Origin of the sequence: Erythrobacter fulvus, from assembly GCF_028595285.1 — a bacterium.
In the GTDB taxonomy this organism is placed as follows: Bacteria; Pseudomonadota; Alphaproteobacteria; order Sphingomonadales; family Sphingomonadaceae; genus Erythrobacter; species Erythrobacter fulvus.
The window spans coordinates 115,344-309,506 of sequence record NZ_JAQQXQ010000003.1; the positions used below are offsets into that span (position 1 = coordinate 115,344).

Annotated in this window: 159 protein-coding genes, 2 tRNA genes, 1 pseudogene, 1 riboswitch and 1 other annotated feature (1 of these 164 cut by a window edge); of the genes and pseudogenes, 85 read left to right on the forward strand and 77 right to left on the reverse strand. The window is 64.9% G+C overall.

Features of this window, described 5'->3' with window-relative positions; all coding sequences use genetic code 11:
* The 3 genes in view from OIK40_RS05100 to OIK40_RS05110 are tightly spaced (at most 10 nt apart) and all read left to right on the forward strand, a layout consistent with a single transcriptional unit that may run on beyond the window.
* A protein-coding gene (locus OIK40_RS05100; protein ID WP_273676759.1) for a heme-binding protein crosses the window boundary here: on the forward strand, window positions 1–450 show its final stretch. Its footprint begins 1,503 nt before the window's first position; the window shows 450 of its 1,953 coding nt (coding positions 1,504–1,953); its start codon lies off the left edge, out of view; its stop codon occupies window positions 448–450.
* A 10-nt stretch (window positions 451–460) separates the two neighbouring features.
* Window positions 461–2,308 (forward strand): hypothetical protein, encoded by a 1,848-nt coding sequence (locus tag OIK40_RS05105; RefSeq protein ID WP_374211788.1) that lies wholly within the window; start codon window positions 461–463, stop codon window positions 2,306–2,308.
* Entirely contained in the window at window positions 2,308–6,429 is a 4,122-nt protein-coding gene (locus OIK40_RS05110) for an LVIVD repeat-containing protein (protein ID WP_374211783.1), read from the forward strand. Before OIK40_RS05105 ends, OIK40_RS05110 begins: the two co-directional genes overlap by 1 nt.
* A 13-nt stretch (window positions 6,430–6,442) precedes the next feature.
* Here OIK40_RS05110 and OIK40_RS05115 read toward each other — a convergent pair whose 3' ends face one another.
* From OIK40_RS05115 to OIK40_RS05130, 4 genes are read right to left on the reverse strand one after another with little or no spacing between them, the layout of a single operon-like run.
* Window positions 6,443–7,330: a metallophosphoesterase gene (locus OIK40_RS05115; protein ID WP_273676762.1), complete on the reverse strand. Its 888-nt coding sequence runs from the start codon at window positions 7,328–7,330 to the stop codon at window positions 6,443–6,445.
* A gap of 2 nt (window positions 7,331–7,332) precedes the next feature.
* Window positions 7,333–9,132: a cytochrome c3 family protein gene (locus OIK40_RS05120; RefSeq protein ID WP_273676763.1), complete on the reverse strand. Its 1,800-nt coding sequence runs from the start codon at window positions 9,130–9,132 to the stop codon at window positions 7,333–7,335.
* 10 nt (window positions 9,133–9,142) lie between these two features.
* The gene (locus tag OIK40_RS05125) at window positions 9,143–10,009 is read right to left on the reverse strand and encodes a hypothetical protein (protein ID WP_273676765.1); all 867 of its coding nucleotides are present in this window, start codon (window positions 10,007–10,009) and stop codon (window positions 9,143–9,145) included.
* Window positions 10,009–12,462, reverse strand: a complete 2,454-nt coding sequence (locus OIK40_RS05130) for a cyclic nucleotide-binding domain-containing protein (RefSeq protein ID WP_273676767.1) — start codon at window positions 12,460–12,462, stop codon at window positions 10,009–10,011. Before OIK40_RS05130 ends, OIK40_RS05125 begins: the two co-directional genes overlap by 1 nt.
* Before the next feature lie 108 nt (window positions 12,463–12,570).
* On the opposite strand from OIK40_RS05130, the gene OIK40_RS05135 reads away from it, so the two are divergent.
* Both OIK40_RS05135 and OIK40_RS05140 read left to right on the forward strand, forming a co-directional pair.
* Window positions 12,571–13,506: a tetratricopeptide repeat protein gene (locus tag OIK40_RS05135; RefSeq protein WP_273676768.1), complete on the forward strand. Its 936-nt coding sequence runs from the start codon at window positions 12,571–12,573 to the stop codon at window positions 13,504–13,506.
* Between the two features lie 81 nt (window positions 13,507–13,587).
* Window positions 13,588–13,642 (forward strand) — a sequence feature (sul1 is cis-regulatory element that is thought to sense ions involved in sulfur or methionine metabolism; They are found in Alphaproteobacteria).
* A gap of 39 nt (window positions 13,643–13,681) precedes the next feature.
* The gene (locus tag OIK40_RS05140; RefSeq protein ID WP_273676769.1) at window positions 13,682–15,166 is read left to right on the forward strand and encodes a SulP family inorganic anion transporter; all 1,485 of its coding nucleotides are present in this window, start codon (window positions 13,682–13,684) and stop codon (window positions 15,164–15,166) included.
* Window positions 15,167–15,178: 12 nt separating this feature from the next.
* Here the strand turns inward: OIK40_RS05140 and gdhA are convergent, their stop codons facing one another.
* The 12 genes from gdhA to OIK40_RS05200 all read right to left on the reverse strand — a co-directional run bounded on the left by gdhA (window position 15,179) and on the right by OIK40_RS05200 (window position 26,950).
* Window positions 15,179–16,534, reverse strand: a complete 1,356-nt coding sequence (gdhA, locus tag OIK40_RS05145; protein WP_273676771.1) for an NADP-specific glutamate dehydrogenase — start codon at window positions 16,532–16,534, stop codon at window positions 15,179–15,181.
* Window positions 16,535–16,658: 124 nt separating this feature from the next.
* Entirely contained in the window at window positions 16,659–17,969 is a 1,311-nt protein-coding gene (hemN, locus tag OIK40_RS05150) for an oxygen-independent coproporphyrinogen III oxidase (RefSeq protein WP_273676773.1), read from the reverse strand.
* 44 nt (window positions 17,970–18,013) lie between these two features.
* Window positions 18,014–18,244 carry a hypothetical protein gene (locus OIK40_RS05155; protein ID WP_273676775.1) on the reverse strand — a complete coding sequence of 77 codons (231 nt, stop codon included), beginning with the start codon at window positions 18,242–18,244 and terminating at the stop codon, window positions 18,014–18,016.
* Complete coding sequence (gene ccoS / locus OIK40_RS05160) at window positions 18,241–18,402, reverse strand: cbb3-type cytochrome oxidase assembly protein CcoS (protein ID WP_273676776.1); 162 nt, start codon at window positions 18,400–18,402, stop codon at window positions 18,241–18,243. Before ccoS ends, OIK40_RS05155 begins: the two co-directional genes overlap by 4 nt.
* Window positions 18,399–20,525 carry a heavy metal translocating P-type ATPase gene (locus OIK40_RS05165; RefSeq protein WP_273676777.1) on the reverse strand — a complete coding sequence of 709 codons (2,127 nt, stop codon included), beginning with the start codon at window positions 20,523–20,525 and terminating at the stop codon, window positions 18,399–18,401. Before OIK40_RS05165 ends, ccoS begins: the two co-directional genes overlap by 4 nt.
* A complete protein-coding gene (locus OIK40_RS05170; RefSeq protein WP_273676778.1) occupies window positions 20,522–20,998 on the reverse strand; it encodes a FixH family protein in 477 nt (158 codons plus the stop codon). Before OIK40_RS05170 ends, OIK40_RS05165 begins: the two co-directional genes overlap by 4 nt.
* Entirely contained in the window at window positions 20,998–22,542 is a 1,545-nt protein-coding gene (ccoG, locus tag OIK40_RS05175) for a cytochrome c oxidase accessory protein CcoG (protein ID WP_374211784.1), read from the reverse strand. The genes OIK40_RS05170 and ccoG overlap by 1 nt, the downstream gene beginning before the upstream one ends.
* Complete coding sequence (gene ccoP / locus OIK40_RS05180) at window positions 22,535–23,464, reverse strand: cytochrome-c oxidase, cbb3-type subunit III (RefSeq protein ID WP_273676779.1); 930 nt, start codon at window positions 23,462–23,464, stop codon at window positions 22,535–22,537. Before ccoP ends, ccoG begins: the two co-directional genes overlap by 8 nt.
* Window positions 23,454–23,618 carry a cbb3-type cytochrome oxidase subunit 3 gene (locus tag OIK40_RS05185; RefSeq protein ID WP_273676780.1) on the reverse strand — a complete coding sequence of 55 codons (165 nt, stop codon included), beginning with the start codon at window positions 23,616–23,618 and terminating at the stop codon, window positions 23,454–23,456. Before OIK40_RS05185 ends, ccoP begins: the two co-directional genes overlap by 11 nt.
* The gene (gene ccoO, locus OIK40_RS05190) at window positions 23,615–24,379 is read right to left on the reverse strand and encodes a cytochrome-c oxidase, cbb3-type subunit II (RefSeq protein ID WP_273676782.1); all 765 of its coding nucleotides are present in this window, start codon (window positions 24,377–24,379) and stop codon (window positions 23,615–23,617) included. The genes OIK40_RS05185 and ccoO overlap by 4 nt, the downstream gene beginning before the upstream one ends.
* Before the next feature lie 24 nt (window positions 24,380–24,403).
* Window positions 24,404–26,071: a cytochrome-c oxidase, cbb3-type subunit I gene (gene ccoN, locus OIK40_RS05195; RefSeq protein ID WP_273676784.1), complete on the reverse strand. Its 1,668-nt coding sequence runs from the start codon at window positions 26,069–26,071 to the stop codon at window positions 24,404–24,406.
* Window positions 26,072–26,146: 75 nt separating this feature from the next.
* Window positions 26,147–26,950, reverse strand: coding sequence for a Crp/Fnr family transcriptional regulator (locus tag OIK40_RS05200; protein WP_273676786.1), 804 nt, complete (start codon window positions 26,948–26,950; stop codon window positions 26,147–26,149).
* Between the two features lie 97 nt (window positions 26,951–27,047).
* On the opposite strand from OIK40_RS05200, the gene OIK40_RS05205 reads away from it, so the two are divergent.
* Entirely contained in the window at window positions 27,048–27,743 is a 696-nt protein-coding gene (locus OIK40_RS05205) for an OmpW/AlkL family protein (RefSeq protein ID WP_273676788.1), read from the forward strand.
* A gap of 171 nt (window positions 27,744–27,914) precedes the next feature.
* Here the strand turns inward: OIK40_RS05205 and OIK40_RS05210 are convergent, their stop codons facing one another.
* Window positions 27,915–29,321 (reverse strand): DcaP family trimeric outer membrane transporter, encoded by a 1,407-nt coding sequence (locus OIK40_RS05210; RefSeq protein WP_273676790.1) that lies wholly within the window; start codon window positions 29,319–29,321, stop codon window positions 27,915–27,917.
* A 146-nt stretch (window positions 29,322–29,467) separates the two neighbouring features.
* On the opposite strand from OIK40_RS05210, the gene acs reads away from it, so the two are divergent.
* Together acs and OIK40_RS05220 are read left to right on the forward strand one after the other, a co-directional pair.
* Window positions 29,468–31,399 (forward strand): acetate--CoA ligase, encoded by a 1,932-nt coding sequence (acs, locus tag OIK40_RS05215; protein WP_273676791.1) that lies wholly within the window; start codon window positions 29,468–29,470, stop codon window positions 31,397–31,399.
* 6 nt (window positions 31,400–31,405) lie between these two features.
* Window positions 31,406–32,044, forward strand: coding sequence for a response regulator transcription factor (locus OIK40_RS05220; RefSeq protein ID WP_273676794.1), 639 nt, complete (start codon window positions 31,406–31,408; stop codon window positions 32,042–32,044).
* Here the strand turns inward: OIK40_RS05220 and OIK40_RS05225 are convergent.
* From OIK40_RS05225 to OIK40_RS05250, 6 genes are all read right to left on the reverse strand, one after another.
* Window positions 32,014–35,406 (reverse strand): PAS-domain containing protein, encoded by a 3,393-nt coding sequence (locus tag OIK40_RS05225; protein WP_273676796.1) that lies wholly within the window; start codon window positions 35,404–35,406, stop codon window positions 32,014–32,016. The genes OIK40_RS05220 and OIK40_RS05225 overlap by 31 nt on opposite strands.
* A 150-nt stretch (window positions 35,407–35,556) precedes the next feature.
* Window positions 35,557–37,332 carry a sodium:solute symporter family protein gene (locus OIK40_RS05230; protein ID WP_273676799.1) on the reverse strand — a complete coding sequence of 592 codons (1,776 nt, stop codon included), beginning with the start codon at window positions 37,330–37,332 and terminating at the stop codon, window positions 35,557–35,559.
* Between the two features lie 15 nt (window positions 37,333–37,347).
* Complete coding sequence (locus OIK40_RS05235; protein WP_273676801.1) at window positions 37,348–37,701, reverse strand: DUF4212 domain-containing protein; 354 nt, start codon at window positions 37,699–37,701, stop codon at window positions 37,348–37,350.
* A gap of 182 nt (window positions 37,702–37,883) precedes the next feature.
* Window positions 37,884–38,186, reverse strand: coding sequence for a hypothetical protein (locus OIK40_RS05240; RefSeq protein ID WP_273676802.1), 303 nt, complete (start codon window positions 38,184–38,186; stop codon window positions 37,884–37,886).
* A 154-nt stretch (window positions 38,187–38,340) separates the two neighbouring features.
* Window positions 38,341–41,199 (reverse strand): M16 family metallopeptidase, encoded by a 2,859-nt coding sequence (locus tag OIK40_RS05245; RefSeq protein ID WP_273676804.1) that lies wholly within the window; start codon window positions 41,197–41,199, stop codon window positions 38,341–38,343.
* Window positions 41,200–41,250: 51 nt separating this feature from the next.
* Entirely contained in the window at window positions 41,251–43,470 is a 2,220-nt protein-coding gene (locus tag OIK40_RS05250) for an acylase (RefSeq protein ID WP_273676806.1), read from the reverse strand.
* A gap of 208 nt (window positions 43,471–43,678) precedes the next feature.
* Here OIK40_RS05250 and clpB point away from each other — a divergent pair, with 208 nt between their 5' ends.
* The 3 genes from clpB (at window position 43,679) to OIK40_RS05265 (ending at window position 52,211) form a co-directional block, all read left to right on the forward strand.
* The gene (clpB, locus tag OIK40_RS05255) at window positions 43,679–46,255 is read left to right on the forward strand and encodes an ATP-dependent chaperone ClpB (protein WP_273676808.1); all 2,577 of its coding nucleotides are present in this window, start codon (window positions 43,679–43,681) and stop codon (window positions 46,253–46,255) included.
* Window positions 46,256–46,614: 359 nt separating this feature from the next.
* Window positions 46,615–50,061 carry a TonB-dependent receptor domain-containing protein gene (locus OIK40_RS05260; RefSeq protein ID WP_273676810.1) on the forward strand — a complete coding sequence of 1,149 codons (3,447 nt, stop codon included), beginning with the start codon at window positions 46,615–46,617 and terminating at the stop codon, window positions 50,059–50,061.
* Window positions 50,062–50,216: 155 nt separating this feature from the next.
* Window positions 50,217–52,211, forward strand: coding sequence for an alpha/beta hydrolase family protein (locus tag OIK40_RS05265; protein ID WP_273676811.1), 1,995 nt, complete (start codon window positions 50,217–50,219; stop codon window positions 52,209–52,211).
* Window positions 52,212–52,291: 80 nt separating this feature from the next.
* On the opposite strand, the gene OIK40_RS05270 is transcribed toward OIK40_RS05265, so the two are convergent.
* Entirely contained in the window at window positions 52,292–52,837 is a 546-nt protein-coding gene (locus tag OIK40_RS05270; protein WP_273676813.1) for a hypothetical protein, read from the reverse strand.
* Between the two features lie 273 nt (window positions 52,838–53,110).
* Between OIK40_RS05270 and OIK40_RS05275 the strand changes: the two genes are divergently transcribed.
* Window positions 53,111–56,053 (forward strand): TonB-dependent receptor domain-containing protein, encoded by a 2,943-nt coding sequence (locus OIK40_RS05275; RefSeq protein ID WP_273676814.1) that lies wholly within the window; start codon window positions 53,111–53,113, stop codon window positions 56,051–56,053.
* Window positions 56,054–56,192: 139 nt separating this feature from the next.
* Here the strand turns inward: OIK40_RS05275 and OIK40_RS05280 are convergent, their stop codons facing one another.
* Genes OIK40_RS05280 through OIK40_RS05290 form a run of 3 tightly spaced genes read right to left on the reverse strand, consistent with a single transcriptional unit; the run spans window position 56,193 to window position 59,547 of the window.
* Window positions 56,193–57,086, reverse strand: coding sequence for a class I SAM-dependent methyltransferase (locus OIK40_RS05280; RefSeq protein WP_273676816.1), 894 nt, complete (start codon window positions 57,084–57,086; stop codon window positions 56,193–56,195).
* The gene (locus tag OIK40_RS05285) at window positions 57,083–58,834 is read right to left on the reverse strand and encodes a putative 2OG-Fe(II) oxygenase (protein WP_273676818.1); all 1,752 of its coding nucleotides are present in this window, start codon (window positions 58,832–58,834) and stop codon (window positions 57,083–57,085) included. Before OIK40_RS05285 ends, OIK40_RS05280 begins: the two co-directional genes overlap by 4 nt.
* Window positions 58,816–59,547: a 2OG-Fe(II) oxygenase gene (locus tag OIK40_RS05290; protein ID WP_273676983.1), complete on the reverse strand. Its 732-nt coding sequence runs from the start codon at window positions 59,545–59,547 to the stop codon at window positions 58,816–58,818. Before OIK40_RS05290 ends, OIK40_RS05285 begins: the two co-directional genes overlap by 19 nt.
* Before the next feature lie 190 nt (window positions 59,548–59,737).
* Here OIK40_RS05290 and OIK40_RS05295 point away from each other — a divergent pair, with 190 nt between their 5' ends.
* The 5 genes from OIK40_RS05295 to OIK40_RS05315 all read left to right on the forward strand — a co-directional run bounded on the left by OIK40_RS05295 (window position 59,738) and on the right by OIK40_RS05315 (window position 64,282).
* The gene (locus OIK40_RS05295; protein ID WP_273676820.1) at window positions 59,738–60,907 is read left to right on the forward strand and encodes an acetyl-CoA C-acetyltransferase; all 1,170 of its coding nucleotides are present in this window, start codon (window positions 59,738–59,740) and stop codon (window positions 60,905–60,907) included.
* A 91-nt stretch (window positions 60,908–60,998) separates the two neighbouring features.
* Complete coding sequence (locus tag OIK40_RS05300) at window positions 60,999–61,784, forward strand: SDR family NAD(P)-dependent oxidoreductase (protein ID WP_273676821.1); 786 nt, start codon at window positions 60,999–61,001, stop codon at window positions 61,782–61,784.
* Between the two features lie 54 nt (window positions 61,785–61,838).
* A complete protein-coding gene (locus OIK40_RS05305; RefSeq protein ID WP_273676822.1) occupies window positions 61,839–62,789 on the forward strand; it encodes a c-type cytochrome in 951 nt (316 codons plus the stop codon).
* 127 nt (window positions 62,790–62,916) lie between these two features.
* The gene (locus OIK40_RS05310; protein WP_273676824.1) at window positions 62,917–63,789 is read left to right on the forward strand and encodes a crotonase/enoyl-CoA hydratase family protein; all 873 of its coding nucleotides are present in this window, start codon (window positions 62,917–62,919) and stop codon (window positions 63,787–63,789) included.
* Window positions 63,782–64,282 carry a MarR family winged helix-turn-helix transcriptional regulator gene (locus OIK40_RS05315; RefSeq protein WP_273676825.1) on the forward strand — a complete coding sequence of 167 codons (501 nt, stop codon included), beginning with the start codon at window positions 63,782–63,784 and terminating at the stop codon, window positions 64,280–64,282. The genes OIK40_RS05310 and OIK40_RS05315 overlap by 8 nt, the downstream gene beginning before the upstream one ends.
* Before the next feature lie 26 nt (window positions 64,283–64,308).
* On the opposite strand, the gene OIK40_RS05320 is transcribed toward OIK40_RS05315, so the two are convergent.
* The 7 genes from OIK40_RS05320 to OIK40_RS05350 all read right to left on the reverse strand — a co-directional run bounded on the left by OIK40_RS05320 (window position 64,309) and on the right by OIK40_RS05350 (window position 71,772).
* Window positions 64,309–65,325, reverse strand: coding sequence for a type II secretion system F family protein (locus OIK40_RS05320; protein WP_273676827.1), 1,017 nt, complete (start codon window positions 65,323–65,325; stop codon window positions 64,309–64,311).
* Window positions 65,326–65,341: 16 nt separating this feature from the next.
* The gene (locus OIK40_RS05325) at window positions 65,342–66,313 is read right to left on the reverse strand and encodes a type II secretion system F family protein (RefSeq protein WP_273676829.1); all 972 of its coding nucleotides are present in this window, start codon (window positions 66,311–66,313) and stop codon (window positions 65,342–65,344) included.
* 107 nt (window positions 66,314–66,420) lie between these two features.
* Entirely contained in the window at window positions 66,421–67,704 is a 1,284-nt protein-coding gene (locus tag OIK40_RS05330) for a P-loop NTPase family protein (protein ID WP_273676831.1), read from the reverse strand.
* Between the two features lie 3 nt (window positions 67,705–67,707).
* Complete coding sequence (locus OIK40_RS05335) at window positions 67,708–68,394, reverse strand: CpaD family pilus assembly protein (RefSeq protein ID WP_273676833.1); 687 nt, start codon at window positions 68,392–68,394, stop codon at window positions 67,708–67,710.
* Between the two features lie 19 nt (window positions 68,395–68,413).
* Entirely contained in the window at window positions 68,414–70,000 is a 1,587-nt protein-coding gene (locus tag OIK40_RS05340) for a type II and III secretion system protein family protein (RefSeq protein ID WP_273676834.1), read from the reverse strand.
* An 84-nt stretch (window positions 70,001–70,084) separates the two neighbouring features.
* Window positions 70,085–71,191 (reverse strand): Flp pilus assembly protein CpaB, encoded by a 1,107-nt coding sequence (gene cpaB, locus OIK40_RS05345; protein ID WP_273676836.1) that lies wholly within the window; start codon window positions 71,189–71,191, stop codon window positions 70,085–70,087.
* An 89-nt stretch (window positions 71,192–71,280) separates the two neighbouring features.
* The gene (locus OIK40_RS05350) at window positions 71,281–71,772 is read right to left on the reverse strand and encodes an A24 family peptidase (RefSeq protein WP_273676837.1); all 492 of its coding nucleotides are present in this window, start codon (window positions 71,770–71,772) and stop codon (window positions 71,281–71,283) included.
* Window positions 71,773–71,874: 102 nt separating this feature from the next.
* On the opposite strand from OIK40_RS05350, the gene OIK40_RS05355 reads away from it, so the two are divergent.
* The 3 genes from OIK40_RS05355 (at window position 71,875) to OIK40_RS05365 (ending at window position 74,214) form a co-directional block, all read left to right on the forward strand.
* Window positions 71,875–72,849, forward strand: a complete 975-nt coding sequence (locus OIK40_RS05355) for an alpha/beta fold hydrolase (RefSeq protein ID WP_273676985.1) — start codon at window positions 71,875–71,877, stop codon at window positions 72,847–72,849.
* Window positions 72,846–73,964 carry an NAD(P)/FAD-dependent oxidoreductase gene (locus OIK40_RS05360; protein WP_273676839.1) on the forward strand — a complete coding sequence of 373 codons (1,119 nt, stop codon included), beginning with the start codon at window positions 72,846–72,848 and terminating at the stop codon, window positions 73,962–73,964. Before OIK40_RS05355 ends, OIK40_RS05360 begins: the two co-directional genes overlap by 4 nt.
* A gap of 73 nt (window positions 73,965–74,037) precedes the next feature.
* Window positions 74,038–74,214: a YegP family protein gene (locus OIK40_RS05365; RefSeq protein WP_086607903.1), complete on the forward strand. Its 177-nt coding sequence runs from the start codon at window positions 74,038–74,040 to the stop codon at window positions 74,212–74,214.
* Between the two features lie 70 nt (window positions 74,215–74,284).
* On the opposite strand, the gene rnhA is transcribed toward OIK40_RS05365, so the two are convergent.
* Genes rnhA through ispH form a run of 3 tightly spaced genes read right to left on the reverse strand, consistent with a single transcriptional unit; the run spans window position 74,285 to window position 76,739 of the window.
* Window positions 74,285–74,728: a ribonuclease HI gene (gene rnhA / locus OIK40_RS05370; protein ID WP_273676841.1), complete on the reverse strand. Its 444-nt coding sequence runs from the start codon at window positions 74,726–74,728 to the stop codon at window positions 74,285–74,287.
* Window positions 74,729–74,755: 27 nt separating this feature from the next.
* Window positions 74,756–75,727, reverse strand: coding sequence for a homoserine kinase (thrB, locus tag OIK40_RS05375; RefSeq protein ID WP_273676842.1), 972 nt, complete (start codon window positions 75,725–75,727; stop codon window positions 74,756–74,758).
* A 19-nt stretch (window positions 75,728–75,746) separates the two neighbouring features.
* Window positions 75,747–76,739, reverse strand: a complete 993-nt coding sequence (gene ispH, locus OIK40_RS05380) for a 4-hydroxy-3-methylbut-2-enyl diphosphate reductase (protein WP_273676844.1) — start codon at window positions 76,737–76,739, stop codon at window positions 75,747–75,749.
* Window positions 76,740–76,834: 95 nt separating this feature from the next.
* Here ispH and OIK40_RS05385 point away from each other — a divergent pair, with 95 nt between their 5' ends.
* The 9 genes from OIK40_RS05385 to tatC all read left to right on the forward strand — a co-directional run bounded on the left by OIK40_RS05385 (window position 76,835) and on the right by tatC (window position 84,159).
* Window positions 76,835–77,485, forward strand: a complete 651-nt coding sequence (locus tag OIK40_RS05385) for a hypothetical protein (RefSeq protein ID WP_273676845.1) — start codon at window positions 76,835–76,837, stop codon at window positions 77,483–77,485.
* 201 nt (window positions 77,486–77,686) lie between these two features.
* Window positions 77,687–79,435: an arginine--tRNA ligase gene (gene argS / locus OIK40_RS05390; protein WP_273676846.1), complete on the forward strand. Its 1,749-nt coding sequence runs from the start codon at window positions 77,687–77,689 to the stop codon at window positions 79,433–79,435.
* 30 nt (window positions 79,436–79,465) lie between these two features.
* On the forward strand, window positions 79,466–80,140 hold the full coding sequence (locus OIK40_RS05395) for an SPOR domain-containing protein (RefSeq protein WP_273676847.1): 675 nt from the start codon (window positions 79,466–79,468) through the stop codon (window positions 80,138–80,140).
* Between the two features lie 79 nt (window positions 80,141–80,219).
* Window positions 80,220–81,242: a beta-N-acetylhexosaminidase gene (nagZ, locus tag OIK40_RS05400; protein WP_273676849.1), complete on the forward strand. Its 1,023-nt coding sequence runs from the start codon at window positions 80,220–80,222 to the stop codon at window positions 81,240–81,242.
* Entirely contained in the window at window positions 81,239–82,030 is a 792-nt protein-coding gene (locus OIK40_RS05405; protein WP_374211785.1) for a segregation and condensation protein A, read from the forward strand. The genes nagZ and OIK40_RS05405 overlap by 4 nt, the downstream gene beginning before the upstream one ends.
* Window positions 82,027–82,644, forward strand: coding sequence for an SMC-Scp complex subunit ScpB (gene scpB, locus OIK40_RS05410; RefSeq protein ID WP_273676851.1), 618 nt, complete (start codon window positions 82,027–82,029; stop codon window positions 82,642–82,644). Before OIK40_RS05405 ends, scpB begins: the two co-directional genes overlap by 4 nt.
* A gap of 88 nt (window positions 82,645–82,732) precedes the next feature.
* Window positions 82,733–82,969: a Sec-independent protein translocase subunit TatA gene (locus OIK40_RS05415; RefSeq protein WP_273676852.1), complete on the forward strand. Its 237-nt coding sequence runs from the start codon at window positions 82,733–82,735 to the stop codon at window positions 82,967–82,969.
* A gap of 37 nt (window positions 82,970–83,006) precedes the next feature.
* A complete protein-coding gene (gene tatB, locus OIK40_RS05420) occupies window positions 83,007–83,372 on the forward strand; it encodes a Sec-independent protein translocase protein TatB (protein WP_273676853.1) in 366 nt (121 codons plus the stop codon).
* Entirely contained in the window at window positions 83,365–84,159 is a 795-nt protein-coding gene (tatC, locus tag OIK40_RS05425; protein WP_273676854.1) for a twin-arginine translocase subunit TatC, read from the forward strand. The genes tatB and tatC overlap by 8 nt, the downstream gene beginning before the upstream one ends.
* Here tatC and OIK40_RS05430 read toward each other — a convergent pair whose 3' ends face one another.
* Window positions 84,160–85,809: an amidohydrolase gene (locus OIK40_RS05430; protein WP_273676855.1), complete on the reverse strand. Its 1,650-nt coding sequence runs from the start codon at window positions 85,807–85,809 to the stop codon at window positions 84,160–84,162.
* Window positions 85,810–85,811: 2 nt separating this feature from the next.
* Complete coding sequence (locus OIK40_RS05435; RefSeq protein WP_273676856.1) at window positions 85,812–86,720, reverse strand: NAD(P)-dependent oxidoreductase; 909 nt, start codon at window positions 86,718–86,720, stop codon at window positions 85,812–85,814.
* Window positions 86,721–86,830: 110 nt separating this feature from the next.
* On the opposite strand from OIK40_RS05435, the gene OIK40_RS05440 reads away from it, so the two are divergent.
* The 4 genes from OIK40_RS05440 (at window position 86,831) to OIK40_RS05455 (ending at window position 95,699) form a co-directional block, all read left to right on the forward strand.
* Window positions 86,831–88,093 (forward strand): threonine ammonia-lyase, encoded by a 1,263-nt coding sequence (locus tag OIK40_RS05440; protein WP_273676858.1) that lies wholly within the window; start codon window positions 86,831–86,833, stop codon window positions 88,091–88,093.
* 199 nt (window positions 88,094–88,292) lie between these two features.
* Window positions 88,293–89,138, forward strand: coding sequence for an arginyltransferase (locus tag OIK40_RS05445; RefSeq protein ID WP_273676859.1), 846 nt, complete (start codon window positions 88,293–88,295; stop codon window positions 89,136–89,138).
* 43 nt (window positions 89,139–89,181) lie between these two features.
* Entirely contained in the window at window positions 89,182–91,449 is a 2,268-nt protein-coding gene (locus tag OIK40_RS05450; protein ID WP_273676861.1) for a BamA/TamA family outer membrane protein, read from the forward strand.
* A complete protein-coding gene (locus OIK40_RS05455) occupies window positions 91,449–95,699 on the forward strand; it encodes a translocation/assembly module TamB domain-containing protein (RefSeq protein WP_273676863.1) in 4,251 nt (1,416 codons plus the stop codon). Before OIK40_RS05450 ends, OIK40_RS05455 begins: the two co-directional genes overlap by 1 nt.
* On the opposite strand, the gene OIK40_RS05460 is transcribed toward OIK40_RS05455, so the two are convergent.
* Window positions 95,693–96,301, reverse strand: a complete 609-nt coding sequence (locus OIK40_RS05460) for a lysozyme (protein WP_273676864.1) — start codon at window positions 96,299–96,301, stop codon at window positions 95,693–95,695. The two genes, OIK40_RS05455 and OIK40_RS05460, sit on opposite strands and share 7 nt — an antisense overlap.
* A 238-nt stretch (window positions 96,302–96,539) precedes the next feature.
* Here OIK40_RS05460 and OIK40_RS05465 point away from each other — a divergent pair, with 238 nt between their 5' ends.
* Both OIK40_RS05465 and OIK40_RS05470 read left to right on the forward strand, forming a co-directional pair.
* On the forward strand, window positions 96,540–96,746 hold the full coding sequence (locus OIK40_RS05465) for a helix-turn-helix transcriptional regulator (RefSeq protein ID WP_273676989.1): 207 nt from the start codon (window positions 96,540–96,542) through the stop codon (window positions 96,744–96,746).
* Entirely contained in the window at window positions 96,743–97,399 is a 657-nt protein-coding gene (locus OIK40_RS05470; protein ID WP_273676866.1) for a hypothetical protein, read from the forward strand. Before OIK40_RS05465 ends, OIK40_RS05470 begins: the two co-directional genes overlap by 4 nt.
* Window positions 97,400–97,474: 75 nt before the next feature.
* Here OIK40_RS05470 and OIK40_RS05475 read toward each other — a convergent pair whose 3' ends face one another.
* The 7 genes from OIK40_RS05475 to OIK40_RS05505 form a co-directional block, all read right to left on the reverse strand.
* On the reverse strand, window positions 97,475–100,873 hold the full coding sequence (locus tag OIK40_RS05475; RefSeq protein WP_273676867.1) for an autotransporter domain-containing protein: 3,399 nt from the start codon (window positions 100,871–100,873) through the stop codon (window positions 97,475–97,477).
* A gap of 130 nt (window positions 100,874–101,003) precedes the next feature.
* The gene (locus OIK40_RS05480) at window positions 101,004–101,963 is read right to left on the reverse strand and encodes a calcium/sodium antiporter (RefSeq protein ID WP_273676869.1); all 960 of its coding nucleotides are present in this window, start codon (window positions 101,961–101,963) and stop codon (window positions 101,004–101,006) included.
* Window positions 101,964–102,103: 140 nt separating this feature from the next.
* The gene (gene glnA / locus OIK40_RS05485; RefSeq protein ID WP_273676870.1) at window positions 102,104–103,513 is read right to left on the reverse strand and encodes a type I glutamate--ammonia ligase; all 1,410 of its coding nucleotides are present in this window, start codon (window positions 103,511–103,513) and stop codon (window positions 102,104–102,106) included.
* A 66-nt stretch (window positions 103,514–103,579) separates the two neighbouring features.
* Window positions 103,580–103,918 carry a P-II family nitrogen regulator gene (locus tag OIK40_RS05490; RefSeq protein WP_273676871.1) on the reverse strand — a complete coding sequence of 113 codons (339 nt, stop codon included), beginning with the start codon at window positions 103,916–103,918 and terminating at the stop codon, window positions 103,580–103,582.
* A 217-nt stretch (window positions 103,919–104,135) separates the two neighbouring features.
* The gene (gene argC, locus OIK40_RS05495) at window positions 104,136–105,062 is read right to left on the reverse strand and encodes an N-acetyl-gamma-glutamyl-phosphate reductase (protein ID WP_273676872.1); all 927 of its coding nucleotides are present in this window, start codon (window positions 105,060–105,062) and stop codon (window positions 104,136–104,138) included.
* Between the two features lie 3 nt (window positions 105,063–105,065).
* Window positions 105,066–105,428, reverse strand: coding sequence for a hypothetical protein (locus OIK40_RS05500; protein WP_273676873.1), 363 nt, complete (start codon window positions 105,426–105,428; stop codon window positions 105,066–105,068).
* A gap of 102 nt (window positions 105,429–105,530) precedes the next feature.
* Window positions 105,531–106,916 (reverse strand): leucyl aminopeptidase family protein, encoded by a 1,386-nt coding sequence (locus OIK40_RS05505; RefSeq protein WP_273676875.1) that lies wholly within the window; start codon window positions 106,914–106,916, stop codon window positions 105,531–105,533.
* A 68-nt stretch (window positions 106,917–106,984) separates the two neighbouring features.
* Here OIK40_RS05505 and OIK40_RS05510 point away from each other — a divergent pair, with 68 nt between their 5' ends.
* Window positions 106,985–107,836 (forward strand): PdaC/SigV domain-containing protein, encoded by an 852-nt coding sequence (locus tag OIK40_RS05510; protein WP_273676877.1) that lies wholly within the window; start codon window positions 106,985–106,987, stop codon window positions 107,834–107,836.
* A gap of 32 nt (window positions 107,837–107,868) precedes the next feature.
* Window positions 107,869–108,696, forward strand: coding sequence for a type I methionyl aminopeptidase (gene map / locus OIK40_RS05515; protein WP_273676878.1), 828 nt, complete (start codon window positions 107,869–107,871; stop codon window positions 108,694–108,696).
* Between the two features lie 19 nt (window positions 108,697–108,715).
* Here map and OIK40_RS05520 read toward each other — a convergent pair whose 3' ends face one another.
* Genes OIK40_RS05520 through ccmA form a run of 3 tightly spaced genes read right to left on the reverse strand, consistent with a single transcriptional unit; the run spans window position 108,716 to window position 110,630 of the window.
* Window positions 108,716–109,378, reverse strand: a complete 663-nt coding sequence (locus tag OIK40_RS05520; RefSeq protein ID WP_273676880.1) for a hypothetical protein — start codon at window positions 109,376–109,378, stop codon at window positions 108,716–108,718.
* A complete protein-coding gene (locus OIK40_RS05525; protein WP_273676882.1) occupies window positions 109,378–110,028 on the reverse strand; it encodes a heme exporter protein CcmB in 651 nt (216 codons plus the stop codon). Before OIK40_RS05525 ends, OIK40_RS05520 begins: the two co-directional genes overlap by 1 nt.
* A complete protein-coding gene (gene ccmA / locus OIK40_RS05530) occupies window positions 110,025–110,630 on the reverse strand; it encodes a heme ABC exporter ATP-binding protein CcmA (RefSeq protein WP_273676883.1) in 606 nt (201 codons plus the stop codon). Before ccmA ends, OIK40_RS05525 begins: the two co-directional genes overlap by 4 nt.
* Before the next feature lie 62 nt (window positions 110,631–110,692).
* Between ccmA and OIK40_RS05535 the strand changes: the two genes are divergently transcribed.
* Entirely contained in the window at window positions 110,693–110,992 is a 300-nt protein-coding gene (locus OIK40_RS05535; protein WP_273676884.1) for a 4a-hydroxytetrahydrobiopterin dehydratase, read from the forward strand.
* A gap of 142 nt (window positions 110,993–111,134) precedes the next feature.
* Here the strand turns inward: OIK40_RS05535 and OIK40_RS05540 are convergent, their stop codons facing one another.
* Window positions 111,135–111,944: an SDR family oxidoreductase gene (locus OIK40_RS05540; protein WP_273676885.1), complete on the reverse strand. Its 810-nt coding sequence runs from the start codon at window positions 111,942–111,944 to the stop codon at window positions 111,135–111,137.
* Window positions 111,945–112,013: 69 nt separating this feature from the next.
* A complete protein-coding gene (locus tag OIK40_RS05545) occupies window positions 112,014–114,095 on the reverse strand; it encodes a S9 family peptidase (protein ID WP_309557506.1) in 2,082 nt (693 codons plus the stop codon).
* 185 nt (window positions 114,096–114,280) lie between these two features.
* On the opposite strand from OIK40_RS05545, the gene OIK40_RS05550 reads away from it, so the two are divergent.
* Window positions 114,281–115,090, forward strand: a complete 810-nt coding sequence (locus tag OIK40_RS05550) for a hypothetical protein (RefSeq protein ID WP_273676886.1) — start codon at window positions 114,281–114,283, stop codon at window positions 115,088–115,090.
* A 69-nt stretch (window positions 115,091–115,159) separates the two neighbouring features.
* On the opposite strand, the gene OIK40_RS05555 is transcribed toward OIK40_RS05550, so the two are convergent.
* On the reverse strand, window positions 115,160–115,777 hold the full coding sequence (locus tag OIK40_RS05555; RefSeq protein WP_273676887.1) for a DNA-3-methyladenine glycosylase family protein: 618 nt from the start codon (window positions 115,775–115,777) through the stop codon (window positions 115,160–115,162).
* Window positions 115,778–115,882: 105 nt separating this feature from the next.
* On the opposite strand from OIK40_RS05555, the gene OIK40_RS05560 reads away from it, so the two are divergent.
* The 30 genes from OIK40_RS05560 (at window position 115,883) to OIK40_RS05705 (ending at window position 149,120) form a co-directional block, all read left to right on the forward strand.
* Window positions 115,883–116,200, forward strand: a complete 318-nt coding sequence (locus OIK40_RS05560) for a 2Fe-2S iron-sulfur cluster-binding protein (RefSeq protein WP_273676888.1) — start codon at window positions 115,883–115,885, stop codon at window positions 116,198–116,200.
* A gap of 87 nt (window positions 116,201–116,287) precedes the next feature.
* Entirely contained in the window at window positions 116,288–117,316 is a 1,029-nt protein-coding gene (locus OIK40_RS05565) for a cysteine synthase A (protein WP_273676890.1), read from the forward strand.
* Complete coding sequence (locus OIK40_RS05570; RefSeq protein WP_273676891.1) at window positions 117,313–117,738, forward strand: hypothetical protein; 426 nt, start codon at window positions 117,313–117,315, stop codon at window positions 117,736–117,738. Before OIK40_RS05565 ends, OIK40_RS05570 begins: the two co-directional genes overlap by 4 nt.
* On the forward strand, window positions 117,719–118,489 hold the full coding sequence (locus tag OIK40_RS05575) for a motility-associated ABC transporter substrate-binding family protein (protein WP_273676892.1): 771 nt from the start codon (window positions 117,719–117,721) through the stop codon (window positions 118,487–118,489). The genes OIK40_RS05570 and OIK40_RS05575 overlap by 20 nt, the downstream gene beginning before the upstream one ends.
* A gap of 397 nt (window positions 118,490–118,886) precedes the next feature.
* Window positions 118,887–119,381 (forward strand): division/cell wall cluster transcriptional repressor MraZ, encoded by a 495-nt coding sequence (locus tag OIK40_RS05580; RefSeq protein ID WP_273676893.1) that lies wholly within the window; start codon window positions 118,887–118,889, stop codon window positions 119,379–119,381.
* Window positions 119,381–120,322 (forward strand): 16S rRNA (cytosine(1402)-N(4))-methyltransferase RsmH, encoded by a 942-nt coding sequence (gene rsmH / locus OIK40_RS05585; RefSeq protein ID WP_273676894.1) that lies wholly within the window; start codon window positions 119,381–119,383, stop codon window positions 120,320–120,322. The genes OIK40_RS05580 and rsmH overlap by 1 nt, the downstream gene beginning before the upstream one ends.
* Window positions 120,319–120,861, forward strand: coding sequence for a hypothetical protein (locus OIK40_RS05590; RefSeq protein ID WP_273676896.1), 543 nt, complete (start codon window positions 120,319–120,321; stop codon window positions 120,859–120,861). The genes rsmH and OIK40_RS05590 overlap by 4 nt, the downstream gene beginning before the upstream one ends.
* A gap of 5 nt (window positions 120,862–120,866) precedes the next feature.
* The gene (locus tag OIK40_RS05595; RefSeq protein WP_273676993.1) at window positions 120,867–122,585 is read left to right on the forward strand and encodes a peptidoglycan D,D-transpeptidase FtsI family protein; all 1,719 of its coding nucleotides are present in this window, start codon (window positions 120,867–120,869) and stop codon (window positions 122,583–122,585) included.
* Entirely contained in the window at window positions 122,582–124,060 is a 1,479-nt protein-coding gene (locus OIK40_RS05600; protein ID WP_273676898.1) for a UDP-N-acetylmuramoyl-L-alanyl-D-glutamate--2,6-diaminopimelate ligase, read from the forward strand. Before OIK40_RS05595 ends, OIK40_RS05600 begins: the two co-directional genes overlap by 4 nt.
* Window positions 124,057–125,550 (forward strand): UDP-N-acetylmuramoyl-tripeptide--D-alanyl-D-alanine ligase, encoded by a 1,494-nt coding sequence (locus tag OIK40_RS05605; RefSeq protein ID WP_273676899.1) that lies wholly within the window; start codon window positions 124,057–124,059, stop codon window positions 125,548–125,550. The genes OIK40_RS05600 and OIK40_RS05605 overlap by 4 nt, the downstream gene beginning before the upstream one ends.
* 33 nt (window positions 125,551–125,583) lie before the next feature.
* A complete protein-coding gene (gene mraY / locus OIK40_RS05610) occupies window positions 125,584–126,654 on the forward strand; it encodes a phospho-N-acetylmuramoyl-pentapeptide-transferase (protein WP_273676900.1) in 1,071 nt (356 codons plus the stop codon).
* An 11-nt stretch (window positions 126,655–126,665) separates the two neighbouring features.
* The gene (murD, locus tag OIK40_RS05615) at window positions 126,666–128,033 is read left to right on the forward strand and encodes a UDP-N-acetylmuramoyl-L-alanine--D-glutamate ligase (protein ID WP_273676901.1); all 1,368 of its coding nucleotides are present in this window, start codon (window positions 126,666–126,668) and stop codon (window positions 128,031–128,033) included.
* Window positions 128,030–129,256 (forward strand): FtsW/RodA/SpoVE family cell cycle protein, encoded by a 1,227-nt coding sequence (locus tag OIK40_RS05620; protein ID WP_273676902.1) that lies wholly within the window; start codon window positions 128,030–128,032, stop codon window positions 129,254–129,256. The genes murD and OIK40_RS05620 overlap by 4 nt, the downstream gene beginning before the upstream one ends.
* On the forward strand, window positions 129,253–130,491 hold the full coding sequence (gene murG, locus OIK40_RS05625) for an undecaprenyldiphospho-muramoylpentapeptide beta-N-acetylglucosaminyltransferase (protein ID WP_273676903.1): 1,239 nt from the start codon (window positions 129,253–129,255) through the stop codon (window positions 130,489–130,491). Before OIK40_RS05620 ends, murG begins: the two co-directional genes overlap by 4 nt.
* Window positions 130,488–131,924: a UDP-N-acetylmuramate--L-alanine ligase gene (murC, locus tag OIK40_RS05630; RefSeq protein ID WP_273676904.1), complete on the forward strand. Its 1,437-nt coding sequence runs from the start codon at window positions 130,488–130,490 to the stop codon at window positions 131,922–131,924. The genes murG and murC overlap by 4 nt, the downstream gene beginning before the upstream one ends.
* A gap of 65 nt (window positions 131,925–131,989) precedes the next feature.
* Window positions 131,990–132,886 carry a UDP-N-acetylmuramate dehydrogenase gene (gene murB / locus OIK40_RS05635; protein WP_273676994.1) on the forward strand — a complete coding sequence of 299 codons (897 nt, stop codon included), beginning with the start codon at window positions 131,990–131,992 and terminating at the stop codon, window positions 132,884–132,886.
* A complete protein-coding gene (locus OIK40_RS05640; protein ID WP_273676905.1) occupies window positions 132,856–133,878 on the forward strand; it encodes a D-alanine--D-alanine ligase in 1,023 nt (340 codons plus the stop codon). Before murB ends, OIK40_RS05640 begins: the two co-directional genes overlap by 31 nt.
* Complete coding sequence (locus OIK40_RS05645; RefSeq protein ID WP_273676906.1) at window positions 133,856–134,779, forward strand: cell division protein FtsQ/DivIB; 924 nt, start codon at window positions 133,856–133,858, stop codon at window positions 134,777–134,779. Before OIK40_RS05640 ends, OIK40_RS05645 begins: the two co-directional genes overlap by 23 nt.
* The gene (ftsA, locus tag OIK40_RS05650) at window positions 134,779–136,101 is read left to right on the forward strand and encodes a cell division protein FtsA (RefSeq protein ID WP_273676908.1); all 1,323 of its coding nucleotides are present in this window, start codon (window positions 134,779–134,781) and stop codon (window positions 136,099–136,101) included. The genes OIK40_RS05645 and ftsA overlap by 1 nt, the downstream gene beginning before the upstream one ends.
* A gap of 124 nt (window positions 136,102–136,225) precedes the next feature.
* Window positions 136,226–137,959 carry a cell division protein FtsZ gene (ftsZ, locus tag OIK40_RS05655; RefSeq protein WP_273676910.1) on the forward strand — a complete coding sequence of 578 codons (1,734 nt, stop codon included), beginning with the start codon at window positions 136,226–136,228 and terminating at the stop codon, window positions 137,957–137,959.
* Between the two features lie 170 nt (window positions 137,960–138,129).
* The gene (locus tag OIK40_RS05660) at window positions 138,130–139,548 is read left to right on the forward strand and encodes a tetratricopeptide repeat protein (RefSeq protein WP_273676912.1); all 1,419 of its coding nucleotides are present in this window, start codon (window positions 138,130–138,132) and stop codon (window positions 139,546–139,548) included.
* A 195-nt stretch (window positions 139,549–139,743) separates the two neighbouring features.
* Entirely contained in the window at window positions 139,744–140,235 is a 492-nt protein-coding gene (locus tag OIK40_RS05665) for a type III secretion system chaperone family protein (protein WP_273676914.1), read from the forward strand.
* Between the two features lie 140 nt (window positions 140,236–140,375).
* The gene (locus OIK40_RS05670; protein ID WP_309557507.1) at window positions 140,376–141,179 is read left to right on the forward strand and encodes a pyrroline-5-carboxylate reductase family protein; all 804 of its coding nucleotides are present in this window, start codon (window positions 140,376–140,378) and stop codon (window positions 141,177–141,179) included.
* Between the two features lie 138 nt (window positions 141,180–141,317).
* On the forward strand, window positions 141,318–142,055 hold the full coding sequence (locus OIK40_RS05675; protein WP_273676916.1) for a Bax inhibitor-1/YccA family protein: 738 nt from the start codon (window positions 141,318–141,320) through the stop codon (window positions 142,053–142,055).
* A gap of 197 nt (window positions 142,056–142,252) precedes the next feature.
* Window positions 142,253–143,200, forward strand: a complete 948-nt coding sequence (locus OIK40_RS05680) for a hypothetical protein (RefSeq protein ID WP_273676918.1) — start codon at window positions 142,253–142,255, stop codon at window positions 143,198–143,200.
* 102 nt (window positions 143,201–143,302) lie between these two features.
* Window positions 143,303–143,378: transfer RNA gene (locus OIK40_RS05685), tRNA-Ala, on the forward strand.
* 150 nt (window positions 143,379–143,528) lie between these two features.
* Window positions 143,529–143,719: riboswitch (cobalamin riboswitch) on the forward strand.
* Window positions 143,720–143,842: 123 nt separating this feature from the next.
* Window positions 143,843–145,780 (forward strand): TonB-dependent receptor plug domain-containing protein, encoded by a 1,938-nt coding sequence (locus tag OIK40_RS05690; RefSeq protein WP_273676919.1) that lies wholly within the window; start codon window positions 143,843–143,845, stop codon window positions 145,778–145,780.
* A gap of 164 nt (window positions 145,781–145,944) precedes the next feature.
* Entirely contained in the window at window positions 145,945–147,021 is a 1,077-nt protein-coding gene (cgtA, locus tag OIK40_RS05695) for an Obg family GTPase CgtA (RefSeq protein WP_273676920.1), read from the forward strand.
* 54 nt (window positions 147,022–147,075) lie between these two features.
* Entirely contained in the window at window positions 147,076–148,209 is a 1,134-nt protein-coding gene (gene proB / locus OIK40_RS05700; RefSeq protein WP_273676922.1) for a glutamate 5-kinase, read from the forward strand.
* On the forward strand, window positions 148,206–149,120 hold the full coding sequence (locus OIK40_RS05705) for an NAD-dependent epimerase/dehydratase family protein (RefSeq protein WP_273676923.1): 915 nt from the start codon (window positions 148,206–148,208) through the stop codon (window positions 149,118–149,120). Before proB ends, OIK40_RS05705 begins: the two co-directional genes overlap by 4 nt.
* Here OIK40_RS05705 and OIK40_RS05710 read toward each other — a convergent pair.
* The 10 genes from OIK40_RS05710 to OIK40_RS05755 form a co-directional block, all read right to left on the reverse strand.
* On the reverse strand, window positions 149,117–149,689 hold the full coding sequence (locus tag OIK40_RS05710) for a hypothetical protein (RefSeq protein WP_273676925.1): 573 nt from the start codon (window positions 149,687–149,689) through the stop codon (window positions 149,117–149,119). The two genes, OIK40_RS05705 and OIK40_RS05710, sit on opposite strands and share 4 nt — an antisense overlap.
* 41 nt (window positions 149,690–149,730) lie before the next feature.
* Window positions 149,731–150,507, reverse strand: coding sequence for a phosphoadenylyl-sulfate reductase (locus OIK40_RS05715; RefSeq protein ID WP_273676926.1), 777 nt, complete (start codon window positions 150,505–150,507; stop codon window positions 149,731–149,733).
* Window positions 150,497–150,958, reverse strand: a complete 462-nt coding sequence (locus OIK40_RS05720) for a DUF934 domain-containing protein (protein WP_273676927.1) — start codon at window positions 150,956–150,958, stop codon at window positions 150,497–150,499. Before OIK40_RS05720 ends, OIK40_RS05715 begins: the two co-directional genes overlap by 11 nt.
* The gene (locus OIK40_RS05725; protein ID WP_273676928.1) at window positions 150,951–152,582 is read right to left on the reverse strand and encodes a nitrite/sulfite reductase; all 1,632 of its coding nucleotides are present in this window, start codon (window positions 152,580–152,582) and stop codon (window positions 150,951–150,953) included. Before OIK40_RS05725 ends, OIK40_RS05720 begins: the two co-directional genes overlap by 8 nt.
* 1 nt (window position 152,583) lies before the next feature.
* A complete protein-coding gene (locus OIK40_RS05730) occupies window positions 152,584–152,883 on the reverse strand; it encodes a DUF2849 domain-containing protein (protein WP_273676929.1) in 300 nt (99 codons plus the stop codon).
* Complete coding sequence (gene cobA / locus OIK40_RS05735) at window positions 152,880–153,638, reverse strand: uroporphyrinogen-III C-methyltransferase (RefSeq protein WP_273676931.1); 759 nt, start codon at window positions 153,636–153,638, stop codon at window positions 152,880–152,882. The genes OIK40_RS05730 and cobA overlap by 4 nt, the downstream gene beginning before the upstream one ends.
* Window positions 153,639–153,705: 67 nt before the next feature.
* Complete coding sequence (locus tag OIK40_RS05740; protein WP_273676932.1) at window positions 153,706–154,806, reverse strand: mechanosensitive ion channel family protein; 1,101 nt, start codon at window positions 154,804–154,806, stop codon at window positions 153,706–153,708.
* Window positions 154,803–156,002: a cystathionine beta-lyase gene (gene metC, locus OIK40_RS05745; RefSeq protein WP_273676933.1), complete on the reverse strand. Its 1,200-nt coding sequence runs from the start codon at window positions 156,000–156,002 to the stop codon at window positions 154,803–154,805. Before metC ends, OIK40_RS05740 begins: the two co-directional genes overlap by 4 nt.
* Entirely contained in the window at window positions 155,999–156,856 is an 858-nt protein-coding gene (locus OIK40_RS05750; protein WP_273676935.1) for a sulfurtransferase, read from the reverse strand. The genes metC and OIK40_RS05750 overlap by 4 nt, the downstream gene beginning before the upstream one ends.
* Before the next feature lie 49 nt (window positions 156,857–156,905).
* Entirely contained in the window at window positions 156,906–158,054 is a 1,149-nt protein-coding gene (locus OIK40_RS05755) for a hypothetical protein (RefSeq protein ID WP_273676937.1), read from the reverse strand.
* 118 nt (window positions 158,055–158,172) lie between these two features.
* Between OIK40_RS05755 and queF the strand changes: the two genes are divergently transcribed.
* Window positions 158,173–158,646, forward strand: a complete 474-nt coding sequence (queF, locus tag OIK40_RS05760; RefSeq protein WP_273676939.1) for a preQ(1) synthase — start codon at window positions 158,173–158,175, stop codon at window positions 158,644–158,646.
* A gap of 111 nt (window positions 158,647–158,757) precedes the next feature.
* On the opposite strand, the gene OIK40_RS05765 is transcribed toward queF, so the two are convergent.
* Window positions 158,758–160,971: an EAL domain-containing protein gene (locus OIK40_RS05765; protein ID WP_273676940.1), complete on the reverse strand. Its 2,214-nt coding sequence runs from the start codon at window positions 160,969–160,971 to the stop codon at window positions 158,758–158,760.
* A gap of 330 nt (window positions 160,972–161,301) precedes the next feature.
* Between OIK40_RS05765 and OIK40_RS05770 the strand changes: the two genes are divergently transcribed.
* From OIK40_RS05770 to OIK40_RS05780, 3 genes are all read left to right on the forward strand, one after another.
* Entirely contained in the window at window positions 161,302–166,797 is a 5,496-nt protein-coding gene (locus tag OIK40_RS05770; protein ID WP_273676941.1) for an AMP-binding protein, read from the forward strand.
* 105 nt (window positions 166,798–166,902) lie between these two features.
* Window positions 166,903–170,595 (forward strand): SDR family NAD(P)-dependent oxidoreductase, encoded by a 3,693-nt coding sequence (locus OIK40_RS05775; protein WP_273676942.1) that lies wholly within the window; start codon window positions 166,903–166,905, stop codon window positions 170,593–170,595.
* Window positions 170,596–170,608: 13 nt separating this feature from the next.
* Window positions 170,609–171,535 (forward strand): acetyl-CoA carboxylase carboxyltransferase subunit alpha, encoded by a 927-nt coding sequence (locus tag OIK40_RS05780; protein ID WP_273676943.1) that lies wholly within the window; start codon window positions 170,609–170,611, stop codon window positions 171,533–171,535.
* A gap of 18 nt (window positions 171,536–171,553) precedes the next feature.
* On the opposite strand, the gene OIK40_RS05785 is transcribed toward OIK40_RS05780, so the two are convergent.
* From OIK40_RS05785 to OIK40_RS05800, 4 genes are all read right to left on the reverse strand, one after another.
* Window positions 171,554–172,219: a hypothetical protein gene (locus tag OIK40_RS05785; RefSeq protein ID WP_273676945.1), complete on the reverse strand. Its 666-nt coding sequence runs from the start codon at window positions 172,217–172,219 to the stop codon at window positions 171,554–171,556.
* Between the two features lie 87 nt (window positions 172,220–172,306).
* A tRNA-Thr gene (locus OIK40_RS05790) sits at window positions 172,307–172,382 on the reverse strand.
* 94 nt (window positions 172,383–172,476) lie between these two features.
* Entirely contained in the window at window positions 172,477–173,361 is an 885-nt protein-coding gene (locus tag OIK40_RS05795; protein WP_273676946.1) for a hypothetical protein, read from the reverse strand.
* Window positions 173,358–174,680 (reverse strand): replication-associated recombination protein A, encoded by a 1,323-nt coding sequence (locus tag OIK40_RS05800; protein WP_273676948.1) that lies wholly within the window; start codon window positions 174,678–174,680, stop codon window positions 173,358–173,360. The genes OIK40_RS05795 and OIK40_RS05800 overlap by 4 nt, the downstream gene beginning before the upstream one ends.
* A gap of 116 nt (window positions 174,681–174,796) precedes the next feature.
* Between OIK40_RS05800 and OIK40_RS05805 the strand changes: the two genes are divergently transcribed.
* A complete protein-coding gene (locus tag OIK40_RS05805; protein WP_273676949.1) occupies window positions 174,797–175,435 on the forward strand; it encodes a PadR family transcriptional regulator in 639 nt (212 codons plus the stop codon).
* Between the two features lie 83 nt (window positions 175,436–175,518).
* On the forward strand, window positions 175,519–175,983 hold the full coding sequence (locus OIK40_RS05810) for a hypothetical protein (protein WP_273676950.1): 465 nt from the start codon (window positions 175,519–175,521) through the stop codon (window positions 175,981–175,983).
* A gap of 6 nt (window positions 175,984–175,989) precedes the next feature.
* On the opposite strand, the gene OIK40_RS05815 is transcribed toward OIK40_RS05810, so the two are convergent.
* The gene (locus tag OIK40_RS05815; protein ID WP_273676952.1) at window positions 175,990–177,183 is read right to left on the reverse strand and encodes a glycosyltransferase family 4 protein; all 1,194 of its coding nucleotides are present in this window, start codon (window positions 177,181–177,183) and stop codon (window positions 175,990–175,992) included.
* Window positions 177,184–177,369: 186 nt separating this feature from the next.
* On the opposite strand from OIK40_RS05815, the gene OIK40_RS05820 reads away from it, so the two are divergent.
* The 4 genes from OIK40_RS05820 to OIK40_RS05835 all read left to right on the forward strand — a co-directional run bounded on the left by OIK40_RS05820 (window position 177,370) and on the right by OIK40_RS05835 (window position 181,899).
* On the forward strand, window positions 177,370–178,548 hold the full coding sequence (locus tag OIK40_RS05820) for a phosphoserine transaminase (RefSeq protein WP_273676953.1): 1,179 nt from the start codon (window positions 177,370–177,372) through the stop codon (window positions 178,546–178,548).
* 117 nt (window positions 178,549–178,665) lie between these two features.
* Entirely contained in the window at window positions 178,666–180,252 is a 1,587-nt protein-coding gene (gene serA, locus OIK40_RS05825) for a phosphoglycerate dehydrogenase (RefSeq protein WP_273676954.1), read from the forward strand.
* Window positions 180,253–180,394: 142 nt separating this feature from the next.
* On the forward strand, window positions 180,395–181,513 hold the full coding sequence (locus OIK40_RS05830) for an ATP phosphoribosyltransferase regulatory subunit (protein WP_273676956.1): 1,119 nt from the start codon (window positions 180,395–180,397) through the stop codon (window positions 181,511–181,513).
* Window positions 181,510–181,899, forward strand: a complete 390-nt coding sequence (locus OIK40_RS05835) for a RidA family protein (RefSeq protein WP_273676958.1) — start codon at window positions 181,510–181,512, stop codon at window positions 181,897–181,899. The genes OIK40_RS05830 and OIK40_RS05835 overlap by 4 nt, the downstream gene beginning before the upstream one ends.
* 9 nt (window positions 181,900–181,908) lie before the next feature.
* Here the strand turns inward: OIK40_RS05835 and OIK40_RS05840 are convergent, their stop codons facing one another.
* Window positions 181,909–182,967, reverse strand: coding sequence for an alpha/beta hydrolase (locus OIK40_RS05840; protein WP_273676960.1), 1,059 nt, complete (start codon window positions 182,965–182,967; stop codon window positions 181,909–181,911).
* Window positions 182,968–183,097: 130 nt separating this feature from the next.
* On the opposite strand from OIK40_RS05840, the gene OIK40_RS05845 reads away from it, so the two are divergent.
* The 3 genes from OIK40_RS05845 (at window position 183,098) to OIK40_RS05855 (ending at window position 186,068) form a co-directional block, all read left to right on the forward strand.
* On the forward strand, window positions 183,098–184,387 hold the full coding sequence (locus OIK40_RS05845; protein WP_273676961.1) for an adenylosuccinate synthase: 1,290 nt from the start codon (window positions 183,098–183,100) through the stop codon (window positions 184,385–184,387).
* 34 nt (window positions 184,388–184,421) lie between these two features.
* On the forward strand, window positions 184,422–184,979 hold the full coding sequence (locus tag OIK40_RS05850) for a L,D-transpeptidase family protein (RefSeq protein WP_273676962.1): 558 nt from the start codon (window positions 184,422–184,424) through the stop codon (window positions 184,977–184,979).
* Window positions 184,980–185,069: 90 nt separating this feature from the next.
* Window positions 185,070–186,068, forward strand: a complete 999-nt coding sequence (locus tag OIK40_RS05855) for a MarR family transcriptional regulator (protein ID WP_273676964.1) — start codon at window positions 185,070–185,072, stop codon at window positions 186,066–186,068.
* Here the strand turns inward: OIK40_RS05855 and OIK40_RS05860 are convergent.
* The 4 genes from OIK40_RS05860 to argH are packed head-to-tail and all read right to left on the reverse strand — an operon-like array spanning window position 186,065 to window position 189,762.
* Entirely contained in the window at window positions 186,065–186,871 is an 807-nt protein-coding gene (locus OIK40_RS05860) for a precorrin-2 dehydrogenase/sirohydrochlorin ferrochelatase family protein (RefSeq protein WP_273676967.1), read from the reverse strand. The two genes, OIK40_RS05855 and OIK40_RS05860, sit on opposite strands and share 4 nt — an antisense overlap.
* Before the next feature lie 7 nt (window positions 186,872–186,878).
* A complete protein-coding gene (gene lysA / locus OIK40_RS05865; protein WP_273676969.1) occupies window positions 186,879–188,138 on the reverse strand; it encodes a diaminopimelate decarboxylase in 1,260 nt (419 codons plus the stop codon).
* Window positions 188,139–188,149: 11 nt separating this feature from the next.
* The gene (locus tag OIK40_RS05870; protein ID WP_374211786.1) at window positions 188,150–188,389 is read right to left on the reverse strand and encodes a hypothetical protein; all 240 of its coding nucleotides are present in this window, start codon (window positions 188,387–188,389) and stop codon (window positions 188,150–188,152) included.
* Entirely contained in the window at window positions 188,386–189,762 is a 1,377-nt protein-coding gene (gene argH, locus OIK40_RS05875; RefSeq protein ID WP_273676998.1) for an argininosuccinate lyase, read from the reverse strand. Before argH ends, OIK40_RS05870 begins: the two co-directional genes overlap by 4 nt.
* A gap of 145 nt (window positions 189,763–189,907) precedes the next feature.
* On the opposite strand from argH, the gene OIK40_RS05880 reads away from it, so the two are divergent.
* Window positions 189,908–190,348: a TlpA family protein disulfide reductase gene (locus tag OIK40_RS05880; RefSeq protein ID WP_273676972.1), complete on the forward strand. Its 441-nt coding sequence runs from the start codon at window positions 189,908–189,910 to the stop codon at window positions 190,346–190,348.
* Here OIK40_RS05880 and OIK40_RS05885 read toward each other — a convergent pair whose 3' ends face one another.
* Entirely contained in the window at window positions 190,349–191,101 is a 753-nt protein-coding gene (locus OIK40_RS05885) for an SDR family oxidoreductase (protein ID WP_273676974.1), read from the reverse strand. It abuts the gene before it with no gap.
* Window positions 191,102–191,389: 288 nt separating this feature from the next.
* On the opposite strand from OIK40_RS05885, the gene OIK40_RS05890 reads away from it, so the two are divergent.
* Together OIK40_RS05890 and OIK40_RS05895 are read left to right on the forward strand one after the other, a co-directional pair.
* Entirely contained in the window at window positions 191,390–192,304 is a 915-nt protein-coding gene (locus OIK40_RS05890; RefSeq protein WP_273676975.1) for an aminotransferase class IV, read from the forward strand.
* Complete coding sequence (locus tag OIK40_RS05895; protein WP_273676976.1) at window positions 192,301–193,047, forward strand: sulfotransferase-like domain-containing protein; 747 nt, start codon at window positions 192,301–192,303, stop codon at window positions 193,045–193,047. The genes OIK40_RS05890 and OIK40_RS05895 overlap by 4 nt, the downstream gene beginning before the upstream one ends.
* A gap of 251 nt (window positions 193,048–193,298) precedes the next feature.
* On the opposite strand, the gene OIK40_RS05900 is transcribed toward OIK40_RS05895, so the two are convergent.
* On the reverse strand, window positions 193,299–193,526 hold the full coding sequence (locus OIK40_RS05900; RefSeq protein ID WP_273676977.1) for a helix-turn-helix domain-containing protein: 228 nt from the start codon (window positions 193,524–193,526) through the stop codon (window positions 193,299–193,301).
* 265 nt (window positions 193,527–193,791) lie between these two features.
* Window positions 193,792–193,998, reverse strand: a pseudogene (locus OIK40_RS15095) (integrase core domain-containing protein); the annotation flags it as partial.
* Window positions 193,999–194,163 lie beyond the last annotated feature (165 nt).

The following is a 194,163-nucleotide window of genomic DNA, read 5'->3' on the forward strand; positions in this document are numbered from 1 at the left end:
CCGATCCAGCAGTTCAACCCGTTCTCCACCGGTCTGCAAAGCGCGCTGGTGCTCGGCAATCTGGCCCAGCATCTCGGTTTTGTGACGGGCGCGAGCGCGACCGACACCCCGCGCGGCTGCACCGGCCTGCCGCAGATTGCCGGCGGCAATTCGCGTCTGGCCAACGGCATCCAGATCTTCCCCGGCTCTGTGCCCATCTACCGCAACGGCGTGCTGGTCGGCGGGATCGGGGTATCGGGCGACGGGATCGATCAGGACGACATGATCAGCTTCCTCGGCCTCAATAATGCCGGCGTGCGGGTCGGCGGGATCGGCAATGCGCCCCGGGATATTCGCGCCGACCGCATTGTGGTGCAGGTCGGCGGCCGGCAGGTGCGGCTGCGCTACGTCAATTGCCCCTTCGCGCCGTTCCTCGACGATCCGACGCAAAACGTGTGCGAGGGATTGTAGCATGGCGTGGATGCTCCCTGCGCTGCTGCTGATGCAGGTCACCCCGCCGCCGCCGGAGGAGACGGCACCGCCCGTCGCCCCGCCGGGCGAGCAACCGGCGCGCGACTGGGAACAGGACATCCCGCCGGTCGATCCGGACATCATCGAAGGGCGCGAACGGCCCGGATACAATGCTCCGCTGCCCGACAAGATCGAGCAGGAGAACGAAGGCGCGATCCGTGCGCCGCCGCCGCAAGCCTTCCCCACCGATCAGCTGCCAATCCCCGATCGCTGGCGGTTGATCGAGAGCCTCGGCCTGGTGCGCGAGAACCTGCTCGATCCCTATAACCAGAACACCTACAAGGGCGACCGACCGATCAACCGCGCCAAGGTGCCGTGGCTGCCGATCAAGGGCGATGACTGGTTCTTCGTCGCCAACCTGATTTCCGATTCCGTCTACGAACCGCGCACCTTCCCCATCCCTGTGGGTGTGCAGACCACCGAGGATCCCGACCGGATCGATGTGTTCGGTGATGATTTCAGTCAGGTGTTCAGCCAGACCTTCATCGCCGGCTTCGCGCTGCTGAAGGGTTCGACCACCTTCAAGCCGCCGACGATCGAATACCGCGTCACGCTGGCCTACAACGTCAATTACGTCGATGTGCCCGAACGCCGTGTGCTGTTCGTCGAACCTTCGCGCCCCAGCCACCGGCTCGACCAGTTTCTCGGGGTGCAGGAAGCCTTCGTCGATTACCACTTCAGCCAGTTCGACAATGACAGGTTCGATTTCATCTCGATCCGCGCGGGCATCCAGCCGTTCCAGTCGGATTTCCGCGGCTTCCTATTCAACGATCAGCAATTGGGCGTGCGTCTGTTCGGATCGCGCGACAACAACCGCTTCCAGTTCAACCTCGGCGCATTCTGGCGGCTGGAGAAGGATACCAACAGCGGTCTGAATGCGATCCTGCGGTCCCCGCGCGACGATTTCGTGTTCGTCGCCAACGCCTATCGCCAGGACTTCCTGATCCCGGCGCTGACCAGCCAGTTCACCGTGGTCTACAACATGAACCGCGAGGCGGACGATATCCAGATCGACACCAACGGCTTCCCGGTACGCCCGGCGCTGCTGGGGACGCTGCGGGGCCGCGAATACGACGTCGTCTATCTGGGCTACAATGTCGACGGCCGGGTGGGCCGCGTGAACCTGACGGGCAGCTTATACTGGGCACTGGGAGAGGACCGGAACAGCTTCTTCACCGACCGTCCGGCTGACATCAATGCTCAGTTCGCCGCGCTGGAGGCCAGTTACGACAAGGACTGGATGCGCTTCCGCATGTCGGGTGCCTATGCCAGCGGCGACAGCGATCCCTATGACGACACCGAAGGCGGGTTCGATGCGATCTTCGAAAACCCCGTCTTCGCCGGCGCCGACACGTCCTACTGGATCCGGCAGACCATTCCCTTTGCCGGCGGCGGGCGTGCGATTGCCGTCAACGGGCGCAACGGCATCCTCAATTCGCTGCGTTCCTCGAAAGAGCAGGGGCAGAGCAATTTCAACAACCCCGGCCTGATGCTGTTGGGGCTTGGCGCCGATTTCGACCTGACGCCCGAATTCCGCCTGTCGGCCAATGCCAATCACCTGTGGTTCGAGAACACATCGAACCTCGAAGTGCTGCGCAACGAAGGCTCGATCCCCAAAGAGATCGGCTTCGACCTGTCGGCGGCGGCGATCTGGCGGCCCAAGGCGACGCAGAACATCGTCATGCGTTTGTCGGCGGCGACGCTGGTGGCGGGTGACGGTTTCCGCGACCTGTTCGACAATCTCTGGGGACAGAAGGAGTTCTACTCCATCCTCGCCAACGTGGTGCTGACCTACTGATGTTGACGCTTGCCCGACCCTTTGCCCGTCATATCGCGCTGCTTATTGCAGCGGCGTTCCTTGCGCTCGCGCTGTTCGCGGGCGACACCATGGCGGCGGACAAGGAAAAGCCGGTCAAGCGCGATTACTCCCGCGTCATCGCACCGCCCGCGCCGCAGCGGCAATCGGTGGCGGAGATGAACGCCAAGTCCGAAGGCTGCAACACCTGCCATGTGAAGTCCGACGCGCCGACCATGCACCTGACGCCTGCGGTGCGGCTGGGCTGCACCGATTGCCACGGCGGCGACGCGACGGTGCGCGGGGATTCCGAGCTGCCGCATGATCACCCCGATTATGTCGCTGCGCGCGACCGGGCGCATGTGCTGCCCAAATATCCCGACAGCTGGCATTTCCCGTCATCGGCCAACCCGAAGCGGTCCTATGCGCTGCTCAACAAGGAGGCGCCGGAGTTCATCAAGTTCGTGAACCCATCGGACTACCGCGTTGCGCGCGAGGCCTGCGGTTCGTGCCACATCCAGGCGATCGAGGCGGCGGAACGTTCGATCATGGCGACCGGCGCGATGCTGTGGGGCGGGGCGAGCTACAATAACGGGATCCTGCCGTTCAAGAACTACCTGCTGGGCGAGGCTTACACCCGCAAGGGCGAAGCGGCGAAGATCACCTCACCGGGCGCCGCGCCGGACGGCAAGCTTTCGACCGAACAGGTCGCACGCGGGGTGCTGGCCGAGCTTTATCCGCTGCCGACCTGGCACGTGATCCCGCCGGGCGACATCTTCCGCGTGTTCGAGCGCGGCGGGCGCACCATCAATTCGCAATTCCCTGAAATCGGTCTGCCGAACCCGACAGGCCAGATTCAGCGGCTGGAAGAGCCGGGGCGGCCCGATCTCAAGCAGTCGAACCGCGGCCCCGGCACCGGCCTGCGTGTGGCGATCCCGGCGCTCAACATCCACAAGACCCGCCTCAACGATCCTTTCACCTGGTTCATGGGCACCAATGATCAGCCGGGCGATTACCGCCATTCGGGCTGCGCGAGCTGCCACGTCGTCTATGCCAATGACCGCGAGCCGCGCCATTCGCTGATTTATGCGCAATACGGGCGCGACGGGCAGTCGATCACGGTCGATCCCACCATCGCCAGCAAGATCGAGCACGCGGCCGGTTATGGCGAGAAAAAAGCCGGGCATGGCGCGGTGAAGGAGCCCGGACACGGCGCGGATGACGGCCATGGCCACGGCACACAGGACGACGATGCGTTGCTGACGCCGGACGGGCAGGTGAAGGAAAAGGGGCACCCGCTCCAGCACGTCTTCACCCGCGCGATCCCCACCAGCCAGTGCATGAATTGCCACATGCACCAGCCCAATATCTTCCTGAATTCCTACCTCGGCTACACCATGTGGGATTACGAATCCGACGCGCCCGCGATGTGGCCGAAGGAGCAGAAATATCCCACCGCCGAGGAAGTCCGCGCCGTCACTGATCGCAACCCCGAAGGGGCCGCGCCAAGGGGCAAGTGGGCCGATCTCGATTTCCTTCGCAACGTCTACGATCTGAACCCGACGCTGAAGGACACCCAGTTTGCCGATTATCACGGCCACGGCTGGAATTTCCGAGCGATCTTCAAGCGCGACCGCGAAGGCAACCTGCTCGATGCGGAAGGCAATATCGTCGATCCCGACGATCCGGAAAAATGGCGCAAGCAGGGTGAGGGCAAATTCGTCCAGCCTGGCACCAATCCGGGCAAGGCAGTGCACCTGATGAGCATCCACGCCGAAGTCGGGATGCAATGCGCCGATTGCCATTACGAACAGGACAGCCACGGTAACGGGCTGATCTATGGCGAAGTCGCCAACGCGATCGAGATCGGGTGCAAGGACTGCCACGGCACGCCCGACGCCTATCCCACGCTGCGCACCAGCGGCCCCGCCGCGCCGCCCGAAGGCCACGACATGGCCCTGCTGCGCAATCCCGACGGCCAGCGCCGGTTCGAATGGATCGAAGGCGAGGACGGACAGCGCAAGCTGATCCAGCGTTCGATCGTCGATCCCAAGCTTTCGTGGGAGGTCAGCCTCGTCAAGGATTCGGTCGACCCGTCGACCCCGGTGTTCAACGCCAAGGCGGCGCGGGCCAAGCTAGTCAGCCGGTACGGCGCGGAAACGGGCAATTTCGAATTCGGCACCGGCATTGCGGAAGGCGACCGCGCCCACCGCGATCCGGAAATGGCTTGCTTCACGTGCCACCTGTCATGGACGACCTCTTGCGGCGGGTGCCACCTGCCGATCGAGGCCAACTGGAAGACCAAGAGCCACCGCTACGAAGGCGGAGAGACACGCAATTTCGCGACCTACAACCCGCAGGTCGCGCGCGACCAGATGTTCCAGCTGGGCAAGCACATGACCACCAAGGGTAGCCAGATCGCGCCCGTGCGTTCGTCCTCGGCGCTGGTGCTGTCATCGACCAACATCAACCGCGAACGCATCTATGTGCAGCAGCCGCCCATATCCGCCATCGGCTTTTCCTCGCAGGCCTTCGCGCCGCATTTCCCGCACACCGTGCGCAAGACCGAGACCAAGACCTGCTCGGACTGCCACCTGTCGGACAAGGACGATAACAATGCGATCATGGCGCAGCTGCTGCTGCTCGGCACCAATTACGTCAATTTCGTCGGGCTGAATGCGTGGACCGGCCTGGAAGGCGGTTTCCAGGCGACGCGCGTTACCGAATATGACGAACCGCAGGCGGTGATCGGATCGTACCTCCACCGCTACGCCTATCCCGATTACTGGCGCATGCATGTCGAGGATAATGGCCGCGAGCTGAAGAACTGGGTGCGGGGCAAGGCCTTCGACAAGAACCTGTCGGGCGAAACCCATCCTTTTGAGGAATTCGTCAACGTGCATGAAGGCACGCCCGGCCCGGTCGGCTGTCTGCAATTGCGCGGCGAATACATGTTCGTGGCCGAAGGCAAGGGCGGGTTCACCGCCTATGACGTGGCAAGCATCGCCAACAAGGGCACGTCGGAGCGCATCCTCAAAGGGCCGTTCTCTCCGCTCGGCCATGACACCAACGTCAAGACGACGAACGCCACCTGCATGGCGCTCGCCACCAATCAGGCGATCGCGCCGACGCGCAACACCCCCGAAATGCGCGAGATGAACCAGGAACAGCCGTTCCTGCCGATCTACAACTACGCGGTGGTGACCGACAGTGTGGAGGGCCTGATCCTCGTCAACGTCAACACGCTGGCGGACGGCGAATTCCGCAACAACAAGCTGCGCCGCAAGACATTCGCCGACGGGTCGGATGCGTGGAATCCGGGCGGGGTGCTGGACGGGGCGCGGCATATCCATCTCGCAGGCGAGATCGCCTATGTCACTGCGGCCAAGGGCCTTGTGGTGGTTGATCTTGCCGATCCCGACAGCCCGAAACTGGCGGCGGTGCGGCCGCTGCGCGACGCGCGGGCGAGCGCGATCCAGTTCCGTTACCTGTGGGTGTCGGACGCCGATGGGGTGAAGCTGTTCGACGTCACCGATCTGCGCAACCCGGTGGCGGTGCCCCAGGCCACCGTTCCGCTCGCCGATGCGCGCCGCATTTATGTCGCGCGCACTTATGCCTATGTCGCGGCCAAGAGCGAGGGTCTGGTGATCCTTGACGTCAAGAACCCGCTGTCTCCGCGGATCCACCAGAAGGTGACGCTGGGCGGCGCGCTGAACGATGCCGAGGACGTGATCGTGGGCACCACCAATGCCTCGCTGATTGCCTATGTCGCAGACGGGCGGAACGGCATGAAGGTGCTGCAACTGACCAGCCCCGACAGCCAGCGCAATTTCTACGGTTTTTCCCCTGCGCCGGTGCCCGAACTGATCGCCTGGGCCAAAACGCCGACGCCGGCGATTGCGCTGTCCAAGGGCCTCGACCGCGATCGTGCGGTGGACGAGACCGGCGGGCAGATGGCGGTGTTCGGCCGGCTCGGCTCGCGACCCTTCACCCGGCCCGAGATGGAGCGGCTGTTCATGACCCGCAGCGGCGTGCCGTGGAAGGTTTCCGACGCGGTCGATATGACGCGCTGGGTCGGGATTGCGCCGCAGGGTGTGCTGCGGGCAGAGGCGCGGACGAAATAGGCGGGGTCGGGCGCTATTCGCGCTCGGCGAACATGCCTTCAATCATCGGTTGCAGCCCCGCGTGGAAGCGGGCGAGCACTTGCCAGTCACCGACACGCTCGTAATGCGAAACGAGGGTCGCCCCGTCCCAGCGGTGCAGCGCGTAGGTCGGCGGTTCGGTGGTGATGAGCTCGCGATCGTCGGGCACGTCCTTGTCGATCGGGGTCAGGTCCATTGCCACCAGCGGCGCGACCGAGGGTGTCACGCCGAGAGGGATGCCCGCGAATTGCGTGGTGATCTGGCGGTGCAGATGTCCGCAATGGATCGCCTGCACCTGCGATTGGCCGGTGAGCACCTCGCGCAGACGCTCCATCCACGGCTCGTCAGGGGCAGGGTCCATCCAGTCGATCCCCGCGACCACCGGCGGGTGGTGCATGAAGATCAGCGTCGGCTGTTCTGACGCTTCGGTCAGACGATCGCCCAGCCACCGGGCGCGGCTTTCGCAGAAGGCGCCGCCGTGGCGGCCATCCTCGAGCGTGTCGAGGCAGATGATGCGCAGGCCCAGTGGCGCCTCGATCACGTAATGCAGGAAGCCGCCGTCTGCCGGCACGACCTGCGGGAAGGCACTCAGTAAGCCTTCGCGGCTGTCGTGATTGCCCACCATCGGGACGATCGGGAAGGGGCAGTCCTTCAGCAGCGCGGCAGTCTTGGCGAAGCTTTCCGCATCGCCGTGATCGGTGATGTCGCCCGACAGCACCAGCATGTCCGGCACATTCGGGCCGGTGAGCAGCCGTTCGAGCGTGGCGCGGAAGCGGGTGAGGTTGAGCTCCTCGGGAAGCTCGTCGGGGGCGAAGCCGACATGAATATCGGTCATCTGCGCAATCAGCACAGCGCGTTGCGATGAGGCTGCGAGCCGGGCCATGTTCAGGGTGTAGCCTTCCCGAATATCGCCGCAACCTTCGTTTTGTCAGGGGCGGGAGCGGGCCGGTAATGCGGGTCGTTCCCTTCCGCTTCGGGCGACCACTGGCCCGATGGCAGGTGATAGGAATGGCACATGGCGCAGGAGGACGGGACGATCTTCTTCGTCTTCACGGCGGTCGCGCCGAGGTGGCAGTCGCGGCAGCTCTTCAGATCGGGGATCAGCAGGTCGCTCGCCGCCTTCGACGTGTCAGCGGCGTGGCAATCGGTGCATTCTTCCTTCTTGTGCGCTTCGTGCGTGAAATAGCCGGTGGTAAGGAAGCGGTCGGGCAGGTTGACCGGCATAAGGTCGCGCTGTCCGTTCCTGGTGGTGGGCAGGTGGCATTCGGTGCAGATGCCGCCCGGCGCCAGCGCGTTGGACAGACCGATATAGGCCCGCACGGGACGCCCGAAATCAGCCGTATAAACCCCGCCGCGCGCGAATTGTCCCGGACGGGTGCGACCCGATGCGGGCGTGGCGCGCGGACCGGAGCCGATCCGGGCGAGGTCTTCGGCCAGATCCTTCACATCACCATGGCGCAGCTTGCTGAAACCTCCTGCAGCCGTGCGTCCGGACACAAGGCTGTGGCAGCTCTCGCACGCGTCCTCCATCTCCACGGGCTTGAACGACATTTTGTCGGGCGTGAGCGTGTGGCAGTCCTTGCATTCGAGCGGCTGGCCATATTGCGGCAAGGACACCGCCATGCGTGCCGCGCCGCCGCGCGCGTTCATGTGGACATCGTGCGGGAATTTCAGGCCGCTCTTCTCGACCGGCTTGGAGCCCGGCGCGGCACGCACCGGCTGCGCTTCGCCGAAGCTGGCGTAGTAGGCGGGGCGAAACTGCGGGTGGTCTTTCCCGAAATCATGCGCATCGGCGAGCTTGGTGTCGGTCAGCCGGTTGTCGAGATTGCTGTGACAATCCGAACAGAACGCTTCCGAAGCAGGCTTCTGGCGCACTTCGCCTTCATGCTCGGTGTGGCACGAAACGCAGCCCAGCGGACCTTCCTTGCCCAGGCTTTCCGCGATCTTCCATTGCAGCGCATCGCCCGCCGACAGCGGCGGCATCCCGGCAGCTAGACGGTTCGATCTGGCGTGATCGCCGGTATCCTCGTGGCACGACAGGCAGGTTTCGTCCTGCACGCTTTCGAAGGCGCCAACGTGGCAGCTTTCGCAATTATTCTCGAGGCTGTGGTGACGTAGCGACAGGTCGCCGGTGGACCATGCCGCGTCCATCACCACCTGACCGGGGGTTTCGCCCGTGGGATCGTTCTTGACCGGCGTGCGCAGCAGGTAGCTGGCGACCGGCACAATCAGCAGCGCTAGCAGGATTGCTCCGGCGAAGGCCCAGCTCATCACGCGCTTGCTCGGCAGCACGCTGGCGAGCGCGAAGCCGCGCAGCGCGTCGCCCTTGCCCTCTTCGGCGGCGACCTGACGGATGGTAATGGCGATATTGCCGTCACCCTCGCGCGCCACCGCTAGCCGTGCCGCGCCGAGCGCGATCTCGCCGCCGGTGCGCGGGTCTATGGACGCCTCGGAAACGGTGCGTCCGTCAAGCCCGAAGCCCAAGGTGCCGAGCGCCCGCACCGCCAGCGTGCCGTCCGCTTGCAGGTCGATCCGCACGTGACGCTGCTCGACCGCGAGATCGGGCAGGTGGATGTCGTTTTCCGCCGCGCGGCCGATGGTCAGGCTTGCCTGCTCCACTACCCTGTCGCGAATAATTTCGCGTCCGGCGGCGGTGAAATCGATGGTGCGGATCAGGAATGCCATCGCCCGCGCCTCACCAGTAGAAGAACACGCTGATCACATGCGCGGTGAGCGCGGCGATCAGGGCGATGGTGAGCGGGATGTGGATGAACAGCCAGACTTCCAGCAGCGCGCGGATGCGCAGCGCACCGCGGATCTGGGAAAGCTGTTCTGCGCGCTTTTCAAGCAGGGCGACAACCCGCTGTTCGCCTTCGGAACGGGTGCCCATGCCGCCCAGCGCCCGTGCGGTGGCGCAGCCGGGATAGCGCCCTGTCAGCCGCGCCAGTGCGCCGCCGGCGAACACGTCCTGCGACAGCGCGGCGATCACCAGATCGGCCTCGGCGCGGTCCAGCGGCTGCGCGGCGGTTTCCAGCTGGCGGCCGATCGCGGTCAGCGCTTCCAGCATCTGCGCGCGGGTCATTTCCTTGCGGTTGGCCGAAAGGCTGGCGGGCAGGGTGGCATAAACGATCACCCCGTAAATGCCGGTGACGATCACCAGCAGCATCAGCACATAGGCCAGCGTATGGACGTTCCAGCCGATCTGGAAGCCGGTGTGCAGCGTGCCGATCACGATCAGCGACAGGCCGAGATAGACGTGGGCCGATGTCCACGCCTTCAGGCTCCATGCGCCCGGGTTGATCCGGCGCTTCCTCACGCCCAGCAGCGATAGCCAGATAATCAGCGCAAAGCCGATCGTGCCGAGCGTGTAGCCGTACCACGAACCGCCATTGGGACGCGGCTGCTGGTCGATCATTACGTAGCCGAGGATGCAGGTGACGCTCAAAGCCAACGCGATCCACAGCCAGCGGAAACGCCTGTGCTTCAGGAAGCTGACGTGATCGGAATCGCGCCGCTTTTCGTCCTGGGCATAGCGCCCCGTTCCGCCGGCCCTGGTCGCCATCACTCGGCGTCCTCGGTCAGCTTGGTGAAGGTCAGGAACTTGTCGGGCGAAACGCGGATTGCCGCGCCGGTGGGGCAGGCCCGCACGCAGGCAGGGCCACCGTCGATGCCGGAGCACATGTCGCACTTGATCGCCTGCTTGGCCTTCTGGCCGCCTTCCTTCTCGGCCTCCTTCTTGCGCCAGCTATACGAGGCTTCGCCCGGGCCGGGGCCTTTGCCGAACAGCATCCAATGGAGCAGGCTCGGCTTGTTGGGCGGCTTGGCATCCATGCGGATCACGCCGTAGGGGCAGTTGCGCTGGCAATTGCCGCAGCCGATGCAGGTCTCGTCGATGAACACCTCGCCGTCCGGCCCGCGCTTGATCGCATTGGGCGGGCAGTCGGCCATGCAGTGCGGGTGTTCGCAGTGGCGGCAGGATGTCGGCACGTGGAGATGCGCATAGGTGCGCCCCGCCTCGCGATCGAGCCGCGACAGGCCGTCATGGCTATCGGCGCAGGCCTTTTCGCAATTGTCGCAGCCGATGCACAGCTTTTCATCGATCAGCAGCACGTCGGTCGCCTCGCCGATGCCGTTATCGACAAGGAAGGCTGCGGTTTCGGAATAGAGATCGACCGCGCCCGAAAAACTGTCCTTGCGGCTTTCGATGAATTCGTTGGTCGCGCGCCGCCCCGCCATGTCCTTAAGCGCGCGTGTCCGCAGGGCCGGATTCTTTTCCAGCAGGGCGAGGAAGCCTTCGCCGGGAAGGCGGATCACTTCGGATTTGATTGCGGCCTTTACCGTCGCGGTGCGCGCCGAACCGTCGATCACCGCCATTTCGCCGAAATAACTGCCCGCGGGCAGATAGGAGAGGAATACGGGCCGTTCGCCGATCTGCTTTTCGACGATCATCGAACCGCGCCGGACGATGAACACGTCCTTGTCGTCTGCGCCTTCGGTGACGATCACCTGGCCTGCGCGGGCCTGCATCACCTCTGCGCTTTCGACCAGCGGAGCCACGTCCTGCTTGGTGAGGCCGGAACCGAACATTTGCAGCAATTGCCGCTCGATCGAGATGGCATTGACCACCCGCGCCGCGCCGGGCGAGGTTGCCAGCAGTTTCAGCGCGGCGGTGCGCGACAATTCGAGCGCGATCACCGGTTCCGCAGCGCGGATCGTGGCACCGCGCCGGCGGCCGGAAATCAGGCCGACCTCGCCGAAGATCGAACCCTGTTCGATCGGAACCGTGATCGAGGGATCGGCTGGGTTCACCTCGACCGCGACCGAGCCTTCGGCGATTGCGAACATCGATGATCCCGGATCGTTGCGGCGGAAGATCACCTCGCCCGGTTCATAGGCGTGGCAGGTCGAATCCAGCATCAGCTCGCGCAATTGCAGGGTCGAAAGATCGGCAAGGATAAGGACGTTCTTGCCGAACACCTCCAGCCATTGTTCGACGCTGCGATTGCCGGGGAGCTGCGCGAATTTTTCGGCGAGGATCGGCTCGTCTGCGGGCTTGAGATCGTGGTTCCCGTTCAGGAACTCGATTACGTCATAGCCCTGGTTCATGCAGTGCTTGATCAGCGGATAGCCCGCCAGTGCGCCGATCACGTGGATGCCGGGCTTGGTGGTCTCGAACACCGGCGACAATTTGGGGAAGGCGCCGGGTTCGGGGCTGGAGAATTCGATCCCCATCGCCTCGACAAAGCCGCGCGGCGGCTGCGATCCGGTGCGCGCGATGATCCGATCGCAGCGGATCGCTTCCTGCCCGTCGCGGGTGTCGAGCAGCAATTCGCTGTCGCGCACTTCGGCAGGTGTGGTTTCGCGCCGCACGATCACGCGGCCATCGCGCTCGGCCTCTTCCAGCAGCTTGACATTGGCCCCTTTGGCACGGGCGAAATCGGCGCTGCGATTGAGGATGGTGACGACGTTGCGCTGTGCCGGATCGGCGGCAAGGCCCAGCGCGTTCTCGATCCCCGCATCGCCCGAACCGACGACGGTGATGTGTTCGTCGTAATATTCGCCGGGATCGTCGAGCTGGTACTGGATGATCGGCGAATCCGCACCCGGGCAGCGCAGCTTGTTGGGGTTGCCCTGCGTGCCGATGGCGAGCACGATGGCTTCGGCCTCCACCACCTCGCCATTGCGCAGATGGATGCTGAACGCGCCCTTTTCGCCCTCGACCTTGGCGACTTCGGCGTGGATTTTCACGTTGACCTTGTGACCGGCGATCTGTTCGTCCCATCGCCCAAGAATCGTCTCGCGCTTGCCCGCCTCGAAATCGATGTCACTGCGCAGCACCAGATTGCTGGGCGTCGCCATGACATGCTTGCCCTTCTGGTACTTGAAGATCGTGTCGGAGAGGTGATCGGTCTTTTCCAGCAGGACGTGGCTCATCCCCAGCGCCGCGGCACGCGCAGCGGCGCTGAGCCCTGCGGGGCCCGATCCGACGATGGCTACCTTGAACCTCCCGGCCAACTATCCTTCCCCCTGTCGCGGATAGATTGCATCCGTCACCATAGTCAAAAGCGCCTCTGATGCCAGAGCGAATTGCCCCACCTTGCCCGCGGTGCTAGCGCTCGGCCCATGAATGCAACGGAACATCAGGGTGCGGGCGGCACGTCGAAGGCGGGCTGGGTGCTGCTCGGGGCGGCGTTGCTGCTGGCGGCAGGCTCAATCGGATATAATGTTTACGAAGGTTCGGGGGGCAGCGATCCGGCAGCCGGGGCGGATGCAGAGGGTGCGCCCTCGATCGAGGCACTGAAGGCCGCAGCCGAAGCCTCCACCGACAATTCGGGCCCGTGGAGCGATCTGGCCTTCGCCTATTTCCAGCGCGGTGAATTCACCGAAGCCGCCGCAGCCTATCGCAAGGCGGTGGCCATCGCGCCGGACGAGGCTGTGCTGCATTCCGCGCTGGGAGAGGCGCTGGTGCTGGCCAGCAGCCGCGATCCGCTCCCCCCCGAAGCCCTCGCCGCGTTTCAGCAGGCGCTGGCGCTCGACCCAGCCGATCCGCGCGCGCGCTATTTCCTCGCCGTGAAGAAGGATATCGACAAGGATCACGAAGGCGCGATCGCCGCGTGGCTTGATCTGCTGGCCGATACACCGCCCGGCGCGCCGTGGGAGGCCGATCTGGTGCGCACGATCGAACAGGTCGGCGCGATGAACAAGATCGACGTCGCCCCGCGCATTGCCCGGGTCCAGCAGGGGCGCAGCCCCGCGATGCTTGCGCAGGCGGCGCCGGCAGCACCCGACGTGCGCGGGCCGAGCGCGGCCGAGGTCGCCGCGGCCGGTGCCATGACGCCAAGCCAGCAGCGCGAGATGGCCGAAGGCATGGTCGCCCAGCTTGAAAACCGCCTGCAGGAAAACCCGCAGAACCTTGATGGCTGGGTGATGCTGATGCGCAGCCGCATGACGCTGGGTGAACCGGCCAAGGCCAAGGCGGCACTCGACGCGGCGATCAAGGCCAACCCGGCAGAGGCGGCGGAACTGCGGCGCCAGGCACAGGCGCTGGGGGTAAACTAGAGCGCGCCGTGCGCCGCGCGCAGCTCGCCGTGCCCGGCTGCGCTTGTCTTTCCCGGGATCATGACCCATAGGGCGCGGCTCGACGGACTTGCGCAAACGCGAGTGGCTCGGCCCGGCGCCTATCCCCGGGACAATCCGGCTTTTCCGAGCCGATGAGATTTTCTGGACTCCATTGATGACATCCCTCGCCACGCTTCGCCGCGACTGGCTATCGAACCCGCGAGCCGACATTCTGGCCGGCATCGTCGTCGCACTGGCGCTGATCCCCGAAGCGATCGGATTTTCGATCATCGCCGGTGTCGATCCGCGCGTCGGGCTCTATGCCTCGGTAGCGATTGCGATCGTCATTTCCTTCACCGGCGGGCGGCCCGGCATGATCTCTGCGGCGACGGCTGCGGTGGCGGTGCTGGTGGTGCCGCTGGTGCGGACACACGGCGTGGAATACCTTTTTGCCGCGACAATCCTGATGGGGATCATCCAGATCGCGGCGGGTCTGTTGCGGCTCAACCTTGTGATGCAGTTCGTTTCCCGTTCGGTCATCACCGGCTTCGTCAACGCGCTCGCCATCCTCATTTTCATGGCGCAGCTGCCGCAGCTGACCGATGTGACGTGGCAGGCCTATGCGATGGTCGCAGGCGGCCTTGCGATCATCTACCTGCTGCCGCGCGTCACCACCGTGGTGCCTGCGCCGCTGGTGGCGATCATCATCCTTACCATTATCGCCGTGTGGAGCGGGGCGCCGGTCAACACCGTGGCCGATATGGGCCACCTGCCCGAAGGCCTGCCCGCGCTGGCATGGCCCGACGTCCCGCTGACGTGGGAGACATTGCACATCATCGCCCCCTATTCGGCGGCCATGGCTGCTGTGGGACTGCTCGAATCCCTGCTGACCGCGCAGATCGTCGACGACATGACAGAGACAGGAAGCGACAAGCGCCGCGAATGCGCCGGGCAAGGCACCGCCAACATTGCCGCCGCACTGCTGGGCGGAATGGGCGGCTGCGCCATGATCGGGCAATCGGTGATCAACGTCACCTCGGGCGGGCGGGGGCGTTTGTCGACCTTTACCGCGGGGGCCTTCCTGATGTTCCTGCTGGCGGTGCTTGGCCCCTATGTGGGCCGCGTGCCGATGCCTGCGCTGGTGGCGATCATGCTGATGGTATCGATCAGCACCTTCAGCTGGAACTCGATCCCCAACCTGCGGCGGCACCCGTGGCCGTCATCGGTGGTGATGCTGACCACAGTCGTCGTGGTGGTCAGCACGCATGACCTCTCGCTCGGCGTGCTCGCCGGCGTGCTGCTGTCGGGCATCTTCTTTGCGGGCAAGGTGCAGCGGATGTTCGGGGTGGAACGCACGCTGTCGCCCGACGGGCAGACCGCGCATTACCGCGTGAAGGGCCAGATCTTCTTCGCTTCGGTCGAACGCTTTGTGGAAGCGATGGACGTGGCCGAGACTGCGCCCAACGTCGCGATCGACATGACGGCGGCGCATTTCTGGGACATTTCGGGCGTCGCCGCGCTCGACAAGATCATCGCCCGGCTGCAGCGCGACGGGCGCAATGTCGAGGTGGTCGGCTACAACCGCGCGAGCGCCGACATCATCGACAAGTTCGCGCTGCACGACAAGACCGGGTTCGAACTGGGCGTGGCCCCGCACTGATCCGTCAGGCTATCACACCACCCCGAAGGCCAGCATCGCGTCGGCGACCTTCTTGAAGCCGGCGATGTTCGCGCCCTTGACGTAGTCGATATAGCCGTCCCCCTGATCGCCATAGGTCAGGCAGCGCTGGTGGATGCCCGACATGATGTCCTTGAGCATCTGCTGGAGTTCTTCCTCCTTCCACGAACGGCGTTCGGAATTCTGGCTCATTTCCAGACCCGACACCGCCACCCCGCCGGCGTTCGACGCCTTGCCCGGCGCGTAGAGGATCTTGGCGTCCTTGAAGACATGCACCCCGTCGAGATCGGTGGGCATATTCGCGCCTTCGGACACGGCCATACAGCCGTTCTTCACCAGCGTTTTCGCATCCTCACCCAGCAATTCGTTCTGCGTGGCGCAGGGCAGCGCGAGATCGCAGGGCACGCCCCACGGAGTCTTCCCTGCATGGAAACTGGCGTTCGGGTAGGCCTCGACATATTCCTCGATCCGGCCGCGGCGATGGGTCTTGTGGGTCTTCACCCAGTCGATCTTTTCCTGATCGATGCCGTCGGGATCATGGATGAACCCGCCCGAATCCGACAGCGTCAGCACCTTGCCGCCCAGATGCACGATCTTCTCCGCCGCGTGTGTGGCAACATTGCCCGAGCCGGAGATGACCGCGGTCTTGCCTTCGAGGTTCTGGCCCTTGGTCGCCAGCATGTTTTCAAGGAAATAGACGGCGCCGTATCCGGTCGCCTCTGTACGGATCAGCGAACCGCCCCATTCCAGCCCCTTGCCGGTCAGGACCCCGGTAAACTGGTTGGTGATGCGCTTGTACTGGCCGAACATGTAGCCGATCTCGCGCCCGCCCACGCCGATATCGCCTGCCGGCACGTCCACGTCCGCGCCGATATGGCGGTACAGCTCGGTCATGAAGGACTGGCAGAAGCGCATGATCTCGCGCACGCTCTTGCCCTTGGGGTTGAAGTTCGATCCACCTTTGCCGCCGCCCATCGGCAGGCCGGTGAGCGCGTTCTTGAAGGTCTGTTCGAAGGCAAGAAACTTCAGCACCGATTCGGTCACTGAAGGGTGGAAGCGGATACCGCCCTTGTACGGCCCGATCGCGTTGTTGTTCTGCACCCGCCAGCCGCGCTGGACGCGGATATTGCCGTTGTCGTCTTCCCAGCACACGCGGAACGACACCACCCGGTCAGGTTCGGCGATGCGACGCAGGATCTGGGCAGAGTGGTACTCTTCCTTGTCTTCGATGAAGTCGAAGATGTCTTCGGCCACCTCCTGCACCGCCTGGACGAATTCCGGCTGGTACGGGTTGCGCTTCTTCACCCCTTCCATGAACTGGTTAAGGTCGACGTGATCGGTAACGGCCATGATATTTCCCCCCCCCAAGAATTGTTTTATGCGCTTTATCGAGACTCCGCTTGTCGATTTGCGGCAGAGTATCGGCGCAAAGTGCAATTCCTGCAAGGATGTTGGCCGGCCGGTTGTCCGGTGGTCAGATTGCCGAACTGAAGCGCCGCTGGGTGACGGCGCGGTAGGAATCGAACAGGGCCGCGATCCCGCGCGCATAGGGCAGGCCGCCCTGCAGGATGCGCAAGGTATCGTTGTCGAGGCTGGCCAGATTGCGCGCGACAAAGGGTTCAAGGCGATCCTGCACTTCAGCGATCAGACAGGGCGACAAGCGCGCCTCGCTGCGGCACAGCAGCGCCTCGATCACGCCGCCGCGCAACCGATCCTGCGGCGAACTGGCGATGCCGTGGCTGGCCGATAGCCGCCCTTGAGCCGACAAAGCGCGGTAGCGCCCGTTATGCTTCTCGTTCTGGGCCAGCAGGCCGGGAAAGCCGCTGATCGCAGTCGCGCCCATGCCGATCAGCACCTCGGCGGGATCATCGGTGAAACCCTGGAAATTGCGCCGCAGCTTGCCCTCGCGGGTGACGCGGGCCATCGGATCATGGGGCAGGGCGAAGTGATCGAAGCCGATCGCTTCATAGCCGTTGCCGGTAAGGAATTCGTGCGCCTGCGCGGCCATGGCAAAGCGCGCCTCGGCCCCGGGAAGCGCGTCTTCGGGGATCATCGTCTGGCGCGGCACCATGTGCGGCACATGGGCATAACCGAACACCGCCACGCGGTCTGCTCCCAGCATCCGGGTGTGTTCGAGACTGTCGGCCAGATCGATCATCGTCTGGTGCGGCAGGCCGTACATCAGATCGAAATTCAGTGACGTCACCCCGCCGGAGCGCAGCCAGTCGATGCTGCGGCAGATCATCGCCGTGCTCTGTTCGCGGCCGATCGCCTTCTGGCAATGGGCAGCGAATGTCTGCACCCCCATGCTAGCGCGGGTGATGCCGACTTCGCGCACCAGATGGCCCCATTCCGCCGACAGACTGCGCGGATCGAGTTCGATCGACCATTCGGGGGCAAAAAGCGGGAAGTGGGCGTGCAGGCTATCCACCAGCGCCATGAATTCGGCAGGGCGGATCGCATTAGGGCTGCCCCCGCCGAACGCGATGCGCCGCACGCGGGCATTCTGCGGCAGCAGGCTGGCGACGGTGGCGAGTTCCTGATGCAGCGCTTCGAGATAGGTCTCTACCCGCGCCCGCTTACCCGACGCGCCGGTGTTGCAACCGCAATAATAGCAGATTTTCTCGCAGAACGGGATGTGCAGATAGAGCGAGACATCGCCCCCGGCCCCTGCGATCGCGCGCTCGATCACGCCGTCCTCCAGCGGACCGAAATCGGCGGCGGTGGGGTAGCTGGTGTAACGCGGCACCGGCGTGGCGAGGAGTTCGGGATAATAGTTCCACATGACGCGCTTAAAGCGCGCGCCGTGCTACCCGTCTTTGCGCGAGATCAAATCTTGCGCTTTTCGCGTTCGACGCGGTCTTTCTCGCGGCAGGTGCCGGCGTGGCAGCCCTTGGGGTGGCACTGGCCGTCATCACCAGGGGTGCCGCCCTTGCCAACGGGAATGGTGATGGTGCCGCCGTTGCACAGCTGCGCGGTGATCGTCGCAGCAGGGGCGGGCAGCGGGCCGACCAGCACCGGCACCAGCGTCATCATGGCGAGGGGGAGCGCGCCGCTCATGTCCCGATTTCCCCGTCATCCTCGTCGTCGATCAGGATGCGGTTGGCCGCGCCGTCCATGTCGTCATACTGCCCGTCCTTCATCGACCACAGGAAGGCGACCAGGCCGAGCAAGCCCATGCCCAGCGCGATGGGGATTAGGAAGGCGAGCCCGGTCATCCGGCGGCCCTCGCAAGGCGCAGCGAATTGGCGACCACCACCAGCGAACTGACCGACATGGCGATCGCCGCAATCAGCGGGGTCACCAGCCCGAACAGCGCCAGCGGCACCGCGAGCACATTGTAGAGGATCGAGAAGCCGAAGTTCTGGCGCACGATCTGCATGGTGCGTCGTGCGACGCGGACAGCCATGGCGACCGGCATCAGCTTTTCGCCGATGAACACCGCGTCGGCGGCCTGCTGGCTGGCATCGGACGCAGTGCCCGGCGCGATCGAGGCGTGGGCCGCAGCCAGCGCCGGACCGTCGTTGAGGCCGTCTCCCACCATCAGCGGGCGGCTGCCTTGTGCCTTCAATGTTTCGAGCGCAGCGAGCTTGGCCTGCGGGCTGACTTCGGCCTGCGCGTCCAGCCCCAGCTCTCGGGCCACGGCTTCGACCGGTGCGGCACGATCGCCCGACAGGATGCTGGCGGCAATGCCCTGCTGGCGCAGCGCGGCGATGGTTGCGGCGGCGTCGGCGCGCAGCGGATCGGTGAAGGTGATGGTCTGGCGGTTCTCTCCGATGCGCAGGCGCGTGGCGATGCCTTGTGCTGCATCCTCGGGCCGTTCGAGCGCCACGGTCATGCCGTTCCAGCGACCGGTCAGCCCCGCGCCGCTCACCTCGCGCACATCCTCCACCCTTGCCGGTTCGACCCCTTCGCGCAGCAGTGCGGCCGCGAGACCGCGGCTCAGCGGATGGCGGCTCGCCTGTGCCAGACCCAGCGCGACGGCGTGGGCCTCGGCACTCAGAGCGCCGATTTCCGCCCGCGGTTCGCCCAGTGTGAGCGTTCCCGTCTTGTCGAACAGCGCGATATCGCACTCCGCCAGCCGTTCCAGCGCGCTGCCGTCCTTCACCAACAGGCCCCGGCGCAGCAGCGCACCGCTGGCCACCACCTGCGCGGCGGGCACAGCCAGCCCCATCGCACACGGGCAGGTGATGATCAGCACAGCAATCGCGATCACCAGCGACTGGTGCCAGCCCGCTCCGGCCAGCATCCATCCGGCAAAAGCCAGCGCGGCGAGCGAATGCACCGCCGGCGCGTAAAGCCGCGAGGCACGATCGGCGATGCGGACATAGGAACTGCGCGATTGCCCCGCCTCGTCCATCAGCCGCGCGATTTCGGCGAGCGCGGTGTCCTCTGCCACATGGGTCAGACGGATGCGCAGGGGCGCGGAAAGGTTGATCGCACCCGCATGGACCACGCTGCCCGGCCCGACCGGTTCGGGTGCGCTTTCGCCGGTCAGCATGGCATTGTCGATCGCGCTGGTTCCGTCCTCCACCTCGCCATCGGCAGCCAGCGCCTCTCCCGCGGCGACCAGCACCAGCATGCCCGGTTCGAGCGCCTTGGCGTCCACCCGGCGGGTGCTGCCGTCAGGGCCGATCACGCTCGCGCTCTTGCCCATACGGCCCAGCAAGGCGCCGATGCCGGCGCGCGTCCGATCGCGCATCACCGCGTCGAGCGCGCGTCCTGCCAGCAGGAAGAACAGCAGCATCACCGCGCTTTCGAAATAGGCGTGGCCGCCGCCTTCGATCGTTTCATACAGGCTCAGGGCCGTGGCCAGGATCACCCCGATGCTGATCGGCACGTCCATGTTGGTGCGACGGTGCGACAGCGCCATCCAGGCGCTCGAAAAGAACGGGCGGCCCGAATAGGCGATCACCGGCAGTGCGATCAGCGCCGAAAGCCAATGGAACAGATCGCGCGTCGCCCCGTCCGCGCCCGCCCACACGCTGACGGACAGCAGCATGATGTTCATCATGCCGAAGCCCGCGACGCCCAGTGCGCGGGTCAGCCGCTTGCGTTCCCCGGCCTCGATCCCCATCGGATTGTCGGCGACCGGCTGCGCTTCGTAACCGAGTTCGCGCAGCGCTTCGGTCAGGCGGTCTTCGCCCAGCGCCGGATCATGCCGGATCGCCACCCGCTTGGCCGAAAAATTGGCGCGCGCGGCGGCGATGCCGTCAAGCTTGGGCAATTCACGCTCGATCTTGGCGATACAGCCCGCGCAGCGCATGCCTGGGACGGTAAAGCGGGTGGTGACCAGCGCGTCGTCGGCATCGTGAGCGTGCAAGGGGGAAGGGGCGTTCACGGCAGTTCGCTTTCTCCGGCCCATTCCTGTCCGGCAGCGGCAATCGCGATGCGCATGGTCCAGCGTCCTTCGGCCACCGCCTCGTTCGAAAGCCAGCGGCCTTCGCTATCCGGCGCGAAGGTGAGGCTGGTGAATTCATGCGCGCCCAGCGGACGGCGAAGTTCGGCAGTGATCGTCGCCCCTGCGGGTAGCCCTGCCGTGTCCAGCACCACTCGTCCGTCGGCGCGGCGGCGTTCCGGGCGCACATCCCAGCCCAGCGCGCGCGATTTTTCAGCCCTTTCGAGCCAGGTGTTGAAGTTCTGGCTGGCGACGTAGGAATTTTCCACCACCACGCCGTGAAAACCGCCCACGGCGCGGTAGGCCATGAACAGATTGACGGCGATGACGATGCCGAAGCCCGCCACAAACACCGCCAGCATGTGCCTGCCGGTGAATTCGCCGCGCCCGCTCCTGCCTGTGTTCCTGCTAGCCATCATTTACTCCCCGGCATGGCAAAGGTGGTTTCGGCCACGTCCTGTTCGCCCTGTTCGTCAAGGCTGGTGAGCCGGAAGGCGAAGCTGTCCCCCCGTTCGCCCGGTGGCAGCATCACATAGGCCCGCACCACCTTTGTTTCGTTGGCAGGCACCTTGATCACCTGTGTCGGTGCGGCGTTTTCGAGGCTGACCGCCTCGGTCCACATCACCGCGCCTGCGGGCAGACCGGTCAGCGCGACTTCCATGTCGCGCGGGCGGGCCTCCATGTTGCGCAGCCGCAGGGTATAGGCGTTGCGCACCGAACCATCCTTCAGCAGCATGAAGGGCGGATTGCGGTCCGGCGATACGGTAAGGTCCGTATGCGTGCGGGTGCCGAGCGCGAACAGCAGCGCCGCCCCGATCGCGCCCCAGACGCCGAAATAGACGAACACGCGCGGGCGCAGCAGCGCCTTCCACGCGGGCGTTGCCGGTGCGCCTGCCGCCTCTGCCTCGCATTGTTCGAGCGTGGCATAATCGATTAGTCCGCGCGGGCGGCCTACCTCTTTCATCACTTTGTCGCAGGCGTCGATGCACAGCCCGCAGGTGATGCAGCCGATCTGCTGGCCTTCGCGGATGTCGACCCCGGTCGGGCACACCGCGACGCATTGCAGGCAATCGATGCAGTCACCATAGGCTTCGGGGTCTTTCGCCGCTTTCTTCAGGCTGCCGCGCTGTTCGCCGCGCCAGTCCTTGTAGGTGACGATCAGCGATTTCTCGTCCAGCATTGCGGTCTGGATGCGCGGCCAGGGGCACATGTAGATGCACACCTGTTCGCGCATGAACCCGCCCAGCCAGAAAGTGGTGCCGGTAAGGATCGCAACGGTGGCGTAGGCCACAGGCGCCGCCTGTCCGGCCCAGAAATTGACGGTGAGGGTGGGCGCGTCGGCGAAATACATGATCCATGCACCGCCGGTCCAGAATGCGATGGTGAGATAGATCGCCCATTTCGCGGTGCGCCGCGCGATCTTCGACGCGGTCCACGGCGCCTTGTCGAGCCGCATGCGGGCATTGCGATCACCGTCGATCAGGCGGTCGACATGCTGGAAAAGATCGGTCCACACCGTCTGTGGGCAAGCATAGCCGCACCATGCACGGCCCACGGCGCTGGTGACGAGGAAAAGGCCGATCCCCGCCATGATCAGCATGCCGGCCACGAAATAGAATTCGTGCGGCCAGATCTCGATATCGAACATGTAGAAGCGGCGGTGGGCGAGATCGACCAGCACCGCCTGATCGGGGGCGTAGGGCCCGCGATCCCAGCGGATCCACGGAGTGATGTAATAGATCGCCAGCGTGACGACCATCACCAGCCATTTGAACCGGCGGAAGGGGCCGTCGATCCGCTTGTTATGGACGGTCTTGCCCTTTTCATAAAGGCTGCTGCCCATAAAGCCGTGTCCCGCCCCGGCGGCGGACGGCGTGGCACCGGACCCGAGCGCCCCGGCCCAGTCGCGGGGCTTGCCCGCTTCGGTTCCGGTGCGCTCGATATCCTTCTGGTCAGCCATCGTTCTCGGCCTTCGCTGCCTGTGCAACATCGGTTGGGGCAGGGGTTTCGGTGGCGGCAGGGGCCGCTTCCTGGCCGCCGCCGCGCGAATGGACATAGGCCGCCAGCATCTTGATCGTCACCGGATCGAGCCGTTCGTTCCACGCGGGCATGACGCCGTGGCGGGGGTTGAGGATCTGCTTCTTCACTTCGGCCTCGGTGCCGCCGAACAGCCAGATCGCGTCATTGAGCGCGGGCGCGCCCATTTCCGGCATCCCGCCGCCTGCCGGGCCGTGGCACGCGGCGCAGTTTTCCGCGAACAGGTTCGCGCCGGCGGCGTTCGGCTTGGCCTTGCCCGACAGCGAGAGGACGTGGCCGGCCAGCGCGTTGACCTGACCTGCGTCGAACATGCCCTGGAAAGCGGGCATGTAGTTCGCGCGGGTCGCGTCGTCGCCTTCCCAGCGGATGCCGTGGGTGATGGTGTATTCGATCTCCGACAGCGTGCCGCCCCAGATCCAGTCGTCGTCATTGAGGTTGGGGTAACCCGGCGAACCGGCCGCACCCGCGCCGTGGCACTGCACGCAATTGACCTTGAACGCCGCGGCGCCCCCGGCAATCGCCTGCCCCATCAGTTCGGGCGAGGCGGCAAGCTGTTCGATATCGGTCGCAGCGATCTGCCGGACCACGCCTTCGCGCGCAGCGTCGGCGGCGCTCATTTCCTTGGCGAGCTGCCCGCGGCTCGACCAGCCGAGCGTGCCGTCGGTCGCCTTGTCGATCAGCGGCCATGCCGGATAGAGCACGACATAGACCAGCGCCCAGGCGATGGTGGCGTAGAAGGTCCACAGCCACCAGCGCGGCAGCGGGGTGTTGAGTTCCTCGATGCCGTCCCATTCGTGGCCGACGGTTTCGGTGCCGGTGGGTTGGTCGATGCGCTTATTGGCCATCGTCGTCATCCTTGAAAATCGAAAGCTTGGCCGCCTCGACATGGGGCTTGGCAGCGGGGCGGAAGTGCCACAGGCACAGCAGCAGATAGAGCGCGAAGATCACCGTCAGAGCGTGGCTGTCGGCAAAATGGCGCAGTTCTTCGTAGAAGGTCACCGGCCTTTCTCCTCGGCCAGCGCTTCCTGCGCAGCGGCACCGTCGACATCAACCAGCGTGCCCAGCATCTGCAGATAGGCGACCAGCGCATCCATTTCGGTCACGCGGGCGGGATCGCCGTCATAATCGCGGATCTGCGCCTTGGGATAGCGTTCGGCCAGATCGCCTGCATCGGCATCGGGATTGGCCTGCGCGTAAAGATCGGCTTCGGCCTTTTCGATATCGGTGTCGGTATAGGGCACGCCCACCCGCCGCAGCGCGGTGAGATTGGCGGCCGGATCGGGCACCTTCAGTTCGGCTTCGGCAAGGAAGCTGTAATTGGGCATGATGCTTTCGGGCACCACGCTGCGCGGTGCCTTCAGGTGCTGCACGTGCCATTCGTCCGAATAGCGCCCGCCCACGCGCGCCAGATCGGGCCCGGTGCGCTTCGATCCCCACTGGAACGGGTGATCATACATGCTCTCGGCAGCAAGACTGTAATGGCCGTAGCGTTCGACCTCGTCCCGGAAAGGCCGGATCATCTGGCTGTGGCAGACATAGCAGCCTTCGCGGATGTAGATGTCCCGGCCCGCCTGTTCGAGCGGGGTATAGGGGCGCACGCCTTCCACCTTCTCGATCGTGTTGTCGATCCAGAACAGGGGAGCGATTTCCACCACCCCGCCGATCGCCACCGTGACCAGCGTTGCCGCGGCCAGCAGGGTGACGTTCTTCTCGAGCTTCTTGTGGCCCTCGAAGGGTTCCTTGCGTTGCGTATCAGTCATGTTTCGCGTTCCTTCTCGCCGGCGTCATTCGGCCGGCTGGGCGGCGGGTTCGGAAAGGATCGGGCGGTCGGCGGCCTCGTCATGCGCGGTGTCGCCCATCGGTGCCTCGTCGCGCAGCTTGCCGGCGATGGTCATCCAGATGTTGTAGACCATGATCAGCGCGCCGCTGAGGTACATCAGCCCGCCCACAGCCCGCAGGATGTACATCGGGTGGAGCGCGGCGACGGTGTCGACGAAGCTGTTTACCAGATAGCCGTCCGAGCCGTATTCGCGCCACATCAGGCCCTGGGTGATGCCCGCCACCCACATGCTGGCGGCGTAGAACACGATCCCCAGCGTCGCGAGCCAGAAGTGCCAGTTGATCATGCGCAGCGAATACAGCCGTTCCTTCTGCCACAGGCGCGGCACGAGGTAGTAGACGCAGGCGAAGGTGATCATCCCGTTCCATCCCAGCGCGCCGGAATGGACGTGGCCGATGGTCCAGTCGGTATAGTGCGACAGGCTGTTCACCGCCTTGATCGACAGCATCGGGCCTTCAAAGGTGCTCATTCCGTAGAAGGCGAGCGCCAGCACCATCATGCGGATGATCGGATCGGTGCGGACCTTGTCCCACGCGCCGTTCAGCGTCATCAGCCCGTTGATCATGCCGCCCCAGCTGGGCATCCACAGCATGATCGAAAACACCATGCCCAGCGTCTGCGCCCAATCGGGCAGCGCGGTGTAGTGCAGGTGGTGCGGGCCGGCCCAGATGTAGAGGAAGATCAGCGACCAGAAGTGGATGATCGACAGGCGGTAGGAATAGACCGGCCGCCCGGCCTGCTTGGGCACGAAGTAATACATCATCGCGAGGAAGCCGGCGGTAAGGAAGAAGCCCACCGCGTTATGGCCGTACCACCACTGGGTCAGCGCATCCTGCACACCGGCAAATGCGCTATAGCTCTTGGTGCCCAGCAGGCTCACCGGAATGGCGAGATTGTTGACCACGTGCAGCATCGCAATGGTGATGATGAAGGCGAGATAGAACCAGTTGGCGACGTAGATATGCGGTTCGTGACGGCGCAGGATCGTGCCGACATAGACCGCAAGATAGGCCAGCCAGACGATTGTCAGCCACAGATCGACATACCATTCAGGCTCGGCATATTCCTTCGACTGGGTGATGCCGAGCAGGTATCCGGTCGCCGCCAGCACGATGAACAGCTGGTACCCCCAGAATACGAAGCGGGCCATGCCGGGGAAGGCCAGCGTGGTGCGGCAGGTGCGCTGCACGACGTAGAAACTGGTCGCCAGCAGCGCGTTGCCGCCGAACGCGAAAATCACCGCGCTGGTGTGCAACGGGCGGAGGCGCCCGAAATTGAGGTAGGGTTCGAGATTGAGCCAGGGATAGGCAAGCTGGGCGGCAATGAACACGCCCGCCAGCAGGCCCGCAATGCCCCAGAACATGGTCGCAATCACGCCCCAGCGCACCACATCATCATCATAGCGCGACGGCCCGGGAGGCATCCGGAAGATGCTCTGCGCCTTGGCCAGCGGGTCATAGCTGCGCAAGCTGGCGATGATCAGGATCACCGCCACAAGTGCGACGATCCCCATATGGATGGCAAACCCGCTGTCCGGGGTCAGCGCGATGGCACAAATAGCCGCGAGCAGGACAAGCGCCCAGACTCCCAGCCGTTTTACGACTGCTTCCATGATGATTTATCCCTTCCGTCGGCTTGCCCTAGCAAGCCCCCGCAATCCCTGTTGTTGATCTAGATCAAATTTGTGTCAATTTTTGGGTGTCACGCCCGCTTGACTGCCCGATCGCCCGGCCAGTCTGGCCAGCGCGTCGACGTCCGAAAGGCAGACTTTCGATCGCCCTTCGGTTTCCAACAGCCCCGCCTCGCGCAGTTCGGTTAGCTGGCGGCTGACGGTTTCGATGGTAAGGCCAAGGCTGTCGCCGATATCCCTGCGGCTCATCGGCAGGGCAAAGGCGCAGGCACCCGAAGTGCAGTCCGCCAGCCGTTCGGCCATCGAGACAAGGAAATCGGCGATCCGCTGCTGGGCGGATTTGTGGCCCATCTGCATCATTCGCGTGCGGCTGCGGTGCAGCGCCTGCAAGCTGCGCGCGAGCACCGAACGCAGCACCGCCGGATCGCTTTGGGCAATGTCGAGGAAGCGCTCCGCCGGGAACACCACGATGTCGCAATCGCTCAGCGCGACGAGCCGGAAATCGCCCCAGGAATCTGCGGCGCTCTGACGCAGCACCGAAATCATGTCGCCGCCGAAATGGAATGCCAGCACCTGTCCCGACGGCGCATCGGCAACCGGCTGTGCGGCCAGCTTGGCCGAACCGCGCGCGATATAGACCAGACGGTCCTCGTAGGTGTCGGGGGGCAGTTCCTCGCCCTTGGAAAGATGCAGGCAATAACCGATTGCGCATAGCCGGTCGGCGGTCGGCTGGGCGCCGCTACCGACGGGCAGGGCAGCGCGAAAGGCCTCCATGCATTCCTGCCCGAAAGATGTGCTGATCGTCGCCATGATGGTGCTGCAATGGCCCGTCGCTTCGCAAAGGTCTTTGATCCGGATCAATGAAGCTGGCGCGATCCTGCGGCTATCCGGCGGCCACAGGCAGCAAGTACCTGGGTCGCGGAGGGCGACCACTGCTGCCGATGAAGGACGTATGAAAATGAAGACTCTTCTGATGCTTGCCAACACTGCTCTGGGCGGTGCAGCTTTGGCGCTGGCCGCGACCCCGGCAACTGCACAGGACGACAGCGACCGGGCCGGTAGCGTGCAGTTCAAGGTACTCGGCACCGCAGTGCTGCCCGACGGCAAGATCACCGATGTGAATGTCGATCTGGTCGGCCTGCCCGCCAACACCCAGACCGAGGCGAACAACAATTTCGTGCCAACCATCGCGGTGGAATATTTCCTCACCGACAATGTCTCGATCGAGACGATTGCCGGCACCACGCAGCACGATGTCGACGTGGTCACCGGGCCGCTGACCGGCGCCGAGCTGGTATCGGACGCGCTGCTGCTTCCGGCGACGGTGACGGCGAAGTATCACTTCGATGTCGGCGGAGTGAAACCCTATGTCGGCGCTGGTGCGGCCTATTTCATGTGGCTGAGCGACAAGCCCGGCGCGGCAACCTTGCCGCTGGGCGTGACCGACACCGATCTGTCGGACGAATTCGGTTTCGTGCTGCAGGCCGGCATGGACGTGCCGCTGGGCGACAAGGGCTTCGGTCTGACCTTCGATGCCAAGCGCTATTTCATCGACACCACTGCCCGCTGGTATGCCGGCAACACGCTGGCGATCGAGACCGAGCACAAGCTTGATCCCTGGGTGCTGAGCGCGGGTGTCGCTTACCGCTTCTGACCGGATCCGCCCGGTCAGACGAAAGCCCCGCCGGCAGGCCGCCGGTGGGGCTTTTTGGTGCGATACTCGGCCGATCTGGGCCGTTTTGGGTCCTTTTAGACCCGTTTTCGCCGTGTTTAGCCCCCTTTTCGGCGAGGTTTCACGTGAAACATCGGGCTTTGGCGCAGGTCGTCAGAAATTATATCGGGTCGAGAATTGCAGCCGCCGCAGATCGCCCGAACGGCCATCTTCCAGAGTGCGCTGCGCATACATCACCTCGATCCCGATATCGAGCGGTTCGACCGGAGACCAGATCAGGTTGGCGAGCGCATTCCAGCTTTCGTCGGTGACCTGGTTGGAGGTAAGCAGCACCGGGTTGTCGGCCTTGAAATAGGCCCCCGAAACAACCGAACGCAGCCGTTTGGCCCACCAGTGCTGGTATGCGGCAAAGCCGGAATAGGTGAAGATCGGATCCAGATTTCCGCCCGCATCCACCGCCGCATCATTGACGATATTGACCCCGATATAACGCCCGAGCCCGTCGCCAGCGGTCGCCATGAACCTGAGATCGTCGCGAGCGCCGACCTTGACCTTGCCCGAGAGGCTGAAGCCGTAGCCCAGCGCATCGTCAGCGTTGCCGAAATCGTCGTCCGACATGGTCAGCTTGCGCGCGATTGCAGCAGCCGTCAGCGTGCCCCAGTCCCGCTTGTGATCGTAACGCACCACGATGTCGGGGATCGTGTCGTCGCCGGTGATCACCCGGCCGCCCGTGGGTGTGGTGACCACGGTTTCGGACTGTTCGGCCGCGAGCTGCCAGCCGTTCTTGCTCCAGCGGATCATCGGCTGTCGGGCAAACACCGTCCCCGGGGTCGGGCCGATGAAATCGAGGCTGTCCGGCAGTGCGCCGACATTCTGGAAGGTCGACCACGCCTGCCCGAACAGCCAGTTGTCGTAGGTGATAAAGGCCTGGCGCATGCGAGGGACGTAGCTGTTGCTGACCCGTTCATCGCCGCCATCGGTGACCATGAAATCGAGCTCGATATGCGAATTGAGCTTGTGTTCGGCCCCCACGTCGGTGGCGGTCTTCAGGATGAAGCGCGTTTGCCGGGCGCTGAAATCGGTATCGTAGCCCGAAGGCGCGCCGCCGACCGGGATCAGCCCCGGGATCAGAAAATCGCGCAGCAGGCTGCCGCTGGGCAATTGCCCGCCGCTGGTCCGTTGGGCGATCGCATCGACCTTTACGTAACCGGCATAGGCGACCGTAGTTTTGCCGACGCGGAAGCCCTTGTCTTCCTGGCTCCGCGGCACCGCGATCTGTTCGGCAAGCTCGGCCTGACGGCTCTTGAGATCCTGTGTCGCAGCAAGCAGCGCAGCGCTTTGTTCGCGCATCTCTGCCTGCTGGGCGCGCATCGCGCCGTCTTCGGCGGCGTGGGTGTTGGTTTCGGCGTCCAGCCGTTCGATCAGCCCTTCGACCAGCTTTTCCAGCCGATCGAGCCGGGCCTCGACGGCGGCGTCCTGTGCCAGTGCCGGCGCGGCCGATAGCGCCGTTGCCGCCAGCAGCATCGCCCGCAGCGCGCATCTCGCGCGGTTGGTGACCATGAAAACCCTCCCGTCCTCTTTTCCCGGGCCGAACATGGCTCCGGCACAAGCGGCGCGACAGTTAGCGGATGGTCGTAAGACCTTTGTCTGAGGGCGAAGCGGGTGTAGCCTGATGTACAACCGGGTGAAATTGAGGGAGAGTCGAGATGATCCACGCCGTAGAGCGGCCCCAGGCCCATGCCCCCACGCATTGCACCCCCGAACAATATGACGCGATGTATCGCGCCTCGGTGGAAACGCCCGACGCCTTCTGGCTGGAGCAGGCGCAGCGGCTAGACTGGTTCACCGCACCGACGATCGGCGGGGACTGGGCTTATGATCCGGTCGCGATCAAGTGGTTCGAGGACGGCAAGCTCAACCTGTGTCACAACGCGGTTGACCGGCACCTGCCCGAACATGCCGATACCACCGCGCTGATTTTCGAGCCCGACGATCCGGCCAGCGAAGACCGCAGCCTGACCTATGGCGAACTCCACCGCGAGGTGGTCCGCATGGCCAATGCCCTGAAAAAGCTCGGTGTTGGCAAGGGAGACCGGGTAACGATCTACATGCCGATGATCCTCGAAGGCGCGGTCGCGATGCTCGCCTGCGCGCGGCTGGGGGCGGTGCATTCGGTGGTGTTCGGCGGTTTCTCGCCCGAGGCACTGGCGGGCCGGATCGAGGATTGCGGCAGCCGCTTCGTCATCACCGCCGATGAAGGCCTGCGCGGCGGGAAGCGCGTGCCATTGAAGGCCAATGTCGATGCGGCGCTGAACCTTGCCGCGCACGCCACGCCGGTTGAAGGCGTGCTGGTGATCCCGCACACCGGCGGCACAATCGACATGGTGGAGGGTCGCGATCACTGGCTGGCAGACCTCGCCAGCGACGAGGATTGCCCGTGCGAGGTGATGGACGCAGAAGACCCGCTGTTCATCCTCTACACCTCAGGTTCGACCGGCAAGCCCAAGGGCGTGCTCCATACCACCGGCGGCTACGGCGTGTGGACGGCGACGACCTTCCACTACATTTTCGATTACCAGCCGGGTGAGGTGTTCTGGTGCACCGCCGATATCGGCTGGGTGACGGGGCACAGCTACGTCGTTTACGGCCCGCTGTTCAACGCCGCGACCGCGTTGGTGTTCGAAGGCGTGCCCAACTACCCCGATCACGGGCGCTTCTGGGACGTGGTTGACAAGCATCAGGTCAACATCATCTACACCGCGCCGACCGCGATCCGCGCGCTGATGCGCGAGGGCGATCATCATGTGACCAGCCGCAGCCGCGCCTCGCTCCGCCTGCTGGGAAGCGTCGGCGAGCCGATCAATCCCGAAGCCTGGCGCTGGTATTTCGATGTGGTGGGCGAGGGCCGCTGCCCCGTGATCGACACCTGGTGGCAGACCGAAACCGGCGGCTGCATGATCACGACCCTGCCCGGCGCGCACGATATGAAACCGGGCAGCGCGGGTCTGCCGTTCTTCGGCGTGCGCCCGCAATTGGTCGATAACGAGGGCCACGTGCTGGAGGGTGCCAACGAAGGCAACCTGTGCATCACCCACAGCTGGCCCGGTCAGGCGCGCACCGTCTATGGCGATCACGAACGTTTCGTGCAGACCTATTTCAGCACCTATGTCGGCAAGTATTTCACCGGCGATGGCTGCAAGCGCGACGAGGACGGGTATTACTGGATCACCGGCCGGGTGGACGACGTCATCAATGTCTCGGGCCACCGCATGGGCACCGCCGAGGTGGAAAGCGCGCTGGTGCTCCATGCCAAGGTCGCCGAGGCTGCGGTCGTCGGCTACCCGCACGACATCAAGGGGCAGGGCATCTATTGCTACGTCACCCTGAACGTGGGCGAGGATGGTTCGGACGGGCTGCTGGCCGAACTGAAAGCCCATGTTCGCAAGGAAATCGGGCCGATCGCCACACCCGACATCATCCACTTCACCGACGGCCTGCCCAAAACGCGTTCGGGCAAGATCATGCGCCGTATCCTGCGCAAGATCGCCGAAAACGAATTCGGCGCGCTGGGCGATACCTCGACGCTGGCCGATCCCTCGCTGGTCGAACGGCTGATCGAAGGTCGCCAGAACCGCTGACGCGTCATGGGGGGACGCATCGTCATTGCCGATGATCACCCGCTGTTCCGCAGCGCGCTGGCCCATGCGGTGGGCAAGGTGTGGCCGGACGCAGCGATTATCGAGGCGAGCAGCGCGGCGGAAGCGCGTGCGGCGCTGGCCGATGTCGGCACAGAGGCGCTGCTGCTCGATCTGCACATGGCGGATTCAACCGGTCTCAGCGTGCTGATGGACTTGCGGCAGGATTACCCCGCGCTCCCCATCGTGATCGTTTCGGCCAGCGAGGAACCGCGCGTCGCGGCGGCGGCGGCGCAGCTCGGGGCGGCTGGGTTCATTCCCAAGTCCTCCAGCCTCGATGCGATGCGCGAAGGGCTGGCGGCGGTGCGGGACGGCGACGGCTGGTTTCCCGAAAGCGAGGCGGCGGCCGACGATGATCTTGACCGGATCGCCAGCCTGACACCCGCCCAGCGGCGCATTCTCGGCGCGATCCGGCAGGGGTTGCTCAACAAGCAGATCGCCTATGAACTGACGATCAGCGAAGCCACAGTGAAGGCGCATATCACCGCGATCCTGAGGAAGCTTGGCGTCAGCAGCCGGACACAGGCGGTGCTGCTGGCCGCCAAGCTCGACGTCGATCAGCCGGCGACCGATTCCGCCGCAGGTTGACCGCCCGCATCGCGCGCCTGCGCGAGGCAGGCGGCGATCAGCGCCCGAAGCGTGGCGGGTGGGGCCGGTTTCAACAGCCGGTTGGCACCCATCCGCGTGGCGGCGGCTTCGGTCTCCTCCGAGCTTTCGGCGGTCAGCAGGATAGCGGGCGGGCGGCGGCCCCAGCCTTCGCATAGCGCGCGATAGGCGGTATCGCCGCGCTCGCTGCCGTCGAGGCGGTAGTCCATGATTGCGATGTCGGGCGCAGCGGGCGCGGCGGCTTGCGCCTCGGCCAGGCTGGCAGCGCAAAGCGCCTCCAGTCCCCACTTGCCAAGCAGCGCGGCGGTAGCGGTGAGTGCTGCCGGATCATTATCGACCACCAGCACCCGCGCTGTCCCGAGCCGCGTCGGGGCGCGCACGGCGGCCGGTTTCGCCACCGGCGCGGCGGCGCGGTGCAGCACCGGCAGAGCCAGCGCGAAGCGGCTGCCGCGTCCGGGGGTCGATGTCGTCTCGATCTCAACTTTCAGCAGCCGCGCGGCCCGCCGGACGATCGCAAGGCCGAGGCCCAGCCCTTCGCGGTCGGTCGAGGCGCCGCGTTCGAACTCGCCGAAAATGCGTTCGATATCTGCCTCGGCAATGCCGCGTCCGGTGTCGTGGATGCAGATCAGTACGTCATCGCCGCGTCGCCGCACGCCGATCAGCACGCCGCCGCTGGCGGTGTAGCGCACCGCATTGCTCATCAGGTTGCGCAAGACCGCCGTCAGCAGCGCACGGTCGGCCATCACCCAGGCATCGGTCCGCACCCGCTTCAGCCGGAGCCCTTTCGCTTGCGCCTGCAAGGCGAATTCGCGGGCGATATCTTCGAATAGCTGATCGAGCGCGACCAGTTCGGGCTGCGGCACAACGCCGCCGCTATCGAGCTTGGAAATCTCCAGCAGCACGCGGATCAACCGGTCGGCCGAGACAATCGAGCCGTCGAGATCGCTCACCAGCTTTTCCAGCGGCGCACTCCCCAAGACTTCTTCCCCCAGTGCCGAGGCGAACAGCCGCGCGGCGTTCAGCGGCTGGATCAGGTCGTGACTGGCGGCGGCGAGGAAGCGGGTCTTGGAACGGGTCGCTTCGGCCAGCAGCGCATTGGCCTCGCTCAATTGCTGTGTGCGCTCGGCGACTTTCTCCTCCAGCGCCTGTTCGGCCCGGCGGTCGGCGGTGATGTCGGTATAGGACGTGGTGTAGCCGCCGCCCGGCGTGGGCGCACCGACGATCCTGAGCACGCGGCCGTCGTGCTGCACCCGCTCGATCCGGTGTTCGTTCCCCGCGCGCATGTAGGCAAGTCGGCGTTCGACCTGTTCGGCAATCTCGCCTTTGGACAGCCGCCCGCGTTCAAGGTTGAAGCGGATGAGGTCCGCAATCGGCGTGCCGACTTGCACCAGCCTGTCGGGCAGGTCGAAGATCTGCTGGTAACGGCTGTTCCACGCCACCAGGCGCATTTCGGCATCGACCAGCGCCACGCCCTGATCGATGCTTTCGATCGCGGTCTGGAGCAGTTCGCCCGAAAAGCTGAGGCGGCGATGGGTCTCGTCGAACATGGCGACGACTTCGGGCAGCGGGATCGGATCGCCGCCCGCCCAGGAAGCGACCAGCATCCGCGCCGAGGAGGTGCCGATCACGCCGGAAATCACCCGCTCGGCCAGTTCCAGCAGGTCTGCCTCGGCCGGATCGCCGTTGCGCAAGCCCAGCGGGGCGAGCGCGCCATCTGCCCGATCCCTCCCGACGAACTGGACGAGCAGCGCACGCACATCGCCGACCCGTTTGGCCGTCGCGTGACGCGGCAAAGTGCCCGGCATCGGCGTGCCGACAAAGGCCGCGGCCTGCGCCGCATCGAGCAGCGAGGCGCGCGCGACGGCAGAACCGAACCAGTAGAGCAAGGTGTTGATCCCCAGACTCAGCACCACGCCCGACACCAGCGGATCGGGATGGATGCTCAGCAGCGGCGCGGCGCCGCTGGCTGCGGGCCAGATCAACAGCACCAGCCAAAGTGCAAATCCGGTCGCAAGGCCGGCCAGCATTCCCGTCCGGTTGCCGCGCCGGCTGACCATGCCCAGCACCAGCCCAGGCGCAAATTGGGCCGCTGCGGCAAAGGCCAGCGTGCCAAGCCCTGCCAAATCGGTGATTCCGGCAAAGCCGCGATAAAAGGCATAGGCGCAGGCCAGCAGCAGCGCGATCACCACCCTGCGGATCAGCAGCAGGCGCGATGCGATCCGGCTGCGGTCCCCGCGTCCGGCCAGTGCGCGGCGCAGCAGCAGCGGGGCGACGAGATCATTCGTGATCATGATCGACAGCGCCACGCTCGCCACCACGATCATCCCCGCCGAGGCGGAAAAACCGCCGAGGAACACCAGCAGCGCCAGCGCCTCGTTACCGGTGGCGAGCGGCAGCGCGAGCACGATGGTATCCGGATTCGCGCCCGCGGGCAGGATGGCAAGGCCCGTCAGCACGATCGGGACGATGACCAGCGCGGTAAGCGCAAGATAGGCCGGAAACACCCACTGCATCGCCGGTGTCGTGCGATCGCCCGGAGCTTCGATAAAGGTCATGTGGAACTGGCGCGGCAGGCACAGCGCGGCGGCCGCGGCGATGACTGTCAGCACGGCGAAGCGCGCATCGAACTGATCGGGCGCGAGCAGTGCCGGGGGCGGGGCCGGGGCGGGCCCGGAACCTTGCGCGCTCCCCGTCAGCAGCAGCCACAGAGCGAGGCCCCCTACCGCCAGCAAAGCCGCCAGCTTCACCACCGCCTCCACCGCAATGGTCAGAACCAGACCGGCGTTATCGCCCGCGCGGTCTGCCCGGCGAGAACCGAACAGGATCGCGAACAGCCCCATCAGCGCCGCGACAAGCAGCACCAGCTCGTCTGCGGCAAGCTGGGTCCGCAGGCTGGGATCGAGCGTCATCAGCGCGCTGCCGACCGATTGCAGTTGCAGCGCCATGTAAGGCAGCGCGCCGGTCGTCGCGATCACTGTCACCAGCGCCGCCAGACCCGCGCTTTTGCCGTAACGGGCCGAAAGGAAGTCCGCGATCGACGTTGAATGCTGAGCTTTGGCCTGCGCGAGGATTTTGCGGATCAGGCCGAAACCGAGAGTGAAGAGAAGAATCGGCCCGAGATAGATCGGCAGATAATCCAGCCCCGCCGTGGCCGCAGTGCCGACCCCGCCAAAGAAGGTCCAGCTGGTGCAATAGACCGCAAGGCTGAGACCGTAGACCGTGCCGGTATGGCGCTGCGACACGCTGCCGCCGGCATTCTCCGCCGCGCGATCGCGCCACGCGGCGAGCCAGAACAATCCGCCCAGATAGATCATGGCGGCGAACAACGCCGCGCCCAGCATCATCGTCCTGTCCTCTCCCGTGCATCAGGCTACTGCAATCGCACGATTGTGCAAGCGTGCCGGAACCATGCGAAAGGGCGGCGACCCGTGCAGGCCGCCGCCCTTTCTCCCGCCGGCGATCCGAAGGGCGGGGGGGAAGGAGTGGAGCCGTGCCTAGTGCACGTGGGCCTCGCCCGCGCCGCGCGGGACGCGGATCGAATCCACAAGCTTGCGCACTTCCAGCGGGGGGCCTGCCGTCACCGACGACACCGCCATCGCGATGCCGAAATTGATCAGCATGCCGATCACCCCGATCCCTTCGGGCGACACGCCGAACAACCAGTTTGCCGCGACATTGGCATCGGGGGCCGCCAGCTTGAAGTAGACGATATAGCCGAAGGTGAAGGCCAGGCCCGACACCATCCCTGCGATCGCCCCTTCCTTGTTCATGCGCTTGGAGAAAATGCCCATGAAAATCGCCGGGAACAGGCTGGCTGCGGCAAGCCCGAAGGCGAAGGCCACCACCTGCGCGACCCAGCCCGGCGGATAGATGCCGAGATAGCCCGCAATCACGATCGCCGCCGTCGCTGCCAGACGTGCCGCCATCAGCTCGCCCTTTTCCGAAATGTTCGGACGGAAGGTCTGCTTCAGCAGGTCGTGGCTGACCGAAGAGGAGATCACCAGTAGCAGCCCCGCCGCCGTCGACAGCGCGGCTGCAAGGCCCCCGGCCGCAACCAGTGCGATCACCCAGCCCGGCAGCTTTCCGATCTCCGGATTGGCCAGCACCATGATGTCCTGATCGACATAGACCTCGTTCGCGTTGTCCGCGACCGGAGCGTTGGTCACCGCCCGTTCGCCTGATGGCCCGGCTGTACCGGTGAATTCGGGCTTGCCGGCAAAGGCATCGCCCTTGCGGTACTGCATCACCCCGTCGCCGTTCTTGTCGGCAAAGGCGATCAGATCGTTGCGTTCCCAGTTCTTGAACCACGCGGGCGCGGTGGCGTATGCCTGCTCGTTGACGCTGTCGATGAAGTTGAGCCGTGCGAACGCCCCCACCGCGGGCGCGGTGGTGTAGAGCAGGGCGATGAAGATCAGCGCCCAGCCCGCCGATTTGCGCGCGTCCGATGCCTTGGGCACGGTGAAGAAGCGCACGATCACATGCGGCAGCCCCGCCGTGCCGACCATCAGCGCCAGCGTGATGCAGAACACGTCGATCATGCTCTTCTGCCCGTCGGTATAGGCTCCGAAGCCGAGATCGGTGAGCACCAGATTGAGCTTTTGCAGCACATACAGCCCCGAACCGTCATTGACGGTCGAACCCAGCCCGATCTGCGGGATGGGATTGCCGGTGATCATGAAGCTGAGGAAGAAGGCCGGCACCATATAGGCGAAGATCAGCACGCAATATTGCGCCACCTGGGTGTAGGTGATGCCCTTCATCCCGCCGAGCACCGAATAGACGAAGACGATGCCCATGCCGATGATCACGCCCATGGTTATGTCTACGTCGAGGAAGCGCGAGAACACGATCCCCACACCGCGCATCTGCCCGGCGATATAGGTGAAGCTGATGAAGATCAGGCAGATCACCGCCACCACCCGCGCGGCCTTGCTGTAATAGCGCGTGCCGATGAAGTCGGGCACGGTGAACTGGCCGAACTTCCTGAGATAGGGCGCCAGCAGCAGCGCCAGCAGCACATAACCGCCGGTCCAGCCCATCAGGTAGACCGAAGCGTCATAGCCCATGAAGGCGATAATCCCGGCCATCGAGATGAAGCTAGCCGCGCTCATCCAGTCTGCGGCGGTGGCCATGCCGTTGACAATCGGGTTCACCCCGCCGCCCGCGACATAGAATTCCTTGGTCGATCCCGCGCGGCTCCATACCGCGATGCCGATGTAGAGCGCGAAGCTCAGCCCGACGAAAAGATAGATAAGGGTTTGCGTTTCCATGGTCCCGTCCCCCCCTCAGTCGTCGAGATCGTAGGTGTGCTCGATGGCTTTCATCCGCACTACGTAGAAGAAAATCAGCGCGATGAAGACGTAGACCGAGCCTTGCTGCGCGAACCAGAAGCCCAGCGGATATCCGCCGAGGCTGAACTGGTCGAGGAAGCTGCGGAAGATGATCCCTGCCCCGAAGGAACAGGCGAACCAGATCGCCATCAGCACGCCCAGCAGGCGCAGATTGGCGTGCCAGTAGGCATCCTCGCGCAGGTTGGTTTCGCCGTCAGGCGTGGTCGCGTCGATATCGGGCAGGGCCTCGGTCGGTTCGCCGGGGTCATCATACCCCGAATCCTGGCCGTGCGGCGTTTGCTGGTCCATGTCTTGTCCCCCTCTCCTGGGCATGACCGGCGCACGGGACATGCGCCTGATCGTGCCGGCAAGGCTATGTCACGAAAGGGGCGGGTGCGAGAGCGACTTTAGTCTAAGCCCCGCGCGCAAACGAAAGGGCCGCCGGAGCGCGAACTCCGGCGGCCCTGTTCATGTTGCGTTATCGCGGGTGATCAGCCTTCGCGCTGACCGGTCAGCGGCATCGCACCGAAGGCGCCGGCATTCACGGTGCCGGTCAGCTGGTCGCCATTGACGGTCGCTTCGCAATCGAGCGTCATCGGCATCGGCACGGTCATGTTCATCTTCCAGGTCAGGGTGTCACCGTTGATGGTGCCATCGACGACGTCCATCGAACCGAGGCTGCCGACGAGCGAACCGGTGAAGCTATCGCCTTCGCCCGGAACGACAGTGAAGGTGCCGTTCTGATCGCCCATCGGGCTTTTGACGACGGCCTTGTAGGTACCTGCAACAGACATATTCCACTCCTTGGCGAGTCCCGGAGCGCCATGCTGCGGGACTGGAAAAAACTTGTGGCAGGACCCTCCCGGCCACGCTGACCCCTTGTTATTTACACTTATGTCAGCGCGCTTCAACCGGATTTGGCAAGAAGCGCGCTGACAAAAAGGGGATTTATTCGCCGGTCATCTCGCGCACTTCGACCGGCAGGCCGAGCTGTTCGAGCTGCGGGGCGACCTTGGTCGCATCGCCAACCACGATCCACACGAAATCGTCGACATCGAGCGCCGAGCGTGCCGCCGCGTCGAGGGATTCGCGGGTCTGTGCTTCATAACGGTCGACCAGCGTTTCGTAATAATCGTCCGGACGGCCATAGAGCGCGTTCGACTGCATTGCCCCCAGAACCGCGGGCGAGGTTTCGAAGCTGCCCGGCAGTTCGCCGATTTCGGCGGCGACGTTGCGGGTCAGCTCTTCCTCAGTCACGCCCTTTTCGGTCAGGAACTCGCGGGTTTCCTTGATCATCTCGGCGATCGAGTCACCGGTGCGGTCGGCCTGTACGCCGCCGCTGATGGCATAGACCACTGCGTTCTCGAAGGCCTGCGGGCCACCGCGCACGCCGTAGGACCAGCCCTTGGTCTCGCGCAGGTTCATGTTGAGACGGGCAAGGAAGTTGCCGCCCAGCGCGTTGTTTGCGTTGGTGAAATCGACCCACGCCGGATCGCGCGCGTCAAGCCCGGTGCGCTGTGCGCCGAGGATGAAGCTCTGCGGCGAATTGGGCCGGTTGATCAGCACGATCCGGTTGCCTTCCGGCTGGCTGGCGGCCAGCGCGGCGAAGTCCTTGGTGCCCTTCGCCGTCGCGGGCGCGGTCCAGCTGCCGAAAGCGGCGTTAAGCGCGCTGACGATTTCGTCCAGCGGACGGTCGGAAATGACGAACACTTCGCCATTGTCCGGACGGATCCAGCTGTCCTTGAAGGCGATCAGATCGTCACGGGTGATCGACGATACGCTTTCGATGGTGGACACGCCGCCATAGGGCGCGGCCGGGCCAAACAATTCGGTGCCGATGGCACGCGAGGCGATCCCCTGCGGCGAGCGCATCTGCGCGCGGATGCCGGTGATGGTCTGCGCCTTCACGCGGTCGAGATCGGCCTGGTTGAAGGCCGGCTCGCGGATGATCTGACGGAACAGGTCAAGCGACGGGGCAAGATTTGCCGACAGCGCCGACAGCGTGAAGCTGGACCGGTCGGAACTGCCGCCCGCCGAGATCGACACGCCCAGACGTTCCCGCTCCTCGGCGATTTCCTGCGACGAAAGCGCCGCAGTGCCTTCTTCGAACAGGCCCATGGTGAGCGATTGCAGGCCCTGCATGTCGACCGGATCGGCCGCGCCGCCGGCGTTGAAGGACATGGTGACATAGGTCGCCGGCACCGCGTTGCGCTGCGCGTAGGTCACCTGCATGCCGTTGGCGAGCGTGGCGCGCTGGATGTCCGGGAAGTCGAGCTTGGCAACGCTGTCAATCGCCGGAGCGGGACGTTCGAGCGAAACAGTGATGGTTTCCGCCGCGCGGTCGCGCTCGGAAGCGTTTTCTTCCTCGCTCGCGACTGATGCGGCTTCTTCGTAGATGGCGTCGCGTTCGCCCGGTTCGAGCACCACGGTCAGCGCCGGACGGGTCATCCACTTCTTCATGGCGGCCTGCACGTCGGCCGGGGTGATCGTCGCCAGTGCTTCGAATTCGCGGGCGTAAAGGGCCGGATCGCCCGCCAGCACTTCGCCCTCGGCCAGCGTCTGCGCCTTGCCGCGGAAGCCGCCGACCTGTTCCAGACCCCGAATCGTGCGGGCAAGGTTGCTGGTCACCGCGCGCCGCACCTCGTCTTCGGTCGGACCTTCGGCGATCATCTTGGTCAGCACTTCGTCGATCTTCGCTTCGAGCGCGGCCAGTTCGACCCCGTCCTTCAGCGTCGCGCCAACGCTGAGCAGGCCGACTCGCTGGAAGGTGGAATTGCCCGACGACACGCCGACAGCGAGCTGTTCGTTGCGCACCAGCACTTCGTCCATGCGGCTGGAAGCGAGGCCCCCGAGGATCGAGGTGCCGACGTCGAGCGCGATGCGATCCTTGCCGGTGATGCCTTCGACCGGCCAGTAACGGGTCACGCTGGTCGCCGCGACCTGATCCTTAAACACCTTGCGCACCGGTTCGGCCAGCGTCGGCACGTCCGCCTGCGCCGGATCATTGACCGGGCCGCGTGCGATCGGACCGAACCACTTTTCCACCAGCGGACGGGCTTCAGCAGCGGAAATGTCCCCGGCCAGCACCAGCGTGGCATTGTTAGGGCCGTAATTTTCGCGGAACCACGTGCGCACGTCCTCCATCGATGCGGAATCGAGGTCCGCCATCGAACCGATCGCCTCATGGCGATAGGGGTGGCCTTCGGGGAACAGCGTGCGCAGCACGTCGTAGAACACAAGGCCGCCGGGCTGGTTGTCGCCCTGGCGCTTTTCATTCTGCACCACGCCGCGCTGGTTATCGAGCTTCTCCTGCGTCACCGCGCCGAGGAGGTAGCCCATCCGATCGCTTTCCAGCCACAGCGCGCGTTCGAGCGCGGGGCGGGGCACGGTCTGGAAATAGTTGGTGCGGTCGAACCAGGTGGTGCCGTTGTAATCGGTCGCACCCATTTCCGACAGGTATTGGAAATAGTCGTTCGGCGCGTTTTCCGAACCGTTGAACATCAGGTGTTCGAACAGGTGCGCGAAACCGGTCTTGCCTTCGGGCTCGTCCTTGGAGCCGACATTATACCACACTGTAACGTTGACGATCGGCGCCTTGCGATCCTCGTGCACCAGCACGGTGAGGCCGTTTTCCAGCTGGAACTTCTCGTAAGGAATGGCGACTTGCGACACCAGCGAGGACAGGTCTGTGCCCGCTTCCGTCGCGGTGGTCGTGGCGGCGTGGTTATCCGCCAGTGCCGGGGTCAGCGGCGCGGCCAGCGCAAGAGCAATCGCCGTAAGGCTCGCGGTGGCAAAACGATGGGTCATGAATTTCTCTCCGTTTGCGGAAAAACGACAGTGGTGGAAGGGATGGCCCGGTCAGCGGGCGTTGCTCACGATGGCGCGGTTGCTGGCATTCGCCAGCACATCCTCGCGCCAGAAATGGACGGGTTTCAGCTTGTGTTCGACAAACATCTTCATCTGGTCGGTGTAATGCGGACTCGTGGGACGGCTTGTGGCCGATCCGAAGGGCTGGATCGAGCGCGAGAATACCGGCTTGCCCGGCTGCCATTCGACCCACTGGATGAAGCTGTCGCCATGCTTGAGGCTGAGCCGTCCGTCATCGTCCACGTCCCACGTGGTAGAGGCGCGCAGCGTGTCTGACCCGCCGTCGAGCGGCAGGTCCTTATCCCCCTGCCGCAGCCGTAGCAGCTCGCCCATCGGCGGATCGAGCCGCCCGAAATGGGTCATCAGGTGATCGGCGGCCGCTTTGACCTTCTCGCGCACGTCGGGAAAGGGCTTGTTGCTGTAATCGGCCGACATGAAGTCCCGGATCACCAGCAGCGCCAACGCGTCAGCCCGGCCGTTGCCGTCGGCGGTGAAATCCCATGATTTCAACAATTCCACCGCATCGCCGAATTCCGCCGGATCGGTCGTGGAGACACTTATCGTATCAAGCGTATCGAACAGCCGCGCGACATAGCCTTCGCGCGCATAGCCGGTGTCGTACTTGATCCGCTCGAGCGCCGCACGGTCGAGCACGCCTGCCTCGGATAGCAGCTTGTAGGCGCGGCGCGAGCGGTTGGTTTGCTTCAATTCGATGCCCATTACCGGCGAGAACGCACTAGGTTCCAGATCGCTCCCGGCGCCTGCCGCAGTAAAGGGCGTGTTGTTCGAATTATAGACCCAGCCCGAGGCCGGATTGATGATCTTGGGCAGTTCGGCATAGTCGACCGCGCCGTTCCAGATCAGCGCCGAATTGTCGCCCGGCAGCACTGAACGCCAGTCGGCTTTCACATCCTCGGGCCGGTCGGGGATCGCGGCGTTGTAGACATAGGCGATATTGCCCACGGCATCCGCGTAGATGAAGTTCGTCGAAGGGATCGCCAGCCGGGCGATCTGGGCCTGCCATTCGTCAAGGCTGGTCGCCTTGTTGAGCCGGTAATAGGCATCGAGTTGTTCGAGCCGCCCGATCCCGCCGTAACGGATTGCAAAGGCACCCTTGTCGTTGCGGATCACCGGTCCGTGAACCGAACGCAGCACCTCGCGACGGATCGGCAGAACGACGGGGCCGATCTTCACGGGAAGCGTTACCCATTCGCTTTCTAGATCGCGCCAGTCGCCGTCCAGACGGTAGCGCGTGCCGGTTTCGTCCAGTTCCAACTGGTATACGTCGATCATGTCGGGGGTGTTGACTGTGTTGGTCCAGCCCAGATGCTCGTTATGGCCGAGGAAGGGGAAGGGCGATCCGGGGAAGTTCGCGCCTGCGAAGTGCCAGCCTTCGCCGCTTTCGACCACCAGTTCGTACCAAGCCACACCGCCGCGCAGGGGCTGGTGCGAATTGGAAATCAGGGTGGTTGTGCCGCCGCCCTTGTTCGGCGCCACCGCAAAGGCATTGGAGCCGAGCTGTTCCGCATCCTCGCCCAGCGGCAGGACAAGCCTGCGATTGGCTTGCGCAGGCGCGGCATCCGCGTCTGCCGCCGCGCCCGGTAGGGGTTCACGCGGGAAGCCGGGGATGTCGGGGCCGTGTTCGTGGCGCAGTTCCTCGCCTGCGGCCAGCGGCCCGATCACGCTGTCGAGCCCGAAGAAGAATGGCTGGCGCAGCGCGAAGCCGGCAGCGACGTCGATCCCGGCGACCGGAAACAGGTTTGCCAACTTCAGTTCGTCCGGATGCTCTTCGGCATAGTGGTTGAGGCCCGCGGCATAGGCTTCGAACAGGGCACGGGTATCCTCGGGCAGCTTGGGATAATTCGCCTCGGCCGTCCCGCGGGCATCGATCAGGTGGTAGACATAGTCGATCTTCGCCCCGTCCTCGCCCGCGATTGCGCCATAGCGTCCGCGCGCCATCGCGACGACATCCTGCAGGGTGAAGAAATCGTCTTCGGCATGGGCGACCGCGACTCCGAAAGCAGCATCGGCATCGGTTTTGCCGTAGATATGCGGCACGCCGAAACGGTCGCGGATGATCTCTGCGGAATAGGTGCGGTCGGCGGCCGGATTGGCGGCGCTGGCGAAAAACGGCTCCCACGTCGCGAGCACTGTGAAGGCCAGAACGCAAACCGCCACCAGCGCAATTGCGCCGCGCTTCAACCACTTCATCGCTGCTGCTCTCCCCGCATGATGCGTGCGGCTTCATTGCCCGCGCGGCGGAAGAGGTCAAGCAGCACCGTCCCTCTTGTCATGGGTCAAAGACGAACCCACCTAGTCGGGTAATACACCAGACGGCATCATTTTTTAGCCGCTGGTTCTTGTGTTGCATAAGTGCAACACTATTTGGGTGGGGCAACCTTTGGAGGGGTTATACCAGATGAATCTCGATAAGTTCACCGACCGCGCGAAGGGCTTCCTGCAAAGCGCGCAGACCGTTGCGATCCGCATGAACCACCAACGCATCAGTCCGCTGCACCTGTTGAAGGCGCTGCTGGAGGACAATGAAGGCATGGCATCCGGCCTGATCCAGCGCGCCGGCGGAGAGGCCGCGCTGGCGGTGTCTGCGGTGGACGATGGGCTGGCGAAGGTGCCGGCGGTTACCGGCAGCGGCGCGCAGGCGACCCCGGGCCTCGATAACGACGCGGTGCGCGTGCTCGATCAGGCAGAACAGATCGCCGACAAGGCGGGCGATTCCTATGTCACCGTAGAACGCCTGCTGGTCGCGCTGGCGCTGTCGCAGACGGCTGCGGGAGAAGCGCTCCGGGCTTCGGGTATCACGCCGCAAAGCCTCAACGCCGCGATCGAACATCTGCGCGGCGGCAAGCGCGCCGACAGCGCCAATGCCGAGGCCAATTACGACGCGATGGAAAAATATGCGCGCGACCTGACCAAGGCGGCGCGTGAGGGCAAGCTTGATCCGGTGATCGGCCGTGACGAGGAAATCCGCCGCACGATCCAGATCCTCGCCCGTCGTACCAAGAACAATCCGGCGCTGATTGGCGAACCCGGCACCGGCAAGACCGCGATCGCCGAAGGTCTCGCGCTGCGCATCGCCAATGGCGACGTGCCCGACAGCCTGAAGGGCCGCACGCTCATGTCGCTCGACATGGGGGCGCTGATCGCAGGTGCGAAATATCGCGGCGAATTCGAGGAACGGCTCAAGTCGGTACTCGACGAGGTTAAGGCCGCCGAAGGCAACATCATCCTGTTCATCGACGAGATGCACACGCTGATCGGGGCGGGCGCGTCCGAAGGCTCGATGGATGCCTCGAACCTGCTGAAGCCGGCCCTGTCGCGCGGCGAGTTGCACTGCATCGGCGCGACGACGCTCGACGAGTATCAGAAATATGTCGAGAAGGATCCCGCCCTCCAGCGGCGGTTCCAGTCCGTCTACATCGACGAACCAACCGTCGAAGACACGATTTCGATCCTGCGCGGGATCAAGGACAAGTACGAGCTGCACCACGGCGTGCGCATCACCGACGGCGCGATTGTCGCCGCGGCCAAGCTGTCCGACCGCTATATCTCGAACCGCTTCCTCCCCGACAAGGCGATCGACCTGATGGACGAAGCCGCGAGCCGCATCCGTATGGAGGTGGAGAGCAAGCCCGAGGAGATCGAGGCGCTCGACCGGCGCATCATCCAACTGAAGATCGAGGAACAGGCGCTCCAGAAGGAGACCGACCAGGCCTCCAAGGATCGGCTGGTGAACCTGCGCGAGGAACTGGCAAACCTTGAGCAGCAATCTTCCGAACTCACCACCCGCTGGCAGAACGAGCGCGACAAGATCGAGGCCGAAGGCAAGATCAAGGAGCAACTGGACGCCGCGCGCCTGGAGCTTGAACAGGCCCAGCGCACCGGCGATCTCGCCAAGGCTGGCGAGCTGTCCTACGGCACTATCCCGGCGCTCGAAAAGCAGCTCGTCGAGGCGCAGAGCCACAGCGAGAACGCGCTGTTGCGCGAGGAAGTGACCGAGGAGGACATCGCCGGCGTCGTCAGCCGATGGACCGGCGTGCCCGTCGACAAGATGATGGAAGGCGAGCGCGAAAAGCTGCTCGACATGGAAAACATCCTCGGCAAACGGGTGATCGGCCAGTCGCAGGCGATTGAGGCCGTGTCCAAGGCCGTGCGCCGGGCGCGGGCCGGATTGCAGGACCCGAACCGGCCGCTGGGCAGCTTCCTGTTCCTCGGCCCGACGGGCGTCGGCAAGACCGAGTTGACCAAAGCGCTTGCCGGCTTCCTGTTCGACGACGACAGCGCGATGGTGCGGATCGACATGAGCGAATTCATGGAGAAGCATGCCGTCGCCCGCCTGATCGGCGCACCTCCGGGCTATGTCGGCTATGAAGAGGGCGGGGTGCTGACCGAAGCCGTGCGCCGCCGCCCCTATCAGGTGGTGCTGTTCGACGAGGTCGAAAAGGCGCACAGCGACGTGTTCAATGTGCTGCTTCAGGTACTGGATGACGGGCGCCTCACCGACGGCCAGGGCCGGGTGGTGGATTTCAGCAACACGCTGATCATCCTTACCTCCAACCTCGGTAGCCAATATCTCGCCAACCTGCCCGACGGCGGCGATGTCGCCAGCGTCGAGAAGGACGTGATGGACGTCGTGCGCGGCCATTTCCGCCCGGAATTCCTGAACCGTCTGGACGAGATCATCCTGTTCCACCGTCTGGGCCAGGAACACATGGCACCGATTGTCGAGATCCAGGTGAAGCGCGTGCAGAAGCTGCTTGCCGACCGCAAGATCACGCTCGATCTTACCGATGCCGCGCTGCGCTGGCTCGGGCGGGTGGGCTATGATCCGGTCTATGGGGCGCGGCCATTGAAGCGCGCGGTGCAGCGCTATCTGCAGGATCCGCTGGCGGAGATGCTGCTGGAAGGAAAGCTGCCCGACGGGGCCACGCTGCACATCGACGAGGGCGATGGCGCGCTGACCATGTCGATTCGGTAAGTTACGGAAGGCCTTTGCGGCCTTCGCAAGATTGTGGCGTCGAAAAGTCCGAAACAGCAAGTGGGGCGGTTTGTTGCGTCCAAGCCGCCCTTTCTTTTAATAATCGCAAAGCCACATTCTAACAAAATTTCGGCAGAAACCCGATGCCCTGCCTGAATGTGGGATTAACGCAACACCTGCCGGAAAAGTGCGGGGGCGTTTCGGCGCTCTTTGACATCAAACTTTCGCTATTGCACAAAACGGTCACTGCGGGGACTGAGTAGGGCAACCAAGCATTCGTGGGCCTGTCACATGGGGCAATTATGTGACTTGGCCTTTGGGCTGTCGTGCTGTCTCCGGTTAGGGCAACTGGAGTGATCATGAACAAAATTCGGAGCAATTCGCTGAAGGCGCTTGCCTTCTCCGCGTCGGCAATCGCGTTCGTTGTGGCTGGCCCTGCTTGGGCGCAGGATGCGGATCAGCCGCAAGACGACGAGGAAGAAGAGGTCGACGTTACGACCGACGCCAAGGGCCGCTCTGGCCAGGGCGGCAACATCACCGTCACCGGCTCGCGCATCGTTCGCGACACCTACAGCTCGATTTCTCCGCTCCAGGTCCTCTCGACCGAAAACCAGCAGGCTGTCGGTGCGTTCGACCCGGCTCAGATCCTGCAGCGTTCGGAAGCGGCTGCCGGCACCCAGATCGACGCGACCTTCCAGGGCTTCGTGCTCGATAACGGCCCCGGTTCGCAGACGATCAACCTGCGCGGTGTCGGCGCTGGCCGCACGCTCGTGCTGGTCAATGGCCGCCGCCTCGCTCCCGCGGGTGTGGAAGGCGCGCCGACCCAGCCTTCGATCAACCTCATTCCGGCGACGCTGGTCGACCGTTACGACCTGCTGACCGACGGCGCTTCGTCGATCTACGGCTCGGACGCGGTTGCGGGCGTGGTCAACGTCGTGCTCCGCAAGGACTTCGACGGGCTCGAACTCCAGGCCAACGGCGACATCAACCCGATGGGCGCTGGCGAGGACTACTCGGTCTCGGCTGCATGGGGTAAGAACTTCGACCGCGGTCTGTTCGGTGTCGGCGTCGAATACCAGTTCCGCGACGAAGTGAAGCTGCGTGACCGCGACTTCCTGCGTGGTTGTACCACCAACCTCGAAGAAGATGCTGCAGGCAACATCTACCGTCTCGGCATCGCCGATAACGCGGTGGTGCGTTCGCGCAGCAACAACCAGATCCAGGTTTCCGAAAGCGAGTGCACCGTCACCGGGATTTCCGGCCGTATCTTCAACGCCTTTACGCGTTCGGGCTCGGTCTACTTCCCGGCGAATGGCAACATCGCCAACTTCCCGCTCGATCCGCGCACCGGCCGTCCGTTCCTGTTTGGTGACAACACCAACTTCTTCGGTCAGGAACAGGATCGCAACGGCGATGGCATCCGTGACGTCGACTTCCAGAACGTCAACACCAACGCCAGCCCCGAAGAACTGGACCGCACCTTCATTTCGCAGCAGGAGCTGATCAACGTCTTCGCTTACGGGGAATACACCTTCCCGGGTGAAGCCAACATCACGCCCTTCTTCGAAGCGCAGTACACCCGCGCCGACATCACCAACACGGGTGCGGGCAACCCGCAGATCTTCCCGTCGGTGCCGGACGTAAACCAGTTCAACCCCTGTAACTTCATCAGCAACCCCAGCGGGGTGGACTGCCGCGCGGTCGACAACGCCTTCCAGGAAATCAATCCGGGTCAGGCCAATTTTGGTCGTGCCGGTCGGCTTTCGACGGGCTTCCCGCTGCCGGTGACGCCGATCGCCTCGATCCGCGGCGACCGCAACAACTTCGACGTTCTGCAGGAGCAGTATCGCGGGGTGCTCGGTGTGCGCGGCGACCTGCCGTTCATCGGTTCGAGCTGGACCTTCGAAGTTGCCGGGACCTATTCGCGGTCCGAGGGTAAGTCCTCGCGTCTGGGTATCCGTGAAGACCGTCTGGCGCTGTCCATCGGTCTCGACCCGACGGCCGACTACGACGGCGACGGCGTGTTCGACAACGACGGTGACGGCATCGCCGACGACTACAACCAGAACCTCGACTTCTTCGGGTTCTTCGGTGATCCGCAGGTTATCGGCGAATGTAATGTCGCCGGTCTCGCCAACCCCGGTGCTGCTGCGCCTGACCTGACCCAGGGATGTGTCCCGGTGAACCTGTTTGCACCGAGCGTGCTGACCGGTGCGGTCGGCGACTTCGCCAGCCAGGCCGAGCGCGACTATCTGTTCGACAGCCGCGACTTCGACACCACCTATGAACAGATCATGCTGTCGGCCTATGTCACCGGCGACCTGTTCGAACTGCCCGCCGGCCCGGTCGGCGTGTCGTTCGGTGGTGAATGGCGCGAGGACTCGATCAACTCGAACCCCGACTTCACCGCCTCGAACGGCCTGTTCTTCGGCTTCTTCCAGGACGGCGGCGCTTCGGGTTCCAAGTGGATCCGCGAACTCTTCGGCGAAATCGACATTCCGCTGATGGCGGGTGAGACGATGGTCGAAGAACTGACCGTCAACATCTCGGGTCGTCTGACCGACGAGCAGTTCTACGGGACCAACGGCACCTTCTCGCTCAAGGGCGGCTGGCGTCCGGTGGCTCCGCTGCTGTTCAAGTTCAGCTACGGCACGTCGTTCCGCGCGCCGAACCTGCGCGAGAACTTCCTGCGCGGCCAGTCGGGCTTCACCACGCTGTTCGACCCTTGCGCCGTGCCGGATGATGCGTTCGTCAACGGGGCTTACGACCCGACGCTCGACCAGCGCGAAGCGTTCATCCTCTCGAACTGTACCCGTGAAGGCCGCGATCCGACCCGCGTGGGTATCGACGGTGAAAACCTGAACACCCAGCAGTTCGTCAGCGGTGAAATCACTCAGGGCGGCTCGCTCGACATCGATCCGGAAACCTCGCGCTCGATCACCGCGGGCATGGCGTTCGAGGAAGATTGGGCCAGCGGCTTCCGTTTCGCGTTCAACGTCAATTACTATGACATCAAGATCAAGGACGCGATCATCGAGCCGACCGGCGCCTTCATCATCGCCGACTGCTACCTGCGCGAAGACTCGGCCCGCAGCGAATTCTGCGATCGTATCGACATCAACTCGGACGATCGTGCGCTGATCCGCGGCGTGCGTGCCGGCTTCCTCAACCGTGACGAGGAATCGGTCCGCGGTCTCGATTTCAACACCACCTTCGGCTATCCGCTGATGATTGGTGGCGAAACCTTCGACCTCGCGCTGAACCTCGTTGCCAACAAGCTGATCGAGCGTTCGAACATCCAGCGTATCGGTGTCGACGAATTCGTCCGCACCGACTTCACCGACCGCTTCGGCTTCCCGGACTGGACCGGCCGCATCACCTTCAACGTTCGTTATGACGACTTCCTGTTCACCTGGCAGACCCGTTATATCGACGCGATCGGCAACTCGGTGGACGGCGAAACCTGGCGCGAACGTATCGACTTCGGTGATGCGTTCAACGGCGGCCCGAACCGCGAGTTCTCGCCGACCTGTCTCGGCAACGGCTCGCCCAATGGTGTTGTCCCGGGTGATGGCGTGTTCTGCCGCCCGGTCGGCACGGCGCCTGAATATTTCGAGCACACCGCGTCGCTCCGCTGGGACAACGGCAACCTCCGGGTCATCGCCGGTATCCGCAACATCTTCGATGAGGCTCCGCCGCTGGTGTCGTCGCGTGCCGGGATCCTTCAGATCTCGAACACGCCGATCGGTAACGGCTACGACCTCAACGGACGTGAATTCTTCGGCCAGCTCCTCTATCGCTTCTGATAGAAGAATGGTTTGACTGAACGGAAAGGGCGGCCTCTCGCAGCTTGTCGAGAGGCCGCTTTTTTGTTGTATTCGTATCTGTTCCGGTCTTGCGCGAAGACCCCGGGCTTGCAGCCCGTCCGTTTCTGGAAACCAATCTGGAAAGAGTTGCTCCCATGAAATTCCTCAAAGCACCCCTCATGGCCGCGATGGCGGGCGTTTCGGTTCTCGGCCTATCCCTTGCAGCGCCCGCAGATACTCAGGCGCAGGGCAGCGTGCCGGTCGACGTCTGGGCGCTGCGCGACGTCGTTAACGCCGTGCAGATCTCGCCCGACGGCAAGCATCTGCTGGTTCACAAGGTTGAAAGCCGCGATGGCGAATATCTGCTGGAAATCTACAAGACCGACGATCTGTCAAAGCCCTTCCGGCGTCTCAACGCCGATCCGATGGAAATCATCAGCGCGTCGTGGGTCAGCAATGATTTCATTTTTGGGACTGCGTGGCAGGTCCGTCGACAATCCGTGAAGCGGCCGGAAGCGGATGTGCGCGATTACCTCGCCTATTCCTACAGTCTCGAAGAAAACAAGTTCAACCGGGTCGACGGCAATTTCGGCATCGTCAACACATTGCCCAAGGATCCCGACCACGTGCTGATCAGCACTGGTACCGCGGTTGCCGATCCGAACGGGGTCGATCCTCTGGCCGCCTTCCGCCCGAGGTCCTACTTCAAGTTCAATCTCAAGACCGGCGCACGTGAGCTGGTCCTGCGGACCGGCGGCAAGATCCGCAGCGTTTCGGCTTGGGATGACGATGGCAACGAGCGCTTTGCGGTGTCGCCCGACTTCGACGCCGGCAAGTACATCTATTATTATCGCAAGCCGGGGGACAGCGACTGGACCAAGTTCCAGGAGCTCGACATCGAAGATCCCAAGAACATTTACCGGGTACTCAGCGGTTTCCACGGAATCGTCGGCTTCGATCCGGACAATGCAAATATCGGCTATATGATCGACAACCCCGCCGGCGAGGACAAGGCGGGGCTCTACGAGTTCGATTTCACCACAGGCCAGATCGGCAAGAAGCTGTTCCAGGCCGACAATGCCGATGTGATGGCCGCCCAGTTCCACTCGATCCCCGGTAACTCAAAGCTCGTCGCCGCCCGCTTCCCGGGTGAAAAGATGGAGCGTTTCTGGTTCGACGAGGAAGAAAAGGCCCTCTACGACGCGCTGGAGCAGCAAATTCCGCATGCCTGGCAGGTTTCGATCGCGAGCCGGTCGCTCGACGGCAGCTCGATGATCGTCACCAACCGCGGTCCGCACGATCCGGGTTCGTTCTGGCTGGTCAAAGACGGAAAGCTTGCCAAGCTTGGCAGCCGCAACCCCTTGGTCAATCCCGATCAACTCGCCGATGTGAAGTATATCCGTTACAAGGCGCGCGATGGGATGATCATCCCCGGTTACGTGACCATCCCGAAGGGCAAGCCGCCGTTCCCTCTGGTTGTCCAGCATAATGGCGGCCCGGCGGTGAACGGCATGGTCGGCTATGATGAGATGGGCCAGATGCTCGCAGCCAATGGCTACATGGTGTTCCACCCCGAGATCCGCATTTCCACCGGTTGGGGCCAGAACCACTTTGACGCGGGCTACATGCAGCACGGCCTTGCGATGCAAGACGATAAGGACGACGGGGTTCAATACCTGATCGAACAGGGCCTCGCCGATCCCGATCGGGTGGCCTTCTTCGGCTGGTCTTACGGCGGCTATGCAGCGCTGGTCTCGCTCAGCCGCGAACCGCAACTCTACCAGTGCGCGATTGCGGTAGCGGCGGTGGCCGATGCCGAGAAACAGTATCTCGGCCGTCGCGACACGACTCTGAAGACGCTTGACGAATGGAACCGCCACCGCGGCGGCACCACGGTGAACCCGATCAACGAGGTCGCCAAGGTCAATATACCGCTGTTGATGGTGCACGGCGATGTCGACCGCCGCGTGATGTACTACCACATGAAGGACTACCAGAAGGCCTTCGAAGCAGCCGGAAAGACGGGTGAGTTCATCACGATGAAGGGCGCCGACCACTTCGGCAACACCCTGAGCTTCAGCCACCAGCAGCAGCTTTATACCAAGATGCTCGACTATCTCGCGAATGATTGCGGGCCTGGCGGGCTCTGACCGGCGGATTCTACCGCATCAAAAAAGGGGCCCGGCCGAAAAGGCCGGGCCCCTTTTGATTGTCGAACTGCGGCGCGCGCCTATTCGATGCGCTTGCCCTTGACCCCCATCTGGCCGTTGATGCGGATGAAATAGTATCCCAGCGAAGCTGTCTTGAAGATCACGCTGTCGCCGGACTTGATCGGGGCTAGGCGTCGGGGCGCATTGGCGATTTCCCAAACCGCGCCTTCATCGGTGGTAAACCGCCACGCCTTGCCGCTAAGCTGCCGTGCGCCGGTGATGGTGGTTTCCAGGACCTCGCTCGCTTCCTTGTCCTGTTCGTCGCCTTCGAGGATGTCGAGGTCGGGCACGGTGAACCCGAATAGCTGACGCCGGGTGCGACGCACATCGTCGCGATCGACGATGCGGACATCGCCCGCCTCGCTGGCAGAGACCATCGATCCGACCTTGGCATCGTAGCAGGCAAGCCGTTCGGCCGCATCGGTGATGGCGCGGCACTCCTTGAGCGCTTCGATGTAATCGGCTTCCTGCGCGTTGGCCTCACCCGATCCGCCAAGTGCGAGCAGACCGGCCGCCCCTGCAGCAACCAACCTGCCGAAACGTGTTGCAGGCCGTTCAATCATCATGAGGTTTTCTCCCTTGCCGCGCGGCCGTGCAGGCGGAAATTTGCCAGCGGGCGGCACATACGCGCAGCAATATTGCCAAACCGGCGCGAGATAAAGCCTCGCCTGAATAGGACTGTCGCCAGAATGCAACAGTCTTTGCGCAACTCGTGGGCTCTGGCGTGCACATGATTGCGGTAGATGCGTCGATTGACATAGAGGGGCGCAATCCGGGCATCCGCCCGTGACTTTGGACTGCGTGCGTCGCTTTGGCGTGCGTGCATCAAGGGGACAGAAATGACTCGATTTAACAAGGCTTCGCTCCTCGCGGGCACGATCATGGCCGGTGCCATGATTGCCACCCCCGCCTACGCGCAGGATGCGGACACCACCGAAACCGCGGCGCAGGAAGACAACTTCATCGTTGTTACCGGTTCGCGCATTCAGCAGCGCAACGTCGACACCGCCGCTCCGGTCGCGGTTGTCGAAGCTGAAGAATTCAAGCTTTCGGGTACCGTCAACGTCGAGCAGGTGCTGAACACCCTGCCGCAGGTCATCCCGGGCACCACCGCTTTCTCGAACAACCCCGGTAACGGCGCCGCCACCCTGAACCTGCGCGGCCTCGGTTCGACCCGTACCCTGGTGCTGGTCAACGGCCGTCGCTGGGTCTCGTTCGACACCAACCAGGTGGTCGACCTCAACACCATCCCGCAGTTCCTGATCGAGTCGGTCGACGTCGTGACCGGCGGTGCCTCGGCTGTTTACGGTTCGGACGCGCTCGCGGGCGTCGTCAACTTCCGCCTCAAGAAGGTCGAAGGCCTCGAAATGGGTGGCCAGTATTCGATCACCGAGCGTGGTGACGGTGCACGCTACCAGATGTACGGCGCGATCGGCACCAGCTTCGACGATGGTCGCGGTAACGCCACCGTCTACGCCGAATACTTCAACCGTGAATCGATCTTCCAGGGCGACCGTGCGTTCTCGAACTTCGCGCTGGGTGCCGAAAGCTTCGGCGCGCCGCTGCAGCAGTTCGGTTCCTCGACCCTCCCGACCGCGCGTTTCAACGTTCCGACCTCGCGCACCGTTGCCGGCACTGCGCTGCCGCTGGCGCAGGGCCTCGTGATCGACGACGCGATCTTCGATCAGCCGGGTGTGGGCCGTCCGCGTGCGGGCGACACCTACAACTACGCTCCGGTCAACTATCTGCAGATCCCGCAGGAGCGCTACCTGCTCGGCGGCTATGCCGATTACGAGTTCAGCGACGGGCATCGCGCCTACACTGAAGTGACCTACGTCAACAACCGGGTGCAGCAGGAACTCGCTCCGACCCCGGTGACCGGCACCTACAACGTCGACATCGCCACGGTTTCGCCGTTCCTGAGCCCGGCGATCATCAACGAACTCAACATCCTCGACCAGCGTGAAGAGGCGGTGAACGCCGCGCTCGTGGCCGCCGGTTCGGCTCCGGCTCTCCCGGGCCTCGGTGTTGTTTCGGCTTCGATCCAGCGTCGCGTTGAAGAAACCGGTTCGCGTAACTCGCTCGACGAGCGTAACGCTTTCCGCGTTCTGGCCGGTGTGACCGGTTCGATCACCGACAACCTCAACTACGACGCTTACTATTCGTATGCGCGTACCCGTAACGCCAACGTGCAGTCGGGTAACATCTCGCGTTCGGCCTTCCAGGCTGGCCTTGATGGCACCGGTACGCCGATCAACATCTTCGGCTACAACACTCTGACCCCGGGCATGGTCGATGCGATCAGCATCCAGGCCCAGAACGGCGACATCTCGACTGTCGAAGTGGCATCGGGCACCGTTTCGGGCTTCCTCGGCGACTTCGGCTGGGGCGGTGGTGACATCGGCTTTGCGGTCGGCGCGGAATATCGCCGCGTTGCTGCCGAGTTCATCCCCGACACGGCACTGTCCTCGGGTGACGTGATCGGCTTCAACGCCGGTGACGCGACCGAAGGTGCGTACAACGTGAAGGAAATCTTCGCGGAACTTAACGTGCCGATCTTCGAAACCGACGGCGGCCAGCGTCTGGAACTCACCGGTGCTGCGCGTTATTCGGATTACTCGCTGGATAACGTCGGTTCGGTCTGGACCTACGCCGGTGGTGCCGAATTCACCGTCACCGACGGTGTGATGCTCCGCGGTCAGTACCAGCGTGCGGTGCGTGCACCGAACGTCGCCGAACTGTTCGGCGGTCAGGCGATCGGCTTCCCGGGTGCGGTTGACCCCTGCGGTAACGCGGCCTTCATCGGTGCCAACGCCGGTTCGGCTGCTATCTGTCAGGCACACGGCGTCCCGGCCGGCAACGTCGGCAATGCCGCCGTTGTCCAGCTGAACGCCCAGATCCCGGCGCTGTTCGGTGGTAACCCGAACCTCGGCGAAGAAACCGGCACCAGCTGGACTGCAGGTATCGTTCTGCAGCCGACTTTCGTGCCCGGCCTGACGATCACTGCCGACTACTTCAATATCGAAGTGGAAGACTTCATCACCGTGGCGGGCGGCAGCCTGCAGGGTCTGATGAACCTGTGCTACAGCGGTGGCAACGCCACCAGCGTGCTGTGCCAGCCCTTCATCGGCATCCGTAACGCTGATGGTGCGATCACTGTCGACGCGCCGCCGCTCGTCAGCGGTATCAACGCGGCGAAGCAGGAAGTTTCCGGTGTTGACCTTCAGATCAACTACAACACCTCGCTTCCGTTCTCGCTGCTGACCGACACCGGTTCGTCGCGGTTCGACCTGAACTTCAACGGTACCTGGACCGACAAGAACGACTTCACCCCGGTTGTGGGTCGTCCGGACGTCGACGTCTGCGCCGGTCAGTTCGGCGGCAACTGCGGCCAGCCGATCGCGTCGTACAAGTGGGCCTCGCGCTTCACCTGGATCGACGGTCCGCTGACCACCACCGTCCGCTGGCGTCACCTGTCGGGCGTGGATGATGCCGATGACTCGGTGGATTACGCCGCGTTCAACGGTATCGAGCGTATCAGTGCCTACGACCTGATCGACCTCACCTTCGCCTTCGAAGCGAGCGAGAACGTGACCGTCGCATTCGGTGTGAACAACCTGTTCGACACCCTGCCGGGCTCGCCGACCTTCAACGGCATTGTGGTCGACAACCGTCCGAACAGCCTCCTGCTGGGCGACAACCAGGAGCAGGCCAACACCTACCCGAGCGTGTACGACGTGCTCGGCCGCGACTTCTTCGCATCGGTGGCGTTCTCGTTCTAAGAATGCAGCCGGGCGAAAGCTCGACAAGAAAGGGGCGGCGGACTTCGGTCCGCCGCCCTTTTTCTTGTTCTGCTCTGGGGCGTGCGGAAACAGCCGCGCACATTGCGCGACGCCCGTGCCCTAGCGGCGGCTGTGAATGTCAGGAAAAGGTGAGGAAAGAGGCGAGGGCACGGCCCGAAGGCTCGCACACGTCTTCGCTCGCCTGCTCATGCAGATCGTGAGTTGCAAAACCGGCGATGATCTCCTCGCGCCGGTCGGCGGTGGCACAGGCCCGTTCAAGCGATGCGATGCGTCCGATTTCGTTCGCGGCCCGCATCTCGATTTCGGCGATCGTGGCGCGGATTGCCGCATCTCCTGCCTGCGTGCCCATCAATACGGCGCGGCGTAGGGCCTCCGGGATTTCCCAGGCCGGACTTTCATCGCCGAACTTGCGTGCGCCGACGATGCCGACCGCTGCGGCGACCTGCGCGGCGACCTGCGGCCCGCCATTGGGGGCTTCAAGTGCGGTCACCACAACCTGCGCCAGTTTCTGTTCGCCCAATACCCAGTCGATCGCTGCGCGGCGGGCAAGATTGTGTTCAAGGATCGGTCCGTCGCCGCGATGCACCATCAGCCCGACCGTGCCTCCGGGCGCTAGCACCCGCGCGATTTCCGCAGCGACTTTGCCCACATCGCCATATTCGAACCCGAACTGGCTGACGACCGCCGCAAATGTGGCGTCGGTGAAGGGCAAAGCCTCCATGGCCACGCCGCCACGTGTGATCGTGCCTTCGGGTGCAGCCGGCAGATCAGGGGCAAGATCAATGCCTTCGAGCGCAAGATCGGCCCGTTCGGCCCGCATCCAGCCCAGCACCCGTCCATCACCGGTGGCAAGATCGAGTAACTGCGCGCCCTTGGGCAGGTTAGCGATGAAACCGCGCCACGCGGTGCGTTGTGCGTCTTCGATCGCGGCCCAGCGCTTCGGCAGGCACCCGCCTTGCGTCGCGCCGGCATTGGCCGCCCAGAAATCGCTCCATGCTGCTGCGTCGCTCATGCCGTTTGCTCCTCACTGGTGACCACGTCGAAGGCCACGGTCATGCGCTCCGCCGCGCTGCCCCGCGCCGAACCGAAGGCAGTGGTGCCATGGTACAGCGTTGAGGGGAACAGCGCGAGGTGCGCTTCGCGTGGGCGGATCACCTTGAGCGGTTCGAGATCGAGCCGAAGATCTGGCGGCGGTCGCCCGACTTCCAGCCAACCGCGGCGGAGCTGTTCGTCCTCGGCCTCATCCGGCACCACGAGATAAAGTGCGGAGGAGACGATCCCCTGCGGATGGATATGTGCGGTGTGATAATCGCCCGCACCCGTTCCTCCCCCCGTGAGGCGAACCGACCATGAACCCAGCAACTGCCACGGGGCCTCGCGGTGGCGCAGCAGAGGGTGGGTATCGTCGCGGGGTGGCAGTTGCGCGCGGTAGGTTTCCAGTGTGGCGTGGATCGCTGCGTGCAGTTCCGCCAGCACCGGTTCGGTGCGATGGAACAGGATGCCGCGGGTCTGGGTGCCACCCCGCAGCGATTGGCCCAGCGGCATCGAGGATGCGGCATGCAGGCGTCGCAATTCGGCAATCGCCTCTGCCACCAGCCCTTCGCGTCCAACCAGCGGGCGCAGCTGGACGAGGCCGGCTTGATCGTGGAGCCATTCGGCGCGGGGATCATCCGCCAGCCGCCACGCCATGCCGCGCAGCGCCCAGGCGGAAATGTCCCACGGATCGCTCGCCAGCACCCGCACCAGCAGCCGCTCCGCCGCCTCGGGATCGCGCCCGCGCAGGCGGTGGCGGGCTTCGTGAAGGAAGCGCAACGGGCGTTCGTCCGCCAAGGCGGCGAAAATCGCATCGGCCCGCGCGTAATCACCTGCGGAACCGGCGTGGATCGCTTCAAGCAGCGCAAAGTGCGCCTCGTTCGGGAAGCGACGGCGGGCTTCGGCGGCGACCTCGGCTGCTTGCCCAGCATGGTCAAGCCCGGCGAGGGTTTCGATATGGGTCGCGGGAATGTTCGGATCCTGCGGGACACGTGCGGCAGCATCGCGGAAAGGCGCGGTGAAATCGGCCTCCCCCGCCGCCAATCGCAGTCCCGACAGGAACGTAAGTCCTGCTAGAAAACCTGGTGCCTGTTGTACGATCTGTTCGGCGATCACGCGCGCACCAGTGACATCGCCAGCGACTTCGAGCGCTTGTGCCTTGCCGAGCCACAAGTCGGCATCGCCGGGACTGACGGCCAGCGCCCGATCGAACCGGGCAACCGCATCCGCTTCCCCGCGTTCCAGTGCAACCCGCGCACGCCCGTGTAGCGCACGCAGCCGCGTCGGTTCGAGCGATAGCGCCACGTCATACCACTGCGCCGCCGCTGCCGGATGGCCCAGCGCGCGTTCGGACAAGGCACGCACGCTGGCGTGACGCGCGTCGCGGCGTCCTGACGCATCGTGCCGTGCGAGCACCTGCACTGCTTCGCCATGCCGGCCCAATTGTTGCAGTGCGATGGCTTGATTGACCGCATATTCGGCCACTTGCGGCGCAGCCGCGCAGGCTGCGGCAAAATGCGCTTCGGCGGCGGGCACGTCGCCCGCTTTCATCGCCAGATCGCCCGCCGCATCGGCCAGCGGTGCATCGTCGGGAAAGGCACGGCGCGCCTGTTCTGCCAGCGTCCGCGCGCCTGCCGCATTGCCCGAATGCAGCATCATGCGCATGTTCAGCAGCGCAGCGGCTGCGTTAGCCGGGGGCGTCGGGATATTCACCGGGTGCGCAACCATCCGGTCATTGCCATGCGTCCGACTGGCGCGAAGGGCGGCACATAGCTGACAAGGTGCGGTTGCGGCACGCGGAACAGGTTGAGCGCGTTGAAGCGCGGGCGGAACCCTTCAACCACATCGCCTTCTTCGTCGAGGAACAGCAGATACCCGCCCCAGTCCGGATGCCAGTCGTCGCGGGCGAGGTTGAGCACATAGGCGACTTCCCAGCCTTCGGCGACGTGACTGTCGATGTGGCGGCCGAGATAGTGGGTGGGGGCGAACAGCGTCGCCTGTCCGTCGGCCTTGAACAACGTGCCGATCCCGGTCACGTCCCGCGCCAGATCCATGAAGGCGGGGGAATTGATATGTTCGAGCATCACCTCGTGCGGTCCGCCCGGATCGTGATTTTCCTGAACCGCGGCCACCAATGGGTAATGCGCGAAGCGAAAGCCGTATTCGCCCCGCGCGGAATGTTCCTCTGCCGCGCGTGCCGCCTGCTGTAATTCCTGCTGGCCCTGCTGCGTGCGGAGTTCGCCCGCGCCAAAGCTGCGCGGCTTTTCAAGCCCCGCGCCCACTGCCATGCCCCACGGCGTTCCGCGCGCCAGCACGGCGAGCATTTCGCGCGCGCTTTCCGGCGTCAGGACATCGCGGATCTGCACCCGGCCGGTTGCCGCGAAGCGGGCTGCAAGGGCATCGCGATCCAGCGCAGGGTTGAGTTCGAACAGGGTCTTCATCGCCACTCCCGGCGGGTGCCTGCCACCCCGTCCGCAGCAAGGCAAGCGTCTGGCCCTTGCACGACCATCATTTTGCGCGCTTGATTTGCTTATCGCGGTTCAATAGGCGGAACGTCAAAGGCAAGTGGCGATACGAAACTGATCTGTCGCCCGCAGGCCTTGTCCGACAACGGATTGCATGGAGAGAGCAATGAGCACTGCCTATATCGTTGAAGCCGTTCGTACTGCCGGGGGACGGCGCGGCGGGCGTCTGGCCGGAGTCCATCCTGTGGACCTGCTGGCGAAGTCGCTGGACGCGATCGTCGAGCGTTCGGGCATTGACCCCAAGGCGATCGACGATGTGGTGACCGGCTGCGTCAGTCAGGCGGGCGAGCAGGCGATGCAGGTCGGACGGATGGGCGTGCTCGCCTCGAAGCTTCTTCCGCAGTCGACCCCCGCGGTGACGATCGACCGTCAGTGCGGTTCCAGCCAGCAGGCGATCCAGTTCGCCGCACAGGCGGTGATGAGCGGCACCCAGGACGTTGTGATTGCGAGCGGTGTTGAAAGCATGACCCGCGTTCCCATGGGCTCCAACGTCACACTGCACATGAAGGAAGGCCTCTACAGCAAGGCAGCCGGGATCGAGGAGAAGTTCCCCGGCATCAACTTCAGCCAGTTCATGGGCGCGGAAATGATCGTCAAGAAGCACGGCTTCACCAAGGACGATCTTGATCGCTTCGCGCTTTCCAGCCACGAAAAGGCGATTGCCGCAACCAAAGCTGGGGCATTCGATAACGAGATCGTCGCGATCGAGGTCGAAACGCCCGAAGGCCCCCAGATGCACACCGTCGATGAAGGCATCCGCTTCGATGCGACGCTGGAAGGCATCGCGGGCGTCAAGCTGCTGTCGCCCGACGGGGCGATCACTGCGGCTTCGGCAAGCCAGATCTGCGACGGTTCGTCGGCCGTGCTGGTGGTTTCGGAAGCGGCCCTGAAGGCCCACGGCCTGACCCCGCTGGCGCGCATCCACAACCTGACCGTGACTGCGGGCGATCCGGTGATCATGCTGGAAGAACCGCTCTTCGCCACCGACCGCGCATTGCAGCGCGCCGGTATGACGATCAACGATATCGACCTGTTCGAAGTCAACGAAGCCTTTGCGAGCGTTCCGCTGGCGTGGCTCAAGCACACCGGGGCCGACCCTGAAAAGCTCAACGTCCACGGCGGCGCGATTGCGCTTGGTCACCCGCTCGGCGCGAGCGGGACCAAGCTGATGGCAACCCTGGTTCATGCATTGCGCCGCCACGGCAAGAAGTATGGCCTCCAGACGATGTGCGAAGGCGGCGGCGTTGCCAACGTGACCATCATCGAGGCGCTTTGATGCGTTTTCGCCCGTGCTTCGTAGGCGAAAATCCTTCGCTCAAGCGCCGCGCGGGCTGATTTAAGTCATTCCAATCTGAGAGGAAAATTCAATGGAAGTTTCAGCCAATACTCCCGCCGTTGTCACTGGTGGTGCCTCGGGCCTCGGTGCCGCCACCGCCCGCGCGCTGGCCGCTAAGGGCGCGAAGGTCGCGATCTTCGACATGAACGAGGAGAAGGGCAATGCCATGGCTGCCGAGATCGGCGGCGTGTTCTGCAAGGTCAACGTAACCAGCGACGAAGACGTGGACGCCGGTTTCGCCAAGGCGCGTGAAGCCCACGGGCAGGAGCGTATCCTGGTCAATTGCGCGGGCATCGGCAACGCGATCAAGACCGCCAGCCGTTCGAAGGAAGACGGCTCGATCAAGCACTTCCCGATTTCGGCCTTCGATTTCGTGATCCAGGTGAACCTGATCGGCACCTTCCGCTGCATCGCCAAGTCGGCCGCCGGGATGCTCACGCTCGACCCGCTCGACGAGTTCGGCGAGCGCGGCGCGATCGTCAACACCGCGTCCGTCGCGGGCGAGGATGGCCAGATCGGCCAGGCGGCCTATTCGGCCTCGAAGGCGGGCGTGATCGGCATGACGCTCCCCATCGCACGCGACCTCATGAACGAGGGCATCCGCGTCAACACCATCCTGCCGGGCATCTTCGATACCCCGCTGCTTGCCGCTGCGCCCCAGAATGTGCGCGACGCGCTGGCTGCGTCGGTGCCGTTCCCCAAGCGCCTCGGCATCCCCACCGAATATGCCAAGCTGGCCATGTGCATGATCGAGACCGGCTATTTCAACGGCGAGGACGTGCGCCTCGACGGCGCCATCCGGATGGCCCCTCGCTAAAAGCGCAAGACTGGCCTATGATAGCGCAGTAGCGCCTATACGGAGGAGCGCCGCATGAACTCGCCCCGGACTTTCGCAATGCTGGCATTGCTGGTGGCGGGCGCGATCGGGTTGGCGGTGTTCCTCCTGCGCTCTCCGGCCACCGCGCCGGAGAGCACGCCTGCACCGGCTTCAACGGCTGCAGCGACACCGGCCGCTTTCCAGCCGCCCGACGAGGCGAGCATCCCCGAAGGACCCGAAGGTGACGCGATCCGGCGCGGGCGCGACCTGTTCCTGCATACCGGCGAATACGCGCGGCCCTATGTCGGCAGCGGTCTTACCTGCGGCAATTGCCACCTTGATGCCGGACGAACCGCCAATGCCTCTCCCATGTGGGCGGCTTGGGGAATGTACCCTGCCTATCGTAGCAAGAACGACTCCATCAACACGATGGAAGACCGCATCCGCGGCTGTTTCGTCTATTCGATGAACGCACAGGCCTCGCCCGCCGGCGTTCCGCCGCCCTATGGCGACGATATCTACCGCGATCTGGAAACCTATTTCGCGTGGCTCGCCACAGGTGTGCCGATCCGCACCGAAATGCCGGGGCGCGGTTTCCTCAAGCTCGACATGCCAGCGGGCGGCGTCGACCAGCAGCGCGGCCGGGCCGTTTACGAGGAGCAATGCCTCGCCTGCCACGGCGAAAACGGCGAAGGCGTGAAGAACGACGACGGCACCTATGCGTTTCCGCCGCTATGGGGCCCGACGTCGTTCAACTGGGGCGCGGGCATGTCCAAGACCGCCAACGCTGCAGGCTTCGTGAAGGCCAACATGCCCTTCGGCAATGGCGGCAGCCTGACCGACCAGCAGGCGTGGGATGTTGCCGCCTTCATCACCAGCCGCGAGCGCCCGCGTGACCCGCGTCAGACCGGCAGCATCGAGGAAGCCCGCGCGCGGTTCCACAAGGATGGCGACTATTACGGGCAGACCATCGACGGCGATCTGCTGGGCGACGGGACGCCCTGAGGCACAAGCGGGCGGCGCGTCCAGCCGCTGTTTTGACAGGCTTGTCTTCCCCTTCCGGACAGTGTCTCATGTATGGCCAACGGGCAGGCGAACGGGCCTGCATACGCACCTTCGGGAGAGGAATTGCATGAGCGGATACACCCAGATTACCGTCGCCAAGTCGGACGGCATCGCCACCATCACCCTCAATCGTCCGGACAAGCTCAACGCCTACACCCGCACCATGGGCGAGGAGATCATGGCGGCGATGGATGATATCGACGGCGACGACGCGGTGCGCGCGGTGATCTTCACCGGCAGCGGCGAGCGCGCGTTCTGCGCGGGTGCCGATCTGACACCCGAGGGTGGCGGGCAGGTATTCTCGAGCGGTGACGAGGTCGAAAGCCTTTCCGACAGCCGGGTGCGCGACGGCGGCGGGTTGCTGACCCTGCGGCTGTTCGAATCGAAAAAGCCGCTCATTTCGGCTTGCAACGGTGTCGCGGTGGGTGTCGGTGCGACGATGCAGCTTGCTATGGACATCCGCCTTGCCAGCACCACCGCGCGTTACGGCTTCGTATTCGCCCGCCGCGGGATCGTGCCCGAGGCCGCGTCGAGCTGGTTTCTGCCGCGCATCGTCGGGATCAGCCAGGCACTGGAATGGTGTTACACAGGCCGGATCTTCGATGCCGAGGAAGCGAAGGCGGGCGGGCTGGTGCGCTCGGTCCATGCGCCCGAAGATCTGCTCCATGCGGCAAGGTCGCTGGCCAGCGAAATTGCCGAGAACACCTCGGCCATTTCGGTCGCGATGACGCGGGCGATGATGTGGCGGCTGTCCAGCACCGATCACCCGATGGAGGCGCACAAGATCGATAGTCGCGCGATTTATCGTCTGTCGCGCGGGGCCGATGCCAAGGAAGGCATCGCGAGCTTCCTCGATAAGCGCAAGCCGATGTATCCGGGCAAGGTCAGCGCCGACATGCCCGACTTTTACCCGTGGTGGGACGAACGCCCTTATGAATAAGGATGCGGGCCGGCTGGCCGGCTTTCTGCCTTACCAGCTCTCGGTCGCCTCCAATGCGGTCAGCGCGCTGATTGCCGAGCGTTATCGCAAACGCTTTGCGCTGAAGATCCCAGAATGGCGGATCATGGCGATACTGGGCGACGGTGCCGGTGAAGGGGGCGCGATGACCCAGCGTGCGCTGACGGCCGCGACGTTGATGGACAAGGTCGCGGTTAACCGTGCGGTCAAGGTGCTGGAGGAACGCGGGCTGGTTGCGCGGGTGCCCAATCCGGTCGACGGTCGCTCGCACCTGCTCGAACTGACGGACGAGGGCCGCGCTATCCATGCCGAGGTGATGCCGCTGGCGCTGGCAATCGAGCGTGAATTGCTGGCCGGGTTTGATCCTGCGGAAGAGCAGGCTCTTCGGCGTCTTCTGGCAGGTCTGCACGCGCGGGCGCGCGGACTGGCCGAGGCTGCGGGCAAAGCGAAGGCGGGGCAGGGCGGGATCGACTGACCCCGCCCGCCCGTTCCGGCGGCGCGTCAGCCGCCCGTGATTGCCGAGTTGTTGATCAGCGCATCCGAGATCGAACAGGCCGCCGGGCCGAGAATGACCACGAACAGCGTCGGCAGGATGAACAGGATCAGCGGCACCGTCATGATCGCCGGCAGACGCGCGGCCTTTTCCTCGGCACGCATCATGCGCTCGTTGCGGAATTCGGCCGACAGCACGCGCAGCGCGCTCGCCAGCGGGGTCCCGTAACGCTCGGTCTGGATCATGGTGGTAACCACGCCCTTCACCGCTTCGAGATCGACGCGGTAGGCGAGATTGTTGAACGCCATCTTGCGCTCGTTGAGGAACGACAGCTCAATAGCGGTCAGCGCGAATTCATCACCCAGTTCGGGATAGGCGCGGCCCAGTTCCTTGGCGACGCGGTTGAACGCGGCGTCCACGGTAAGACCGGCCTCGGCGCAGATCACCAGCAGGTCAAGCGCGTCGGGCAGACCCTTCTGGATTTCCTTGGTCCGCTTGGCCGCCTTGTTGCTCAGGAAGATTTCCGGGCCCTTGTAGGACACGAAGATAGCTCCGGCAAAGGCGAACAGGCGGGTCATCGGGCCCCAGTCGGGCCAATACTCGATGCCGTAGATCAGCAGTGCGGCGAGGCCGCCGATAACGATCGGCAGAATGGCGCGCGCACCGATGATAAGGAACGCCAGTTCCTTGTTGCGGTAGCCGGCATGGGCCAGCTTCTGTTGGATAACCTTGATCTGGCTTTCCTGCAGGACGTTGAGCTTGCCCAGGCTTTCCTTGACCTTGTCGGTCGTGTCGTTGCGCCGTGCAAGGCGCGTGCGCTTCTTCGTCGACGAAGTGACGATGCCCGCCTTCAGCTGTTCGCGCCGCGCTTCGAGCACCTTGACGCGCTTGGCCATCGGATCGCGGATGGTGACCGCGGCGTAGATCGCCAGCACCATTGCAAAGGCGGCGAGACCGGCAAGGATGGTCCCGACCATGATAACGTCGAAACCGAGCAGGGTAGGGCCGGCAGGTTGATCAAGCATGGCTGTGTTCCCCGGATCAGATTTCGAAATTGACCATCTTGGCCATGATCGCGACCCCGATGCCCATCCAGCACAGGCCGCCCAGGCCCGCGACGATCAGACGGTCATCGCTGAAGAAGCCGCCGAGATACTCGGGGTTAACCCAGTAAATCAGGCCGAAGACGATGAAGGGCAGCGAGCCGACGATATAGGCCGAGGCTTTCGATTCCGAGCTCATCGCCTTGATCTTCAGCTTCATCTGACCGCGCTTGCGCAGCACGTCGGCCAGGTTCGACAGAGTCTCGGCAAGGTTGCCCCCGGTTTCGCGCTGGATCGCGAGCGTGATGGTGAAGAAGTTGAATTCGGGAATCCCCAGCCGGTCGGCAGTGTCCTGAAGCGCGTCTTCCATGGTCTTCCCGACCTTGATGCGATCAACAATGCCGCGGAATTCGATCCCCACCGGGCCAGGCACTTCCTGCGCCACGACGCCGAGCGTTTCGGTTACCGGCAGACCCGACCGCAGACCGCGAACGAGCAGTTCGAGCGCATCGGGAAACTTGCCTACGAAGGCGTTCGTGCGTTTGCCGATGAAGTACTTCACGACCAGATGCGGCACGCCCGCGCCCACAGCCATCCCGACCCCCAGCGACAACAGCAATGCGCCGCTCTGCAGGAAGATCAGCACGGTCACGGCCAGTGCCAGCCCGATCGAGGAGTACATGTATTGCGAGACGCTCCAGCCCTTGCCGGTACGATCAAGCCGCACCGCCAGCGCTTCCGCCCGCGAACCCGACCCGGCGACCTTGAAGCTCTTGGGCTTGCGTGCTGCGATGGCGCGCTTGAACTGGGCGTCGACCTTGGCATCGACGCTTTCCGAATGGCGGTAGCGCAGCGACTGCACCCGGCGCTTTTGCGCCTTGGTCACGCCCGATCCGGTCACCAGCAGGTAACCGAAAACAAGCGCCATGAAGATCACCGTAGTGATGAGCAGGGTTTGGATAAAGTCCATGCTGTTGCTTCCTGCCTAGTGCCGCGCAAACGCAGCCTGCGTTCTCGTTTCTGGCCCGCGGAGGGAAGGGCGGACTGTGCCGCACCTTCCTCCCGCAAGGGACCGGATCATTCGGCTGCTTCGGTTTCGTGCTTTGCCTTCTTGGCAAGCAGCGACTTGAAGTCGAAACCACTGAGCAGCGATTTCTTCTCCTCGCCTCCCGACAAGGCGAGGTTGTCGACATCGGCACCGATGATGCGCTCGGCGATCTGGCGGATCGCCGCAGTCGCCTTGCTCGAACGGTTGGCATCGACAAATACCTGGCCCAGCTTGGCCGCATTGGAGGCCGCCTTGATGTCGTAAGGCACGACGAAGTCGACCTTACGCTCAATCGAGGCCTCGAAGTCTGCCTTGCTGATTTCCGCAAGGCTCGGCTGGACCTTGTTGGCCACGATCATCGGATGCGCGTGCGCCGCGTTGGTTTTCAGCCACGACAGGATGCGGATCGTGTCGCGCGCCGAGGCCAGCGTAAGTTCGCAGGTCAGCAGAACCAGGTTCACGTCAGCCATAAGCTGCGGGAAATTGATCAGCATGTTGCGCGGCAGGTCGATCACCGTCATCTCGAAGGCCTGACGGAATTCGTCCTCGAGCTGCACGAAGGCCGCGCCGTCGGTCATCAGCGGCTGGCTTATCGGTGCCTCGGCCGACAGGATCGACAGGTTGTCATTGGCGCGAACCATGGCGCGTTCAATGAACAGCGGGTCGATGCGGCTGGGGTTCTCGATCGCGTCGGTCAGGCCGCGGCCCGGTTCGAGATCGAGCGCCAGCGCCCCGGTGCCGAAATGCACGTCGAGATCGAGCAGCGCAGTCGGCGACTTGTGCGCTTCGGAGAACAGCCACGCCAGCGAGGTTGCCAGCGTCGATGCCCCGGCCCCGCCGCGGGTGCCCACCACTGCGGTCGAGATATGGCGCCGCGCGGCGTCGGCATCGCCGCCCTTGGGGGACATGAACATCGCCAGCGCCTGGTTGAGCGCATCGTGTACTTGCTGTGCCGACAGCGGCTTGAGCAGATAGTCGTGGATGCCGCTCGCGAGCAGGTCGCGATAAAGGCGCACGTCATTGACCTGACCGATGGCGACCACCACCGTGCCGGGTTCGCACACCTCGGCCAGCGCGTTGATGTCGTTCAGCGGATCACCGCTTTCCGACAGGTCGACGACCAGAATCGCCGGGCTGGCGCTGACGGACAGGGACTGGACCGCGTTGCGCAGGCCGCCCTTGTTGCACTTCTCCGGTGCCCAGCCGAATTCGACCACCACCGGACGCAGAACGTCGAGGGCATTATCGTCGCAGATGAAGGCTGCAAACGGGTCACGGTTGCCGGGCAAGCCCGATTTCCAGGGAGCGTTCATGGCTTAGTTACCTCCTCCGCCGGCGCCGCCACCGGCGGTCGCATCCATAAGTCCACCCGCGCCCGTGGGCGGCGTTTCGCGATAGGTCGCGATCGCCTTGTTCGACGTGGCGATAACGGTTTCACCCGAGCCCTTCTTGCCTTCCAGCAAGTCCTGCGGATCGGCGATCATAGCGGCGAGGTTGCCGTTGACCGCACAGCCGTAGCCGGGGCTGACACCGTTGGTGTAATTCATGTCCGATTTGGCCGACCAGTCCGGGCATCCCGGGACAGAGGCGCTCGAACGGGTGATGACCACCCGCGCCTGACCGGGCTGCAATGCGCCGGCCGTAACCGGGGCCACGTCGCTGATCATCAGGCCATAGCGTCCGGCCAGATCGCGGATTGCGTTCTCTACCGCCGGGTTCTGTCCGGGGTTTTCGATCGCGACGCGATCACCGTAACGCAGGTCCATCGTCTCGAACCAGCCGTTGAGGCGCTGCTGTTCGGAGATCGGCAGGCCCGAAGTGCTGGTGTTCACGTCGAGCGTGAAGTTGGTGCGGTCCACCACCGGCTGCTTCGTGCTGTAGAGGCTGGTGTTGGTCGGCATACCGCCGCAACCGGCGAGGCCGAAGCCAAGCGTAAGCGCAAGGGCGAGGGCGGGCGCGCGGCCAAGCCGTCCGGCCAGTGTTTTGGGTCGTGCAACAGGCATCTTACTCACCTTTCTTGCGTTAGAGGCTGAAACCCGGGGCCGCTGCATTGGCCTCGCGTTCGTCCTTGCGGTTCTTCTTGTCGGCCCGGCGCGGCTTGGCCGGCGCATTGGGGACGATCGCGGCCGGGTCGGCATCGCTGACCTTGGGCTGCGGTGCCTCGGGCTGCGAGGAGACCGGCCCCGGGCGCTGTTCGCCCGAAACGCCGGAATTGTTCTGGTAGCCCAGGAACTGCTCCAGCTCGCTTGCCGAACGATAGCCGTCGGTCGGCAGCTTGATGTCCTTCGCGTCGACCGGCTTGACCAGATAAGGCGTGACGATGATCACCAGCTCGCTTTCGCCGCGACGGAATTCGCGGCTGCGGAACAGGTTGCCGAGGATCGGCACGTCACCAAGTCCGGGCGCCTTGTCGAGCACGTTCTGCGAATTGGCAGTCATCAGGCCGGCAATCATGAAGCTCTGACCCGAACCCAGCTCGACCGTGGTCTCGGTGCGGCGGATGGTAAGGGCAGGAACCTGGAAGCCGTTGAGCACCACTGAACCCTGCGAGGACAGTTCGGAAACCTCCGGGCGCACCCGCAGCGAGATCCGCCCGTTCGAAAGCACAGTCGGGGTGTAGGCAAGGCTGACGCCGAAATTACGGAACTCGATCGTCGCCTGGCCGAGGCCCTGCGCGACCGGGATCGGGAATTCGCCGCCCGCAAGGAAGGTCGCGGTTTCGCCCGAAAGCGCGGTCAGGTTGGGTTCGGTGATGGTGTTCACCAGACCCAGCCGCTCCGACAGATCGAGCGCGCCCAGCATGTTGAGGCCGAACAGCTTGCCGAGACCGGCCAGCGAAGTGCCGCCATCGGAGTTGACCGCCGGACCTTTGATCTCGGTGCCATCGGGGAACACGAACGAGGTCTGCGCTGCGCCGTTGCCGACGCCCAGCGGGCCACCGTAGTTAAATTCGGCGCCGCCGATCTGGCGACCCGTGCCGACACCGAAGCGGAACCCGCTGGTGCCGTCGGCGGTCTGCAGGTTCCCGCCAATTTCGCGCAGCAGCGAACGGCTGACTTCGGCGAACTTGACGTTGAGGTTGACCTGAAGCGGCGTCGCGGTCTTGAGGCGGCTGATGACATTGGCGTCGTCACCCAGGAAGGCCTGCACCAGGCGTTCGGCCTCCGCGGCATCCTCGGGGTTACCCACTGTGCCGGTCAGCAGCACGGTGTTGGTACCCATGGTCGCCACGCTGATCTTGGCGTCGGGCATGGCCAGCGCCAGCATCTGATCGACGCTGCCGATGTTAGAGCCGACCCGGATGTTGGCCGAGAAGATCACGTCGCCGCGTTCGTTGCTGGCGTAGATCGTGGTCTCGCCACCGGCGCGGCCGAAGACATAGAGCTGGCGCTGCGACTTGATCTGGACGTCGGCCACGCTTTCATTGGCGACGAACACATCGGTCATCGTGCCGGGCACGGTTACCAGTTCGCCCCGGCCGATCGACAGGACGATTTCCTGCGTCGGCTTGACGACCTGCTGCGCGGTGGCAGTGGCGGTTGGCACGGCTGCAAGCGGCGCGGCCATCACGGCGGCGAGCAGCAGCTTGGCTTTCAAGTTGAGTTTCATTCTGCGGCTCCCCTCGGGTTGGCCTGTTGCCGCCTTTGACGAAAGCGGACGGAACTGATTGTTCGTGACCATTGTCGATCCCCCTCAGAAAACCAGAGTCGAACCGGCGGCGGGCAGGGTCTGACCGGCGCGGCGCATCCCCTCAGCCTGGCTGCGGACGATGCCTCCCGCGGCGGCCTGCGGGCTGACCGGGGTTTCCTCGGTCGCCTTGCCGCGGGTGACGCGGACGCTCGGACCCTTGTAGACGGGTTCGTTGTTGACCCTTGCCGACACACCGGGCGCAGCCGGGGTATATTCGGCCTGGCGGCTCTCGCCACGCTGGGGCGGCATGGTGGTGCGCTGGAACCGCGACACATCACCGCCGGTCACAAAGGTCGCCCCCTTGTCGATCGGACGGGCCATCGCGGCCTTGAGCAGCTTTTCTTCCTGCTCGGGGGTCGCGCCCTCGGGGATGTTCACGTCGCCCGCAGCAACAGCGCGTTCGAGTTCGACATCATTATCGGCCAGCGAACGCAACGCGAGGCTGAGCGTGCCGATGGTCTGGGCCACGGCGACCTTTTCCGCGATCTTGGGCGTCACTTCGAGCGTGACGGTGCGGAAGGCGGTGACGACGGTCTTGCCGTTTTCGTCGGTGGTGGTTTCGGTGGTCTGGTCGGTGGCGAGCACCCGCAGGTTACGGATCACCGTCTCGGCTGCACGCAGCGCCTGACCTTCGCCGTCGACCGTCTGGGTCAGGACGAGGTCGACCCTGTCACCCGGGAAGACGAAGCCGGCCACGCCGGTCATCGCCGACACCGGCACAGTCACGGCACGCATGCCCGGACCAAGCGCCGCCGCGAGGAAGCCGCGGTCGCCCGGGCTCACCAGCGAACCCTGGGTCACCGGCTCGCCGGCCGTGATCGGGAAGCGCACGACGGTGCCGAGCAGCTTGTCCATATCGGCCTCGCCGTCGATGAAGTAGGCGTCCTTGACGAGTTCCTCCGGCCAGGGCTGGAAGCCCAGGGCGTCGGCGGTGATGATTGTCCCCGCAGTCAAAGCGCGTTTTGCCACCAGCACCCGTGGGCCGGTCGGCTGGACCGCGGCTTCGGCTGAAGGGGCTCCGCCTCCGGCGAAGATGCTCCGTGCGGCAAAGGCAGTTCCGATCGCAATGATCAGAGCGCCGATCAGCAGAACCAGTTTCTTCCTATCCATGGCTGAAATAGCCCCCTCGTAATCGCCCTAGGTTGGTTAGCGGGCAGGTATGGTTTCGATGCGTAAGCCCCGAGTGGTTAAAATCGGGTTCACGTGGCAGCCGCAGACGTCGCTGCGGCTGGAAGCAGATTGAAATAAAGCACCCAAAGGCCGCCAAATGCGATCGCGACCCCGTAGGGGATGGCCAGGCGGTCGCGCTGGCGGCGCATGATGTGCCACATGCCCATGACGACGGTCAGAACCCCGCCGGCGATCGCCATTACGATCAGCAGCTGGATAAAGATGTCCCACGGAATCCACAGCGCCAGAACAGTCAGCAGCTTCACGTCGCCGCCGCCCATCATCTTGAGCGCGAACAGCCCGGCCAGCAGCGCAAAGGCGGCAACCGCTACGCCCAGCTGCATCGCCACGTCCGGCCACAGCGCCAGACCGCTCGACCACCAGAATACCGGTGCACCCAGAGCGATGGCCGCGTTCAGCCAGTTGTCGATTTGGCGCCGGCGAATATCGGTGAAAGCGGCAAAAACCAGCGCGATTGCCAAGGCAATCAGCAAGCCGTAGTGAATGGTGGTCATCAGCATTGTGCCCCCGAAGTTGCCTTGCGCCACGTGCGCAGCGGCCTTCTTTGAGGGAGTGCTACAGGTGTTTGCTTACCAAAAAGTAACCAAGCTCGGAGGCTCCAGATTCACGCAAATTCCGATGATGCGGCGATCGACCGCAGGACCATTCCCACCGCGGCACGCGAAAGCATCTGGCGCGCGGCCGATGGCCATGGCTTGCGCCGGATCGACTGGCCTGGTGCCTCCGATCAGCCGCGCGGATCGATCCTCTTTTTCCCGGGCCGCGGCGACAATTACGAAAAATATCTCGAAATGCTGGAACAATGGCACCGCGCCGGCTGGCGGGTGACGGCGGCGGACTGGCGAGGCCAGGCCGGATCCGGGCGGCTCGGCAAAGATGCGGTTACCGGGCATATCGAAGATTTCGCGATATGGATCGACGATCTGGCGCACCTCTGGAAAAGCTGGGTCGCCGAAACGCCCGGGCCGCATGTGCTCGCCGCACACTCGATGGGCGGGCATCTGGTGATGCGCGCGCTGGTCGAACGGCGGGTTGATCCCGATGCGGTGGTGCTCAGCGCGCCGATGATCGGGGTTAACGGCCCACCATTGCCCCTGCCGGTGCTGCATGCGGTGGCGCGTTTGATGTGCGCTGTTGGCGATCCGACCCGTCAGGCGTGGAAATGGAGCGAAAAGCCCGGCGAAATGCCGGCATCGCGCGCTAGTCTTCTTACCCATGATCCCGATCGCTATGCCGACGAGCAATGGTGGCGCGATCACCGGCCCGAACTGGTAATGGGCCCGGCAAGCTGGCGCTGGGTAGAGCGCGCCTATGCCTCCTCGCGCAAGCTGGAGCAGGCAGGCGCACTGGAAAGCGTCGACGTGCCGGTGCTGATCCTTTCGACATCATCGGACAAACTGGTGAGCCACACCGCCAACCTGCGTGCTGCGCGGCGCCTGCCGAAAGGCGAGATGGTGGCGTTCGGCAGCGAGGCGCATCACGAGATCCTGCGCGAAGCCGATCCGGTTCGCGACCGCGCGATGGCGGCGACAACCGAGTTTCTCGACCGTGTGGCGCCCGCCGACCCGGGGGCATGATTATGTATGATTTCGCCGTTATCGGGGCCGGGATGGCCGGTGCGAGCATCGCCGCCGAGCTGGCTCCGCATGCCCGTGTGCTGCTGCTCGAGGCGGAGGATGCACCGGGCTATCACGCTACCGGGCGTTCGGCGGCATTCTGGGACGAATGTTATGGCGGCCCCGGGGTCGTTCCGCTGACGCTCGCTTCGGGGCCTTACCTGCGCGAGCACGGCTTCCTGACGACTCGCGGCGCGCTGCATCTCGGGCGGGCTGCGGACCGGGCGGCGATGGACGATTTCCTCGCGACTTTTGCGGGCACCGGGGCGACGATCGAGCGGCTGGGGCGCGACGATATTATACGCCGCGTTCCGGGACTTCGGCCTGATTGGATCGAGGCGATCCACGAACCGGCCTGCGCCGATATCGACGTTGCAGGCCTGCACCAGCACTATCTTGGCCGGGCGCGTCGCGGCGGGGTGGAGGTGGTTTGCCGTGCGCGAGTCGGGCAATTGCAGCGCGAGGCGGGTGGTTGGCGAATCGCGACCGCAGCGGGAGCCGAATATCGGGCGGCGCGCCTAATCAATGCGGCGGGCGCGTGGGCCGACGGTATCGCCGCGCTGGCGGGAGTGAGGCCGCTGAGCATCCGGCCGTATCGTCGCACCATGGCGCAATTGCGGGTCGATCCGCCTGCGCCGGCCGACCTGCCACTGGTGCTCGACATAAACGGTACGTTCTATTTCAAGCCCGACGGCGGAAGGCTGTGGCTCAGCCCGCATGACGAAATTCCCGCCGAGCCGGGCGATGCCGCGCCCGATGAGATCGATATCGCCATCGCGATCGACCGGTTCGAACAGGTGACCGGCTGGCGCATCGCCGCAGTCGAGCGGCGCTGGGCGGGCCTCAGGAGTTTCGCGCCGGACCGCTTGCCGGTCTATGGCTTCGATCAGGCTGAAAACGCCTTTTTCTGGTTCGCGGGTCAGGGCGGCTTCGGCATCCAGACCGCGCCTGCCGCCGCCCGGCTGGGCGCACAGCTGGCGCTGGGACTTGATGCCGATGCCATGACGCAGGCGCTTGATCCGGCGGCCTATTCGCCGGCGCGCTTTGCCCAGGAACGCAAGCTTCGCAGCGCCTAGCCAATCGCGGCGCAATCTGTATGGTTACGCATGTGGTCGCTTTGTGAACCACGCCAGATCAGGAGGGGCCGACATGGCGCACAAGTTCGAAATCTATAAGGACAACGCAGGCGAGTTCCGCGTCCGCTTCAAGTACAATTCGGAAGTGATGTTCTCGACGCAGGGCTATTCGAGCAAGGCCAGTGCGCAGAACGCGATCGATTCGATCAAGAAGAACGGCCCCGGCGCCGAGGTCGAAGACAACAGCTGATTTCGCCGGCCGCGCCTAAGGGCTGGCGGCCTGCACCACCGAAGGTGGCTTCAAGCGAACGCGGCGGGACCTAGCTTCCCGCCGCGATCCGTTCAGCCTCGGCGCTGGCGAGTGCATCGACCCGCTCGTTTTCCGGATGGCCGTTATGGCCGCGGACCCAGTGCCAGGTAACGTGGTGCGGACGCGCGGCCTCGATAAGGTCGTGCCACAGATCGGCATTCTTCACGGGTTTCTTGCTGGCATTGACCCAGCCGTTGCGCTGCCAGCCGTGAATCCATTTCTGCATCCCGTCGAGCACATATTTGCTGTCGGAATACAGATCGACCGCGCAGGGTTCGATCAGGGCATTGAGAGCCTTGATCACCGCCGTCATCTCCATGCGGTTATTGGTGGTTTCCACCTCGCCGCCCGACATCTCCTTTTCATGGCGTCCCATGCGCAGCAAAGCGCCCCATCCGCCGGGGCCGGGATTGCCCTTGCACGCGCCGTCGGTGAAGATTTCGACCTTTTTCATGGGCAGAAGCCTTAGGCGCGGCGAGGCTCAGGCATCAAGCACGCCCGCGCCCGCTTCGTCGTAAAACCGCCAGCGTTCCACGAATTGCATCGGGTCCTTGCGGGTGACGAGCGCGTCGTCGGGCGTTTCGAGCCAGTCTTCGGCGCGGCTGGCAACGAACCTAAGGCAAGCGCCCTTGGCGATCTGCGGGAAAAGCGCCCGCTCGGCAGGTTTGAGCGGGCGGACGCTTTCGTAACCCGCCACCAGCGCATTGCCGCAATCGGCGCGATAGCGGCCTTCCGCATCGAAGCACCACGCCGCATGGGTCACCGCGAGATCGAGCGCCATCGGCCCCGTGCAGGCGAAGTAGAAATCGATAAGGCCCGTCACCGTGTCGCCGCGCATCAGCACATTGTCGGGGAACAGGTCGGTGTGGGTCTGCGACTGCGGGAGCGCCGCCAGATCGAGTGCGGCGGCGGCGCGCGCATGATCGAGCATTGCGGGCAATTCTGGGTGGACCGTCGCAAGCCGCTGCGCCCCGCAGTTTGCGAGAATCGCCGCGCTCGCGGCAAAATCCATCGCATTGGCGCGGCTCAGCGGAAAATCGCGCGCGGCAAGGTGCATATCCGCCAGCACCGCGCCGATGCTGCGGGCCTGTGCGGGGGTGGGGCGGGTAGGGGAGACGCCGGGCAGAAACTCGATCAGCGCCGCGGCCTTGCCCTCTACCATGCGGAAGGATGCGCCGCTGCGATCATGCATTGTGCGCGGGACCGGACACCCCTTGGCAGCAAGATGATCGAGCAGGTCGAGGAAATAGGGCAGGTCGGCATAGTCGATCCGGCGCTCGTACAGCGTCAGGATGAAACGGGTGCCGCTATTGCCGCTTCCGGTGGTCTCGACCAGCCAGTTGGAATTAGAGACGCCTTCCGCGATGCCTTTGGCCGAAACCAGTTCGCCGACATCATATTCTGCGATCAGCCGGGCAAGATCCTCGGCCCCGAGATGGGTATAGACCGCCATTGCCCCTGCGGCCCGTGCCCTATTCGGTCAGCTGGCGCGGAAGTTTGAACACCATCTTCTCTTCCGCCGCGGTAATGGTCTGTTCGCGGATCGGTCGATAGCCGGCCAGCGCGGCGACCACTTCGCGAACGAGAATTTCCGGGGCCGATGCACCCGCCGTCAGCCCCAGCGTTTCCACCCCTTCGAGCCATGCGAAGTCGATCTCGCTCGCCCGCTGGATCAGCTTGGCCGGCGTGCCGAGCCGCTCGGACACTTCCACCAGCCGCAGCGAATTGGACGAATTGGGCGCGCCGATCACCAGCACCAGATCGCAATCATGCGCCAGTTCCTTGACTGCCGCCTGCCGGTTGGAGGTCGCATAGCAGATGTCTTCCGCTTTCGGCCCGCTGATATTGGGATAGCGCCATTCGAGCGCCTCGATCACCTCGCGCGTGTCGTCGACCGACAGCGTGGTCTGGGTGAGGTAGGCCAGTTCCTCGTCCGAATCGAACGGCAGCTTGTCGACATCCTCGATGGTCTCGACAAGCGTCATCTGCCCCGGTTCGACCTGCCCCATGGTGCCGATCACCTCGGGATGGCCTTCGTGGCCGATGAAGATGATGTGGCGGCCCTTTTCGATCTGGCGTTCAGCCTGACGGTGGATCTTGCTGACCAGCGGGCAGGTGGCATCGACATAGAGCAGCTGGCGGCGCTTGGCCTCGGCGGGTACCGTCTTGGGCACACCGTGGGCGCTGAACACCACCGGCGCATCGTCGGGCACCTCGTCGAGCTCCTTGACGAAGATCGCGCCCTTGGCCTTCAGCCCTTCGACGACATATTTGTTGTGGACGATCTCGTGCCGCACATAAACCGGCGAACCGTAACGCTCGAGCGCCTTCTCGACGATCTCGATGGCCCGATCGACACCGGCGCAGAATCCGCGAGGGGCGGCGATCAGCAGGTTGAGCGGGGGGCGGGCAGCAACGGCCGGATCAGCGGCGGCGGCATCGGATGCGGGAAAGGGCGCGTTCATGTCTCCCCCTCTAGCGCTTTGCGGCGTGTCTCGCTAGGGCATGCATGCGCGAGCTTGTGCGCGCTACGGATCCGGTTTTCGAGGACGGTTTTTTGATGATGTTCCGCACCCGCGCCCTTCCTGTCCTTGCTGCAATGGCGGCGCTGGCCGGCTGCGCCGGCGAAGGCGAACTGGTGCTCGATCAGGGGGTCGGCATCACTTCCGTGCTGACGACCTGCCCGGCGGTCGGGATTCCCGACTACACCGGCGATGTCACCACGTTCCGTTCCGGCGATGACCGCAGCCTTGCCAGCCTTGATGTCAGCGCGGCGATTACAAATCTGCGCTCGACCTGCAACGAAGCCGGCGCGCAGGTGTATAGCGAGGCGACATTCGAAGTGCACGCCCGCCGCGCCGACGTGCGCGGTGCCCGCACTGTGACGCTGCCCTATTTCGTCACCATCCTGCGCGGCGGAAGCGCTGTCGTCAGCAAACGGGTAGGCGAAGTCACACTGACTTTCGCTGACGGGCAGGAACGCGCGATGGCGACCGCCAAGGCCGGTTCCTTCGTCAACCGTGCGGACGCCGCACTGCCGGAGGATATCCGCGAAAAGATCACCCGACGACGACGCCCGGGCGAGGTCGATGCCGCGCTTGATCCGCTGGCCGATCCCGAAGTGAAGGCGGCGATTGCCCGTACCCGCTTCGAAATGCTGGTCGGCTTCCAACTGACCGAAGACCAGCTGGCCTATAACGTCAGGCGCTGATTTTGTCCGGGGGCGCCTCTGCGCCCCCGTCCTCGGCGGGTTTTCGCCGCTTTGCGTCGGAGCGCCTGCGGGCGGCCGGTCGGCCTTGCGGTTGCTGTGTGACCGTTCGCCTCTTTGCCCTTCCCCAGCCGCGGGCTTGACCCGGGTCTCCGCTTTCTATCTTGCACGCGCGACTGATCGCGCCTTACGCACGAGAACACCATGACCGAAACCAAGACCCTGTATTCCGCCTATGCGGAGCTGATTGAAAGCGTGCTGGCCGATCTGGTCGGTGAAGGCGTTTTGCCCGCCGGCACGTCCTTCGCCAATGTCACGCTCGAACCGCCGCGAGATGCGTCGCACGGTGACCTCGCCACCAATGCGGCGATGGTGCTGGCCAAAGGCGCAGGGATGAACCCGCGCGCGCTGGCCGAAGCGATCACCGCGAAGCTTTCTGCGAACCCTGCGATTACGAGCGCCGAAATCGCCGGGCCGGGCTTCATCAACCTGCGCCTTTCGCCCGGGGCATGGCTCGAAGAACTCGCAACGATTGCGCAGCTTGGTGCCGATTACGGCCGTTCGGACATGGGCGGCGAGCGCGTCGTGAACGTCGAATATGTCTCGGCCAACCCAACCGGCCCGATGCACATGGGGCACTGCCGCGGCGCGGTGGTGGGCGATGCGCTGGCAAGCCTGCTCGAATTTGCCGGACACCGGGTGATCCGCGAATATTACGTCAATGATGCCGGGGCGCAGGTCGATGTGCTCGCCCGCTCGGTGCATCTGCGTTACCGCGAGGCGCTGGGAGAGGACATCACCATCCCCGAAGGGCTGTATCCGGGCGATTATCTCGTGCCGGTCGGGCAGGCGCTTGCCGCCGAATTCGGTGACAAATACGCTGCCGCGCCGGAGAGCGAATGGTTGATCGCGTTTCGCACCCGCGCCGTCGCCGCGATGATGGACATGATCCGTGCCGATCTCGCCACGCTGGGGATCAAGCACGATCTTTTCTCCTCCGAGGCGGAATTGCAGGCCTCGGGCAAGGTCGATGCGGCGGAGCAATGGCTGCGTGAACATGATCTCGTCTATGACGGCGTGCTCGAAGCGCCCAAGGGCAAGGCTCCGCCGGAAGACTGGGAGCCGGTGGAACTGCCGCTGTTCCGCTCGACGAAGTTCGGCGACGATCAGGATCGCCCGATCAAGAAGTCGAACGGCGCGTGGACCTATTTCGGGGCCGACCTCGCCTACCATTTCCAAAAGGCGCAGGATGCCGATGCGTTGGTCGATATCTGGGGTGCGGACCACGCGGGAACGGTGAAGCGGATCAAGGCCGCAGTCGCGGCGCTGACCAGCGCCGAAGGCGGCGCGCCCAAGCCATTCGAGGTCAAGCTGGTCCAGATGGTGCAGCTGATGAAGGGCGGCCAGCCGTTCAAGATGTCGAAGCGCGCGGGCAATTTCGTGACGCTGGCCGACGTGGTCGACATGGTCGGCAAGGACGTGGTGCGCTTCACCATGCTCACCCGCAAGCCCGATGCGCAGATGGATTTCGACTTCGACAAGGTGGTCGAAGCCTCGAAGGACAATCCGGTGTTCTATGTGCAATATGCCCATGCGCGGATCCGCTCGACGCTGCGCAAGGCTGCCGAGGCGGGATTTGCCCCGTCCGGCGCGGCGCTGGATCGTCTGGGCGAAGAAGAGCTCGATCTGGTGCGGCGCGCCGCGCAGTTCCCGCGCGAGATCGAGGCGGCGGCCCGCGCGCGCGAGCCGCACCGTATCGCCTTCTACCTCTACGATCTGGCGGCGGACCTCCATTCCTTCTGGAACCTCGGTAATGACCGCGTGGAAAAGCGGTTCATCGTGGAACAGGATTCGAGCATGACAGCGGCAAGACTTTTCCTTGCCGACGCAATCGGGCAAGTGATCCGCAACGGGCTTGGCGTGCTTGGCGTCGAAGCTGTCGAAATGATGTAATCGCTTGGGGGAAGGGCGCGAGGCTTGGCCATGATCGATGCCGAATACGAGGAACTGGAAACCGGTGACGGCGAGCTTGATCTGGCCGATACCGACAACCTGCCGTGGCTTGAATCCGATGAGGAGGACGAGGATGCGGGCGGGCTCGATTTGGGGCAGATCCTCGGCTTCGTTGGCGTTCTAATCGTCCTGCTTGCGGCCATCGTCGGCGCGGTATGGTATGTCTCGAACCGCGCCAGCGGAATCGAGGCGGTTGCCGACGGCAGCGTGATCGAAGCGCCCGAAGGCCCGATCAAGGAACGACCTGAAGACCCGGGCGGTAAGACATTCGCCGGAACCGGCAACGTCGCGCCCGTGGTTGGCGAAGGCGGCACCCGTGAAGCCGTGGTGGCAAGCAAGGACGCGGCTCCCGCGCCCAAGCCGTCGCCTTCGGCCAGCGTCACGGCTGCGCCGGCTCCGGCTGCGGACATGTCGGGCGTAGGCGTGCAGCTCGCGGCCTATTCCTCGCGCGCACGGGCCGAGCAGGGGTGGAGCGATCTTACCCGCCGTACCGAAGTGCTTTCCGGCGTGAAGCACCGCGTGGTCGAGGGTAAAGTCGATATCGGCACCGTCTATCGCCTGCAGGCGATTGCAGCCAACCGCACCGCGGCGGAGGAACTTTGTGCCGCGCTGAAGGCCGACGGGCTCGACTGCCAGGTCAAATAGGCGCGCACGGCGGCGTTTTTCCCCGTTGCGGATGGTTACCATGCTTGCTTGACGCGGGCTTCCTTGCGAACCTGTCAGGATGATTCCGGCGATCTTCGGCCTCGGCGGCCCGCATCTTACCGCTGACGAGCGCGCCTTCTTCCGCGAGGCCGATCCGGCGGGCTACATCCTGTTCGGCCGAAATTGCGAAAACCCCGACCAGTTGCGCGCACTGACGGACGATCTGCGTTCGATCCACGGACGCGACCGGCTGCTTGTCTCGATGGACCAGGAAGGCGGCCGCGTCGCCCGCCTGCGCCCGCCGCACTGGTCGGCCTATCCCTGCGCGGATGCCTTCGCACGGCTTTACGACATTGCTCCTGCCAGCGCGATCGAAGCGGCGCGGGCCAATGCGACGGCAATGGCGCTCGAACTGTCTGCGATGGGGATCACGGTCGATTACCACCCGCCGCTCGACCTGAGGGTGCCGGGCGCGCATGACGTGATCGGCGACCGTGCCTTTGGCAGCGATCCGGTGCAGGTCGCCGCGCTGGGTCGCGCGGTGCTCGAAGGGCTGGCCGCCGGCGGCGTAACCGGCTGTATCAAGCACATGCCGGGCCACGGGCGCAGCGATGTCGATACCCACAAGGCGCTGCCCACCGTCACCGCCAGCGCGGCCGAACTGGAAGCCGACCTCGCTCCGTTCCGCAAGCTCAACCATGCCCTGATCGGGATGACCGGACATCTGGTGTTCACGGCGTGGGATGCAGAAAACCCGGTCACGCTGTCCGAAACCGTAATCCGCGACATCATTCGCGGTGCAATCGGCTTCGACGGCCTGTTGCTGACCGACGACATCGACATGGAGGCACTCGGCGGGTCGATCCCCGAACGTTCCGTGCGTGCCCATGCGGCGGGGTGCGACATCATCCTCAATTGCTGGGCGAAGATGGACGATATGGTCGGCATCTGCGAGGTGCTGCCGGCGATGTCCGACGCCACGGCCGCGCGGCTCGACCTCGCACTGGCGGGCACGCGCGTCGCCCCGGGTATGGCGCCGGAACAAGGCGAGTTGCTGGCCAAGCGCGACGCGCTGCTGGCGCTGACCGGAGCAGCGGCATGAGCGGCGAGGAACAGCCCTTCATGTTTCCGCCCGCCGATCCGTCCCGGCCCGAGACCGATTCGCTCTATCTCGCGCTCGACGGATGGGAAGGGCCGCTTGATCTGCTGCTCGACCTCGCGCGGCGGCAGAAGGTCGATTTGCGCCAGATCTCGATACTCGCGCTGGTCGATCAATACCTGATCTATATTGAACGCGCCGGTGCGTTGAAGCTTGAGCTTGCCGCCGATTACCTCGTGATGGCGGCCTGGCTCGCCTATCTGAAATCGGCGCTGCTGCTGCCCAAGGACGAGCAGGAAGATCCCTCGCCCGAAGAACTCGCGCTGCGCCTGCAATTGCGTCTGCAACGCCTCGGCGCGATGCGCGAGGCGGCGGCGCGGCTGATGGGGCGCGATCGGATCGGGCGCGACGTATTCCTGCGCGGCGCGCCTGAAGGCCTGCGGACCGACCGAAAGACCGTGTGGCGTTCCGACATGTTTGCGCTGATTCAGGCCTACGGGCAGGTCAAGGCGCGCACCGCGCCGCGCATCTACCATGTCGCCAACCGTCCGGTGATGACGCTGGATTCCGCGCTCGAACGGGTTTCGGCGATGCTCGGCGTCACGCTGGAATGGATGGAAATCCGCGATTTTCTCCCGCCCCATGCCTCGCCGGAACTCAAGCGTTCGGCGCTGGCGTCGAGCTTTGTCGCGGCTCTGGAGCTGACCAAGCGCGGGCGTGCGGAGCTTGAGCAGGAGGGTGCCTTTGCGCCTTTGCGAATTCGCCGCCTTAAAGAGGGTGCAGCGGCGTGAGCGAGCAGCCCGGCACGCTCGAACGCGCGGTGGAGGCAACGTTGTTCGCTGCCGAGGAGCCGATGACGGTCGATGCGCTCGCTACCCATCTCGGCGGGCTGGAGCCTGCGGAGGTGCGCGATGCGCTCGCCGCGCTGGAACGGCAATATGCGGCGCGCGGCGTGCATCTGGTCGAACGCGCCAAGCGCTGGCATTTCGAGACCGCGCCCGATCTTGCCCACCTGTTACGGCGCGAAAAGGAGCAGGTGCGGCGCCTCAGCCGCGCGGCGACGGAAGTGCTGGCGATCATCGCCTATCACGAGCCCGTCAGCCGCGCCGAAATCGAATCGATCCGCGGCGTGCAGACCAGCGCCGGCACGCTCGACGTGCTGATGGAGGCGGGCTGGATCCGTCCCGCCGGTCGCCGCGAGGTGCCGGGGCGTCCGGTGATCTATGCGACAACGCCCGAATTTCTCGACCATTTCGGGCTCGAATCCCGCCGCGACCTGCCCGGTATCGACGAATTGCGCGCCGCCGGCTTGCTCGATCCGGTGGACGAGGCGATGGAAACCGCGATGCGTTTCGAACCGGACGAACCCGACGCGGACGAAGGGGCCGATAGCGAGTATCCCTAGCGCTTTTGTCGCGCGCCGCTTAACGAAGGTGGCGAAGCCGCCGCAAGGCTCCTATATAGTGGTGGCACACGAACAAGAGTCTTGGCTTATGCAACCCGGTATCTGGCAAATCCTCATTATCGCCGTCGTCGTCCTGATCCTGTTCGGGCGCGGGCGCATTTCGGAAATGATGGGCGACTTCGGCAAGGGCATCTCCAGCTTCAAGAAGGGCATGAACGAAACCGATCAGGCTTCGGCCAAGCCCCGGATCGAGCCGCCCGCGGAAACCGCCACGCCTGCGGAAACCGTCGCGCCTGCCGAAAAGAACGACACCACCGGCAACTGATCTTCGCTCAACAGGAGGCGGCGCGCCCGCACCTTTCATGTTCGACATCGGCGCCGCGGAACTGCTGGTCATCATCATCGTCGCGGTCATCGTGATCGGGCCGAAGGACTTTCCGCTTGCCATGCGCACAGCGGGTCGCTGGATCGGCAAGGTCCGGCGCGTCTCCGCCCATTTCCGCAGCGGCATCGACACGATGGTTCGCGAGGCCGAACTGGAAGACATGGAGAAGAAGTGGAAGGCGCAGAACGAGGAGATCATGCGCCGTTCTGCCGCGCTTACCGAACAGGAAAACGGTGCTCCGGTGATGACCGGGCCTCCGCCCGTCGAACCGCCTTCGGCGGCCGAGGCTCCCCCCGAAGACAAGCCCCGGGACGCAGCCGGCAAGGGTGACGGCGATGTTTGAGATCGACGATCTCGACGAAACCCGCGCGCCGCTGCTGGATCATCTGATCGAACTGCGTACCCGCGTCATCCGTTCGCTGCTGGCGTTGCTGGTGGGGTTCGCGGTGTGTTTCTATTTTGCCGACGAGATTCTCGGTTTTCTCGTCCAGCCGCTGCGCGCTGCCTTTCCCGATGGCCAAGGCCAGCTGATCTTCACCAAGCTGCCGGAAGTCTTCTTTGTCGAGATGAAGGTCGGGCTGTTCGCGGGCTTCATGGTCAGCTTTCCCGTTATCGCCAACCAGCTGTGGGCGTTTGTCGCGCCGGGGCTTTATGCGCGCGAGAAGAAGGCGTTTTTGCCCTTCCTGATCGCCACGCCTGTGCTGTTTCTAGGCGGGGCGGCGCTGGCCTATTTCGTCGTCATGCCCACCGCTTTTCGGTTCTTCCTCGGCTTTGGAGGGGCGGCCGGAGGGCTGGAGGTGCAGGCACTGCCGAGCGCCGGCGAATATCTCGATCTGGTGATGCAGTTCATCCTCGCCTTCGGGCTTACCTTCCTGTTGCCGGTGCTGCTGTTGCTGCTGCACCGTGCAGGGATCGTCACCCGGGCGCAGATGGCAGGCGCGCGGCGCTATGTGGTGGTCGGGGTGTTCGTGATCGCCGCGGTGGTGACCCCGCCCGATCCCGGCTCGCAGGTGATCCTCGCGCTGCCGCTGCTGTTGCTGTTCGAAGCCTCGCTGCTGCTGATGCGGCTGCAGGAACGCAAGGTAGAGGCCGAAAAGGCGGCCGAGCAGGTGGAGCAGGCGGCGGAGTAGTTACTCCGCCCCGCGCACCTTTACCCCGCCGATCCACACTTCGATGATCTTCGTCTGGCGGATCTCGTCGGGCGAGGCGAGCAGCGGATCATTGTCGACCAGCAGGAAATCGGCCCGCTCGCCCGGAATCAGGCGTCCGAAGCGTCCCTCGGCAAAGCCTGCAAAGGCGGCGTCAGATGTGAACCCGGCCAGCGCCGTCTCGCGGTTCACCGTTTCCTGCGGGAACCATCCGCCGAAGGGCTCGCCGTTCGCATCGGTGCGGCTGATCGCGGCTGCCATTCCGGCGAAAGGATCGGCCGGCTCCACCGGCGCATCGGAACCGAAGGCCAGCCGCCCGCCGACCTTCATCACGCTGCGCCAGGGATAGGCACCCTCGAGCCGGTCCGGCCCCAGCCGCGCCTCGGCCATCAGCCGGTCGGAGGTCTGGTGGAGTGGCTGCATGGAGGCGATTACCCCGTGCTTGCCGAGCAGCGGAAGATCCGCCGGATCGACGATCTGGGCATGCTCGATCCGCCAACGCCGGTCGCCGTCATAGCTTTCGGAAAGCTCCTCAATCGCCGTCAGCACCTCGGCATTGGCGGCATCGCCGATGGCATGGACGGCGGTCTGGAAATTGTCCATCGCCGCGCGGCTCATCAGGTTGCGCAGCTGGGCCGGGGTGAGCAGCGGCAGGCCTTTTGCGCCCGGATCGTCGTGATAGGGCGCCTTCAGACTCGCCCCGCGCGAACCCAGCGCGCCGTCGAGATAGAGCTTGATCCCGCCCATCCGCAGCCTGTCGTCGTAGAGCCACATCGTCGGCCCCGCGCCGGCGACAGTTTCGAGCGTTTCGAACCCGTCGGCATAGGCCATGATCCGAACCTGCAACCGCCCGCTGTCTCCGGCGCGGCGGAAGGTCGTCCAATCGGCCATCTCCGTGCCCATGTCCGCGACGGCCGTCACGCCTTTGGCCAGCAGCACCTCTTGCGCCTTGGCGAAGGCCAGATCGCGGTCTTCGGGGCGAGGCGGGGGCACGACCTTGCCGACCAGCGCAATCGCGTTGTCCACGAATACGCCTGTCGGATTGCCCTTGGCATCGCGGATCACCTTGCCGCCCGCCGGATCGGGGGTCTTGGCGGTGACACCAGCGGTCTGGATCGCAAGGGTGTTGGCCCAGTTGGCGTGATTGTCCGCGCGTTCGAGCCACACCGGACGGTCAGACACCACGGCGTCGAGTTCGGTGGCGGTTGGGAAGCGGCCGAGACCCCATTTTTCCTGATTCCAGCCGCGGCCGAGGATCCACGGTCGGCCCGGGTTTTCCTCCGCGAAGCTTTTGATCTTCGCCAGCGCGTCTTCAAGCGAGGTGGTGTCCGACAGGTCGAGCGTCAGTGCCGCAAAGCCGATGTCCATGACATGCACGTGGGCGTCGATCATGCCCGGGATCAGCACCCGACCTTCGCCGTTGAGGCGGTAATCGACCCGCGGGCGCTCGTCACCGCGCGCCAGCAGGGTTACGACCTTGCCATCATCGTCGAATACGAGGCCGGTGAAGCGCCGGACCTTGCCTTGCTCGTCGATGGTCACGCCGTCGACATTGTCGACCAGCGTATCGGCGAGCGCGGGGGAGACGAGAGCAGTCGAGGCGGCCAGCGCCGCAAGACAAAGACGCAGCATGCTTATCCTTCTTCGGAAATACGACGAGGCAGACGGGTAACGAGCGCGCTGGTGTCCTTGCGTCCGCCGCCCGCTGCCTGCACGTCGGCATAGAACTGGTCGACCAGCGCGGTGACCGGTGCGGCTAGGCCCAGACGGCGCGCTTCGGCCAGCGCATAGCCCAGATCCTTGCGCATCCAGTCGATCGCGAAGCCGAAATCGAATTCATTCCGGGTCATCGTCGCCCAGCGGTTGTCCATCTGCCAGCTTTGCGCTGCGCCGCCCGATATGGCCTCATAGGTCTTGTCGAGATCGAGCCCGGCGGCCTCGGCCAGACGGACCGCTTCGGACAGCCCGGCGAGCACGCCCGCTATACACATCTGGTTGGCCATTTTGGCGGTCTGGCCCGCACCCGCCGGGCCGACATGCACAATCGCCTTGGCGTAAGCGTCCATCACCGGCTCTGCCCGCGCCAGATCATCGGCGCTGCCGCCGCACATGATCGCCAGCTTGCCATTGACGGCGCCTGCCTCGCCGCCGCTGACCGGCGCATCGACAAAACCGATGCCCTTGGCGGCGCAGGCGCCGTCCAGTTCGCGGGCAAGGTCGGCAGAGGTGGTGGTGTGATCGACCAGCAGGCTGCCTTCCGCCATCGCGCCCAGCACGCCGTCTGCGCCGAACACGATCTGACGCACGTCGTCGTCATTGCCGACGCAGGTAAAGACGATGTCGGCCCCCTGCGCTGCCTGTGCCGGGGTGGCGCCAAAGCCGACCTTCAACCTTTCTGCGGCCCAAACCTCACGCCATTTCGCCGCACGTGCAGCCGATCGGTTATAGGCCGTTACGCTGTATCCGGCGCGGGCGAGGTGGCCGGCCATCGGCCCGCCCATCACGCCCAGCCCGATGAAGGCAATGCTCAGGTTTTCGCTCATGGCCGCGGTGCCTATCGCCTTCGCGCGGGATTGCCAACTCGGCCGTGCATGCGAATTCCGTCCGCGGGCGATTGCCCTTGCGTCAACAAGCCTCTAATCGCCGCCCCACTATGTCGACACAGCTTGCAGCATCGGCCCCCAAGGGCAACGCCGCCACTCCGGCGGACCTGACCATCGACGATGTGCGCGCCGCCGCCGCGCGGATCGGCGGCGCGGTGGTCAAGACGCCGATGATGCATTCGATCACGCTGTCGGAAATCACCGGCGCGGATATCTGGCTGAAGTTCGAGAACCTCCAGTTCACGGCCGCCTACAAGGAACGCGGCGCACTCAATGCGCTGCTGCAACTGACCGAGGAACAGCGCGCGCGCGGCGTGATTGCGGCTTCGGCGGGCAATCACAGCCAGGGGCTTTCCTATCACGGCACCCGGCTGGGCGTGCCGGTTACCATCGTCATGCCGCGCACGACGCCAACCGTGAAGGTGATGCAGACCGAAAGCGTCGGCGGCAAGGTGGTGCTGGAGGGCGAGACTTTCGACGAGGCCTATGCCCATGCCCGCAAGCTCGAAGGCGAGCTGGGCCTGACTTTCGTCCATCCCTTCGACGATCCGCATGTGGCCGCGGGCGCGGGCACGGTTGCGCTCGAGATGTTCGAGGTTAAATCCGATCTCGATTGCATCGTCACCCCGATTGGCGGGGGCGGGCTAATTTCGGGCATGGCGACGGTTGCCAAGGCGCTGAACCCCGCGATGGAAGTGGTGGGTGTGCAGGCGGCACTGTTCCCGTCGATGTTCGACAAGATCAAGGGCGCGGACCTGCCTTGTGGCGGCGACACGCTGGCCGAAGGCATCGCGGTCAAGAAGCCGGGCGAATTCACGGCCAAGGTCATTGCCGAGCGCGTGGACGACATTCTGCTGGTGGATGAACCCGCGCTAGAAAAGGCGGTGGCGTTGCTGCTCCAGATCGAGAAGACCGTGGTCGAAGGCGCGGGCGCCGCAGGGCTGGCAGCGGTGCTGAGCAATCCGGCGCGGTTTGCGGGCAAGAGCATCGGGCTGGTGCTGTGCGGCGGCAATATCGATACCCGCCTGCTCGCCAATGTGCTGCTGCGCGATCTGGCGCGGCAGGGGCGGCTGGCACGCCTGCGCATCACCCTGCAGGATCGGCCCGGGGCGCTGTTCCGGGTGATGCGCCTGTTTGACGAACACAACGTCAACATCATCGAAATCTATCACCAGCGCATCTTCACCACGCTGCCGGCCAAGGGCCTGATTACCGATATCGAATGCGAGGCGCGCGATGCCGATCAGGTCGAACGGCTGGTCGAAGGGCTGCGGGCCAAGGGTTATTCGGTGCAGATGGTCGAACTGGGCTGATCGGTCCGGCGCGAATTTCGCTCGCCCGGGCGCAGCGTTTTTCTGCCTTTTCCCCCTTAGACTGGCGTGCGTTTGTGCACATTGCGCGATTATTCGCATCGTTTCATGGTTAAGGGACTTTTACCGCGGGCCGCGTGCAGGCATAACCTTTCGGTAACAATTGCCACCGCGATTCACGCCAAGAGGATATAGCCCGCCCGTGACGGCACCGATCCGCTTCCCGAGATTCTTCGTGACCAGCCCGGCGCCCTGCCCCTATCTGCCGGGCCGGAGCGAGCGGAAGGTGTTTACCGAACTCAAGGGCCCGCACGCAGACCAGCTCAATGAAGCGCTTGGCAGGATCGGGTTCCGGCGCAGCCAGACGGTGGCCTATCGCCCTTCCTGTCTTGATTGTCAGGCCTGTGTTTCGGTGCGGGTGGTGGCGGGCGAATTCCGGCCCTCGCCGAGCCAGAAGCGTGATCTGAAGCGCAACAGCGATCTGATCGTGACCGAATGCCGTCCGTGGGCGACCGACGAACAGTTCGACCTGCTGGCACGCTATCTCGGTCGGCGGCACCCGGATGGCGGCATGGCGGCAATGGACGAGCTCGATTATGCCGACATGATCGAACACACGCCCGTCAACAGTGTGGTGACCGAATATCGCGAACTTGGTGCGGGTGGTCGGCCCGGACGTCTGGTGGGGGCCTGCCTGACCGACCGGCAGGGCGATGGCCTGTCGATGATCTATTCCTTCTACGAACCCGATCATGCGGACCGCGTGGGTCTCGGCAATTTTATTATCCTGGATCACATCCGCCGCGCGGCGGCCGAAGGGCTGCCCTATGTCTATCTGGGCTATTGGGTCGAAGGTAGCCCCCGGATGCAGTACAAGGTCCGTTACCGCCCGATGGAGCGGCTGACCCGCGAAGGCTGGCAGCCGATGGATCCGGAAGAACAGCATCGGCTGATCGCCGCGGCCACCGCGCCGCGCCAGCCGCAGGACGCGTCGCTGGCCGGCGCCCGAGGCAAGGATGGCCAGCCCGTCAAATTTCCGGGAAGCTAGGTCTCGCTCATTCCTGCTTTGCGGCATCGCTGTTGCGATTGGCTTGAGTCATACCGGAGCGGCGCTGGCTGCGCAGGCCGAGCAGGTGCAGCCTGCTCAGGCGAATGATCCTGCGCCGATCGCCGCGACCGATCCGGAGCCGTCGCAGCAACCGCAGGAAATGCCGCTTCCCGAACCTGCACCGGTGCCGCGCACGCTCGACGATCTGATCCCGCCCGAGGCCGTCGACGATCCTGAAGCCTGGGCCGCTGCTGGTAGCGTCGACGCGGGTGAGGTGTCAGGCGAAGCAAGTGCGGAACCAGGCGTCCTTGACGATCCGATATCGCAGGAACTCGCCGATCTTCTGCCGCCGCCGCCGCCCGGCCTCCAGCCCGCGCTCGATGCGGCCTTTGCCGATTTTGCGGTCGACATGCCCGAACCGCTGGAGCCCGATCCCGAAGTCGAATCGCTCGCCAGCATCGCGGCTCCGGTGCTGGGCGACCTGCCCGAGCTTGCAGACGTACGCATCGACGATACGCTCGTGCTGGGCTTCCCCGCTGCCGAAGGGGCCTTTCCCGAACGCCGCGAATTCATTGCCCGCTTCCGCGAGCTTTCAACCCTGCGCCAGCTCGAAGGCGACCAGAGCAGCGTGCAGCAAATCGGTGCGCGCGCCCGCGCCGATGCCGAACTGCTGGACAACATGCTGCGCACCTATGGCTATTATTCGGGCGAGGTTGTGCGCCAGCTGTCGGGTGGCAGGCGCGAGCGCGAAAACGGCGATCAAACCGCCGGCGACATCGCCGGCGAACCGAGTGTGCGGTTCGATCTGTTGCCCGGGACGCGCTACAGCGTGGGGCGGGTCGATCTCGGCCCGTTGTCGCGGATGTCGGGGGAGGACGCAGAGCGGCTGCTGGCCGCATTCGCGATCCAGCCAGGCGATCCGCTTTATGCCGACCGGTTCGAAGACCGCGGGATCGAACTGCGGGTCGCGCTTGGCGAGACCGGCTATCCCTTCGCCAAACTGGCGGAACCCGAACTGCTGATCGACCACGCAAGAGCCGAAGGCGATCTGTCGCTGGCTGTCGAGCCGGGCGGCAAATATGCGTTTGGCGGCGTGGTGAGCGGGGATCCGGCATTCCTGTCCAGCCGCCACCTGTCCCGCATTGCCCGCTTCGAACCCGGCGACGTCTACCGGCAGAGCCTCGAGACCGACCTGCGCCGCGCAATCATCGCCACCGGACTGGTGTCGAGCGTCACGGTTACCCCGCGCGAAATCGCTCCGCCGTCCGCAGGAGAGCCGGGCGAGGTTGCGCTCGATGTTGCGTTCGAGCGCGCGCCAGTCCGGACCATTGCCGGCGCCATCGGTTACGGCACCGAGGACGGTTTCAAGGTCGAAGGGCGATGGGAACACCGCAACCTGTTCCCGCCTGAAGGTGCATTGCGACTGCGCGGCACCATCGGCACGCGCGAAGCGCTTGGCAGCATCGGCGTGCGCCGTAACAATTTCCGCGGGCGCGATCAGGTGCTGACGGCGGACATCTTCGCCAGCGACATCCAGACGCTGGCCGTCGATTCCCGCACGATCGGGGTGCGTACCACCTTCGAGAAGGTGTCGAATATCCTGTTCCAGAAGCCGATCAGCTGGCAGCTCGGCGGCGAGGTGCTTTACACCGACGAGCGCAATCGCCGCGTGCGCGGCTTTGCGATCGATCTGCCGCGCCAAACCTACCTCATCGGCAGCCTGTTCGGCAGCCTGACGCTCGATGAAAGCGACGATCTTCTCGATCCGACGACAGGATATCGTGCCACACTATTCCTCGCGCCCGAAGTGTCGCGTTCGCAGGGCAACGAGACCTTCTATCTGCGCGCCCAAGCCGATGCGAGCGCCTACAAGTCGCTGGGCTCCGCCGTGCTGGCGGGCCGGGTGCGTGCCGCGACCATTCAAGGCGCACGCTTCTTCGAAGTCGCCCCATCGCGGCGGCTCTATTCGGGCGGCGGCGGATCGGTGCGTGGTTACGGCTTTCAGGGCGTCGGCCCGCAGAATGATCGCGGCGAGCCGACCGGCGGGGCCTCGCTGGTCGAAGTCTCGCTCGAAGCGCGGATAGAAACGCCGCTGTTCGACGGCGCGGTGGAAGTGGTGCCATTCTTCGATGCCGGGACGGTCAGCCTTGGCAGCACGCCCGATTTCCGTTTTATCAGCTACGGCGCGGGGATCGGGGTGCGTTACAAGACCACGTTCGGCCCGATCCGTGTCGATGTGGCGACACCGCTCAATCCGGGCCCGTTCGACAGCCCGGTGGTGGTCTATGTCAGTCTGGGGCAGGCGTTCTGATGAGTTCTGCCGACGATCTCCAGCCCGAAGAGCTCGATCACAGCCCGCCGGCGCGGGCCAAGCGCCGCTGGGCCAAACGGCTCGGCTGGGCGCTGGCGCTGCTGATTGCGCCGCTGGTGCTGGTCGCGGGCTTCTTCGCGACCCCGATCGGCAAGCGCTTCATCGCCGATCAGATCGCTGCCGTGGCTCCGGCCTCGGGCCTGCGGTTCGCGGTGGGACGGATCGAGGGCGATGTGTTCGGCAAGGCGCGCTTGCGCGATGTGCGGGTGAGCGATCCCGAGGGCGTGTTCCTGACCATCCCCGAAGTCGCACTCGACTGGCGTCCGCTGGGCTGGCTGTGGAGCGGGCTCGACATCCGCGAGGTTATCGCGCGGCGCGGGCGGCTGGAGCGGTTGCCCACACTGCTCCCCGGTGATCCCGATGCGCCGTTGCTACCCGATTTCGACATCCGGGTGGACAAGTTCGCGATCGAGGATCTGGTGATCGCCAAGGGGGTGGCGACGGCGCGCGACGAAAAGGCAGACCTTCAGGCCCGCATCGATATCCGCAAAGGCCGCGCGCTGATTGATGCCAAGGCCCAACTGGGTGCGGGCGACAGGATCGCCGTGCTGCTTGATGCCGAGCCCGACGGCGATCGTTTCGATCTGGCGGCCGATTACCGCGCGCCGGTCGATGGCGTGCTGGCCGGCCTTGCCGGGTTCGAGGCCGGCTATACCGCGCACCTTGCCGGGGACGGCACCTGGCAACGCTGGCGCGGTACGGCGGTGGCACGCCGGTTGACCGCCACAGGGGCGGCAGATTCTGGCGCGCCAGCGGTGGCGGCATTCCGGATCACCAATGAAGCCGGCATGATCGGCATTCTGGGTCGCTTGCGCCCGCAACTGGCAGGCGAGGGTGTGCTTGCCCGCGCGCTCGGGCCGCAGGTCGCGCTCGCCGCCAGCTTCACGCTCGATGACAGCGTTGTCGAAGGGCGCAGCGCGGTGGTCACGCAGGCGCTTGATCTGCGTGCGGCAGGGGTGGTGGATCTCGCCGATAATCGGGTCGAAGGCGCGCGCACCAGCGTGGTACTGCGCGACCCCGATTTGCTGGGCGCGGGCTGGCGCTTCGAGGATGCTCGCCTTGCCGCCGACGTCACCGGCGCGTTCCGCGATCTCGGGATCGAACATCGGCTTACGGTCGGACGGCTCGAAGCTAGCGGCGTGGAAGCGGAACAGCTGGTGCAGGAAGGGCTGGCCCGTTTCGATGGAACGAAGCTTTCGGTGCCCTTGGCGCTGACCGCTGCGCGCGTGACAACCGGCAACCCGCAAGCCGATCCGCGCCTCGTCCAGGGCAGGGTGACCGGAACGCTCGTCTATGATTCCCAACGCCAGACGCTTTCTGCCGATGCCGCACAGATCGCCTTTCCCGGCCTTGCGGCGACCCTTGCTTTGCGCGGGGACATTCCCGCCGGGGCCTATGCGCTGGCCGGACCGGTAAGCGCGCGCGGGCTGGCGGTTGATGGTGCGGGCGAGGTGACGGCGACCGCCAAGATCCTTGCCAAGTTCGGCCCTTCGGTGCCGTGGAGCCTTCGCGCGAACCTCGCCGGGGTGCTGGACAAAATCGGCAATGCCACCATCGTCAATCTGGCGGGCGATGAAATCCGCTTTGCCGGCGCGCTGGGGGTCGGAGCGGATCAGCCACTGGTGCTGCGCGACGTGGCCATCACCGGCGAGCGGATCGAGGCGCGGCTGGACAGCAAGGTCGTGCCGGGTAGCGCCGGCGCCCGTACCACCCTTTCGGGCAGCGGGCGGCAGGCGGATTATGGGCCGTTCACGATTGATGCCGAGTTCGCAACGGACGGACCGCGGGCTGTGCTGGTGCTGGCAGACCCCTATCCGGCGGCCGGACTGGAGGATGTGCGCATCGCGCTTGCCCCGGCTGACGAGGGCTTCGCGCTCGACGTGTCGGGCGGTTCGCTGCTCGGTCCGTTCGATGGCGCGCTCGGCCTTGTCCTGCCCGAATCCGGGCCGACCCGTATCGCGGTCGATCGGCTCAACATCTATCGCACCCGCGTCAGTGGCGGGTTGGTGCTGGGTGAGGACGGTGTTTCGGGTGACCTCGCACTGGCGGGCGGCGGGCTCGACGGGACCTTGTCCCTACGCCCGCAAAGCGGTGATGCGATTGGATTTGCCGTCGATCTGAAAGCCCGCAACGCCGCGTTTGGCGGTGCCGTGCCGATCAGTATCGACCGTGCGACAATCGCTGCCACCGGGCGCTATGCCAAGGGCGATACGCGCGTCGATGCCGATATCAGCACGTCGGGTTTCGAATATGGCGCGCTCTACCTCGCCAGCCTTACTGCCAACGCCGATATCGCCAATGGACGGGGCAAGGTTACGGGCGGGATTGCCGGGAAGCGGGCGGACCGTTTCGCTCTCAGCTTCGATGCCGATGTTGCGCCCTCGCGAATCGCCGCTGTGGCACGCGGGCAATATGGCGGATCGCAGATCACCATGCCGCGCCGCGCCGTCCTTACCGCGCAGGATGGCGGCGGCTGGCAGCTGGCGCAAACGCAGATCGGCTTTGCCAGAGGCTATGCCCTGGTCGAAGGCGCGCTGGGCGGCGAGGAGACCGCGCTGGAGATCAAGCTCGCGCGGATGCCGCTGCGGCTGCTTGATCTTGCCGGGGCGGACCTTGGCCTTGGCGGCAGACTGTCGGGCATTATCGACTACCGGCGGACAGGCAATGCCGCGCCCACCGCGAAGGCACGGGTGAAGATCGACAATTTCAGCCGTTCGGGACTGGTGCTGTCGTCGCGGCCGGTGGGTGTGCTGGGCGTGATTGATCTCGATGACCAGCGCCTGACCGCCGCGGGACGGCTGACCGAGGGCGAGCAGCGACTGGGCGACATTGCCTTGCGCATCACCGACTTCCCTGACGAGACCGATCTGGGCCGGCGGCTGCTGGGCGGGCGGCTGCAAGGGCGGTTGATGTTCGAAGGCGCGGCCGAGACATTGTGGCGTCTCGCTGCGGTCGAAGCGTTCGACCTGACCGGACCGGTGACCATCGCCGCCCGTGCGACCGGTACGCTGGCCGATCCGCGCATCACCGGTACGCTCGCTACCGAGGACCTAACGGTTTCCAGCGGGCTGACGGGCACCCGCATCGAAAAGGTTCGCGCGCGTGGCACCTTTGCCGGATCGCGGCTCCAGCTCACCCGCTTTGCCGGCTCCACTGCGGGCGGAGGCACGGTGACCGGCAGCGGCATCGTTGATCTTGCAGGGATGAGTGCGACCCGCGGCCCCGGGATTGATCTCAAGGCGGCAGTGAATGGCGCTCGGCTGCTCGATGCCAACGGGCTGGAAGCGACAATTACCGGCCCGTTGCGGATCGTTTCCAACGGCCTTGGCGGAACGATCGCCGGGCGCGTGAAGATCGACCGTGCGCGCTGGGAGCTTGGCGTGGCGGCAGAGGATGTCGCGCTGCCGCAGATCGCCACCCGAGAGATCAACGGCGAAGACGGCCGCGCCCGGCAACAGGTTTCGGCGCGCGATACGGCGTGGCGCTATCTCGTCAATGCCTCGGCGCCCAGCCGGGTCACGGTCGAAGGGATGGGGCTGGAAAGCGAATGGGGCATCGACATCGCGCTGCGCGGCACGGTGAATGATCCGCGCATCGGCGGCACTGCGCGGCTGGTGCGAGGCGATTACACCTTTGCCGGCACACGGTTCGAACTGACCCGCGGGCGGATATTGTTCGACGAGAACGAACCGATTGACCCGCGGCTCGACATTCTGGCCGAGACTTCTCGCTCGGGCACCAATGTCGATATCGCGATCACCGGCAATGCCCAGTCGCCCAGCATCGCCTTCTCGTCCGACCCGGCGCTGCCCGAGGAGGAGATCCTCGCCCGGCTGCTGTTCGGCGGTTCGGTCACCTCGCTTTCGGCGACCGATGCCCTGCAACTGGCCGCCGCGCTCGCTTCGCTTCAGGGCGGCGGCAGCGGACTTGATCCGATCGGCGAACTGCGCCGCTCGATCGGGTTGGACCAGTTGCGCATTGTCGGGGCTGATCCGCTGATCGGACGCGAGACCGGCGTGGCACTCGGCAAGAACATCACGCGCCGTGCCTATGTCGAACTGGTGACCGACGGGCAGGGATACAGCGCGACGACGATCGAATACCGGATCACCAGCTGGCTGGCGCTGCTCGGTACGGTATCGACCATCGGACGCGACAGTGTGCTGGTGGAAGTTAGCCGGGATTACTGAGGCACCGACAGATACAGCTCCGCCTCGGCGGCGCGGCGGCGGACGAGGCCTTTGAGCACCCGGCCACCGGCGCGGTTCCACCGGGCAAACTCGCGTGCGGCACCTTCCCGGTCGCCTGCGCGGTGGCGCGCGGTTAGCGTGGCCCGGGCGATCGCTCCGGTGTTGTAATGGAAGCTGACCAGCGCGTCGAACTGGGCCTGCGTGGTGGGCGCATCGCCGATCGCGCGGACGACGTCCGAGGCATAGCGCGCAAGATCTTCGGCCAATCGTGTGTCGCAGTCATGCTGCGACCAGACCGTGTTCGGTCCGATCCGGCCACCATGGACATGATCTTTTCCGGTGGCGCCCCAGCCGATGGTCCACGGCTCTGCCCCGGTGCCGGGATCGGGATAGGCCTCCACCATCCCGTCATTTCGCAGCCGTGCACAGCCTTCGAAGCGCTTGATGAGAGCGATTCCCGCCGCGCCGATCGTCTGCGGGGAAGGAAGATCGGATTGGCAGACGGGGGCAGCAGGCAAAGGCACATCGGGTGCCGACCAATCGGCCTGACCGGTCAGGCGACGGATTAATGCGATCAGCGGGGCAGTGGATTGGTGCAGCATGATGGGCCACCTCGAGGCAGGATGCAGGAAAGGAGGCGCGATGATTAGACACAGATTGGCCAAGTAGGAAAACGGGAAAACAGGCCGGCGTTGCCATGACCTGACAAGAGCTCTTGACTGACAAGAGCTCTTTACAGTAAAGAACTCTTGTCAGGTCCGGGTCGCAGGCAGTCGTCGCTCGGGCTGCTCGGGAAGGTGCCTGTCGCCTTCACGACACTGAATACAGACGAGTAAGATTCTGGAAAACCGTGTAAAACATTTTCGCGAGGCCGAAGGCTGGAGCCAGGGCGAACTGGCCCGGCGGCTCGGCGTATCGCGCCAGACGATCAACGCGGTCGAAACCGACAAGTATGATCCGTCATTGCCGCTGGCGCTGCGCATGTCGCGGCTGTTCGGCGTGGCGGTGCCGGAACTGTTTATCGATCACTGGGAGCCCGAAGCATGATGACCGAAAACGAATCCTCCCCTGCAACCCCATGGCTGCGCAAGCTGGTGATTCCGATGCTGATCGGCGGGGTGGCGGGTTTTGCCGCCAGTTTCGGGATGATGCGCTTTATCGACAGCGATGCGGTCGGCGGGCTCGGCGCGTCACCGACGATCGCTGCGCTGGTGGGTGTGCTCTATGTCGTAATCGCGCTTGGAATTCTGTTCGGCACCGTCAATCCGGGGCTGGGCGCACGCTTCCTCAATGTCGAGGATGCCGACGAATTGCGCGAGCAGAGGCAGATGCTGCTCTATTCGGGTGCGGCGATGCTGCTGTGGGGCGCGGCGCTGCTGGCGCTGGCGCTTGCCGCACCTGATGGCCCGTTGCCGCAAAGCATCGCGCTGGTGATCGGTGCGGGCGGGCTGGTGATCGGTTCTCTGCTATCTGTCATTGTCTACCGGATCTCGGACGAGCTTATGCTGATGGTCAATCTCGAAGCCGGAGCGCTGACCTACGGACTGGTTCTGCTGGTGGTAGGAATGTGGGCGATGCTGGGCCATCTCGGCTTTGTTGCCGGGCCGCAGCCGCTCGATCTGCTGACGGCATTCTATGTGTTGGTGCTGGTGGCGAGCGTTATTGTGATCGGGCGGCGCGGAATGCTGACCATCAAGTAACCGCCAGCAGCATGCAAAGCGAATGGGGCGCCCGCCGGTCGCGGACGCCCCCTTTCCTGTTTCCGGTACGGAAGATCAGAACCGGTAGGTGGCCGAAGCGCGGAACACGCGGGCTTCGGCACTGTCGCGGCCGATGGTGGTATCGAAGCCAAGGCCCATCTGGAACGGGCCGTCACCGACATTGGCCGACACGCCCACTTCCACCCAGGTGTGATCCGCAGTGTCGAGCACGAAATTGGCGTTGGGGCCAATGCCCGACGCGAAGTTTGCTGCGAGCAGCTGCGGGCCGTCCTCGAATTCCCACACCAGCTGGGCATTGGCGTTGATCTGCACCATTTTCGACTGCTTTTCATAGTCGAAGCCGAAGCGCGCCTGGGCGCTGGTGAAGCTGTCTCGCTCGATCGCCAGAGCGGTGATGCCGCCATCTTCGCGCACCACGCCCAGATCGACGCTGGCATAGCGCCCTTCGATGCCCGGCGAGATCGTGCCGATCCCGGTGTCGAGATCATAGGACAGGCCCAATGCCCCAGAGACCAGCAGATCGTCGGTCGACGACGTCAGGGTCTGCGGGGTGCCGAGGAACTGCACCGTGCGGGTGGTGTCGAAGCCCATGCTGCCCATGCTGAACTGCCCGTCGACGACCGGACCATCGGTGAACTTGTGGCGCATGTAGAGCGAGACGGCATAGGTTTCGCTGGCGACCTGCTGGCCACGCGGCGTGTCGGCATCGAGCGAGTTGAAGTACCCGGCGAGACCGAGCATGGTTTCTTCACCCGGGTAGAATTCGACCCCGCCCGACACGAACAGGCCCTCGATATCGGTCTCCTGCGCAAAGCCGGGGAGCGAATCGACATCGCCGCGCACGAAACCGCCCGACAGGAAGATCGCAACGTCCTCCGGCAGGTTGGCATCGCTCATCTCGGTTTCATCGGCACCGCTCTGCAACGCCATCGCGCCCATGCTGATCGGCTGGCCGAAGGGCGAAAGTCCGGCCTGCACCACGTTGAGCGGCGCGCCGGTGACCGCAATCTTGCCGCCGGCCCGGCTGCGATCGGCTTCGCGCATGCGCGCATCGTTGAAGTTCTGCAGCAGGTTGACGGTCTGCCCCGCGATTGAGCGAACCGCCTGTTCGTTCACCGGTGCCAGCCCCCTGAAGGTGCTGCGGATGGTGTCCACGGCGGCAAAGTCGAGCCCGTATAGGCCCGCCAGCGCGGCGTTCGGCCGGTTCTGGTCGAACAGCTGGGCATAGGCGTCCTGCGCCGGATCATTGGGATCGATCACCGAGGCGTAGCTCGCCGCTTCGATTTCCATCAGCACGGCGTTTTCCTGATAGATGAACGACTGGCTGAGGATCGCCGACAGGCTGGTTTCGGTGAAGGCACCCGTCACCCCGCCATCGGCGGTGAGGATGGTGTACTGCACGCCATTACCGTTGACCTGCTGGGTAAGCCCCGTGGTGCCGAGGCCGACGACCCCGCCGACATTGGCAATGCCGGTCACCGCGATCAGGTCCGACGCGCCGCTGCCGGTGATGTCGGCAAGGAAGGTGCTGCCCGATGACATCACCACATTGCCGTCGATCGTCAGTGTGCCGGTGGTGCCCATCGTGCCGGGCGAGAATACGCCGGTGATGCTGGTCAGGAACGGCGCGGTCACCGTTCCCGTACCGCCGAGCATGCCCGCGAACAACGTGTAGTCGCCGACCGAGGTCAGCGCGCCGTTGACCGTGGTAATCCCGCCGAACTGGCTGATATCGATCAGCGAGGTAAGATCGCCATCGGCGCCAATGGTCAGACCCGCATTGCCGCGGATCGTCAGCTTGTCGATCGTCACCGCGCTGGAAAGCGTGGTGGTGCCGTTCTGGCTGAGGGTCACGTCGAAATAGCGCGGCAGCACATTCACGTCCGGATCGGCGCTGACGACCGGATCGATATTGTTCGGCACGAATCCGGTCGCACCCGGCAGGCCGTTGGCAAGCGTCGGCGCGGGCAGGGTGGCGATGCCGTTCTGCGCCTGCTCCTGCTCCTGCGAGGTTTCGAGCAGCGCCGGCGAGGAACCGCCCGCGGCGCTCGCGCTGGCAAGATTGAAGCTCGCCGGCATGGCGATGTTCTCGCCCCCGTTGGCCAGTGTCAGGTCAAGCTCGGCGCGGTTGTTCTGCAAATCGGCCTGAAGGGCGCCCTCTCCGCCGGTGCTGACCGTCGGCGGGACAAAGGTGCCTTCGGTGATTCCGGTGGCGACATCAGTGCAGAAGTCGCCCGGGCTTTCGAATTCAATGCAAACTGCACCGAAATCGCCTTCGGTGCCGTTCAGACCCAGTTCCGGCGTGGTCGGCAGCGCGTTCACGATCTGACCGTCGGCATTGATCACGCGGTACATCGGGTCGAGCAGCGTTTCCCAGTGGTTCGCGTCTTCCCAGTTGCCGTCACCGGCCTTCGCCCCGACATAGCGGTAGGGGTTGGTTTCGACGATATACTGCCAGTAAAGCGATAGCGGCTGGTAGAAGCTGGTGGCGCCGATCGAGCTGAACGGCTGACTGCCGAAAAAGCGCGACCCGCCCGACAGCACGCCGATGATCAGGTCTTCGTCGGTGATCGCATTGTTGGCTGCGTCGAGAATCAGCGGGCCGCCCGAATCGCCGCCCGCGGTGATGCCTTCGTTGGGCAGGGCATCGTCGCGATGAACGTTGATGTCGAACACAACGTCGCGTTCCTGCGAATCGAAGTCGAGCTGATAGAGGTTCTGCGGCAGGAACGGTGCCGCCGGGCCGAACAGCACCGCGTTACGATCGTCGAGCGACATGAAACCGCCGAGCATGTTTTCGGCTGCGCGGCGACGGAAATCGATCCCCTCGACCGCGCCCTGAATGGCATTGCCGGTGCCGCCATAGCCGACAATGTTGACGTGATAACCGGTGCCGTTGACCGTATCGATCGCTTCCGGAGCGGGCAGAGTGCTGAACAGCATCGCCCACATCGGAATACCCGCTGCCGGAGTGTCGAGGCTGGCTAGCGCGATGTCCGCCTCGATGAAGCCCAGCGCCTGCGGGTTCTGCAGCGAGCGCTCATCGTAGAAGATGCGGTTGATGTTGAAGACCTTGAGCAACGGATTGCTCTGGCCGGTGCCGAACCAGTTGAGGATGCCGGGGAAAGCATCGACATTGAAACCGACCGCGGCGCGGAAGTTTTCGCCGTCGTAATCGGTATCCGGAATATCGTTCACGCAATGCGCGGCAAACAGCACGGTGCGCGGGTTGATCAGCGTGCCGGTGCAGATGCCGATGCCGCCCGTTCCAACGCGGTTGGTGACGATCATGCCGACGCCGTCGAACACGCCTTCCTCATCGACGATCTCTTCGGAATCGCTCGTTTCGTTCGGGACGACGGCGTGGGCCGGGGTGGCCGCCGCTGCAAATGCCAGCGCCATGGTTGCCGACCCGGCAAGAAGGCCGCAACGGCAGAATTGGGAGATTTTCATGGGGGACCCTTTTGCTTCGCATTGATCGCAGGCAGGCGATCTGATGAGATTGTGTAACGCGTTGCGCAGGCGGGAAAATTGCAAAAAAGTCTATATGTGTCCGATGCTTGTTGATCGTTGCTCAATAGCCTCACCGCAACGCCAGGAAGGCGGTGTAGACAACATAAAGCACCAGCAGCAGCACACCCTCGATCCGCGACAGCCGCCAGCCGCTGCGCAGTTGCACGATCAGCAGCGCCGTCACGCCGAGCAGCACCCATATATCGATCCGGGCAATTTCGGCAGGCACCGCGATCGGACGGATCATCGCAGTCAGACCAAGGATGCCGCACAGATTGTAGATATTGGAGCCCACCACGTTTCCGAGCGCGACGTCGCCGTGCTTACGGATCACTGCGATGACGCAGGCGATCAGTTCGGGCAGAGAAGTTCCGATCGCCACCACGGTCAGGCCGATCACGCTTTCCGATACGCCGGCCGCGCTTGCCAGCACGGTTGCGCCGTCGACCAGCAATCCCGCGCCGAAAATCGCGGCTGCAAGCCCGGCGATGATCATCCCGCCAAGCACCACAGGGCCGGTATCGGGGGGCACGGGACGATCCGCCGCCTCGTGCTCGTGCCGCTCCGCCTCGGCATCATGCGAAGCGGCTTCCGAGCGATAGGCCCACCAGATATACCCCGCCAGCGCTGTAACGAGGATGAGGCCGGGCACGAGCCCGATGACCCCGAGCAGCACTGCTCCGGCGGCGAGTAGCGTGGCCCCGCCCATGGCGATCGAATCGCGTTTGAACGAGGCGGGATTGACGGCAAGCGGGGCCACCACGGCCGACACCCCAAGAATCAGCAGCATGTTGGCAATGTTCGAGCCGACCACATTGCCCAGCGCGATCCCCGGCGATCCTCCAAGGGCCGCCTGCACGCTTGTCGCCAGTTCGGGCATCGACGTGCCGAAACCGACGATGGTGAGCCCGGCAAGCAATGGGGAGATCCCCAGCCGCGCCGCCATGCCGACCGCGCCGCGCACCAGCAATTCGCCGCCAAGCGCGAGCAGGGCGAGGCCTCCGAGAACAAGCAGGATGGCAGTGGTCATGGATCTTTCCGCATCACTTTGTCGGGCGCCCTAGCGCGGGGAAGGGGGGCGGTGAAGTCTCACCCTTGAACAAACAAGGGGCCGCCCGGTTTCCCGGACGGCCCCTGTTGTTTGGTGCGATGCGTTCCGTATCGACGGGATTACATCGAATAGTACATGTCGAATTCGACCGGGCACGGCGTGGTTTCGGTGCGGATCACCTCTTCCCACTTGAGCTCGCAATAGGCTTCAATCTGGTCCTTGGTGAACACGTCGCCCTTGAGCAGGAACTCGTGATCGGCGGCCAGGCTGTCGAGCGCCTCGCGGAGCGAACCGCAAACGGTCGGCACTTCGGCGAGTTCGGCCGGCGGCAGATCGTAGAGGTTCTTGTCCATCGCCTCGCCCGGGTGGATCTTGTTCTCGATCCCGTCGAGACCCGCCATCAGCAGCGCCGAATAGGCGAGGTAGGGGTTGGCCATCGCATCGGGGAAACGGAATTCGACGCGCTTTGCCTTCTCACCCGCACCGTAAGGGATGCGGCACGAGGCCGAGCGGTTGCGGGCCGAATAGGCCAGCAGCACCGGTGCTTCGAAGCCCGGCACCAGACGCTTGTAGCTGTTGGTGGTCGGGTTGGTGAAGGCATTGAGCGCCTTGGCGTGCTTGATGACGCCGCCGATGTAGTACAGGCACATTTCCGACAGGCCGGCATATTCGTTGCCCGCGAACATCGGCTTGCCGTCCTTCCAGATCGACATGTGGGTGTGCATGCCCGAGCCGTTATCGGCCTTGATCGGCTTGGGCATGAAGGTCGCGGTCTTGCCATAGGCATGGGCGACCTGGTGCACGACATACTTGTAGATCTGCATGCGGTCTGCGGTCTGCACCAGCGTGCCGAAGGTCAGGCCCAGTTCGTGCTGGGCAGCGGCGACTTCGTGGTGGTGCTTGTCGCAGGGCAGGCCCATTTCGAGCATGGTCGAAACCATCTCGGCCCGGATGTCGACGGCGCTATCGACCGGCGCGACCGGGAAGTAACCGCCCTTGGCGCGCGGGCGGTGGCCCATGTTGCCGGTTTCGTATTCCTTGCCGGTGTTGGTCGGCAGTTCGATATCGTCGATTGCGAAGCCCGAGCCCGAATAGCCGTCTTCGAAGCGCACATCGTCGAACATGAAGAATTCGGCTTCGGGGCCGACATAGACGGTGTCGCCGAGGCCGGTCGACTTGAGGTAGGCTTCGGCGCGCTTGGCGGTGGTGCGCGGGTCACGGGCATACCAGTCGCCGGTCGAAGGTTCGACGATGTCGCAGTTGATGATCAGCATCGGCGAGGCGCTGAACGGATCGACCCAGGTTTCCGACAGGTCGGGCTTCAGGATCATGTCGGATTCGTTGATGACCTTCCAGCCGGCAATCGACGAACCGTCGAACATCAGACCGTCTTCAAGCTCGTCCTCGCCCATGACGCTGGCGACCATGGTGAGGTGCTGCCACTTGCCCTTCGGATCGGTGAAGCGCAGGTCCACCCACTCGATTTCCTCGTCCTTGATCAGCTTCAGGACGTCTTTTGCTTTCGACATTTGTTCAGTGCCTCCGAGTTGTGTTGGCCGGCCCGCCTTCGTGGCCGGGCAGGAGAGGGTGGAAAATCAGATCGCGTCCTCGTCGGTCTCGCCGGTGCGGATGCGCAATGCGCTTTCGATGGCGGAGACGAAGATCTTGCCGTCGCCGATCCGGCCAGTCTGCGCGGCGGCGGCGATCGCTTCGACCACGCGGGATGCCTGATCGTCCGCGACCACAACCTCGAGCTTCACCTTGGGCAGGAAGTCGACGACATATTCGGCGCCGCGATAGAGTTCGGTATGGCCCTTCTGGCGGCCGAAGCCCTTGGCTTCGGTGACGGTGATGCCGGACACGCCGATTTCATGCAGCGCCTCCTTCACTTCGTCGAGCTTGAAGGGTTTGATGATCGCTTCGATCTTTTTCACGTCGTCCCCATCCGCGCCTGGCCGGAATCCTGACAAAATCCTAACAAGAATCGTGCCAAGCGCATGTCTAAACGGATTGAACGATCCTTGCCGCCGGGCGATTCCGGAGAGAGGATGTCTTTCGCCTGTGCGGTTCGGGTAGCAAGATTATGGTGCACTGCGCAATGGTGCACATCGAGTGGACGGGCATTGCCTATATTTTAGGCAGTCAGGCCCTTCAGAGCCGCAGTCCGGTGGCTTCGGGCAGGCCGCACATGATGTTGAGATTCTGGATCGCCGCACCCGAGGCACCCTTGCCGAGGTTGTCGAGCACCGCCACCAGTCGCGCGTGCCAGCCGCCTTCATTGCCGAAAACGTGGAGCTGCATGGAGTCGCACGGTTCGGCGCTGCGTTCGAGTAGCAGTTCGCCCGGAGCCGCGCCCGATAAGACCGAAACGACCGCCGACCCGGTGTAGAACGCAGCCAGCGCATCGTGCAACCGGCCCGCCGTCGGATCACCCGTCATCGCACCCAGATGCAGCGGCACTTCTACCACCATCCCGCGATAGGCCGGCACCACCGCAGGCGCGAAAATCACGTCGTGCTGAAGCCCGGCATGGCGCTTCATTTCCGGAAGGTGCTTGTGCGCCATGTCGTAGCCATAAGCGCGGAAGGCCGGTGCACCCTCGGCCTCGAACCGCGCGATCAGCGCATTGCCTCCGCCCGAATAGCCGCTCACGGCGTTGACGGTGTAGGGCCAGTCGGCCGGCAGCAGCCCCGCGCGCACCAGCGGTGCGACTAGCGCGAGGAAGCCGGTGGGATAGCACCCCGGATTGCTCACGAAACGGGCACTGGCGATAGCCTCGTGCCCGATCAGCTCGGGAAAACCGTAGGTCCAGCCCTCGGCCACGCGGTGCGCGCTGGAGGCGTCGATGATGCGGGTGTCAGACCCCTCGGCCAGCTTCACCGCCTCTTTGGCCGCCTCATCCGGCAGGCACAGGATCGCGATGTCGGCGGCGTGGAGCGCGTCGCGGCGGGCGCTCTCGTCCTTGCGCTGGGTGTCGTCGAGAACGATCGGTTCGAACTCGCTGCGGCCCTGCAACCGCTCGCGGATTTCGAGGCCGGTGGTGCCAGCCGCACCATCGATGAACAGGCGGATCGCCATGCTCTATTCGCCCGAGGGCGCGAGCTCCGAGGCTTTGCACCACCCGCTCGGCCCTTGCGGCCCGGGGCAGCCCCACGCCCATTCGCCCGCCACGTCGAGCAGTTCGAAACGGCTACCGGGGGCAAGCGTGGTGAAGGCCTCGCTGTCGTCGCGCGGAGCGAGCCGCAGCTGCGCACCCGCCTCGCCGACCTTGCGCTGATGCGGGATCACGTAATGCGCGGCAAGATGCACTCCGGCGAGGGCGATATGCGCCAGATCACCGCGTAGCGGCAGCGTTCCGGGCGCAGGCTTTTCGACCGGGCCCTTCAGACCCAGCACGCCTTGCGGCACGGCATAATTCGGTTCGTCGCGTGTCGCGCCGCTCATCTGCGTTCCGTCAACCTTCGTCGGTGGCCGCGCTCTCCCCTGCGCTGCGTGGCAGGCCCGTTAGCGGCAAGATGCCGTGGGGGCAAGTTTTGCGCCCCATGCTTACCCGGGATAGCGCGCACGCAGGGCATGCCATGCGGCCCGAAGGCCCAGTCCGCGCCCGCCGCGAGCCCGTCCGGGGCGGGCAGAGGGGTTCCAGGCGAAGGTGTCGAAATGCACCCAGTCGATCCCTTCTCCCACAAAGCGGTCAAGGAACAGACCCGCCACGCTGGCCCCGGCAAAGGGGTTCTGCGAGGCATTGGCCATGTCGGCCACGTCGGAAGAAAGGTATTCGCGATAGGCCTCGGGCAGGGGGAGGCGCCACGGCGCATCGTCATTGGCCTTGCCCGCTGACAGAAACGCTTCGGCAGTTTCATCGCGGCGCGCCATCAGCGCGGGCAGATCGGGGCCGAGCGCGACCCGCGCCGCGCCGGTCAGCGTGGCGAAATCGACGATCAGATCGGGGGTCTCCTCCGAAGCGCGGGTCAGCGCGTCACCGAGGATCAGCCGCCCTTCGGCATCGGTATTGTGGATCTCGACGGTCAGGCCCTTGCGGCTCGGCAGCACGTCGCCGGGACGGAAGGAGGTGCCGGAAATCGCGTTCTCAACCGCGGGGATCAGCAGGTGCAGCCGCACCTTCAGCCGCGCACCCATGACAAGACCCGCCAGCGCGATCGCATGCGCCGCGCCGCCCATGTCCTTCTTCATCAGCCGCATGCCCGATGAAGGCTTGATATCGAGCCCGCCCGAATCGAAGCACACGCCCTTGCCGACAATCGCCAGCACCGGATCGCCTTCATTGCCCCAGGTAAGGTGCAGCAGGCGCGGGGCATGATGCCGCGCCGCCGCCCGTCCGACGGCGTGAACCATCGGATAGCCCTGTTCCAGCGCATCGCCGCGCACCACCGCCAGTTCGGCCTTGTGCGCCTTGGCGAGGCGTTCACACTCGGCCTCCAGCGCGGCGGGGCCCATGTCCTCGGCCGGGGAATTGACCAGATCGCGCACCAGGCATTCCGCCTCGGCCTCGGCAGTTGCCGCCTCGATCTGGGCGACTTGCGACGTCAGCAGGATACGCGGTCCCTGCGCCTTGTCCTCGCTGCGGTAGCGGTTGAAGCGGTATTGGCCGGTGATCCAACCGAACATGGCGGGCCCGGCCTCTCCATTGGCAAGCCGGTAGGTGCCTTCGGGCAGTTCCTCGGCCAGCTTGGCCAGACACCAACTCGACAGGCATTCGGGGTTGGCGATCCCGCCCACCGCGAACCAGCCGTCGCCATCGGGCACGATCCCGACCTGATAACCGCCGCCTTCGAATTTCTGCGCTGCAAGGCTGGCGCGCTGTCCGGCGGTGAGGCCTTTGGCAAAGGCTTCGAAGCCGTCCTTGTTGACGAGGTGAATGGCAATCGCGTCCTGCCCGCGGTCGGGCTGGATCAAGGCTTTGGGTTCGCTCATGCCTGCTCCATAGTCACCGGCGAGCGATTGTCACCAGCAGATTCGCAAGCTGAGGGAGGAGAGGCCTGATGAATGTTCCTGAAATGTTTCATGTGAAACATTGGCTTTGCGGGTTTGCCGTCACCGGCGCGCTGGTGCTTGTCGCCTGTTCATCGCCCGAGGATGTCGCGCGCAAGACGGGGGTGGCGCAGGAAGGTGCCGCTTCCGCCGTCGCTACCGCATCGGCCGGTGCCGCGCAGGCAGGTGCGGTCGCGTTCGAGGACAATGCCGAAAAGGACGGCGGCAGCCGCGAGTTTGCCTATAAATGGCCCGCCGAAGCCTCGGCCATTCCAGCTCTGACCGAACGCCTCGCCGCCGAACGCGACAGGCTGCTTGGCGAACAAAAAGCCGACTGGGCCATGGCATTGGCCGAGTTCAAGGGAGAGGACTGCGTCAGCTGCAAGACGCTGAGCCTGTCCAAGGAATGGAAGGTCGTCGCCGATCTGCCGCGCTTCCTTTCCTTGTCGGCAAGCATCTATTTCTACACCGGCGGCGCGCACGGCAATTCGGGGTACGCTGCGCTGGTATGGGACCGCGAAACGGGTGAGGGGCTGGAGCCCGAAGCGATGTTCGCTTCCGAGGCGGCGTTGCAGGATGCGCTGGGCGATCCGTGGTGCAAGGCATTGAAGATAGAGAAAAAAGATCGACTGGGTGCCGATTACAGCGATGACGGGTTCTTCCCTTGCCCGCCGGTTTCCGACCTTACGTTGCTCCCCGGATCGTCGAACGGCCAGAGCTTCGACCGCATCGGCCTGATCGCGGCGCCATATGTCGCAGGCTCGTATGCCGAAGGGGCCTATGAAGTGACGCTGCCGGTGACGCAGGCAGTGCTCGCGGCGGTGAAGCCCGGCTACAAATCGGCTTTCGCGCTGCCGAAGTAGCAATTCGTGCAGCGGGTCGCTATGTGGCGGGCATGCACGAATACCAACTCGTTGACGGCGATGAGACCGTCTACCGCGACGGCACCATCAAGCTGCACACGCCCGAGGGCTTCGAAGGCATGCGCAAGGCCGGAAGGCTGGCGGCCGAAATCCTTGATGCCTGCGCCGATATGGTGAAGCCCGGGGTCACCACGGGCAGCATCGACGATGCGATCCGCGGCATGATGCTCGATGCAGGCGCGGTACCCGCAACGCTCGGCTATCGCGGCTATGCGCATTCGTCCTGCATCTCGATCAATCACGTGATCTGCCACGGCATTCCGGGTGACAAGGTGCTGAAGGATGGCGACATTCTCAACATCGACGTCACCCCGCTGGTCGACGGCTGGCATGGCGATACCAGCCGGATGTTCTACGCTGGCGAGCCGCCGCTGAAGGCGAGGAAGTTGGTCGAGGTGACCTATGAATGCCTGATGCTCGGCATTCAGGCCGCGCAGCCCGGCGCGCGGCTGGGCGATATCGGCGCGGCGATCGAAGCCCACGCCAACCAGTTCCGTTACGGTGTGGTGCGCGAGTTCTGCGGCCACGGGTTGGGGCGCCTGTTCCACGATGCGCCCGAAGTGGTCCACGCCGCCAAGGCCGGGACGGGGCCGGAGCTGAAGCCGGGGATGTTCTTCACCATCGAGCCGATGATCAACCTCGGCAAGCCCTGGGCCAAGGTACTCGGCGACGGCTGGACAGCGGTAACCCGCGACAAGAGCCTGTCGGCGCAGTTCGAACACTCGATCGCGATCACCGAGACGGGGAACGAGATTTTCACCAAGAGCCCGACGGGGCGGGATTGCCCGCCTTACATGTGATGCTCAGCTGGCCCGATAATCACAAAAACCATACCGCCAGCACCCCAACCATCACCACCACCACCGCGACCGAGAAGCCCAGCATCACCAACACCGGCCGGGTCACCCGCCCGTGCAGCACCCAGTCATAGGCGACCGCAATCGCAATCGTGATCGGCGGCTGCACTCCTATGGCGACCGGATCGGGCAGGCCCAGCACCTGTACGACGCGGGCATAGGCGGGGGTCATCAGCGCCAGCGTCGCGATCAGCATCGCTTGCCGGTGCGCGGCGATGTCGCGTTGCCGCGCGAAGTGCAGCGCGGCGAGGTAGAGGGGGATGAAGGTGACAAAGGCGGCAAGGTTTACCACCGTCACCTCCGGTCGCCCCAGTTCCAGCCCGATGCGCCATGAGATCACCGATCCGCTCACCAGCATCGCGCCCACCAGCGCAATCGAGGCGCGGCCTGTGGCGCGGTGCGCGGCCAGTTTGAAACGCGCGGCAAGGAAGCTCTGGCTTGCCAGCAGCATCAGCCATGCGATCATGCTTCCGGCATGAAACACCACGATCGGGGTGTAGCGCGCCTGCACCTCGGGATGGAAAATCGCCTTCGCGCCGAACGCCACCAGCGTGAAGCCCAGCAGCCCCAGCGCGATATTGCCCATCAATATGTTGGCTCTGACGTGGCTTTTAGGTGCGCGCACTAGTTCTCCCTTGCCGCCCGGATCGCGGCGCCCGCGGCAAACGGAGCGATCGCCACCAGCGCGAGGCTTATGGCAGCAACGAAGCCGAGGCTGATACGATCCATCCGGGCAAGCGCGCCGGCACCGAAAATCAGAATGGGCAGGGCGAGCGGGATCAAGAGGAGGCCCGAAAGCGCCGCCCCTGCGCGCAAGGAAGCGGTGAGCGCCGCGATCATCAGGCCGATCGCGGCGAGGCCCGGCGTTCCGGCCAGCAGGCCGAGCAGCAGGATCTCCAAAGTCTCACCCTCGATCTTCAGCAGCGCGGCCGCCGGGAAAGTCGCCAGCAGCAGCGGCGGGCCGAAGCTGAGCCAGTGGGCGATCAGGCGAACCGCCATCATCGCCTCTTCGGCCAGCCCACGCAGTTTCAGCTGATCGAAGAAGCCGAGTTCGATATCGCGTGCCACCAGCCGTTCCAGCGGCAGGATCGCCGCCAGCAGCGCCGCGATCCACACCACGCCCCCGCCGGTTTTCAGCATCAGATTGGCATCCGGCCCCACCGCGAAGGGGAACAGCATCGCCACAGCGACGAAGAACACCACGGGAAGGGCCGCGCCGCTGCCGGTGAAGGGAAAGAACTGCGCCAGATCGCGGCGGAGCAGGGCGGCGATCATGCCTCCTCCTCCGCAGGCGCATGGTCCTCAATCGCGAAGCTCGTCATGGCCGGCAGATCGAGCGGCTGGTGCGAGGCGATCAGCGCGATGCCACCGCCTGCGCAGTGATCTTGCACCAGCGCGCTCACCAGCCCTTGCGAGGCGGTGTCGAGGCCTGAAAGCGGCTCGTCGAGCAGCCAGACGGGCGCGCGCTGGCTCACCATCCTTGCGAGCGCTGCGCGCTTCTTCTGGCCGGTGGAAAGGTAACGGACCGGTACCTCGGCAAGATCGGTAAGGCGGAGCGCGGCCATGATCCCGTCAGGCTCCTGCGCGCCGTCCAGCCCGAACCAGAAGGCCAAGGCCTTGCCAAGCGGCAGATCGGGATCGAGACCGCTGCGCTCTTCCAGCAGCGCCAGCCCGCCTTCGCGCCGCACCTCTCCGGCATAGGGGGTGGTCAGCCCCGCCAGCGCGCGGATCAGCGTCGTCTTGCCCGCTCCGTTGGCACCCGTCACATGGCACGCCGCGCCCGCTTCCAGCCGGAACGACAGCCGCTTGAACAGCAGCCGCTCACCGCGGCGGCAGGCGAGGTTGTCGGCGGCGAGGAACGGCGGCGGAGCTTGCATTGGCCTCATGCGTTAGGGAAAAGAGCCCGAGCAAACAAGCGACCCCGATTGAAGGAGCCCCCATGTCCGTCCCCGAACTCGACGCCAAGGAAACCGAAAAGCTGATGGCCGATCATCCCGAATGGGAACTGGCGCGTGAGGGCAAGGCGATCACGCGCACCTTCCAGTTCAAGGATTTCTCCGAGGCATGGGGTTTCATGTCCCGCGTCGCGCTGCTGGCCGAGACGCAGGACCACCACCCCGAATGGTTCAACGTCTACGCCAGGGTCGAGGTGACGCTGACCACCCATGACGCGGGGGAAAGCGGCGGGCTTTCGCAGCGCGATGTGACGCTGGCCCGGGCGATCGACGCGATTCTTTGATTTCGCACGCCCTCCGGCGCGCGATTTCCTCGCTCACGCGGCCTGAAGGCCGCATCGCTGCGGGCGCGCGGTCGCGCTTGCGGTCGTTGGCGGTCGCTGGCGCGACTGTTCCGGCCGTGAAGGCTTCCCGTCGGTGCTTACCTTATTTTCCCAGAATGCCCCGCCCGGCCGCGCGCTGCTGCTTCCTGACTTTGCCCGGCATCCAGCGCTTGGCGAAGGCGAGCTGGCGCGCGGTCTTGCCGACCAGGTAGTGCAGATCATCGCCGTGCACCGCGTTCCAGATAGTGCGGGCGACTTCCTCCACCGGCGTGATCTCAAGCCCGGCGGCCGTCACGCGGGTGCGGATATTCTCGTTCGAATTGCGGTTGCCGGTGCCGTCGAGCAGCGGGGTTTCGATGAAGCTCGGGCAGATCGAGGACACCTTGATCCCGTCCGCCGCCCATTCGGCATCGAGGCTTTCGGCAATCCCGCGCACTGCGAACTTGGTGGCGGAATAGACGCTCATCCCGTTGCCGCCGGTGATCCCCGCGGCGCTGGCGATATTGACCAGTGCTGAGCCCGGCGCGCTCGCCTTGAGGTAGGGATAGGCCGCCTGCGCGCCGTAGAGCACGCCGCGCAAGTTGATGTCGAGGCAGCGGTCGATCTCTTCCTTGTCGAGCTCGGCCAGCGGGCCGCCGGTGCCGATCCCGGCATTGTTCACCACCACATCGACCCGCGATCCGGCGGCGGTGTTGAACGCGGCCAGAGCTTCGTCCCACGCATCACGATCGCGCACGTCGAGGCGGTGCATATATTTGAACCCGCCCTCGATCAGGCCGAGCGTGTCCTCCATGCCTTCGACATTGACGTCGGCAATTCCGACGAACCAGCCGCGCTCGGCAAAATACCGCGCGGTGGCGCGTCCGATGCCGGATGCGCCGCCGGTGATGAAAATGCTGCGCCGCTCGCTCATTGAAATCCCCTCTCGATTGCGATTTGCAACCTGCCTAGAGCGGTCTGCGCCGCTTGTCAGCAGGCCAAATCAACTAGCCAGCGCCGCGTCCAGCCCCTTCACATGGCTCGCCCCCTCGACGATCTCGGCGCTCGAAGGCTTCAGTGCATCGCCCAGCGGCTCGGCCCGTCCGCCGATGCATTCGGCGAGGAAATTCTCGGCTATGGCGAAGAAGGCGATGTTGTTTTCGGGCCGGGCAAAGCCGTGGCCTTCGTCGGGATAAAGCACGTAGGTGACGGGGATGCCCGCCGATTTCATCGCCCCTACGATCTGGTCGCTTTCGGCCTGCTTCACGCGCGGATCGTTTGCCCCTTGCGCGATCAGCAGCGGCTTTTCGATCCGGTCTGCCTTGTAAAGCGGGCTGGCGGCGCGCAGCGTGGCGAGGCCTTCTGCGGTACCGGGATCGCCCATGCGTTCGTGGAAGATCTTCACCATCGGCGCCCAGTAGGGCGGGATGGTCGATAGCAGGGTTTCGAGGTTCGAAGGCCCGACGATGTCCACGCCGCAGGCAAAGGTTTCGGGCGTGAAAGTAAGCCCCGCGAGCGTCGCATAGCCGCCGTAGGAGCCGCCCATGATCGCGACCTTGTCGGCCGCGGCAATGCCCTGATCCACCGCCCAGTTCACGGCGTCGATCAGGTCGTCGTGCATCTTCAGGCCCCACTGCTTGTTGCCCGCATTGATGAAGTCCTTGCCGAAGCCCGTCGAGCCGCGGAAATTGACGCTGAGCACCCCGTAGCCGCGGTTGGCGAGCATTTGGTGGATCGAATTGAAGCCGTATCCGTCGCGCGCCCACGGCCCGCCATGCACCAGCAGCACCATCGGCACCGGCGCATTGGGCACCCCGTCACCATCGGCATCGCTGCCCGGCGGCAGGGTTAGGTAGGAGGGCAGGGTCAGGCCATCGCGGCTGGCGATCTCGCGCGGGTGCATGGGTTGCAGCGGCATCCCTTCGAGCTCGGGCCGCGAGACATAGAAGGGGGTCAATGTGCCCGCCTTGCGATCATAGATATATGTCGCCACCGGCTTCACCAGCGGATCGTTCCACACGATCCACACGGTATCGTCGTCGGTCCGGCTGTTGACGCCGAAATCGCCTTCCAGCCGCTCGCCCAGCCATTCCAGCGAGGCGGCGATATCGGGATCGATCGCGTGCCATTCGGTGGTGAGGTAATCGACCGCGTAGGCTTCCACCTCGCCGGTCAGGGGATCGCGCATCGTGCTGCCGATATCGGCCTTGTCGTCCTCGGCGATCAGGCGCTTGTCGCCGGTGGCGGTGTCCTGCGCGAACAGCGCGGCGGTGTTCCGCCCGCGGCTGTCGATCCAGTAGAGCGTCTTGCCGTCGGTGGTGTAGCCAGCGGGCGCAGTGGTGAGCGAATCCTCCATCGCGGTGGTCTCGAAGGGTTCGGCTTCGACCGTGTCGTTCTCGACCCGGAAATAGTCTGTGCCGCCCGCCTCGTTCTGGCTCATCGCCATGCGCACGGTCAGATTGTCGTCGGCCAAGAACCCGGCATAGGCATTGTTTTCCAGCACCAGCGTCAGATCGCCGGTGGCAAGATCCAGCAGGTAGACATCGTGCCACTGCGGATCGCGATTGTTGATGCCCAGCAGCAGCTTGTCCCTGATGGTGCGTGACGCGCCAACCAGTTCCACGCGGGTATTCTCGAACGGGGTGACGGTGGTCTCCTCGCCGCTTGCCAGATCGACGCGGTAGAGCAGGTAATTCTCGTCCCCGCCTTTGTCCTGAATATACATCACCGCACGCGCATCGGGCGACCAGAAATACTGGCGGATGGGCCGGTCGGTGGCAGCGGTCATGGCGCGCGCGTCATCGGGATTATCCGCCGGTGCGATCCAGATGTTTAGGACGCCGTCCCTGGGCGCGAGCCAGCTCAGCCACTTGCCGTCGGGGCTGATCTGTCCCGCTGCGCGGGTCGGGTTCCCGAACAGGGCGCTGCGCGGGATCAGGGGGGCGGTTTGGGCTTTGGTGGTCATTGCGGCTCCGGTGATGGCGGATGAAACGGGCGGATGGGTTTCTGCGCCGGCAAGGCCGGGCAGCGTGAAGGCGACAGCGGCAACGCTGCTCACCAGAAAGCGGGCTATGGCGGTCTGCATGGAGTCTCTCCCTCTCCGGTGCATCTCTGTGTTGTGCAGTTAAGACACCTGCGCCCGGGCTTCAAGTCGCCATGCTGGGATAAGGCAACCGCGTCGGACGCCGCCTGCCGGAGCCCGGAATTTGTTTGCAGATGCAATCAATGGTAAGGCCCGCTTCGGGGACGCTATTTGATTGTGGGGGAATTATGAAAAAATTTGTGACTGCATTGTGCGCTGCGTCGCTTGCGCTGGGTATTGCCGCGTGCAGCGGCGAAACGGCCAATGGCCCGGCTGACGCGACGGCCGCAGCCTCGCTGGCCGGCACCTGGAAAGCCAATCTCGATTCCGCAGAGTTCGAAAACGACACCAGCAGTTTTCTGATCGCTGACGGGAAATATACCTGCAACAGCTGCATTCCGCCCTTTTCGGTGGCTGCCAGCGGCGATTGGGAAAAGATCGATCGGCCCGGTGTTGACGCGCTCAAATACACGATCGTCGACGACAAGACGATCACCACGGCTTCGCGGCTGGGCGACAAGGAACTGGGCAATTCGACCTGGACCGTCAGCGATGACGGGCAAAGCCTGATCATGAACTGGACCAATCTCGACGGCGATGAAGTGGTCAAGGGTTCGACGACCTATGCGCGCGTCGCACCGGCTCCCGATGGCGCGCATGCCGCATCGGGCGATTGGAATGTCGCGAGCCTTGGCGATATGAGCGATGCCGGCCTCGTGTTCAGCTACGCGATCGACGGGGATACGATTATCTCGTCCGGTAACGGCGGCGGCTACACGGCGACGCTGGGCGGCGAGCCGGTGACGCCAGAAGGCGACAATAGCGGCGGCGTGGTCGCAGTCGAGAAGGTGTCCGACAACGTCTATCGCGAAACCTATTCGCGCAACGGAGGGGTGATCAACGTGCTCGAACTCACCGTGGAAGGTGACACGCTGCGCGGCGTCAGCACCGATCCGCGCGACAACAGCACCGTGCGCTGGACGGCGACGCGCCAGTAATTCCGGCGACTGCAAATGCGCCCCCGGTCGCTTCAGTGCGGCCGGGGGCCTTTTCTTTCCGGGCGGCGTCTAAAGCGCCGGGTTGGCGTAGAAATGCCAGGTGAAGATCGCCATGCTGCCCCGCTGCGGTGCCCATTCCTCGGCCAGCTGGCGGGTGGCTTTTTCCGCCGGGCGTTCGGGCAGATCGAGCAGACGCTTCACCCCTTCCTGCACGGCAAGATCGCCCGCGGGCCAGATGTCCGGGCGACCCTCTGCAAACAGCAGGTAGATTTCCGCCGACCAGCGCCCGATGCCCTTGATCCGGGTGAGGAGTTCGATCGCCGCCTCGTCGTCCTCGGGCAGGGCGTGAAAGTCCAGCTCCCCCGCCTCGACCAACTCGCATAATGACCGGGCATAGCCCTGTTTCTGGCGTGACAGCCCGCAGGCGCGCAGAGTGTCGAAATCGCGCTTGAGCAGGCAGGCAGGGGTGAAATCCTCGCCCAGTTCCGCCTCCAGCTTGCCCCACATCGATGCGGCCGCCGCAACCGAGACCTGCTGGCCGACGATGGTGCGCAGCAGCGTCTTGTAGCCGCGCGGGCGGATGCGCGCTTCGGGATAGCCAATGCGGGCCAGCTGTGCCGCCAGTCGTGGTTCGCGCTGGCTGAGCGCATCGAGATCGCTGCGCAATTTTTCCGCTGTAAGGCCCACTCGCACTTTCCTTAACTTGCCTTGCGTCCAAGTCTGCCTTAGCAGCCCTTTGCACTCTCACAGCGCAGGTTCTTGCGCGCAATAGCCGAAAAGGAAGCCGAGCCCATGCCCAGACTGGTCGTCACCAATCGTGAAGGCGAAACCAGCGAGATTGCCGTCGACGACGGCCTGACCGTGATGGAAGCGATCCGCGACAATGGCTTCGACGAACTGCTGGCGCTGTGCGGCGGCTGCTGTTCCTGCGCGACCTGCCACGTGCATGTCGATCCGGCCTTCGCCGACAAGCTGCCGAAGATGAGCGAGGACGAGGACGACCTGCTCGAATCCTCCGATCACCGTGCCCCCACCAGCCGGCTTTCGTGCCAGATTCCCTTCACTGCCGAACTCGACGGTCTGCACGTCACCATCGCGCCCGAAGATTGATGGAATCGCGCCTCCCCGCCCGTCCGGCGCGGGGAGGAACGCGGTTGGACATTGCGGCGCGCGGTTCGAGTGCCTAATTCAGGGCTCATGAACATTACCCGCCCCTTTGGCGACACGCTTTCGCTTATCGGCAATACGCCCATGGTTCGCCTTGCCGGCCCCAGCGCGGCTGCAGGCTGCGACATCTGGGGCAAGTGCGAATTCGCCAACCCCGGTTCGTCGGTAAAGGACCGTGCGGCGCTTTACATTATCCGCGATGCCGAGGCGCGCGGAGAATTGCAGCCCGGTGGCACGGTGGTTGAAGGCACGGCGGGCAATACCGGAATCGGCATCGCGCTGGTCGCCAATGCCCGTGGCTACAAGACGATCATCGTCATGCCCGACAACCAGTCCAAGGAAAAGATGGACACGCTGCGCGCACTGGGTGCGGAGCTGGTGCTGGTGCCGCCGACCAAGTTCGCCGATGCCGGCCACTTCGTCCACACCTCGCGCCGTCTGGCCGAAGAAACGCCGGGCGCGGTCTGGGCCAACCAGTTCGACAACATCGCCAACCGCCGCGCACATATCGAAGGCACCGCGCCGGAGATCTGGGAACAGCTGCAGGGCCGCGTCGACGGTTTCACCTGCGCTGCCGGCACCGGCGGGACGATCGCGGGCGTGGGGCTGGGCCTGAAAGCGTTCGACGAGAATATCCGTATCGCGCTGACCGATCCGCACGGTGCGGCGCTTTACAACTATTACGCCCACGGCGAACTGAAGGCCGAAGGCTCCTCGGTCGCAGAAGGCATCGGGCAGGGGCGCATCACCGCCAATCTCGAAGGCGCGGCAATCGATACGCAATACCGCATCAGCGACGAGGAAGGCCTGCACTGGGTCGCCCGCCTGCTGCGCGAGGAAGGCCTGTGCCTTGGACTGTCGTCGGGTATCAATGTCGCGGGCGCGGTGGAACTGGGCCGCGAGCTGGTGGCAGAGGGGCGCGATAACCCGCAGGTGGCGACGATCCTGTGCGACACGGGCTTCCGCTACCTATCGACGCTCTACAATCCGGAATGGCTGGCGGCGAAAGGTCTGCCGGTGTTCGACTGGCTTGAACGCACACAAGGCGGCGAGGCGTGACACGTGCTTCGCTGCTGGCTAGGCTGCGTGCCATGACCCAGCACAGCCTTTTTTCGGTCGGTCGCAGCGAAAACTCGGGGCTCGCCGATCTGCTGGCCGAACCGGAACCGGCAGGCCCGCTTGACCAGAACCGCCAGGAAGCGCTTCAGCGCCTCCAGATCGGGGTGTTCGGGATTGCAGCGATGGTGCTGCTGGTGGGGCTGGCCAGCATCATCGGCAGTCAGGCCGAGATCACCCAGGAATCCGCCGTCCCCGATGCCGCGCCGACCACCGAGCCGAGTCCTTCGCCAAGCCAGGCCAATCCGCTCGCCGATGCCGGGGTCGTTCCCGACATCGCTGCCGAGCCGAGCCCGACGCCCGTGGCCCCGCTCGACCTGCCGCCGCCGACCCCGTTGCCGGACAATGCCGCACCCAAACAATAGGGCATTCGCGCTGCTCGCGGGGGCGGTGCTTTCGCTGACGGGATGCGGGACGGCGCCGGGCGAAACCGCTGCGGCAGACCGTCCGGTGATCGGTCTGATGACGAGCCTGCCGCTGTACTGGCCCGAAGATGCGGCGCTGGATGACATTGCCGCAGGCCGCGCCAGCCTGCCGTGGCAGCGCCGCGCGATCGAGGCGCGTTATCGGGTGCTGCCGCTCGACACGCTTGCATCCGTGCCCGCACTGACACCTGAGGATCCGGAGGTTGATCCGCTGGCGGAAATAACGCGGTTGGCGGTGATCCAGCCGCGCGGGCTGTCCCCGGCGGATAATGTCGCGCTGGATGACTGGGTTCGGGGCGGCGGCAGGTTGCTGCTGGCGCTCGATCCGGCGCTGACGGGGGAATATGATCTGCCAATCGGCGACCCGCGCCGTCCGGTCGATGGCGCGCTGATACCGCCGGTGGTCGCGCGCTGGGGGCTGGCGGTCCGGTTTGACGAAACGCAGCGCCCCGAGGTCGTTCGCGCGTCTTACGCGGCGATGGAACTGCCGCTCGCGCTGCCCGGCATCATCTCGGTGACCGACCCGGCTGCAGCCGATTGCACCATCGCTGCGCAAGGAGCGGTTGCGACTTGCCGGGTGGGGGAGGGACGGGTCACGCTGATCGCCGACGCGGCGTTGCTCGAGCACCCCGAGCTCGCCGGCGAGAACGGCGATAGCATCGCCGCGCTGCTTGCCGCCGCATTCGACTAGGCGCTTTCGGGGAAATCGCGGGAGAGCCGGGACTCGGAAGCGGACTCGGGCTGTTCGGGCTGCGGGAAATGGCGGGAAAGCGGCGATTTTCTGCGCTTTTCAGCGGGAAATGACGGCAAGTTGCAGGCCTGTTGCAGTCCTGCCCACGGGTTCAAAGCAAGAAAAAACAGATGTTTGCCTAGTTTTCCCGTAATTTCCCGCAAAAATCCCTTCCATCCCGCCTGCTTCCCCGATATTACCGTGATCCATCAAACATGCCTGTTTGCAACGCGTACGGCTGAAGTGGCCGGCGCGCCGCCGGTGCTTTGTCGTCGGCGGTGACGGGGAAGGCGTGTCTGGGGATGGCGGCAGTCTCGCGGGGAGGTTGCGGCGACAGGGGTGAGAGGGGATCGACCAGGTGTCGGGTTTCGGAGGATATAGCGGCCAAGCCTACTCGCCCGCCGGCGACAAGGGCCGTTTTGTCCTGCCCGCTGCCTTCCGCAAAGCCGTGAAGGAAAGCTCCGACGGCAACCGCATCCTTTGCCTCGCCGCGCATGACCGCTTCGACTGCCTCGTCGGCTTCGGCCTGTCGCGCACCACTAAGCTTCATGCCCAGCTCGACCGCGAGGAAGAACGCGCGATCAGCTTGGGCAACCACGCCTTCGACCGTGAAGTGCGCGCGCAGCAGCTGTTCGGTTTCGAGCAGTTGCCGTTCGATGACAGCGGCCGCTTCGTGATGCCCGAACACCTGCGCGATCTCGGCAAGGTGTCCGACGGGCTGTATTTTCAGGGCGCGGGCGATTTCTTCTTCATCTGGAACCCTGCCGAACTGGCGCGGATGGGGGTCGAATGGAAGGGCGCGCAGGCGGCCTGTGCCAAGCTGATCGCTACCGCGAAAAAGGGGAATGCGTGATGCAGGACGCGCCCCACATCCCCGTGCTGCTCGATGAAGTCATCGCCGCGATCCAGCCGCGCCCCGGCATGGTGATCGTCGACGCGACCTTCGGCGTAGGCGGTTACACCACCGCACTGCTGGAAGCGGGCGCGAGCGTCCATGCCTTTGACCGCGATCCCGATGCGATCGCCGCTGGTGCCGCGCTGGTGGCGCGTTACGACGGACGCCTTACGCTCCACCCCGCGCGCTTTTCACAGATGCGCGAGGAGCTTGCCGCACTCGGCATCGCGCAGGTCGATGCGGTGGTGATGGATATCGGCGTTTCCTCGATGCAGCTCGATCAGGGGGATCGCGGCTTTGCCTTCATGCATGACGGCCCGCTCGACATGCGGATGAGCCAGGCGGGCGAGAGCGCCGCCGACTTCCTCAACACCGCCGACGAGGAAGCCATTGCCAACGTGCTCTACCGCTATGGCGAGGAACGCCAGTCGCGCCGCGTCGCGCGTGCCATCGTCGCCGCACGTCCGCTTGAGACGACGGGCGAGCTCGCCCGTGTGGTGCGCCGCGCGCTCGGCCACAAGCCGCACGACAAGAAGGACCCGGCCACCCGCACCTTTCAGGCGGTGCGCATCCATGTGAACGACGAGCTGGGCGAGCTTGAAGCCGGGCTTGCCGCCGCCGAGGCGCTGCTGGGCGAGGGCGGGGTGCTGGCCGTGGTCAGCTTCCACAGTCTGGAAGACCGGATCGTCAAACATTTCCTGCGCGAACGCAGCGGCGCAGGCCGCGCGGTGTCGCGCCACCTGCCGGGCGAAATTCCCGGCCCTCCGCCGACTTTTACCAGCGTCTCCAAGGGCATTCGCCCGACCGAGGCAGAAATCGCCCGCAACCCGCGCGCGCGTTCGTCCACTTTGCGCCATGCGATCCGCACCGGCGCCCAACCGAGGAGCATGGCTGCATGATGACCGGCATTCAGGCGCGTTCGCTGGGGTGGATCGCTGTGCTCGCGATGTGCATCGCTCTGGTCGCCATTCTTGGCTTCAAGGTGCACGCGGTGAAAAGCGAGGTGCTGCTGGCCGAACGCCAGATCCTCGCGCTCGAACGAGAGGCCCTGCTGCTCGAAACCGAGTTCGAGACGCGCGCCAGCCAGCGCCAGCTCGCCGCGTGGAATGCCGTCGAATTCGGTTATCAGGCTCCGCGCGCCGATCAGTTCCTTGATGGCGAGCGCCAGCTGGCAAGCCTCGGCCAGCGTCGCAGCCCCGATGCCCCCGCGCCGATCCGCCTTGCCCGCGCCGATACGGGCGGGGATGATGCCTCCTATGCCGATCCCGGCCCGATGCGCTCGCCGGTGTCGGGCGCGACCGTCACGCTGGCGTCTGCCTCCAGCGAAAAGGACGCCGGGCAGGTGTTCACCGAAGCCTTCGGCGATTTCCTGATCGAAGCCTCTCCGATCCGCCCCGTGCAGGCGCAGACGGTCAGCGCAAAGGGCTTGGGCGAATGAGCATCATGGCTGCCCCTGCGGCAGTCCCCGCCATTCCCGCCGGACGCGTGCGCAGCATCAATCTGCGCGCCCAGTTGTTGTGGACCGCGCGTTTCCGTGTGCTGTGGATCGCGCTCGGTTTTGCGCTGGTGACGCTGATTGCGCTGGTGCGGATCGCATCGCTGGCGATGGCAGGGCAGGCGCCCGAGCGCACCAGCCTCGAAGAGGCGCTGCTGCCGCCGCGCGGCGAGATCACCGACCGCAACGGCGTGCCGCTTGCGCGGGCCTTCCCTGCCTATGCCCTGTGGTTCGATCCCAAGGCGATGGGCGATGAAGGATCGCCGCTGGTGCGTTCGCCCGAACAGGTCGCGCGCGAGCTCAAGGCGATCTTCCCCGATATTGACGAGGCCCGCATGGCCCGCCGCCTCGCCTCGGGCCGCGCGGGTTACCTGCGCCGCCGCATCCTGCCCGAAGAAGCCAACCGGGTTTTTGCGCTGGGCGAGGTTGCTCTGGAAATCCCGCGCGAGACTGATCGCCACTATCCGCAGGGCACGCTGGCCGCGCATGTGCTGGGCTATGTGGTCGAGGACGAGGGCGGCAAGCTCGGCATGGAGCAGGTGCTGGATGCGCGCCTTTCCGATCCCGCCAAGCGCGGCGAACCGGTGGCGCTTTCGCTCGATGTGCGGGTGCAGGGCGCGCTCGAGGACGAATTGCGCCGCGGGATGCTGGCCACCAACGCGATCGGTGCAGCGGGCATCGTGCTCGACGTCGACAGCGGCGAAGTTATGGCGATGGCGAGCCTGCCCGAATTCGATCCCAATGTGGCGGGCGCCAGCGGGGCGAAGAACGTCTTCAACCGTGTCACCAACGGGGTTTACGAACTCGGTTCGACCTTCAAGCCGCTGACTGTCGCTGCGGCGATGGATGCCGGCGTGGTGCGGGATCTGGGGCGGCACTGGAATGCCGCGCCGGTTCCGGTGGGCAGCCGGACGATCAAGGATTCGCACCCGATGGGTGCCACATTGAACGTTCCGCAGGCCCTGGTGCATTCCTCCAACACCGTTACCGCGCGCGTGGCTGACGAGCTCGGGCCGGAACGGATGCGCCGGGCCATGGTTGACCTCGGCATGGACCGGCGTCCCTTCATCGAACTGCCGGCGCGTGGCAAGCCGCTATTTCCTGCAGGCAAGTGGAGCCGCGTCACAAACATGACGGTCGGCTTCGGTCACGGTCTGGCCGTCAGCCCGCTGCACCTCGCCAGCGCCTATGCCGCGATGGTCAATGGCGGGATCTGGCGTCCGGCCACCCTGATGAAGCTGGATCCGGCCGACGTGCCGCGCGGGCGGCGGGTGTTCAAGGAATCCACGTCTTCGCGGATGCGCCAGATGCTGCGGATGATCTCGCTCTACGGCACCGGACGCAGCGCCGATGCGCCGGGTTATCGCATTGGCGGCAAGACGGGCTCCGCTGAAAAGGCGGGTGTCGGCGGTTATCGCAAGACCTCGCTGGTGTCGTCCTTTGCTGCGGCCTTCCCGATGGACGCGCCGCGCTATGTCGTGGTGGTGGTGGTGGACGAGCCCAAGGGCACGATCGCCAGCAGCTTCCAGCGCACCGCCGCCTTCACCGCAGCGCCGGTGGTGGGGCGTCTGGTGCCGCGCATCGGGCCGATGCTGGGCGTGCAGCCGGACGAACGCCGCGACGTCGACATTTCCGATCTGCGCTATCTCGTGGACAAGAGCGAATGAGGCTGGCCGATCTGCTCGAACGCGCAGGGCTTCGCGGGGCGGATGCCGGCGATGCGGTTGTCACGGGCTTTGCCATCGATCACCGCAAGGTCGCGCCCGGCACCGTGTTCGGCGCCTTTGCCGGAGCGAAGTTCAACGGCGAGGATTTTATCCCCGCAGCGATCGAGGCGGGAGCAGTGGCGATTGTCGCGCGGCCCGAAGCCACGGTGAAAGGCGCGCTGCATATCGCCGATGCCGAGCCGCGCCGCGCCTTCGCACGGCTGGCAGCGGGGTTCTTTGCGCCCTATCCCGCTACCATCGTCGCGGTGACGGGCACCAACGGCAAGACATCCACCGTCGAGATGACCCGCCAGATCTGGCGCATGGCGGGCGAGCGCGCGGCGAGCATCGGCACGCTTGGCGTCACGACGCCCGACGGTTCGGTTTCGACCGGGCTGACCACCCCCGATATCGTAACCTTCCTTGCCAATATGGCGGGCCTTGCGCGGGAAGGCGTCACCCACGTGGCCTATGAGGCATCAAGCCACGGGCTGTCGCAATACCGCAATGAAGGTCTGAAGGTGGCCGCCAGCGCCTTCACCAATTTCAGCCGCGACCATCTTGATTACCATGGCACGATGGAGAGCTATTTCGCGGCCAAGATGCGGTTGTTCACCGAAGTGGTCGCGCCCGGCAGCCCGGCGGTTATCTGGGACGGGGACGAAGCATCCGAATGGACCGCCCGCGCCATTGCCGAAGCCGCCTCGCACAAGCTCGACGTGCGCACGGTGGGCCATCGCGGCACGTTCCTCAACCTTGCCGAACGGGTCCCGACCCAGCTCGGCCAGACGCTGACGATTGTTTACGATGGCGAGGCCCGCAAAGTGAACCTGCCGCTGATCGGTGCCTATCAGGCCGCCAACGCGCTAGTCGCTGCGGGGCTGGCCATGGCGACGGGCGTTGCCCCTTCGTCCGTGTTCGATGCGCTTACCCGGCTGCAACCGGTGCGCGGCCGGCTGGAGCGTGCGGCAATCAATCCCGCCGGTGCGCCGGCCTATGTCGATTATGCCCATACCTCCGATGCGATGGAGGCGGCGATTGCCGCACTGCGCCCGCACGTAGCCGATGGCGGGCGCTTGATCGTGGTGTTTGGCGCGGGCGGGGATCGCGACACCGGCAAGCGCGCCGAAATGGGCGCGGTCGCCGCGCGTGCCGCCGATCAGGCGATTGTCACCGATGACAATCCCCGCAGCGAGGATCCGGCCGCAATCCGGGCCGCGATCATGGCCGGTGCAGGTGCAGGCGCCCGCGAAATCGGTGATCGCCGGGCCGCCATTGCAGCCGCAATTGGGGAAGCCGGGCCGAACGACATTGTGCTGATCGCCGGCAAGGGCCACGAACAGGGCCAGATTTTCGGAGCGGGAGAAAGCATGCGGATCGAAGCTTTCGATGACGTCGAAGTGGCGCGCGAATGCGCCGGGAGCAGCAATCGATGAATGCCACAAACCCCCTGACGCATCCCTTGCTGCGGGCCTGGCCGGTCGCTCCACGCGATACTTTGCCGCTGGCTTTGTGGACTTCGGCCGAGATTGCGGCGGCCACGGGCGGCACCGCCAGCCATGATTTCCAGGCCTCCGGCGTCGAAATGGACTCGCGCGACGTGAAGGCGGGCGATCTGTTCGTCGCGCTCAAGGGCGAGGCGATGGATGGTCACAAGTTCATTCCCCAAGCCTCTGAAAAAGGCGCGGTCTCTGTGATCGTCGATCGGCCCGTCGATTATCCGCATGTGCTGGTGGAGGACACCACGCAGGCGCTGCATGATCTGGCTCATTTCGCGCGTGAGCGTTCACACGCAACCCGCATCGGCATCACCGGATCCGTTGGCAAGACCGGCGTAAAGGAAGCGATCTTCGCGTGCCTCGATCGTGCCAGCCGCGGGGCGGCGCACCGTTCTGTGCGCAGCTACAACAACCATGTCGGCGTGCCGCTGAGCCTTGCGCGGATGCCTGCGCGGGCCAAGTTCGGCGTGTTCGAGATGGGGATGAACCATGAGGGCGAAATCGCGCCGCTGGCCGCCCATGTGCGCCCCCATGTCGCGCTGATCACCACCATCGCGCCCGCGCATATTGAAAACCTCGGTAGCCTTGAGGCGATTGCCGATGAGAAGGCGCGGATCTTCACCGGACTATTGCCGGGCGGCACGGCAATCATTCCCGCCGACAGCGAATGGGTCGAACGGCTGATCGGTCATGCAAAGGGTTGCGGGGCCGAAATCGTCACTTTCGGGCGCAGCGCCGATGCCGATGTGCGCTTGCTCGACGCGATCCCTGCGCGCGGCGGCGGGGCGCTGGTCACGGCTGATCTGGGCGACCGGCGTATCTGTTACCACGTGGCCGAGCCGGGGGAACACTGGATCGTCAATTCGCTCGGCGTGATGGCGGCGGTGCGCGCGGCGGGCGGCGATCTGGCGAGCGCTGGACTGGCGCTGGCGGAGATGGGCGGTCTGAAGGGCCGCGGCGCGCGTCACCGGATCGCGGTGCCGGGCGGTGAGGCGCTGCTGATCGACGAAAGCTATAATGCCAACCCTGCCTCGATGCGCGCGACGCTCAAGGCGCTGGCTGCCAGCGACGCCACCCGGCGTCTTGCTGTGCTGGGCAGCATGAAGGAACTGGGCGACTTTTCCGATCCCTTCCATCGCCAGTTGGCCGAGCCGCTGATCGAGGCGGGGGTGACCCACGCGATCCTCGTCGGCGAGGAGATGCGCGCGCTTGCCGAGGAACTGGGGAAACTCTCCGCCGGTCCGCTTGGCAAGGTGACCACCTTCGCGCATTGCGGGACACCTGCCGAAGCCATCGCTGCGCTCGGGCAATTCGGTCTTGCCCCGGGGGACGCGGTGTTGGTCAAAGGCTCGAATTCGGTCGGCCTCGGCCGGCTTGTGTCACATCTTACCGAACACGCCCCTGCCGGGACCGCAGCAGGAGGCTGAGGCCCGAGGCAAAGGGCGTCGAGGAACGACTGAATGCTCTATCTGCTTGCCGAATGGCTGGGCTTCGAAGGCATCTTCAATCTGGTGCGCTACCAGAGCTTTCGTGCGGGCGCGACGCTGATGACGGCGCTGCTGATCGGCCTGCTGATCGGGCCGCGTTTCATCAATCTGCTGCGCGTGCGGCAGGGCAAGGGCCAGCCGATCCGCGAGGACGGGCCGCAAACCCACCTCGCCAAGCGCGGCACGCCGACGATGGGCGGGCTGATGATCCTGACCGCGCTGACGCTGTCGCTGCTGGTATGGATGGACCTGTCGAGCCCGTTTGTCTGGGCGTGCCTTGCGGTGACGATCGGTTTCGGTTTCATCGGCTTCCTTGACGATTACGACAAGGTTTCGAAGAACAGCCATGCCGGGGTGCCGGGGCGGGTGCGGCTTGCGCTGGAATTCGTGGTCGCCGGCATCGCGTCGTGGCTGATCGTCAGCCAGATCAATACCAATCTCTACCTTCCATTCCTGTCGGGAGTGAGCATCCCGCTGGGCCCGGCCTATTACGTCTTTGCCGCTTTCGTCATCGTGGGTGCGGGCAATGCGGTGAACCTGACCGACGGGCTGGACGGGCTAGCGATCATGCCGGTCATCATTGCCAGCGGCACCTTTGCGATCATCGCCTATCTTGCGGGGCGCGCGGATTTCAGCGCCTATCTCGGTATTCCGCATGTGCCGGGGGCGGGGGAGCTGGCGATTTTCTGCGGCGCGATCATGGGCGCGGGGCTGGCTTTCCTGTGGTTCAATGCGCCGCCGGCTGCGGTGTTCATGGGCGACACCGGCAGTCTCGCACTCGGCGGCGCGCTGGGCGCGATTGCGGTCGCGTCGCACCACGAAGTCGTGCTGGCGATTGTGGGCGGGCTGTTCGTGCTCGAGGCGGTCAGCGTAATCGTGCAGGTGTTCTGGTTCAAGCGCACCGGCAAGCGGGTGTTCCGCATGGCGCCGATCCATCACCATTTCGAACAGCTTGGCTGGAGCGAGAGCAAGGTCGTGATCCGCTTCTGGATCATCGCCATCGTGCTGGCGCTGATCGGCCTGTCGACGCTGAAGCTGAGGTAGGGCGTGCGCGGATGATCACCTCCTCCGCCTTTGCCGGAAAGCGTTATGCGGTTCTGGGGCTCGCCCGATCGGGTGCGGCCGCAGCCGAAGCGTTGCTGGCAAGCGGGGCGGAAGTGATCGCGTGGGACCGGCAGGACGTCGCCCGCGCGCCCTTCGAAGGGCGCTGCCGGCTGATCGACCCGCTCGAACTTGATCTCACCGGATTTGCGGGCGTGGTGGTCTCGCCCGGCGTGCCGTTGAACAGCCATCCGATCGGGCCGCATACCTGGCGATACGGCCTGCCGGTGATCGGCGATATCGAACTTTTCGCCAAGGCCCGCGCCAGCCTGCCCGCTACCCGCGTGGTCGGCATCACCGGCACCAACGGCAAATCGACCACCACCGCGCTGACCCACCACATCCTTTCAGCTGCAGGTGTGCCGAGCGTGATGGGCGGCAATATCGGCGATCCGATCCTCGGGCAGGATCCGCTGCCGGAAGGCGGGGTCTATGTGCTCGAATTGTCGAGCTTCCAGATCGATCTGACCTTCACGCTCGATTGCGATATTGCTGCGCTGACCAACATCACGCCCGACCATCTTGATCGCTATGCCAGCTTTGCCGCCTATGCCGCATCGAAAGAGCGGCTGTTCCAGATGCAGGCGAGCGGCACCGCGCTGATCTGTGACGAGGACGAGCCGACCCGCGCCATTGCAGCGAGGCTGGAGCAGGCAGGCAAGCCGCTGGTGCGGGTGAAGACGGCCGATCTCGCGGCGGCGGGCCTTGCCGATGGTCGCTCGCCCTCGCTCGCCGGGCCGCACAATGCCCAGAATGCGGCAGTGGCGGTGGCTATTTGCCGCCAGCTTGGCCTTGGCGATGAACAGATCGCGCGCGGGCTTGCGACCTATCCCGGCCTGCCGCACCGCATGGAGCGCGTGTGCGATGCGGGCGGGGTGACCTATATCAACGACAGCAAGGCGACCAATGCCGCATCGGCCGCGCCCGCGCTGGCTGCCTTTCCGCCCGATCCCGCGATCAATGGCGGAGCGCCGCGTATCCGCTGGATTTGCGGCGGCCTGCCGAAAGAGCCCGGCCTTGGTGCCTGCGCCGAACACCTCGGCAATATTGCGGGGGCCTATACCGTGGGCGAGGCAGGGCCGATGTTCGCCGACCTGCTTGAAGCGGCGGGCGTGAAGGTTGAACGCTGCGAGCTTATCAGCGAGGCGGTGCGCCGCGCGCGCGATGCCGCCCGTGCGGGCGAAGTGGTGCTGCTGTCGCCCGCCTGCGCCAGCTATGATCAGTTCCGCGACTACGAAAAGCGCGGCACGCACTTCCGCCAGATGGTCGGCGCGATGACCGGCTGCGATACCGGCCACGACGGGCGGAGCATCCTGCCATGAACGGCGCGTGGAACCCTGCGCGTCCGGCTTCGGCGACCTATCTTCCCCCGGCGACCATGCAGCGTCGCTGGCGCGACAGCATCCGGATCTGGTGGCGCGAGATCGACAAGGTGTTGCTCGGCCTGATCGTGCTGCTGATGGGCATCGGCGTGCTGGCGGTTGCTGCTGCGTCGCCTGCAAGCGCCGATCAGCTTTCCACGTCGAGGGTGACGCTCGACGAATTCATGTTCCTCAAACGTCATGTGGTGTTCCAGATGATGGGCCTGTCGCTGATGGTGGGCCTGTCGTTCCTGTCGCGCGATCAGGCGCGGCGGCTGGGCATTCTGGTCGGCGCGATCATGCTGGCGCTGCTGTTCGTGGTGCCGATCATCGGCGAGGAAAAGAACGGTGCGCGGCGCTGGATCAATGTCGGCATGTCGTTGCAGCCGTCGGAGTTTCTGAAGCCCGGTTTCGCAATCATCTGCGCCTGGGTGCTGAGCTGGAAACTGCGGGATTCAAGCCTGCCCGTGATCGCCTTCGTCACCGGCTTTATGGGCCTGATCGCGGCTCTGTTGATGGCGCAGCCGAACCTTGGCGATGCCATCCTGTTCGGCGGCATCTGGCTGGTGATGGTTCTGCTTGCCGGCGTAGCGTGGCAGCATATCGCCCTGCTGATCGGCGGCGGCGCGGGGGCGCTGGGGCTGGCCTACATGTTCTACGACAATGCCCGACACCGTATCGACAGCTTCCTTGGCGGCGGCACGGCGTTCGATCAGGTCGATCTGGCGCACCGCACGCTGACTGCGGGCGGGTGGACCGGCAGCGGGCTGTGGCTGGGTATCCGCAAGATGAACCTGCCCGAAGCGCACACCGACTACATCTTTTCGGTGATCGGGGAGGAATTCGGGTTGCTGGTGTGCGGTTTCATCGTCGCGCTTTATGCCGCGATGGTGCTGCGCGCCCTGATCCGCATGACGGGGGAGGACAACCTGTTCGCGCTGCTCGCAGGCGTCGGCCTTGTCACCCAGTTCGGCGGGCAGGCCTTCATCAACATCCTCGTCAACCTCAAGCTGTTCCCGTCCAAGGGGATGACCTTGCCGCTGATCTCTTACGGTGGTTCTTCGACACTGGCGGTGTGCTTCACGCTTGGGCTATTGCTGGCAATCACCCGGCGCAATCCGTTCCTCGCCAGCGAGGCGGGCGGCTTGCGCGAGTTGATCGAACGCAAGGAGCCGAGCGCATGACCAGTCAGCCCCGCAGCGGCCAGACCAGAACGGGCGCGTCACGCCATTTCGTGCTCGCCGCGGGCGGCACCGGCGGCCACCTTATCCCGGCCTTCGCGCTGGCGGCCGAGCTGCACGCGCGCGGCCATCATGTTGCCCTGATCACCGACGAGCGCGGGGCCAACATCCCCGGCAAGCCCGATTACCTGACCGCCCATGTCCTTCCCGCAGGCCGTTTCGGCAAGAATCCGCTTGGCTGGCCCAAGGGGATTGCCGCCGTGCTGGAAGGGCGACGCATGGCGCTGCGGCTGTTCGACGCCTTCGAGCCATCGGCGATTGTCGGCTTCGGCGGCTATCCCGCTCTGCCCGCACTGCTGGCGGCGACCTCGGCCGGGCTGCCGAGCGTGGTGCACGAACAGAACGCGGTGCTCGGGCGGGTCAACCGTCTGCTGGCAGGCCGCGTCGATGCCATCGCGACGTCCTATGCCAGGGTTGACCGGCTCGATCCGAAACACGCGGCAAAGGTGCACCTAACCGGCAATCCGGTGCGCGCCGAGGTGCTGGCGCTGCGCGAACAGGATTTCCCCGCCTTTACCGAGGAAGGCCTGCTGCGCGTGCTGGTAACGGGCGGTTCGCAGGGCGCGCGGGTGCTGTCGGAAGTCGTGCCTGATGGCCTTGCCATGCTTCCCCCCGCGCTGCGCCAGCGGTTGCAGGTGACCCAGCAATGCCGCCCGGAGGATCTTGACGCGGTGCGGCGCCGCTATGCCGAGCATGATATCCCCGCCGAGCTCGGCACCTATTTCGAGGACATGCACGAACGTCTGGCCGACGCGCACCTGTTCATCGGCCGCGCGGGCGCATCGACAATTGCCGAGCTGACGGCGGTCGGCCGTCCGGCGATCCTTGTCCCGCTGCCGATCGCCACCGACGATCATCAGGCGGTCAACACCCGCGAGATGGTCAAGGCGGGCGGGGCTCGGATGATCCGGCAGGAGGCGTTCCAGCCCAAGGAACTCGCCAAGCAGATTCAGGCAATGGCCATGAACCCGTCCAGCCTAGCCAATGCCGCGCATTGCGCGTTTAACTGCGGGCGGCCTGATGCGGCAAAGGACCTTGCCGATCTGGTTGAAAGCATGAGCGGGATCGATCTGATGGACGTGATCCGCGTGGGCGAGACTGCGCCCGCTGCCAGCGTCGGCGCGCGGCCTTCGACCAGCTCTGCGCGAGCGGAAGCGAAAGAGCAGGCCGAATCATGAAGGGCGTCGGCACGGACATCGGCATCATCCACTTCGTCGGCATCGGCGGGATCGGCATGTCAGGCATCGCCGAGGTGATGCACAATCTCGGCTATCAGGTGCAGGGCAGCGACATCGCCGAAGGGCCGAGTGTCGAGCGGCTGCGCGCGCGCGGCATCACGGTTCACATCGGCCACGAACGCGAGAATGTCGAAGGCGTGGCGGTGGTCGTCACCTCCACCGCTGTGCGGCGCACCAATCCCGAAGTTGCCGCCGCGCTTGAAAACCGCATTCCCGTGGTACGCCGGGCGGAGATGCTGGCCGAACTGATGCGTCTGAAGTCCACCGTCGCGGTGGCGGGGACCCACGGCAAGACTACGACAACCAGCATGATCGCAACGTTGCTGGATGCGGGCGGGATCGATCCGACCGTCATCAACGGCGGGATTATCGAACAATACGGCTCCAATGCGCGGCTGGGCGATTCCGACTGGATGGTGGTCGAAGCGGACGAGAGCGACGGTTCTTTCCTGCGCCTCGACGGCACCATTGCGGTCGTCACCAATATCGATCCCGAACACTTGGATCACTACGGCGATTTCGACGGGGTGAAGAAGGCGTTCGTGGAGTTCATCCACAATGTGCCCTTCTACGGTGCAGCGGTGCTGTGTGTGGATCACCCCGAAGTGCAGGCCGTCATCGGCCAGGTGCGCGATCGCAAGGTTGTGACCTACGGTTTCTCGCTCCAGGCCGATATCTGCGGGGTCAATGTGCGCAGCAGCGCGGGGGGCAACACATTCGATGTGATCGTGCGCCAGCGCGGGCTGGAAGATCGCCGGATCGAAGGCGTGCATCTGCCGATGCCGGGGCGCCACAACGTCCAGAATGCGCTCGCGGCGATTGCGGTGGCGATCGAGATGGGTTGTTCGGACGAGGTGATCCGCACCGGCTTTGCCCGTTTCGGCGGGGTGCGGCGGCGCTTCACCAAGGTCGGCACTGTCGCTATCGAAGGCGGCGCGGCGACGGTGATCGACGATTATGCCCACCACCCGGTCGAAATCCGCGCTGTGCTGGCTGCGGCGCGCGAGGCGGTTTCGGGCACCGGCGGGCGGGTAATCGCAGTGGCCCAGCCGCACCGCTATTCGCGCCTCAATGATCTGATGAACGAATTCCAGTCGTGCTTCGACGACGCTGATATCGCCTATGTCGCGCCGGTTTATCCGGCGGGTGAGGAGCCGCTGCCGGGGGTCGATCACGCTGCGCTGGTGGCGGGGATGAAGGCGCGCGGGCACCGCGCCGCGCGCGAGATCGCCGGGGCGGATGCGCTGGCGGACGAACTCGCGGGTGAAGTCGCTGCGGGCGACATGGTGGTGTGCCTCGGTGCGGGCGACATTACCCGCTGGGCAGCGGGCCTTGCGCCTGCGATCACAGCAAAGCGGGGCGGTGCAGCGTGAACCAGCCCGGCGATACGAATATCTACGACGATGGCAGCGCCCCGACCTGCGCGGTCGAAGGGGCAGTGGCCGCGCCCGTGCCGCTTGAGGGCATTCGCGGCAAGCTGACCTGCAAGGCGCCGCTTGCGCCCTACACATGGTTCAAGACCGGAGGGCCGGCCGACTGGCTGTTCGAACCGGCCGACATGGATGATCTCAAGACCTTTCTCGAACGGCTCGGCGGAGAGATCCCGGTGATGGCGCTCGGCCTCGGCTCGAACATGATCGTGCGCGACGGGGGCGTGCCGGGCGTGGTGGTGCGGCTGGGCAAAACCTTCGCCAAGGTCGAACACACAGGCGAGCTGGAGCTGACCTGCGGCGGCGGGGCGAGCGGCATTCTGGTCGCCTCGACCGCGCGTGATCTGGGCATTGCGGGGCTCGAATTCCTGCGCGGCATTCCCGGCACGGTGGGCGGCTTCGTGCGCATGAACGGCGGCGCCTATGGGCGCGAAGTGGCCGACGTGCTGCTCGATTGCGCGGTGATCCTGCACGATGGCAGCTTCATCACGCTGAACTCGGCAGAGCTTGAATATTCCTATCGCCACTCGGCCCTGCCCGAGGGCGCGATCGTCGTTTCGGCCCGGTTCAAAGGCCGTCCCGGAGATCCCAAGGAAATCGGCGCCGAGATGGATCGCATCGCCGCCGCGCGCGAAGCTTCGCAGCCGCTGCGCACCAAAACCGGTGGATCGACCTTCAAGAACCCTGAAGGCATGAAGGCATGGCAGCTGGTCGACGAGGCCGGCTGCCGCGGCTTGACGCTCGGCGGCGCGCAGGTGAGCGAGAAGCACACCAATTTCCTGATCAACACCGGCACCGCCACCAGCGCCGACATCGAAGGACTGGGCGAGCTGGTGCGCGAGAAAGTCTATCAGCATTCGGGCGTGAGCCTCGAATGGGAAATCCAGCGAGTAGGACGTCCGTGAGTTTCGATCATCCCCTTCACGTCGCAGTCCTAATGGGCGGCTGGGCGAACGAGCGCGAGGTTTCGCTCTCGAGCGGGAAGGGCGTGGCCGACGCGCTGGAAAGCAAGGGCCACCGTGTGACCCGGATCGACATGGGGCGCGATGTTGCGCTTCGCCTCGCCGAAGCGAAGCCCGATGTCGTCTTCAACGCGCTCCACGGCGTCCCGGGCGAGGATGGCTCGGTACAGGGCATGCTTGACCTTATGGGCCTCGCCTATACCCATTCGGGCCTTGCCACCTCGGTGATCGCGATCGACAAGCAGCTGACCAAGCAGGCGCTGGTTCCCCACGGCATCCCAATGCCCGGCGGGCGGATCGTGACCCGCGAAGAACTCTACGAACGCGATCCCCTGCCGCGGCCCTATGTCTTGAAGCCCGTCAACGAGGGCTCCTCGGTCGGCGTCGCGATCGTCACCACCGACAGCAATGTGGGCAATCCGATCAGCCCCGATGCGCGCGGGCCCTGGCAGGAATTCGCCGAACTGCTCGCCGAACCCTTCATCAAGGGCCGTGAGCTGACGGCGGCAGTGCTCGACGGCCCCGAAGGCCCGCGCGCGCTGGGCGTCACCGAACTGGTGGTCGCCAACGGTTTCTATGATTACGAGAACAAGTACACTGCCGGGCGAACCGAGCACATTTTCCCGGCCAAGCTCCCGCCGGAAATCACCGCGCTGTGCGAGCAATATGCGGTCAAGGCGCATCAGGTACTTGGCTGCCACGGCACCAGCCGTACCGATTTCCGTTGGGACGAGGAGGCAGGCGAGGACGGGCTGTTCGTGCTGGAAACCAACACCCAGCCCGGCATGACGCCGCTCAGCCTCGTGCCCGAACAGGCGGCGCATTGCGGCATCCCCTATGCCGATCTGGTAGAGATGCTGGTGGCAGAGGCGCTGCGGGTTCACGCGCACAAACAGGCGAAAGGAGGTTCGCATGGCACAGCAGATCAGGCGTAGCTCCAGCACCGGCGTGCGCCGCGCCGCCAAGGCACAGAGCCGCAGCCTCACCGCGCGCAAGGCTGCGGGACAGGCGAGCGGGTTCATCGACTGGCTGATGGGGCTGTTCCCCTTCACCGAGGAACAGTGGAGCCGCATCTGGCTCACGCTCATTATCGGCAGCGCGGTGGCGCTGGCGGTGTTCATCGCCAGCCTCGCGGGCGTTCCCGCCATGGCCGAGGCGCAGGTGGCGCGGATCGCCGCCGATGCCGGGTTCGAGGTGCGCCACGTGCGCGTCACCGGTACAAACCGGATGGACGAAAGGCTGGTCTATGCCCGCGTGCTGTCCGAACGCAGCCGCGCCATGCCCGAAGTCGATCTCGCCGCCTTGCGCACCGAGCTGATGACGCTGCCATGGGTCAAGGATGCGCGCGTTTCGATCCAGCTGCCGCACACGCTTGCCATCGACATTGTCGAACGCACGCCCCACGCGGTGCTGCAAAAGCCCGATCGGCTGGTGCTGATCGATGCATCGGGCGTCGAACTTGAAACCGTCGCGAAGGACAAGGCCACGGATATGCTGCGCCTGTCCGGTCCGGGGGCGGGGCAGCAGGCCGCGCCGCTTGAAAAGCTGCTCGCCGCCGCACCCGCGCTCGCGCCGCAGGTCGAGGCGGCGGAATGGGTCGGCAATCGCCGCTGGAACCTGACTTTCAAGACCGGACAGCTGCTCGCGCTTCCCGAAGGCGAAATCGAAGCCGCGACCGCGCTGGTCAAGTTCGCGCGGCTGGACGGACAGAACCGCTTGATCGGCGGCAAGGTTGTGGCATTCGACATGCGCTCTCCGCCGCGGCTCTACATGCGTCTGCCCGATGGCGAGACCAAGGGGCCGAAGATCGCCGCAAACGCGGAAGGTGCGTTGTAATGGCCTCGCGTGCATCCTCGCAGCGCCGCCTTGCCCGCACCTTCGGCGCGGTCAACATCGGCAGCTTCCGCATTTCGGCAATGATCATGGGCGAGACTGAGACCGGCGAATTGCAGGTGCTCGGCTCAGGCCACCGCATGAGCGACGGGGTCAAACGCGGCTACGTCACCGACATGGAGGCGGCCAGCTTCGCCATTCGCGACGCGGTGGAGCGTGCCGAGAAGAGCGCGGGAACCAATGTGCGCAGCGTGTGGATCGCCTGCGCGGGTGCGGGCCTCGCCAGCTCTGTCGTATCGGTCGATATTGAAATCGGCGGGCGCCGGATCGAGGACGAGGACGTGGAACTGTTGCTGGTGCGGGCGCAGGACATGATCCAGCCCGACGGGCGCACAGTGCTGCATGCGCAACCTGCCCACTACACGCTCGACGGGGCGCACGGCGTTGCCAATCCGCGCGGGCTGCATGCCGAACGGCTTGGGGTCGATATCCACGTGATGCTGGCCGACGGCGCGCCGGTGCGCAATCTGACCGAGGCGGTGCAGAAGGCACACCTGTCGGTCGAAGGGGTGGTTGCCGCGCCGCTGGCCGCCGGCCATGCCTGCCTGACGCTGGAGGAACGCGAACTGGGTGTCGCGCTGGTGGAGATCGGCTCCGATGTCACCAATGTCGCGGTGTTTGCGGGCGGGATGCTGCTCGGGCTGAAGGCGGTGCCGATGGGTTCGGCCGACATCACCGATGCGATCGCCAGCGGCTTCGGCATCCGCCGTTCGCAGGCCGAACGACTGAAATGCGTGGCGGGTTCGGCGATTGCCAGTCCGGCCGATCACCGCGAGTTGATTCCGGTCAACGCGCCGAACGAGGCGCCCGACGGCACCGCGGGCGGGCCGCTGGCGCGCGGTGCGGATGACAAGAACCGGATCGTGCGCGCGGAGTTGGTGTCGGTGGTGACGCAGCAATTGTCGCTGCTCACCGGAGAAATCGGCAAGGCGCTCAAGGAAATGGGTTTTTCTGGCAGCCGGGCGGGGCAGGTGGTGCTTACCGGCGGCGGGGCGGAGCTCGCAGGGATGGCCGATTTCATGCAGGGCGCGCTGGGCCAGCCGGTGCGGCTGGGGCGGCCGCCGCAGCTGATCGGCATGCCCGAGGCGCATCACGCGCCCGGCTTTGCAACCTTGGCCGGGCTGTGTCTTTATGCGGCCGAGGACCCGGTCGATATCCGCGCAATTGGCGCCGGACGCGGCGGGCTTTACCGCGGCACGCCGAGCGAGGGCGGGCTGCTGGAGCCGCTATTCCGGCTTCTGCGCGCGCTCAAGGAGAATTTCTGAGGGCTTACGCTCTGTGGATAAGGGCTCGCACCCTATAAAATGTGACCGATGAATATGTCACAGATGAGCTAAGACGGCGGGAGCAAGGCCAAAAGTCCGCAGGCCCGCGCTGGAGGACAAGCTGATGAGCATCAATATCGGACCTGCCGCCACGGATGACATGCGTCCGCGGATTACCGTTATCGGCGTGGGCGGCGCGGGCGGCAACGCGATCGCCAACATGATCGAGGCGGAAATCGAGGGTGTCGATTTCATCGTCACCAATACCGATGCCCAGGCGCTGACCAAGTCGCCTGCGGAAAAGCGCATCCAGCTTGGCCCCGACATTACCGGCGGTCTTGGTGCAGGTGCGCGTCCCGAAGTGGGCAAGGCCGCTGCGGAAGAAACCGTGGCCGAGCTGGAAAAGGCGCTCGAAGGCGTCAACATGTGCTTCATCGCCGCGGGGATGGGCGGAGGTACGGGCACCGGCGCCGCCCCCGTGATCGCCGAGGCTGCGCGTCGCATGGGCGTTCTGACCGTGGGCGTCGTGACCAAGCCGTTCCTGTTCGAAGGCACCCGCCGCATGCGCGCGGCTGAAGCCGGGATCGAGGAACTGCAGAAGCACGTTGATACCCTGATCGTCATTCCCAACCAGAACCTGTTCCTCGTCGCCAAGGCCGAAACCACCTTCAAGGAAGCCTTCATGCTCGCCGACGAGGTGTTGCAGCAGGGCGTGCGCTCGATCACCGATCTGATGGTGATGCCGGGCCTCATCAACCTCGACTTTGCGGACGTGCGTTCGGTCATGAGCGAAATGGGCAAGGCGATGATGGGCACCGGCGAGGGCGAGGGCGAGAACCGTGCGCTCAAGGCCGCCGAACAGGCGATCGCCAACCCCTTGCTCGATGGCGTGTCGATGGCCGGGGCCAAGGGCGTGATCATCTCGATCATCGGCGGCGAGGATATGAAGCTGCTCGAGGTGGACGAGGCCGCCAACCACATCCGCGAGCTGGTGGACGAAGATGCCAACATCATCTGGGGCAGCGCCTTCAACCCCGATCTTGACGGCAAGATCCGCGTGTCCGTCGTGGCGACCGGTATCGAGCAGGGTGCGGTAGGCCAGGTGGAGCGGCCCCAGCCGGTCTCGCTCGGGGTCTCGCGTGCGCCCAAGCGTCCGGTGCTCGAACTGTCCGAGGATGACGGCCTGACCGAACTTCCCGCCGAGGAGCCCGAAGCCGAACCGGAAGCGGCCCCCGCAGCGGTTACCCCGCTGGCATCGGTGGGTTTCACGCTGACTCCGCCCGAAATGCCCGAGCCCGAAGCCGAACCCGAGGGTGAGACGGAAACCGGGAGCGCTGAGGCTTATGATCCTTCTGCGCCCTTCGATCTCACCGGCATGCAGGCAGGTGACGAGCTGGGCGATGAATATGAAGACGATGTCGATGGTATTGTCGATCCGCTCGCCGGCTTGCGCAGCGCTGAGGACGACGGCTTTGCCTATGGCGAAGACAACGGCGATGCCGAAGCGGGCGCAGCTGAAGAAACGCTCGAACTCGGCGGTGACTATGCCGAATACGAGGAAAGCGCGGAAACCGAAGAAGAACCGGCGCAAGACGACCTGCTGGCGAGTGCCGACCGTCTGGCAGCCGATGATCGCCCGGTCGAGGCGCGGCTTGGCGGCGCGCGCCGTCGCGGCCTGCTCGGCGGAGCTGCCAGTGATGGCGGCGAAGGCGGATCGCCCGGCGGCAGCACGCTGTTCGAACGCATGGCCAACCTGTCGCGCAGCACGGCTCGTAGCGAAGAAGAGGAAGAGGACGAGGATGATGACGGCCCCGCGCTGAGCATCCCGCGCTTCCTTGATCGCAATCGCAACCAGTAAGGCGGGCAGCATCCCGGCGTGCGACCATCCGGCGCGCGCCCGGTGCCTTTCGCCGCGCCCGGGCATGTGCCCCTATGGCAATACCGCCGTTCGGCGCTAGTTGACACGCCGTGACGTTCCGGTTCCCCTCCACACCTCCTCTGCTTGCCCGCTCTAGGTTCGTTCTGGGCATGGCTCTCGCTGCGCTTTGCGCCCCGGCGGGCGGGTATGCGCAGGAGGTGATTTCCCGCGAAGTCGTCCAGCCCCTACCGAGCGAGGAGGTCCAGCGCCTCAACCGCGCGCTGGTGGCGCTGGCGAAGGCCCCGCGGGATCTCGATGCACTGGTCGAAGCCGGGACCGCGGCGATGGGGGTCGACGATCTTGAAGCCGCCGTCGGGTTTTACGGGCGCGCGGCGGACATCGATCCCGGTCATCCGCGCGTCGCACTGGGTCTTGGCACGGTCTATCTGCGTTCAGGCCGACCGGCCGACGCCATCCCGCAATTCGATCGCGCGCGGGCGGCCGGTGTTCCGGAGCGCGAGGTGCTGGCCGATCAGGCGCTGGCCTACGATCTGGTCGGAAACCAGGCTGCGGCCCAGGCCGCCTATGCCCGCGTGATCGAGCTGGACCCGGGCAATGACGAAGCCCGCCGCCGCCTTGCGGTGAGCAACGCCATCTCGGGCAATCGCGTGCGGTTCGAGGAGGCGCTGCGCCCGCTGCTCGACAAGCGCGACATGGCCGCCTTCCGCGCTCGCGCCTTCGGGTTGGCTATCCTCGGCGATAATGATCGTGCGACGGCGATTGTCGAACAGGTGATGCCGCGCGACCTGTCCAGCCGGGTGGTGCCCTATCTCGCCTACATGCCGCGCCTGACGCCCGCACAGCAGGCGGCGGCGGCCAATCTCGGCATTTTTCCGCGCGCCGCCGATATCGGCCGCGACGATCCGCGGCTTGCGCGGCTGGCTGCCGAATCCCGTCTCGACAGTCGGCTGGAACCGTCCGGCGCGCCGCTGGGCCGGAGCGATAAGCCCGCGCCAGCACCCGCAACGACGCCGACACCGACACCGACACCGACTCCGGCACCAGCTCCGGCAACAACTGCGCGGCCATCGATTGCAACCGTCACCGCCGCGCCAGCGCCCACTCCGGCACCGACCCCTGTCGCCCCTGCCAAAACCGAATCGCGTCCGCCGCGTGTCGCCGATGCCTTTGCCGATCTGGTGGCCGACGAACTGCCCGATGCGCAGGTGGGCGTGGGCGCGGTCGACCTGTCGCGAATCACCGTTAAACGCGAAGCCCCGCCGCCGTCGCCCAAGCCGAAGGAGCCGACCAAGCCGGTGCATCCCAGCCGCGTCTGGGTGCAGGTGGCGACCGGCAAAAAGATCGACGCGCTGGGCTTCGACTGGCGCCGCATTTCCCGCAGCGGGGGCGACCTGTTGGCGAAGCTGAAGCCGCATACGACCCGTTGGGGCGAGGCGAACCGCCTACTCGCCGGGCCGGTCGACAGCCGCGAGAAGGCGCAGGCTCTAGTGCGCGAGCTGAAGGCGAAGGGGCTCGACAGCTTCCTCTACGTCAGCCCTGAAGGCGAAGAAATACAGCCGCTTAAGTGATTTCTTGCGGCTCTCCACGATAATCTTTGCACAGGCTTTGAACAAGCAAGGCAGGTTCTCCCCAACTGCCCCCGATCTGGCGATTGCCAAGCCACCCCTCGCACGTCCATTCGTGCCGCCGATGATTGCATCACTTGCCCCCCGCTTCGCTCCCCGGCCGCACCGCCGGGCACCTGCCCGATGAGGCCGCGTCAGATGGATTATTCCGCCGAGGACGATGCCGCACCGGTCGAGATGCTGGCGGCGCTGTTCGAGGCGCGCGGCTGGCCGTGCGAGATGGTTTCCGACGACGAGATGAGCGGCGAGGTGCAGGGCAGCTGGGCCAATTACCAGCTGCGCGCGATCTGGCGGGCGGAAGACCGGGTGCTGCAATTCCTCTGCCTGCCCGAAATCCGCGTGACCGAAGACAAGCGCGCCGCGGCCTATGAATTGCTGTGCCTTGTTAACGAACAGATGTGGCTCGGACATTTCGACATCTGGTCCAACGGCGATGTGCTGCTCTATCGCCACGGTGCGCTGCTGGGCGAGGACGGGCGGCTTACGCTCGACATGGCGCAGGCGCTGGTCGAAATCGCGATCGACGAATGCGATCGTTTCTACCCGGCCTTCCAGTTCGTCCTATGGGGCGACAAGAGCCCGCGCGCGGCGCTGGATGCGGCGATGGTTGACGTGGGCGGCGAGGCCTGAAAGGCTAAAGATCAAACATTCGCATCCCGTCCGCCCGGATGCCGCGCCCGCCGTGGCATAGCAGGGCTGCCTTTTTCTGTTTTCGCAGGTCGCCAGCATGGACGGGGCTTCGGCAGGCCCAGCCCGAAAAGGCTATTCGCATGATCAAACAGCTTCTCATCATCGGTTGCGGTAACATGGGCGGAGCGATGCTCGCCGGTTGGCTCAAGGCGGGCGAGAACCCGGCGCGCTTTGCCATTCTCGACCCCGCCTTGCCCGAGGCACCATCAGGCGTGACGCTTTACCGTGAGGCGGCCGAAGCCGAGGCGGCAGGCGCGCATGATGCGGTGATGCTCGGCTTCAAACCGCAGCAGCTGCGCGCGCTGGCACCGGGATTGCAGGGCCTGACGGGCGAGGGCGTGACCATATGTTCACTGCTGGCGGGGATCACGCGGGCGCAGCTTGCCGACGCCTTCCCCGGCGCCAAGGGCCATGTGCGGGTGATGCCCAACCTCGCCGCGCGCATCAACACGTCGCCGGTCATCCTGTGTGAAAGCGGCCTCGATGATGCGGGACGGGGCGATCTGTTCGCGCTCTACGATCTGCTCGGCACCGCGATCTGGCTTGATGACGAGGGCCGCTTCGATCTCGTCACCGCGCTTGCCGGATCGGGGCCGGGCTTTGTCTACCGCTTCATCGACGCGCTGGCGGGCGCGGCGGTGGAGCTGGGTCTCGAACGCGATGTCGCCGAGCAGCTGGCGCTGGTGACAGTCGATGGCGCTTCGGCGCTGGCGGCGGCATCCGATGTGGGCCCCGGCGAGCTGGCCGACCGCGTCGCCAGCCCCGGCGGCATGACGCGCGAGGGGCTGAATGTGCTCGACGAAGGGCAGGCGCTGCACCGCCTGCTGGTCGAAACCCTGCGTGCCACCCGCGACAAGGGCGCTGAGCTTTCCAAGGGTGCTTAAGATTAACGGCTGTTAAGCTGAACGAATTGCGCGCTTTGCAATCCGGTTTCGCTTGAAATGATCGGGGGAACCTCCGATATTCGCTTCCATGGAGAGCGCGGCGTTTCGCGCTCCATTGGAAGGAACAAAGGTTTCGCAATGGCTGACTGGAATGACACTTCGCGCAATGCGCAGCGCCTCGGCTCGGTGCCGCGCGCCGGTGGCGAGGTCGCCGGGCGTTATGACGAGGGCCTGCGCAAGTACATGCTCTCGATCTACAATTACATGGCCTCGGCAGTGCTGTTGACCGGTATCGTGGCGCTGATCGCCGCGAGCAGCGGCTTCGCCTTGGCGATGGCCGGAAGCCCGCTGATCTGGGTGGTCATGCTGGCCCCGCTCGGTTTTGTGATGGCCATGAGCTTTGGCCTCCACAAGATGAGCCAGGGCACGCTCAACCTCCTGTTCTGGGCCTACGCCATCGTGATGGGCCTGTCGCTCTCGACGATTTTCCTCGTTTACACGGGCGAATCGATCGCGGTCACCTTCTTCGCGACTGCGGGCGCTTTCGCGGGTCTCAGCCTCTACGGCTACACGACGAAGAAGGATCTGTCGGGCTTCGGCAGCTTCCTGATCATGGGCGTGATCGGTCTGATCATCGCCAGCCTCGTCAATCTGTTCCTGCAGTCCAGCGCATTCGCGTTTGTGATCAGCGGCCTCGGCGTTCTGATCTTTGCGGGGCTGACGGCTTACGACACGCAGCGTCTGAAGATGCAGTACGACCAGCTGCGCGGGTCGGAGTTCATGGGCAAGGCAGTGATCATGGGTGCGCTGAGCCTTTACCTCGACTTCATCAATATGTTCATGTTCCTGCTGCAGTTCCTCGGCAACCGCGAGTAACCGGAACACATTGTATCGGATCACCGCCGTGCGGCTCGTCCCACGCAGGTGTTGAAATGTCGAATGCCCGGGGCCTTTCCATAGGCTCCGGGCATTTGCTTTGTTACACTGCGCAGCTATCCCACCGCTTCAGGTTGGAGCAAACTGCGCGCGCGCATGGACACGCGCAAAGCGGCATCATGAGAGGTTGAGCAAAGATGAGCGTGGCCCCGCACAAGGCAGCATCCCCGATGCAGGCGGACAAGCAGGTCCGGCGCACGCCGTTCGGTCTGACCATGACTATGGTTGCGACCGGCGCGGCGCTGCTGGCTGCCTGCGCGACCCCAGCGCCGCCGCCCCCGCCGCCCCCGCCCCCGCCCCCGCCCGCCAAGGTGGTCGAGACGGTGCCCTATCGTCCGCTGCCGCCGGGCGGTGCGCATTATGTCATGGACATTCCCCCGCGCGGTGCCGACGGAAAGCGGCTGACGGTCAATAGCGGTCTCAACGACGATCATCTGGTGTGGCACCTGCGTTCGGCGTGGAACGTGGCGGCGCTCAATTGCCTTGCGCCCGAATACGAGCCAATCCTTGAAGGCTATCGCACCTTCCTCAACCGCAACGTTCGTCCGCTGAAGGCGGTGAACGACCGGATCGAGAAGGAATTCGGCCGTAAGCACAGAACCCGCCGCGATGCGATGGTGGCGCGTGACGGGCTGACCACGCGGGTCTACAACTTCTTCGCGCTGCCCGCCGCGCGTGCAGGCTTTTGCCGCGCCGCGCTCGACATGTCGAACCGCGCGCTTGCAGCTCCCCCTGCCGATCCGCTGAGCTTTGCGCGTGATAGTTTCGGCGGGCTGTTGCAGCCATTCGAAACCTTCTTCGACGAATACGAGGCCTACCAGCGGGCCTCGGCGGAATGGGACGCGAAATGGGGCGCCCAATATGGCCCCTCGCAGCCCGGCTGGGTGGTGGTTCAGCAGGCCCGCGCCAGCGGACTGCCGGTGCCCAGTGTCGCTGATCTGACGGGGCAAGGCGTGGCGGTGCAGACCGTGACCGATCCTGAAACCGGCGTGGCTGTGCCGGTTGTTCCGGTGAACGAAAATGTCACTTCGCAGCCGGTGGTGCAGCCGCTTTCCGAACAGCCCCCGCGTTCATCGGGGCAGTAACGTCGCGCGCGGCGACCGTGAAAATCGCCGTTGCATGGGTGCGCGCTTATCGCTAATGCGCGCCCTCGCCTGGCGGGGTTCTTCGCTGGGCATGCCTGGAACGGGGCCGTAGCTCAGATGGGAGAGCGCGTCGTTCGCAATGACGAGGTCAGGGGTTCGATCCCCCTCGGCTCCACCAGGAAACCCAGGCCAACCTTCCACAAATGAGCCAGACGGCGCCTAGCGCCGCAAGCGCGCCTGTCCTCAAGTAGCGAAGCGATAGGACAACCAAAACGCGCACCCGCAGAGCGTGAGAGCGAGGATATTGCGCTCGCGGAGGCGAGCGCGTAACACCGCAACGCGTTTCGGTAACGGGAATGCGGTGCAAATCCGCAGCTGTCCCTGCAACTGTAAGCGGTGAGTATGGAGTGCGTTCGTCCTTTCGGGGACGCAGCCACTGAAGCGGCGACGCTTTGGGAAGGTGAGCACTTCATGCGCTGATCCGTGAGCCAGGAGACCGACCGGGGCGTGTCGCTCTTTGCCGGGTTCAGGGGTTGGCCAGGCGCGGAAACTGACTTTCGTTGTGAGCGACATCGCTGGGCTGTGCGGGGATGGGATCGAACCCCTCGCGGCCATGAATGTTGCTGATGACGGGAGGAATCCGTGAAGAATTTTGCATTGTTGAACAGCGTCGCATCCGCGGCGCTGGTTTGGGCTGCGCCTGTGGTGGCACAGGATGAGGCTGTCGAGGCGCGTGAGGATGGGGTCTACTCAGGGCCAGAATCGTTCCCCATCCTCGTCAGTGCCAGCAGAACCGGGACGACGCTGCTTCGCGACTACACCGGCTCGGTGAGCGTCATCACCGCCGACCAGTTCGAAGACCGCCAGACCCGCGACATTGCCGATGTGCTGCGCGATGTGCCGGGCGTGGCTGTGGCCGGCGTGCCGGGGCAGACCCAGATCCGCCTGCGCGGCGCGGAGGCCAACCATGTGCTGGTGCTGGTCGACGGGATCGAGGTGTCCGATCCCTTTGCCGGCGAATTCGATATCGGCACGCTTCAGGCCGATATCGGCGCGCGGGTGGAGGTGCTGCGCGGGCCGCAATCGGCGCTTTACGGGCCGGACGCCATCGGCGGCGTGATCGCCTATGACAGCGCCAGCGGGCGCACGGTTCCGGGCTTTGCCGCAAGGCTGGAAGGCGGCACGCAGGGCACTCTCAACGGCACGCTGCGTTACGGGGCCCACGGCGACAGCTGGGACGCGGCGCTTTCCGCCGTGGTGGTCAGCACCGACGGCCAGCCCAACGCGCGCGGCGGCGTGCGTGACATTGGCCGCGACAGCTACACCCTGTCGGGCAAGGGCAGCGTCGAAGTGGCCGAGGGGTTCGCCCTGCGCGCAGCCGCCCGCTTTATCCGCACTGAGGGGCAGTTCAACGATCAGGATTTCAACCCCGCCAGCCCCACCTTCGGCTTCGTGATCGACAGCCCCGGCACGCGCTTTACCAACGAGGCGGTCTACGCCCTTGTCGGTGCGCGGGCCGAGGTGCTGGACGGGCGCTGGACGCATGATCTGTCCGCGCAGGTGGCAGACATCGCCCGCGACACATTCGGCCCCTTCGGGCGGTCGAACTCGTCCGAGGGCGATCGGGTGAAGCTATCCTATGTCAGCGCATTGCGGCTGGCCGAAGCGCACAACCTTACCTTCGCCGCCGATTACGAGGTCGAAGGCTTCCGCAACACCACGCCCGGCGGCTTTGCCTTCAACGGACGGCGCGAGATCGAGCAACTCGGTTTTGTCGGCGAATATCGCTACGCGGGCGAAGCCTTCGATCTGTCGGCGGCGATCCGTCATGACATCAATGATCGCTTCCGCGACGCGACCACTTTCCGCGTCGGCGCAGGCTACCGCGTCACCGATACCACCCGCCTGCGTGCGGCGGCGGGATCGGGGGTCAAGAACCCCGGCTTCTTCGAGCTGTTCGGCTTCGTCGACGGACGCTTCGTCGGCAATGACGCGCTGCGACCCGAAAAATCGACCGGCTGGGAAATCGGCGTGGATCAGGACATCGCAGATGGCGCGCGGCTTTCGGTGACATATTTCGACAGCGAGCTGAAGGGCGAGATCTTCACCACTTTCCCGCCGCCCACCTTCATCGCCACCCCCGCCAATCGCACCACCACCAGCAACCAGCGCGGGGTCGAGCTCTCGCTTTCGGCAAAGCTCGCCGAACAGTGGAGCCTTAATGCGGCCTACAGCTATCTCGATGCCGAAGAGAACGGGCGCGAGGAAGTGCGCCGCCCCGAACATATCGCCAGCGCCGCGCTGACATGGACGGCACCCGGCGATGCCGCCTCGGCCACGCTGGTGGTGCGCCACAACGGCGCGGCGCTGGACGATGCCTTCACCGATCCCAGCTTTGTGCCGGTGCGGGTGCGGCTGGATGACTATACGCTGGTCAATCTCAACGCCCGTGCGCGGCTGGCCGAGGGGATCGACGCCTTCGCGCGGATCGAGAACCTGCTGGGTGAACGCTACGAACAGGTGTTCAGCTTCGTCTCTCCGGGACGCAGCGCAGTGGTGGGCGTGGAGGCGCGTTTTTGAGTTCCGCACCCCGTCCGGGGTGCGAAATCCTCGCTCGCGCGGCCTGACGGCCGCATCGCTGCGGGCGGGCGCCAGAAATCTTTGGCGCCCTTGCGGCCCTTCGGGCCGAGAGCTTGCCGCCCAAAGCTCTCGCAATTCATCGAGGAAATGCCTAGGTAGCCGCCATGCATTTCCTCGACCAGGCCAAGATCTATCTGAAGTCCGGCGCTGGCGGCCCCGGGGCCGTCAGTTTCCGGCGCGAAAAGTATGTCGAATATGGCGGCCCCGACGGCGGTAACGGCGGGAGCGGCGGCGACATCGTGTTCGAGGCTGTGGCCGGGCTGAACACCCTGATCGACTTCCGCTATACGCAGCATTTCAAGGCCCCGCGCGGCGGGCACGGCATGGGCAGGGACCGCACCGGTGCCAGTGCGAAGCCGCTCGTGATCGAAGTGCCCGTCGGCACGCAGATCCTGTCGGAAGACAAGGAAGAGGTGCTCGCCGATTTCACCGAGGTCGGCCAGCGTATCGTGCTGCTCGAAGGCGGGATGGGCGGGCGCGGCAATGCCAGCTACAAAACCTCCACCAATCGTGCCCCGCGCCAGCACCAGCCCGGGATGCCTGGTGAGGAAATGTGGGTGTGGCTGCGGCTGAAGCTGCTCGCCGACGTGGGCCTTGTCGGCCTGCCCAATGCGGGCAAATCGACTTTCATCAACGCGGTGTCCAACGCGCAGGCCAAGGTGGGCGATTACGCCTTTACCACGCTGGTGCCCAAGCTGGGCGTGGTGCGCCACAAGGGACGCGAATTCGTGCTGGCCGACATTCCCGGCCTCATCGAGGGTGCCGCCGACGGGGCAGGCATTGGTGACCGCTTCCTGGGCCATATCGAACGTTGCCGCGTGCTGATCCACCTGATCGATATCACCGGCACCGGAGAAGCCGACCCGGCAGAGGCGATGCGCATCGTCGAGGATGAACTGGCCGCCTATGGCGCCGATCTTGAAGACAAGCCCCGGCTGGTCGCTCTCAACAAGCTCGATCTGGCCGATGCCGAACTGGTCGAGGCGTTCCGCAAGGAACTGCTGGCGGCCGGCGCGGACAAGGTCTTCGCGGTGTCGGGCGTTTCGGGTGCGGGAATCGAGGAACTTCTGGACGCGGTGCTCGCTTACCTACCAGACCGAACCGCCACCGAAACCAAGGCTGCGGCCGTGGAAGAGGTGGATCAAGAGGATGGCAGCGCAGGCGAATGGTCGCCGCTCTGACCTTCGCACGTCCGACCGTGCGCCTCAGAACCTGACGAACACCGGGGGAAACCCATGAAAATCGAGAATCTGCTCGACTTCCGCGATATCGAGAAATGCCCGCGCCTTGTGATCAAGCTCGGCTCGGCGCTGCTGGTGCACGAGGATGGCGAACTGCGGCACGAATGGCTGCGCAGCGTGGCGAGCGAGATCGCCGGCGCGCGTGAGCGCGGACAGGAAATCATCGTTGTCTGTTCCGGCGCGGTGGCGCTGGGCGCGGCGATGCTGGGCCTGCCGGGCGGCGGGCGCGAGACGCTGGCCCATGCGCAGGCGGCGGCATCTGTCGGGCAAGTGTTCCTGATTGCAACCTGGGCGCAGCTGCTGGCCGAACATAATCTGGTGGCGGGGCAAATGCTGCTGACGCTCGATGATCTCGAAGGCCGGCGGCGTTATCTCAACGCCTCGGAGACGCTGCGCGAACTGCTGGCGCGCGGGGCGGTGCCGATCATCAACGAGAACGACTCCATCGCCACCAGCGAAATCCGCTTCGGCGATAATGACCGGCTGGCCGCGCGGGTTGCGCAGGCGGCTTCGGCGCAGGGCATCTTGCTGCTGACCGATGTAGAGGGGCTGTATGATCGCGACCCCGCCCATCCCGAGGCCGAATTTCTGCCCGAAGTGCGCGGGGTGACCGAGGAAATCCACCAGATGGCGAGCGGGAAGTCGTCATCGGGCAAGGGCTCGGGCGGGATGACCTCGAAACTGCTGGCCGCCGAAATTGCCGAACGCACCGGCATCGCGCTCGCCATCATCAAGGGGGTCGACGATCTGCCGATCGCCTGCGCCATGGCGGCCAATCGCGGTACGCTGTTCCTGCCCAAGCGCGACGACAATGCCTGGAAGAGCTGGATTGGTGGCCGCTTGCGCTTCAACGGCTCGATCCGTGTCGATCAGGGCTGCGTCGAAGCGCTGCACCGTGGCAAGAGCATCCTCGCGGCGGGGATCATCGGCGTGTCGGGCGAATTCGAGCGCGGCGACGTGATCAAGGTCGAAGACCCGGACGGCAAGATGATCGCCAAGGGCATGATCGAATATGACTGGGACGAATGCGACGCGATCAAGGGGCTGCGCAGCGAGGAAGTGGCCGAACGGCTCGGCCATCTGCCGCGTGCCTGTGTGATCCATCGGGATCATCTGGTGCTGCTGTGAGCCACCTTGCGATCACCGGAGCGACCGGCTTTGTCGGCAGCGCGGTGCTGGGCGCGGCGCTGGCGGCGGGCCACCGGGTGAAGGCCCTGGCGCGCCGCGATCAGCCTGCGCGCGAGGGCGTCGAATGGGTGCGCGGCGATCTGGCCGACACGGGCGCGCTCGCCGCGCTGTGCGAAGGCGCGGCGGCTGTGGTGCATGTCGCGGGCCTCACCAACACTCCCGACCCCGCAGAATTCGAGGCCGCCAATGTCACCGGCACCGCGCGGGTGGTGGAAGCGATGCGTTCCGGCGGAGCGCGGCGGCTGGTGTTCGTCTCCTCGCTCGCCGCGCGCGAACCGAAGCTGTCGGCCTATGGCGCGTCCAAGGCGCGGGCGGAAACGGTGGTGGAAGCCAGCGGGCTCGACTGGACGACGGTGCGCCCGCCTGCGGTTTACGGGCCTCGTGATATCGATATGCTCGAACTGTTCCGCGCCGCGAAGTGGGGCGTGGTTCCGCTGCCGCCCGGCGGGGCGACTTCGATCATCCATGCCGACGATCTGGCCGCATTGCTGATCGCGCTGACGGGCAGTGCCGCGCCGACGAAAAAGAAGACCTACGAACCCGACGACGGGCGCGAGGGTGGGTGGAGCCACAAGGAACTTGCCCAAGCCATCGGAAAGGCGGTGGGCCGGGGTTCGGTGTTCGCTCCGCATCTGCCCGAAGGCGTGCTGATCGCCGCTGCCGCCGCCGACCGTTTCCTGCGCGGTGACCGGGCCAAACTCACCGCTGACCGGGTGGGCTATATGTGCCATCCCAACTGGGTGTCACGCTTCGATCGCGCCGTGCCGCCGGGCATCTGGCAGCCGGCAATCGCGGGCGAGGATGGATTGAAGGCAACGGCAGAATGGTACCGCCGCGAGGGGTGGCTCTAGCTGCGCGGCGCGGCGCAGGCTTCGGTGCTGTAGGCTTCCTTGTAGGTCTTGCCCCAGCAACGCTCGAAGGCTTCCAGAACGTTGAGATTGGGCGGCCAGCTCATCTTTACAACGGTTCCGTCGGGCAGGGTGAAGCTGCTGCTTTCCGCCTCCGGTATGGTCTTTAGCCGGGCAATGGCCGCGTCTAACTGTTCCCGGTTGCCTTCCAGAAAGGCAATCGTGCCCGACACATAGTGGTTCCAGCCGAAATCCCCGTCGAATTCAGGCGGATTGTAGGTCAGCCTGAACAGCGCGATTGCCTCATCCGTCTGGCCGCCGAATGCGCGCATCTGGCCTTCGTGCCAGTACAGGATGCCTTCGTGATCGCGCTTGGCGTGGCGCCATTCGCGGATCAATTCTGCCGCGGCAATCTCGCATCCCTCTTTCATGCCGAGCGGACGCCAGCCCCCGTCCATGTCCTGATCGAAGGCATTGCGATCGAGCGCCAGCATCGCCTCCAGATCATAGGAGCAATCGGGCGCGGGAGCGGGTTCGGCAGGCTGGGCGGCAGCGAGAAGCAAGGCGAGCATGGCGCCAGCCTAACGCATTGCCGTGTCTTGCGAAAGCACGGTTAGAGGAACGGTTCCTCGCCCGGCTTGTGGATGCCGCATTCGGTCTTGTCCCAGCCCTTCCACCGGCCCGAGCGCGGGTCTTCGCCGGGAGCGACCTGGCTGGTGCAGGGCGAGCAGCCGATCGACGGATAGCCCTGCGCGATCAGCGGGTGGCGCGGCAGGTCGTGGGCGATGAAATAGGCCTCAATCTGGCTGGCGTCCCAATCGATCAGCGGATTGATCTTGAGCCGCCCCTGCGCGTCCGAAGTGTCCACCTCGAAACGCGGCAAATTGGCGCGGGTTCTGGCCTGAAACGCCTTTCGTCCCGTGAAGCTGGCGTCGTAATCCGCCAGAGCCTTTTCCAGCGGACGCACCTTGCGGATCTCGCAGCAGCCGTCGGGATCGTAAGACCACCTGAGGCCTGTTTCGTCCTTCGCGGCAAGGTCCGCCGGGTCGGGTGTCAGCACCACAAGGTTCAGCCCGAGCCGTTCCGCCAGCGTGTCGCGATAGGCCAACGTTTCGGCAAAATGCTTGGCCGTATCGAGGAACAGCACCGGCACGTTGGCATCGACGCTGGCGACCAGATGCAGCAGCACCGCGCTTTCCGCGCCGAAGCTGGAGACGACGGCGAGATCGCCCGCCAGACGATCACGGATGACCGCTTCGAGCATTTCCTGCGTCGAGGAACCGCGGAACATCCGGTTGAGCCGCACCGCGTCGTGCTCGGTAAAGCGCGGGGCGAGGTCGAGCCTGTCGCGGGTGCGATCGGTGGCGGGGTTGGTGGTGTCAGGCTTCATGGCGCTTGTCCGCGATGGTGCGGCGCGCATCCGCGGCGCGTTGATAGACGTTTTCCCAGGTGGCAAAGGCGCGCCGGGCGGCGTCCTCGTCCAGCCGCTTGTCGGGGGCGAAAGAGTCGAACCCGCAGCGGCGCATGTGACTGAGCTGATCGATCCCGATATCGCCCACCGCGCGCAATTCGCCGGTAAAGCCTGCCTCGCGCAGGATACGGGCGGCGGAATAGCCGCGCCCGTCGCCGAACACGGGGAAGTTCACTTCGACCAGCGCCAGCCGGTAAAGAAAAGGCAGGATCAACCGCGCATCATCGCCCGGTTCGATCCTGACGGCGGTCGCGTTGGTCTGGTCGCAGCAGGCATCGACGGTGACGGTGCCGTGATCCACCGGCTCGTCATCGCGGAACCGGAACTGCACCTCGTCGGGGCTGGTGCCGAGGTCGCGGGCGTTACCCATACAATGCCTCCTTGAACGGCTCCATTCCGATGCGGCGATAGGTATCGAGGAAACGCTCGCCATCAGCGCGGGCGGCGAGATAGACATCGGTGACTTTCTCGACTGCGGCAATCACGCCGTCCTCGTCGAAACCGGGGCCGGTGATCTTGGCGAGGCTGACATCCTCCGCCTCCGATCCGCCGAGCGAGAGCTGGTAGTTTTCCACCCCCTTCTTGTCGACGCCGAGGATGCCGATGTGGCCCGCATGGTGATGCCCGCAGGCATTGATGCAGCCGGAGATTTTCAGCTTCAACTCGCCCACCACATCGGTGCGACCCGTCTCGGCAAAGCGTTCGGAAATGCGCTGCGCCAGCGGGATCGAACGCGCATTGGCGAGCGAGCAGTAATCGAGGCCCGGGCAGGCGATGATATCCTCGATCGTGTCCATGTTGGGCGCGCCGAGACCGGCCGCATCCAGCGCCGTCCACACCGCCTTCAGATCCTTGATCGCCACGTGCGGCAGCAGCAGGTTCTGGGTGTGCATCACCCGCAGTTCATCGAAGCTGTAAAGCTTCGCCAGCCGCGCCACGATCCGCATCTGGTCTGCCGTGGCATCACCGGGAATGCCGCCTACCGGTTTCAGGCTGATGACGGCCGAGACATAGGCATCATGCTTGTGCCGGTGGGTGTTGCGATCCACCCACAAGGCGAAATCGGGGTCGGAACGGTCGATTGTCTTGGGGCCGTCCGCGAAGGGGGGATCGGTGAAATGCGCTGCAATCCGCGCCAGTTCCTCGCGCGGGGGCTCGACACCGACGGAAAGCAGGTGGGCGAATTCCTCCTCCACCTGCCGGATATATTCCTCCGCGCCCAATTCGTGAACGAGGATCTTGATGCGCGCCTTGTACTTGTTGTCGCGCCGGCCGTAGCGGTTGTAGACGCGCAAGGCGGCCTCGGCATAGGTGATCATCTGGTCGATGGGCACGAAATCGCGGATCAGCGGCGCGATCATCGGGGTGCGGCCCATGCCGCCGCCGGCATAGAATTGGGCGCCCACTTCGCCTGCGTCGTTCCTGACGATGCGGATGCCGATATCGTGCAGGCGCATCGCCGCGCGGTCTTTCTCTGACGCGATCACCGCGATCTTGAACTTGCGCGGCAGGTAGGTGAATTCCGGGTGGAAGCTCGACCACTGGCGCAGCAGCTCGGCATAGGGGCGCGGGTCGATCACCTCGTCGGCAGCGGCGCCGGCGAAGTGATCAGAGCTGATGTTGCGGATGCAATTGCCGCTGGTCTGGATCGCGTGCATTTCGACACTGGCCAGATCGGCAAGAGCGTCGGCGGCATCCTCCAGCCTGATCCAGTTGTACTGGATGTTCTGGCGGGTGGTGAAATGGCCGTAGCCGCGATCATATTTCTCCGCGATCATGGCCAATGCCTCCATCTGGCGACTGTTCAGCGTGCCATAGGGGATCGCCACGCGCAGCATGTAGGCGTGGAGTTGGAGATAGAGACCGTTCATCAGCCGCAGCGGCTTGAACTGGTCCTCGCTCAGTTTTCCCTCGAGGCGGCGGCGCGCCTGATCGCGGAATTCCTCCACGCGCGCTTCGACCATCGCCTGATCATATTGGTCGTATCGGTACATATCAGATCACCCAGTCCCAGCCGGTCTTGTCGGCAGTCGGCACGGCGAGGTCACGCCGGACGGTCGGGCCGAGCGCGCGCACCCGGTCCTTGATATGCGCAGGCCGGACATGGCCCGCCTCGTCGATGCTGGCTTCAATGGCGTAGGGCACGTTGACGCGGCGCGCGGCTTCCTCGCGGGCGAGGATCTCTTCGGCGTCATCGCCCACGTCCACCGCATCGTCGACAAACAGCGACCAGCCGCTGCCGTTCCACCACACCACTGCGCCGCTGCGCAGGTCATTGCCGGTGAGGATCCTCATTGCGCGGCCTCCTGCGCCAGTGCCGCGACAGCGATGTCATCGCGGGCGGTGACATCGCCGATCACGATCAGCGCGGGGCTTTTCACGCGTTCCGCCTCGACCAGATCGGGCAGCCCTGCGAGCAACCCGCGCAGCACCCGCATTTCGGGGCGCGCGGCATTCTCGATCACGGCGAGGGGCATGTCGGGGGCGAGGCCGTCGGCCATCAGCTTCTCGGCGATTTGCGGGGCGGTGGAGACGCCCATGTAGATCACCAAGGTGCGACCCTTGCCGGCCAGGCCCGACCAGTCCTGTTCGGACAGGCCCTTGCACTGGCCGGCGACAAAGCTGACGATGCTCGACGCCTCGCGGTGGGTGAGCGCGATCTGCGCTGCGGCCGCCGCGCCGTTGGCGGCGGATATGCCGGGGACGACCTCTACCGGAACGCCTGCGGCACGGGCGGTTTCGGCTTCCTCGCCGCCGCGCCCGAAGATGAACGGATCGCCGCCCTTCAACCGCACCACGTCGCGGCCCGCCAGCGCCTCGCGCACCAGCAGGGCGTTGATGTCCTCTTGCGGCAGGGTGTGGCGGGCGCGCTGCTTGGCGACCGAGATCAGCCGCGCATCGGGGCGGGCGAGGGTGAGGATATCGGGGCCTATCAGCCCGTCATGAACGATTACTTCGGCCCGCTCGATCAGGCGGGCGGCGCGCAGGGTCAGCAGGTCCGCCGGACCCGGCCCTGCGCCGACGAGATAGATGGTGCCAATCGCTTGCATGGCAATGCAGATGGGCGAGTGCGGGCGGGCGTGCCAGCGAGAATGGTTTGGCCTGCCAGAAGCGCAGCTATTCCTTGGCTGCGCGATCGCCTTCCAGCGCCGCGATCAGCGCCTCGAACTGGGCATTGCCGCGCAGGTTGATGTCGCGCTGCGGGAAGGGGATTTCGATCCCGTGTTCCTTGAACAGCCACCACAGGTTCTTCAGCACGGTGCTGCGGACATTGCCGACGCCTTCCTCGGGATCGACGATCCAGCAATGGATCGTGAAGTTCACCGAGTTGTCGCCATATTCGCTCATCCACACTGTCGGCGGGGGCGTGTCGAGCACGCGCGGTGCCTTCTTGGCGGCTTCGAGCATCAACTCTTCCGCCAGATTCATGTCGGCGTTGTAGCTGATCCCGACATGCACCTGCATGCGCACCTTCTTTGATGAATAGGACCAGTTTTCGACCTGGTTGATCATCAGGTTTTCGTTGGGAATCAGATATTCGCGCTCGTCCCGGGTGGTGACGGAAACCGCGCGGATGCCGATCTTGCGGATCTGGCCGAAGGTCTCGTTGCCGGCCATGTCGGTCACCGCGATGACGTCGCCCGGCTTGATCGACTTGTCCATCAGCAGGATGATCCCCGCGATCAGGTTGCCGAAGGTCTTCTGCAAACCGAACCCGATCGCAAGGCCGAAGGCGCCGCCGAAAAAGGCCAGCGCCGTCAGATCGATGCCGAGCAAGTCGATCCCGATGAAGAACGCCGCCGCCCACACGACGATGGTCAGCAGCTTTTCCGCCAGCAGCTTCTGCGTCTCGTCGAACCGGCCGACCTTGCGGATCGCCCGCTTGCCGATCCGGTTGATCACCATCGCTGCGGTAATGACCAGCAGGATGACGCCGACGACCAGCAGGGCATCGAACAGCGAGATGCGGATATGGCCGACCTGCACCGCGATGGCATCAAGCCGTTCGAGGAACGCGCCGGCCGTCTTGCTTTGCGCGGTGACGCCTTCCTTCAGCTTGTCGGCGGCCTCGACCACTTCGACTGTCGGGGTGGCCGACGGTTCGGGCAAGGGTGTGGGGGCAGGCGTCGCATCGGCAGGCGCAGCGGAAGCGCCGTCTGCGGGCGGGGTTTCGCTGTCGGTAACGACCGCCTGAGCGGCGGCTGCGAGGATATTCATGGGCTCTCCATCCGGGCGAGTGCCTGTGCAAGATCGGCGATCAGATCGTCGGGGTCTTCCAACCCGATCGAAAGACGGATCGTCGGGCCAGCCGCATCCGGGCTGGGCATGATGCTGCGATAGTCCTGCGGCGCGGTCGCCAGCGCAAGGCTTTCGTACCCGCCCCAGCTATAGCCGATCCCGAACAGCGCCAGTGCATCGACCACCCGCGCGGCGGCGGCGCGATCCTCGCTCGCCAGAACGAAGCCGAACAAGCCGCAGCCCCCGGTGAAATCGCGCGTCCATGTTGCATGGCCGGGGTCGGAAGGCAGCATCGGGCACAGCACCCGCGCGACCTGCGGCTGGCCTTCCAGCCATTGCGCGATCTTCAGCGCCGATCGGGTCTGCGCTTCCAGCCGCACGCCCATCGTGCGCAATCCGCGCGCGGCCAGCGCGGCATCGTCGGGCGAGACGACCTGCCCCAGTTCCTGCGCGGTGCGGCGCAGCGCGGTGTACCAGCGTTTGCCCGCGCTGGCCGAGCCCATCATCAGGTCGGAATGGCCGCCGACGTGTTTCGACAGGCTCATCATCACGATGTCGCAGCCATGTTCCAGCGCGGCGAAACCGAGCGGGCTGGCCCATGTGTTGTCGATCATGCTGACCGCGCCGTGTTCGCGCGCAATGGCGCAGAGCGCGGGGATATCGGGAACCTCGAAAGTCAGGCTGCCCGGCGTCTCCAGCCACACCGCCTTCACCGGATTGGCGAACAGCGCGGCAAAGCCATCAATGTCGAGCGGATCAAAGAAGTCGGTCGTCACTCCCATCCGCGCGAGCAGCCCTGTCGCCATGCTGCGCGAAGGATCATAGGCATTGTCGGCCATCAGCAGCCGGTCGCCGGGTTTAAGCACCGCCAGCATGCAGCCCGCAATCGCCGCGACGCCGCTGGGATAGAGCACCGTGCCATAAGCGCCGGGTTCGATCGCGGTCAGCGCCTCGGCCAGCGCCCACTGTGTCGGTGCGCCGCGGCGGCCGTAGAAGAACTGCCCGTCGGTGTTGCTCTTGCCCGCCTCGCGCCGCGCCGCGTCGCTTTCGTAAAGATGGGTCGAGGCGCGCCACACCGGCGGATTGACCACCGGCCCGGTCCATTCGGGCCGCCTTCCGCCGCGCACAAGGCGGGTGGCGGGCTTGCGGGTGCTGTCGTCGCCTCCGCCGCTCATGCCTCAGGCCCCTGCGCTTTGGGGGTGGCGGGGTCCGCGCCCCATTCGCTCCAGCTGCCGTCATACAGCGCGGTATCGTGCTTGCCGATCAGGTGCAGCGCGAACAGCAGCACGCTCGCCGTCACGCCGCTGCCGCAGGTGGTGGTGACGGGTCGGGACAGGTCCACGCCTGCGGCCGCGAAGGCGGCGCGGATCGCTTCGGGTGCCTTGTAGGTGCCGTCGGCATTGAACAGATCGGTATAAGGCAGGTTGAGGCTACCCGGAATGCGCCCCATCGGCAGGCCGTGGACGGGATCGATACCGGTGCCGAACACCCGGTCGGCACTGCGGGCATCCACCACCTGTTCGGCGCTGCTGTCCAGATTGGCGAGCATATCCGCCTTGCTGCGCACGCCGGTTGCGGCGGCGAAGGTCGCGGGATCGGCGCGGGCGACGGGCGTCGTACCGGCTTCGAGTGCGCGCCCTTCCTCGCGCCATTTCGCCAGACCGCCGTCGAGGATCGCGACCTTGTCCCGTCCGTTCGCCGTCAGCATGAACCACGCCCGCGCCGCGGTGCGCACCGCGCTGTCATCGTAAAGCACGATCCGGTCGTCCGGCGCGATGCCCAGTCCCGAAAGATGGGCGGCAAGCTGATCGGGTCGGGGCAGGGCCTGCGGCGTCGCGGAGGTTTCGTCCACCAGCTTCGCCAGATCGAACAACCTTGCGCCGGGAATATGCGCGGCGGCGAATTCGGCCTGCGGATCGCGCTTGGCGGCAGGCAGGTGGCGCGAGGCGTCGAGCACCACGAGGCGCGGTTCGCCAAGGTGCGCCGCCAGCCATTCGGTAGAAACGAGGCTCGGGAAAGTTTCGTTCATCCGCCAAGGCCTAGCGTGCCTGCGCCGTGCCGCCAAGGGCAGCGGCGCATCACGTGCCCTGCGGTGTCGCAATCGCGCGTGCCTTCAGCCCCGGCACCGATCCGGGCGGCAGGTCGAAGGGCAGCGGGTGAACCCGGCCCTCGGCCCCGCTCGGCGGGCCGATCACGAAACTGCGGGTCAGCACCTGCTGTTCCTGACCCTCGATCGTCACGTGCATCAGGGGGATGAACAATGCGGTGCGGCCCTGCATAATCGGCGCGATGGCGGAAAAGGGCAGTTGCACCTCGCCGCTGACGCTGCGGCTCTGGTTGGGGCCGATGCGCTCGATGCCGGCAAGATTGCGTGCTGAGGCGAGTGGCGCGGCATTGTCGGTTCCGCGCCGGGCGCTGGTGAGTTGCACCGCCACGGCCAGATCGCTCACGGCGCAATCGCTGCGGTTGGCAAGGGTCAGACGGTAATTCAGCGTCAGTGTCATCACGCTGCGGGTCGCACCGCTTATGTCGAGCGCAAGGTCGATGCGCGGCAGGACGGGTTTATCATCTCCCTCGATTTCCGTAGGAGGCGGGGCGAGGCGCAGCACGCGCGGCTTGCGCCGCCGCCACAGCAGCCATGCGCCCAGCAGCAGCGCCAGCATTCCGCCGCCTGCGGCAATCCAGCCGGGGGCGAGTATCCGCTGCCCCAGCGCCTCGGTCGGGGTGGAGGAGGGGGCTGACGCTATGGCGGGCTGATCGGCGGGCGGTTCGAGATTGCCGAAACCGGGCGCGGCGACGGATTCTCCGGCAGGCTCCGCTGTGGCTTCGGAAGTTGGCGCACCGGTTGCTGTCGGTGCCGGTGCTGGCGTTGCGGCAGGTGTCGGTCGCGGGCGGGGCGCGGTTGCGCCCGGGGTCGGGGCAGGCGCAGGCGCAGGCGTTGGCGTGAGTGTGGGCCTGACCGGCTGCGATGCGACGGAAGGCATGTCGAGCGGGACGGGTGCCGGGCTGATGCGCGGCGCGGGTGTTGTCGGGGTCGCGACGGCACGCGGCGGAATAGTTACCCCCGCACGTTCGTCCGCGGGGCCGGCAGGGGCGGGAGTCGGCGTAGCGGTTGGTTCCGGCAGCGAGAACCCGCCGGGATTGCTCTGTGCGGCAAGCGGCATGGAAGCCGTTGCCAGCAAGGCGGCAGCAACGCGGGGCGGGAAGGACGAAGAAACGCGGGTCATCGGTTCCGTATGAGTGCGGTGTCGGGGCTGAACGGAGGCTGTGCGACATAGGGATCGACAGGTCGCCGCGTCCAGTTCCCTGCTTGCGCGCATCCCCCGTTCAGGGCAACAGCGCGGCATGACTACCTCATCCGATAGCCCCGCCGCCGTACCGCAGTTTCTCGGCAAGGACACCCCGCTGCCGACCTCGCCAGAGGAGGCGGTGCTCGACTATGTGCCCAACCCGCGTCCGGGGCTGACCTATCTGGTGCGCTTCGTCAGCCCGGAATTCACCTCGCTGTGCCCGGTGACCAACCAGCCCGATTTCGCCCATCTGGTGATCGATTATGTGCCGGGCGAGACCATCGTCGAAAGCAAAAGCCTGAAGCTGTTTCTCGGCAGTTTCCGCAATCACAACGGCTTTCACGAGGATGTGACGGTCGGCATCGGGGTGCGCCTGTTTGAGGAGATGCGCCCGCAATGGCTCAGGATCGGCGGTTACTGGTATCCGCGCGGCGGGATCCCGATCGACGTGTTCTGGCAATCCGGCCCTCCGCCGGCCGATCTGTGGCTGCCCGATCAGGGTGTCCCGTCCTATCGCGGGCGCGGTTAGAGCGGTTTTGGCCCGATTCTCGGCCGTTTAGGCCCGATTCTGGACGATTTAGACCCGGTTTCGGCCCACACCGGCAATGTTTCGCGTGGAACATTGCCATGCCGGGGCTGGTCACACCCCGATATCGAGCTGGATGAAAGCCGGCGCGCTCTTGCGTGCCTCGCGCCATTTGGCGAGCGGGAACGCGCCCTCTCCCAATGCCGCCAACGGGATGCCCGCTTCGGCCAACGCATAGGGTGAGATGCGGTGGCGGGTCATGAAACCGCCGCTACCATCACTGATGAGCGGCGTTTCGAACTTGAGCCCCTGGCTGTTCTCGGTAGCGTTGACCACCTGGCTCACCACCAGCTGACCATGGCCGAGATCGAGCACGACTTCTGTGCCCACCGGCACTCCGGCAAGCCCGGTGATGCGGGCGCCGGTCTTCGACAGGTTGCGCAGGATCACGTCGTAATAGTGATCCTCGTGGATCAGGCCGACCTTACGGAAGATCGAGATCCGCTCAGCGCGGTGCCGCGGCGGACCGCTGGGGCTGAATCTCATGGTTCCGTCCGCGACCTTCGCCAGCAATTCGTCCTGCTCAATCGCGGCCGAATAGATGAAGCCCTGCACCAGATCGGCCCCGCGCTGCTTGACGAGATCAAGCTCGTCCATCGCCTCGACGCCTTCGGCCACGGTCTGCATGCCCAGCGCCCGGGCCAGCGCGACGATTGCGGTGATGATCGCCGGGTTCGTATCGCCATTCTCGGTGCAGCCGCGCACGAAGCTCTGGTCGATCTTGATCTTGTCGAAATGGCCGTGCTTGAGATAGCCGAGCGAGGAATAGCCGGTGCCGAAATCATCAAGCGCCAGCTTTACGCCGAGCGTCTTGAGGTCGCGGAAGATCGTGTCGACTGTTTCCGGATCGCCGACAAAAACGCTTTCGGTAATCTCCAGCTCCAACCGCGACGCGCTCAGCCCTGATGCCTCGAGCGCCGCCGCCACCGACTTGCGAAAGCCGGGGCGTGCGAATTGCTTGGCCGAGACATTGACCGCGATGTTGATGCTCTCGGGCCACTTTGCAGCGTCCGCGCAAGCCTGTCGGAGCGCCATTTCGCCGATCCTGACGATCAGATCGTCATTTTCCGCAACCGGAATGAAGTGCGAGGGGGAAATGTCGCCCTCCTCGTCATCGTGCCAGCGCAGCAGCGCTTCGAAGCACCGCACTTCATTGTTCACCGGGTCGACCAAAGGTTGATAGGCAAGCGTCAGCTCGCCGCTGTCCACGGCATCGCGCAGCCTGTCACCCAGCAGCGCGTTCTTCGAAGCCGCATCGCGCAATCCGCTGTTGAAGAAGCAGAATGTGCCGCCGCGCAATTCCTTGGCCGCATATAGCGCCATGTCCGCCGCACCGGTCAGTTCATCGGCATCAAGCCCGTCGTAGGGAGCGATCGCGATCCCGATCGAGGTGCCGATGATCGCCCGGCGTCCGTTGATCTGGTAGGGTTGCGACAGCAACTGTACGATGCGGTTGGCAAGATCCCCGAGCGTGCCGCGGTCGTCGATATCGGGCAGCAGGATCTGGAATTCGTCGCCGCCCAGCCGGCCCACTTCGCCGCTGTCCCTGACAATGCTTTTGAGACGTGCGGCAACCTGCTTGAGCAATTCGTCGCCCGACGGGTGTCCCATCGTGTCGTTGACGTGCTTGAACCGGTCGAGATCGAGCATCATCAGCGCGCAGCTGCGCTTGCTGGCACGGAACGCGGATAGCGTCGCAGTAAGCTTCTCTCCGAGTTTCCGGCGGTTGGTGAGGCCGGTCAACTCGTCGATCTGTGATTGCAGCGCCACCTTCATTTCATGGGCATAGTGGCTGGTGATATCGACCGCGGTGCCGCGATAGCCGAGAAAGCGCCCGCCCATGCCGAGACGGGGGCGTCCGTTTAGCCGCCACCAGCGCGTGCCGTTCTCGCCCACGCTCCCTTTTTTCGGGGCAATGGCGACCACGTGCTCCTCGATCTTCGAATGTGTCTTCAGCTTGAAGCCGATCGAGCGCTGTTGCGGTGCGCCGGGTTCGGGATCGATATCGCTGAAGATACGGGTCGCGGGCTGGCCGATCAGCTCTCCTGCGGGAAGACCAAGATCGCCGATCGCGCGTTGGGACAGGAATGTCAGGCAACCCTCGGCATCGGTCGCCCAGAACATGCCGATGCCCATTTCCTCGATTTCGCTGAGCATCTTGGCGTGGTTGGCACGCGTTGCGGATCGTCGGCCGACGCCCCGGTTTTCCGAGGGCGAGGCCGTTTTCGCTGCCTGTTCCTTCACCGACTTGAGAAAGCCCAACGGCATTACCTCTCCACACGAACATCGGGACGCAGGGCCACGGACCGGGATGCGTGGCTCCGGTCCATAACGGACCTGTTCCTTGCTAAGCCATTAGATAACGCCGATTGAGAAAGGGTTACGCTCGTTCCGGCCATAAGCCGGGCAATTCGCGAGTCTTGTGCAGCGCCGGAACGTAGTGGCGACTACCGCGTTATAGGCACAGTCGATGTACTTGCACTTTAATTACTGCAAGGCCGTTCATGATGTAATTTACTTGCTACTGCCTATTTGCAGGACCGCAGCGCGCAGGGGGATCGGCGACCGCGACTTGCCTTGAGTCTTGGGGAGAGATCCATGTCCGAAGCCGGTGCACCCGTTTGCGGTGCCGATGCGCTGTTCAATCGTGTGCGCAGCCGCGCAGACTGGGAAGCGATGCGGAGCGCAGCTCTGGCTGATCCGGGCGCGTTTCATGGCGATATCGCGGCCCGCAACATGCATTGGTTCGTCGCCGATTGCGGCGCGGCCGGCGCATGGCTCGCGCGGGGCGAGGATGGGCGCTGGCACGGCTGGGATGCCGCCACGGCCGAAGCCGTCAGCCCCGATCTGCCTGAAGGCTTCACCCCCTGGCACACCGGTTTCGACGGCTCCACCCCGCCGCACTGGCGCTGGTTCGTGGGCGGGCGGACGAACACCGCCTTTTCCGAACTCGATCGTCATGTGCTTGCAGGACACGGAGACGAAGCAGCCCTGATCTTCGAGGGTGACCGCTGGGACATGTCGGCCAACGGCGGCAAGGGTGCGCCGATCGACTGCTTCACCGTCAGCCGCAGGAAGCTGTTGCTCGAAGTTGCCAAATGCGCGGTCGCGCTTGAGGCGCTGGGAATGAAGCCCGGCGACCGCATGGCGCTCAACATGCCGAGCATTGTGCCGCAGATCTACTGGACCGAAGCGGCCAAGCGCATGGGGGTGGTCTACACTGCTGTGTTCGGCGGTTTTTCCGACAAGACCCTGTCCGATCGTATCGCCGATACTGCCGCGCGGGTGATCGTTACGTCCGACGGTTCCTATCGCAATGCGCAGGTTGCCGGATTCAAGAACGCCTACACTGATCCCGCGCTCGACAATTTCGTGCCGGTGACGACCGCCATGGAGATTCTTTCGGGTCTCGATCTCGAATTGCCGCAGTCCGATCACGATACCATCCTTGCCGCCGTGGGCGAGGCGTTAACGGGCGAGATTACCGTCGATCGTTCGGACGTGATGCGCGGGGTGGGGCGGGCGCTGATCCAGCTTGGGGCGGAAGGCCGGATTACCAGCGCCGATGCCGCGCGGGTGCGGATCGCCATCGCCTCCAGCCTTGTCACCCTGCCGCCGCGGGTCGAGGCTGTGATCGTGTGTCGTCACACCAACCAGCCGGATCTGATCTGGCGCGAGGAACGCGACCGCTGGAGCCACGAACTGACCGACGCGGCGCTGGTGACGGTGCTGGAAAAGGCGCGGGCTGCGGGCTTCGCGGTGCAGACAGAGGGCGATCTGCTGGCTTTGCCCGACAGCGATTTCGTGCGCGCCATATGGGCCTCGTCGAAACCGATGCCGGTCGATGCGGATTACCCGATGTTTTTCATCTATACATCGGGTTCCACCGGCAAGCCCAAGGGCATCGTCCACAGCCACGGCTATGCCGCCGGTGTGGCCGAAACCATGGCGGTCAGCTTCGATGCGCGGCCGGGTGATGTGCTTTACGTGGTTGCCGATCCGGGCTGGATCACCGGCCAAAGCTACCTGATCTGCGCCCCGCTGATGACACGGGTGACCAGCCTCGTTTCCGAAGGCTCGCCGGTATTTCCGCACGCCGGGCGTTTCGCCTCGATGATCGAACGGCACAAGGTCGCGATCTTCAAGGCCGGGGTGACCTTCCTCAAATCGGTGATGTCCGATCCCGATAACCTCGCCGATCTTCAGCGTTACGACATGGGCTGCCTGAGGGTGGCGACCTTCTGCGCCGAACCCGTCAGCCCCAGCGTGCAGGCGTTCGGGATGGAGCACGTCTGCCCACGCTATATCAATTCCTACTGGGCGACCGAACACGGCGGGATCGCGTGGACGCATTTCTACGGTAATAACGATTTCCCGCTGCGTCCCGATGCCCATGCGTATCCGCTGCCGTGGATCGTGGGCGATGTGTGGGTCGAAGATGCCGACGCCGCAGGGACGGATGCCCCCTTTGCCCGCGGCGAGGGGGGCGGCGTGCCGTGGCGGCGTGCCGGGATTGGCGAAAAGGGCGAAATCGTGATCGCCGCGCCTTATCCTTACCTCGCACGGACCATCTGGGGCGACATCGCGGGCTTCACGGTCGAGGACGGCCGCGTGAACCCCGAATGGCGCGGCGATGCCGCGCGGTGGGAGGATGGTTACTGGAAGCGTTGGAAAGGCGCATGGGCCTATACCCAGGGCGATTTCGCGATCCAGCACGCCGATGGTTCCTTCTCGCTCCACGGGCGTTCGGATGATGTTATCAACGTGTCGGGCCACCGCATGGGGACCGAAGAGATCGAAGGCGCAGTGCTGCGCGACAAGGCGCTGCACCCCGACAGCCCGGTCGGCAATGTGCTGGTGGTCGGCGCACCGCACCGCGAAAAGGGGCTGACCCCGCTCGCTTTCGTCGTGCCGGTGGCAGGGCGCAAGCTGACGATCGAGGACAAGCGCCGGCTGTTCGACCTTGTGCGCACGGAAAAGGGCGCTGTGGCAGTGCCGGCCGACTTTATCGAGGTGTCGCAATTCCCCGAAACCCGCAGCGGCAAATATATGCGCCGCATGGTGCGCGCACTGGTGGTGGGCGAAGACGTGGGCGACGTCACCACCTTGCGCAATCCCGAAGCTCTGGACGAATTGCGCACCGTCATCGCCGACTGGCAGCGCAAACAGCGCCTGTCGGACGAGCAGGTGCTGTTTGACCGGCACCGCTATTTTCTGGTGCAGTACAATAATGTCGCACCGGGCAAGCAGGTGGCGACGGTCACCGTCACCAATCCGCCCGTCAATGCATTGAACGAACGTGCGATCGACGAGCTGGTGCTGGTCACCGATTACCTCGCGCGCGACGAGAATGTGGTGGCGGTGGTGTTTACCGGGCAGGGCACCAGCTCCTTCGTCGCCGGGGCGGACATCCGCCAGATGCTGGAGGAAATCCACTCGGTCGAAGAGGCGATGGTGCTGCCCAACAACGCGCATCTCGCCTTCCGCACGATCGAGCGCATGGGCAAGCCTTGCGTCGCGGCGGTGCAGGGTGTGGCGCTGGGCGGGGGCATGGAATTCGCGCTTGCCTGCCATTATCGCGTGGCGGAACCGGTGGCGCGTTTCGGCCAGCCCGAAATCCGCCTGCGCCTGTTGCCGGGTTATGGCGGCACGCAGCGCCTGCCGCGCCTGCTGCTTGACCGGCGCGGCGAGGAAGGCCTGCGCGATGCGATGGATCTGATCCTTGGCGGGCGCAGCATCGATGCCGACAAGGCCGGGGAAATCGGCGTGGTCGATGAACTGGTGAGCGGCGCGCATGATGCGCTGTCGCAAGCCCACGCGGCGGTGCGCGATTATGTGCGATATGGTGAGGATTCCGCGCTGGGCCGCGCTTTTGCCGATCGGCAGGCGGCAGCCACCCGTTGGGAGAATGCAGCGGACGTCTCGCTCGACCGGGTGATGGAGGACGATTTCCTCCAGCGCATTCTGCGACAACTTGACTGGGCCGGACGCGGACAAGCCGGTGCTCGCGCGCTGGAAGCGGTGCGCACGGGGCTCGAACAGGGCATTACCGCAGGCCTCGCGCGCGAGGCGCGGCTGTTCGCCGAAGCCATCGTTGATCCGGAAGGCGGGAAAACCGGCATCCGGCAGTTCATCGACAAGGTCGCTCCCCCGCTGCCCGTCCGGCGCGACGGCGTGTGGATCGACGCGGAACACGAAATGCGTGCGCAGGCCTTGGAGGCGGCTGGCGATCTGCTGCCGATGGGCGCGCCCTTCTATCCCGGCGTCACCCCGATCCCGCCCTATCAGTATGCCTTCGGCATCGCCCGCGATCCCGATACCGGCCAGCCCCGCTTCGGCCCGCCCGCGAGCCATGAGAAGGAGCTGATTGTCAAAGTGCCCGAGCCCGCGCCCAACGAGGCGCTGCTCTACATGCTGACCAGCGAGGTCAACTTTAACGACATCTGGGCGCTGACCGGTATTCCGGTTTCGCCCTTCGATGCGCATGAGGAAGACGTGCAGATCACCGGATCGGGCGGGATCGCGCTGGTCGCGGCGCTTGGGTCAGAGACGCGGGCGCAAGGGCGCATCAAGGTCGGCGATCTGGTGACGGTCTATTCGGGCACCAATGATCTGCTCAGCCCGCAGGTCGGCAATGATCCGATGTATGCCGATTTCAGCATTCAGGGCTACGAGACCGAGACCGGCAGCCACGCGCAGTTCCTGACGGTGCAGGCGCCGCAGATGCACAAGGTGCCGCCCGATCTGACGCTGGAACAGGCGGGGAGTTACGTGCTCAACCTCGGCACGATTGCGCGATGTCTGTTCACGACCTTGCAGATCGCGCCGGGGCGGACCCTGTTCGTCGAAGGCGCGGCGACGGGGACGGGGCTGGACGCGCTGCGAAGCTCGGTGCGCACCGGCTTGCAGGTGACAGGGCTTGTCTCGTCGCAGGAACGTGCGGCCTTCATCACCAGGGTGCAGGGCGCGGTCGGCGCGATCAACCGCAAGGATGCGCGCTTCGCGGACCTCTACACCGTGGTGCCGGAGGACAAGGCTGCGGCCCAGAAGTGGGAAGCCGCAGGCGCGCCGCTGATTGATGAATACAAGGCGCTGAACGGCGGCAAGCTCGCCGATTACGTGGTGAGCCATGCGGGCGAGACCGCCTTCCCGCGCTCGTTCCAGCTTCTGGCGGAAGGCGGCACGCTGGCCTTCTACGGCGCATCATCGGGTTACCATTTCAGCTTCATGGGTAAGCCCGGAACGGCATCGCCCGAGGAAATGCTCCGCCGCGCGGCCCTTCGCGGGGGCGAGGCGGTGCTGATCTTCTACGGCCCCGGATCGTCGGAACTGCTCGACGAGACCGGCCTTGAAATGATCGAAGCCGCGCGCCGCTTCAACGCCCGCTCGGTCATCGCCACCACCACCGACGGGCAGCGCGAATTCCTGCAATCGCTGGGGTTGGAGGACGCGATCGAGGGGATTGTCAGCCTCGAAGCCATCCGCCGCCGCGAAGGGGCGAATTTCCACTGGCCCGACACCATGCCGCGCCTGCCCGATGCCAAGGCCGATATCGAGGTCTTCAAGGCGGCGGTGCGCGACTATCAGGACCGGGTGATGAAGCCCTTTGGCTCGGCGGTGGGCAAGATCCTGCGCTCGCCCGACAATCCGCGCGGCAGCCCCGATCTGGTGTTCGAGCGCGCCGGGCAGGACACGCTTGGCATCTCGACCTCGCTGGTGAAGCCTTTCACCGGGCGGGTGATCTTTGCCGAGGACTTGGCCGGCTGCCGTTTCACCTTCTACGCGCCGCAGGTCTGGACCCGCCAGCGGCGCATTTACATGCCGACCGCCAACATCTTCGGCACGCACCTGTGCAACGCCTTCGAGGTCGCGCGGATGAACGACATGATCGCGGCAGGGCTGCTGGAAGTGACCGAGCCCAAAGTGGTGCCGTGGGACGGCCTGCCCGAAGCGCACCAGGCGATGTGGGAGAACCGGCACACCGGATCGACCTATGTCGTCAACCACGCGCTGCCGGAACTGGGCCTGCGTAGCCGCGACGCTTTGCTTGAGGCGTGGGCCGCATCTTTGGGCGGCGGGGAACCGGAAGGCTGATCTGTGCGTTGCGATTTTTGAAACGTTCTTAGCTCTCCTCCCCAGAGTTTGAACAAACTGAAAAGCGAAGCGTGACTTCGTGGCAATTTCTGTGAGGAGAGACCTATGGCCAAATCGAAAGCTGTTGCTGCCGTCCCTGCCTTGCAGGGCGAGGTTTCAGGCCGTCTGGCTGGCAAGATCGCGGTCATCACCGGCGCGGCGGGCAATCTGGGCGGGCATATCACTGCGCATTATCTTGCAGAGGGTGCAACGGTGGTGATGACGGGCCGCACGCCCGAACGCACCGAGGCTGCGGCGCAGGCGATGTTGAAGGCCACCGGGGCCGATCCCGCACGGCTGGCCACTGTGGCGCTCGACGGCGGGGACATCGCCTCGGTCCGTGCGGCTATCGACGAGGTGGTAAAGAAGTTCGGGCGGATCGACATCCTCGTGAACAATGCCGGCAGCGCCGGGCCCAAGCAGCCGATCGAGAACCTGCCGCTATCGCAGGAAGAACTCGCGGCGCTGCAAAAGCAGGGAAGCACCGACGGGGAAACCGTGGGCGACGCGCTCCGCAATATCTTCGGCGTCGCATGGAACGTCGCGCGCACAGCGGCGCCGCACATCCCCGAAGGCGGTTCGATCATCAACGTATCGACCATTTTCAGCCGCACGCCTTATTATGCGCGCGCCGCCTATGTCGTGCCCAAGGCGGCGATGAATGCGTGGAGCCGCGAATTGTCGCTGGAGCTCGGGCCGAAGGGCATTCGCGTCAATCTCGTCTATCCCGGCCCGATCGAGAGCGAGCGCATCCGCAGCGTCTTCGCCGCGATGGACAAGGCGCGCGGGGACGAGGCTGGAACAACCGCCAACCAGTTCTTCGACATGATGAGCCTCGAACGCGCGACCGGCGGGAACGAGAAGGCCAAGACCTTCCCCACGCCCACCGACATCGCCACCACCTGCGTGTTCCTCGGCTCGGACGAGAGCGCGGCCTATAACGGGCACGATTTCGAGGTCACCCACGGGATGACCGTGCGCAAGGAAGAGCGTTCGACCTACCTGGCGCGGCCGACGATGCGTTCGATGGACGGAACGGGCCTCGCTGTGCTGATCGCCGCGGGGGATGATTGGGAGGAAGCGCTGGAAATCGCGCAGGTGCAGCTCGCCTGCGGTGCCGCGGTCGTGCTCGGCCTGCCGCGCGCCGCCGACGTTGCGATCGCCGAAAAGCGCTGCAAGGCCATGGGGCTGACCGAAGGGCTAAGCATTATCCGCTTCAGCCGCAAGGACCCGGCGGCGATGGAGGCCGCGTTGGAGGACTACACCGCCAAAGGCACGCCGATCAGCGGGGCCTTGTTCCTTCCCGCTCTGGGTGCGGGCGAACTTGCAGGCGCGATTACCGCAGCCGATGACAGCGTCGTCGAGGCGCTGATGGACGCCGAACTTGCTGGTAATATGGCGCTGGCGCGCACGATGAGCCGTTACTGGAAGCGCCACGACAACCTGCTCCAGCCGCCGCGTTTCGTGTTCGTCAGCCATGCCAGCGACGGGAAGGGCGACATCTACGGCCACATCCTGCGCGCCGCGACCGAGCAGCTGATCCGCATCTGGCGCGACGAGAGCGAGATCGACACCGCCCACGGCCGCCGCCGTCAGGCCGAGTGGGGCAACCAGATCGTGCGCTTCACCAATACGGAAGGCGAGAACATCCGCTTCACCGCAGGCCATGCTGCGCGCATCCTGCTGAAGGAAAGCAAACTGGGCGAGATCACGCTCTACGTCCCCGCCAATATCGGTGAGGCGACGGGGGCGCGCAAGGCGATGCCGGGGTTCAGCGAGAACATCACCGGGCTGCATCTGGGCAAGGTTGCGCTGATCACCGGCGGTTCGGCGGGGATTGGTGGGCAGGTCGCGCGCCTGCTGGCGCTTGCTGGCGGCAAGGTGATGATGGTCGCCCGGCGCGAAAGCGAGCTGGCGGTGGCCCGTGCGCGGATCGTCTCCGAGCTGGAGGATATCGGTTTTGCGGGTGTGGAACGGCGGGTGCAGACCCTCGCCAATGTCGATGTCAGCAACTTCGAATCCCTCAAGGGCGCGGTCGATGCGACGCTGAAAGCCTTTGGGCGGATCGACTACCTCATCAACAACGCCGGGGTGGCGGGCGCGGAGGACATGGTGGTCGACATGGGGGTCGACGCCTGGAACTACACGCTCGATGCTAACCTCGTGTCGAACTATTTCCTGATGCACCATGTCGCGCCGCTGATGAAGGCGCAAGGATCGGGCTATATCCTCAACGTCTCGTCCTATTTCGGCGGGGAGAAGTATCTCGCGGTCGCCTATCCCAACCGCGCCGATTACGCCGTGTCCAAGGCCGGGCAGCGCGCGATGGTCGAGAGCATGGCGCGCTATCTGGGGCCCGAGGTGCAGTTCAACGCGATCGCGCCTGGCCCGGTCGATGGTGATCGTCTCTCAGGCACCGGCGGCAAGCCCGGCCTGTTCGAGCGGCGCGGCAAGCTGATCCTTGAAAACAAGCGATTGAACGCCGTCCACGCCGCCGCGATCAAGGCGATCCGGCGCGGGGTGCGGGTTGAGGCGGTGCTGGCGCGTCTGGCACGCAACGACACCGTCAAGATGAGCCACGACACCAACAACCCGCGCGAGCTGCGCGATCTGGCGCTGGCCTGCGCGCGCGAGGGCGACGGCACCTGCACTTGGGACCAATATCTCCTGACCCCGCCAATCGCCGCCGCGCTGGTTTCGCGCCTGCGGCAGGCGGGCCTATTCCTCGACGCGCCCGAATGGTCCGACCGTCCTGCGTCCGAAGATGGCGACTGGCTGCTGCGCGTCCCGCCCGAGGATGCGCCGTTCCTCCCTGCCGACAAGATCGCGGTCGAGGCCAAGAAGGTCGGTTCGGGTGTGCTGTCGAAGCTCTATCTCGGTAAGATGCCGACCGAACATGACGTGGCGCAGGCGACGGTGTTCTTCCTCGCCGACCGTGCGGTGTCGGGCGAGACCTTCATGCCTTCGGGTGGGCTTTCCGTGGAACGCTCCACCACCGAGCGCGAGCTGTTCGGCAGCCCCAAGCAGGAACGGCTCGACCAGATGCGGGGCAAGACGGTGTGGATCATCGGCGAACATCTCGCCGATTATCTCGCCGAAACCGCACGCGCCTTTATCGAGGATTGCCATGCGGCCAACGTGGTCGTCATCACCCGCTCTGCCGAAGCTTTCGCGGCGATCAGGGCGCAGCTTGACGAGGATGTGGCGCAGTCCCTCACCTCGCTGGTGGTCTGCACCGACATCGAGGCCGCGATGGATGATGCCCTGTCACAATGGGGCAAGCCGACGACGATCCTTTCAACGCCGATGGCCGCGTTGCCGGGCAAGTTGTTCGCCACCGACGATCCGCTTACCCCCGACGAGTTCCGCGCGGTGGTGGCCGACAACCTTACCCACCACTTCCGCGTCTCCCGGCGCGCGTCGCTCTATGACGATTGCCAGCTGGTGCTGACCAGCCCCGATGTGCCGATGGGCGATCGCAGTCCGGCCTTCGCGCTGGCGAACTTCATCAAGACGACGCTCCACGCTTTCACTGCCACGCTGGCGGTGGAGAACGAGCGGCTGGTGCATGATGTGCCGGTGAACCAGATCAACCTGACCCGGCGGGTCCAGTCGGAGGAACCGCGCGATCTCGACGAGCATCTGGAAGAGGTGCGCCGTTTTGCCCGCGCTGTGCTGCTGGTGGGCGCGCCGCTGCCCGATGCCGAGGATTCGCGTTACCGTGCGCGGATCTATCGCGGCATGTCGATGACGGTGTGATACAAGCACCGGCGTGATCCAGTACCTGCCCTTCGAAAAGCCGATCGAGGCGCTCGACAAGCATGTGGCGGAGCTTGCCGCCCATGCCGAGGGCACGGACGAGGCGCGGATGCTGCGCGAGCGAGCGGAAAAGCTGCTGGCGGACACCTATGCCCGGCTGACCCCGTGGCAGCGCACGCTCGTCGCGCGCCATCCGCAGCGGCCGCGGTTCGAGAAGCTGGTGGCGGGGCTGTTCTCCGAATTCCTTCCCGTCGCGGGCGATCGCACCTTCGGGGACGATCAGGCGATCATCGGCGGCTTTGCGCGCTTCGAAGGGCGCAAGGTGGTGGTGATCGGCCATGTGAAGGGCGAGGACACGCCGGGCCGCCTGAAGCACAATTTCGGAATGGCCCGGCCCGAAGGCTATCGCAAGGCGATCCGCCTGATGGAACTGGCCGACCGTTTCGGTCTGCCGGTGGTGACGCTGGTCGACACGCCCGGCGCCTTCCCCGGTATCGATGCTGAAGCGCGCGGACAGGCCGAAGCCATTGCCCGCTCGACCGAGGCGTGCCTGGGCCTTGGCGTCCCGCTGATCGCGGTGATCATCGGCGAAGGCGGTTCCGGCGGGGCCGTGGCGCTGGCCGCAGCGAACCGCGTGCTGATGCTGGAGCATGCGGTCTATTCGGTGATCAGCCCCGAAGGCTGCGCCTCGATCCTGTGGCGCAGCGGCGCGCAGGCCGAAGTGGCTGCCGAGGCGATGAAAGTGACGGCGGGCGACTTGCTCAAGCTCGGTGTGATCCACCGCATCGTCTACGAACCGCGCGGCGGGGCGCACCGCGATCCGGAGGAGATGGTAAAACGGCTGACGCTGGCGCTGCGGGCGGAACTCGATGGTCTGGGTGCCATGTCGCCGGCCGAACTGCGCCGCGAGCGCGAGGAGTTTTTCCTCAGGCTGGGCTAACGGCGGTGCGCGGTGCGCTCAGTCGTTATAGACGAAGATCACCTGATCCGCGTCGGTAACTCGTACCCACACCTGATAATATCCGGTTTCATGCTCGCCGCGCTTGTTGGCGACGGGACGGGGCGAGCCGATGTGCGAATCGATCCATTGCAGGCGCACATCGCCGTCGACCACGATGCGCCGCCCGCCGAGCCGCTGCATCATGGTGAACATGTTGAGATCGGAAAGCCCCTCGGTGCGGCAGCCTTTTACATTGATCTGCCCGTCGACCACATCGGCCGAACCGCAGACCTTTGCGCGTTGCAGCAGCGCGCGCAGCGCCTCGGGCTCGAAGGCGATGGTGAGCGTGCCGAGCGTGGCGTAATCCTGTCGGGAATTGACGAAGAACATCTGCTCCAGCTCGCCATGGAGGCTCTGCCCGCCGCCGCGCACGTCGAGCAGGAAGCGGCCCGGCAGTGCGTTGCCCTCACCGGCGGAAAAGGCCATCACCGTGGCCTCCCCCGGGGTGATGCAATCGCGTTGGCATTCGGGCAGCACGGCTCGCACCGCTCTTAACGCGTCGTCGGCCTCGCCCAGAGCGGCGAGGTGTTGTTCGATCTGCACGGGGCTGCCTGCCTCGCCCGGTTGGGCTGACAGAGTGGATGCCCAAAGCAGTGCGAACGACATCAGGGCCAGGCGCGGCACGCGCGTTCTCCATTCATCCGGAAAGTCCCAGGCATAGGCGCGATCAACATTCGCAACCGGCCATGAATGCACGATGAGCGCAAGGGATGGTGCCGGCTGCAGGGATCGAACCCGCGGCCCCCTGATTACAAATCAGGTGCTCTACCATCTGAGCTAAGCCGGCGTTGCTCGTCCCCCTAATCGCAAACTCTCCCGCCCTCAAGTAGCGGAGCGGTAGGGCGATCAAAACGCCCTCAAGTAGCGGAGCGGTAGGGCGATCAAAACGCGCCGAAAGTCCAGCCTTCGGTGCGGGCCACCCCGGCGGTGAGTGCAGGCGGATGCCACAGGTCACGGTCGGTATGCACGCGCCGCAGCCATGCGGCGGTCAGCAGCGCGTCGGAGGAATGATCGTCGATCGCCCCGCTGCCGGTTACCGGCGGGCTGCCCAGCGCATCGAGCGCATCGTTCAATGCCTCGTAGCTGCGGACCTTGGTAGCCGCGCCTTTCACCCCGCCGAGCCTTGCGGCCACGGAGGTGTATATCTCGGTCACGACCGATCCGGAGTCGGGCAGCGGATCAACCGGCCACACCGGCACCCGTCCGCCAAGCCGGTGGAGCATCCGCATTCCTGTCAGGCTCGATTTGCCGACCTGCGCCGCGCCGACGAGATTGAAATTGCTCACCGGCCGCACGCCCTGCCCGCGCTGCGCGGCTTCGGCCACGCGGAAGCGCCCTTCGCGGGTGGTCGCACCGGGCAGCAGAAAGCGGTCGCCTTCTATGCCCTTGCCGTGGCGGAAATAGCGCGAGGCCTGTTGATGGGTCACGAACCCGCCTGCCTCCAGATACGGATCGTCGGCGCATAGTGCGTCGATCAGCGCCCACAGCCCGTGCGCGTCTGGTGGCGAGGCGTCCCACCCCGGGAAGAACGCGCTCGCATCGGCAAAGGGCAGGCCGATGCCAAGATCGAGCCCAACCAGCGTCGCCCCCGGCAGGTCCAGCAGCAAGGCCAGCACTTCGCTGCGCGCCCAGCCGCGCGGATCGGGCGGAGCGACCAGGACCGGAGGCCCGCCAGCGGCCAGCGCCACAGCCAGCGCAATGCCCTTCTGCCGCGCGCCCTTTGCGCCAGACCAGTCGACGGCAAGAAAGTGCGAAAAGCGGGTCACCCCTGCCGCTCGCTCCGCAGCTTGGCCCAGTAATCGAGGCGCTTTCTCACCTCGCGCTCGAACCCGCGTTCGACCGGTGAATAGAAGATCTGCGGCTCCATTTCCTCGGGCCAGTAATTGTCGCCGGAGAAACCTTCGGGCGCGTCGTGATCGTAGGTATAGCCCTTGCCGTAACCCAGGCTCTCCATCAGGCCTGTCGCCGGATTGACGATGTTCATCGGCGGCATCAGGCTTCCGGTCTCTTTCGCGCTCTTCCAGGCGGCTTTCTGCGCCAGATAAGCGGCATTCGATTTGGGCGCTGTGGCAAGGTAGAGGCAGGCCTGCACCAGCGCGAGTTCACCCTCTGGACTGCCGAGGAAGCGGTAGGCCTCCATCGCCGCCATGCATTGCGGCAGGGCGTGCGGATCGGCGAGGCCGATGTCCTCCACCGCCATGCGCACCAGTCGCCGAGCAAGAAACAGCGGCTCCTCGCCTGCCACCAGCATCCGCGCGAGGTAATAGAGTGCGGCTTGCGGATCGCTTCCGCGCACGGCTTTGTGCAGCGCGCTGATGAGGTTGTAATGCCCGTCGCGGTCCTTGTCGTAGACAGCCACGCGCCGTTGCAGGAACTGGCCCAGACCCGCCGGATCGAGCGGCTCTGACAGGTTCGCATTGTAGAGCGTTTCTGCCTGACCCAGCAGAAACCGCCCGTCGCCGTCGGCACTGGCGATCAGCGCTGCGCGGGCCTCGGGGGTCAGGGGAAGGGGGCCTTCCAGCGCTTCGGCCTTGTCGAGCAGCGCCGAAAGGGCCGCCTCGTCCAGCCGGTTCAGCACCAGCACCTGCGCGCGGCTGAGCAGCGCGGCATTGAGAGAGAAGCTCGGGTTTTCGGTTGTTGCGCCGACCAACGTCACCACGCCGCGTTCGACATAGGGCAGGAAACCGTCCTGCTGGGCGCGGTTGAAACGGTGGATCTCGTCCACGAACAGCAACGTCTTGCGGCCCGCGCTGGCCATCTTCTCGGCCTCCGCAAAGGCCTGCTTCAGGTCGGCGACGCCTGAGAAAACAGCGCTGATGGCGGCATAGCGCATCCCCACCGCATCTGCGAGCAGGCGGGCAATGCTGGTCTTGCCGGTGCCGGGCGGCCCCCACAGAATCATGCTGGAAAGGCGACCCGCCGCCACCATCCGCCCGATCGCGCCTTCGGGGCCGGTCAGGTGTTCCTGCCCCACCACATCGGCAAGGCTCTGCGGTCGCAGCCGGTCGGCCAGCGGCGCGTCGGCGGGCGGCGCTGTGTCCTTGCGCGTGGCTTCGGGCGTGTCGTCGGCGAACAGGTCGGTCATTCGTCGGGCGTGATACGCCGATCGTCGGAAAAAGGAACCTGGGAGAGGTGCGTCTCTTGTTTCGATAGGTCTAAGATATATCTTGAGCGTATCGAAATGCACGGAGGATGCGAGAAATGAGCTGGAACAAATATGGTCGCAGCGGCGGCTGGGACAAACTGGGTGAGGCAATCGCGATGATGGCGATGAATAACGCCACGATGGGCGGCCCCGGCATGAAGATGCGCTGGCGCTGGGATAGCGAGGAAAGCGAAGGCGAAGGTGAAGATGGTCGCCATCGCCGCCGCGAACGCCGGGGACGGATGTTCGGTCAGGGCGAGCTGCGCCTTGCACTGCTGGCGTTGATCGCAGAACAGCCCGCGCACGGCTATGAGCTGATCAAGCAGATCGAGGAAATGACCGGCGGTGGCTATGCGCCCAGCCCGGGCGCGGTCTATCCGACGCTCCAGATGCTGGCCGACGAGGGCCAGATCGAGGAGGCAGAGGCCGAAGGCGCGAAAAAGCCCTTTGCCGCGACCGATGCCGGACGCGCTGAACTGGAGGATCGCAAGGACGAGGTGGAGGAACTGATGCGCCGCCTCGGCCGCCACGCCACCCGTGCTGAACGGATGCGCTCGCCCGATCTGTTCCGTGCCATGGGCAATCTCGGCATTGTGCTCAAGAACCGCGCCCGTTCGGGCAAGCTGGACGAGCGGACGATCAACGAGATCGTCGACATGATCGACGAAATGGCCAAGCGCATCGAACGGCTGTGATGCAGCGCCGCGATTGCGGCTAAGGCACAATGGGCCTAATCTCTCCTCCGTCCGGCCTGCGCCGGGTGGGGGAGGGAGAGCCCATGAACAAGATCAGCGCAACGCGCGCCAAGGCACCGTGGCACCTCTGGGTGCTGGGCATCCTCAGTCTGCTGTGGTTTGCAGGCGGGGCGAATGATTACGTGATGACGAAGACGCAGAACGCCGCCTATCTCGGCATGGCGGCGGACAGCATGGGCGTGAGCGTCGAAACCATTCTCGCCTATTTCAATTCCTATCCGCTCTGGGCGACGGTGTGTTGGGCGCTCGGCGTATGGGGCGCGGTGGCCGGGGCGATCCTGCTGCTGTTGCGCAGCCGTTTCGCCTTTCATGCGCTGGTCGCATCACTGGTCGGGCTGGCCGGATCGACCGCCTATACCTTCATTTCCGACATCCCGCCCGAATTTGCCACCACCGGGCAGCTGGTGTTCAGCATGGTGATCTGGTTGTCGGTCATCGGCATGGCGTTTTATGCGCGGGCGATGACGCGGGCAGGGGTGTTGCGATAAGCCGTGCTAGGCAGCGGCGCGCTCGCGCTGCTGCAGGTCGCGGCGTGCTTCGACCAGCCGGACATAGGTATCGGCAACTACCTGATTGATCGCTTCCCAGCCATATTCGCACGCGCGCGTTTCTCCCGCCGCCCCATGCGCCGCGCGCAAGGCAGGATCGGTGCAATAGGGCGCCAGCGCTTCGGCAAAGGCGACCGCGTCGGCTTCCTTCGATGAAGGCACCACAAGCCGTCCCGTTACGCCCTCTGCAACCAGACTGGCGCTGCCGGTCGCGCCGGCGGCGACCACCGGCAGCCCACTCGCCATGGCTTCGAGAGTGACGTTCCCGAATGTTTCGGTGACGGACGGATTGAAGAAGATGTCACCGCTTGCCAGGGCCTGTCCCAGCGCTTCACCGGTCTTGAAGCCGGCAAAGATTCCGCCCGGCAGGTTCGCTTCGAACCACCCGCGCGCAGGGCCGTCGCCGATCACCAGAACCTTGTGCGGCACTTGCTTGCGGCGCAGCTGGACGATGGTTTCGGCGAACACGTCGAGCCCTTTTTCCATCACCAGCCGCCCAAGGAAGACGATCGCCACGTCATCGTCGGCAAGGCCCAATTCGCGCCGCCATTCGGGATCGCGGCGGGCTGAGGAAAAGATGGTGCGATCGACTCCCCGGCTCCACAGCCCGATATCGTCGTGCATCTCCATCGCCAGCAGCTCGTCGATCATGCTTTGCGAAGGGGCGACCAGCGCGTCGCAGCGGTTGTAGAAACGCCGAAGCAGACGGATGATCAACGGTTCGAGGAACGCCATCTTGTAATAGCGCGGATAGGTTTCGAAACGGGTGTGGACCGAGGCCAGCACCGGAATGTCGTGATCCTGCGCCCAGCGCAGCGCGGCATGCCCCGACGGATCGGGCGAGGACAGATGCACGATGTTCGGCTGGAACTTTTCCAGATCGCGTTTCACCGTCGCGCCCAGACCGGTCGGCAGGCGGTATTCGCCGCGGCCCTTCACGGGCATCGGCACATTGGGCAGGCCGACGAGGTCGCCGGTCGGCGGGAAATCGGGATTGGCGACCTTGGGCGAATAGACGCGCACCGCCGCGCCCTTGGCAAGCAAGGAGCCGACGAGCCGGTTCAGAGCCTGATTGGCCCCGTCGCGGGTGTAGTTGTAGTTGCCGCTGAACAGGGCGATGCGAAGGTCACTGGTCTGCATGGAGCCGCCTGATTAGTGACATTCGCGCCGCTTGGCGAGGGGTTGGACGACGCAAATTGATCTGTTCCCCGGGGCATCCGGTCGCATCCGCGTTATTTCGCGTTGACTCTTTCCCGCGCAACTCTAGTGCGGCCAGCGGGCCACGCGGTCCCAACGCCGCGCGAGCTCTCTGCAAGGAGAGAATACATGACTGACTACGTTCGCGGGCTCCAGCACGAGCCTACGCTGAAGCCTGAGCGCCCCTTTTTCTCGTCGGGGCCCACGGCAAAATTCCCCGGCTGGTCGCTGGACAAGCTCAAAACCGAATCGCTCGGCCGTTCGCACCGTTCGGCGCTGGGCAAGGCACGGCTGAAATATGCCATCGACCTGTCGCGCGAACTGCTCGGCATCCCTGACGACTACCTTGTGGGCATCATGCCTGCATCGGACACCGGCGCGATAGAGGCGGCGATGTGGTCGATGCTCGATCCCGCGCGCCCGGTGACGGTCGCGGCGTGGGAAAGCTTCGGCAATGTCTGGATCCAGGACGCGGTCAAGCAGCTCAAGCTGCCCAACCTTCAGGTGATGACCGCCGATTACGGCGAGATCCCCGATCTCACCACCATCCCGCAGCGCAACGATGTGGTGTTCACGTGGAACGGCACCACCAGCGGCGCTATGATCCCGAACACCGACTGGCTGGAACCGGGCCGCGAAGGCATCACCATCAATGATGCCACCAGCGCGATCTTTGCGCAGGAGATGGATTGGGCCAAGCTCGATGCCACCACCTATTCCTGGCAGAAGGTAATGGGCTCGGAAGCCCAGCACGGCATGCTGATCCTCAGCCCCAAGGCGGTCGAGCGGATCGAAAGCTACGATCCCGCCTGGCCGCTGCCCAAGCTGTTCCGCATGAAGAAGGGCAACAAGATAAACGCCGGCATCTTCGCGGGCGAAACGATCAACACGCCTTCGATGCTGGCGACCGAGGATTACATTGCCGCGCTCGAATGGGCGAAATCGATCGGCGGCCGCAAGGCGCTGGTCGAACGGGCCAATGCCAATTCGAAGATCGTCAAGGACTGGATCGAGGCCACCCCGTGGCTGCGCAACATGGTTGCCGACCCGGCCAAGCAGACCAATACCGGCGTGTGCATGGTGTTCCAGGGCGAATGGTACGACAGTCTGTCGGCCGACGAACAGGCCGCTGTTCCCAAGAAGATCGTCAAGCTGCTTGAGGAACGCAACATCGGTTACGACTTCAACGGCTACCGCGACGCGCCGCCGAGCTTGCGCATCTGGTGCGGTTCGACTGTCGAGCAGGAGGACATCAAGCGCCTGCTGCCGTGGATCGAATGGGCCTATGAAAAGGTCAAGAACGGATGAGGCCGTCCGAATTGCGTCGCCCCGGCCATTGTGCCGGGGCACTCTCCCCAGTTCCCATGCGCGATGATCGCGCTATCCCGGGTTCAGGCCCGGGATGACGAGTGGAAGGTATTTCCCATGACCAAGCCCAGAGTTCTCATTTCCGACAAGATGGACCCCAATGCCGCGCGCATTTTCGAAGAGCGCGGCTGCGATGTCGATGTCATCACCGGCGAAACGCCCGAACAACTGATCGCCCGCATCGGCGATTATGACGGCCTCGCCATCCGTTCGTCGACCAAGGTGACCAAGGCGGTGCTCGATGCCGCGACCAACCTGAAAGTGATCGGCCGCGCGGGTATCGGCGTCGACAACGTCGACATTCCCTATGCCAGCGCCAAGGGCGTGGTGGTGATGAACACCCCGTTCGGCAATTCGATCACCACCGCCGAACACGCGATTGCGCTGATGTTCGCGCTTGCCCGCCAGATTCCCGATGCCAATGCCCAGACCCAGGCCGGGCTGTGGCCCAAGAGCGGGTTCATGGGGGTCGAACTTACCAACAAGACCCTCGGCCTGATCGGTGCGGGCAATATCGGCTCGATCGTCGCCAGCCGGGCGCTCGGCCTGCGCATGAAGGTGATCGCCTATGATCCCTTCCTGACTGAAGATCGCGCGGTGGAGATGGGCGTCGAGAAGGTAGATCTCGACACGCTGCTTTCGCGCGCCGATTTCGTCACGCTGCACACCCCGCTGACCGACGAGACGCGCAACATCCTCAGCCGTGAACGGCTCGAAGGCGCCAAGAAGGGTATCCGCATCATCAACTGCGCCCGCGGCGGCCTGATCGACGAGGCGGCATTGAAGGACTGCCTTGAAAGCGGTCAAGTGGCGGGCGCGGCGCTCGACGTGTTCGAAACCGAACCGCCGGCCAAGGATCACCCGCTGTTCGGCGCGCCCAATTTCATCTGCACCCCGCACCTGGGCGCCTCGACCACCGAAGCGCAGGTCAACGTGGCGTTGCAGGTGGCCGAGCAGTTGGCCGATTACCTCGTCAATGGCGGCGTCACCAACGCGCTCAACGTCCCTTCGCTGAGCGCCGAGGAAGCCCCGAAGCTGCGTCCCTACATGGCGCTCGCCGAAAAGCTGGGCAGCCTTGTCGGCCAGCTCGCGCATGGCAACCTCACCCACATCAGTATCGAGCGTGAAGGCGCGGCCGCCGAACTCAACGGCAAGCCGATTACCGCCGCCGTGCTGGCGGGCTTCATGCGCCGCTATTCGGACACGGTGAACATGGTCAACGCGCCGTTCCTCGCCAAGGAGCGCGGCCTTGATGTGAGCGAAATCCGGCACGAGCGCGAGGGCGCGTTCAACACCCTGATCCGGGTCACGGTGGAAACCGCGCAGGGGCCGCGTTCGGTCGCCGGCACGCTATTCGGCAATGACGCGCCGCGTCTGGTCGAGATTTTCGGCATCGGGATTGAGGCGGAACTGGCCGGGCACATGCTCTACATCGTCAATGACGACAAGCCTGGCTTTATCGGCCGCATCGGCACGCTGCTGGGCGCGTCGGGCATCAATATCGGCACCTTCAACCTCGGTCGCCGCGAAGCGGGCGGGGAAGCGGTGCTGCTGCTGAGCCTCGACGAGGCGCTGACCCCGGAAGTCATCGCCGAGGCCGAAAAGGTCGAAGGCGTGAAGACCGTCAAGGCGCTGGCGTTCTGATCTCTCGCGGGAGGCTGGCTGCGCCAACCTCCCTGCCGAGGGGCCGGCCCGCCGGCCGGCGCGCGGTTGCGCTTGCGGACTGCTGTGCGAACCGAAGGTCGGCGTTGCTCTCTGCCTGTTTGTCTTATAGCGCACCTCACACATGACCCAGCCCAACGATCTCCTGCCCGAAGGCCTCGAGGACCGTCTGCCCGGTGCGGCGCGCCGCATTACCGATGCCATGAGCAATTGCCTGACGGTGCTGGCCGGGCACGGTTATGACCGCGTGCTTCCTCCGCTGCTTGAATTCGAAAGCTCGCTCGCCAGCCGGATGCGCGGGGTGGAGACAGGGCGCACCTTCCGCATGACCGATCCGGCGAGCCTGCGCACGCTGGCCCTGCGCAGCGATATCACGCCGCAGATCGGGCGGATCGCCTCGACCAGTCTCGCCGCAGCGCCGCGTCCGCTGCGGCTGGCCTATTGCGGGGACACGGTAACGATCAAGGCGAGCCAGCTCGATCCCGCGCGCGAGCGGTTACAGCTGGGCGGCGAGTTGATCGGGGCCGACAGCGTCGCGGCGGCAGGCGAGATCGTCGCGGTGGCGATCGAGGCGCTGGCCGACGCGGGCGTCACCGGCCTGTCGGTCGATTTTACCTTGCCCGATCTGGTCGATACGCTGGCGGAGCGCGATACATCGCTGTCGCCGGATACGATCGAAGCGATCCGCCGCGAGCTGGACACCAAGGATGCCGGCGGGCTCAAGTCGGTCGGCGGGTCGGCTTACCTGCCGCTGCTCTATGCCACCGGGCCTTTCGCGGATGCGCTGTCTAAGCTGCGGGCTTTCGATAGCGACGGCGTGCTGGCCTCGCGGCTCGACGGGCTGGAGGCGATTGCCGCGCGCATCGGCGATACCGCGCGTATCACGCTCGACCCGACGGAGCGGCACGGCTTCGAATACCAGTCGTGGTTCGGCTTCACGCTCTACGGCGAAGGCCTGCGCCACGCGCTGGGGCGCGGCGGCACCTATCGCATTGCGGGTAGCGAGGAACCGGCGACGGGCTTCACGCTCTATCTCGATCGCGTGGCGCAGGGTGCCCCCGAACCCGCTGCGGACGAAACACTCTATCTCCCGCTCGGCCATGACGCTGATGTCGCGCAGCAATATCGCTCGCAAGGGTGGCGCACCGTCGCCCAATTGTCCGAGAACGAGGACCCGGTGGCGCTCGGCTGCACGCATATCCTCGACGCAGGTGCCCCGATGGCACTGGAGCAGCGCCCATGACCGGCCCGGCAAAGCCGATCGCGCTCGATAATGATCCGCTCGCGCCCTATTTCATCGCGCCCGGCTGGCAAGTCGGCGATCTGTTGTTCCTTTCGGGGCAGGCGAGCATCGGGGCGGATGGCAGCATTGTCGGTCCGGACGATTTCGATGCCCAGCTGGCGCAGACCTTCGCCAATATCGAAAAAGTGCTGGCGGCAGGGGGCAGCGATCTTTCGCGCGTGGTCAAGGTGACGATCTATCTCACCGACATGGCGAACTTCCCGAAGATCGTTGAAGCCCGCCAGCGCTATTTCACGCCGCCCTATCCGGCCGACACGACGGTGGAAGTGCGCAGCCTCGCGCTGCCAGAACTGATGGTCGAGATCGACGTGATCGCGACCGTCTGACAGCGCGGACTAGCCGAACACCTTCTTCAGAAACGCATCGACTGCCTGCGTCTGCGCTGCACCGGCATCGGTGCCGAGTTCGCGGTTCATCCGGCCGTGATCGGTGCCGGTAATCGCCATCGCCTGCGCATCCTTGCCGGCCTTGGCGAGCGCGCCTGCCAGCGCCTCTGACTGTGCTTTGGAGCCTGCCCGCTCGGCGACATAGAGCGCCAGCCAGTGCGGGGCATCCTTGCCGCCCACGTGGCTTATCGGGGATAGCGCCTTCTGCCGCGCCGGATCGCTGCCGAACACATCCCTGTACAGCGTCGGCAGCTCCATCGTCGGGCGCGCAGCGGCTTCCGCCACGTCATAGCCCGCCCCGTCGAGCAGCACGACGCCCTTGATCGCCGTGAAGGCATCGCCGGCATATTGCGGGTCGGTCGCCACCAGCGCGGCAAGATGCGCGCCCGCGCTATGGCCCATCAGCACGATCTTTTCGGGATCGAAGCCGCCGCTCTCAGCCTGCGCACGCAGGGCGCGCAAGGCGGCGCCTATGTCGGCGGCCTGTTGTTCCACCGGGGCATCGGGCAGCACCCGGTAGCCTGCCGAGGCGAAGACATAGCCCATGTCCTTGAAGTGCTGCGGCTTGGCCTGCACCGTGGCCTTGTGATTGCCTCTCTGCCAGCCGCCGCCATGAATGAACATCACCAACGGTGTGTCGCCCACGGCATCATCGGGGGTGTAGACATCGACCTGCTGGCGCAGGTGATCGCCATAGATAACCGTGCTGGAGACCTTGCCGCTGGCATACTGGCCAGCGCGCGGGCCTGTTCCGGCTCCCATCATGGCACCGGAGCCGCGCCTTTCCTGCATCCGTTCGCGCAGCTGCGCCGCGCAGGATTCCGACAGTCCGGCATATTTCTCTCGCAGGCAGGTGCGGATCTGGCTGCGATCGGTGCCGCACAGCTTCACGATTTCCTCGCGACATTCCGCCGGAAGGCGCGCTTGCCCGCGCTGCTGGGCAAGGATCGGAGAGGCGAGAGCGGCAAGGCCGGCGGCGGCCAGCAGGGCTTTGGTGGCGGTGTTCATGCAGGTTCCTCGTCTATCCTGTTACCCTGCTTCAACGGCCAAGGCGCAACAACCCTTCGCGCGCGCTTGCCACCTTGCGCCGGACAGCCTAGTGCCCGCGCGGCTTTTCGGCATGACCTGAAGGAAACACATGGCCAACGTCACCGTGATCGGCGCCCAGTGGGGCGATGAAGGCAAGGGCAAGATTGTCGACTGGCTTGCCAGCCGCGCCGATGCCGTGGTCCGCTTTCAGGGCGGGCACAATGCCGGCCATACCCTTGTGATCGACGGCAAGACCTACAAGCTCTCGTTGCTTCCCTCGGGCATCGTCTCGGGCACGCTTTCGGTGATCGGCAATGGCGTGGTGCTCGATCCCTGGGCGCTGCGTGATGAAGTCGCAAAGGTCGAAGGGCAGGGGGTTTCGATCACCGATGAGAACCTTGCGATCGCCGATAACTGTCCGCTTATCCTGCCGCTGCACCGCGACCTAGACGGCTTGCGCGAGACTGCGGCGGGCAAGGGCAAGATCGGTACCACCGGACGCGGGATCGGCCCGGCTTACGAGGACAAGGTCGGCCGCCGCGCGATCCGGGTGTGCGACCTTGCGCATCTCGACACGCTCGAACCGCAGCTCGATCGCCTTTGCGCCCACCACGATGCGCTGCGTGCAGGGTTCGGCCAGCCCCCGGTTGATCGTGCCGCGCTGCTGGAGGAACTGCGCGAAATCGCCCCCTTCGTGCTGCGCTTTGCCCAGCCGGTGTGGAAGCGCCTCAAGAAGGTGCGCCGCGCGGGCGCCAAGATCCTGTTCGAAGGCGCGCAGGGCGTGCTGCTCGACGTCGATCACGGCACCTATCCCTTCGTCACCTCGTCCAACACGGTGAGCGGCACGGCGGCTTCGGGCAGCGGCCTCGGCCCCAATTCGACCGGCTTCGTGCTCGGCATCGTCAAGGCCTACACCACCCGCGTCGGTTCCGGCCCCTTCCCAACCGAGTTGGAGGACGACATCGGCCAGCGTCTGGGCGAGCGGGGCCATGAATTCGGCACCGTCACCGGCCGCAAGCGCCGCGTCGGCTGGTTCGATGCTGTGCTGGTGCGCCAGTCCTGTGCGATCTCTGGCGTGACCGGCATCGCGCTCACCAAGATCGATGTGCTTGACGGGCTGGAGCGGGTGAAGATCTGCACCGGCTATCGCCTGCGCGGCAAGGTCTATGACTACCTGCCCAGCCATGCCGCCGATCAGGCCGACTGCGAGCCGATCTACGAGGAAATGCCCGGCTGGAGCGAAAGCACCGCAGGCGCGCGATCCTATGCCGACCTTCCGGCGAATGCGATCAAGTACATCCAGCGGATTCAGGAGCTGATCGAATGTCCGGTGGCGCTCGTTTCGACCTCGCCAGAGCGTGACGATACGATCCTGATGCGTGATCCTTTCGTGGATTGATCGCAAACGCCGCAAGGGGTTATCCTGCGCGGTAATGAAGCGTCGTCTTTCTCTCCTGCCGCTACTGGCGCTTGCCGCCTGCTCGCAGCCGCCGCCCAAGGTAGTCGATGCGCCCTCAGTGCTCCCGCCGCTGGAGCGGGAAGCCGCACGGATTATGCCTGAGCGACGCTTCGCCCACGTCGATTATCTTCTGGTCGACAAGTCCGAACGGATGATGATCGGTTATGCCGGCGGCCAGCCCGTGAAGGTGTGGCGGGGTCTGCAATTCGGCGACCGCCCGCAGGGACACAAGCGCTTCGAAGGCGATGAACGCACGCCGGAAGGGCGCTATGTGATCGAAGGGCGCAATCCCGGCAGCGCCTATCACCTCAGCCTCAAGGTATCCTATCCCAACCGTGCCGATCGCGCCTATGCCGCGCAATTCGGGCGCTCGCCGGGGGGCGATATTTTCCTCCACGGCCAGCCCAACGCGCTGCCCTTTGGCCGGGTGCCGGGCGACTGGACCGACGGCTGCATCGCCTTTTCGAACGACGAGATCGAGGAATTGTGGCGCATCGTGCCGGACGGGACGGTGATCGAAATCAGGCCGTAAGCAGGGCAGTATCCGGCGCAACTACGCATGTTTACTTGACCTGATCCGGTTTTGTTCTATTCTCGTTCCAACATTCTTGGAGCCGAGTCGATGCTGATCCAGTCGAACGAACAGGCCGATTTCACCTATGACATGGCCAGCGACGGGGCGGGCCTGCCCGCGCGGGTCGCGATCTATGGTGAAAACGCAATCTGGCGCGATCAGGTCGCGTCCGATCTCGGCGGTGCCGGGTTTCGCACCATCGACGGTGGCAGCATTGCGGCGCTGATCGAAGGCCCGATTGCGCTGCTGGGCGACGTGGTGCTGGTGGATTGTGCTGTCAGCGGCAGCCGCGGGCTTGACGGGCTGATGCTGGCGGGACTCGCGCGGCTGGACATGCGGGTGGCGCGTTCGGGTGCGAAGCTGATCGTTGCGACGTCGATGGCGGGGCTCGATGATGTCTTCGCTGTGCTTGACCAGTCGGGCCCGCAGATACTCGTCGATCCGAGCCGTGCCGAACGCGTGGTCGCTGTCGGGCGGGTGATGGGGGAGGCGGGGGCTTCACGGGTGCGCGAAATGGCCGAGGATGATCGGCTTGCATTGCTGCGCTTGTCGCAGCAGGTCGAAGCGATCGCCCGTTCGCTCGACCGGATCTCGCAGCCCGAGCCGACAGCCGCAGCGAAGCTGGGTGAACACAAGCACGATTTTCATGGGCCTGAGCCTGTGCCTTCGGGCTTCGGCGCTTCTCACGGCAAGCCTTCGCTGCCCGATCCGCGAATGGTGCGCCAGGTGATCGCCAACCGCCAGGCACGCGCGCGTTTCTTCGATGCCGAACTGTTCGGCGATCCGGCGTGGGATATGCTGCTTGATCTCACCGCTGCGCATGGCGAAGGCACACAGGTTTCGGTCACTTCGCTGTGCATCGCTGCGGGTGTTCCCGCCACCACCGCGCTGCGCTGGCTCAGCCAGATGGTGGAAAGCGGCATTTTCGTACGGGTGCCCGATCCGTCGGACAAGCGCCGTGCCTTCATCGCGCTTAGCGAAGGCTCGCTGGCGGCGATGGCGGGTTACTTTGCCAGCCTGCGCGCTCCGGTGACGCTGGCCGCCTAATTTTCGGGACGATAGCGCAAGATCAGCGTCAGACCGGCATCGTCTGCCTCTGGTAGTGCAGCGCCATCCCGCGGCCGTCGTGCCGCATCGGCGCGGGCGCGGGCGAGGATTGCTGGGGGAACCTGCCCGTCGAGCAGTAGCATGTCGGCTTCGCCCAGCAGTCGCGCCTGTCGCAAGGTCAGTTCTTCGGGATCGGGGCTGGAAAGCGTGATCTCGACCATCTCACCCGTGGCTGGATCCACACTGCCCGCAGCCCAGTCAGTCACCCGTTCATGCGCCAAAGGATCGAAGGGGTCGAGGACGCCGCCTTCGCGCAGCGCCGTGTCCACCGCTCTGCGCCGTTCTGCTCCGTCAGGCAAGCGCCCCCGCAACACCGGTCGGACTGCCTCCAGTGCCTTCGCCAGCAACCCTAAGGTATCGGGTAAAACCCGCTCCAGCCGCAACCGCACATGCTTGGCCAGACCCGCCGAGGCGCCGCCCGTGCCGATCGCCACCAGCAGCGGATCGCGATCGAGAATGCTCGGGGTGGTGAAATCGCAAAGCTCGGGCCGGTCGACGACATTGACCAGCATCCCCGCACAGCGCGCATTGATCGCCGCAACCTCGCAGGCCCGCGCGTCCTCGTAGGCGATGAAGGCGAGCCGCACGCCTTCGTCGATGGCGCGGGCCAGATCGTCCACCACCACCCCGCCAGCGCGCTCTACCAACCGCCGCTTGGGCTCGGCGGCGGGGCCATCGCCCAGCACAAGCACATCCTGTCCCGCAATCTGGTGGAACAGCGGCAGGCTGGCGATCCGGCTCATCGTGGCTTTACGCCAGCCATTCCGGCACGCGCTCGGCGTCCATGATCGCGCCTGCCTCGATCCGGTCGGCAACCACGGCAAACCTGTCGCCATCAACCAGCACCTCGGCCACGAAGCCGCGCGAATTGTATGATGAGGCCATGGTCGCCCCGTAAGCGCCCGCCGTGCGGAACACGGCGAGATCGCCTGCAACAAGCGCATCGCATTCGCGGCCCATGGCGAAGGTGTCACCGGTTTCGCAGATCGGGCCGACGATGTTCGCCGTCATCCGCGCTCCCTTGGGTTCGACCGCCTCGAAATGGTGGTACGCCCCATAAAGGGCAGGGCGGGCCAGATCGTTCATCGCTGCATCGACGATCACGAAGGGATCATTGATCCCGCGCTTCACCCGCACCACACGGGTCAGCAGGACCCCCGCATTGCCCGCGATCACCCGGCCCGGTTCGAAGATCAGGGTCACGCCCCAGTCCTTCGTCACCCGCGTGACCATTGCACCGTACTCGGCGGGGGCAGGGAGCACTTCTCCCACGCGATAAGGCACACCCAGCCCGCCGCCGAGATCAACATGGCTGATCGTATGACCGGCGCCGCGCAGCGCCGTCACCAGCGCGCCGAGCTTGGCAAAGGCGGCTTCCAGCGGTGCCAGATCGGCCAGTTGGCTGCCGATATGCACCGCGACGCCGCGCAGGTTCACACCCGGCAGGCCGGCGAGCTTGCCGAAGATCTGGCCCGCTTCGCTGATGGGCACGCCGAACTTGTTATCGGCCTTGCCGGTCGAGATCTTGTCATGCGTGCCGGCGTCCACATCCGGATTGATCCGCAACGCGCATTGCGCCGTCATGCCGCGTTCGGCGGCGAGGGCGGCAAGCTCTATGCCCTCTTCCTCGCTCTCGATATTGAACTGACCGATCCCGGCTTCCAGCGCCGCGACCATTTCCGCCGCCGTCTTGCCCACGCCGGAGAACACGATTTTCCCGGGCGCGATCCCTGCCGCAAGCGCGCGGCGCATTTCGCCCACCGATACCACGTCTGCACCCATGCCCTGCGCGCCTAGCACCTTCAGCACAGCGAGGTTGGGATTGGATTTGACCGCGAAGGCGATCAGTTTGTCCGGCACATCGGCCAGCGCTTCGCGAAACACCTGCGCATGGCGTTCCAGCGTCGCGCGCGAATAGACATAGACGGGGGTGCCCACCTCCGCCGCGATACGCGGCAGCGGCACGTTCTCGGCGTGCATCACGCCGTCCAGATAAGTGAAATGGTCCATCGTTCTTTTCGTTATTCGGGTGGCAGGTCGAAAGGATCGTCCTGGCGTTCTTCGGAGCGGCGGCGCAATTCCACGCTGCGTTCCGGCGCCGCCAGCGCATCGCGGCGGAGCAATTCGTCGGCGCTTGGCGGGGTGGTCGCGCCAGTTGGAGCGACCGGCAAGCTTGCACCCGCAGGCGGGGTGAGCGGCGCGCGCGAGCCGCAGGCGGCAAGCAGCATCGCACCGGCGAGCAGAATCACGATCCGCATCATTCCTCCATTCCCAGCATCGCCCGGGCGCGTTCGACCTGCAAACGGACCTGATCGGGTGCGGTTCCACCATGGGATGCCCGCGCCGCGACCGAGGCGTCGACCGACAGCGCGGCATAAACTCGTTCGTCGATCCGGGTATCGATCGCCTTCAGGTCGTCCAGCGGCAACTGGTCTAGCGCGATTCCCCGGCTTTCGGCCAGTTTGACGGCACTGCCGGTGATGTGGTGCGCCTCGCGGAAGGGAATGCCGGCCTCGCGCACCAGCCAGTCGGCAAGGTCGGTCGCGGTGGCGTAGCCCAGTTCGGCGGCGGCGCGCATCCGGGTGGTATTGAAGGTGCTGCCCGCAATCATCCCGGCCATCGCTGCAATGCTGAGGCCCATCAGGCCCGCTGCCTCGAATACCGGGGGTTTGTCGTCCTGCATGTCCTTCGAATAGGCCAGCGGCAGGCCTTTCATGGTGATCATCAGGCTGGTGAGGCTGCCGATCACCCGCCCGGCATGGCCGCGCACCAGTTCCGCCGCGTCGGGGTTTTTCTTTTGCGGCATGATCGATGAGCCGGTGGAAAGGCTGTCGGGCAGGCGGATGAAACCGAAAGGCTGGCTGGCCCACAGGATCAGTTCTTCCGCAAGGCGCGAGAGGTGCAGTGCGGCAGACGAGCAGCACCACAGAAAATCGAGCGCGAAGTCACGGTCGGATACAGCGTCCAGCGAATTGGCGGTGGGCCCGTCGAAACCGAGCGCCGCAGCGGTCATTTCACGGTCGATCGGAAAGCCGGTGCCCGCCAGCGCTGCCGAGCCCAAGGGGCACTCGTTCATGCGCGCCCGCGCATCGGCGATCCGCGCGCGATCACGCCGGAACATCTCGAAATAGGCCATCAGGTGGTGGCCCAGCGTAACGGGCTGCGCGGTCTGGAGGTGCGTGAAGCCAGGCATGATACTGTCCGCATGTTCGCCCGCCCGGGTGACTAGCGCACGCTGGAGCGCGGCCAGCCCTTCGTCCATCTGGTCGAAGGCGTCGCGCACCCACAGGCGAAAATCGGTCGCCACCTGATCATTGCGGCTGCGCGCGGTGTGGAGCCGCCCAGCAGCGGGACCGACCAGTTCGGCGAGCCGCGCCTCGGTGGTCATATGGATGTCTTCAAGATCCCAGTTTTCGGGAACGCCGTCACGTTCATATTCTGCAGCGACCTGATCTAGCCCGGCGCTGATGGTGGCGGCATCCTCTGCCGAAACGATGCCCTGCGTCCCCAGCATTGCGACATGCGCTTTGCTGGCGGCGATATCCTGTCGCCAGAGCGCCTTGTCGAACGGGATCGAGGCGTTGATTTCGCGCATGATCGCGCTAGGGCCGTCAGCGAAGCGTCCGCCCCACATCGCGTTGGTCGCACCATCTCCGGAGCCCGTCATGTCCCGATTGCCGCTCATTTCCGCCGTTTTGCTCCTGCTTCTGGCGGGTTGCGATAGGCCCGCCGAAGCGCCAGCGCAACCGGCTGAGACAGGCGCGGCTTCGGGCGAGGTCGTGCGGCAATTCGCGGGCACCCCGCTTCCGGCGATGACCTTTGCCGATCCGGCGGGTAACAGCCTCGATCTGGGGGCGCAGGACGGGCCGGTGCTGATCAATCTGTGGGCCACATGGTGCGCGCCCTGCGTGGTCGAGATGCCGCAGCTCGATGCGCTTGCCGCAGAGCTGGAGGGCGAGGTGCGCGTCATCACCGTCAGCCAGGACCTGCGCGGGGCCGAAGCGGTGACGCCCTTCTTTGCCGAGAAGGGCTTTTCCAGGCTCGAACCCTGGCTCGATCCCGAAACCAGCCTGTCGGCGCAATTCACGCCCGAAGGCGCACTGCCGCTGACGATCCTGTTCGATGCTCAGGGCAGGGAAGTGCTGCGGGTTGCGGGCGGTTACGAATGGGATAGCCCCGAGGCCATCGCGCTGATCCGCGAAAGCCTGGCTACCAAATAGCTAAAGCGTGGTGGTCTGCCCGCCATCGACCTTGATCGCGCAGCCGGTGATGAAGCTGGCGCGCGGGGAGGCGAGAAACGCCGCAAGGTCGCCGAATTCCTCCGGCCTGCCGAGGCGCCCTGCGGGGATCGCCGCAACCGATTTGGCGCGCAGTTGCTCTGCGGTCATGCCGCTGCGTTCCGCCATCGCGGCGTGCAGGCTCTCCAGCCGGTCGGTCGCGATCTGGCCGGGGAGGAGCAGGTTCACCGTCACGCCGTCCGCCGCAACCTCGGCGGCGAGCGTTTTGCACCACGAAGCCAGCATCGCGCGCACCGCATTTGACAACACGAGGCCGGGGATCGGTGCTATCACGCTGGTAGAAGCGACCGCGAGAATCCGCCCGAAGCCGCGTTCGCGCATTGTGGGCAGGAATGCCTGTGCAATCGTCAACTGGGCGTTGAACATCCGGTCCATCACCGCAGAAAAATCGGCAGGTGTGGTGGTTGCCGCCGGGCCGGGCGGAGGGCCGCCGTGGTTGAGCACGAGGATATCGGGCGAAAGGCCCAAATCGCGGACGGCGGCGATAATGGCTTCCGGCGCGGCGGGATCATCAAGATCGGCGGCGATATGGTGGAAGCCCTCCGCATCGCCCGCAGAGCGCGCAACGGTAATGACCTTTGCATCTTCATCGGCAAGTGACTGGGCGATGGCGCGCCCCAGACCCTTGCTCGCGCCCAGCACTAGCGCCGTCTTGCCTTCAAGCTGCAGATCCATAGCGATTCTTCCTCCCGATCGGTGTTTTCCTGCCCGAAAGCTGCGCGGCACGCGCCTGATCAAATGGGCGGGGAACAGGGCAGGGATCCATCCACGAAAGGGTGTGGTTTATGAAAGCAGAAACATTTCCCCCGCAGAAGCATAGTTCAGTCTCAGTTGCTGCGCAGTGCGGAGTGCCCGACCTTTGGCCAGCGTATCCGTTGTATGACGCGCCAAGTGCGCGCCGGATTGTTCCGGCCTTGATTGACCGATAGACCCCAAGCCGTAAACCGCGAGAGAGGCCAGCCTATGCCCGGCAGTCAGGACTTTACCCCCGATACCCGCAACGAGGCCGTGCTTGCGCTCCTCAACGGACAGCTGGTTCCGGCGCGTGACGCTCAAGTTTCGCTGTTCGATGCCGGTTTCGGGCTGGGTGACGGGGTCTGGGAAGGTCTACGCCTGCACAAAGGCGCGCTGCTGTTTCTCGAAGCCCATCTCGATCGCCTGTATCATGGCGCCGCCGCATTGCGCATAGACATTGGCATGACCCGCGCGGCCTTGACCGCCAGCCTTTGGGAGCTGCTGCGTGCGAACGGGATGGAGGACGGGGCGCATCTGCGCCTGATGGTGACGCGTGGGCGCAAGTCGACGATCAATCAGGATCCGCGCTTCGCGAGTGGCAAGCCCACCATCGCGGTCACCGCCGAGTTCAAGCAGCGTATGGCCGAGGCGCGGCCGTTGGCGCTGGCAATGTCCTCGATCCGCACCTCGCCGCCCGAGATATTCGACATGCACCTGAATACCCACAGCCGGTTGAACTACATCCGCGCGCTGCTCGAAGTGATGGACACAGGCGCGGACGAGGCGATCATGCTCGATCATCGGGGCTTCGTGGCAAGCTGCAACGCGACGAACCTGTTCTGGGTGAAAGACGGAACGGTGTTCACCTCGCGCGATGACTTCTGCTTCAACGGCATTACCCGGGGCAATGTGATCGCGCTTTGCAGGGACGGGGTGGCCCCCTTGCAGCAGGGCGATTGGGGGGCGGATCATCTGCTCGCCGCCGACGAGGTGTTTGTTACCGGCACCATGGGCGGGGTCACCCCTGCTGGCAGCATCGATGGCGACGCCTTGAAATCGGCGCCCGGGCCCGTCACGATCGCAATCCGCGAAGCCTATGAAGGGCTGAAAGACAGCTATGCCAGGGAGCACGCAGCGCAATGACGATCCGGATCGCCATGTGGTCAGGCCCGCGCAACCTGTCGACGGCCATGATGCGCGCCTTCGAAAACCGTGCCGATTGCGTCGTTAGCGACGAGCCCTTCTATGCTGCCTACTTGGCGGCGACCGGTCTCGACCACCCGATGCGGGACGAGGTGCTCCGTTCCCAACCCAATGACTGGCAGGATGTTGCGGCGCAGCTTGCCGGGCCTGCGCCCCAAGGCGCCGGAAATAGCGATGCGGCGGTCTGGTATCAGAAGCATATGACCCATCACATGCTGCCTGAATTCGGCCTCGACTGGACGGGGGGTTTTCGTCACGCTTTCCTGATCCGCGCACCCGCCCGGGTGCTAAACTCCTATGTCGCAAAGCGCGAAGAGGTGGCGCTGGCCGACATTGGCCTGATGCGTCAGGTGGAGTTGTTCGACAGGTTCGCGGAGGAGACCGGCGCGGCACCTCCGGTGGTCGATAGCGACGAACTGCTGCGCGATCCGGAAGGCGTGTTGCGTCGTCTGTGCACGGCCCTTGCCATTCCGTTCGACCCGGACATGCTTCACTGGCCCAAGGGTCGGAGGGCAAGCGACGGTGTCTGGGCGCCGGCATGGTATGCCTCGGTTGAGCAAAGCACCGGCTTTGCCGTTCAATCCGGCTCCGATCTGCCGTCCTTGCCCGAGCACCTCCAGCGCATCGCCGATGCTGCGCTTCCCTATTACGAGCGGCTCGCGGCTTATCGAATTCCCGTCTAGCCTGCAGGATGGCATGAAACAGGGTGCTTGGGGCACGATGCCGGGAGCTGCCAAAGTCGCGCCGGTGGCCTTGAAGCGATAACGGCTATCTTCGACGCGGCAGCGACGCCTCTATGCTCCTTTGGAGGCACGACAGTGATTGGCGAAATGACCGGCAGCAGGGCGCATTGCTGACCTTCTGGTTTGCCCACCGCGATCGACCGCTTTCGGCTAAAACGGACATCGATCGCTGAAGATCTGAGCGGCGAAGACTAGTCTACAACTGCGGACTCTGCTGCGGGCTCTCGATCGAGAATGTCGCCCGGCTCGCACTCGAGAAACTCGCAGATTTTGTCGAGTGTTTCGAACCGGATTCCCTTGACCTTGCCCTGACGCAGCAGGCTGATGTTCTGTTCCGAAATGCCGATGGCCGCGGACAATTCCTTGGCTTTGCGCTTGCGCAGCGCGAGCATCACGTCAAGGCGCACCACGATCGGCATCAGACGATGCTCGCGCTATCTTCAGCGACAAATTTCGCTTTGGCAAAGATCGATGCGAATACCAGCAATGTGCCCCCCAGAAACAGTGAAACCAGCTGCGGAGACGAAACCATGAAATAGGCGGTTCGTCCACTATCCTCAGGGGTGCGGATGACAGATGCAAGCGTGTTGAAAGCGATTTCCTGAATGGCGACCGCGACAACCGTCCATGCGAAAAACCGCGCGGCGTCCTGACCGGCCCCCGCTGAGTGGTCCGCGTTGATTGTTATTGCAAGATTTCCTCTGGCGTCATGGCTGGCCGCGAGTGGAACGAAGCGGAACCGGCGGACAGCCATGGCGCCGTCGCCGTTTCCGGGACCGGTGGTTGGTAGCCTAGTGGGCTGTGCGGTCTGATGGTGTTGTAATTCCACCGCCAGGCTTCGATCAGGATCTAAGATTCGGCCAGAACGTAACAGATCTCTCTGTTCAGGAGCGCTTAAAGCGAAGTGAGCATAGTCATCATTGGGAGTCTCTTGTCCTGACCGGCCCCCACTGAGTGGTCCGTATTGATTGTTAGTTCAAGATTGTCTCCGGCGCCATGGCTGTCCGGAGGTGGAGCGTAGCGGAACCGGAGGGCAGCCATGGCGGCGTCGCCGTT

Excerpts from the sequence above, each read along its gene's own strand:
- ccoO (WP_273676782.1), bottom strand. The coding sequence starts at position 24,379 with ATGACTGATACGCAACGCAAGGAACCCTTCGAGGGCCACAAGAAGCTC.
- cobA (WP_273676931.1), bottom strand. The coding sequence starts at position 153,638 with ATGCAAGCGATTGGCACCATCTATCTCGTCGGCGCAGGGCCGGGTCCG.
- OIK40_RS05140 (WP_273676769.1), top strand. The coding sequence starts at position 13,682 with ATGACATCCCTCGCCACGCTTCGCCGCGACTGGCTATCGAACCCGCGA.
- OIK40_RS05810 (WP_273676950.1), top strand. The coding sequence starts at position 175,519 with ATGAACAAGATCAGCGCAACGCGCGCCAAGGCACCGTGGCACCTCTGG.
- murD (WP_273676901.1), top strand. The coding sequence starts at position 126,666 with ATGATCACCTCCTCCGCCTTTGCCGGAAAGCGTTATGCGGTTCTGGGG.
- hemN (WP_273676773.1), bottom strand. The coding sequence starts at position 17,969 with ATGTGGAACTATTATCCCGAACTCCTCGCCACGCCGGTGCCGCGTTAC.
- OIK40_RS05290 (WP_273676983.1), bottom strand. The coding sequence starts at position 59,547 with ATGAAGACCCTGTTCGAACTCAACCCTGCGCTGGATCGCGATGCCCTT.
- serA (WP_273676954.1), top strand. The coding sequence starts at position 178,666 with ATGACCAAGCCCAGAGTTCTCATTTCCGACAAGATGGACCCCAATGCC.
- metC (WP_273676933.1), bottom strand. The coding sequence starts at position 156,002 with ATGAGCGGCGGAGGCGACGACAGCACCCGCAAGCCCGCCACCCGCCTT.
- murG (WP_273676903.1), top strand. The coding sequence starts at position 129,253 with ATGACCAGTCAGCCCCGCAGCGGCCAGACCAGAACGGGCGCGTCACGC.
- OIK40_RS05460 (WP_273676864.1), bottom strand. The coding sequence starts at position 96,301 with ATGCTGCACCAATCCACTGCCCCGCTGATCGCATTAATCCGTCGCCTG.
- OIK40_RS05305 (WP_273676822.1), top strand. The coding sequence starts at position 61,839 with ATGAACTCGCCCCGGACTTTCGCAATGCTGGCATTGCTGGTGGCGGGC.
- OIK40_RS05240 (WP_273676802.1), bottom strand. The coding sequence starts at position 38,186 with ATGTCTGTTGCAGGTACCTACAAGGCCGTCGTCAAAAGCCCGATGGGC.
- OIK40_RS05155 (WP_273676775.1), bottom strand. The coding sequence starts at position 18,244 with ATGAGCGGCGCGCTCCCCCTCGCCATGATGACGCTGGTGCCGGTGCTG.
- argS (WP_273676846.1), top strand. The coding sequence starts at position 77,687 with ATGACCGAAACCAAGACCCTGTATTCCGCCTATGCGGAGCTGATTGAA.
- OIK40_RS05510 (WP_273676877.1), top strand. The coding sequence starts at position 106,985 with ATGAATGTTCCTGAAATGTTTCATGTGAAACATTGGCTTTGCGGGTTT.
- OIK40_RS05725 (WP_273676928.1), bottom strand. The coding sequence starts at position 152,582 with ATGTACCGATACGACCAATATGATCAGGCGATGGTCGAAGCGCGCGTG.
- OIK40_RS05770 (WP_273676941.1), top strand. The coding sequence starts at position 161,302 with ATGTCCGAAGCCGGTGCACCCGTTTGCGGTGCCGATGCGCTGTTCAAT.
- OIK40_RS05340 (WP_273676834.1), bottom strand. The coding sequence starts at position 70,000 with ATGAAACTCAACTTGAAAGCCAAGCTGCTGCTCGCCGCCGTGATGGCC.
- OIK40_RS05680 (WP_273676918.1), top strand. The coding sequence starts at position 142,253 with ATGAGCGTGGCCCCGCACAAGGCAGCATCCCCGATGCAGGCGGACAAG.
- OIK40_RS05500 (WP_273676873.1), bottom strand. The coding sequence starts at position 105,428 with ATGAGCGGCGCGACACGCGACGAACCGAATTATGCCGTGCCGCAAGGC.
- OIK40_RS05230 (WP_273676799.1), bottom strand. The coding sequence starts at position 37,332 with ATGGAAACGCAAACCCTTATCTATCTTTTCGTCGGGCTGAGCTTCGCG.
- OIK40_RS05265 (WP_273676811.1), top strand. The coding sequence starts at position 50,217 with ATGAAATTCCTCAAAGCACCCCTCATGGCCGCGATGGCGGGCGTTTCG.
- OIK40_RS05605 (WP_273676899.1), top strand. The coding sequence starts at position 124,057 with ATGAATGCCACAAACCCCCTGACGCATCCCTTGCTGCGGGCCTGGCCG.
- tatC (WP_273676854.1), top strand. The coding sequence starts at position 83,365 with ATGTTTGAGATCGACGATCTCGACGAAACCCGCGCGCCGCTGCTGGAT.
- acs (WP_273676791.1), top strand. The coding sequence starts at position 29,468 with ATGATCCACGCCGTAGAGCGGCCCCAGGCCCATGCCCCCACGCATTGC.
- OIK40_RS05475 (WP_273676867.1), bottom strand. The coding sequence starts at position 100,873 with ATGAAAATCTCCCAATTCTGCCGTTGCGGCCTTCTTGCCGGGTCGGCA.
- OIK40_RS05885 (WP_273676974.1), bottom strand. The coding sequence starts at position 191,101 with ATGGATCTGCAGCTTGAAGGCAAGACGGCGCTAGTGCTGGGCGCGAGC.
- OIK40_RS05830 (WP_273676956.1), top strand. The coding sequence starts at position 180,395 with ATGACCCAGCCCAACGATCTCCTGCCCGAAGGCCTCGAGGACCGTCTG.
- OIK40_RS05640 (WP_273676905.1), top strand. The coding sequence starts at position 132,856 with ATGGGAAATCCAGCGAGTAGGACGTCCGTGAGTTTCGATCATCCCCTT.
- OIK40_RS05740 (WP_273676932.1), bottom strand. The coding sequence starts at position 154,806 with ATGAATATCCTCGCAGCCGCCGCTCAGGCGGTCGTTACCGACAGCGAA.
- OIK40_RS05900 (WP_273676977.1), bottom strand. The coding sequence starts at position 193,526 with ATGCCGATCGTGGTGCGCCTTGACGTGATGCTCGCGCTGCGCAAGCGC.
- OIK40_RS05670 (WP_309557507.1), top strand. The coding sequence starts at position 140,376 with ATGATCAAACAGCTTCTCATCATCGGTTGCGGTAACATGGGCGGAGCG.
- OIK40_RS05765 (WP_273676940.1), bottom strand. The coding sequence starts at position 160,971 with ATGCCGTTGGGCTTTCTCAAGTCGGTGAAGGAACAGGCAGCGAAAACG.
- OIK40_RS05800 (WP_273676948.1), bottom strand. The coding sequence starts at position 174,680 with ATGACCGACCTGTTCGCCGACGACACGCCCGAAGCCACGCGCAAGGAC.
- OIK40_RS05205 (WP_273676788.1), top strand. The coding sequence starts at position 27,048 with ATGAAGACTCTTCTGATGCTTGCCAACACTGCTCTGGGCGGTGCAGCT.
- thrB (WP_273676842.1), bottom strand. The coding sequence starts at position 75,727 with ATGGCGGTCTATACCCATCTCGGGGCCGAGGATCTTGCCCGGCTGATC.
- OIK40_RS05845 (WP_273676961.1), top strand. The coding sequence starts at position 183,098 with ATGGCCAACGTCACCGTGATCGGCGCCCAGTGGGGCGATGAAGGCAAG.
- map (WP_273676878.1), top strand. The coding sequence starts at position 107,869 with ATGCACGAATACCAACTCGTTGACGGCGATGAGACCGTCTACCGCGAC.
- gdhA (WP_273676771.1), bottom strand. The coding sequence starts at position 16,534 with ATGGCCGTTACCGATCACGTCGACCTTAACCAGTTCATGGAAGGGGTG.
- OIK40_RS05105 (WP_374211788.1), top strand. The coding sequence starts at position 461 with ATGCTCCCTGCGCTGCTGCTGATGCAGGTCACCCCGCCGCCGCCGGAG.
- nagZ (WP_273676849.1), top strand. The coding sequence starts at position 80,220 with ATGATTCCGGCGATCTTCGGCCTCGGCGGCCCGCATCTTACCGCTGAC.
- OIK40_RS05115 (WP_273676762.1), bottom strand. The coding sequence starts at position 7,330 with ATGGCCCGGCTCGCAGCCTCATCGCAACGCGCTGTGCTGATTGCGCAG.
- OIK40_RS05220 (WP_273676794.1), top strand. The coding sequence starts at position 31,406 with ATGGGGGGACGCATCGTCATTGCCGATGATCACCCGCTGTTCCGCAGC.
- OIK40_RS05855 (WP_273676964.1), top strand. The coding sequence starts at position 185,070 with ATGCTGATCCAGTCGAACGAACAGGCCGATTTCACCTATGACATGGCC.
- OIK40_RS05600 (WP_273676898.1), top strand. The coding sequence starts at position 122,582 with ATGAGGCTGGCCGATCTGCTCGAACGCGCAGGGCTTCGCGGGGCGGAT.
- clpB (WP_273676808.1), top strand. The coding sequence starts at position 43,679 with ATGAATCTCGATAAGTTCACCGACCGCGCGAAGGGCTTCCTGCAAAGC.
- OIK40_RS05840 (WP_273676960.1), bottom strand. The coding sequence starts at position 182,967 with ATGAACACCGCCACCAAAGCCCTGCTGGCCGCCGCCGGCCTTGCCGCT.
- OIK40_RS05435 (WP_273676856.1), bottom strand. The coding sequence starts at position 86,720 with ATGAGCGAAAACCTGAGCATTGCCTTCATCGGGCTGGGCGTGATGGGC.
- cgtA (WP_273676920.1), top strand. The coding sequence starts at position 145,945 with ATGCATTTCCTCGACCAGGCCAAGATCTATCTGAAGTCCGGCGCTGGC.
- OIK40_RS05395 (WP_273676847.1), top strand. The coding sequence starts at position 79,466 with ATGATCGATGCCGAATACGAGGAACTGGAAACCGGTGACGGCGAGCTT.
- proB (WP_273676922.1), top strand. The coding sequence starts at position 147,076 with ATGAAAATCGAGAATCTGCTCGACTTCCGCGATATCGAGAAATGCCCG.
- OIK40_RS05550 (WP_273676886.1), top strand. The coding sequence starts at position 114,281 with ATGAAAAAATTTGTGACTGCATTGTGCGCTGCGTCGCTTGCGCTGGGT.
- OIK40_RS05270 (WP_273676813.1), bottom strand. The coding sequence starts at position 52,837 with ATGATGATTGAACGGCCTGCAACACGTTTCGGCAGGTTGGTTGCTGCA.
- OIK40_RS05170 (WP_273676778.1), bottom strand. The coding sequence starts at position 20,998 with ATGGCTAGCAGGAACACAGGCAGGAGCGGGCGCGGCGAATTCACCGGC.
- OIK40_RS05815 (WP_273676952.1), bottom strand. The coding sequence starts at position 177,183 with ATGCAGACCAGTGACCTTCGCATCGCCCTGTTCAGCGGCAACTACAAC.
- OIK40_RS05210 (WP_273676790.1), bottom strand. The coding sequence starts at position 29,321 with ATGGTCACCAACCGCGCGAGATGCGCGCTGCGGGCGATGCTGCTGGCG.
- OIK40_RS05820 (WP_273676953.1), top strand. The coding sequence starts at position 177,370 with ATGACTGACTACGTTCGCGGGCTCCAGCACGAGCCTACGCTGAAGCCT.
- OIK40_RS05225 (WP_273676796.1), bottom strand. The coding sequence starts at position 35,406 with ATGATGCTGGGCGCGGCGTTGTTCGCCGCCATGATCTATCTGGGCGGA.
- OIK40_RS05675 (WP_273676916.1), top strand. The coding sequence starts at position 141,318 with ATGGCTGACTGGAATGACACTTCGCGCAATGCGCAGCGCCTCGGCTCG.
- OIK40_RS05505 (WP_273676875.1), bottom strand. The coding sequence starts at position 106,916 with ATGAGCGAACCCAAAGCCTTGATCCAGCCCGACCGCGGGCAGGACGCG.
- OIK40_RS05575 (WP_273676892.1), top strand. The coding sequence starts at position 117,719 with ATGCCGCACCCAAACAATAGGGCATTCGCGCTGCTCGCGGGGGCGGTG.
- cpaB (WP_273676836.1), bottom strand. The coding sequence starts at position 71,191 with ATGGATAGGAAGAAACTGGTTCTGCTGATCGGCGCTCTGATCATTGCG.
- OIK40_RS05835 (WP_273676958.1), top strand. The coding sequence starts at position 181,510 with ATGACCGGCCCGGCAAAGCCGATCGCGCTCGATAATGATCCGCTCGCG.
- OIK40_RS05590 (WP_273676896.1), top strand. The coding sequence starts at position 120,319 with ATGATGACCGGCATTCAGGCGCGTTCGCTGGGGTGGATCGCTGTGCTC.
- OIK40_RS05535 (WP_273676884.1), top strand. The coding sequence starts at position 110,693 with ATGTCCGTCCCCGAACTCGACGCCAAGGAAACCGAAAAGCTGATGGCC.
- OIK40_RS05365 (WP_086607903.1), top strand. The coding sequence starts at position 74,038 with ATGGCGCACAAGTTCGAAATCTATAAGGACAACGCAGGCGAGTTCCGC.
- OIK40_RS05525 (WP_273676882.1), bottom strand. The coding sequence starts at position 110,028 with ATGATCGCCGCCCTGCTCCGCCGCGATCTGGCGCAGTTCTTTCCCTTC.
- OIK40_RS05330 (WP_273676831.1), bottom strand. The coding sequence starts at position 67,704 with ATGAACGCTCCCTGGAAATCGGGCTTGCCCGGCAACCGTGACCCGTTT.
- OIK40_RS05235 (WP_273676801.1), bottom strand. The coding sequence starts at position 37,701 with ATGGACCAGCAAACGCCGCACGGCCAGGATTCGGGGTATGATGACCCC.
- OIK40_RS05295 (WP_273676820.1), top strand. The coding sequence starts at position 59,738 with ATGAGCACTGCCTATATCGTTGAAGCCGTTCGTACTGCCGGGGGACGG.
- OIK40_RS05660 (WP_273676912.1), top strand. The coding sequence starts at position 138,130 with ATGGCTCTCGCTGCGCTTTGCGCCCCGGCGGGCGGGTATGCGCAGGAG.
- OIK40_RS05385 (WP_273676845.1), top strand. The coding sequence starts at position 76,835 with ATGATGTTCCGCACCCGCGCCCTTCCTGTCCTTGCTGCAATGGCGGCG.
- OIK40_RS05430 (WP_273676855.1), bottom strand. The coding sequence starts at position 85,809 with ATGCTGCGTCTTTGTCTTGCGGCGCTGGCCGCCTCGACTGCTCTCGTC.
- OIK40_RS05665 (WP_273676914.1), top strand. The coding sequence starts at position 139,744 with ATGGATTATTCCGCCGAGGACGATGCCGCACCGGTCGAGATGCTGGCG.
- OIK40_RS05440 (WP_273676858.1), top strand. The coding sequence starts at position 86,831 with ATGTCGACACAGCTTGCAGCATCGGCCCCCAAGGGCAACGCCGCCACT.
- OIK40_RS05285 (WP_273676818.1), bottom strand. The coding sequence starts at position 58,834 with ATGGTTGCGCACCCGGTGAATATCCCGACGCCCCCGGCTAACGCAGCC.
- ftsZ (WP_273676910.1), top strand. The coding sequence starts at position 136,226 with ATGAGCATCAATATCGGACCTGCCGCCACGGATGACATGCGTCCGCGG.
- OIK40_RS05565 (WP_273676890.1), top strand. The coding sequence starts at position 116,288 with ATGAACATTACCCGCCCCTTTGGCGACACGCTTTCGCTTATCGGCAAT.
- OIK40_RS05325 (WP_273676829.1), bottom strand. The coding sequence starts at position 66,313 with ATGGACTTTATCCAAACCCTGCTCATCACTACGGTGATCTTCATGGCG.
- OIK40_RS05540 (WP_273676885.1), bottom strand. The coding sequence starts at position 111,944 with ATGAGCGAGCGGCGCAGCATTTTCATCACCGGCGGCGCATCCGGCATC.
- mraY (WP_273676900.1), top strand. The coding sequence starts at position 125,584 with ATGCTCTATCTGCTTGCCGAATGGCTGGGCTTCGAAGGCATCTTCAAT.
- OIK40_RS05275 (WP_273676814.1), top strand. The coding sequence starts at position 53,111 with ATGACTCGATTTAACAAGGCTTCGCTCCTCGCGGGCACGATCATGGCC.
- ccoG (WP_374211784.1), bottom strand. The coding sequence starts at position 22,542 with ATGGCTGACCAGAAGGATATCGAGCGCACCGGAACCGAAGCGGGCAAG.
- OIK40_RS05730 (WP_273676929.1), bottom strand. The coding sequence starts at position 152,883 with ATGAGGATCCTCACCGGCAATGACCTGCGCAGCGGCGCAGTGGTGTGG.
- ccoP (WP_273676779.1), bottom strand. The coding sequence starts at position 23,464 with ATGGCCAATAAGCGCATCGACCAACCCACCGGCACCGAAACCGTCGGC.
- ccoS (WP_273676776.1), bottom strand. The coding sequence starts at position 18,402 with ATGACCGGGCTCGCCTTCCTAATCCCCATCGCGCTGGGCATGGGCTTG.
- OIK40_RS05110 (WP_374211783.1), top strand. The coding sequence starts at position 2,308 with ATGTTGACGCTTGCCCGACCCTTTGCCCGTCATATCGCGCTGCTTATT.
- tatB (WP_273676853.1), top strand. The coding sequence starts at position 83,007 with ATGTTCGACATCGGCGCCGCGGAACTGCTGGTCATCATCATCGTCGCG.
- OIK40_RS05710 (WP_273676925.1), bottom strand. The coding sequence starts at position 149,689 with ATGCTCGCCTTGCTTCTCGCTGCCGCCCAGCCTGCCGAACCCGCTCCC.
- OIK40_RS05125 (WP_273676765.1), bottom strand. The coding sequence starts at position 10,009 with ATGGCGACCAGGGCCGGCGGAACGGGGCGCTATGCCCAGGACGAAAAG.
- OIK40_RS05135 (WP_273676768.1), top strand. The coding sequence starts at position 12,571 with ATGAATGCAACGGAACATCAGGGTGCGGGCGGCACGTCGAAGGCGGGC.
- argH (WP_273676998.1), bottom strand. The coding sequence starts at position 189,762 with ATGTGGGGCGGACGCTTCGCTGACGGCCCTAGCGCGATCATGCGCGAA.
- OIK40_RS05260 (WP_273676810.1), top strand. The coding sequence starts at position 46,615 with ATGAACAAAATTCGGAGCAATTCGCTGAAGGCGCTTGCCTTCTCCGCG.
- OIK40_RS05280 (WP_273676816.1), bottom strand. The coding sequence starts at position 57,086 with ATGAGCGACGCAGCAGCATGGAGCGATTTCTGGGCGGCCAATGCCGGC.
- OIK40_RS05720 (WP_273676927.1), bottom strand. The coding sequence starts at position 150,958 with ATGGGTAACGCCCGCGACCTCGGCACCAGCCCCGACGAGGTGCAGTTC.
- OIK40_RS05755 (WP_273676937.1), bottom strand. The coding sequence starts at position 158,054 with ATGACCCGCGTTTCTTCGTCCTTCCCGCCCCGCGTTGCTGCCGCCTTG.
- OIK40_RS05455 (WP_273676863.1), top strand. The coding sequence starts at position 91,449 with ATGAGTTCTGCCGACGATCTCCAGCCCGAAGAGCTCGATCACAGCCCG.
- OIK40_RS05315 (WP_273676825.1), top strand. The coding sequence starts at position 63,782 with ATGAATAAGGATGCGGGCCGGCTGGCCGGCTTTCTGCCTTACCAGCTC.
- OIK40_RS05890 (WP_273676975.1), top strand. The coding sequence starts at position 191,390 with ATGCCCGGCAGTCAGGACTTTACCCCCGATACCCGCAACGAGGCCGTG.
- OIK40_RS05715 (WP_273676926.1), bottom strand. The coding sequence starts at position 150,507 with ATGAAGCCTGACACCACCAACCCCGCCACCGATCGCACCCGCGACAGG.
- OIK40_RS05350 (WP_273676837.1), bottom strand. The coding sequence starts at position 71,772 with ATGCTGATGACCACCATTCACTACGGCTTGCTGATTGCCTTGGCAATC.
- rsmH (WP_273676894.1), top strand. The coding sequence starts at position 119,381 with ATGCAGGACGCGCCCCACATCCCCGTGCTGCTCGATGAAGTCATCGCC.
- rnhA (WP_273676841.1), bottom strand. The coding sequence starts at position 74,728 with ATGAAAAAGGTCGAAATCTTCACCGACGGCGCGTGCAAGGGCAATCCC.
- OIK40_RS05595 (WP_273676993.1), top strand. The coding sequence starts at position 120,867 with ATGGCTGCCCCTGCGGCAGTCCCCGCCATTCCCGCCGGACGCGTGCGC.
- OIK40_RS05335 (WP_273676833.1), bottom strand. The coding sequence starts at position 68,394 with ATGCCTGTTGCACGACCCAAAACACTGGCCGGACGGCTTGGCCGCGCG.
- OIK40_RS05645 (WP_273676906.1), top strand. The coding sequence starts at position 133,856 with ATGGCACAGCAGATCAGGCGTAGCTCCAGCACCGGCGTGCGCCGCGCC.
- OIK40_RS05870 (WP_374211786.1), bottom strand. The coding sequence starts at position 188,389 with ATGATGCGGATCGTGATTCTGCTCGCCGGTGCGATGCTGCTTGCCGCC.
- OIK40_RS05405 (WP_374211785.1), top strand. The coding sequence starts at position 81,239 with ATGAGCGGCGAGGAACAGCCCTTCATGTTTCCGCCCGCCGATCCGTCC.
- argC (WP_273676872.1), bottom strand. The coding sequence starts at position 105,062 with ATGGCGATCCGCCTGTTCATCGATGGTGCGGCTGGCACCACCGGCCTC.
- OIK40_RS05775 (WP_273676942.1), top strand. The coding sequence starts at position 166,903 with ATGGCCAAATCGAAAGCTGTTGCTGCCGTCCCTGCCTTGCAGGGCGAG.
- ccmA (WP_273676883.1), bottom strand. The coding sequence starts at position 110,630 with ATGCAAGCTCCGCCGCCGTTCCTCGCCGCCGACAACCTCGCCTGCCGC.
- murC (WP_273676904.1), top strand. The coding sequence starts at position 130,488 with ATGAAGGGCGTCGGCACGGACATCGGCATCATCCACTTCGTCGGCATC.
- OIK40_RS05245 (WP_273676804.1), bottom strand. The coding sequence starts at position 41,199 with ATGACCCATCGTTTTGCCACCGCGAGCCTTACGGCGATTGCTCTTGCG.
- ispH (WP_273676844.1), bottom strand. The coding sequence starts at position 76,739 with ATGAACGCGCCCTTTCCCGCATCCGATGCCGCCGCCGCTGATCCGGCC.
- OIK40_RS05415 (WP_273676852.1), top strand. The coding sequence starts at position 82,733 with ATGCAACCCGGTATCTGGCAAATCCTCATTATCGCCGTCGTCGTCCTG.
- OIK40_RS05470 (WP_273676866.1), top strand. The coding sequence starts at position 96,743 with ATGATGACCGAAAACGAATCCTCCCCTGCAACCCCATGGCTGCGCAAG.
- glnA (WP_273676870.1), bottom strand. The coding sequence starts at position 103,513 with ATGTCGAAAGCAAAAGACGTCCTGAAGCTGATCAAGGACGAGGAAATC.
- OIK40_RS05860 (WP_273676967.1), bottom strand. The coding sequence starts at position 186,871 with ATGAGCCGGATCGCCAGCCTGCCGCTGTTCCACCAGATTGCGGGACAG.
- OIK40_RS05120 (WP_273676763.1), bottom strand. The coding sequence starts at position 9,132 with ATGGCATTCCTGATCCGCACCATCGATTTCACCGCCGCCGGACGCGAA.
- OIK40_RS05850 (WP_273676962.1), top strand. The coding sequence starts at position 184,422 with ATGAAGCGTCGTCTTTCTCTCCTGCCGCTACTGGCGCTTGCCGCCTGC.
- OIK40_RS05320 (WP_273676827.1), bottom strand. The coding sequence starts at position 65,325 with ATGCTTGATCAACCTGCCGGCCCTACCCTGCTCGGTTTCGACGTTATC.
- OIK40_RS05480 (WP_273676869.1), bottom strand. The coding sequence starts at position 101,963 with ATGACCACTGCCATCCTGCTTGTTCTCGGAGGCCTCGCCCTGCTCGCG.
- queF (WP_273676939.1), top strand. The coding sequence starts at position 158,173 with ATGACTACCTCATCCGATAGCCCCGCCGCCGTACCGCAGTTTCTCGGC.
- OIK40_RS05895 (WP_273676976.1), top strand. The coding sequence starts at position 192,301 with ATGACGATCCGGATCGCCATGTGGTCAGGCCCGCGCAACCTGTCGACG.
- OIK40_RS05300 (WP_273676821.1), top strand. The coding sequence starts at position 60,999 with ATGGAAGTTTCAGCCAATACTCCCGCCGTTGTCACTGGTGGTGCCTCG.
- OIK40_RS05805 (WP_273676949.1), top strand. The coding sequence starts at position 174,797 with ATGAGCTGGAACAAATATGGTCGCAGCGGCGGCTGGGACAAACTGGGT.
- lysA (WP_273676969.1), bottom strand. The coding sequence starts at position 188,138 with ATGGACCATTTCACTTATCTGGACGGCGTGATGCACGCCGAGAACGTG.
- OIK40_RS05360 (WP_273676839.1), top strand. The coding sequence starts at position 72,846 with ATGATTATGTATGATTTCGCCGTTATCGGGGCCGGGATGGCCGGTGCG.
- ftsA (WP_273676908.1), top strand. The coding sequence starts at position 134,779 with ATGGCCTCGCGTGCATCCTCGCAGCGCCGCCTTGCCCGCACCTTCGGC.
- OIK40_RS05250 (WP_273676806.1), bottom strand. The coding sequence starts at position 43,470 with ATGAAGTGGTTGAAGCGCGGCGCAATTGCGCTGGTGGCGGTTTGCGTT.
- ccoN (WP_273676784.1), bottom strand. The coding sequence starts at position 26,071 with ATGGAAGCAGTCGTAAAACGGCTGGGAGTCTGGGCGCTTGTCCTGCTC.
- OIK40_RS05750 (WP_273676935.1), bottom strand. The coding sequence starts at position 156,856 with ATGAACGAAACTTTCCCGAGCCTCGTTTCTACCGAATGGCTGGCGGCG.
- OIK40_RS05620 (WP_273676902.1), top strand. The coding sequence starts at position 128,030 with ATGAACGGCGCGTGGAACCCTGCGCGTCCGGCTTCGGCGACCTATCTT.
- OIK40_RS05545 (WP_309557506.1), bottom strand. The coding sequence starts at position 114,095 with ATGCAGACCGCCATAGCCCGCTTTCTGGTGAGCAGCGTTGCCGCTGTC.
- OIK40_RS05560 (WP_273676888.1), top strand. The coding sequence starts at position 115,883 with ATGCCCAGACTGGTCGTCACCAATCGTGAAGGCGAAACCAGCGAGATT.
- OIK40_RS05310 (WP_273676824.1), top strand. The coding sequence starts at position 62,917 with ATGAGCGGATACACCCAGATTACCGTCGCCAAGTCGGACGGCATCGCC.